At 58.6% G+C, this 227,416-nt stretch carries 212 protein-coding genes and 8 pseudogenes (2 of these 220 only partly in view); 108 read left to right on the top strand and 112 right to left on the bottom strand.

The genetic code is table 11. The features are described from left to right. The 6 genes and pseudogenes from ACA048_RS11405 to ACA048_RS11430 all read left to right on the top strand — a co-directional run. Positions 1-117 carry the final stretch of a Tc toxin subunit A-related protein gene (locus ACA048_RS11405; RefSeq protein WP_497629192.1) on the top strand. It extends 3,651 nt beyond the left edge of the window, so the window shows 117 of its 3,768 coding nt (coding positions 3,652-3,768); its start codon lies beyond the left edge, outside the window; the stop codon is at positions 115-117. Between the two features lie 72 nt (positions 118-189). After that, on the top strand, positions 190-4,767 hold the full coding sequence (locus tag ACA048_RS11410; protein ID WP_497629193.1) for a SpvB/TcaC N-terminal domain-containing protein: 4,578 nt from the start codon (positions 190-192) through the stop codon (positions 4,765-4,767). Then, positions 4,764-7,514 carry an RHS repeat-associated core domain-containing protein gene (locus tag ACA048_RS11415; RefSeq protein WP_497629194.1) on the top strand — a complete coding sequence of 917 codons (2,751 nt, stop codon included), beginning with the start codon at positions 4,764-4,766 and terminating at the stop codon, positions 7,512-7,514. Before ACA048_RS11410 ends, ACA048_RS11415 begins: the two co-directional genes overlap by 4 nt. A gap of 198 nt (positions 7,515-7,712) precedes the next feature. Beyond that, a complete protein-coding gene (locus ACA048_RS11420; protein WP_497629195.1) occupies positions 7,713-10,598 on the top strand; it encodes an RHS repeat-associated core domain-containing protein in 2,886 nt (961 codons plus the stop codon). A gap of 236 nt (positions 10,599-10,834) precedes the next feature. Next, positions 10,835-10,988 (top strand): annotated as a pseudogene (locus ACA048_RS11425) (transposase); the annotation flags it as partial. Positions 10,989-11,033: 45 nt separating this feature from the next. Beyond that, positions 11,034-11,153, top strand: a pseudogene (locus ACA048_RS11430) (IS5/IS1182 family transposase); the annotation flags it as partial. Positions 11,154-11,282: 129 nt separating this feature from the next. Here the strand turns inward: ACA048_RS11430 and ACA048_RS11435 are convergent. From ACA048_RS11435 to ACA048_RS11525, 19 genes are all read right to left on the bottom strand, one after another. After that, on the bottom strand, positions 11,283-11,933 hold the full coding sequence (locus ACA048_RS11435; RefSeq protein ID WP_497629196.1) for a helix-turn-helix domain-containing protein: 651 nt from the start codon (positions 11,931-11,933) through the stop codon (positions 11,283-11,285). Between the two features lie 864 nt (positions 11,934-12,797). Beyond that, positions 12,798-14,207: a bifunctional NUDIX hydrolase/phosphatase PAP2 family protein gene (locus ACA048_RS11440; protein ID WP_497629198.1), complete on the bottom strand. Its 1,410-nt coding sequence runs from the start codon at positions 14,205-14,207 to the stop codon at positions 12,798-12,800. A gap of 66 nt (positions 14,208-14,273) precedes the next feature. Beyond that, positions 14,274-14,738, bottom strand: coding sequence for a type II secretion system protein M (locus ACA048_RS11445; RefSeq protein WP_497629199.1), 465 nt, complete (start codon positions 14,736-14,738; stop codon positions 14,274-14,276). After that, positions 14,738-15,835 carry a type II secretion system protein GspL gene (gspL, locus tag ACA048_RS11450; protein ID WP_497629200.1) on the bottom strand — a complete coding sequence of 366 codons (1,098 nt, stop codon included), beginning with the start codon at positions 15,833-15,835 and terminating at the stop codon, positions 14,738-14,740. Before gspL ends, ACA048_RS11445 begins: the two co-directional genes overlap by 1 nt. Next, positions 15,832-16,701 (bottom strand): general secretion pathway protein GspK, encoded by an 870-nt coding sequence (locus tag ACA048_RS11455; RefSeq protein ID WP_497629201.1) that lies wholly within the window; start codon positions 16,699-16,701, stop codon positions 15,832-15,834. Before ACA048_RS11455 ends, gspL begins: the two co-directional genes overlap by 4 nt. Then, entirely contained in the window at positions 16,698-17,258 is a 561-nt protein-coding gene (gspJ, locus tag ACA048_RS11460) for a type II secretion system minor pseudopilin GspJ (RefSeq protein WP_497629202.1), read from the bottom strand. The genes ACA048_RS11455 and gspJ overlap by 4 nt, the downstream gene beginning before the upstream one ends. Next, the gene (gene gspI / locus ACA048_RS11465; protein ID WP_497629203.1) at positions 17,251-17,616 is read right to left on the bottom strand and encodes a type II secretion system minor pseudopilin GspI; all 366 of its coding nucleotides are present in this window, start codon (positions 17,614-17,616) and stop codon (positions 17,251-17,253) included. The genes gspJ and gspI overlap by 8 nt, the downstream gene beginning before the upstream one ends. Next, complete coding sequence (gene gspH, locus ACA048_RS11470; RefSeq protein WP_497629846.1) at positions 17,606-18,076, bottom strand: type II secretion system minor pseudopilin GspH; 471 nt, start codon at positions 18,074-18,076, stop codon at positions 17,606-17,608. Before gspH ends, gspI begins: the two co-directional genes overlap by 11 nt. Positions 18,077-18,078: 2 nt before the next feature. After that, positions 18,079-18,528 carry a type II secretion system major pseudopilin GspG gene (gspG, locus tag ACA048_RS11475; protein ID WP_497629204.1) on the bottom strand — a complete coding sequence of 150 codons (450 nt, stop codon included), beginning with the start codon at positions 18,526-18,528 and terminating at the stop codon, positions 18,079-18,081. 2 nt (positions 18,529-18,530) lie between these two features. After that, positions 18,531-19,742: a type II secretion system inner membrane protein GspF gene (gspF, locus tag ACA048_RS11480; RefSeq protein ID WP_497629205.1), complete on the bottom strand. Its 1,212-nt coding sequence runs from the start codon at positions 19,740-19,742 to the stop codon at positions 18,531-18,533. Positions 19,743-19,744: 2 nt separating this feature from the next. Further along, positions 19,745-21,226, bottom strand: a complete 1,482-nt coding sequence (gene gspE, locus ACA048_RS11485; protein WP_497629206.1) for a type II secretion system ATPase GspE — start codon at positions 21,224-21,226, stop codon at positions 19,745-19,747. Continuing rightward, positions 21,223-23,142 carry a type II secretion system secretin GspD gene (gene gspD, locus ACA048_RS11490; RefSeq protein WP_497629207.1) on the bottom strand — a complete coding sequence of 640 codons (1,920 nt, stop codon included), beginning with the start codon at positions 23,140-23,142 and terminating at the stop codon, positions 21,223-21,225. The genes gspE and gspD overlap by 4 nt, the downstream gene beginning before the upstream one ends. Positions 23,143-23,146: 4 nt before the next feature. Beyond that, positions 23,147-23,623 (bottom strand): type II secretion system protein N, encoded by a 477-nt coding sequence (locus tag ACA048_RS11495; protein WP_497629208.1) that lies wholly within the window; start codon positions 23,621-23,623, stop codon positions 23,147-23,149. A 240-nt stretch (positions 23,624-23,863) separates the two neighbouring features. After that, on the bottom strand, positions 23,864-25,351 hold the full coding sequence (gbpA, locus tag ACA048_RS11500) for an N-acetylglucosamine-binding protein GbpA (protein WP_497629209.1): 1,488 nt from the start codon (positions 25,349-25,351) through the stop codon (positions 23,864-23,866). A 235-nt stretch (positions 25,352-25,586) separates the two neighbouring features. Continuing rightward, positions 25,587-26,015, bottom strand: a complete 429-nt coding sequence (locus tag ACA048_RS11505; protein WP_497629210.1) for a hypothetical protein — start codon at positions 26,013-26,015, stop codon at positions 25,587-25,589. A gap of 26 nt (positions 26,016-26,041) precedes the next feature. Continuing rightward, complete coding sequence (locus tag ACA048_RS11510; protein WP_497629211.1) at positions 26,042-26,938, bottom strand: winged helix-turn-helix domain-containing protein; 897 nt, start codon at positions 26,936-26,938, stop codon at positions 26,042-26,044. A 359-nt stretch (positions 26,939-27,297) separates the two neighbouring features. Next, the gene (locus ACA048_RS11515; RefSeq protein WP_497629212.1) at positions 27,298-27,777 is read right to left on the bottom strand and encodes a hypothetical protein; all 480 of its coding nucleotides are present in this window, start codon (positions 27,775-27,777) and stop codon (positions 27,298-27,300) included. Next, positions 27,774-28,622, bottom strand: a complete 849-nt coding sequence (locus tag ACA048_RS11520) for a winged helix-turn-helix domain-containing protein (protein ID WP_497629213.1) — start codon at positions 28,620-28,622, stop codon at positions 27,774-27,776. Before ACA048_RS11520 ends, ACA048_RS11515 begins: the two co-directional genes overlap by 4 nt. 59 nt (positions 28,623-28,681) lie before the next feature. Continuing rightward, positions 28,682-29,152 (bottom strand): hypothetical protein, encoded by a 471-nt coding sequence (locus ACA048_RS11525; RefSeq protein ID WP_497629214.1) that lies wholly within the window; start codon positions 29,150-29,152, stop codon positions 28,682-28,684. A 198-nt stretch (positions 29,153-29,350) separates the two neighbouring features. On the opposite strand from ACA048_RS11525, the gene ACA048_RS11530 reads away from it, so the two are divergent. Both ACA048_RS11530 and ACA048_RS11535 read left to right on the top strand, forming a co-directional pair. Further along, positions 29,351-30,133 carry an ABC transporter permease gene (locus tag ACA048_RS11530; protein WP_497629215.1) on the top strand — a complete coding sequence of 261 codons (783 nt, stop codon included), beginning with the start codon at positions 29,351-29,353 and terminating at the stop codon, positions 30,131-30,133. Between the two features lie 44 nt (positions 30,134-30,177). Continuing rightward, a pseudogene (locus tag ACA048_RS11535) lies at positions 30,178-31,151 on the top strand (AI-2E family transporter); the annotation flags it as partial. Between the two features lie 24 nt (positions 31,152-31,175). Here the strand turns inward: ACA048_RS11535 and ACA048_RS11540 are convergent. Together ACA048_RS11540 and ACA048_RS11545 are read right to left on the bottom strand one after the other, a co-directional pair. Then, entirely contained in the window at positions 31,176-32,480 is a 1,305-nt protein-coding gene (locus ACA048_RS11540; RefSeq protein WP_497629216.1) for an ATP-binding protein, read from the bottom strand. Then, entirely contained in the window at positions 32,477-33,217 is a 741-nt protein-coding gene (locus ACA048_RS11545) for a response regulator (RefSeq protein WP_497629217.1), read from the bottom strand. The genes ACA048_RS11540 and ACA048_RS11545 overlap by 4 nt, the downstream gene beginning before the upstream one ends. Before the next feature lie 304 nt (positions 33,218-33,521). On the opposite strand from ACA048_RS11545, the gene ACA048_RS11550 reads away from it, so the two are divergent. From ACA048_RS11550 to ACA048_RS11560, 3 genes are all read left to right on the top strand, one after another. After that, positions 33,522-33,785 carry a DUF2790 domain-containing protein gene (locus ACA048_RS11550; RefSeq protein WP_477790222.1) on the top strand — a complete coding sequence of 88 codons (264 nt, stop codon included), beginning with the start codon at positions 33,522-33,524 and terminating at the stop codon, positions 33,783-33,785. A 48-nt stretch (positions 33,786-33,833) separates the two neighbouring features. Continuing rightward, positions 33,834-34,088, top strand: coding sequence for a hypothetical protein (locus ACA048_RS11555; RefSeq protein ID WP_497629218.1), 255 nt, complete (start codon positions 33,834-33,836; stop codon positions 34,086-34,088). Between the two features lie 154 nt (positions 34,089-34,242). Beyond that, on the top strand, positions 34,243-35,451 hold the full coding sequence (locus ACA048_RS11560; RefSeq protein WP_497629219.1) for a cytochrome c biogenesis protein DipZ: 1,209 nt from the start codon (positions 34,243-34,245) through the stop codon (positions 35,449-35,451). A 24-nt stretch (positions 35,452-35,475) separates the two neighbouring features. Here the strand turns inward: ACA048_RS11560 and ACA048_RS11565 are convergent, their stop codons facing one another. Further along, entirely contained in the window at positions 35,476-36,453 is a 978-nt protein-coding gene (locus ACA048_RS11565; protein ID WP_497629220.1) for an AraC family transcriptional regulator, read from the bottom strand. 181 nt (positions 36,454-36,634) lie between these two features. Between ACA048_RS11565 and ACA048_RS11570 the strand changes: the two genes are divergently transcribed. Next, positions 36,635-36,904 carry a DUF4242 domain-containing protein gene (locus ACA048_RS11570; protein WP_452625985.1) on the top strand — a complete coding sequence of 90 codons (270 nt, stop codon included), beginning with the start codon at positions 36,635-36,637 and terminating at the stop codon, positions 36,902-36,904. A gap of 37 nt (positions 36,905-36,941) precedes the next feature. Further along, positions 36,942-37,754 carry a class I SAM-dependent methyltransferase gene (locus ACA048_RS11575; RefSeq protein ID WP_497629221.1) on the top strand — a complete coding sequence of 271 codons (813 nt, stop codon included), beginning with the start codon at positions 36,942-36,944 and terminating at the stop codon, positions 37,752-37,754. 147 nt (positions 37,755-37,901) lie between these two features. On the opposite strand, the gene ACA048_RS11580 is transcribed toward ACA048_RS11575, so the two are convergent. Continuing rightward, positions 37,902-38,288, bottom strand: coding sequence for a DUF488 domain-containing protein (locus tag ACA048_RS11580; RefSeq protein ID WP_497629222.1), 387 nt, complete (start codon positions 38,286-38,288; stop codon positions 37,902-37,904). Positions 38,289-38,294: 6 nt separating this feature from the next. Beyond that, positions 38,295-39,017 carry a phosphatidylcholine synthase gene (gene pcsA, locus ACA048_RS11585; protein ID WP_497629223.1) on the bottom strand — a complete coding sequence of 241 codons (723 nt, stop codon included), beginning with the start codon at positions 39,015-39,017 and terminating at the stop codon, positions 38,295-38,297. 227 nt (positions 39,018-39,244) lie between these two features. Between pcsA and ACA048_RS11590 the strand changes: the two genes are divergently transcribed. From ACA048_RS11590 to ligD, 4 genes are all read left to right on the top strand, one after another. Next, a complete protein-coding gene (locus ACA048_RS11590; RefSeq protein WP_497629224.1) occupies positions 39,245-39,970 on the top strand; it encodes a tellurite resistance TerB family protein in 726 nt (241 codons plus the stop codon). 242 nt (positions 39,971-40,212) lie between these two features. Further along, on the top strand, positions 40,213-41,589 hold the full coding sequence (locus ACA048_RS11595) for an iron-containing redox enzyme family protein (RefSeq protein WP_497629225.1): 1,377 nt from the start codon (positions 40,213-40,215) through the stop codon (positions 41,587-41,589). Between the two features lie 10 nt (positions 41,590-41,599). Then, positions 41,600-42,595 (top strand): methyltransferase, encoded by a 996-nt coding sequence (locus ACA048_RS11600; protein ID WP_497629226.1) that lies wholly within the window; start codon positions 41,600-41,602, stop codon positions 42,593-42,595. Then, positions 42,592-45,168 carry a DNA ligase D gene (gene ligD / locus ACA048_RS11605; RefSeq protein WP_497629227.1) on the top strand — a complete coding sequence of 859 codons (2,577 nt, stop codon included), beginning with the start codon at positions 42,592-42,594 and terminating at the stop codon, positions 45,166-45,168. The genes ACA048_RS11600 and ligD overlap by 4 nt, the downstream gene beginning before the upstream one ends. Before the next feature lie 60 nt (positions 45,169-45,228). On the opposite strand, the gene ACA048_RS11610 is transcribed toward ligD, so the two are convergent. From ACA048_RS11610 to ACA048_RS11620, 3 genes and pseudogenes are all read right to left on the bottom strand, one after another. Then, positions 45,229-45,903, bottom strand: a complete 675-nt coding sequence (locus ACA048_RS11610; protein WP_497629228.1) for a DUF3313 domain-containing protein — start codon at positions 45,901-45,903, stop codon at positions 45,229-45,231. A gap of 46 nt (positions 45,904-45,949) precedes the next feature. Beyond that, a pseudogene (locus ACA048_RS11615) lies at positions 45,950-47,217 on the bottom strand (OmpP1/FadL family transporter). Between the two features lie 67 nt (positions 47,218-47,284). After that, positions 47,285-48,898, bottom strand: coding sequence for an arylsulfatase (locus tag ACA048_RS11620; RefSeq protein WP_497629229.1), 1,614 nt, complete (start codon positions 48,896-48,898; stop codon positions 47,285-47,287). 217 nt (positions 48,899-49,115) lie between these two features. On the opposite strand from ACA048_RS11620, the gene ACA048_RS11625 reads away from it, so the two are divergent. After that, positions 49,116-49,928: a transporter gene (locus ACA048_RS11625; RefSeq protein WP_497629230.1), complete on the top strand. Its 813-nt coding sequence runs from the start codon at positions 49,116-49,118 to the stop codon at positions 49,926-49,928. 31 nt (positions 49,929-49,959) lie between these two features. Here the strand turns inward: ACA048_RS11625 and ACA048_RS11630 are convergent, their stop codons facing one another. The 3 genes from ACA048_RS11630 to ACA048_RS11640 form a co-directional block, all read right to left on the bottom strand. Continuing rightward, entirely contained in the window at positions 49,960-50,418 is a 459-nt protein-coding gene (locus ACA048_RS11630) for a glycine zipper 2TM domain-containing protein (RefSeq protein WP_497629231.1), read from the bottom strand. 27 nt (positions 50,419-50,445) lie between these two features. Further along, positions 50,446-50,829, bottom strand: coding sequence for a hypothetical protein (locus ACA048_RS11635; RefSeq protein ID WP_497629232.1), 384 nt, complete (start codon positions 50,827-50,829; stop codon positions 50,446-50,448). 107 nt (positions 50,830-50,936) lie between these two features. Further along, positions 50,937-51,614, bottom strand: a complete 678-nt coding sequence (locus ACA048_RS11640) for a DUF3313 domain-containing protein (RefSeq protein WP_497629233.1) — start codon at positions 51,612-51,614, stop codon at positions 50,937-50,939. A 353-nt stretch (positions 51,615-51,967) separates the two neighbouring features. On the opposite strand from ACA048_RS11640, the gene ACA048_RS11645 reads away from it, so the two are divergent. From ACA048_RS11645 to ACA048_RS11670, 6 genes are all read left to right on the top strand, one after another. Beyond that, a complete protein-coding gene (locus tag ACA048_RS11645) occupies positions 51,968-52,786 on the top strand; it encodes a DUF2092 domain-containing protein (protein ID WP_497629234.1) in 819 nt (272 codons plus the stop codon). A 16-nt stretch (positions 52,787-52,802) separates the two neighbouring features. Beyond that, positions 52,803-53,639 (top strand): hypothetical protein, encoded by an 837-nt coding sequence (locus ACA048_RS11650; RefSeq protein WP_497629235.1) that lies wholly within the window; start codon positions 52,803-52,805, stop codon positions 53,637-53,639. A gap of 451 nt (positions 53,640-54,090) precedes the next feature. Continuing rightward, entirely contained in the window at positions 54,091-54,450 is a 360-nt protein-coding gene (locus tag ACA048_RS11655; RefSeq protein ID WP_497629236.1) for a DUF6124 family protein, read from the top strand. Positions 54,451-54,881: 431 nt separating this feature from the next. Then, positions 54,882-56,237, top strand: a complete 1,356-nt coding sequence (locus tag ACA048_RS11660; RefSeq protein WP_497629237.1) for a hypothetical protein — start codon at positions 54,882-54,884, stop codon at positions 56,235-56,237. Continuing rightward, on the top strand, positions 56,234-56,617 hold the full coding sequence (locus ACA048_RS11665) for a hypothetical protein (RefSeq protein WP_497629238.1): 384 nt from the start codon (positions 56,234-56,236) through the stop codon (positions 56,615-56,617). Before ACA048_RS11660 ends, ACA048_RS11665 begins: the two co-directional genes overlap by 4 nt. Positions 56,618-56,992: 375 nt before the next feature. Next, positions 56,993-57,352 carry a DUF6124 family protein gene (locus tag ACA048_RS11670; RefSeq protein ID WP_497629239.1) on the top strand — a complete coding sequence of 120 codons (360 nt, stop codon included), beginning with the start codon at positions 56,993-56,995 and terminating at the stop codon, positions 57,350-57,352. A 63-nt stretch (positions 57,353-57,415) separates the two neighbouring features. Here the strand turns inward: ACA048_RS11670 and ACA048_RS11675 are convergent, their stop codons facing one another. The 5 genes from ACA048_RS11675 to ACA048_RS11695 form a co-directional block, all read right to left on the bottom strand. Continuing rightward, a complete protein-coding gene (locus ACA048_RS11675; protein ID WP_497629240.1) occupies positions 57,416-59,002 on the bottom strand; it encodes a class I adenylate-forming enzyme family protein in 1,587 nt (528 codons plus the stop codon). 40 nt (positions 59,003-59,042) lie between these two features. Further along, complete coding sequence (locus ACA048_RS11680) at positions 59,043-59,819, bottom strand: SDR family NAD(P)-dependent oxidoreductase (RefSeq protein WP_497629242.1); 777 nt, start codon at positions 59,817-59,819, stop codon at positions 59,043-59,045. Between the two features lie 73 nt (positions 59,820-59,892). Beyond that, entirely contained in the window at positions 59,893-61,050 is a 1,158-nt protein-coding gene (locus ACA048_RS11685; RefSeq protein ID WP_497629244.1) for an acyl-CoA dehydrogenase family protein, read from the bottom strand. Positions 61,051-61,060: 10 nt separating this feature from the next. After that, complete coding sequence (locus ACA048_RS11690; RefSeq protein ID WP_497629245.1) at positions 61,061-62,308, bottom strand: thiolase family protein; 1,248 nt, start codon at positions 62,306-62,308, stop codon at positions 61,061-61,063. A gap of 33 nt (positions 62,309-62,341) precedes the next feature. Further along, positions 62,342-63,127, bottom strand: a complete 786-nt coding sequence (locus ACA048_RS11695) for an enoyl-CoA hydratase/isomerase family protein (RefSeq protein WP_497629246.1) — start codon at positions 63,125-63,127, stop codon at positions 62,342-62,344. Positions 63,128-63,522: 395 nt separating this feature from the next. On the opposite strand from ACA048_RS11695, the gene ACA048_RS11700 reads away from it, so the two are divergent. From ACA048_RS11700 to ACA048_RS11720, 5 genes are all read left to right on the top strand, one after another. Continuing rightward, positions 63,523-65,574 (top strand): alkyl/aryl-sulfatase, encoded by a 2,052-nt coding sequence (locus tag ACA048_RS11700; protein WP_497629247.1) that lies wholly within the window; start codon positions 63,523-63,525, stop codon positions 65,572-65,574. A 10-nt stretch (positions 65,575-65,584) separates the two neighbouring features. Then, entirely contained in the window at positions 65,585-67,039 is a 1,455-nt protein-coding gene (locus ACA048_RS11705; protein WP_497629248.1) for a coniferyl aldehyde dehydrogenase, read from the top strand. 271 nt (positions 67,040-67,310) lie between these two features. Further along, positions 67,311-69,083: an arylsulfatase gene (locus ACA048_RS11710; protein ID WP_497629249.1), complete on the top strand. Its 1,773-nt coding sequence runs from the start codon at positions 67,311-67,313 to the stop codon at positions 69,081-69,083. Between the two features lie 3 nt (positions 69,084-69,086). Further along, complete coding sequence (locus tag ACA048_RS11715) at positions 69,087-69,638, top strand: DUF2889 domain-containing protein (RefSeq protein WP_497629250.1); 552 nt, start codon at positions 69,087-69,089, stop codon at positions 69,636-69,638. Positions 69,639-70,198: 560 nt separating this feature from the next. Then, positions 70,199-70,558: a DUF6124 family protein gene (locus ACA048_RS11720; RefSeq protein ID WP_497629251.1), complete on the top strand. Its 360-nt coding sequence runs from the start codon at positions 70,199-70,201 to the stop codon at positions 70,556-70,558. A 166-nt stretch (positions 70,559-70,724) separates the two neighbouring features. On the opposite strand, the gene ACA048_RS11725 is transcribed toward ACA048_RS11720, so the two are convergent. The 3 genes from ACA048_RS11725 to ACA048_RS11735 are packed head-to-tail and all read right to left on the bottom strand — an operon-like array spanning position 70,725 to position 73,874. Beyond that, positions 70,725-71,846, bottom strand: coding sequence for a CaiB/BaiF CoA transferase family protein (locus tag ACA048_RS11725; RefSeq protein WP_497629252.1), 1,122 nt, complete (start codon positions 71,844-71,846; stop codon positions 70,725-70,727). A gap of 38 nt (positions 71,847-71,884) precedes the next feature. Continuing rightward, a complete protein-coding gene (locus ACA048_RS11730) occupies positions 71,885-72,244 on the bottom strand; it encodes a hypothetical protein (RefSeq protein WP_497629253.1) in 360 nt (119 codons plus the stop codon). After that, positions 72,213-73,874, bottom strand: a complete 1,662-nt coding sequence (locus tag ACA048_RS11735) for a GMC family oxidoreductase (protein WP_497629254.1) — start codon at positions 73,872-73,874, stop codon at positions 72,213-72,215. The genes ACA048_RS11730 and ACA048_RS11735 overlap by 32 nt, the downstream gene beginning before the upstream one ends. A 213-nt stretch (positions 73,875-74,087) precedes the next feature. Between ACA048_RS11735 and ACA048_RS11740 the strand changes: the two genes are divergently transcribed. The 5 genes from ACA048_RS11740 to ACA048_RS11760 all read left to right on the top strand — a co-directional run bounded on the left by ACA048_RS11740 (position 74,088) and on the right by ACA048_RS11760 (position 82,384). Further along, entirely contained in the window at positions 74,088-75,137 is a 1,050-nt protein-coding gene (locus tag ACA048_RS11740; protein WP_497629255.1) for an AraC family transcriptional regulator, read from the top strand. Between the two features lie 339 nt (positions 75,138-75,476). Continuing rightward, a complete protein-coding gene (locus tag ACA048_RS11745; RefSeq protein ID WP_497629256.1) occupies positions 75,477-77,306 on the top strand; it encodes a DUF1302 domain-containing protein in 1,830 nt (609 codons plus the stop codon). A 32-nt stretch (positions 77,307-77,338) separates the two neighbouring features. Continuing rightward, positions 77,339-78,703: a DUF1329 domain-containing protein gene (locus tag ACA048_RS11750; RefSeq protein ID WP_497629257.1), complete on the top strand. Its 1,365-nt coding sequence runs from the start codon at positions 77,339-77,341 to the stop codon at positions 78,701-78,703. 150 nt (positions 78,704-78,853) lie between these two features. After that, positions 78,854-79,927 (top strand): WD40/YVTN/BNR-like repeat-containing protein, encoded by a 1,074-nt coding sequence (locus ACA048_RS11755; protein WP_497629258.1) that lies wholly within the window; start codon positions 78,854-78,856, stop codon positions 79,925-79,927. Between the two features lie 27 nt (positions 79,928-79,954). Continuing rightward, on the top strand, positions 79,955-82,384 hold the full coding sequence (locus ACA048_RS11760) for an efflux RND transporter permease subunit (RefSeq protein ID WP_497629847.1): 2,430 nt from the start codon (positions 79,955-79,957) through the stop codon (positions 82,382-82,384). 44 nt (positions 82,385-82,428) lie between these two features. Here ACA048_RS11760 and ACA048_RS11765 read toward each other — a convergent pair whose 3' ends face one another. From ACA048_RS11765 to ACA048_RS11775, 3 genes are all read right to left on the bottom strand, one after another. Next, positions 82,429-82,707: a DUF3303 domain-containing protein gene (locus ACA048_RS11765; RefSeq protein ID WP_497629259.1), complete on the bottom strand. Its 279-nt coding sequence runs from the start codon at positions 82,705-82,707 to the stop codon at positions 82,429-82,431. 237 nt (positions 82,708-82,944) lie between these two features. Continuing rightward, positions 82,945-83,346 carry a hypothetical protein gene (locus tag ACA048_RS11770; protein ID WP_497629260.1) on the bottom strand — a complete coding sequence of 134 codons (402 nt, stop codon included), beginning with the start codon at positions 83,344-83,346 and terminating at the stop codon, positions 82,945-82,947. A 49-nt stretch (positions 83,347-83,395) separates the two neighbouring features. Continuing rightward, positions 83,396-83,965, bottom strand: a complete 570-nt coding sequence (locus ACA048_RS11775; protein ID WP_497629261.1) for an RrF2 family transcriptional regulator — start codon at positions 83,963-83,965, stop codon at positions 83,396-83,398. A 246-nt stretch (positions 83,966-84,211) separates the two neighbouring features. Here ACA048_RS11775 and ACA048_RS11780 point away from each other — a divergent pair, with 246 nt between their 5' ends. The 3 genes from ACA048_RS11780 (at position 84,212) to ACA048_RS11790 (ending at position 87,637) form a co-directional block, all read left to right on the top strand. Continuing rightward, positions 84,212-85,414: an NAD(P)/FAD-dependent oxidoreductase gene (locus ACA048_RS11780; protein ID WP_497629262.1), complete on the top strand. Its 1,203-nt coding sequence runs from the start codon at positions 84,212-84,214 to the stop codon at positions 85,412-85,414. A gap of 336 nt (positions 85,415-85,750) precedes the next feature. Then, the gene (locus ACA048_RS11785) at positions 85,751-86,962 is read left to right on the top strand and encodes a helix-turn-helix domain-containing protein (RefSeq protein ID WP_497629263.1); all 1,212 of its coding nucleotides are present in this window, start codon (positions 85,751-85,753) and stop codon (positions 86,960-86,962) included. A 36-nt stretch (positions 86,963-86,998) separates the two neighbouring features. Beyond that, entirely contained in the window at positions 86,999-87,637 is a 639-nt protein-coding gene (locus ACA048_RS11790; RefSeq protein WP_497629264.1) for a Vgb family protein, read from the top strand. Here ACA048_RS11790 and ACA048_RS11795 read toward each other — a convergent pair. Beyond that, positions 87,634-87,903 (bottom strand): hypothetical protein, encoded by a 270-nt coding sequence (locus ACA048_RS11795; RefSeq protein ID WP_497629265.1) that lies wholly within the window; start codon positions 87,901-87,903, stop codon positions 87,634-87,636. The two genes, ACA048_RS11790 and ACA048_RS11795, sit on opposite strands and share 4 nt — an antisense overlap. Positions 87,904-88,350: 447 nt before the next feature. On the opposite strand from ACA048_RS11795, the gene ACA048_RS11800 reads away from it, so the two are divergent. Both ACA048_RS11800 and ACA048_RS11805 read left to right on the top strand, forming a co-directional pair. Further along, positions 88,351-89,439, top strand: a complete 1,089-nt coding sequence (locus tag ACA048_RS11800; protein WP_497629266.1) for a hypothetical protein — start codon at positions 88,351-88,353, stop codon at positions 89,437-89,439. Between the two features lie 2 nt (positions 89,440-89,441). After that, positions 89,442-89,795 carry a DUF1428 domain-containing protein gene (locus ACA048_RS11805; protein ID WP_497629267.1) on the top strand — a complete coding sequence of 118 codons (354 nt, stop codon included), beginning with the start codon at positions 89,442-89,444 and terminating at the stop codon, positions 89,793-89,795. A gap of 14 nt (positions 89,796-89,809) precedes the next feature. On the opposite strand, the gene ACA048_RS11810 is transcribed toward ACA048_RS11805, so the two are convergent. Then, entirely contained in the window at positions 89,810-90,004 is a 195-nt protein-coding gene (locus ACA048_RS11810) for a hypothetical protein (protein WP_497629268.1), read from the bottom strand. Positions 90,005-90,065: 61 nt separating this feature from the next. Between ACA048_RS11810 and thpR the strand changes: the two genes are divergently transcribed. Then, complete coding sequence (gene thpR, locus ACA048_RS11815) at positions 90,066-90,605, top strand: RNA 2',3'-cyclic phosphodiesterase (protein ID WP_497629269.1); 540 nt, start codon at positions 90,066-90,068, stop codon at positions 90,603-90,605. 152 nt (positions 90,606-90,757) lie between these two features. Here thpR and ACA048_RS11820 read toward each other — a convergent pair whose 3' ends face one another. From ACA048_RS11820 to ACA048_RS11840, 5 genes are all read right to left on the bottom strand, one after another. Further along, positions 90,758-91,855 (bottom strand): polyamine ABC transporter substrate-binding protein, encoded by a 1,098-nt coding sequence (locus ACA048_RS11820; RefSeq protein WP_497629270.1) that lies wholly within the window; start codon positions 91,853-91,855, stop codon positions 90,758-90,760. A gap of 89 nt (positions 91,856-91,944) precedes the next feature. Next, positions 91,945-92,829 (bottom strand): ABC transporter permease subunit, encoded by an 885-nt coding sequence (locus tag ACA048_RS11825; protein WP_497629271.1) that lies wholly within the window; start codon positions 92,827-92,829, stop codon positions 91,945-91,947. Continuing rightward, positions 92,826-93,707, bottom strand: coding sequence for an ABC transporter permease subunit (locus ACA048_RS11830; protein ID WP_497629848.1), 882 nt, complete (start codon positions 93,705-93,707; stop codon positions 92,826-92,828). Before ACA048_RS11830 ends, ACA048_RS11825 begins: the two co-directional genes overlap by 4 nt. A gap of 29 nt (positions 93,708-93,736) precedes the next feature. Continuing rightward, positions 93,737-94,879, bottom strand: a complete 1,143-nt coding sequence (gene potA / locus ACA048_RS11835) for a polyamine ABC transporter ATP-binding protein (RefSeq protein ID WP_140668971.1) — start codon at positions 94,877-94,879, stop codon at positions 93,737-93,739. Positions 94,880-95,210: 331 nt separating this feature from the next. After that, positions 95,211-95,972 (bottom strand): gamma-glutamyl-gamma-aminobutyrate hydrolase family protein, encoded by a 762-nt coding sequence (locus ACA048_RS11840; protein ID WP_497629272.1) that lies wholly within the window; start codon positions 95,970-95,972, stop codon positions 95,211-95,213. Between the two features lie 284 nt (positions 95,973-96,256). Between ACA048_RS11840 and ACA048_RS11845 the strand changes: the two genes are divergently transcribed. The 4 genes from ACA048_RS11845 (at position 96,257) to ACA048_RS11860 (ending at position 101,644) form a co-directional block, all read left to right on the top strand. Further along, positions 96,257-97,633 carry a glutamine synthetase family protein gene (locus tag ACA048_RS11845; protein WP_123436074.1) on the top strand — a complete coding sequence of 459 codons (1,377 nt, stop codon included), beginning with the start codon at positions 96,257-96,259 and terminating at the stop codon, positions 97,631-97,633. A gap of 196 nt (positions 97,634-97,829) precedes the next feature. Further along, positions 97,830-99,320 carry an aldehyde dehydrogenase gene (locus ACA048_RS11850; RefSeq protein ID WP_497629273.1) on the top strand — a complete coding sequence of 497 codons (1,491 nt, stop codon included), beginning with the start codon at positions 97,830-97,832 and terminating at the stop codon, positions 99,318-99,320. A gap of 71 nt (positions 99,321-99,391) precedes the next feature. Next, positions 99,392-100,675 (top strand): NAD(P)/FAD-dependent oxidoreductase, encoded by a 1,284-nt coding sequence (locus ACA048_RS11855; protein WP_497629849.1) that lies wholly within the window; start codon positions 99,392-99,394, stop codon positions 100,673-100,675. Positions 100,676-101,095: 420 nt separating this feature from the next. Beyond that, on the top strand, positions 101,096-101,644 hold the full coding sequence (locus tag ACA048_RS11860; protein WP_007946335.1) for a cupin domain-containing protein: 549 nt from the start codon (positions 101,096-101,098) through the stop codon (positions 101,642-101,644). A 440-nt stretch (positions 101,645-102,084) separates the two neighbouring features. Here the strand turns inward: ACA048_RS11860 and ACA048_RS11865 are convergent, their stop codons facing one another. From ACA048_RS11865 to ACA048_RS11880, 4 genes are all read right to left on the bottom strand, one after another. Further along, positions 102,085-103,218, bottom strand: coding sequence for an aminotransferase class V-fold PLP-dependent enzyme (locus ACA048_RS11865; RefSeq protein ID WP_497629274.1), 1,134 nt, complete (start codon positions 103,216-103,218; stop codon positions 102,085-102,087). Positions 103,219-103,519: 301 nt separating this feature from the next. Next, positions 103,520-103,813, bottom strand: a complete 294-nt coding sequence (locus tag ACA048_RS11870) for a fructose-bisphosphate aldolase (protein WP_497629275.1) — start codon at positions 103,811-103,813, stop codon at positions 103,520-103,522. A 1,064-nt stretch (positions 103,814-104,877) separates the two neighbouring features. Next, a complete protein-coding gene (locus ACA048_RS11875) occupies positions 104,878-105,351 on the bottom strand; it encodes a copper chaperone PCu(A)C (RefSeq protein WP_497629276.1) in 474 nt (157 codons plus the stop codon). Beyond that, positions 105,351-105,956: an SCO family protein gene (locus tag ACA048_RS11880; RefSeq protein WP_497629277.1), complete on the bottom strand. Its 606-nt coding sequence runs from the start codon at positions 105,954-105,956 to the stop codon at positions 105,351-105,353. The genes ACA048_RS11875 and ACA048_RS11880 overlap by 1 nt, the downstream gene beginning before the upstream one ends. 252 nt (positions 105,957-106,208) lie before the next feature. Here ACA048_RS11880 and ACA048_RS11885 point away from each other — a divergent pair, with 252 nt between their 5' ends. Together ACA048_RS11885 and ACA048_RS11890 are read left to right on the top strand one after the other, a co-directional pair. After that, positions 106,209-106,409 (top strand): YbdD/YjiX family protein, encoded by a 201-nt coding sequence (locus tag ACA048_RS11885; protein ID WP_497629278.1) that lies wholly within the window; start codon positions 106,209-106,211, stop codon positions 106,407-106,409. Positions 106,410-106,599: 190 nt separating this feature from the next. Beyond that, positions 106,600-107,403 (top strand): hypothetical protein, encoded by an 804-nt coding sequence (locus tag ACA048_RS11890; protein WP_497629280.1) that lies wholly within the window; start codon positions 106,600-106,602, stop codon positions 107,401-107,403. Between the two features lie 39 nt (positions 107,404-107,442). Here the strand turns inward: ACA048_RS11890 and ACA048_RS11895 are convergent, their stop codons facing one another. The 4 genes from ACA048_RS11895 to ACA048_RS11910 all read right to left on the bottom strand — a co-directional run bounded on the left by ACA048_RS11895 (position 107,443) and on the right by ACA048_RS11910 (position 110,113). Next, complete coding sequence (locus tag ACA048_RS11895; RefSeq protein WP_497629281.1) at positions 107,443-108,183, bottom strand: hypothetical protein; 741 nt, start codon at positions 108,181-108,183, stop codon at positions 107,443-107,445. Between the two features lie 220 nt (positions 108,184-108,403). Next, on the bottom strand, positions 108,404-108,652 hold the full coding sequence (locus ACA048_RS11900; protein WP_497629282.1) for a hypothetical protein: 249 nt from the start codon (positions 108,650-108,652) through the stop codon (positions 108,404-108,406). A 206-nt stretch (positions 108,653-108,858) separates the two neighbouring features. Next, entirely contained in the window at positions 108,859-109,767 is a 909-nt protein-coding gene (locus tag ACA048_RS11905) for an alpha/beta fold hydrolase (protein WP_497629283.1), read from the bottom strand. 58 nt (positions 109,768-109,825) lie between these two features. After that, the gene (locus ACA048_RS11910) at positions 109,826-110,113 is read right to left on the bottom strand and encodes a hypothetical protein (protein WP_497629284.1); all 288 of its coding nucleotides are present in this window, start codon (positions 110,111-110,113) and stop codon (positions 109,826-109,828) included. 112 nt (positions 110,114-110,225) lie between these two features. Here ACA048_RS11910 and ACA048_RS11915 point away from each other — a divergent pair, with 112 nt between their 5' ends. Beyond that, on the top strand, positions 110,226-110,894 hold the full coding sequence (locus ACA048_RS11915) for an ATPase (protein WP_497629285.1): 669 nt from the start codon (positions 110,226-110,228) through the stop codon (positions 110,892-110,894). A gap of 39 nt (positions 110,895-110,933) precedes the next feature. Here the strand turns inward: ACA048_RS11915 and ACA048_RS11920 are convergent, their stop codons facing one another. Then, the gene (locus ACA048_RS11920; protein ID WP_497629286.1) at positions 110,934-111,815 is read right to left on the bottom strand and encodes a serine hydrolase domain-containing protein; all 882 of its coding nucleotides are present in this window, start codon (positions 111,813-111,815) and stop codon (positions 110,934-110,936) included. 112 nt (positions 111,816-111,927) lie between these two features. Here ACA048_RS11920 and ACA048_RS11925 point away from each other — a divergent pair, with 112 nt between their 5' ends. Continuing rightward, positions 111,928-112,716 (top strand): DeoR/GlpR family DNA-binding transcription regulator, encoded by a 789-nt coding sequence (locus ACA048_RS11925; protein WP_497629287.1) that lies wholly within the window; start codon positions 111,928-111,930, stop codon positions 112,714-112,716. Between the two features lie 198 nt (positions 112,717-112,914). Here ACA048_RS11925 and yghX read toward each other — a convergent pair whose 3' ends face one another. Both yghX and ACA048_RS11935 read right to left on the bottom strand, forming a co-directional pair. Beyond that, complete coding sequence (gene yghX / locus ACA048_RS11930; protein ID WP_497629288.1) at positions 112,915-113,802, bottom strand: YghX family hydrolase; 888 nt, start codon at positions 113,800-113,802, stop codon at positions 112,915-112,917. 102 nt (positions 113,803-113,904) lie between these two features. Next, positions 113,905-115,668, bottom strand: coding sequence for an L-lactate permease (locus ACA048_RS11935; protein ID WP_497629289.1), 1,764 nt, complete (start codon positions 115,666-115,668; stop codon positions 113,905-113,907). 202 nt (positions 115,669-115,870) lie between these two features. Between ACA048_RS11935 and ACA048_RS11940 the strand changes: the two genes are divergently transcribed. Continuing rightward, entirely contained in the window at positions 115,871-116,107 is a 237-nt protein-coding gene (locus tag ACA048_RS11940; RefSeq protein ID WP_477791104.1) for a hypothetical protein, read from the top strand. A gap of 31 nt (positions 116,108-116,138) precedes the next feature. Here the strand turns inward: ACA048_RS11940 and ACA048_RS11945 are convergent, their stop codons facing one another. Beyond that, positions 116,139-116,990 carry a CAP domain-containing protein gene (locus tag ACA048_RS11945; RefSeq protein WP_497629290.1) on the bottom strand — a complete coding sequence of 284 codons (852 nt, stop codon included), beginning with the start codon at positions 116,988-116,990 and terminating at the stop codon, positions 116,139-116,141. A 139-nt stretch (positions 116,991-117,129) separates the two neighbouring features. Between ACA048_RS11945 and ACA048_RS11950 the strand changes: the two genes are divergently transcribed. Continuing rightward, on the top strand, positions 117,130-117,750 hold the full coding sequence (locus ACA048_RS11950) for a cell wall hydrolase (protein WP_497629291.1): 621 nt from the start codon (positions 117,130-117,132) through the stop codon (positions 117,748-117,750). A 27-nt stretch (positions 117,751-117,777) separates the two neighbouring features. Here ACA048_RS11950 and ACA048_RS11955 read toward each other — a convergent pair whose 3' ends face one another. Next, on the bottom strand, positions 117,778-118,272 hold the full coding sequence (locus ACA048_RS11955; RefSeq protein ID WP_497629292.1) for a PaaI family thioesterase: 495 nt from the start codon (positions 118,270-118,272) through the stop codon (positions 117,778-117,780). Positions 118,273-118,475: 203 nt separating this feature from the next. Between ACA048_RS11955 and ACA048_RS11960 the strand changes: the two genes are divergently transcribed. Both ACA048_RS11960 and ACA048_RS11965 read left to right on the top strand, forming a co-directional pair. Then, positions 118,476-119,408, top strand: a complete 933-nt coding sequence (locus ACA048_RS11960; RefSeq protein WP_497629850.1) for a GlxA family transcriptional regulator — start codon at positions 118,476-118,478, stop codon at positions 119,406-119,408. A gap of 104 nt (positions 119,409-119,512) precedes the next feature. Continuing rightward, positions 119,513-120,481, top strand: coding sequence for a nitrilase-related carbon-nitrogen hydrolase (locus ACA048_RS11965; protein WP_497629293.1), 969 nt, complete (start codon positions 119,513-119,515; stop codon positions 120,479-120,481). Between the two features lie 72 nt (positions 120,482-120,553). Here ACA048_RS11965 and ACA048_RS11970 read toward each other — a convergent pair whose 3' ends face one another. The 7 genes and pseudogenes from ACA048_RS11970 to ACA048_RS12000 all read right to left on the bottom strand — a co-directional run bounded on the left by ACA048_RS11970 (position 120,554) and on the right by ACA048_RS12000 (position 127,330). After that, positions 120,554-121,252 (bottom strand): dienelactone hydrolase family protein, encoded by a 699-nt coding sequence (locus tag ACA048_RS11970; RefSeq protein ID WP_497629294.1) that lies wholly within the window; start codon positions 121,250-121,252, stop codon positions 120,554-120,556. Positions 121,253-121,307: 55 nt separating this feature from the next. Then, positions 121,308-121,823 (bottom strand): HvfX family Cu-binding RiPP maturation protein, encoded by a 516-nt coding sequence (locus ACA048_RS11975; RefSeq protein WP_497629295.1) that lies wholly within the window; start codon positions 121,821-121,823, stop codon positions 121,308-121,310. A 58-nt stretch (positions 121,824-121,881) separates the two neighbouring features. Continuing rightward, complete coding sequence (locus ACA048_RS11980; protein ID WP_477791111.1) at positions 121,882-122,085, bottom strand: HvfA family oxazolone/thioamide-modified RiPP metallophore; 204 nt, start codon at positions 122,083-122,085, stop codon at positions 121,882-121,884. Positions 122,086-122,305: 220 nt separating this feature from the next. Next, entirely contained in the window at positions 122,306-123,709 is a 1,404-nt protein-coding gene (locus ACA048_RS11985) for a PI-PLC domain-containing protein (RefSeq protein ID WP_497629296.1), read from the bottom strand. Between the two features lie 394 nt (positions 123,710-124,103). Then, positions 124,104-124,354 (bottom strand): annotated as a pseudogene (locus tag ACA048_RS11990) (transposase); the annotation flags it as partial. A 129-nt stretch (positions 124,355-124,483) separates the two neighbouring features. Beyond that, positions 124,484-126,928, bottom strand: coding sequence for an RHS repeat domain-containing protein (locus ACA048_RS11995; protein WP_497629297.1), 2,445 nt, complete (start codon positions 126,926-126,928; stop codon positions 124,484-124,486). A gap of 42 nt (positions 126,929-126,970) precedes the next feature. Next, positions 126,971-127,330, bottom strand: a complete 360-nt coding sequence (locus tag ACA048_RS12000; RefSeq protein WP_497629298.1) for a hypothetical protein — start codon at positions 127,328-127,330, stop codon at positions 126,971-126,973. Between the two features lie 865 nt (positions 127,331-128,195). On the opposite strand from ACA048_RS12000, the gene ACA048_RS12005 reads away from it, so the two are divergent. Together ACA048_RS12005 and ACA048_RS12010 are read left to right on the top strand one after the other, a co-directional pair. Further along, positions 128,196-128,546: a BON domain-containing protein gene (locus ACA048_RS12005; protein WP_497629299.1), complete on the top strand. Its 351-nt coding sequence runs from the start codon at positions 128,196-128,198 to the stop codon at positions 128,544-128,546. 192 nt (positions 128,547-128,738) lie between these two features. After that, positions 128,739-129,674, top strand: a complete 936-nt coding sequence (locus ACA048_RS12010; protein ID WP_497629300.1) for a Ppx/GppA phosphatase family protein — start codon at positions 128,739-128,741, stop codon at positions 129,672-129,674. Positions 129,675-129,690: 16 nt separating this feature from the next. On the opposite strand, the pseudogene ACA048_RS12015 reads toward ACA048_RS12010, so the two are convergent. Then, positions 129,691-130,820, bottom strand: a pseudogene (locus ACA048_RS12015) (aldehyde dehydrogenase family protein). Further along, the gene (locus ACA048_RS12020; RefSeq protein WP_497629301.1) at positions 130,817-131,452 is read right to left on the bottom strand and encodes a cysteine hydrolase family protein; all 636 of its coding nucleotides are present in this window, start codon (positions 131,450-131,452) and stop codon (positions 130,817-130,819) included. Before ACA048_RS12020 ends, ACA048_RS12015 begins: the two are co-directional and overlap by 4 nt. Positions 131,453-131,552: 100 nt before the next feature. Here ACA048_RS12020 and ACA048_RS12025 point away from each other — a divergent pair, with 100 nt between their 5' ends. After that, positions 131,553-132,083 carry a winged helix-turn-helix transcriptional regulator gene (locus ACA048_RS12025; RefSeq protein ID WP_497629302.1) on the top strand — a complete coding sequence of 177 codons (531 nt, stop codon included), beginning with the start codon at positions 131,553-131,555 and terminating at the stop codon, positions 132,081-132,083. Positions 132,084-132,154: 71 nt separating this feature from the next. On the opposite strand, the gene ACA048_RS12030 is transcribed toward ACA048_RS12025, so the two are convergent. Further along, positions 132,155-132,601: a hypothetical protein gene (locus tag ACA048_RS12030; RefSeq protein WP_497629303.1), complete on the bottom strand. Its 447-nt coding sequence runs from the start codon at positions 132,599-132,601 to the stop codon at positions 132,155-132,157. A gap of 239 nt (positions 132,602-132,840) precedes the next feature. On the opposite strand from ACA048_RS12030, the gene ACA048_RS12035 reads away from it, so the two are divergent. Continuing rightward, complete coding sequence (locus tag ACA048_RS12035) at positions 132,841-133,296, top strand: cupin domain-containing protein (RefSeq protein ID WP_497629304.1); 456 nt, start codon at positions 132,841-132,843, stop codon at positions 133,294-133,296. Positions 133,297-133,350: 54 nt separating this feature from the next. On the opposite strand, the gene ACA048_RS12040 is transcribed toward ACA048_RS12035, so the two are convergent. Beyond that, complete coding sequence (locus ACA048_RS12040; protein ID WP_497629305.1) at positions 133,351-134,292, bottom strand: class I SAM-dependent methyltransferase; 942 nt, start codon at positions 134,290-134,292, stop codon at positions 133,351-133,353. A 166-nt stretch (positions 134,293-134,458) separates the two neighbouring features. Here ACA048_RS12040 and ACA048_RS12045 point away from each other — a divergent pair, with 166 nt between their 5' ends. The 7 genes from ACA048_RS12045 to ACA048_RS12075 all read left to right on the top strand — a co-directional run bounded on the left by ACA048_RS12045 (position 134,459) and on the right by ACA048_RS12075 (position 140,917). Beyond that, complete coding sequence (locus ACA048_RS12045; protein ID WP_497629306.1) at positions 134,459-135,079, top strand: cytochrome b/b6 domain-containing protein; 621 nt, start codon at positions 134,459-134,461, stop codon at positions 135,077-135,079. Next, positions 135,076-135,861, top strand: a complete 786-nt coding sequence (locus tag ACA048_RS12050; RefSeq protein WP_497629307.1) for a molybdopterin-dependent oxidoreductase — start codon at positions 135,076-135,078, stop codon at positions 135,859-135,861. Before ACA048_RS12045 ends, ACA048_RS12050 begins: the two co-directional genes overlap by 4 nt. 65 nt (positions 135,862-135,926) lie before the next feature. Continuing rightward, positions 135,927-136,196, top strand: a complete 270-nt coding sequence (locus tag ACA048_RS12055; protein WP_497629308.1) for a pentapeptide MXKDX repeat protein — start codon at positions 135,927-135,929, stop codon at positions 136,194-136,196. A gap of 297 nt (positions 136,197-136,493) precedes the next feature. After that, positions 136,494-137,006 carry a formaldehyde-activating enzyme gene (gene fae / locus ACA048_RS12060; protein ID WP_008043405.1) on the top strand — a complete coding sequence of 171 codons (513 nt, stop codon included), beginning with the start codon at positions 136,494-136,496 and terminating at the stop codon, positions 137,004-137,006. A 10-nt stretch (positions 137,007-137,016) separates the two neighbouring features. After that, positions 137,017-138,051, top strand: coding sequence for an aldo/keto reductase (locus ACA048_RS12065; protein WP_497629309.1), 1,035 nt, complete (start codon positions 137,017-137,019; stop codon positions 138,049-138,051). Then, positions 138,048-139,481: an NAD-dependent succinate-semialdehyde dehydrogenase gene (locus ACA048_RS12070; RefSeq protein WP_497629310.1), complete on the top strand. Its 1,434-nt coding sequence runs from the start codon at positions 138,048-138,050 to the stop codon at positions 139,479-139,481. The genes ACA048_RS12065 and ACA048_RS12070 overlap by 4 nt, the downstream gene beginning before the upstream one ends. A 71-nt stretch (positions 139,482-139,552) precedes the next feature. Next, a complete protein-coding gene (locus tag ACA048_RS12075) occupies positions 139,553-140,917 on the top strand; it encodes an MFS transporter (RefSeq protein WP_497629311.1) in 1,365 nt (454 codons plus the stop codon). A gap of 123 nt (positions 140,918-141,040) precedes the next feature. On the opposite strand, the gene ACA048_RS12080 is transcribed toward ACA048_RS12075, so the two are convergent. Both ACA048_RS12080 and ACA048_RS12085 read right to left on the bottom strand, forming a co-directional pair. After that, complete coding sequence (locus tag ACA048_RS12080; RefSeq protein WP_497629312.1) at positions 141,041-141,916, bottom strand: LysR substrate-binding domain-containing protein; 876 nt, start codon at positions 141,914-141,916, stop codon at positions 141,041-141,043. Between the two features lie 237 nt (positions 141,917-142,153). Continuing rightward, positions 142,154-143,332, bottom strand: a complete 1,179-nt coding sequence (locus ACA048_RS12085) for a hypothetical protein (protein ID WP_497629313.1) — start codon at positions 143,330-143,332, stop codon at positions 142,154-142,156. A gap of 184 nt (positions 143,333-143,516) precedes the next feature. Here ACA048_RS12085 and ACA048_RS12090 point away from each other — a divergent pair, with 184 nt between their 5' ends. From ACA048_RS12090 to ACA048_RS12120, 7 genes are all read left to right on the top strand, one after another. Beyond that, positions 143,517-144,449 (top strand): LysR substrate-binding domain-containing protein, encoded by a 933-nt coding sequence (locus ACA048_RS12090; RefSeq protein ID WP_497629314.1) that lies wholly within the window; start codon positions 143,517-143,519, stop codon positions 144,447-144,449. A 222-nt stretch (positions 144,450-144,671) separates the two neighbouring features. Continuing rightward, positions 144,672-146,096: an aldehyde dehydrogenase gene (gene aldA / locus ACA048_RS12095; protein ID WP_497629315.1), complete on the top strand. Its 1,425-nt coding sequence runs from the start codon at positions 144,672-144,674 to the stop codon at positions 146,094-146,096. 83 nt (positions 146,097-146,179) lie between these two features. Further along, the gene (locus ACA048_RS12100) at positions 146,180-147,499 is read left to right on the top strand and encodes an MFS transporter (protein ID WP_497629316.1); all 1,320 of its coding nucleotides are present in this window, start codon (positions 146,180-146,182) and stop codon (positions 147,497-147,499) included. A 1-nt stretch (position 147,500) separates the two neighbouring features. Further along, on the top strand, positions 147,501-148,718 hold the full coding sequence (locus tag ACA048_RS12105) for a mandelate racemase/muconate lactonizing enzyme family protein (RefSeq protein WP_497629317.1): 1,218 nt from the start codon (positions 147,501-147,503) through the stop codon (positions 148,716-148,718). Positions 148,719-148,876: 158 nt separating this feature from the next. Continuing rightward, complete coding sequence (locus ACA048_RS12110) at positions 148,877-150,484, top strand: GMC family oxidoreductase (protein WP_497629318.1); 1,608 nt, start codon at positions 148,877-148,879, stop codon at positions 150,482-150,484. Positions 150,485-150,596: 112 nt separating this feature from the next. Further along, positions 150,597-151,004: a response regulator gene (locus ACA048_RS12115; RefSeq protein WP_497629319.1), complete on the top strand. Its 408-nt coding sequence runs from the start codon at positions 150,597-150,599 to the stop codon at positions 151,002-151,004. 88 nt (positions 151,005-151,092) lie between these two features. Continuing rightward, positions 151,093-151,761 (top strand): HAD-IA family hydrolase, encoded by a 669-nt coding sequence (locus ACA048_RS12120; protein WP_497629320.1) that lies wholly within the window; start codon positions 151,093-151,095, stop codon positions 151,759-151,761. Positions 151,762-151,869: 108 nt separating this feature from the next. On the opposite strand, the gene ACA048_RS12125 is transcribed toward ACA048_RS12120, so the two are convergent. Together ACA048_RS12125 and ACA048_RS12130 are read right to left on the bottom strand one after the other, a co-directional pair. Then, positions 151,870-152,529, bottom strand: coding sequence for a methyltransferase family protein (locus ACA048_RS12125; protein ID WP_497629321.1), 660 nt, complete (start codon positions 152,527-152,529; stop codon positions 151,870-151,872). A gap of 52 nt (positions 152,530-152,581) precedes the next feature. Beyond that, positions 152,582-153,529, bottom strand: a complete 948-nt coding sequence (locus tag ACA048_RS12130) for a GlxA family transcriptional regulator (protein ID WP_497629322.1) — start codon at positions 153,527-153,529, stop codon at positions 152,582-152,584. A gap of 124 nt (positions 153,530-153,653) precedes the next feature. On the opposite strand from ACA048_RS12130, the gene ACA048_RS12135 reads away from it, so the two are divergent. Continuing rightward, on the top strand, positions 153,654-154,445 hold the full coding sequence (locus ACA048_RS12135; protein WP_497629323.1) for an SDR family NAD(P)-dependent oxidoreductase: 792 nt from the start codon (positions 153,654-153,656) through the stop codon (positions 154,443-154,445). A 69-nt stretch (positions 154,446-154,514) separates the two neighbouring features. Then, a complete protein-coding gene (locus ACA048_RS12140; protein WP_497629324.1) occupies positions 154,515-155,444 on the top strand; it encodes a pyridoxal-phosphate dependent enzyme in 930 nt (309 codons plus the stop codon). Between the two features lie 51 nt (positions 155,445-155,495). Here ACA048_RS12140 and ACA048_RS12145 read toward each other — a convergent pair whose 3' ends face one another. Further along, positions 155,496-155,813, bottom strand: a complete 318-nt coding sequence (locus ACA048_RS12145) for a DUF2388 domain-containing protein (protein WP_497629325.1) — start codon at positions 155,811-155,813, stop codon at positions 155,496-155,498. A 238-nt stretch (positions 155,814-156,051) separates the two neighbouring features. Between ACA048_RS12145 and ACA048_RS12150 the strand changes: the two genes are divergently transcribed. Together ACA048_RS12150 and ACA048_RS12155 are read left to right on the top strand one after the other, a co-directional pair. After that, the gene (locus tag ACA048_RS12150) at positions 156,052-157,167 is read left to right on the top strand and encodes an NAD(P)/FAD-dependent oxidoreductase (protein ID WP_497629851.1); all 1,116 of its coding nucleotides are present in this window, start codon (positions 156,052-156,054) and stop codon (positions 157,165-157,167) included. A 93-nt stretch (positions 157,168-157,260) separates the two neighbouring features. After that, entirely contained in the window at positions 157,261-157,857 is a 597-nt protein-coding gene (locus ACA048_RS12155; RefSeq protein ID WP_497629326.1) for a DinB family protein, read from the top strand. Here ACA048_RS12155 and ACA048_RS12160 read toward each other — a convergent pair. Then, a pseudogene (locus ACA048_RS12160) lies at positions 157,769-158,698 on the bottom strand (LysR substrate-binding domain-containing protein). The gene ACA048_RS12155 and the pseudogene ACA048_RS12160 overlap by 89 nt on opposite strands. A 346-nt stretch (positions 158,699-159,044) precedes the next feature. Between ACA048_RS12160 and ACA048_RS12165 the strand changes: the two are divergent. Then, positions 159,045-159,368: a hypothetical protein gene (locus ACA048_RS12165; RefSeq protein WP_497629327.1), complete on the top strand. Its 324-nt coding sequence runs from the start codon at positions 159,045-159,047 to the stop codon at positions 159,366-159,368. A gap of 376 nt (positions 159,369-159,744) precedes the next feature. Here ACA048_RS12165 and ACA048_RS12170 read toward each other — a convergent pair whose 3' ends face one another. Continuing rightward, positions 159,745-159,972 carry a hypothetical protein gene (locus tag ACA048_RS12170; protein WP_497629328.1) on the bottom strand — a complete coding sequence of 76 codons (228 nt, stop codon included), beginning with the start codon at positions 159,970-159,972 and terminating at the stop codon, positions 159,745-159,747. 678 nt (positions 159,973-160,650) lie between these two features. On the opposite strand from ACA048_RS12170, the pseudogene ACA048_RS12175 reads away from it, so the two are divergent. After that, a pseudogene (locus ACA048_RS12175) lies at positions 160,651-161,012 on the top strand (DUF6124 family protein). 11 nt (positions 161,013-161,023) lie between these two features. Here the strand turns inward: ACA048_RS12175 and ACA048_RS12180 are convergent. Next, positions 161,024-161,911, bottom strand: a complete 888-nt coding sequence (locus ACA048_RS12180) for a LysR substrate-binding domain-containing protein (RefSeq protein WP_497629329.1) — start codon at positions 161,909-161,911, stop codon at positions 161,024-161,026. A gap of 117 nt (positions 161,912-162,028) precedes the next feature. On the opposite strand from ACA048_RS12180, the gene ACA048_RS12185 reads away from it, so the two are divergent. Genes ACA048_RS12185 through ACA048_RS12195 form a run of 3 tightly spaced genes read left to right on the top strand, consistent with a single transcriptional unit; the run spans position 162,029 to position 164,282 of the window. Next, positions 162,029-163,045: an aldo/keto reductase gene (locus tag ACA048_RS12185; RefSeq protein ID WP_497629330.1), complete on the top strand. Its 1,017-nt coding sequence runs from the start codon at positions 162,029-162,031 to the stop codon at positions 163,043-163,045. Between the two features lie 2 nt (positions 163,046-163,047). Then, positions 163,048-163,845 carry an SDR family NAD(P)-dependent oxidoreductase gene (locus ACA048_RS12190; protein WP_497629331.1) on the top strand — a complete coding sequence of 266 codons (798 nt, stop codon included), beginning with the start codon at positions 163,048-163,050 and terminating at the stop codon, positions 163,843-163,845. A gap of 26 nt (positions 163,846-163,871) precedes the next feature. Beyond that, the gene (locus ACA048_RS12195; RefSeq protein ID WP_497629332.1) at positions 163,872-164,282 is read left to right on the top strand and encodes an SRPBCC family protein; all 411 of its coding nucleotides are present in this window, start codon (positions 163,872-163,874) and stop codon (positions 164,280-164,282) included. A 131-nt stretch (positions 164,283-164,413) separates the two neighbouring features. Here ACA048_RS12195 and ACA048_RS12200 read toward each other — a convergent pair whose 3' ends face one another. Next, a complete protein-coding gene (locus tag ACA048_RS12200; RefSeq protein ID WP_497629333.1) occupies positions 164,414-165,808 on the bottom strand; it encodes a sensor histidine kinase in 1,395 nt (464 codons plus the stop codon). Next, positions 165,786-166,469, bottom strand: coding sequence for a response regulator transcription factor (locus ACA048_RS12205; RefSeq protein ID WP_497629334.1), 684 nt, complete (start codon positions 166,467-166,469; stop codon positions 165,786-165,788). Before ACA048_RS12205 ends, ACA048_RS12200 begins: the two co-directional genes overlap by 23 nt. 277 nt (positions 166,470-166,746) lie before the next feature. On the opposite strand from ACA048_RS12205, the gene ACA048_RS12210 reads away from it, so the two are divergent. Beyond that, entirely contained in the window at positions 166,747-167,685 is a 939-nt protein-coding gene (locus ACA048_RS12210) for a hypothetical protein (protein WP_497629335.1), read from the top strand. Positions 167,686-167,709: 24 nt separating this feature from the next. Here ACA048_RS12210 and ACA048_RS12215 read toward each other — a convergent pair whose 3' ends face one another. After that, entirely contained in the window at positions 167,710-167,892 is a 183-nt protein-coding gene (locus ACA048_RS12215; protein WP_497629336.1) for a hypothetical protein, read from the bottom strand. A gap of 174 nt (positions 167,893-168,066) precedes the next feature. Between ACA048_RS12215 and hcnA the strand changes: the two genes are divergently transcribed. Genes hcnA through hcnC form a run of 3 tightly spaced genes read left to right on the top strand, consistent with a single transcriptional unit; the run spans position 168,067 to position 171,024 of the window. Further along, a complete protein-coding gene (hcnA, locus tag ACA048_RS12220; RefSeq protein WP_497629337.1) occupies positions 168,067-168,381 on the top strand; it encodes a cyanide-forming glycine dehydrogenase subunit HcnA in 315 nt (104 codons plus the stop codon). Then, on the top strand, positions 168,378-169,787 hold the full coding sequence (gene hcnB / locus ACA048_RS12225) for a cyanide-forming glycine dehydrogenase subunit HcnB (RefSeq protein ID WP_497629338.1): 1,410 nt from the start codon (positions 168,378-168,380) through the stop codon (positions 169,785-169,787). Before hcnA ends, hcnB begins: the two co-directional genes overlap by 4 nt. After that, complete coding sequence (gene hcnC, locus ACA048_RS12230; protein WP_497629339.1) at positions 169,780-171,024, top strand: cyanide-forming glycine dehydrogenase subunit HcnC; 1,245 nt, start codon at positions 169,780-169,782, stop codon at positions 171,022-171,024. The genes hcnB and hcnC overlap by 8 nt, the downstream gene beginning before the upstream one ends. Before the next feature lie 122 nt (positions 171,025-171,146). On the opposite strand, the gene ACA048_RS12235 is transcribed toward hcnC, so the two are convergent. The 3 genes from ACA048_RS12235 to ACA048_RS12245 all read right to left on the bottom strand — a co-directional run bounded on the left by ACA048_RS12235 (position 171,147) and on the right by ACA048_RS12245 (position 175,610). Further along, a complete protein-coding gene (locus ACA048_RS12235) occupies positions 171,147-172,958 on the bottom strand; it encodes a monovalent cation:proton antiporter-2 (CPA2) family protein (protein WP_497629340.1) in 1,812 nt (603 codons plus the stop codon). Between the two features lie 836 nt (positions 172,959-173,794). Continuing rightward, positions 173,795-174,400 (bottom strand): DJ-1/PfpI family protein, encoded by a 606-nt coding sequence (locus ACA048_RS12240; protein WP_497629341.1) that lies wholly within the window; start codon positions 174,398-174,400, stop codon positions 173,795-173,797. A 136-nt stretch (positions 174,401-174,536) separates the two neighbouring features. Continuing rightward, positions 174,537-175,610: a diguanylate cyclase domain-containing protein gene (locus ACA048_RS12245; protein ID WP_497629342.1), complete on the bottom strand. Its 1,074-nt coding sequence runs from the start codon at positions 175,608-175,610 to the stop codon at positions 174,537-174,539. A 157-nt stretch (positions 175,611-175,767) separates the two neighbouring features. On the opposite strand from ACA048_RS12245, the gene ACA048_RS12250 reads away from it, so the two are divergent. From ACA048_RS12250 to ACA048_RS12260, 3 genes are all read left to right on the top strand, one after another. After that, the gene (locus tag ACA048_RS12250; RefSeq protein WP_497629343.1) at positions 175,768-176,502 is read left to right on the top strand and encodes a hypothetical protein; all 735 of its coding nucleotides are present in this window, start codon (positions 175,768-175,770) and stop codon (positions 176,500-176,502) included. Positions 176,503-176,538: 36 nt separating this feature from the next. Continuing rightward, positions 176,539-177,057 (top strand): hypothetical protein, encoded by a 519-nt coding sequence (locus tag ACA048_RS12255; RefSeq protein ID WP_497629344.1) that lies wholly within the window; start codon positions 176,539-176,541, stop codon positions 177,055-177,057. Between the two features lie 70 nt (positions 177,058-177,127). Further along, a complete protein-coding gene (locus ACA048_RS12260) occupies positions 177,128-177,466 on the top strand; it encodes an FKBP-type peptidyl-prolyl cis-trans isomerase (protein WP_497629345.1) in 339 nt (112 codons plus the stop codon). A 77-nt stretch (positions 177,467-177,543) separates the two neighbouring features. On the opposite strand, the gene ACA048_RS12265 is transcribed toward ACA048_RS12260, so the two are convergent. Genes ACA048_RS12265 through ACA048_RS12275 form a run of 3 tightly spaced genes read right to left on the bottom strand, consistent with a single transcriptional unit; the run spans position 177,544 to position 179,049 of the window. Continuing rightward, the gene (locus ACA048_RS12265) at positions 177,544-177,879 is read right to left on the bottom strand and encodes a hypothetical protein (protein ID WP_497629346.1); all 336 of its coding nucleotides are present in this window, start codon (positions 177,877-177,879) and stop codon (positions 177,544-177,546) included. A gap of 2 nt (positions 177,880-177,881) precedes the next feature. Further along, a complete protein-coding gene (locus ACA048_RS12270) occupies positions 177,882-178,046 on the bottom strand; it encodes a pyocin S6 family toxin immunity protein (RefSeq protein ID WP_497629347.1) in 165 nt (54 codons plus the stop codon). After that, positions 178,018-179,049 carry a D-cysteine desulfhydrase family protein gene (locus ACA048_RS12275; protein WP_497629348.1) on the bottom strand — a complete coding sequence of 344 codons (1,032 nt, stop codon included), beginning with the start codon at positions 179,047-179,049 and terminating at the stop codon, positions 178,018-178,020. The genes ACA048_RS12270 and ACA048_RS12275 overlap by 29 nt, the downstream gene beginning before the upstream one ends. Positions 179,050-179,298: 249 nt before the next feature. Here ACA048_RS12275 and ACA048_RS12280 point away from each other — a divergent pair, with 249 nt between their 5' ends. Then, positions 179,299-179,787: an MEKHLA domain-containing protein gene (locus ACA048_RS12280; protein ID WP_497629349.1), complete on the top strand. Its 489-nt coding sequence runs from the start codon at positions 179,299-179,301 to the stop codon at positions 179,785-179,787. A 44-nt stretch (positions 179,788-179,831) separates the two neighbouring features. On the opposite strand, the gene ACA048_RS12285 is transcribed toward ACA048_RS12280, so the two are convergent. After that, positions 179,832-180,938 (bottom strand): cytochrome P450, encoded by a 1,107-nt coding sequence (locus ACA048_RS12285; protein ID WP_497629350.1) that lies wholly within the window; start codon positions 180,936-180,938, stop codon positions 179,832-179,834. An 82-nt stretch (positions 180,939-181,020) separates the two neighbouring features. On the opposite strand from ACA048_RS12285, the gene ACA048_RS12290 reads away from it, so the two are divergent. Continuing rightward, positions 181,021-181,776, top strand: a complete 756-nt coding sequence (locus ACA048_RS12290; protein ID WP_497629351.1) for an ArsR/SmtB family transcription factor — start codon at positions 181,021-181,023, stop codon at positions 181,774-181,776. Positions 181,777-181,871: 95 nt separating this feature from the next. Here ACA048_RS12290 and ACA048_RS12295 read toward each other — a convergent pair whose 3' ends face one another. The 5 genes from ACA048_RS12295 to ACA048_RS12315 form a co-directional block, all read right to left on the bottom strand. Then, a complete protein-coding gene (locus ACA048_RS12295) occupies positions 181,872-182,891 on the bottom strand; it encodes a branched-chain amino acid aminotransferase (RefSeq protein WP_223516966.1) in 1,020 nt (339 codons plus the stop codon). 211 nt (positions 182,892-183,102) lie between these two features. Continuing rightward, positions 183,103-184,485 carry a dihydrolipoyl dehydrogenase gene (gene lpdA / locus ACA048_RS12300; RefSeq protein WP_497629352.1) on the bottom strand — a complete coding sequence of 461 codons (1,383 nt, stop codon included), beginning with the start codon at positions 184,483-184,485 and terminating at the stop codon, positions 183,103-183,105. A gap of 18 nt (positions 184,486-184,503) precedes the next feature. Next, positions 184,504-185,775, bottom strand: a complete 1,272-nt coding sequence (locus tag ACA048_RS12305; RefSeq protein WP_497629353.1) for a dihydrolipoamide acetyltransferase family protein — start codon at positions 185,773-185,775, stop codon at positions 184,504-184,506. Beyond that, a complete protein-coding gene (locus ACA048_RS12310; protein ID WP_140679207.1) occupies positions 185,776-186,834 on the bottom strand; it encodes an alpha-ketoacid dehydrogenase subunit beta in 1,059 nt (352 codons plus the stop codon). A 1-nt stretch (position 186,835) separates the two neighbouring features. Beyond that, positions 186,836-188,071: a 3-methyl-2-oxobutanoate dehydrogenase (2-methylpropanoyl-transferring) subunit alpha gene (locus tag ACA048_RS12315; protein ID WP_497629354.1), complete on the bottom strand. Its 1,236-nt coding sequence runs from the start codon at positions 188,069-188,071 to the stop codon at positions 186,836-186,838. Positions 188,072-188,256: 185 nt separating this feature from the next. Here ACA048_RS12315 and bkdR point away from each other — a divergent pair, with 185 nt between their 5' ends. After that, the gene (bkdR, locus tag ACA048_RS12320; RefSeq protein WP_497629355.1) at positions 188,257-188,745 is read left to right on the top strand and encodes a Bkd operon transcriptional regulator BkdR; all 489 of its coding nucleotides are present in this window, start codon (positions 188,257-188,259) and stop codon (positions 188,743-188,745) included. 24 nt (positions 188,746-188,769) lie between these two features. On the opposite strand, the gene ACA048_RS12325 is transcribed toward bkdR, so the two are convergent. Both ACA048_RS12325 and ACA048_RS12330 read right to left on the bottom strand, forming a co-directional pair. Beyond that, complete coding sequence (locus ACA048_RS12325) at positions 188,770-189,630, bottom strand: tyrosinase family protein (protein ID WP_497629356.1); 861 nt, start codon at positions 189,628-189,630, stop codon at positions 188,770-188,772. A 118-nt stretch (positions 189,631-189,748) separates the two neighbouring features. Then, entirely contained in the window at positions 189,749-190,612 is an 864-nt protein-coding gene (locus tag ACA048_RS12330) for an MBL fold metallo-hydrolase (protein WP_497629357.1), read from the bottom strand. Positions 190,613-190,774: 162 nt separating this feature from the next. On the opposite strand from ACA048_RS12330, the gene ACA048_RS12335 reads away from it, so the two are divergent. The 3 genes from ACA048_RS12335 (at position 190,775) to nahK (ending at position 195,512) form a co-directional block, all read left to right on the top strand. Next, positions 190,775-191,581, top strand: a complete 807-nt coding sequence (locus tag ACA048_RS12335) for a sulfite exporter TauE/SafE family protein (RefSeq protein ID WP_497629358.1) — start codon at positions 190,775-190,777, stop codon at positions 191,579-191,581. Between the two features lie 204 nt (positions 191,582-191,785). Further along, complete coding sequence (nosP, locus tag ACA048_RS12340) at positions 191,786-192,949, top strand: nitric oxide-sensing protein NosP (protein WP_497629359.1); 1,164 nt, start codon at positions 191,786-191,788, stop codon at positions 192,947-192,949. Continuing rightward, a complete protein-coding gene (nahK, locus tag ACA048_RS12345; RefSeq protein ID WP_497629360.1) occupies positions 192,879-195,512 on the top strand; it encodes a hybrid sensor histidine kinase/response regulator NahK/ErcS' in 2,634 nt (877 codons plus the stop codon). Before nosP ends, nahK begins: the two co-directional genes overlap by 71 nt. A 131-nt stretch (positions 195,513-195,643) precedes the next feature. On the opposite strand, the gene ACA048_RS12350 is transcribed toward nahK, so the two are convergent. The 6 genes from ACA048_RS12350 to ACA048_RS12375 form a co-directional block, all read right to left on the bottom strand. Continuing rightward, positions 195,644-196,309: a response regulator gene (locus ACA048_RS12350; RefSeq protein WP_223516949.1), complete on the bottom strand. Its 666-nt coding sequence runs from the start codon at positions 196,307-196,309 to the stop codon at positions 195,644-195,646. 56 nt (positions 196,310-196,365) lie between these two features. Beyond that, positions 196,366-196,923 (bottom strand): PQQ-dependent catabolism-associated CXXCW motif protein, encoded by a 558-nt coding sequence (locus ACA048_RS12355; protein WP_497629361.1) that lies wholly within the window; start codon positions 196,921-196,923, stop codon positions 196,366-196,368. 105 nt (positions 196,924-197,028) lie between these two features. Continuing rightward, entirely contained in the window at positions 197,029-197,820 is a 792-nt protein-coding gene (locus tag ACA048_RS12360) for an ABC transporter permease (RefSeq protein WP_497629362.1), read from the bottom strand. After that, positions 197,817-198,557: an ABC transporter ATP-binding protein gene (locus tag ACA048_RS12365; RefSeq protein WP_497629363.1), complete on the bottom strand. Its 741-nt coding sequence runs from the start codon at positions 198,555-198,557 to the stop codon at positions 197,817-197,819. Before ACA048_RS12365 ends, ACA048_RS12360 begins: the two co-directional genes overlap by 4 nt. Continuing rightward, a complete protein-coding gene (locus ACA048_RS12370; RefSeq protein ID WP_497629364.1) occupies positions 198,554-199,528 on the bottom strand; it encodes a YVTN family beta-propeller repeat protein in 975 nt (324 codons plus the stop codon). Before ACA048_RS12370 ends, ACA048_RS12365 begins: the two co-directional genes overlap by 4 nt. Positions 199,529-199,568: 40 nt before the next feature. Then, positions 199,569-200,753: an ABC transporter substrate-binding protein gene (locus ACA048_RS12375; RefSeq protein ID WP_497629365.1), complete on the bottom strand. Its 1,185-nt coding sequence runs from the start codon at positions 200,751-200,753 to the stop codon at positions 199,569-199,571. A 157-nt stretch (positions 200,754-200,910) separates the two neighbouring features. Here ACA048_RS12375 and ACA048_RS12380 point away from each other — a divergent pair, with 157 nt between their 5' ends. The 14 genes from ACA048_RS12380 (at position 200,911) to ACA048_RS12445 (ending at position 214,631) form a co-directional block, all read left to right on the top strand. Next, positions 200,911-201,033, top strand: coding sequence for a hypothetical protein (locus tag ACA048_RS12380; protein ID WP_497629366.1), 123 nt, complete (start codon positions 200,911-200,913; stop codon positions 201,031-201,033). Between the two features lie 159 nt (positions 201,034-201,192). Then, the gene (gene pedF, locus ACA048_RS12385) at positions 201,193-201,654 is read left to right on the top strand and encodes a cytochrome c-550 PedF (protein WP_497629367.1); all 462 of its coding nucleotides are present in this window, start codon (positions 201,193-201,195) and stop codon (positions 201,652-201,654) included. Between the two features lie 4 nt (positions 201,655-201,658). Then, the gene (locus ACA048_RS12390; RefSeq protein ID WP_497629368.1) at positions 201,659-202,534 is read left to right on the top strand and encodes a substrate-binding periplasmic protein; all 876 of its coding nucleotides are present in this window, start codon (positions 201,659-201,661) and stop codon (positions 202,532-202,534) included. Between the two features lie 9 nt (positions 202,535-202,543). Continuing rightward, entirely contained in the window at positions 202,544-203,305 is a 762-nt protein-coding gene (locus ACA048_RS12395; RefSeq protein ID WP_497629369.1) for a quinoprotein dehydrogenase-associated SoxYZ-like carrier, read from the top strand. Between the two features lie 16 nt (positions 203,306-203,321). Next, the gene (locus ACA048_RS12400; RefSeq protein ID WP_497629370.1) at positions 203,322-204,260 is read left to right on the top strand and encodes a quinoprotein relay system zinc metallohydrolase 1; all 939 of its coding nucleotides are present in this window, start codon (positions 203,322-203,324) and stop codon (positions 204,258-204,260) included. A 143-nt stretch (positions 204,261-204,403) separates the two neighbouring features. Further along, positions 204,404-206,179, top strand: coding sequence for a PQQ-dependent methanol/ethanol family dehydrogenase (locus ACA048_RS12405; protein ID WP_497629371.1), 1,776 nt, complete (start codon positions 204,404-204,406; stop codon positions 206,177-206,179). 258 nt (positions 206,180-206,437) lie between these two features. Then, the gene (exaC, locus tag ACA048_RS12410; RefSeq protein WP_497629372.1) at positions 206,438-207,958 is read left to right on the top strand and encodes an acetaldehyde dehydrogenase ExaC; all 1,521 of its coding nucleotides are present in this window, start codon (positions 206,438-206,440) and stop codon (positions 207,956-207,958) included. A 257-nt stretch (positions 207,959-208,215) separates the two neighbouring features. Beyond that, entirely contained in the window at positions 208,216-208,287 is a 72-nt protein-coding gene (pqqA, locus tag ACA048_RS12415) for a pyrroloquinoline quinone precursor peptide PqqA (RefSeq protein WP_003253598.1), read from the top strand. Positions 208,288-208,341: 54 nt separating this feature from the next. Continuing rightward, positions 208,342-209,256 carry a pyrroloquinoline quinone biosynthesis protein PqqB gene (gene pqqB / locus ACA048_RS12420; RefSeq protein ID WP_497629373.1) on the top strand — a complete coding sequence of 305 codons (915 nt, stop codon included), beginning with the start codon at positions 208,342-208,344 and terminating at the stop codon, positions 209,254-209,256. Positions 209,257-209,379: 123 nt separating this feature from the next. Further along, positions 209,380-210,132, top strand: coding sequence for a pyrroloquinoline-quinone synthase PqqC (gene pqqC / locus ACA048_RS12425; RefSeq protein ID WP_497629374.1), 753 nt, complete (start codon positions 209,380-209,382; stop codon positions 210,130-210,132). After that, positions 210,129-210,401: a pyrroloquinoline quinone biosynthesis peptide chaperone PqqD gene (gene pqqD / locus ACA048_RS12430; RefSeq protein ID WP_497629375.1), complete on the top strand. Its 273-nt coding sequence runs from the start codon at positions 210,129-210,131 to the stop codon at positions 210,399-210,401. The genes pqqC and pqqD overlap by 4 nt, the downstream gene beginning before the upstream one ends. Then, complete coding sequence (pqqE, locus tag ACA048_RS12435; RefSeq protein ID WP_497629376.1) at positions 210,379-211,521, top strand: pyrroloquinoline quinone biosynthesis protein PqqE; 1,143 nt, start codon at positions 210,379-210,381, stop codon at positions 211,519-211,521. The genes pqqD and pqqE overlap by 23 nt, the downstream gene beginning before the upstream one ends. A gap of 235 nt (positions 211,522-211,756) precedes the next feature. After that, positions 211,757-212,920, top strand: a complete 1,164-nt coding sequence (gene ercA, locus ACA048_RS12440; protein WP_007949305.1) for an alcohol dehydrogenase-like regulatory protein ErcA — start codon at positions 211,757-211,759, stop codon at positions 212,918-212,920. Continuing rightward, complete coding sequence (locus ACA048_RS12445) at positions 212,904-214,631, top strand: PAS domain-containing hybrid sensor histidine kinase/response regulator (RefSeq protein ID WP_497629377.1); 1,728 nt, start codon at positions 212,904-212,906, stop codon at positions 214,629-214,631. The genes ercA and ACA048_RS12445 overlap by 17 nt, the downstream gene beginning before the upstream one ends. Before the next feature lie 8 nt (positions 214,632-214,639). Here ACA048_RS12445 and ACA048_RS12450 read toward each other — a convergent pair whose 3' ends face one another. The 6 genes from ACA048_RS12450 to copC form a co-directional block, all read right to left on the bottom strand. Then, the gene (locus tag ACA048_RS12450; protein ID WP_497629378.1) at positions 214,640-215,509 is read right to left on the bottom strand and encodes an aldose 1-epimerase; all 870 of its coding nucleotides are present in this window, start codon (positions 215,507-215,509) and stop codon (positions 214,640-214,642) included. A gap of 39 nt (positions 215,510-215,548) precedes the next feature. Then, a complete protein-coding gene (locus ACA048_RS12455) occupies positions 215,549-216,457 on the bottom strand; it encodes an SMP-30/gluconolactonase/LRE family protein (protein WP_497629379.1) in 909 nt (302 codons plus the stop codon). A gap of 53 nt (positions 216,458-216,510) precedes the next feature. After that, positions 216,511-217,332, bottom strand: coding sequence for an NAD-dependent epimerase/dehydratase family protein (locus ACA048_RS12460; RefSeq protein ID WP_497629380.1), 822 nt, complete (start codon positions 217,330-217,332; stop codon positions 216,511-216,513). A 276-nt stretch (positions 217,333-217,608) separates the two neighbouring features. Further along, positions 217,609-218,907 (bottom strand): OprD family porin, encoded by a 1,299-nt coding sequence (locus tag ACA048_RS12465; RefSeq protein WP_497629381.1) that lies wholly within the window; start codon positions 218,905-218,907, stop codon positions 217,609-217,611. Positions 218,908-219,168: 261 nt separating this feature from the next. Then, complete coding sequence (gene copD / locus ACA048_RS12470) at positions 219,169-220,029, bottom strand: copper homeostasis membrane protein CopD (protein ID WP_497629382.1); 861 nt, start codon at positions 220,027-220,029, stop codon at positions 219,169-219,171. Between the two features lie 3 nt (positions 220,030-220,032). Next, positions 220,033-220,395, bottom strand: a complete 363-nt coding sequence (copC, locus tag ACA048_RS12475; RefSeq protein WP_497629383.1) for a copper homeostasis periplasmic binding protein CopC — start codon at positions 220,393-220,395, stop codon at positions 220,033-220,035. Between the two features lie 138 nt (positions 220,396-220,533). On the opposite strand from copC, the gene ACA048_RS12480 reads away from it, so the two are divergent. Next, positions 220,534-221,154 carry a TetR/AcrR family transcriptional regulator gene (locus ACA048_RS12480; RefSeq protein WP_497629384.1) on the top strand — a complete coding sequence of 207 codons (621 nt, stop codon included), beginning with the start codon at positions 220,534-220,536 and terminating at the stop codon, positions 221,152-221,154. A gap of 133 nt (positions 221,155-221,287) precedes the next feature. Here ACA048_RS12480 and preA read toward each other — a convergent pair whose 3' ends face one another. The 3 genes from preA to hydA all read right to left on the bottom strand — a co-directional run bounded on the left by preA (position 221,288) and on the right by hydA (position 225,456). Further along, positions 221,288-222,562: an NAD-dependent dihydropyrimidine dehydrogenase subunit PreA gene (preA, locus tag ACA048_RS12485; RefSeq protein WP_497629385.1), complete on the bottom strand. Its 1,275-nt coding sequence runs from the start codon at positions 222,560-222,562 to the stop codon at positions 221,288-221,290. Then, positions 222,563-223,930: an NAD(P)-dependent oxidoreductase gene (locus ACA048_RS12490; protein WP_497629386.1), complete on the bottom strand. Its 1,368-nt coding sequence runs from the start codon at positions 223,928-223,930 to the stop codon at positions 222,563-222,565. Positions 223,931-224,016: 86 nt separating this feature from the next. Beyond that, the gene (hydA, locus tag ACA048_RS12495; protein ID WP_497629387.1) at positions 224,017-225,456 is read right to left on the bottom strand and encodes a dihydropyrimidinase; all 1,440 of its coding nucleotides are present in this window, start codon (positions 225,454-225,456) and stop codon (positions 224,017-224,019) included. A 550-nt stretch (positions 225,457-226,006) separates the two neighbouring features. On the opposite strand from hydA, the gene ACA048_RS12500 reads away from it, so the two are divergent. Next, positions 226,007-227,416, top strand: the 5' portion of a protein-coding gene (locus ACA048_RS12500; RefSeq protein WP_497629388.1) for an NCS1 family nucleobase:cation symporter-1. The gene runs 75 nt beyond the window's last position; only the first 1,410 of its 1,485 coding nucleotides appear in the window; it begins with the start codon at positions 226,007-226,009; its stop codon lies beyond the right edge, outside the window.

The raw sequence follows: 227,416 nt of genomic DNA on the forward strand, positions 1-227,416 counted from the left end.
ACCGGGACGCTCGTTCTGACGTTCTTCAATGCCGGCACAGGTCAGCAGCAGCGTGAGCTGGTGGAAAGCCTGGTCGATGTCATTTTCCATCTCCGCTACACCCTCAAAGGGTACTGACAGTGGCCGCGTGCCAGGGGCTCAGCCCTTGGCCGCGTTGGAGAACACCCGCGCAACTTTTGAGGATGAATTATGAATACCAGTCAGAACACTCCCGTTGAAGTGAATCAACCCTCGCTGCCCAAAGGTGGTGGTGCAATCCAGGGCATGGGGGAAGCCTTGGGCAGCGTCGGTTTGACGGGGATGTCCAGCCGAACGCTGGCATTGCCTGTGTCCGCCGGACGAGGTCATGCCCCTGCATTGTCATTGAATTACAGCAGCGGTGCCGGTAATGGCGCTTTCGCCATGGGGTGGGGCCTTTCTGAAATGACCATCCGCCGACGTACCAGTCGGGGCGCGCCCTTGTATCAGGAAGACGATACGTATTTGGCGCCGGATGGCGAGGTTTTGGTTCCAGAAACGGGCTCCGACCACAACGTGATCACCACCCAGCGCGACAGCTATGGTGGGCTGGACCTCGGCCAGACCTATACGGTCACGCGTTACTTTCCGTGTATCGAAGGTTCATTCAGCAGGATCGAACGCTGGAGCCCAGCAACTATCGAGGGTGATTTCTGGTTGTTGCACACAGCAGATGGTCAACTGCATTGTCTTGGCAAGTCCGCCGAGGCACGGATTACCGATCCTGCACAACCGGGCCACATCGGTGTCTGGCTGCTTGAAGAGTCAGTGACATTGACCGGCGAACACATTCGATATCGCTACAAGCAGGAAGACACTGCTAATTGCATCCTGAGTGGACAGGAAGCTTCTCGGTCGCACGCCGCCAATTGCTATTTGCAATACGTCGAATACGGTAACGTCACTGAATATCAGCCGCTCTATGCCTGGCGTAAATTCACGGCGACAGAGGCTCCGGCATGGCTGTTTACGTTGGTGTTTGACTATGGCGAGCGAACACTGGACCCGCTGGTGGCGCCGCCGTTGTTGCCCTCTGGCAGTTGGCCGTGCCGCGCAGATTCATTCTCCGACTACTCGTTCGGTTTTGAAGTGCGCACACACCGGTTGTGTCAGCAAGTGTTGATGTTTCACCATTTTTCCCAGGAGCTCGGACAGTCGGACAAACTGGTCTCGCGTCTGCTGCTGGAGTACCAACAGTCGCCGCAACTGTCTCAACTGATCGGCGCACAAGTGTTGGCCTATGAGAGTGACGGAACTGTTCAATCCCGACCGCCAGTGGATTGGTCTTACAGCTCATTTACACCGGACTTTAACTCGTCTGGCTATTCGGCATTGCCATCGTTCCCAAGCCTCAATGATGGGCAGCACTATCAATTAGTTGACTTGCTGGGCGAAGGCCTCTCCGGGGTTCTCTATCAGGAGGGCAACGACTGGCGCTACCGGGCGCCGATTCGCGGTACGCAAGGCCCCGATGCGGTCAGCTACGCACCTTGGCAATCATTGCCGCAACTGCCTTCTCTACTGCCTGAGGGGAATGAGCGAAAGGCACTTGTCGACCTCATGGGCACAGGTCGACTCAACTGGCTGATTGCACAACCAGGGTTGGCGGGTTATTTCACGTTGAACCACGATCAGCGTTGGAGCCATTTCGTACCCTATCCGGCATTCCCCATAGAGTTCCTGCATCCATCAGCGCAGATGGCCGATTTGATGGGTACTGGCCTGCCCGATCTGGCCTTGATTGGCCCCAAAAGTGTTCGGCTGTACGCCAACCACCGAGAGAAGGGCTACGGCGCAGGGCGAGATGTTGCGCATGACGGCGATGATCGTTTGCCAATTCAGTCGGGTGATCAAGCATCGATTGTTGCGTTCAGTGATGTGCTGGGTTCAGGTCAGCAGCATCTGGTCCAGATCCGCTATAACCAGCTCACCTGCTGGCCAAATCTGGGAAGAGGGACCTTCGGCGAACCGTTGGTACTGGCCCAGCTTCCATTCGACGAGCGTACGTTCAATCCTTCCAGGGTTTTTCTGGCTGATCTGGATGGTTCCGGGGCGGCTGATCTGATCTATGCCGAGTCCGAGCGGTTTCTGATCTTCCTGAATCAGTCCGGCAACGGTTTCAGCAGTGTGCCACTGATCTTGCCGATGCCCGTGGGTGTGCGGTTTGACCAACTGGACCAGATCAGCTTTGCCGATCTCAGTGGTACCGGAACGACCTCGCTGGTACTGACCGTCTCCCATATCAAACCCCAGCACTGGCACTACACTTTTGCAGCGTCCAAGCCGTACTTGCTGGTGTCGTCCAACAACAATCTGGGCACCCATACGAGCTATACCTATCGAAGTTCTGCACAGGAATGGCTCGACGAAAAGCAGGCATCGCCCGAGAGTGTCTGTGAGCTGCCATTCGCTGTACCCGTGGTGTCGACACAAAGCACGCTAGATGAGATCAGCGGCAATCGCCTCACCCAGCAGTACCTCTATCGACACGGAGTCTATGATGGTGTTGATCGGGAATTTCGTGGCTTTGGATTCGTCCAGCATCTGGACACCGAGCAGCGTGCCCAGGCGACCGCGAGTGATCTACCGACCGCTGCGCCGACGCTGACCAAGGTCTGGTACAACACCGGGCGGGAAGGTGATGAGCTGTCCGGTGCACTTCCTTATGAAGACTCTTTGGTATTTGGTCTGGGGGCGCCGCGCTTAACCCGGTTAAATCCCGCGACCGGCAATGATGATCTGCTGCCATCGATTGACAGTTCTACTCGCTACCAGCTGTACCGTGCCTTGAAAGGCAGCATGCAACGGACAGAGATTTACGGTGAGGACGCCAGTCTCCAGCAGGGCGTTCCGTACAGTGTCCAGACAACTCGGATGCAGGTTCGCTTGCTTCAGGATGCCGTTTCTCCAGAGGCATACAGTGTCGTCCTGCCGATGGCTCTGGAGCAGCTAAGCGTCGGTTACGAGCGCATTGCCGGTGACCCTGTCGTTCAGCAGCAAGTGACTTTGCGGACCGATGAGTTTGGTGCTCCGCTCTGGACCGTCGGTGTCAACTACCCTCGTCAGCCCAAACCGGCCACAAGTCCTTATCCGGCTGCTGTACCGGATGCCGTGTGGGCGAGCACTTACGACGAAAGCCAGACACCGCTGCGCCTGACCGAGAGTCGCAGCAGTGTCTACAACCTGACACACTCGGATGAATGGCGGCTGGGGCTGCCTTATCAGCAACGGCAAAATGTGTTGATACACACGACAGAGTACAGTGGCTACCCCTTGACCCGCACCGGTTTAAGTTACGAAGCGCTGATAGCATCGAATAGCCTGATCGGCTCGACACAACCGCGCACCTTTGCGGGACAGACAGTCACTTATTATTTCAATGCTTCAGGTACAGATGTTGTCCTCGCGGGAACACCACCTCCTGCGCTGGCATTGGTCCATCATCAGGAAACGGCCGAACTCGATGACGAGTCGCTCAAGGCGTATGACGGCGTTTCGGCCCTTGATCTTGAGGTTGCCTTACCCACCGCGGGCTATTTGAAGCGCAGCAAGGTGTTTAGTGAACCGACTGACGTAAACCCGGACATTTGGGTGATTCCCGGCGGTTACAGCACCTATGTCGAAAATGGCAGCCGGTTGCCGTTCTACCGGCCAAGCGCCACGCAAAGTACGCTCATCGTGGCGCCTCATACATTTACCTACGATGCGCACAGTTGCGTTGTCACGTCGGTCACTGACGGTGCAGGCAATCGGGTCCAGGCGTTTTACGATTACCGTTTTCTCAGCCCGAATTGCATCATCGATGCAAACGAAAACACCCAGGAAGTGCTGCTCGATGCCTTGGGTCAGGTGGTTGCAAGCTCCGGTTACGGTACTGAGCTGGATGAGGCGAATAATACAGTGGCCATCGGATTTTCTCCGTTGGTTGAATTTGATTCCAGCCACTCTGCCTTGGCCAGTATCGATGCCGCGCTGGCAACGCCCTCTGCGGCTGTTCAGCACGCGGCGCAAGTCTATCTGTATGACTTTTACAGTTGGATGGGGCACCTTTCCAACGACGAGTTGACCGCGCTTTCATCGCCCGATCTGGGGTCCGAACTCCAACGTGTGCTGCAGCACAATTACCTTCTGACGTTTAACGGTCGGCTGCGTTCACGCGCTTATGCATGGGCCCAGTCAGACCTGCCGATCAAGGGTGTCAACGAGTCGGTGCGTGGCGCGATTGCCCGTGTCGAGCGTCACCCGGTGCAAGCCGCGACGCTCCTGGCAGATCAATATCCAGGCGCGACTCCTGCTGCGCAGATCAGGATCTCACTGTCACTTTTTGACGGATTTGGTCGCACCCTGCAGGCCAAACAAAAATGTCCGCCCGGGCTTGCGTATGTCGTCAGCGCTGACGGAACACTGGAGATCGAGGCTGGAAAACCTGTTGAGCGTGATACGGGATCGGCGCCGCGCTGGGCCGTATCCGGGCGTACCGAGTACGACAATAAAGGCCAGGCGATTCGAAAGTATCAGCCTTATTTCATTGACGTGCCGATCTATGTCAATGATGCCAGTGCCCGAGAGTGGGGGTATGCCGATACCCATTATTTCGACCCCGTTGGTCGTGAGTACTTGGTCGTCACCGCGCTGGGCTACTTGCGACGTACAAGCATTTATCCGTGGTTCACCATTGCCGAAGATGAAAACGACACACTGCAAGAGGTCATGGATAACGCCCCTTCCTTGGTGAGGACGTTGTCATGAGTACTACGTCCAACCTAACCACTGCGCAACGGTGCAGTGGTACTCCTACGGTGTCGGTCAGCGATAACCGTGGTTTGTCAGTCCGTACGCTGCAGTACAACCGCAACGCTGTCGGCGAGGCGGCTAATGAGTTGATTGCCCAACAACGCTACAGCGTCAACGGGCAGCTATTGAGCAGTATTGATCCCCGGTTGTTTGCTGCGCAGCAGGCCGATCCAGCGGTGTTGCCGAACTTTCGTTACCACCACTCGCTGTCCGGCCAAGTGCTGCTGGCTCGGAGCCAGGATGCCGGTCAGCAGATCACGCTGCATGACATCGAAGCCGGACCGGTTTGGCAGGGCAACAGCCGTGGGCACCTCATGCGATTTGCCTATGACGGGCTGCACCGCTTGAGTAGCGTTCATGAAAAAGATGGTGCCCAGCCCAGCGAACGGGTCAGCGAGCGCTACCTCTACGGCGAGGATCAGGCCAATGCCATCAACGCCAACAGTCGCGGGCAACTGGTTCGGCACTACGACACGGCGGGGCTCAACGAAGTGGGCGGTTACACGGTCAATGGCCAGCCCTTGCGGATGGTTCGCCAACTGTTGCGGGATGACTCGGCGCACAGCGATTGGCAGGGCGCTGAAAACCAGTGGCCTGTGGTGCTGGAGTCCGAACGACATCAAAGTCGCATCGGCTACAACGCACTGGGTGAGGTGCTGAACAGTGTCGATGCCAAAGGCAATCAGCAACGTCAGCAGCTTGATATTGCCGGGCAGCTGGCAAGCAGTGGCCTGACCCTCGTGGGGCAGGCCGTGGAGCGTCCGATCCTGACATCAATCTCCTACAGCGCCGGCGGTCAGGTGTTGCGTGAAGCGGCGAGCAACGGGGTGGTCACTGACTACCGCTACGAGCCGCAAACCCTGCGTCTGAGCCGGTTGATCAGCACGCGCCCGTCGCCGGCCGGGCGCAATTCGCTGTTGCTGGACCTGAGCTACGTCTACGATCCGGTGGGCAACATCCTGTCGATCAGCGATGCGGCGATTGACAGCCGTTACCACAACAACCAGCAGATCGAGCCGGCCAACGACTATCAGTACGATGCGTTGTATCAACTGCTCACGGCCAGCGGCCGAGAGAATGTCGGGGCAAGCCGGCAAGGCCCGGGCTTGCCGACAGCGAGCAGCTCCGATCCAAATCAGTACAGCAATTACACCCGGCAATACCGCTATGACCACGGCGGTAACCTGACCCAGGTGCGGCATGTCGGCAACCGCAATTACACCCTGGACATGCTGGTTTCCAAAACGTCCAATCGTGCGGCGCAGCAGACGGAGTTCCTGACGCAGGATGATGTCGAGGAGCAGTTCGATGCGGCTGGTAACCTCAAACAGCTGGTGGTTGGCCAACCGATGACGTGGGATGGGCGCAATCAACTGCAATCGGTTACCCAGGTGCTGCGTAGCGATAGCGATGACGACGAAGAACACTACCAATATGACGGCGCCGGCACCCGGGTACGCAAAACCACGGTGAGTCATACCAGCAGTACGACCCGCCGTGCGCAGGTGATCTATTTGCCCGGTTTGGAGTTACGCCGGACCGAGAGCACGCTAGGCAATACCACCCGTCTCGAGGAAGCGTTGCAGGTCATCAGCGTTGGCAGCGCCGGTCGCCAGCAAGTACGGGTGCTGCACTGGGAGGAAGGCAAACCGGACGACATTGCCAATGATCAGTTGCGCGCCAGTCTGGATAATCAGATCGGTTCGAGCTTGCTCGAACTGGACCAGAACGCGGACATACTGACCCAGGAAGAGTACTACCCGTTTGGCGGCACGGCGGTGTGGTCGGGGAAAAACGCCAGTGAGACGAAGTACAAGTTTGTGCGCTATTCGGGCAAGGAGCGTGATGCCACTGGGTTGTACTACTACGGTTTCCGTTACTACGCGCCGTGGTTGGGGCGCTGGCTGAATCCGGATCCGGCGGGTACGGTGGATGGGCTGAATCTGTATCGGATGGTCAGGAATAACCCAGTAAATTTGAAGGACGAAAATGGGCTCGCACCGGGGGATCAGGCCTCCTCGGTTGAAAATGGTTCGATGACCCCTAACCTGGCAACACCACTGGGTGAACATTTTTATCTGTTTCAAAGTAACCCAGGTACGCCGGGGAGTAAGCTGTTCATTACTGCTCATGGGGAGCAGGCGTTGTTGATGCACTTCAATGTGCCGGAAGCAACAAAATTGGTGTATTACGGTCCGCATGGTAAATCCCTGATTAATGCGGATTTGGGTGATGCTATTAAAGGAGTCATAGCTACCTACAAAGTGAAAGAGCCAGCTAGTAGGGTGCATGATTATATGATTTCAAAGTTTAGCAGTGATGATTATGAGTCTATTGCTGGGCACCTGGAAGATGGAGTAGATGTGTTGAGTGTTCGCAGTCGCAGAACTCCAGGTTTGATTTTTAAAAACGTATTTATGCGGTTGAGTAACGTTTTTGATGAGTTGGCGAAAAATAACATACGGTACGATGAAGTTCATTGTCTTATGTGTCGTGAGACATCGCTCAATCCGTTTTCTGGTGAATATCAACCACCGCCGTCGACATCTGAACCTACAGTCAGTACTCGATCATTAAGCGCTACTCCCGGTCAGCGGGTAGATTTTGACTTTGATGTGGATATTTTTGATCGATTGGATCAAGTGAGTAACATGTTTCAGACCGTGCGTCGACGGAGTACAGAGGAAATGGCCGAATCATAAGGTTTGCTGAGACATTAGTACCTAAATATCGATCACTGTTGCGGTGTGAAATTATTATTCGCTTATATCATCTGGATTAGCAGTAATTAGTTGTTTTTGTGGAATGAGTATTTGTCCGTTATTTATCAGTATACAGAATCAAAACAGCATATTTAGGGCAGGCGTGAGCAATAATCACTCTAACATGAGGGCTTTGTCATGAGTACCATTTCCAACCTAACCACTGCGCAACTGTGCAGTGGCACTCCCACAGTGTCGATTGTCGATAACCGTGGCTTGTCAGTCCGTACGCTGCAGTACAACCGCAACGCTGTCGGCGAGGCGGCTAATGAGTTGATTGCCCAACAACGCTACAGCGTCAGCGGGCAGCTATTGAGCAGTATTGATCCCCGGTTGTTTGCTGCGCAGCAGGCCGATCCAGCGGTGCTGCCGAACTTTCGCTACCACAACTCGCTGTCCGGCCAGGTGCTGCGGAGTCAGAGCCAGGATGCCGGTCAGCAAGTCACGCTGTATGACATTGAAACCGGGCCGGTTTGGCAGAACAACAGTCGCGGACACCTCAGGCGTTTTGCCTATGACGGGCTGCACCGTTTGAGTACCGTTCATGAAAAAGACGGTGCCCAAATCAGCGAACGGGTCAGCGAGCGCTACCTCTACGGCGAGGACCAGGCCCATGCCACCAACGCCAACTGTCGCGGGCAACTGGTTCGGCACTACGACACGGCGGGGCTCAACGAAGTCGCCCGCTACTCCATCAGTGGCCAGTCTCTGCAGAGGGTCCGCCAACTGTTGCGGGATGACTCGGCGCACAGCGATTGGCAGGGCGCCGAAAACCAGTGGCCTGTGGTGCTGGAGCCCGAGCGACATCAAAGTCGCATCGGCTACAACGCACTGGGCGAAGTGCTGAACAGTGTCGATGCCAAGGGCAATCAGCAACGTCAGCAGCTTGATGTTGCCGGGCAGCTGGCAAGCAGTGGCCTGACCCTGGTGGGGCAGGCCGTGGAGCGTCCGATCCTGACATCAATCTCCTACAGCGCCGGCGGTCAGGTGTTGCGTGAAGCGGCGAGCAACGGGGTGGTCACTGACTACCGCTACGAGCCGCAAACCCAGCGCTTGAGCCGGTTGATCTGCACACGCCCACCGCAGGTCGGGCGCAATTCGCTGTTGCAGGACCTGAGCTACGTCTACGATCCGGTCGGCAACATCCTGTCGATAAGCGATGCGGCGATTGAAAGCCGTTACCACAACAACCAGCAGATCGAGCCGGCCAACGACTATCAGTACGATGCGTTGTATCAGCTGCTCACGGCCAGCGGCCGGGAGAATGTCGGGGCAAGCCGACAAGGCCCCGGGTTGCCGGAACCGAGCAGTGCCGACTCCAACCAGTACAGCAATTACACCCGGCAATACCGCTATGACCACGGCGGTAACCTGACCCGGGTGCGGCATGTCGGCAACCGCAATTACACCCTGGACATGCTGGTTTCCAGCACGTCCAATCGTGCGGCGCAGCAGACGGAGTTCCTGACGCAGGATGATGTCGAGGGGCAGTTCGATGCTGCCGGCAACCTCAAGCAGCTGGTGGTTGGCCAACCGATGACGTGGGATGGGCGCAATCAACTGCAATCGGTTACCCAGGTGCTGCGTAGCGATAGCGATGACGACGAAGAACACTACCAATATGACGGCGGCGGCACCCGGGTACGCAAAACCACGGTGAGTCATACCAGTGGTACGACCCGTCGTGCGCAGGTGATCTATTTGCCCGGTTTGGAGTTACGCCGGACCGAGAGCACGCAAGGCGTTAGCACCCGTCTCGAGGAAGGGTTGCAGGTCATCAGCGTTGGCAGCGCCGGTCGCCAGCAGGTGCGGGTGTTGCACTGGGAGGAAGGCAAACCCGACGACATTGCCAATGATCAGTTGCGCGCGAGTCTGGATAACCAAATCGGTTCGAGCTTGCTCGAGCTGGACCAGAACGCTGACATATTGACCCAGGAAGAGTACTACCCGTTTGGCGGCACGGCGGTGTGGTCGGGGAAAAACGCCAGTGAGACGAAGTACAAGTTTGTGCGCTATTCGGGCAAGGAACGCGATGTGTCGGGGCTGTACTACTATGGTTTCCGTTACTACGCGCCCTGGCTGGGGCGTTGGTTGAACCCGGATCCGGCGGGTACGGTGGATGGGCTGAACCTGTATCGGATGGTCAGGAATAACCCGATTACATTTATGGATGTGGACGGGTTGGCGCCCGGTGATGCGTCGATAGGCCGTAATAGATTTGACCGAAAAGATATGGAGGGCTTTGCATCTGTAACCCGAGCGATGCATCGCAGCTTGGAGTCCGCTGGCGTTGATAAGGATAAAACCCTTTATATTATTCTTGGTAGAAGCCCGCAAACATTGGGGGCATACTTAGAGCAGACAGGTTACAAGACTGCACTATTACAGGTTTCAGGGCTGACACGCGGAGGTCAGGTAGCTGGTCGTGAAAACCTTTCGGATGAGAGGAATGTAAACCGGGATAAGTACTTTGAATCTGCTATTGGCGACGCGTCGCAGGGTATGCAAGCAGCAGTGGTGATTGACTATGCGGTTTCCGGTGAAAGCATTCTAAAAGCCCGAGCTATGGTGTCTAGCCATTATGCCCAGAAAGGGGCGGAAATTCCCGTGAAGATGGCGGTTATCACACAGTATAAAGATAAAGACAATAAAGCTTATGCGGATTCGGATAACCTATTAAGGGATGGCGGGCCAGGTGAACTTGACTTGCATAGTCGGGGGGTGTGGAGGTACTTGAAATTGTCATACAATGAAGTTGATAAGCCTCTCGCCTATAGTGGAAAAATTACTATAAACGAGATCGATAGTGCTGCGAAAAACGTAGAGATTGACGAGGGTAAAAAAAATCACCTTGACCAAATGATGGCGCAAGGTATTGCGACCTATGGGCATCCTGAGTCCGGCAGTCGTAAAGGTACCGGAACTCATATAATGTCTATGGGAACACCACGTAAACCGATTACTGTTGAAGGGTATATAAAGAAATATAACAAGGGCGAAGGGTCGTGGTGCAGCATACTTTAATCTTGGGCTGCCTTAAGCTAATGCTTTGGGCTTTTTGAGTTGGGAAGTTGGTGGCGCATTTAATGACTTGGTTTGCGGACAATGCTGCAGTACTAGTTTCTGTACGTAAACCTTGAAACGCCGAAATGGGTAAAATCGCCGCCATCAAAGGCAGGAGTCCTTGATGGCCAAGCGATACGAACATCAATGATGTATCCAGGGAAATGATTGAAGATATCCTCACCCAGGATGAGAACGCGGGACGCCCAGGAAGCGACGCCTGCTTGATGCTCAACGGCATTTTGTGGGCGCTGTGCGGCGAATAAACCTGAGCGTTTCGGTCCTTGGTCTGCGGTTTATCAGTGCTTTCGTGACTGGCGCAATCGAGGAACTGTTAACCAGATGCTCAAATGCTTGCATGTCAAGCCCCAAGCAGTCGAGGGTACGGCCCGGCAAGCACGTCGCTGGTTATTGGCAGACAAGGGCTTCGATGCCGAATACCTTCGGTGCTATTGCTACCACTACCGGATGCAGTCTGTGATTCCTTTGCGCAGCATAAATCGTAAGCCTAAGCCAGTTCGTACACTGCCTAGTCTCTGTTTATGCCGGTGGTGGCTCAACGCATGCTGCTAGTTTGGAATTGGTTACTGTCTGTGTGCCGCAAGACTGAATAAGTGGGGCGGCACATCAGTTTATAGGAAAGGGTTAATACCCATCGGGGAGTGTTTTCATGATTTTTATAAGATGCCCGCCTTCCATTTCAATATAACCGCCTTGTTTCAATGCTTTCATGATTGACAGAGCGTGTGATCTGGAGACCCCGGTCGTATCGGTGACAAATGATATGGCTGTGAATTTTTCCCTAATGGAATTTGGTAGCTCATTCATCCACTCCAATGCTGATTTTACTTCCGCGTAGCTGTCCCCCAAGCACTGATTTAGCCATTTGCTTGAAAGGTTGCTGGTATTCCATGTCATAAAATCAAAAATCCCTTTTAGCAGATTTCTATCGGCGGCAGCCAAATGAATGTTCTCCATGGGGAGTTCGTAATAAGTAGAACGGGATAATACTTCGTAGCGGCCTGATGGTCCGGTGTAACTAGGCGGTTGATGGTCGAGCACAACGATTCCGCCAGGTCCGATAATGTTGATGACTTTATGGCCGCCGATCAATAATCGCCATGCGCCGCTTTCAATTGTGAATATTGAATGCTCGGTGATTTCTGATAGTTTCTCTCCGGCGTCAATCGTTTTTCGGAAGCCGTTTTTTTTTATCCATGTGTACAGGTAATGAATACTGGCGCCAACAAGTTTGTTGTTGCCACAATTGAATCCGGACAGATGAATTTTGTTCATTTTAGGCCCTGTTATTTTTGGGGGGGATGAATTTCATTAATGATCTGAGATTAGTTTCCTTTGTGTTTCAGTATTTCACGGAGTGAATGACAGCTATTTATTATTGAGTGCGCGTTTTGCGTAAGCGTTGTACTAAATTATGGTCTTGGTGTAAGTAATTTCAATTGAGAGTCTGATTGCGGACCGGTTTTTTTGTCTGAGCGATTAGTTAGTTTGTCGTAATTTTTTGTTACTTTTTATTGCGAAAGATAGTTCTCGCGAAGTGGCGGAGAGAGGCTGTCTAAGACGGGGGGAGGGGCGGTCGAGGTGGGTGCGGAATTTGGTTCTGGTTATGAAACGTAGACGCATTGATAGTATGTGGTAGGTAATGTTTTGATGTTTTCATTGCGATATGTGAGTAGATATTTCGTTAGGCGTGATTCACGTCGCGCCAGTCCATTGCTTCAACCCACCTTGTCTTTCTAAGCCACAATCCAGCGAGTTAACTGCACAACTGAATATTGAAGGTATTCACACGCTGGTTGGATCGGAGTAATGGCTGCCAAACCACATTGCAGCGGATCGCGGAATTTCTGAGCTTGATAGACGTGCGCAGCAAGAAGGGCTTGCGGGCGGGGCGGGAGCGAGCGGATCGGTGGAATTATGGAGAACGGCGAGGCGTTGTTGCGGCAGATGCATGGTGAATTTTTTTTGGGGGCATGATCGTTCCCGACACCCTGCAGCGTCACTGATGCTCAGTAAAGTTTTTTCAAGGCTGAAGGCTGTTTAGGGCAGTCTTCAGCTCACTTCGCTTTCACCCTCGGAATTCAGGGTATTCGATGCTCAATGGACATGCGAAAAGCTGTGGTTTGGCCAAATCGACTCTTACTCTTGGGGTTTGGGGCGATCTGGCAATGGTGAACTAAACAGTCCTTGAAAGGTTCGATAAGCTCCGGCCCGCAGCCAGTACCCCAACACGATGTAAATGAGGGCATCCTTCACCGCTATCTGCCAGTAGACAGTTAACTGATTGGTCAGATAACCCTTAATCAAGACTAGCCCTGCCATACCCATTAACATCCAAAGGGAAGTTATTGCAGTAGCCTTTCCTGTGGTCGAGTGACGACCCGCCACTCCATAGCCGATAGCAACAGCGAAAGGGAGCAAAAGGCTATCCTGCTTGCATATAACGCCCAATACCAGGCTTAGGGTGCCAAGGCCAAACCATGTGTAAGGTTGAGTGGCTATTTGAACCCCGGTCGAACTTTCATGTTTATTCTGCAGTCGTTCAATATACAAAAGCGCAACGCCGAGACTAAGCCCCACCAACACATCTGAAGCAAAATGGACCCCCAGCCAGATTCTTGCCATGGCCGTCCATAACGCCAACATCAATGCGATAGACGCTCCATATCTCAACGGAATTCGTGATCGCGACCATAAGGCTAGTGCGCCGAAAAAAAACATCGCACTGAATGCATGTCCGCTGGGCATCCCAAATCCGGAAGCGCCGTCCAGGCTGAGTCGTGGTAAATAGTTGAAGGGTCTTGGCATCGCCGCCATTGATTTGAGAACTTGCGCTATAAGTGTCACCAGCATTAGACCTAACAGCATCCGGTGCAGGTAGCGCCATCCCAGCAAGCAGGCGATGAGCGGTAGACACAAAACGTAGAACCATGTTTCGCCCAGAAAGTTTCCGGCTCGAAAAAATACCCCCCACTCGGACGTGGCATTCGCCAGTTTATTCATCCAGACAAGCTCAAGGTCCTGGATATAGGGCAATCGATTAGAAAAGTAGGCGACTTCCTCCGTCGCGCTGTCCTGCCAGACCTCTCTGAATTCAAATAGTCTGTGAACCTGATCAGGAAATCTCAGTTTTAGTGCTGCAATTTCCATCGCGTCGAAAAAACCAGCCTGGATTGTTTCTCGCCCGAGGTGAGGGGCATTGAGTAGGTTGACTCTATTTGAAGAAATTTGGAGTACATGTTCAGACTCGCATATAAAAAGCCGGACCTGCTGCTCTCCTGTATCAATCGATTTAATAATGCTGACCGTCAATCCCGTTTCTTCGAATGTTTCTCGTTGTGCCGTTTGCTCTGGTGTTTCGCGTGCTTCTGCATAGCCGCCGGGTAGAGACCATTTATTGCCTGGGCCGCCTTGTACCAACAAAATTCGGTCTTTTGAACTGATTACGCAGCCTGCGGCTTTGCTTGATAACTCGTTCGCTTGAACTACATTGTGGAAATGCAAGATGGATAATATGACGAACATCAAAGTTGCCGGGATTTTTCTCATTGTGTGTTCCTGAACCGATTAGTGTGACTGTTGTACATTGCGATCGACCTGTTGGGACCCCGGCCGCTAAACCCCGTTCAGTACCAGCCGGGCTTCCAGCAACTCATTATTCTTTTCAAGACTTAGCGACTGAAACAGAGCGCCTTCTCGTTCAGTGTTCTCCAACCAAAGCAACAACCTCGGCGCTTCGCCTCGCAGGGTGATACGCAAGATTTTTTCGTCGACCTCCAGTTGCTGCAAGTCCAGACCGGCTGCCATTGCGCTATCGTTCAGTCGCGTAGAAAGCGGAGTGAGTGTTAATTCGCGCGAGCTTCCCGGCAATGCGCGTTGCATCTCCCTCGCCAGCTCCAGGCGCTGCTGATAGAGACGCTCAGCCACGGCCAATCGCTGTTGCGCTGGCTGCCAAAGACCGTTGAACAGCAACACGCCGAGCAAAAATACGGCCAACACCGACAGCATCCGACGGTCACGCTCGGGCAACTGCTGCCATTTTTCCCGAAGGATTGGGGGGATTTTCAGGACGCTGATCATCAGGTGCCTTCCTCGAGGGTCAATACAGCGCGCACGCGGTTCTGGTCTTTGCTGGTATTGCCGAGCTTGATAGGCAGCTGGCTCTGGTTGCTGCGCACACGCAGCTGTTCAAGCTCGGCGAAAGTGTTCGCGGTCAGCTGGATTTTCCAGCCTTCGCCCATCCGATACTCGATGCGTTGCACCTCAACGCTGCTACCTCCGATGACTTGCTCTGCAAGTCCGCGCAGACGGGCAAGCTGGGTGGTCCGGCTCACGCCATCTTTGGCCAGTTGTGCTTTGAGTTGGGCTGCGAGGTCGACGATGCGAGTCTGCTCGGGATACATCGACTTGAAACGCTGAACGCTGTGGGCATAGAGCCTTGCACTCTCTTGCTCAAGAAAATGACTGCGGGTCAGGGTAAATGCCCACGCTATAAGAACGGTTGCAATCAGCGCGGCGAGCACGGAACGCACCGGCCAACGACGCTGTGCCAGACTGAACGGACCCTGACGCAGATTGATCGCCCGCGCAGCATTGGCACTCAATACACGGGGCAGGTGTGACGGCTCATCCAGCCAATTTATCTGCGCTGGTAATGTCCCATTCAGTGTTTGCCTTGCTTCATCATCGAGTGCCAGACGTGCCTCCAGTGTGCCCCCCACTATCCAGCGTCCGAACCACCACGCACCACATGCCTGATCACCGGGAAGCAGGTCGGCATCGACATAAATGTTCGAGGGCTCAATCCCCGCGCCTGTCAACAGTGCCACTATCGATTCAAGCCGTTGCCGGTCGATCGCCAGCATCGGATAGCGTTGTTGCCCATCCGCGGTTCCCGCCGCGATATGTAAGGTGTCCAGCTCTTGGGCCAAGTGGTCCTCGATGGTATAGGCCAACGCCTGGGCAGAGGGACGCCTGCGCGAGGGCCATTTTTCGCTTAGCCACCAACTGCACGATTCCATTGGCAGAATCAACTCGACATGGGTCCCCCTTAATGCGGGGACCGCTTGCGCCAGCGACAGGGTCTGAGGCTCCTGGCTGTCCTGCCACAAGCAACAAGTCCAGTCGTGTGAGGGCTGATTCAGGCCTTCGGCGGTGAGGTAGAGCCAGGTTTTCATGGGCTGATTTCCTTCTCGTACGCAGGAACGAAACGCCGTTGCAGCAGTTGAAGCCGGCCATTGTGCCGATTCCGTTCGAAGTCGCTGATCAGCCGCAGGCGGCGCTGCCCAATCTCAATCTGCACTGTGACGCGAAACCAGCGACTGGTCAGCCCTAGCCCATGGCTGGCTACGCCAAAACCCTCAATGACCGGGGCCTGAGTAAACGCCTGGACGCTGGGAAATCCCGCAAGTGGACGCTGTGCTACCAGTGCCCGGGCGACGGCGGGTGTCATGCCTTCAAGGGTGGAAAGCAGTGTTGTGGACGCGGTATTGACGTTCAACGTGGCGTCTGCGGGGAGTAGGGCGATCCAGGGTCGGATGCGCGACAGCCATTGGGCATCAATGCCGGGAACCATGCGCAGCTCGGAGATATCGGACAATAACCCGGCGTTGTAGGGTGGTCGCAGCAGGGTCAGGTCCGGCGCGTTCAGGTTCAACACCTGAAGGAGCTGCGCCCAACGACCGAGGGTGATCTGGTCAACCTGTCCGGGTTTAAGCAATTGATTGAAGTTGAACCGACCGGCCAGATCTTCGATGTTGATGCGCGCGGTGGCACCGTCGAGTTCGAAGGTGGTCCCCGGCCGGGCCCATTCCTGTCCCAGGTTCACGCTTTTTGAATCGCGCCACTGAGCATTCTGTAAAAACTGAAGCGCCAATGTCTCTGCGCTCAACCCTGACTGCTGCAGCTGCAATCGATGAAGTAGCTGGGCGCTGCTTTGTACCGCAAGACGATGACTGCGCAACAGACTGCTCACCAGCAACAACGCCAGACTCATCACCAGTAAAACGGTAATGAGTGCTACCCCTTCCTGACGGCCCTTCATCGCACCACCTGAGGCAATGCGAAGACCCGTCGAATCTCGCCGAATCGAGGATGGGCAAACACCAGTTCCAACGCTATCGGAGCGACCGGAGATTGGTTTGCATCGCGCGGCCAGTCGAGGCGCCAGCCTGCTTTTTCATCGAGCAAACGCCATCGCACATCGCTTACCCCTTCAAGCAACTTCTGACGCTGTAAAACCGTATGTTCCGCAGAACGACTATGACGCCAGAGCACGCCGTGCTCGACGATGTAGCTGACTTCCTGCAATTCACTGCGTAACTGATCAAGCGGGTTTCGCCAGTTCCCTCGTTGAAAATTCAATAATCCCTGATCCAGCAGGAAGGTCCGGCCCGGTCGGCGTTCCACGACGTGAAGAGCATCGCGCTCAATCACCGCAACGGCGCGCATCAGACTGCGCAAGGCCTGTTGATGAGCAACGCTGCTACGTTCGGTGCTCGCTACGCTATCGAACAGGCGCCAGCACGCCAGCCCCAGCAAGACAAAAACGGCCATGGCGATCATCAGCTCCAGCAGGGTGAAGCCGGCCTGTTTATTCATGGCGGGCCTGCAACCAGCGCTGGCTCCGGTTCACGATGTCATCGCTTTCGGCGCGGCGTACATTGACTTCAACCTCAAGCAGGCGTGGGTCGTGCGCAGGACGAGTGAATTGTTGGATGACCCAGTCTTGTTGTGCAAACTCGACAACGAACTGCTGTCGCCCCAGCGTCGGGTGACGTTGCAGGCTAGCTTCATTCAACTGGTTATCTGCCAACCACGCCGCAAACAGACGCTCTTCCAACCCTCTGTTTTGCTTCAAGGCGTACTGGCTGGCTGACAAGGCCGCCGCTGCCAGGGTAGCGAAGATGGCGAGCGCGATCATCACCTCCAACAAAGTGAAACCCCGTTCAGTTTTCATTAATGAGCGGCTCGCCAAGACCATCACCGGAAATACTCAACCATGGTTGGGTTAGGGTTGATAAGCGCAGGGTAAACGGGCTGAACTCGTCGCTGCTGAGCAAGAGGATCTGCGGGTGACCTGGATGTTCACTCAGAACAAGAGGCTGACCCTCTTGTTCAAGTGACATGGACAGTCCTGCAGGGAGCTGGTGGATTGGCCCGAGCAGGCGCCAGACTGACTGCTCTAAACGCATTAATTGGTAGTTTTCGCGTTCCAGGCGCAGTCCGTACTCTCGTCCTTCGAGTACAGCGCTTTCGCGTGTTGTTTGCAGTAACTGGAGGAAATGATGCGCCTGCTGTAGTGCCTCTCGACCCGGGTTCTTACTGGCCACCACGTGAACCATGCCAGCCACTACGCTGATGACCACGATGACCGTCAGCATTTCAATCAAGGTGAACCCCTGGCATTCCCGTTTCACCTTCAGTTCTCCCAATTGCCGATTTCCGCAGCATGGCCCTCACCACCGTCAACGCCGTCGGAACCGAAGGAGTAAAGATCGTAGCCGCCCGCTTTGACGCCGGGATTGAGGTATTGATAAGGCGTGCCCCAAGGGTCAACGGGCAGTTTTTTCAGGTAGCCTTGTGGGCTCCAGTTTTTTGCTGCCGGCATACCCACGGGGCGTTTGGCCAACGCCTCAAGCCCCTGCTGTGTCGAGGGGTAGTTGTTGTTGTCGAGGCGGTACATTTCGAGGGCCGTTGCGATAGCCTGGATGTCAGTGCTGGCCGCCGTTACCTTGGCCTGGTCGGGGCGACTCATGAATTGGGGCACAACGATGGCCCCCAGGATGCCAATAATCACGACGACCACCATGATTTCGATCAGCGTAAAACCGCGCTGTGCGCGGGGTGTTTTGTGCAGGGCAGGTGTCATGATCAGTTCACCAGTTGATTAAGGCTAAGAATTGGCATCAGGATGGCGAGGACAATGAGCAGCACGACGCCGCCCATGACCACCAGCATGAAGGGTTCGAACAGGCTTACGGCCAGCGCTATTCGCGCCGCCAGGTTTTTTTCTTGTTGCTCGGCGGCACGGGCCAGCATGCTGTCCAGCTCTCCGGCCCGTTCGCCGCTGGCAATCATGTGGAGCATCAGCGGTGGGATATCCCCACCGCGTTCCAGGCCCCTGGTCAGGGTGCCGCCCTCTCGAACTGAACGGGCGACATCGCTCATGCGGGCTCGGATGATCTGGTTCGAAATGACTGCCGCGGCGATTTCCAGTGCATCCACCAGCGGCACGGCGCTCTTGCCGAGAATCGCCAGGGTGCTGGCAAACCGCGCTGTTTCAGTGGCCCGCAATACCCCGCCCAACAACGGGATCTTGAGCAAGAGGTCATGCCAGCGCAGCCGCACGGAGGGCTGTCGCAGAGCCGCACGGGCGGCGGCCAACAACGCAAACATCAACAACAGCAGCCACACACCATAAATGCGCAATCCATCACTCAGGGCGATCAGTCCTTGGGTCAGCAAAGGTAAAGGCTGACCGCTGTCGACAAAAACCTTCACGACATCCGGCACCACAAAAGCCAGCAGGAAACCGACGATGATCAGCGAGGCGAACATCAGAATCAGCGGATAGACCAGCGCCAGCTGAATGCGCTGACGCGATAGCTGGGTCGCCTCGGTATAGTCGGCCAGTTGCTCCAGTACCTGATCCAGATGTCCGGAGCGTTCGCCGGCCGCGACCGTGGCGCGGTACAGATCAGGGAATGCCCGTGGAAAGCCTGCCAGGGCCGACGCCAGTGCATACCCTTCCAGAACGCGGCTACGCACCGACAACAACAGGCTGTTGATTCGACGTTGTTCATTCTGGGAGGCCACTGCTTGCAAGGCTTCTTCCAGTGGTAGCGATGCTTGAATCAGCGTTGACAACTGTCGCGTCACCAGTGCCAGTTCGCTGGCACTCAAACGAGTATTACGGGTGAATCGACCGCCAGCCCCCGCTGTGCGTTTGGCAGCCTGAACGCGTGTCGGCAACAAGCCCTGCTCGCGCAGTAATTGCCTGGCATGTCGTAGGCTGTCGGCCTCCTGGCTGCCTCGGATCGTGCGGCCGTTATTGTTTTTTGCCTGATATTCGAATGCCGGCATGGTCAGTCCTCCTGAGTTACCCGCAGCAATTCATCGAGGCTGGTGGTGCCATCGAGCACCCGCCGCTGGCCATCCTGAAACAGACTGAGGGAGGTGTTCCGCGCTTCTTGTACAAGCTCTGATTCACTGGCTCCACGATGGATCAAAGACGCGAACACCGGGTTCGCAGTGATCAATTCATAGATTCCAATACGCCCGCGATACCCCTGTTGGCACTGGCTGCATCCCCGAGCCCGAAACAATTGAGGTGCGCAGTCGGCTGTCAGCCCAAGACGCAAGCTCTGGGCCGAATCGGCCACATACGGTGTTTTGCATTCACTGCACAGGCTGCGCAGCAAGCGCTGAGCCAGCACTCCCACCAGAGAGGAAGCCAGCAGGTAGGCGTCGATCCCCATGTCCAATAGACGGGTCACTGCACCAACAGCGCTGTTGGTGTGCAACGTCGACAGCACCAGGTGCCCGGTCAGGGATGCTTGCACTGCGATCTCGGCGGTCTCCGTGTCGCGGATTTCGCCCACCATCACCACGTCCGGATCCTGACGTAACATCGCCCGCAAACTACGCGCAAAGGTCATATCCACCTTTGTGTTGACCGGTGTCTGCCCAATGCCTGGCAGGTGATATTCAATGGGATCTTCAACGGTGAGGATGTTGCGCGTTTGATCATTCAGATGGGTCAGCGCTGCATACAGGCTGGTGGTCTTGCCGGAACCGGTAGGGCCGGTGACCAGGAAAATTCCATGGGGTTTGCCGAGCATTTGTTGCAAGCGTGTCAGTGTTTCCGCACGCATCCCCAATCGTGCCAAATCCAGGTGCCCGGCCTGCTTGTCCAACAGCCTCAATACCACACGTTCGCCATGCGCCGATGGCAGCGTCGAGACCCGGACATCCACTTCGTGTCCCGCCAGGCGCAAGGCAATGCGGCCATCCTGCGGGATACGCTTTTCGGCGATGTCCAGGCGGGCCATGACCTTGATCCGCGACACCAGCAGATTCGCCAGTTCGCGCTTGGGCCGCAACACTTCGCGCAGCTGACCATCGATCCGCATTCGCACGGACAGATACTGCTCAAAGGTCTCCAGGTGTACATCCGAAGCCTTCTCACGCACCGCCTCACTCAGCAGCGCGTTGATCAGACGGATAATCGGTGCATCCCCTTCCTGCTCCAACAAGTCTGCCGCCTGGGGCACTTGATCGGCCAAGCTGACCAGATCCAGTTCATCGTGCAGGCCTTGGGCAACCTCTTCGGCTGCACTGTGTCCCTCTCGATAACAAGCGGCCAGGCGCACTGCGAACGTCTGAGCGTCGATGCGTTGCAACGGCAGGTCCCGATCACTCAGGCGCCTGACTTCAGCCAGTGCGGTTAGCGGAGTGTCATCGCGAAACAGTACGCGCGCCTCTACGGACTTCCCTTCGATCAGCACACCGAATCGACGGGCAAATCCAAAGGGAAGTTGCAGATCCGGCACTGTCTCTTGGCTCATTGGGAGCGCACCTTGTCTTTGCGCAGATCAATCAATTGATTGTCATCTGCTCCCTGAAACAACTGGTGGGGGTCCTTGGGCAGCAATAGGGAGTTGCTCTGCCGCACCCCCGGCTTGCTGAGATCACGCAAGTCGTTGTAACGGTCTTTGGTGATTTCGGCCAGATTCTCCCGGCTACGCACGATGGTTGGCCGCAGGAACACCATCAGATTTGTCTTTTCGTGGGTGTCTTTAGTTGAGCGGAACAGCCCGCCGATCAGCGGAATGCGCCCCAGGTAAGGGACACTGCTTTCCACCGTCCTCACGCTGTCCCTGATCAGCCCGCCGATCACGATGATCTCGCCATCGTCAGCCAGAATGGTGCTTTTCAATGCCCGCTTATTGGTGATCAGATCGCCGTCAGTCAAGCCGCTGGAGGAGGGGGCTATTTCAGAGTTTTCCTGCTCGACTTCCAGCCTCAGGGTCGAGCCTTCGTTGATGTGTGGCTTGATCTTCAGGCTGATGCCGACATCCTTGCGCTCCACTGTCGTGAAGGGATTGTCCGAACCGCTGCCTGACGTCGTGTAGGAGCCCGTCTTGAAAGGGACGTTCTGCCCGACCAGGATTTCTGCTTGCTGATTGTCCAGCGTCAACAGACTGGGCGTCGACAGCAGGTTGTTGCGCGCATTGCTGGCCAGCGCCGTGACCAGCACACTGAAGCTGTCGCTGCCGATTTTCAAGGCGGCACCGTCCGGCAATCTCACCCCCCCATCAGACATGAGTAACCCGCCAAGGGTGCTGCCCGCCGCCGGGAAGGTAATGCCACCTTTTACATCGCCGCCATCCACGCGCCATTGCACGCCGAGGGCTTCATTGATGTCGCCGGATACCTCGACGATCGCCGCGTGGATCAACACCTGGGCGCGAGGTTGGTCGAGTTGGCGCACGATATTCTCAATCGTCCGGACCTGAGTCGGCTCGGCAATCACCACCAAGGCATTCTGACTCTCCGCGGCTTTGACCACGACGGGCATGGAGGAAGTCAGCTCTTTGTTGCTACCGGATCCCATGGGGGGCTTCATGCCTTGGCCCATGGAGTCGAGCATTTCTGCCAGTTGCTTGGCGTCACTGAAGCGAAGACGGATCACCTTGGCATTATCGGCCTGGGCATTGGCCGGTGTATCTAGCGAACGTGCCATATCAATCAGGCGTTGACGTGCGACCTGAGTCCCCAGGATTAGCAGGCGATTGCTGCGTGAATCGGCAATCACCTGGCTACCCGACTCCAGGTTTTGCTTGCCGAGGGATTGCTCCATCACCTTGGCGATTTCGGCGGCCAGACCGTGACGCAGTTCGACCACTGCGTGGGCATTCTTGGCGCCCGAGTCCAGTTGTCGCACGATCTGTGCGATGCGCCGAACGTTCTCCGCGCTGTCGGTGACGATCAGCGCATTGGCCGATGCGGAAGGGCCGATGTAGCCATGGGCCGTAACCAAAGGTCGAATCAACCCGGCCAGATCCGCGGCAACACTTGAGTTCAGCGTCATGACCTCGGTCACGAACTCGGCCGAGCCGGCGGCTTGCCCGGTGCCGGCCCGGGCCTTGGCTTCTGCTGCCGGAATAATCAGCAAACGATCGCCCTGATCGACAGTGGCAAAGCCGTTGGCTTCGAGCACTGAGTAAAACAGGCGACGAACGCCTTCACGGTCCAGCGGTTGGCGGGAAAGCACGGTAATACGTCCCTGGACACGGGGGTCGAGAATCACCGTGGCACCGAGAATCGAGGACATTTCCTGGACGACGTCGCGCAGTTCCGCATCCTTCATGGACAACTGCCATTGAGGGACTTGGGCCAGAACAACGCCTTGAAACATCAAGGGCGCCAGAATCAGGGATTGTAGCCAGCGTCGCGGTGAAAACCGCCAGCCTGTATTCATGCAGTCAGTCACTTTGGCCTCGGTGTGTGGTCGGTTGAAGATGGTGGGAAGAAGGCTCGACAACTGCGTTGTGTACGTCACGTTCAAGCAATCGCAACGTCGGCTTGCCTGTTGTTTCCAGGGGCAACACCTCTTCACGACCGTCCCGCCACAGAACCGCCTGCGCCACTTCGACGCGGCGCAATACGCTGCCGCCCGGCAAGGTGTCTCCCACCTGGTAGGTACGCTGACCTTCGGCACCCGCGAGCAACGCGCGCGAGTCTCCGGCACTTGAGACAAAGCTGGCCCTCAGCACCAATGCTTCGGTACTGCGGGCCGGGGTGTCCTGTCCCGCCAGGCCAAGCACGGCCGCAATTGCACGGGGATTGAACGCCTGACGCTCATCGCGTGCCGGGGCAGGGGGGGGAGGCAGGTTTTCCACCTTGGGCAAGGTGTTGCGCCAGGCCCGCTCTTGCCAAAGCAATACGCTTGCATAGCTCAACGGCAGAACCAGCAATGCCGTTCTGAAAAGTCTTGGGAGCAAACCCGGGATTGCCGTAAATGAAAAGCTCAAGCGCCATTCAACTCAGAAAAAATGCGATGGAATATCCGGGCGCGGTTGATGACCGCTGCAGGAGCGTCGGCTCAAACCGACACCCGATTGACGCGGCATGCCGGTTTTTCAAAAGCCGTTGTGAAGCCGACAGCCCGCAAAGGCTGTGCGGCCTCACTTTGGATGGAGTTACCGGGCGATCCAGGCATCCGTCCAGTTGGAGCCTATCCCCGGCTCAAACTGGTTGGCATTCGGGTTATAGAGCTTGCACCAGCCCTCATAAGGGAACGGTTTGCACTCATAGACTTTGCCGTCTTTTGGCTGCAGCACCCTGGTGCCTGCTTTGTAGCTGGCGAGTTCGTTCGGGAACTCGAAATCATAATCGCCACTACCCGCTTCGCCGGTCATTTCAATGCGTTTGACGTCCTGAAGATTGACCCGGCCATCGTCGCTGCGGCCCACCAGCAATACCTGATGTGTTCCTGGCGAGCTGGTTACCGGAACACTGAACGATGCTGTCGTAGCGTTGACCCGTTGGTTCGCTTTACCCACTTGCTTGTTATTGGCATCCAATACAGTGGCTTCAACGTTGAGTTCGCGGTTGGTCATCGCGGTGAAGTCGACATTGGCCTTGCCTTTGTCTAGTTCGTACTCAGTCGCGATGTTATGAAAGTGCAGATAGGCGTCCGGGTCGCCCACCAGAACCGTTTGCATCTGGTAGCTGGTGACACCACTTTCGGCTTTGGCGTACAAGGTGTTGGTGCCTTTGACAGGCGCGATATTGCCTTCACTATCACGCACGCCGGCACGGATCAGTGTCTGGGTCGCATTGACCTTTTCAGCCAGTTTGAATGACCAGTTCTGTGCAACGCCTTCTTCAGCTGTTTCGATACCGATGCCCACGCTGTATTCAGGGCTTTCGGTACCGCCGATGAAGGCTCGAGCCTTGACTTGATCGCCGACTTGCAGGGGTTGGTTGGGCGTGATGTTGCCCACACTGTTCCAGCCATCGGCAGGTCCACCTGGGCCGCCATCCGCGATGATGTTTACATCCACTGCCTTGTGGAAGGCCATGGCCGTGTCTTCAACTGTCCATAGACCCAAAATGACATGGTGTCCGCTTCGGTCGGCAGGAACCACGCAGGTATGTTTTTCCCTGCCTGGGCCTGAGCCGCCTACCGCACCGTCAATCGGCGGGAGGCCATTGCCTTGCACGGTGCAAAACGGAGTGGCATCAAAAGCCGAACGCTTGAGTGGTTCGTTTGGATTCCAGCCGGTTCGGGTGATGAAGTATTCCCAGCGGGTCGTTCTGTGGGCGGCTGTGTAATACCAGGAAAACTGGATGGTACGATCGTCGATTTCGTTCAAATGCCAGCGACTGGCTGTTTGAATGTCCATTTCAGAGAATGCCGGGTTACCGGCGCTGGGGATCTTTCCATCGACAGGGCCCGAGCCTGGAAAACCTTTGGGGCCTTCACCGACACTGTGAGGCTCGTATTGTGCTGCCCCGCAATTGGTATTCAAGCTGAGTGACGGAATGCAGGAATAGGCGCGTTCTGGAGGGTCGGTGATGTAACCGTGAGCGGCCGCTTGTTGAGACGTCAGTAAGGTGCTCAGCAGCGTTACTGAAAATGCACACCGTAAAAGTATTCCGTTCGGTAACAATTTGTCTTTCATTAGAAGCTCCTGCTTGGTGCAATTTATTAGGCTCTTGAGTGCACTGGACTACGTTTCAGAAAGCGAGTCCCATCCTTTTGTTACCACTGAACGGCTCACATCACGGCATCAATAGTTGTGAAAAATGCTCTGTGCGCCGGGTTGTTAATCGAAGAGGCGTGACAGCTGGTATGCCCAGGTCGCCGCCTTGTATCAGTCCGGAGTCAAGTTGCTGGAGAGTCAGGGGGTGAGGGTTCTAGTGTGCCAATCCAAAACAACGCAGTTTTTGAAGTTCGACTATATAGGCGCAGAAATTGTCGGCTCGGGTGGGTAGCCTATACATCGTGAGCGGCATGTTTTCCTTCGCGTAATAAGCTTGGTTATAGGCCAACTGACTGTTGGCATATTTTTTAGATGCCCTGTTCAGGCTCTGGTTTTCAGATCGGGTGGTTAAAAAGAAGCTACCCTGAAATGTGCTTTTGATCCCAAGCGGCGTAATGTGGGATGTGCTGTCGATTTGTTGAAAATCGTAAACAGTATTTTTCTGAAATTGTAAACGCGCGTTTTGGGGTATCGATTCCCCGTTTTCGAACAAGACGATGCCTTGGGAGAAATAAGGTCCGTAGAGGTGATGACGCTCAAGGATGAAATACATAAGGTGAGCGAGCATCAGCAGCAGTGCCACTATGAAGAGCGATAAATCTGAGCGGATCATTTTACACAGGCCAATAGTTGATGGTCATTGATTGTTGTTATTTGGGATTGGTGCATAAGGATGGTAGAAACACTGCCGTCTTGATTAATGCAAATGACATCAAAATAATTGTACATGCGGTTAAATAATAATGTGACGGGCGCGCCGGAAATTGCCAGTAACCTATCCCGCAAGGGGCTGATTTCAGTGTGTAGAGTTGTAAGTTTTTCTTTGTCGGGAGCCGTATACAGAAGGCTTTGATTGCCTATGTGTTCAGTGCTAACGGCCAGTCCAGTCTGCACAAGCAGAGTAGGATTGAAACGCCAAATGAGGGTCGCGAACAAGAATGCAATAAGTAATAAAAGAAATATACGACGACTCTTGACAATACATTGTATGAGGGCGGGACGCTCGCCTGAGGGGGAGGCAGCAATAGTCGGTGCCAGATTTATGTCGTGCTGGAATGCAGGCCACTCTTCGGGAGAAATCAGAAAGCGAGAGTTGAGTTGATACCCACGACGAGGCATGGTTTGTATGATTTCTTTGGCCACTTCATCACTCAGATGCTCTCTTATGCTGGAAATGGCTTGATTCAGGCTGCTTTGAGTAACAACGCGCCCAGGCCAGGCATAGGCCAGAATATCTTCTCGGGCGACAATAGTATTGGCCCTTGTAATTAACAATTCCAGCAAACGGGAAGCGGAATAACTAAGCTCCACTTTGGAAGTCAGCTGTTCTCCAAAGAAAAACGTTAGTAACTGACAGGTAGGTTCGAAGTGAACATAATGTTCTGGTTTTGCGCAGCGAATGACATGGCAGTCAGGAGGGTGTGGAATCGTGCGTGTATTTGCAGTATCAACGCTCTGAGGCGATTTTTTAGAAAGGCGGGGTTCTTGTATGTCTGTGGAAGTCATGTTTTTGCCTTAAAGATACGCAAGGTAAAAATAGCATCCAATAAATGATGCAGTCGCTAATATCTGAAGGAGGTAAGGGTGGAGGGCATCCTCTCTTCAAGGCCGAACACGCGCACTCAACACCTGCTTGAGCATCTGCTTGATAGGTCCGGTAGGAACTATCAAGCAGGTGCCTCCAAACGCGAAGTCAATAGATGTCAATTCACGTCAATTCACGAATTTTTCCTAAAAAAAGCTCGCATCTTCGGCTCTTCACTCTCTGAACTACAGCAGGCTCTAGATTTTTATCTGCGGGAGTAACCCATTCTTCACGAGATCCATTCGCAGAGGTTGTAGAAGCCTGGCTGGAAGTCATCGCTTCACGGGTGAAGCTCGCGGGGACGATTCTGGCCGAAACATCTAACTTTATTTAGCTCCTTAATGTAAAAACATAATGTGTCTTTTTCATGAGGGAGCGTATAGAGCGTCAGGAGGGTTCCGGGCTTACTGCTGTAGGCATTATTAAATACAATGTCTTCGTCGCTGTAGCTTGGGGGTGCTGTTACTTTTGAAGAGTTTGAAGAGATGTTTGTCAGCTTGAAATTTCCCGCTATATGAGCGTCTACGTCCCTGAAAAAATCCTGATACCAGGCACCTACCTGGATGTACTCATAAAGGCTATTGCTTTTTAGTTGCATTCGAATGCTGACAGGGGTGCTGCTGCCATCACTCATCAGAAACAGTCCGGTAGAAAAATAGGCGCCACTGGTTGGGTGTGCCCGTCCTAGAAATGAATACCCTGCATGGGCAACTCCGAAGGTGACTATCAAGCCACACAGCACGCTGTTAAGTCTTATCATTGCAGGCACTCCCGCAATTGTTGATCGTTTACGGTCGCCAGTTGGGTGCGGTGAACGGTTATGAATTTTGTTACACCTTGATGGATGCAGGTGATGTCATAGTAGTCTTGTGTGCGGTTGAATACGAAAGTTCCAGGGCGACTTGAAAAAATTACAAGACGCTCGCGTACTTTTGATAGGTCATTCTGGAGTGATTCTAAAGAGGCAAGGTCGGGAGCCGTATAAACCAGTTGTTGATTGTTTTCTTGTTGCGTGTCGATGACGAGATTAGGTTGTAGCAGCAGATCCCAATCAACACGCCAAAGCAGGGTGCTTAGCATCAATGCAGTAGTTGCCACTAAAAACAACCTGACAGGCCTCTGCCAGTGTTCAGGCAAGCCATCCCATTTGGAATGCAGGTGGGTGTTATTTTCAATAACAGTCGGTGTGTCGCCACAGTCGTCGCCTGTCTCTGGAAGCTCTACTGCAGCAGTAAGAAAGCTTGAGCTGAAGACATAACCGCGGCGAGGAATGGTCTGGATGATCTCTTTGTTTTGTTCATCCCCGAGTAGCTCTCGTAATCGTGAAATTGCTTGATTAAGGCTACTTTGTGTGACGACACGCTCTGGCCATGCGTACTCAAGTATTTCGTTGCGAGTGACAACAACATCAGCGTTTTTTACCATCAGCTCCAGCAATCGACTGGGGGAAAACCCTAATTCAACCTGATATTTTGAGGTTCCTTCGATCAAGGAAATCTGCTGGCGTTGAGGAAAAAAAATTGCTGATCGTCCTCGTTGTGAGCATCTGATGGTGTAGCTAAAGAATGGACCACTTTGCGTGGTAGTACTCGTCAGGGTATCCATGATGCATCCGTGATTTCTTGCAGTTGAAGGTGTTTGGCTGTGATGTGTATATAGTTGATTTATTTGAAAAAATTGGCAGGTCGTGAACGACGCTTCCTATCAGTATGATTGCACGTCAGGATCCAGTCCGTCACGCGAGCGGAGTCGAGTCCGTGAAAGGACGCATGACCCTGGCACTCATCGTAGTCATCACTATCAGGTGGGCTGAAAATCACAATTATTGAGAAATTTTGACTTTGTAAATTCAGGTTGGCAGGCAAGATGCTGCGCTTCGAGTTGCCTTGGGCGAGTCTGTGTCTGCCTATACTCTCTGGATTATTTGTGAGCAATGCGATGGCGTATGCAAGCCGGCGCCGCTGGCCAGGAATCATGTCGCACGGTGTGTTCGTTGTGCGGCGGTACTGGATCGAGGCAGTCGGCTCAGTCTGCAACAACATTTGGCGCGGACGATCGGCGCCGATCTGCTTTTTGTGTTGGCTAACGCCTTCCTCGTCATCGTCATCGCCATCAGGCTGCAAGGCCTGACCCATCAGGCGACGTTATGGGACTCCGTACAGGCCTTGGCACAGGGGCATAAGTATCATCGTCATGCGGCAGGGTGTGTCGAGTAATCCAGGCTTGAAGATGATTTCGGACTATGAATCATCGTGAATTAACAGTTACAGATTGTTCGTTTCGCAGCGTACTGCTTGATAGTCGGTCTACGCCTCGTGGGAGTAAAGACACCCTTGAAACATCGATCACTCCTAAAAAATAAAAAAACAGTGATTGCGGCGCTCGTGTTGCATGAAGTGCGTGCGCGCGTCAATGAGCGAGGTATGAGAGGTATCTGGATTCTGCTTGAACCGGTTTGTCATTTATTGTTGTTCACTTATTTATTTGCACAGAGCGGTGGACAAACAGTTGTAGACATCGATTTTTCCATCTTTGTATTGGCAGGGTTGGTGCCGTTCTTGCTCTTTCGAAATATCGTCCTGCGTGTGATGGGAAGCACCTGCGCCAATCGGGCATCGTTTGCCAATAGGCAGATCAATCCGCTGAATATCCTGATAGCTCGAACGCTAGTCGAAACGTTTTTCGCCATCGTCGTGTACATCATTCTGGTGCTGGTTTTTGCTGGATATGGTTTTGACGTGTCCATCAAGGCGCCTGTCGAATGGCTATTGATTATCATTCTTGGGTTGTTGTTTTCCTTCGGGTTGGGTGTAGTGCTGGCGTCGCTTACCCATGCGAGCCCCGGAATCAACGTGTGTGTCCGAACGATGTTCTTTCCGCTGTATTTCATTTCAGGTGTGCTGGTTCCCGCGGTTTATCTTCCGCACGCCTTGTTGCCGATATTGCTACTGAATCCGTTTTTACACTTGGAGGAGTTGATTCGTTCGCAGGTGTTTTCTGATTACGAACCTGTAGAAGGAGTTTCGGTTGAATACGTCATGGTGATGGCTTTCGTCCTGCTGTTTGTTTCAATCAGCGTTTACCGGCGTCGTCGGCAAAGCCATATCAAACTCTAATTTCATAGTTTTTGATTTCCATCATTGTCCGTACCAAAGCATAAATATTCGCCAGCATCCTGGCGATCACGCTTTATCCACTGCAACGCAGGCTTCAACACAAGCTGGGTCGAAGCAATGGTTTCACAGCGGCTCTAATCGTAGTTATTGCCCTAGGCGTCCTGATAGCGACTGTCTCTCTGCTGGGACAGTCGCTTGTTGATTCGGTTGAGGGGGCCATGACGCTGGTCAAAACAGGTAGCTTCCAGATTCCTTTACCGCCCGAAATGATTGCCCACTGGCCATTGGTGGGCAAACTGCTGCATAACGTATGGATGGAGGCTGTCACGGACTTGCCTGACTTGATCCAAAAATACTTGCCCGAGATCAAGAACTTCGTCCTTTCCCTTTTAAGCCAGTTGGCAGGCGCCGGGATGGGGTTTCTCATGTTCATCGTCGCCTTGATGATCGCCGGCATCTTTATGGCCTTCGGTCAAAGCGGTGACCGCAGTGCGGTGCAAATTGTGTCGCGTATCTGTGGTTCCGTAAAAGGGCCAAAAATCACCTCGCTGTGCACCACCACCATTCGCGCAGTTGCAGTGGGTGTGATCGGTATAGCCTTCATTCAGATGCTGCGGGTGGGTGCCGGTTTCGTGGTGATGGGGTCCCCGGCGCCGGCTTGTTACCCCTTGTGCTGTTGCTGCTGGGTATCATGCAGTTACCCGCCACCTTGGTGACCGTTCCCGTGATCATCTACGTTTTTGCGAGTGAGGGTGCGAGTACGGTGTCCGTCGTATTTGCCATCTATGTGTTTATCGCGGGTTTGGTCGACAACGTGCTAGAGCCGATGTTGCTGGGGCGTGGCGTCGATGTACCGATGCCTGTGGTGCTGGTCGGCGCTTTGGGCGGCATGATCAGCGGCGGCATTATTGGGTTGTTTATCGGTCCTGTTCTTCTTGCCGTCAGCTATCAGTTGTTCTTTCAATGGGTGAAAGACCAGGCACCAGATATCGCGCAAGACGACCACGGACAGGCTTGATGTCTTTTAAGCGTAACGATGAGATCAGCTCGGTTGAGTCGGTAATCCAAGCTCTGCACATAAACCACCACCCTCACGATTACTTAACGTCAACGACCCGCCGATGGCCTGCGCCAGTTGCTGGGCAATTGCCAGGCCCAGGCCGGTCCCGCCGGTGCTACGGTTACGCGAATTCTCCACCCGGTAAAACGGTTCCATCACGTGGGCCAGTTCTTCCTCGGCAATGCCCGGCCCGCGGTCCATGACTTTCACCGATAGGCGGCCGTTTCTGGTTTCTACCTTCAGTTCGGCCGCACCCGCGAACTTCAACGCATTGTCCGTAAGGTTCACCAATACCCGCCGCAACGCATGCGGCCGGGTGTCGATCACCGCGCCACTTTTGCCACTCAGTTGCACGTCTTTGCCCATGTCCTGATAGTCGAACACCAGGCTGTCGAGGAATGAGTCCAGGTCGGTTCGGCGACTTTCTTCGGTGGAACCGTGAATGCTGCGCGCGTACGCCACACCTTCGCGCACCAGATGCTCCATCTCGCCGAGGTCGTTCCACAGTTTGTCTTTCTCGGTGGAGTCGTCCATGAATTCGGCGCGCAGTTTCATGCGGGTGATCGGGGTTTGCAGGTCGTGGGAGATCGCCGCCAGCAGTTGCATGCGCTCCTTGAGGTAGGCGGCGATGCGCGCCTGCATTGAATTGAACGCCTTGGCGGCGTGGGCAACTTCGGTCGGACCTTTTTCGTCCAGGTGCACGGCGTGGGCATTGGGGTCGAGCGTTTCCACGGCCTGGGAGAGCCGCGTCAGCGGGCGGATGGCGATTCGCACGGCGAGCCAGGTGCAGGCGATCATCAACGCCAATTGGCCGAGCAGGACGAAGGGCAGCCACGGCGACAACGGCACCATCGACGGACGTACGTCGATGGTGACCGGGCTGCCATCGGTCAGTTTCAGATGGACCTGGAAGTGTTTGCTCGGGCCGGGAATGTCGGTCACGGTCATCGGGTAATCCTTGCCGATGGCGTCCTTGATCGAGGTCACTGCAATCGGCGTGTCGCGCATGGCCTCGCCCGGCGAGCCTTCATCCAGCAGATAGCGGTAATTGCGCCGATCCAGTTGTTGCAACCAGCTCGCTCGTTCCGTGGCCGGCAAGCGGTCGAGGATGGCGATGGAGGTCGAGACGTCGGTCTCCAGGTTGCCAAGCATGGTGGTTTTAGCGGTCTCGTAACGCTCGTAATACTGCGCGCCGAAGGACAGCGCCTGCGCCAGAATCAAGCCGATCAGAAAGATCAGCGACAGCCGCGAGGCGAGGGTGCGGGGCCAGCGAAGGTTGAGGTTCATGAAGGCGCCCCGAGTACTTCCACCGGCAGTGAAAACACATAGCCCTCACTGCGCACGGTTTTGATGTAAGCCGGTTCGCGGGCGTCGTCGAGCAGACGCTGGCGCAAGCGGCTGACCAACAAGTCGATGGAGCGGTCGAAGAGGTCGGCGTCGCGGCCCTGCGTCAGGTTCAGCAGTTGATCGCGATTGAGCACCCGCTGCGGATGATCGAGAAAGACCCGCAGCAGCCGGTATTCGGCGCCGCTCAGCGCGACCATGGTGCCGTCGTCGTCCAGCAGGTGCCGGGCCGAGGTGTCGAGGCGCCAGCGACCGAACTCCAACAGGCGACCGCTCTCGGTCACCACCAGGTTGGGCGGCAACATCCGCGTGCGGCGCAATACGGCGTTGATTCGGGCGAGCAGTTCGCGGGCGGCGAACGGTTTGACCAGGTAATCGTCGGCGCCCATTTCCAGGCCGATGATGCGGTCGGTTTCATCGTTGCGCGCGGTGAGCATGAGCACCGGGGTGGCCTTGTGTTTGCCGGCGCGCAGTTCACGGCAGAGCATCAGGCCGTCGTCGCCGGGCATCATGATGTCTAGCACGATCAGGTCCACCGGCGTGGTTTCAAGGAAGGCGCGCATCTGCCGGCCGTCGGCGACGACCGTGGTGCGCAGGCCGTTCTTCTTGAGGTAGTTGCCTACCAGTTCCCGGATCTCGCGGTCATCGTCCACGATGAGAATGTGATCGACATGTTCCATGGGACTGGCCTCTATCAATGGGGGGTATCGCGCAGTCTATAGAGCCAGGGTCCGCTCGACCGCCACCCTTTGTATTGCAGTGTATCTGGCTTGGCGGCGGATACACGCAGACGCAAAAACAGGGTTTTTCAGGGGTTTTGTATCGCTGTGTATCGGGGCCCGGCTTTGATACGTACCGATTTATACGCGTCTGTTTTCGACACAGACCAGATACCTCGCTGGCTTCTAATAGGTTCCATCGAGGCCAACCAGACCGCCTCGGCTCAATCGACCACTGACCCATTGAAGCCTTGAGGAACCCGCCATGAACACTAAAGCCATCTACGCCGCTTGCCTGTTTGCCGCACTGAACATCTGCACCTTGTCGGCCCGTGCCGAAGCAGACGTTACACCGAAAACCTACACCTACGGCACTCATTTGGACATCAAGAAAGTCGTGTCGCTGAAACAGGACGCGACGCCGATCTGCGGGGTGGTGGATGCGCAACTGACCTACCTGGATTCGCAGAACAAAACCCAGGTCGTGGACTACCGCAAAGTGGCTGATGGCTGCAACTCGGACAACTGAGTACCTCGATCGCCCATTGCTCACCCCCTTTGAAACAGGAAGCACATCATGAACAACGTAAGCCGCTATTTGACCGCCATTGCCTTCACCATCGCCGGCTCCGCCGCCCATGCCAATGCTGCTGTTGAACAGAGTAGTTGTGGCAGCAACACTTGCTTCCAGCTGACGCCGGTGGCGCACAAGGACGCGAATGCGTTTCTGGCACAGGATGGTTATAGCCGTACGCCGCAGGGGCGGATGGTTGCAGAGAATGGCGGTAGCCGGACTCCACAGGGGCAGCAACTGGATAACCAGACGGCCTGAAAAACACCACCGCCCACCTGTGGGAGCGAGCCTGCTCGCGATGACGGCAGCACATTCAACATCTATGTAGCTGCCAGATCGCCATCGCGAGCAGGCTCGCTCCTACAAGGGGTTTGTGTGGCGTGTCGCCCTCCATCATTTCAAAGGTGATCCCATGTTCCTCATCGCTTTCCTGGGCGGCATATTGACCGTCCTCAGCCCTTGCATCCTGCCGGTCGTACCGTTCCTGTTCGCCGGGGTCAAACGTACCCGTTCCTCCATCCTGCTCACCCTCGGTGGCATGGTCCTGACCTTTGCCCTGATCTCCAGCCTGGCCGTGGTCAGCAGTGAGTGGGTGGTGCAAGCCAACAACACCGGCCGCCAGGTCGCCCTGATCGTGATGGGGCTGTTTGCCGTGTCGCTGATCTCTGCCCGGGTCGGTGACTTGATGGCCCGTCCGTTCGTGGCGCTTGGCAATCGCCTTGACCCCGACAACCGCAACCTGTCCGGTCCGTTGAGTTCGGTGATGATCGGTGTTGCCACCGGCCTGCTGTGGGCACCCTGCGCCGGGCCGATCCTTGGTGTGATCCTGACGGGGGCCATGCTGCAAGGCGCCAATGCGCAAACCAGCCTGTTGCTGCTGGCGTACGGCCTGGGCAGCGCGTTGTCGCTGGGCACCTTGATTTTCGCCGGGCGCGGTCTGGTCAACCGTTTGAAAGCGTCGATCCCGGTCACCGGGTGGCTGCGTCGAGGTACCGGTGTTGCGGTGCTGGCTGCGGCGGCGGTGATTTCCACCGGAGCCGACAAAGCCCTGCTGGCCGGCACTTCCTCCGAAGGCGTCAGCAGCCTCGAGAAAGGGGTGCTGGAAACCGTGCCGAAAGTAGTCGATTACTTCGTCAGCAAAGTGAAGGCCGATACGATGGACAACGCCCAAGGCGCCATGCCGTCACTGAACGGCGCCGTCGAATGGCTCAACTCGCCAGCCCTGACCAACGAATCGCTGAAAGGCAAAGTGGTGCTGGTGGATTTCTGGACCTTCGACTGCATCAACTGCCAGCACACGCTGCCCTATGTGAAGGACTGGGCGAAGAAATACGAAAAGGACGGCCTGGTGGTGATCGGCGTGCACACCCCTGAGTACGGTTTTGAGCGCATCATCGACAACGTCAAGGATCAGGTGAAAAAGCTCGGCATCACCTACCCGGTGGCCATCGACAACAACTACGCGATCTGGCGCAACTTCGACAATCAGTACTGGCCCGCGCATTACCTGATCGACGCCAAGGGGCAGGTGCGTTACACCCACTTTGGTGAAGGCAGCTACGACACTCAGGAGAAGGTGATCCAGCAACTGTTGGAAGAGGCGAAAGCCCCGGCTGCATAACCGATCAGATCAATGGCCCACAGGCTACGCGCCTTGGGTCATTGGTTTGTTCGCCTGACTGCGCCGCCACGCGGCCGGGGGCGCACCGAACTCGCGACGAAAGGCCCGGCTGAACGCTGTATCGGTCTGGTAACCCACTTCTTCGGCAATGCGCATCAATGAACTGTTACTGCTGCGTAACAGGTTGGCCGCCAGCAACATCCGCCATTGCGTCAGATACTGCATCGGCGAACTCCCGACCAATTGCTGAAAGCGTTCCGCCAACACCGATCTTGAGGTGCCGGCTGTGCGCGCCAGCTCATCCAGCGTCCAGGCGTGACAGGGCTTTTTGTGCAGGGCGTTCAACGCGCCGCCGACAATCCGGTCACCGACACCGGCCAGCCACCCGGTACGCCCTTCGCCCTGTTCGTTCATGTACAGGCGCAGCACTTCGATGAACAACACTTCGGCCAGTTTAGCCAGCACACCTTCACCACCGGGCCTTGGCGATCGGGCTTCGGCCAGGGCATAACGCACCGAAGATTCGAGCCACATGCCGGCATTCGAACCGCGCACGTTGACCCGGACCACCGCCGGCAGCCCTGTCAACAACATGCCGGCCAACCGCGTATCGCACGCCAGATAACCGCACACCAACCGCGTGACCGCGCCGCCACCGCCATAACTCAACTGCCGTGGCCGCCGCGCCAGCACCACGTCCAGCCGTGCACCGGTGGCGGGCGGCAGGCCCGGTTTAGAACACATGCGATGGGCGTGGCCTTGCGGGAAAACCACCACATCGCCGGCCGTCAACAACAAGGGAGGGTCATCACCGAGTTCGACGTAACACTCACCCTCGGTGATCAAGTGAAAGATCACCACACGTTCGGCCCCAGGTTCCAGAAACGGTGCCGCCGTGTCGGCGCTGGGCGACTGGTAGCACCAGGGCGCGGTGAACCGGGCATTGATGAAAATCGCGCCGACCAGGCGCACGACACGCAAGGTTTGTGACAGGGCGTCCATGGCGGTTTCCCGATGTGCGGATGATGTTGATTGTGAGCCTGTCGCGGCCCCGCGCCCAACCTCCGGACGATCGGACAGAGTTGGCCGACGATCGGGCAGGACGCTGGCCTGCGCTGGGGCGATAGTTGGCCAACGGGGCCGATTCCGACCCCGTCATCAATAACAAAAATGAGAGGTTGCCATGCCAAAGTTCGTCATAGAACGAGAGATCCCTGGCGCTGGAACACTGTCAGAGCGCGATTTGAAAGCCGCCTCGCTAAAGTCCTGCAATGTGTTGCGCGAGCTGCCAGAAGTGCAGTGGCTTCAGAGTTACGTCACCGGTGACAAACTCTACTGCGTGTACATCGCACCCAACGAAGCGCTCATCAAAGAACACGCCACCCGCAGTGGTTTCCCGGCCAACCGTATTTCCCAAGTGGCGAGTATTATCGATCCCACCACGGCGGAATAGGCCGCGATCGCGTTGCAATCCTTACGGAGCAGACTTCATGAGTACACTGATTGATCTCACTGCCCTGAAAAACCGCCAGATGGCCTCTTGGGCCAGCGGCGACTACGCCGTTATCGGCACCACGTTGCAGATTGTCGGCGAGCAGCTTGCAGAAGCCTGCGACCTGCTCTGTGACGAGCGGGTGCTGGACGTCGCCGCTGGCAACGGCAATGCGACACTCGCCGCCGCACGCCGAGGCTGCAAGGTCACCTCGACCGACTACGTCGCCGCGCTGCTGGAGCGTGGCGAAGACCGGGCCAGGGCAGAGCACCTGGAGGTGACCTTCCAGGTGGCCGATGCCGAAGCCCTGCCGTTTGAGGATGCGAGCTTCGATGCCGTGCTGTCGACTTTCGGCGTGATGTTTACGCCCGACCAGCCCAAAGCCGCCGCAGAACTGGCGCGAGTCTGCCGCCCCGGTGGGCGGATCGGCCTGGCCAACTGGACGCCGGAAGGCTATGTCGGGCAGATGTTCAAGACCCTGGGCCGCCACATGCCGCCCCCGGCGGGGGCACAACCGCCCTCCAATTGGGGCACCGAAGCCTGGCTGCATACATACTTCGATGAACGCGACTTTCTGGTCCAGGTGACGCGCCGTACCTTCAACTTTCGCTATCGCTCGGCGGCGCACTTCATTGACGTTTTCCGCAAGTGGTACGGGCCGCTCCATAAAGCCTTCGCGGTGTTGCCTCCTGAGGGCGCCCAAGCGTTTGAACAGGACCTGACCGAGCTGCTGAACCGGGCGAACCGGGCGGGGGAGAAGTCACTGGTGGTGCCGAGCGAATACCTCGAAGTCGTCATCACAAGGCGCTGAGCTGGCATAGATCTAACTGTAGGAGCTGAGCTTGCTCGCGATGGCGTACGTTCAGTCAGCATCAATGTTGAATGATCGACCGCCATCGTCGGAACGCCGCCCGGAGCAAGCTCAGCTCCTACAAGGGATTTATGGTGTTTTTGAGGTTTACACGATGCTGGCGCCCCGGGCCTTCAATAGCTCGCGCAATACCGAGCGGTGGCAACGCGTTTCGTCCTCGCAATAACAACCGATGGCCAGCGAGGTTTGATGGGAGAGGGCCGCCAGCAGGTCCAGTAGCTGACTCGGCGCGGGATGGTTCATTTCAGCCTTGAATTTGCGCCGGAAGGCTTCCCAGGCTTTCTCATCAGTGGCCGCTTTGGCCTCGGCGAGCAACTCCGCGCTGGGTGACAGTAACGGCTGCCACACGTCATAAAAATCCCGACGGGCAAACTCGGTCTTCAGTACGCCACGGGGTGGGCGGCGTACGGTGCCTAAACGCAAACCCTCATCGGGTGTACGCGGTGAACCGAGTCGAACGATATAAATGGCCATTTCGCATTATGGCTGATGCGAGCCGTCCAACCACTCCAATGCCGTGCGCCAGATGCAGACCCCAAGAAAGTATGCCGACATCAGCAACCAGAGCCCCATTACCATAGGGTTGATCACCGGATGGTTAAGCACCAGCGACAAACTGCACAGCAACCAGATGGCCGTCACAGCGATATTGATCGGCATGAAACGGCGCACGCGAAACGGGTGCAGGAACTTCATCCGCGTCACGGTCAACAAGGACAGGCCGATGACCGTAAACAAAGTCACCCACGGTGTCGGCGCGATGATGTACAGGCATAGCGCAACCACGTTCCACGCGGCCGGAAAACCCTGGAAGTAGTTGTCTTTGCTTTTCATGTTGACGTTGCAGAAGCACAACAGCGACGACACCAGAATCAGCGACACCGTCAGCAGAAGCGTGTAATCCGGCAGCGGCACGTAGCGATAAATAAACAGCGCCGGGATGAACACATAGGTCAGGTAGTCGATCACCAGGTCCAGGATCGAGCCATCGAAACCGGGCAACACCGACTGCACATTGACCTTGCGCGCGAGTGCGCCGTCCAGTCCGTCGACGATCAGCGCGACCCCCAGCCACAGCAGGCAGTGGGTCGGCTGGTTTTCCAGCAGCGCCAGGGTGGCAAGGAAGGCGGTCACTACGCCGGTCGCGGTGAAACCATGGGCTCCCCATGCTTTGAGCCTGGCAATGTGTACGGTCGAAATCACGGGGGCGTTCTCCAGAAAGTGAAGCAAGCCAGTTATCACCCTTCAAGTGGGGTGTCGGCAAACCGGATCGGGTTGCAGGTATCGACCGGGAATCCGGGGATAAGGTTCACCGTCGGTAAATCCTGGTGGCATATCAGGCTTTCACGCCAGCCCAACGGTGGTGGCGCATTTGCCGTCGAGGTCTATCGTTGCCTGACTGATTCACTTCCCTTGAGGAGGACATTGTCATGAACACCAGCGATTTACTCGAACAATTACTGCGGGCCGGCAAAGGCTCGATGTCGCAACAGAGCGGCGCAAGCGCATCGTCTCAAGATCCGCTAGGCGGACTGGGCGGGTTACTGGGCAGCCTGATAGGCGGTGGGGGCGGCCGAAGCAGTGCCGGTGGTGGATTGGATGACTTGCTCGGCGGATTGCTGGGTGGCGGCGCACCGACGGGCGGTGTGACTCAAAATCGCTCCGGTGGCGGCACAAGTTATGCCGCCCTGGCATCGCTGGGAATGATGGCCTTTCAGGCGTATCAGGCTTGGCAGCGCAGTCAGCCCTCGGCGCCACAACAGCCGCCGCGCACCGTCGATTTATTGTCTGGCCCGGACGTCGAAGACCATAGCCACGCGGTGCTGCGCGCGTTGATTGCGGCGGCGAAGGCCGATGGCCGCATTGATGATGCAGAGAAGCAGATGATCAGCGCTGAAATCGGTAAACACACCGATGACCCGGACCTTCAGCAATGGCTGGATGAAGAGGTGGCCCGGCCGCTGGATGCCACCGATGTGTCGCTGTCGGCAACCGATCCGGCGATCGCGGCGGAAATGTATCTGGCCAGCGTGATGCTGGTGAACGATCAGGGGGAGGCCGAGCGTACCTGGCTGGACGAACTGTCGGCGGCGCTGAACATCGATCCCCAATTGCAGGTGCATCTGGAGCTGCAGGCCAAGGGTGGCGCTGCCTGAGGGGCAGCCACAACAACCATGCTGACTATCAGATTGCTTTCGCGAGCCGGCTCCGGGCGGCGTTCCGACGAAGAACGATAACGCGGTCACCAGTCTTGTTCGAGAGATCTGCCCCGCCACAAGCCCGTCTGTCCGGGCAATTTGAACGCCGATTGAATTTTTCTCCGGGCCTGTCGCTCTGCTGATGTAGAGACGTGTTGCTTGAACGTCCTGCCACTGGCCATAGACCGAGAGATGCGCCCATGACTGCCCTGACACACCTCCAATCCCGGCCTGCCCACGAGCAGGCGATTTCTGCCACCGGTAGCCTGAAGCAGACCTACGAGCAGTTGCTGTTGAGCGACGATGCCCAGCCTCTCGCCCGGACGTTTCTGCACGCTCAACTGCAGCAAGCAGCGAACCTGCCGCAGGACATGCCGCAAGACCTGTCGGCCCTGCAAGGCTTTGTCGAGCAGCACTCTACCGAGGTGGCTCGCCAGTACGCCGACTACCTCAAAGCCCGCAAAGCGGGGGGCGGACGGCAGTTTTTCAGCAACAAGGCCCATGCCCTGTTTTTCCTGCAAGCCGTTGCCCCGACCAAACGGGTGGACGGCGCCTGGTTGTCGGGGTTGCTGGCGCAGTGGCGTGACCCGCGTTTCGACGGGCTGATGTGCACCTACCTGGAAGAGTTGGGCGACGGCAACCCGGCGCAAAATCATGTGGTGATCTACCGCAAATTGCTGGCGGAACTGGGCTTGCAGGACACCGGCGTCATCGCCGACGAGCATTACCTGCAAGGCGCAATACAGCTGGCGCTGGGCAAATGCGCCGACAGGTTTTTACCTGAGGTGATCGGCTATAACCTGGGCTATGAACAACTGCCGCTGCACCTGTTGATCAGCGCCTATGAACTCGGCGAATTGGGCATCGATCCGTATTACTTCACGCTGCACGTGACCATCGACAATGCCAGCACCGGCCACGCGCACAAAGCCGTGCAGGCGGTGTTGCAACTGATGCCGCTGGAAGGTGATCGCGAAGACTTTCTGCGTCGGGTCGCGCTGGGCTATCGGCTTAATGATCTGGGGCCGGGCAGTCGGGCGATCATCGAATCGTTCGACCTCTTCGGCGAAGTGCTGAACATGCTGGAACGCAAACGTCCGTTCGGCCAGCACATGCATTCCGATTACTGCCGCTTTGAAGGCAAGACCGTCAACCAGTGGCTGTCGGCGCCAGAGCAGTTGCCCGGCTTTCTCGCCGCCCTGGAAAACAAGGGCTGGATCAAGCGTCACCAGGACCCGCAAGCCAGCCGTTTCTGGCAGTTGATCGAGGGCGACGGCGCTGCCATGTTCGGGGTGTTCAGCCCTTATGAAAAACAACTGCTGCATGACTGGATCGCCGGCGACTGGACACCCGAGTGCCCGCCACCGGCGTATCGCCGTAGTCACAGTGACGCCGTCGAACCCGCCTTGCCGGCCAGCGATCCGGATGTCCAGAGCCTGCAAGCCGCGCTGGAGGGGCGGACCGCTGCCGAGCAGATGCAGGTGTTGATTCCGTGGCTGTCGGCGCACCGGCATTCCCATCCAGCCGGCCTGTTGGCCACGCGTCGATTCATCGAGCTCAAATCCAGCCTTCGCTAAGGAGCCTTTCATGAATCAGGAAGAACACATGGGCACTGCCGATCTGGCGTTGCTGCAACTGGGACGCCGATTGCAGGCTGACGGCTATCGATTCATCACACCCACGCCGCTGACGCATCAGCGAGTGCTTGATCGCGCGGCCTGGCGACAGACCCAGACCCTGCGTGATGTGTTCGGTTGGTCGCGGCCGTTCGAGCCGGGCCTGTTGTCGGCGGATGAGCAGCGGCAGTTACAACAGGCTGGTGTGCTGGAGGAAAGCAACGGCCACCTGAAAAGCCGGGTGCGCTGGTCGAGTCTGGATGACCTGCTGTTTGTGCATTCCGCCTTTCCCACCGACGCGGCGGACGCGGTGTTCTTCGGCCCGGACACGTATCGGTTTGCGCAATTGATCCATGCCCATCTGCAACACAACTTCGCCCCAATCAGGCGTGCCGTGGACATCGGCTGTGGGGCCGGTGTCGGAGCAATTGTGATTGCCCGTGCATGCCGAGAAGCCCAAGTGCTGGCCGTGGACATCAACCCGGCGGCGCTGCGCCTGACGGCAATCAATGCCGCGCTCGCCGAAGTGGCCAATGTCAGCGTCGAGGCCAGTGATGTGCTGCAGGACGTCGACGGCCAGTTCGACCTGATCGTCGCCAACCCACCCTACATGGCCGACCCGGCAGAGCGGGCGTACCGCCATGGTGGTGGGGCGTTCGGTGCGCAACTGTCTCTGCGCATTGTCGAGCAAGCGTTGTATCGACTTGCGCCCGGCGGTTCGCTGGTGCTGTACACCGGGGTGGCGATGATCGATGGCCATGATCCTTTCCTGCAAGCGCTGACCCCGCGTCTTGAATCGCCGATGTTTGGCTGGACTTACCGTGAACTCGATCCCGACGTGTTCGGCGAGGAATTGCTGACCCCGGGCTATCAACGGGTGGAACGGATTGCAGTGGTGGCGCTGATCGTCACGCGGGTCGGCCCAGGTATCGGGGGGATCGTTGAATTGACGCCAGGTGCGCCATGAACAAGAACCTCGACGACTACAACCGCATGCGCGACTTTTCGGCGACCTCTGAACCCGCCGCGACCAAACGCCTGAGCAAAAAAAATGCAAAAGACCATGCGTTGCAGTTTTGCATTCAGAAGCACGACGCCTCTCGCCTGCACTACGATTTTCGCCTGGAGCTCGATGGCGCACTGAAAAGCTGGGCGGTACCCAAAGGTCCTTCGCTCGACCCCAAGGTCAAGCGCCTGGCGGTCCACGTCGAAGATCATCCGCTGGACTACGCGACGTTCGAGGGCAGCATTCCCGAAGGGCATTACGGCGCAGGAGACGTGATCGTCTGGGACCGTGGCGTGTGGATTCCGCAGGAGGATCCGGCCAAGGCTTACGCCAAGGGCAAACTCAAGTTCGAACTGCAAGGCGAGAAGCTCGGCGGACTGTGGAACCTGGTGCGCACGCACATGCCGGGCAAGCAGGAACAATGGTTTTTGATCAAGCATCAGGACAGCGCGGCCAAACCGGAAAGCGACTACGACGTGATCGCTGCCGAGCCCGATAGCGTGCTGAGTGACCGAACCCTCATCGCCAAACCGTCAAAAACAGCGGGTAAACCCAAACCCATCAAAAAGCCTGCCAAACCTGCTGCTAAAGCGGCATCCGCGCCACTCACCGGCGCTCACAAAGCCAAACTGCCCGACCAGCTCAAACCCGAACTGGCCACGCTGGTGGAAAAGGCCCCGGAGGGCCAGTGGAGCTACGAGATCAAGTTCGATGGCTACCGGATCATGGCCCGCATCGATCACGGTGACGTCAAACTCTTCACTCGTAACGGTCACGACTGGACCCACAAGCTCCCCAGACAAGCTGCAGCTTTAGCGGCACTGAGCCTCGAATCGGCCTGGCTCGACGGTGAAATGGTGGTGGCCGACGAGCAGGGTGTACCGGACTTTCAGGCGCTGCAAAATGCCTTCGACGCCGGTGCCAGCGCCAACATCCTGTATTACCTGTTCGACCTGCCTTACCTCAATGGCGTGGACCTGCGCGAGGTACCGGTCGAAGAGCGCAGGGTGGCGCTGTCCACCGTGCTCAAACTCAATCAGGACCCGTTGCTGCGCTTCTCGGACTCGTTCGACGAAGCGCCGGAAGCCTTGCTCAATAGCGCCTGCCAAATGCAGATGGAAGGGCTGATCGGCAAGCGTTTGGGCTCGCCTTACGTGTCCCGGCGCAGCAGCGACTGGATCAAGCTCAAGTGCAAACACCGGCAGGAATTTGTGGTGGTCGGCTACACCGATCCGAAAGGTTCGCGCAACGCCTTCGGTGCGTTGCTTCTCGGCTTGCATGACCGTGACAGCGGCCAGTTGCGTTACGCCGGCAAGGTCGGCACCGGGTTCAACGAGACCACGCTTAAGCGCATCTACGAACAGCTGAAACCGTTGCAGGCGAAGAAGCCATCGGTGGTCAATCCACCGACCGGTTTCGAGGCCAAGGGCGTGCACTGGCTCAAACCCAAACTGCTGGCGGAAGTGGCATTCGCTGAGATGACCAAGGACGGCTCGGTTCGCCATGCGGTATTCCATGGCCTGCGCGATGACAAACCCGCCGAAGGCATTACAGAGGAGCAGCCGAAAGTGCTGAAGACTCCAGTTAAAAAAACGTCCGCTGCGGCGAAAAAAAAAGCGGACCCGCCCGCTCCGTCGCAGATTGGCCTGGGTGAAGGCAAGGTGCGCATCACCCACCCCGACCGGGTCATCGACGCCTCCAGTGGCACCACCAAAGTGCAACTGGCCGAGTATTACGCCAGCGTTGCCCAATGGATTTTGCCCGAGCTCAAGGACCGCCCCGTTGCCTTGGTGCGCGCGCCGGACGGCATTGCCGGTGAGCTGTTTTTCCAGAAAAACGCCGAGCGCCTGGCCATCCCCGGCATCACCACGCTGGACAAGGAACTGACCGGCCAACCGGTGATGATCATCAACAACGCCGAAGCCTTGATTGGCGCCGTGCAGATGAGCACCGTGGAACTGCACACCTGGAACGCCACCGCAGATAACCTCGACCGGCCCGACCGCTTTGTGCTCGACCTCGATCCGGACCCGGCGTTGCCGTGGAAAAGCATGGTCGAAGCGACGCACCTGACGCTGTCGGTACTGGATGAGCTTGGCCTCAAGGCGTTTCTCAAAACCAGCGGCGGCAAAGGCATTCACCTGGTGGTGCCGCTGATCCGCAAGCTCGGCTGGGACGAAGTAAAAGACTTCAGCCATGCGATTGTCAGCCACATGGCCAAGCTGTTGCCGGAACGGTTTTCCGCGGTGTCGGGACCAAAAAACAGGGTAGGGCGGATCTTCATCGATTACCTGCGCAACGGACTGGGCGCGACCACCATTTGCGCCTACGCCGCACGCACCCGTGAAGGGCTGCCGGTGTCGGTGCCGGTCTTTCGCGAAGAGGTTGCGGAGCTCAGGGGTGGCAATCAATGGAACGTGCACACGGTGCATGAACGCCTGGCGGAGGTGGGCGATGCGCCTTGGGCGGACCTGAAGAAAACCCGGCAGACGATTACGGCCGAGATGCGACGACGGGTCGGGATGAAAAAGTGATGGTCGCAGATGATGCCTGCACCCCGTTCACGGGGCGCAGGTCTGAGCGCTTTGTGGCTGTTACTTGATGAACGTCAGGAGGTCTGAGTTCAGTTTGTCGATGGCGGTTTTGAAATCCTTCGCAGTGACATTCTGGCTTTGGTTTTCCAGGGTCGTGCCAAACACCTTGCGCACGACTCGGCCCACGGTCTGGTTGTTTTGAGCGTCAATGAATTCCGCTTCGATATACAGCTCGGTGTTCTGGTCGCGGTGGCCGGTGGCTGCCTGTGTCGCGCCGACGACGGCTGCAATCGGCACCACTTCATACCACTTCATCCCTTCGTTCGAGGCGCTGACCCCCGTGATTGCGGCGCGCAGGATCAAGGTCTTGGAACCGGCCGGAACGGAGGCCGGATTGCTGACAACCTGATACTTCGTGCCCAGTGTGGCCTTGGCCTTGCTGGACATGTAGTTCTGAATATCGGTCAGCGTCTGCTGGTTGACCCGCTCATTGGGTTTTGGCGCTGGATAGAACTCCAGCTTGTTGAACACCACGGTGTTATACGCATTCGGGTTCCACGATGGGCTCACCCAACGCATCGCGGTACCACCGCTAGGTGTCTCGACCTCCTTCAGGTTGTTGTAGCTCGACAGGAAACCGGAGTATTGCGTCGTCTCCGTGACTTTCGAGGTGCAGCCGCCCAACAGGACGCCGGCCAATGCAGCACCGATGAACACGTTTCGGGACAGAATCATAGTGGTGTTTACTCCATGGTTTAAGTCGTATTTTTTTTGCCAGGCATCAAAAACGCCAGGTCATGTTCCCGGTCAGCGCTTGAATCCAGGCACTGTCGAATTGACCGGAAATCTGATTCCCGGAAACGTTCTTGGTCTGCTGGTCGGGCATGTCACCGAGCCAGATCAGGGCCCAACTGACGTTAACGTCGGTGTCCTTGTCTACAGCATAAGTGGCTCCCGTCCCAAGGCGCCAGGATTCGTTGATAGGCAAGATCACGCTGCGGTTACTGTCCGACACGGCGCTGCTGTCGTACGCCACCCCGACGTTCCACAGCCATTGCTTGGTGGCCTGGTATTGCGCACCCAGTGAGAGGTGCCAGGTGTCCTTGAAATGCGCGTCGATCGTTGTCGATTGCGCACCAAACGCCGTGGTGTCGACCTGTACGCCAATGTCGCCGAACTTCGACCATTCCTGCCAGTTGACCGAAGCCAGCAACGCCAGTTTCGGGTCCATTTGCTGAAACAGGCTGAGGGTGACGGTTTGCGGCACCTTAACGTCGAGATCGGTTTGAGTGTTGTTGATGCGCTCCAGCAGCCGGCCGTCGCCTTTCACATCCAGACGGTCTTCGAAGTCCAGATCGACCTGGCTGGTGTAGGTCAGACCAATGCGCGTGGCGGCTGAGGGGAGAAGATCACCCCGACGTTGGCGCCATAGCCCCAGGTTCCATCACGGTACTTGAACTGGCCGTCCGTGCGATCGGTAAAACCGAAGGGGCTGCGGTCAATGGCGGTTTGCGCCTTCAACTCGCTGTACATGGCTTTGATGCCCACGCCTACCGACCATTGCTCGTTGAAACGGTAAGAGACACTGGGCACCATCGACAAACCGACGATGCTGGCATTTTGCGCAAAATAGCGCCCTGACCATTCGTTGTCGTAATTGATGGCAAGCCCGAAGTCGCCGTAGGTGCCGAAACCGACGCTCCACTGATCGTCCAGTTCATGGGTGACGAAGAAGCTGCCGCCGGGAATCGGATCAAGGGCGTTGCCGCTGCCGCTACCCGGGGTGTTGGTGCCGGAATCGCGATCGAAGGACAGGTCACCGTAGATCACTTGCAAACCGCCGGTGATTTGCGTGCCCGGCAAGTAACTCATGCCCGCCGGGTTATAGGCGATGGTCGAGGGGCCTTGAGCGCGGGCGGCGGCGCCGGCGTTGGCCAGACCGACGTTATCCGTGCCGATTTCGTAAAGCATGATGCCGCCCGCCCAGGCTTGCTGGCAGCACAGGGCGAGTAGTGTGAAAGTGGGTAGGGCAACTGTTCTTGTTAGCATGGATTGACCTCACCAAATGTCTGTTCTAAAACGGATGGCCCCCCGGGCCACCCGTGGACTTGCTAGCCTACTTGGCCATCGCCGCGCGGGCTGCCTCGATTTTGGCCTTGACCGAATCGAGGTTGAAGCTCGCGCCTTTTTGCATCGGCGGGAATTCAATCGCGGTTTCAGCCAGTTTGCCCACTTGCTGCTGAACGAACACGAAGCGCCAGAACTGGAACTTGAACCAGTCGAAGTACTGTTGCGAGCCCTGTGCTGACTGGTTCTCCGGCCAACCCATGCGTTCAAACGGGTCAAGACGAAGGTTGGTCAGAATCGGAACATCCATAGGTACCTTCGCCCCCATCCATCCGCCAGGCTGGTCAATGAAGCGATACTTGTAGTCATCAATGCGCACCGCACCCAGTACACTCTCTCCAAAGTAGAAAATTTCATGCCGGTTCGACGGACCTTTACCGGTAATCATCGGGGTCTGGTCGTAGCCGTCCAGGTGCACCTTGTAGGTGGTATCACCCAGTTGTTTGCCCTTGAGCAGTTCCGTGGTGATGTTCGGGTTACCCGCCGCAGCGACCAGCGTCGGGAACCAGTCCATGCCCGACATGATGCCGTTGCCAATGGTGTTAGCCGGCACTTTACCCGGCCAGCGAACGATCGCCGGCACCCGGAAGCCGCCTTCCATGACCGTACCTTTACCCATGGCAAACGGGGTAGTACCACCGTCCGGCCAGGTAAAGTTTTCCGCACCGTTATCGGTGGTGAAAACTACGATGGTGTTGTCATCCAGCCCGTCTTTTTTCAGCTTGGCCATCACCTCGCCGACGATATCGTCGAGCTGCGCCATGCCCGCTTCCTGTTCCGACCAGCCGTTTTCCGAATTGCGCATGGCTTCGTACTTGTCGGACAGGTGAGTGACGATGTGCATGCGGGTCGGGTTCAACCAGACGAAAAACGGTTTGTTGTCCTGTTTGGCCTTGTCGATGAAGGAGAAGGTCTTGTCGCGAATCTCGTCGTCGACAGTTTTCATCCGCTCTGGATACAGCGTGCCGGCGTCTTCGATTTTCTGTTTGCCGACCTTGCCCCAGCGCGGCATGACAGTGGTGTCATCGGTGGTGGTGGCCCAACTGTGGACCATGTTGCGCGGCCCGACCTTGTCCAGCAGGTCCTTCGGATAATTGGGGTGTGCCGGGTCTTCCATGGCGTCGAGGTGATAGAGGTAACCGAAGAACTCGTCAAAGCCGTGGACGGTGGGCAGGAATTCGTTCAAGTCGCCCAGGTGGTTCTTGCCGAACTGGCCGGTGGCATAACCCATGGATTTCAGGGTTGTGGCGATGGTCACGGCTTCGGCGGGAATACCGATGGGCGAGCCTGCCTGGCCGACGGTCGTCATACCCGTACGGATCGGCAGTTCACCGGTGATGAAGTTGGCGCGTCCGGCGGTGCAACTGGCCTCGGCGTAATAATCGGTAAAGCGCATGCCCTCATTGGCAAGCTGATCGAGATTCGGTGTGCGACCGGCCATCATGCCCTGGTTGTAGACACCAATGTTGGACCAGCCGATATCGTCGCCCATGATCACCAGGATATTCGGCTGCTTATCGGCGGCATGCGTCATACCGGGGATAAACATTGCCGACATCAGCAAAGGCGTTGCGAGCGCGGAGAGTATTTTTTTTCGATTCATAGTTGAGACCCTGTGTACGGCTGTGGGTACGCTTAAAGAAAGCCCTCAGGTCACTCCTGAAATACGGCATCCCCCGCGATCAGATTAGGTAGGTATTGTGAAATTTCCAGAAGCGGCCCTGTTAAAAGAGGCGAAACTTAATTTTGTTCAGCGATTGAATGGCGAGAGCCAAGAAATTGCGCTTTGCTGATGTTCAAACCACAGAAGGTGTTTAAACATGCCGAGCCTGCGACCTGGGCAGTACCTGTTGCCTTGCGCCCTATTCTTCGGGGCGTTGAGTGCTCACGCTGATGATTCCGCCGAACTGGCCAAAAAATCCCTGAATCCGATCGCAAACTTGTACAGCCTGCCGATCCAGTACAACTGGAATCAGAAGATGGGGCCCACGGGGGAGGGCATGCAAAGCGTGACCAACGTCCAGCCGGTGCTGCCCTTTGAGTTGAATGACCACTGGAACCTGATTTCCCGCACGATCCTGCCGATTATTGACCAGCATGGCCTGGCTCCGGGCGGGGTGGCGGACAAGTCCGGTGTGGGTGATGTGACCCAAAGCTTTTTCTTCTCGCCCAAGGATCCGACGGAAAGCGGCTGGATTCTGGGTGGCGGGCCTGTCTTGCTGATTCCCACGGGAAGTGACCGGTTGCTGAGCAGTCGGCAGTGGGGAGCCGGGCCGACCATCGTGGCGCTGAAACAATCGAACGGATGGACGCGAGGTATTCTGGCCAATCAGATCTGGAGCCTGAGCGGCGAGCAGCCGAATGCGGAAAAGGTCAATCAGACGTTCCTGCAGCCGTTTTGGTCATACACCACTCACACCTACACGACGTTTGGCATAAACACCGAGTCGACCTACAACTGGCAATCCAGGGAGTGGTCGGTCCCCATCAATGCCACGGTGACTCAGCTGCTCAAGCTGGGAGGCCAGCCGCTGACAATTCAGGTCGGGCCACGGTATTGGGCCGACAGTCCCGAGGACGGGGCGCAGGGCTGGGGATTTCGCGCGGCGATTACGTTTCTGTTTCCCCGATGAGCCCCAGCCCGCTCCCGTTGATCTCGTCCCCTTAGCCGCCTTGCGGTACCACGCGGGCATCATTGCCTGAGCCTTCGATGTACACGGTCATGCCTTTACTCAAGTTCGGATTGATCGGCTGGGTCACCTGTACCAGTACGCCACTGGTGACTCGCACGATGATCTGTTGCGCTTCTATCGGTTGGTCATATTTTTTCTTCTCGACATAGTTACCACCGGCAGCACCACCGAGCGCACCGGCAACCATGGCGACATCGCGCCCGGTGCCATGACCGATCAGGCTGCCGAGAGCCAGGCCGCCAATACCGCCCAGTACGGCACCGACGCCACTGTCGTGATTGGTCTGCATCTGTGTCAGCGATATCTGCTCGATCTTCCCGGATCGAACCTGAATCTCACCGGCACCGCCATCGGTTGATCCGACGGCAGAGCAGGCACTGATTAACACAGCTGTCAACGTGAGGGTCATCCAGGACAGTATTGTTTTCATGCGGTGTACCTCTTTTTCAGGAATCGATTATTTGTATTTGATGGCAATGGCTTTGAGTTTGCGCCCCTGGATCGTACTGACGTCACGGCTCCATACCGGGCCGGACACGTAAGCCCCAACGGTCGCAATCTGGTCGTACACAATGACGACTGCATCTGCGCCAAGCTTGGCGCCTTCGTCTTGCAGTTTCAGTTCGATCTCGGCCATAGGGGGCGCCGGTTCGATACTGGCATCAACCAAAATCTCACCCAGCCGGATGAAGGGGCGTGTCGGATCTGTGCGTAAAACCTGGACTTCCTGCGGCAGGGTCGGCGGATACTGCGGGACCCCGACGTACGCGGTGGTCTGCGCTTCCACCGTTGCGCAGCCGTTTAACGCCAGTACACAGCCGATGAGGGCAGCGAAGAACATCGTTCTGTGCACAGTGGATAAGGGACGCGATAAATAGGGATGCATGTCAAATGTCCTCTGCTTGGGTTAATTCAACCGCCAACCTTTTCTGGCGGTTGAAACAGGATTCAACTGCGGATGAACGCCCAGATATCGGCGTTCAATTTGTCGATAGCGGCCTTGAAGTCCTGGGCGGTGATGGCCTGCTTGTCGTTCTCCAGCGGGGTGCCGAATATTTTGCGCACCACTTTGACGACGGTTTGATTGGTCCTGGCGTCGATGAGTTCGGCTTCGATGAACAGGTTAGTGTCCTGATCCCGGTGACCGGTGGCGGCCTGTGTCGCTCCGACAACGGCTGCAACCGGCACCACTTCATACCACTTCATGCCTTCGTTCGAAGCGCTGACCCCGGTGATTGCCGCACGCAGGATCAGTGTGTTTGCGCCGGCCGGTGCTGCGGCCGCGCTAGGCACTATCCGGTATTTTTGGCCCAGCACGCTTTTGGCTGTGGTGGTCATGTAGTTCTGCAATTCGAGCAACGTCTGCTGATTGACCCGCTCGTTAGGCTTTGGCGCGGGATAGAACTCCAGCGTATTGAACGCCACGGTGGTATACGCATTCCGGTCAAACGAGGGGCTCACCCAACGCATCGCCGTACCACCGCTGGGCGTTTGGACTTCCTTGAGGTCGCTGTAGCTCGACAGGAAACCGGAGTACTGCGTCGTCTCGGTGACTTTCGAGGTGCAACCGCCGAGCAGGAGTCCAGCCAATGCGGTGCCGATCAGCAGGTTTCGGTACATGTTCATGGTGGTGTGTGCTCCCGGGATAAGTCGATTGTTTCTGTGTTAATGCAGTCGGCCATCGCCCACCTGCGTCGAATTGCGAACACTTCCTGAAGAGAGCGTAGGTAGCAATGCTGAAATATCCAGCCAATGCGTTGCACGCTGACTTTTTTGCGCGGATTTGACGGGTTATTTTTTTCGATTGAATGGCGAACGACAGCAAATTGAGCTTTGCTGAGGTTTCCGGATGGTCGAAGACTGCAAACCGATCCAGGGCATGAATCATCAAATCGTCTTCATCGGAATACGAGTCCGTTACGACGTCATTTTCATCGCCAGTCGTTTAACGCCTGACCTCTCTCTGCGGAGAACAAAAGATGCCTACTCTCCAGCGGTATATCCGCTTGTTCACGGTCAGCATGGTGATGGCTGTCGTTGTCGCCCCGTTGCATGCCGCCCAGACCCCAGCAGTCGATGCGCCAGCGGCGCAATTGGAGCCCAAGGCGCTGGATATTCTGAAGGCCATGAGCGCTCGCTTGACCGGTACCCAGGGCCTGAGTTTCAAAGCCGTTACCACCTACGAAAAGCCCAGTCGGCTGGGGCCGCCCCTGGCCTATACTTCGGTGGCGCTGGTGACTGAACAGCGCCCGAACCAGCTGCGTGTCATGACCTCTGGCGATGGTCCGGCCACCGAGTTTTATTACGACGGCAAGCAAGCCTATGCCTATGAGCGCAAAGACAACCTGCTCGCCCAAGTCGATGCGCCCCCCACCATCGATGCGACGCTGGAGGCCGCTTACCTGCGTGCGGCCATCTATTTTCCGTTTACCGACGTAATCGTTGCTGATCCGTATAAAGACTTGTCCACGGATATGCGTGTGGCGTTCTACATCGGCCAGTCCACGGTGGTCGGCGATACCACCACTGATGTGATCGCTTATGCGAGCGACGGCGTGTTCGTCCAGGCCTGGATCGGTACTGAGGACAAGCTCCCGCGCAGGTTGCGCGCAGTGTTTCTCGATGACCCGACCCGGTCCCGGCATCAGATCGATTTCAGTGACTGGAAGCTCAGTTCAGCGATGCCCGCAGCGTTCTTCAAACCCGACAATATCGAGTCGGCGCACCGGATCAAGTTTGCCCCGCCCCCGGCCCTTCGCGCCCCGCAAGCCGTAAAAGAACCGGTCACAAAACCCTGAACGAGGAGGTTGAATCATGAACAGATCTACCTTGAAGTTCGCTGGCCTGTTAATCGCCGCGCTGATGTGTAACGAGGCGGCCGCCTGGTCGCGTGCTTCGGCCTGGGGGCATTCATATGGCGGTGGTGGCTCATGGAGTCATTCCGGCGAATTCGGCTCGGCTTCCGGCGGCGATGGCAGCTGGAGTGGCTCAACCAATCGCGGCGGCTCGGCCTCGGGCGGTGATGGCAGTTGGAGCGGTTCAGGCTATCGCGGTGGCTCGGCGTCCGGTGGCGAAGGCAGTTGGAGCGGCAGAAGTGAGGCCGGCGGTACCGCCTCCGGTGGTGAAGGGTCCTGGAGCGGCACTGGTGCAGCAGGCGGAACAGCTTCCGGCGGGGAGGGTGCCTGGCATGCACAAGGTGAGGATGGCGCCACAGCTTCTGGCTACCACGCGGACGGTTATGGCACGACGGCTTATCAGGGACCCGCTTATGGCGGGGTCGCTTACCATTCAGTGCCCTACGGGACCGCCTACTACCATCCACCCACCGCTGTGGTTGCCACCAGCGGTTGTTATTACTGCGGGGGTGTCAATCCGGTAGCCGCCGCTGCGACGGGCCTGGCGGTGGGTGAGGCTGCAGGAGCAGTGGCCACCGAGAATGCCGACGACAACGCGTTCGGCGCTGGCTATAACACCGGGATGATTGCATCGGGACCGTCGACGATGCCCTTGGGTCAGACTTATGCGAGCCTGCCTGCGGGATGTAATTTGGTGACTATTACCCAGAACACGTACTACGCGTGCGGCAATTCCTGGTTGCGGCCTGCCTATGGCGCCAATGGGGTTTATTACACCGTGGTGACGGCGCCGTAACAGGGGGTCTCGGTCATTTGATTGGCATGGACGATGTAGCATTGTGGTGAGGGGGCTTGCCCCCTCACCACACCAGCTTGCCTGGTCGGTTAAACGCGTTTTGAAGGTGCTTGTTTAAACGCTCTCCAGGTTACGTCCTGAAAGCTACAAGACCTTGCGCCGTTGCCTACCGTTACGCCAGAATCCGCCGGCTTGTGCGCCCTGGGCCTGGCCTCTATCGTTTCCCTGCCACTGCCCATCAGTGGTCGGGTTTAGTCGCCCGGGGTTATAAGCAAGCTGCACAAGCGCTTGTCAGCCAGGCATTCCCATGCCTGCACTTGATGGCGGTTGTGCGCAGGGCGCCTTAGGGCGCGCCGGCTTTGCTAGCTTCCCCGGTCGACTAACCTGCGTACAGCTGCCTCCCTCTCGTTTAGTCGCAGGAGGGTTGTCGCTCTATCAAGGAAGCAAGCACATGTTCAAAGTAACGCCCAACCCACCGGACACCGATCCGGTCTCCCCGTACGAACCCGATTCAAACAAACTCAACGAGGCCGCCGAGCGTGCCCTCGATTTCCACTTCCCGTCGAATGCCGACATCAAAGCCACTGCGCGTACACCCAGCAAACTGTTTTCCGTGGACCAAGCGGCGAGTAACGAAACCCTGGTGGTTTTTTTGGTCGAGACGCTGGCCTCGGTCGATGTGATGGCCCATCAGTTGGTGGATCATTTGGAGGGGGAGGCGCGTTACGCGTTGCTGGGGATTTCAAACAGCATCATGGTGGCGGAGATCACCGCGAACCGGGTGCTGGATCAAATTGATATGCCTACTTAGCGTGAGTGACTAACGCAGGGTTGCGCAGCGGTGCCTTTTTTGGGGCGGCTGTGCAGCCCAGCGGGCGCAAGCCCCTCGTTACAGTGGTATTCCTGAAAAAGTCAGGCTTCGCCAGCGACTGTCAGGCATCCCGCAACTGGTCATTGGCGTTAAAGATGTCGTCGGCGCCAAGCGTCAGGGAATAAAACGGGCGCAAGTCACGCGCTCGTAAACCGGTACTGTTGGGGCCAGTAGTCTGACAGGCCCTTGCTTGCGTTTTACACGCCGAGAGTTGCGACAGACTTTTTTCGCTCTTTTCATCACCACGCGATTCATTGGCGATATGCCATCATTTTACCTCTGACTGACGCCAGTTACTCTTCGGCCACCATCAATGGAATGACCAGAGCAGTCCGCTGCCTGATCAGATCTCGTATTAAGGAAAATATGGTATGCGTCTTATTCATCGGCATGATCGTGAGCGTCAAGGAATCAGCTTTAGCAAAATAGAATCCCCATTTTTTGTAAAAGCGAAGGTTCAGGAAGATTTCTATGGGCGGTCATTTTCCCGGATCGAGGGGCTTGACGTTCGTTCGTTTGGCCGGGCGTGGACTCAAACAGAAATTCTCGAAGCGGTTGAAAGTGGTGAGCTGTTGTTAGTAACGAGCGAACCATTCAGTCCATTAAGCAGCGATACGTTCGGCAAGTATTCACACATCACTGGCAAGGGCTGGACAGCTGGTGGGTTTCATAGGCCCGTTGTGCAGGAAAAGCCGCCGCTGCCCGACGCCGAGCCAGTAGTGAAGCCACACCCCCAAGAGCCTGGTTTTTATGTCGTGCCCAAAAGCATGACAGCTGATCAATTGAAAGCCTCGCTTTTCACCTCGCAGAACCCTGCGGTGATGAGCAAGTTTCACTCGTTGAACCCCAATCTTAGCGATGTTAAAGCTGGCTCGATGATCGTGCTCAGTGATCCCAATAATGAGCAATGCACCCACGAAGAAGCGCTACTGATGGAAGCCGCTAACAAGACGAATGTTGCCCTCAACCCCCTGACCCCCGAAGAAGCCGACTTCATGGTTCGCCACCGTGATGAAATCGAATCCTTCATGTCTGCGGGTTCGACCGGTATCGGCATTGGTGAAGCGATGTTTTCAAAGAACCTGGATAACGTGAAAGTCGTCTTGAACGAAATCGAGGCCCTCCACAAACGCACCTTTCAAACTGATGGCCATCTACGCTCACCCGAGTTCTTTGCTGAGCGTAAGCGTCTGCTCAGTCAGCTCGATACGAACCTCACCGCGATGACCCGTAAAGGCATTGGCTTCCCTGATCATCCGAACCTGAAAAGCGCTCTGAGTATCTCCAGTCGCAGTTTGGTACATCGCTGGACGAAGGCTGGTGCTGCCGATCAAATACCCGGATATGCCACACACATTGAAGGTGTGTCCAAGACTGCAAAGGCAGTCAAATACGGTGGTTGGGTAGGTACAGCCATAGGCGGTGGAAGCTCGTATTTAAAGGTTCAGGACGTGTGCTCAGCGGGTGAAACTGAGGCTTGTAAAAAAATACGATTCACCGAGACAGGCAGTTTTGCAGGTGGAGTGGCGGGTGGCGCAATAGCTGGTTCAATATTTACTGCGCCCGTTGTCGGTGCTCTGTGCATAGGGCTGGGTGTACCGACTGGCGGGATGGCTACCCTGGCCTGCGGGATTGTGGTGGTCGGAGCTGCATCTTTTGCAGGGGGCGCCCTCATTGGTGCTGGTGGTGAAATGGCAGGCGAAATTGTTTACGAGATTACGAAATGAATACCGCCGAGTTCGTTGTCGGTTGTTTGTGCGGCGTGGTGATTCTCTGCATGTTCATTTGGATTGGGGTCGCGCTGCGCCTTGGCTACACCAAAATGGATCTGATGCTTGAGCACCTCAAGAACAGCTCTTCTATTCAGTCGCTGGCTTCGCTCAAGCATGGCGGGCCGTGGGGCAAGTTGCTGGTGGTCGGCGGGATCTCTGGACTCGTGACCTTCTCTGGCTTTTATCTCAGGAGAGGCAGTGTCAACGCTGCGGACGTAATCAATTTCCCCGCCCCACTGAGGCGCAAACTGGCAATTTTGCAGTGGAGTGCGATAGGGCTGTTTGGAGCCATGGCCATTCTGGTGACTGTTGGGAAGTCAGGCATACTCAAATAATGAACATGCCTGGCGCATTAAACGCGTTTTGAAGATGTTTGTTTAAGAACTCTCAAGGTTACGTCCTGAAAGCTACAAGACCTTGCGCCGTTGCCTACCGTTACGCCAGAATCCGCCGGCTTGTGCGCCCTGGGCCTGTCCTCTATCGTTTCCCGGCCACTGCCCATCAGTAGTCGGGTTTAGTCGCCCGTGTTAACTCAGTTGTGCGCGCATATGTCATGCAGGTCTTTCAATTCCTGTACTTGATGGTGGTTGTGCGCAGGGCGCTCTCGGGCGCGCCGGATTGCTGAGTTTGCCGGTCGACTAACCTGCGTACAGCTGCCTCCCTCTCGTTTAGTCGCAAGAGGGGTGGCACACAATTAGGTAACTCAGCATATGTTCAAAGTAACGCCCAACCCACCGGACACCGATCCGGTATCCCCATACGAACCCGATTCAAACAAACTCAACGAGGCCGCCGAGCGTGCCCTCGATTTCCACTTCCCGTCGAATGCCGACATCAAAGCCACTGCGCGTACACCCAGCAAACTGTTTTCCGTGGACCAAGCGGCGAGTAACGAAACCCTGGTGGTTTTTTTGGTCGAGACGCTGGCCTCGGTCGATGTGATGGTCCATCAGTTGGTGGATCATATGGAGGGGGAGGCGCGTTACGCGTTGCTGGGGATTTCAAACAGCATCATGGTGGCGGAGATCACCGCGAACCGGGTGCAGGATAAAATTGATATGCCCGCTTAGAGCGTGACTGCAGCAGCGCCTGCTCCGAGCCTGCGTGACCCGGAACAGACGCTGGCTGAGTTTTCAGCTGATGTTGCGCAATGATCCCTTCCAGTACTTTTCCCGCACTTGTCGGCGTAGCACCTTGCCGACCACCGAAAGAGGCAGCTCATCCACGAACACCAGCGATTTCGGCGCCTTGTAGCCGCCCAGTCGCGTTCGGGTTTGTGCAATCAGTTCCTCTGTCGTGACGGTTTCACCCTGACGCAGGATGACTTCGGCATGCACGGCCTCACCCCATTCGGCATGCGGAATGCCGACCACGGCCGCCATCAGTACCGACGGGTGCGCTGCCAGTGCGGCTTCGACTTCCACCGCGTAGACGTTGAAACCGCCGCTGATGATCATGTCCTTGAGACGGTCAACGATGTACAGGAAACCGTTGTGGTCGATGTAACCCAGGTCACCGGATTTCCACGCACCGTCTTCGAACTCGGCGACTGTCGCTTCCGGGTTTTCGTAATAGCCTTTGATCACCGCTTTGCAGCGAATGCGGATCTCGCCGGTTTCGCCTATCGGCAGCGGTGTGCCGTCCGTATCGGCGATGAACACTTCGACACCCGGGGTCGGGCGGCCGGCTGACGACAGGCGTTGCAACGCGGCAGCATTGCCGGGCTGGTGCGAGGCCTTGTCGAGCGCGGCGATGATCATCGGGGCTTCGGTGGCGGCGTAGCCCTGGACAAAAATCTGCCCGAAGCATTCCACCAGTTCGCCCAGCTTGTCCGGGCTCATCGGCGCGGCGCCGTAGATCAAGGTGTTCAGCGATGAAAAATCCTTGGGGGCCGCGCGTTGCATTTCCAGCAAGCGATACAACACGGTAGGCACCAGGAACGAGTGGGTCACACGCTCCTGCTCGACCTGCTGGCGCCAGGCTTCCATGTCCAACTGGTTCATGGTCAGGTTGGTGCCACCGCCATAGAACGTCGGGAAAAACAGCATGATCGTGCCGTGTGACAGTGGCGAAACATGCAACAACCGCGTTGCACTGGACATACCCAGATCGGTATTGATGAACGCCGCGTCGCGACACGCCATCCAGTTGTCGATGGAATACATCGCACACTTGCCCTTGCCGGTGGTGCCACCGGTGAAGCGCAACATGCAGATGTGCTGATCGGTATCGAGGCTCACATCGTTGTCGAGGTCGGACGCTGCGTCCACCAACGACCAGAAACTGTGAACGCCGGGGAGGCTGGCCTGCTCGGCTGTGGGCGGGTCCATCACCACGATCTCGCAGCCACGTTCGCGCAACATGCTGTAGTAGCTGTCCAGCAAGCGTGTTTCGAGAAACACTACGCGAGGATTGACCAGATCGATCTGTCGCGAATGCTCTTCGAGCGGGTCGCGCAGGTTGGTCATGACCACTGTGCCTTCCTGCTTGAAGGTGCTGGGAAACATCATCAGGCTGAGGTTGTCGTTTTCCAGGATCAACATGAAGCGCTCGCCCGCGCGCACGTGCAGCATCGAGCGCAGGACATCGGCGATACGATTAGTCAGCAGGTGATACTGCTCGTAGGTGTAGCGCCGGTTACGCTCGATGTTGACGATGGCTTCCTGGTCACGATGACGCAACGCGAGCAAACGCATGACCCGGCTAAAATTCATTTTCATGGTGGACCGCTCCAATAGCTCAAGAAGACCGTAGGGCGAGTTATCGGGCACGCATACGCGATGCGGCATCCAGGCGGATGGTCTCGCCGTTGACGTAGGCGTTTTCGATCAGAAAGGCGCAGCAATGAGCGAACTCACGCATGTCACCCAAACGCTTTGGAGACTCCATCTGCTCTTTCAGCGAGTTGAGAATCTTCTCGTCGAGACCGGCGACCATGGTGGTCAGGAACAGGCCTGGAGCGATGGCATTGACGCGCACGCCAATCTCGCCCAGTTCGCGAGCTGCGGGCATGTTCATGCCGATCACGCCAGCCTTGGTGGCCGCGTAGGCGCACTGGCCGACCTGGCCTTCATAGGCAGCACCCGACGACACGTTGATCACTACGCCGCGCTCTTCGCCGGCTTCGGCTTCGTTCTTGGCCATGTGCTCGGCGCACTTGGACATGACGTTGAATACGCCATTGAGGTTGATAGCGGTCGCCTGGGCGAAACGCGCCAGCGGTGCAGCCTTGCCTTCACGGCCCAACACTTTGAAACCGGTCGGTACGGCAGCGCCGTTGATGCACACATGGATGGCGCCGAATTTAGCGACCACTGCGTCGACTGCGTTTTGCACCGAGGCTTCGTCACTGACGTCGGTTTGCACGAACATTGCGCGATCAGCACCAATGGCTGCCACGGCGTGTTCGCCGGCTTCGATGTTCAGGTCGAAAATCGCCACGCGAGCGCCTTTTTCGCCTGCCATGTAATGCGCAGTGGCCAGGCCCAGGCCCGATGCACCGCCGGTGATTACGATAACTTTGTCTTGAATACGCATGGAAAGTGTCCTTGTTCGCTGCCCGGCCCAAAGGGGCCGGGTTGTTATTGTTAGGGATGGAACGGGCGGTTGATCAGAACGCGTTGACCCCGGTCAGGGCGCGGCCAATGATCAGTTGCTGGATTTGCGTGGTGCCTTCCGGAATCGGCACGATGATGGCTTCGCGGGCCAGTTTCTCGACCAGGAAGTCGGTGGTCACACCGGCGCCGCCGTGGATCTGCACGGCTTGACGGGCGATGGTCACCGCGGCTTCGCAAGCGAAGTACTTGGCCATGGCGGCTTCCATTTCTGCCGGGATGCCGGCACCGATCATCTCGGCGGCGCGGTAGGTCAGCAGGCGGGCGGCGTCAACATTGGTGGCCATTTCCGCGAGCATGGCGCTGATCAACTGGTGACCAGCGATCACTTTGCCGTGCTGCTTGCGCTCTTTGGCGTAACGCACGGCTTCTTCCAGTGCGCGGCGGCCGATGCCCAGGCCTTGAGCCGCCACGAACACCCGGGAACGCTCGAAGAACGACAGGGTGTTTTTCAGTGCCTGGCCTTCGCCGCCGATGATGTTGCTGGCCGGAACGCGCACGTCGTTGAGGAAGATCTGCGCGGTGGACTGGCTGTTCCAGGCCATCTTGTGGATGTTCTGCACTTCATACGGGTGTTCTTTACGGTCCAGCAGGAAGTGGGTTAGGCCTTTGCGCGGGTCTTCGCCGGTGCGGCACGTGCAGATCAGGAAGTCGGAGTACGAGCCGTTGCTGATCCAGGTTTTCTCGCCGGTGATGATGTAGTCGTCACCGTCGCGACGGGCGCGGGTCTTGATTTCCAGCACGTTGGAACCGACGTCTGGCTCCGAGATACCCACGCTGACAAACGAGTCGCCGCTGATCAGGCCTGGCAGGTAACGTTCGCGCAGGTGATCCGGGGCCAGTTTTTCCAGCATTTGTGCGCCGAAGGAGTTGATGACCACTGGTGTCGACAGGTCCACCGAGCAGGCGGCGACTTCTTCGAACAACATGGTCATGGTTGGCCAGTCCAGGCCCAGGCCGCCATTGGCTTCGCTGACGGCGCCGCTGACCATGCCGAACTCGGAGAGCTGGCGCATAATTTCGGCCATTTTCTCTTTAGGCACGAACTTGTCACGGTATTCCTTGTTGAACACCGGGTCGATCTTGTCGGCCAGGAAACGACGGAAACTCTCGACGGCTTCGAGTTGTTCCGGGGTGCGCATGACGTGTCCCATGGGGTGCTCCTTAAATATTTTTGTTGGCAAGAATGTTGACGGCGACCACGGCTTCTTCGATGCCGAACAGGCCACCACCGTTTTCCTGAATGGCAATGCGCGCACCTTCGACCTGGCGCTTGCCGGCCTCACCGCGCAGCTGCGTGACCAGCTCATGGATTTGCCCAAGGCCAGTGGCGCCAATCGGGTGGCCCTTGGATTCCAGACCACCGGACGGGTTGATCGGCATGCGACCGCCGACGGTGAAATCACCGCGCTCGGCAGCCGGGCCACCTTCGCCGAAGGGCACCAGCATCAGCGATTCAGCGTTGAGGATTTCGCCGATGGCCGAGGCGTCGTGGACTTCCGCGACGTCGACGTCGGACGGGTTCACACCGGCCAGGGCGTAGGCTTTTTTCGCCGCGAGGTGAGCGACGATTTTTTCCGGCTCATCCAGACCACGGTTGCTGCCGGTTTGCACCACGCTGGCGAGTACGCGCACGGCGCGATCGCCATCGTTTTTCAAGCGCTTGAGGCCTTCGGCGTTGCACAGCAGAACAGCGGCGGCACCGTCGCTGATCGGCGAACACATCAGCGTGGTCAGCGGGTAGCAGATCGCGGGCGAACCCAGCACTTCGTCGATGCTGAAGGCCTGCTGGAATTGCGAGAGCGGGTTGTGCACCGAGTGCTGGTGGTTCTTCGCGGCCACTGCGGCGATCTGCCGTTGTGTGGTGCCGTAACGCAGCATGTGATTGCGGGCAATGGAGGCATACACGTCCATGAACACGCTGTAAGGACGCTCGGAAACGGTGCCCGGCGGTGGCACGATGCCTTCGCCCATGGCCAGCAAGGTCTGCTTGTTCTGCTCGACCGTGGACACGTCCCAGCCGCCATCGAACACGGCGAACATCTTGGATTTGTCCGGGACATTCATCTTCTCGGCGCCAACGGCGAGGGCGATATCGCACTGGCCGGCACGCAAGGCCAGGGTGGCGAGGTTGAAGGCCGACGAACCCGATGCGCAGGCGTTCTCGACGGAGAACACTGGCACACCTTCAATGCCGATGCGGCGCATGGCGATCGGACCGGGAATACCGGTCTGGCCTTGCAGCATGCCATTGGTCATGGTGCTGTAATACACCGAACCGACGTCAGCGGTGGTGGCGCCGGCGTCTTTCAAAGCCAGGCCCACAGCTTCGTCAACCATGTCGTAGACGCTGCGGTCAAGCAATCGGCCGAACGGCGTCATGCCAACGCCCACTACATAAATATCGTTCATTGTCTGTTCCTGCTGGTTCGGGGACGTGGCGGCCTAGCGGCCCTTGAAGTTCGGTGCGCGTTTTTCGCCGAAGGCTTGCAGGCCTTCCTGGAAATCGGCGGTGCGCAGGTGCTGGCGCAGCATCACTTGCTCGTGCTGCAAGGCGTCGTCGCGCGACTTGTCGGCCGAGGCGCGAGCCACTTCTTTCATGCGGCGCAGGGCAATCGGGCTCTTCTTGGCGATTTGTTTGGCCAGAGCCACGGCGGCGTCGGCGAGTTCGTCGTCGGCGTGAACTTCGCACACCAGGCCATAGCCTTTCATTTCGCTGGCCGACAGGGACTTGCCGGTCATCAGCAAGTACATCGCCATGTTCAACGGGATCAGTCGCGGCAGCACCGCAGCGCCACCGGCACCGGGAAAGACACCGAAATTGGCATGGGCGTCGGCCAGGGTCGCGCTTTGAGCGGCGACCACGATGTCAGCGCACATTGCCAATTCCAGGCCGCCGGCCATGGTCACGCCATTGAGCGCCGCAATCACCGGTTTGGGGAAATTGCGCAATTGGCCGAAGACCTGATTGGCGCGGTCGAGGAAGTCGGCTTCGCCAGCGGGCAGGCTGCTGCCGGCCAGCACTTCTTTCAGATCGGCGCCGGCGCAGAAGGCCGGACCGGTGCCCGTGAGGATCACCGCCCGCAGCTCATCGTTGAGCGCGATATCGTTGAGGCAGCGTTCAAGCTCGGCGAGTGTCGCCAGGTTCAACGCGTTCATGGCCCGTGGCCGATTGAGCGTCAAGCGCGCCACCGGACCGACGATTTCATACAGCAGCACATCATCACTCATGACAACTCCTCTTATTGTTAGCGCGCTATTGGCGTTGTTGATGGGCCGATAGTAGGAACGCAAGAGGGGCTGTCGCAGGTCATTGCAACGAAAGCGGTTGTCCGCAGGGGGAGAGGGAGGCAGCAGAAACTCAGGACGCCCCGATCCAATGTAGGAGTGAGCTTGCTCCGGGCGGCGTTCCGACGGTAGCGGTCTGACATTCAACATTGATGTTGGCTGACAGGCCGCCATCTCGAGCAGGCTCACTCCGACAGATTTGTCCTCATGACTCAGTGACATTGGGTGATATCCGGTCTGTGAAGACAGACGAATTGATCGAGAAGACCAGCAGCCCAGACGCACTTGCTTGCACCATCGAAACGGTATTCGAACAACAATTAGAGAGAGACCGTGCGATGAAGAAAATCCGTGTAGTGCTGACGGTGTCAGTGTTGGCCGCCAGCATTGTCGGTGGGCTGCAATGGTCGCGAGGTCAAAGCGGCATTCATCAGCAAGCGCTCGACAATAGCGCAGGGCAGGGCGGCCAGAAAGCCGCGACCGAGGCGACCATCGCCGCCAACGCGAACACGGCACACAGCATGCCGGCCGTTGATCCGCTGGCCGAAGCCGATATCCAGCGCGGCTTTATCGCCAGCCTGCCCGATGCCGAAACCATCGCCGCCGACGGTCACGTGGTGTTCAGCCTCAAGGGCTACGAATTCCTCGGTAAAGCCGACGCGCCAGCCACGGTCAACCCGAGCCTGTGGCAGCAGGCGCGCAAAAGCATGGCCAACGGGCTGTTCAAGGTCACGGACGGTTTTTATCAGGTGCGCGGTCTGGACCTGACCAACATGACGATCATCGAAGGCAAGACCGGCCTGATCATCATCGACTGCAACCTGGCCACCGAAGTGGCACACGCCTCGCTGGAATTGTATTACCAGCACCGGCCGCGCAAACCGGTGGTGGCGGTGATCTACAACCACAGCCATGTCGATCACTACGCGGGCATTCGCGGCATCGTCGATGAAGCGGACGTGAAGTCGGGCAAGGTGCAGATCATTGCCCCGGCAGGCTTCATGGAACACGCGGTCGCCGAGAACGTGATGGCCGGCAACGCCATGAGCCGTCGCGCCGAATATCAGTTCGGTACGACCTTGCCACGCAGCGCCCAGGGCCAGATTGACCTCGGCGGCGCCAAGGCCTTGTCCAACGGCACGATCACCATGATCCCGCCGACCCTCGAACTCGACCAGCCGGTGCAAACCCTGACCATCGATGGCGTGGAAATCGTCAACATGCTCGCACCCGGCACCGAAGCGCCCGCCGAGTTCATCCACTACTTCCCGCAATTCAAAGTGCTGGATACCGGTGAACTGGCGCTGCCGACCCAGCATCAACTGCTGACGTTGCGCGGGGCGAGCATTCGCGACGGTCTCGCCTGGTCCAAATACCTCAATCAAGCCCTGCATCAGTTCGGGCCCGGTACCGACATTCTGGTGGGGCAGCACGGCTGGCCGGTGTTTGGTCATGAGCGCGTGGTCAACTATTTGTCCAAGCAACGGGACATGTACAAGTGGTTGCACGACCAGTCGTTGCGCCTGATCAACAAAGGCTACAAACCGGTAGAGATTGCCGAATACATGCGCAGTCACGTTCCGGCGAGCCTGGCGAGTGAAACCTTCACCCACGGTTTTTATGGTTCGGTACAGCGCAACTCCAAGGCGGTGTATCAGCAGTACATGGGCTGGTATGACGCCAACCCGGCCAATATGGACGCGTTGTCCGACGGTGATTACGGCAAGAAGTTTGTCGAGTATGGCGGCGGTGCCGACACCGTGCTGGCCCACGCTCGCACCGATTTTGCCAACGGTCAGTACCGCTGGGTGGCGCAAGCCATGAGCCATTTGATCTTCGCCGAACCGGACAACAAGGCCGCTCGAGAGTTGTCCGCCGATGCCTTGGAACAGTTGGGTTATCAGGCCGAATCAGCGGTCGAGCGCAACAGCTACCTGGCCGCCGCCATGGAACAACGCAGCGGCGGCAAGAAACTCGCCTCGCCCTTGCGCACCGCCAGCCCCGACATGCTGCGCGCGCTCACCATCGACAATATTTTCGATTACCTGGGGGTGCGTCTGAAGGCGGCGGATGTCGAGGGCAAACACGTTGTCCTCAACTGGAACTTCACCGATGTCGGTCCTGACGGCAAACGTTACATGCTCAATCTGGAGAACTCGGCGTTGACCTATGTCCCTGATTACAACGCCGACAAGGCCGACGCCACGCTGACCCTGACCCGCGAAACGCTGAACGCCATTCTCGCGGAAAAGCTGTCGCCGATTGAGGCGGTTGTCAAAGGCGATCTGAAGATCGATGGCAGCAAGATGGCGGTCTATGACGTACTGGGATCGCTGGACAAATTCTCTCCGGACTTTGAGCTGATCGGCCCCAATGCGCCTGCACGATAGGATCACGACCATGAACTTACCCCTCAATGGTGAGCCGCAAGCGCTTTTCACTCCGGTCTCCGCGCGGGTCGCAGCGGTGCTCGCGCGCCAGCAGGCAGCCTCTTTGTCCGAAGGGCCGCCGTCCGCCGAATTGCGTATTGAGCGGATCAACCGGGTCATCAACCTGTTGCTGAACAACCAGCAGGCGCTTTGCGAAGCCTTGGCCAAGGACTTTACCTGGCGCAGTCATGATCAGTCGCTGCTGGCGGATGTGCTGTTGCCGATACAAGGCCTGAAATATGCGCGTGATCATGTGCGTCAATGGATGCGTCCGCAGCGCCGCAAAGCTGAACTGGGCAGCGGCTGGCTGGGCGCCAGGGCTGAAATCCGTTTTCAGCCGTTGGGGACAATCGGCATCATCTCGCCGTGGAATTTCCCGATTGCCATCGCACTGGGGCCGCTGGCTGAAGCGCTGGCGGCGGGTAACCGCGCCATTCTGCTGTTTTCCGATCAGTCGCCGGCCACGGCCAGCCTGCTGATCGAGTTGCTGGCCCAACAGTTCGACGACACCGAAGTGGCAGGCTTTATCGGTGGCGCCGAACTGGGCGCGGCGTTTTCTGCCATGCCGCTCGATCACCTGGTGTTCACCGGCAGCCCACGGGTCGGGCGGCTGGTGATGCGGGCCGCCGCGGAACATCTGACGCCGTTGACCCTGGAACTGGGCGGCAAGTCGCCGACCATCATCGGTCGCGGTGCCGACCTGCAAAACGCCGCCAAACGCATCTGGGGCGGAAAGGGCGTCAGCGCAGGGCAGGCCTGTATCGCCCCGGATTATGTGTTTGTGCACGAGGATGACCTCGAACACTTGTTGAGCTTCATGCAGGTCGAAATGCAGCGCATGTTCCCGACGCTGCTGAACAATTCGGACTACACGGCCATGGCGACGCCCGGGCAATACCTGCGGATGCAAGCTTGTCTGCAAGACGCCCGTGACCACTGCGTCAGGGTGATCGAGGTCAATCCGGGTAACGAAGACTTGAGCGCTTCACGCAAGATCGCACCGACCCTGCTGGTTGATCCGCCGGACTCGGCACTGGCGATGCAAGAGGAAGTTTTCGGCCCGCTGCTGCCGATTCGCGGCTATCGCGACATCAACGAAGTACTCGATTACATCAACGCCCGCCCCCGGCCCCTGGCGCTGTACTACTTCGGTGATGACCGCGCCGAGGCCCGGCATGTGCTGGAACGCACCCATTCGGGGGGCGCCTGCATCAACGAAGTGATGCAGCACCTGTTCCAGACCGACTTGCCCTTTGGTGGCTGTGGTCACTCGGGGTTTGGTCGCTACCGGGGCGGATACGGGTTCAAGGCATTCAGCCTGGAACGCTCGGTGTTCACACCGCCGCGATGGGACGTGATGGGTCTATTGCGCCCGCCCTACGGCCAGCTGTTTCGCCGGGTCGTCGGGGCCCTATTGAAACCCTGACCTGAGCCAAACACCGATCAACTGTAGGAGCGAGCCTGCTCGCGATAGGGCCAGCACATTCAACATTGATGTTGACTGACACGCCGCCATCGCGAGCAGGCTCACTCCCACAATTGATCGCCATGGAACACAGATTTTGTGACAGACGATTTCCCCCTGTAGGCGCAGGCTTGCTCGCGAAGAGGCCATCACATTCAGCATTGATGTTGGCTGACATATCGCCTTCGCGATCAGGCTCGCTCCCACAATTATAAGAATAAGGAAACCCTGGATGATCCCGTTGAAGCCGCTCGCCCTGGCCCTGTGTTGTCTAGCGTTCACCAGCCAAAGTTTCGCAGCCCCCAAACACCCAAACATCGTGGTACTGGTCGCCGACGACTGGGGCTACAGCGACGTCGGTTCTTTCGGCAGCGAAATCGCCACGCCGAACATCGACACCCTGGCCCGTGAAGGCGTGCGCTTTTCAGACTTCCATGTCACGGCCTCCTGCTCACCGACGCGCTCGATGCTGCTGACCGGCGTCGACAACCACCGCAACGGCGTCGGTAACATGCCGGAAACCATGCCTGAGGAACACCTGGGCAAACCCGGTTACAGCGGCGTGCTCAACGACAATGCAATCACCGTCGCCAGCCTGCTCAAGGAGGGCGGTTATCGCACCTATATCACCGGCAAATGGCACTTGGGTAAAACCCCGGACACCTTGCCGGACAAGCGTGGCTTCGACCGCTCGTTCATCCAGGCCGACAGCGGCTCGGACAACTGGGAAGAGCGGCCCTACGCACCGCTGTACGACAAGGCCGCCTGGTTCGAAAACGGCCAACCGGCGCATCTGCCCAAGGACTATTACTCCTCGACCTTCATCGTCGACAAGGCGTTGCAGTACATCGAGCAAGACCGGCAGAACGGCAAGCCGTTTTTTGCCTACCTGGGTTTTCAGGCCAATCACGTTCCGGTCCAGGCGCCCAAAGCGATCATCGACAAGTACCAGGGGCGCTATGACGCAGGCTGGACCGCGTTACGTAATGAGCGACGCGACCGGGCGGTGGAGTTGGGGCTGATTCCGGCCGGTGTCGGCATGCAAACCATGGCCAGCACCGCCGACTGGAACGCGCTGGATGAACATGAAAAACGCTACGAAGCACGGCGCATGGAAGTCTATGCCGGCATGGCGGAAACCATGGACCAGGAGATCGGCCGCTTCATCCAGCATTTGAAAGATACCGGCGAATACGACAACACCGTGTTCGTGTTTCTGTCCGATAACGGCAGCGAACCCACCGACCCTTACGCCATCCCCGCCCTACGGCTGTGGCTGGAAATGAACTACACCCGCCAGCTTGATCGCCTGGGCAGCAAGGGCGCCTTCAGCAGCATCGGCCCGAGTTGGGCCAGTGCCGCCGCGTCGCCGTTGAGCGGCTACAAGTTTTTTGCCGGCGAGGGTGGGTTGCGTGCGCCGTTGATCGTTTCAGGCGTGCCTGGCATGCAGGCCAATCACATCGCCAAAGCCTTCACTCACGTCACCGACATTGTCCCGACCTTGCTGGAGGTGGCCGGGGTACCGGCGCATAACGGTGAGTTTCAGGGGCGTGCCGTGGAACCGATGATCGGCGCCAGCCTGGTCCCCGTGCTGCAAGGCCATGCCAAACGTGTGCACCCCGAGGATCAAGCCATCGGCTATGAACTGTCGGGCAGCGCCGCGCTGTTCAAGGGCGATTACAAATTGGTGAAAAGCCTCAAACCCGTGGGCAACGAACAATGGCACCTCTACAACATCGTCACCGACCCCGGCGAGGTCCACGACCTGCAACAGCAGATGCCCGAGCGCTTTGCGGCCATGCAAGCCGACTACGCCGAGTACGTCCGCGTCAATGGCGTGCTGCCCATGCCGGTCGGATATGACTACATGCACCAAGGGCAGATGTATGCCTTGAAACACGTGGTGATTCCCAAACTCAAGGCTGCTGCGCCGCCGGTGGTCGCGGTGCTGCTGGTGTTGGTGGGCGTACTGATGTGGCGTCGTCGCCGCAAGCAACGGGGTTGAAAAATGACTGACGAACTTGATGAAGCGGGCCGCCGGTTGATTCACCGGCGCACGGTAGAATGCCAGGGCTTTTTGCGCGCTGATGGCTTGTGGGATATCGAAGGGCGGCTGAACGACCGCAAGACCCATCCGGTGACGCTTGCTGAAGGCCGCATCGTCGAGACGGGCCAGACGTACCACGGAATGTGGATACGCCTGACCCTGGACGATGGCTTCATCGTGCGTGACGTGCAGATGTCCATGCCGGACGTGCCCACCAGCCAGTGTCGCGGGGCAATGCCGGCCTATCAGAAGTTGCTTGGCGAACGGATCGGCCCGGGGTTTTCGCGGCGAATCAAGGAACTGTTCGGCGGGATTGGTGGTTGCGTGCATCTGACTGAATTGTTGCTGCCGATCGCGACGACGGCGTTCCAGACCATCCCCATGGCCCGCTCCCTGGTCGCACCGCGCACGCCAGCCGATGCCGAGGCTTACCGCAATGCCAGGGGGGCTTTGCTCAACACCTGTCATGCGTTGCGCGAGGACAGTCCTATTGCAGTGCTCCTGAAAAGCTGAGGTGGCCCACGCCCAGCGGCCATGCTAAACGGCATGCTCAAAGCACCAGATGTCTGCCAGTAAAAACGCGGAACGTGTGGGAGTGAGCCTGCTCGCGATAGCGGTCTTGCATTCGGCAGGTGTGTTGCCTGCCAGTCCGCTATCGCGAGCAGGCTCGCTCCCACAGGGTTTACTTGTCACCGCAGTATGCCGGGCTCATTAAACGCGTTTTGAAGGTGCGTGTTTAAGTGCCATCAAGGTTACGTCCTGAAAGCTACAAGCCCTTGCGCCGTTGCCTACCGTTACGCCAGAATCCGCCGGCTTGTGCGTCTTGGGCCTGGCCTCTATCGTTTCCCTGCCACTGCCCATCAGTGGTCGGGTTTAGCAGCCCGGGGTTATAAGTAAGCTGCACAAGCTGTTGTCAGTCAGGCATTCCCATGCCTGCACTTGATGGTAGTTGTGCGCAGGGCGCCTTCGGGCGCGCCGGCTTTGCTAGCTTCCCCGGTCTGCTAACCTGCGTACAGCTGCCTCCCTCTCGTTTAGCAGCAGGAGGGTTGGCGCCCAATCAGAGAAGCAAGCAAATGTTCAAAGTAACGCCGAACCCACCAGACACCGATCCGGTTTCCCCGTACGAACCCGATTCAAACAAACTCAACGAGGCCGCCGAACGCGCCCTCGACTACCACTTCCCGTCGAATGCCGACATCAAAGCCACCGCGCGTACGCCCAGCAAATTGTTTTCCGTGGACCAGGAGGCGACCAACGAAACCCTCGTGGTTTTTCTGGTCGAGACGCTGGCCTCGGTCGATGTGATGGTCCATCAGTTGGTGGACCACCTGGAAGGTGAAGCGCGCTACGCGTTGCTGGGCATTTCAAACAGCATCATGGTGGCCGAGATCACCGCGAACCGGGTGCTGGATCAGATTGATGTGCCTGCTTAGCCAGATAACTGTCAGTTAAAGCGCAGAACCTGTGGGAGCGAGCCTGCTCGCGATGGCGTCGGGTCAGGAACATCTTTGCCGACTGACACTCCGTCATCGCGAGCAGGCTCCCACAGGGGATTGTGGAATTTCGGGACTTGTCTGATTGACATCTGGCCCCGATTTTTCAGATCAGTCGCTGGATTTGCTCTTCACTCAAACCTGCTTTGCGCAGAATGCTTGTGTTGTGTTCCCCTCGGATCGGCACCTTGCCCACAGCCGAAGGCGTCGCGGAAAACCGTGGCGCCGGTGCGGCTTGCAGCACGCCGTTCTGGCGTGAGTACACGCCACGTTCGGCCATGTGCGGATGGTTCAGGGCTTCGGCCGGTGTCAGTACCGGGGCGAAGCAGGCGTCGCTGCCTTCCAGCAGGTCGATCCAGTGCTGGCGCGGCTGGCTGGCAAATACGGCTTCCAGGCGCTTGCGCAGCGGCCCCCACAAACGTGGGTCGTACGGGCTCTTGAAGTCCGGGTCGTCACCCAGCCCCAGCTTGCTGAACAGCAGGGCGTTGAACTGCGGTTCGAGGGCTTGCACGCTGACGAACAAGCCGTCGGCGCAGGCATACGTTCGGGCCCAATGGGCGCCATCGAGAAGGCCACAACCGCGTTCCAGTGGCTGCTGGCCAGCGGAATGCGCGGACAGCAACAGGTTCATCAGGTTGGCGCTGCCATCGACAATCGCCGCATCCACCACCTGACCGACGCCGTTGGTGCTGGCGTTGATGATCCCGGCCAGAATGCCCATCGCCAGGTAGAGCGCGCCGCCACCCAGATCACCCACCAGCGTCGGTGGTGCCATCGGCGCCTGGCCGGCTTCGCCGCTGAACCACAAGGCGCCGGACAGGGCGATGTAGTTGAGGTCATGGCCAGCGGCCTGGGCCAATGGACCTTGCTGGCCCCAACCGGTCATGCGCCCGTAGACCAGTCGCGGATTGCGCGCCAGGCACACGTCGGGACCCAGGCCCAGACGTTCCATGACGCCGGGGCGCATGCCTTCGATCAGCGCGTCGGCGCCTTCGATCAGGCGTAACACCGCTTCGATGGCTTCAGGGTCTTTGAGGTCCAGGGCAATCGATTGTTTGCCGCGATTGACGATGGCGTGCTTGCCCAGGTCGAGCATGTCACCGGCCTTGGTGCCGGCGCGTTCCACCAGAATCACCTCGGCACCCATGTCCGCCAGCAACATGCCGCAAAACGGCCCCGGTCCGATACCGGCAATTTCGACGATACGAACGCCGTCCAATACGCCCATGTGCGTACTCCTTTGAATGAATGTCTATGTGGGGGAGGTTAACGACGTAGAAACAGCGCGGTCATCACGGCATGCAACACCACCGCTGGCCACAGCAGTAACCCGCCGCCGACAGACACGCCGATGTAAACCAGATACAAGGCAATCGCGCCGTTGTAGAACAGCATCGAACGCAGCGCGGCAGGGGTGGCTGGTCGGGGCCAACACGCGATCCCGAGGGCAATCAGCGCGATGCCAAAACACCGGGCCACGAGATTGGTCGCGTCCGTCGTGGTCATTCCCAGCAACAGGTTGCAAACAAGGCCCGGCGTGAGCAGCAGCGCCACGCCGGTCGTCAGTTCGATAACTGCTGAAACCACGAGCAGCTTATGCGGGGTAAGGGCGCGTACTGGATTCATGATCGTCCTTCGAGCAAAGAGAGGCGCTGGTTGCGCGGTCCTGACGAATAAACTCGGCGGCTTTTTCGCCGATCATCACCGTTGCGGCGGTGGTGCTACAACCAATGATAGTCGGCATGATCGAGGCGTCGGCCACGCGCAAACCTTCCAGGCCATGGACCCTCAATCGGGCATCCACCACTGCCATCGCATCGTCGCCCATTTTGCAGGTGCCGACCGGGTGATAGAGGGTGTCGGAACGGTTGCGCAGCACCTGCTCGACCTCGGCGTCGCTGCTCATCGGATCGTCAATCACATCCCGTGGGCAAAACGCCTTGAACGCCGGGGTCGCCATGACTTTCTGGATGATCCGATAGCCTGCGATCAGCGTTTTGATGTCATCGGGATGGGTCAGGAACGCGGGGTCGATCAGCGGCGCGACCATCGGGTCGGCGCTCGCCAGGGTCAGTTGGCCGACGCTTTTCGGATGCAGCAGACAGGCGTGCACGCTCAGACCATGGCCGCGATACAGCGTACGTCCATGGTCGGCGAACATGGCGATGGTCAGCGCCAGTTCAATGTCGGCCTGAGCCAGCTCCGGCGAGGTTTTGACGAAGGCACAGGCCTCGGCGAAGTTGGTGGTCAGTGGGCCGTTGCGGCGGCGCCAGTAGCGGAACGCCGCTTTGGCAATGTCCCACGCTCCGGCCAGTGACAGGCCGATCAAGTTGCGCGACTTGACGCGATAGGAGTGCACGTAGTCGATGTGGTCCACCAGGTTCTGGCCGACCCCTGGCAGTTCGTGAACCACCGGAATGTCGAATTTCAGCAATTGACTCGTTGGCCCGACGCCGGACAGCAGCAACAGCTGAGGGGAGTTGAACGCGCCGGAACTCAGGATCAGTTCATGCCGTGCGCGCAGGGTTCGTTTTACGCCCTTCTGCATAAACTCGATGCCCACCGCGCGCTTGCCATCGAACAGGATTCGTGTGGCGTGGGCGTGGGTTTCGATGTGCAGGTTCTGCCGGTGGCGGTTAGGGGTGAGGTAGGCCTTGGCCGCGCTGCAGCGCTGACCGTCCTTTTGCATCACCTGAACGCGACCGAAACCTTCCATGATCGCGCCATTCTGATCGGGGCAGGGCGGATAGCCCGCCTGTACGCCGGCCTCGACAAAGGTTTCGCCGAACGGATTGGGCGATGAGTGGAAGCGCACATTCAGCGGGCCGTTTTGCCCGTGCAGTTCGTCTTTGAAGTGTTCGTTGTGCTCGGCGCGCTTGAAGAACGGCAGCACCTCCTGATAGCTCCAGCCGGGGTTGCCCAATGCGGCCCAGCGGTCGAAATCGTGCGGGTGTCCCCGGTGATAGGCCATGGCGTTAATCGAAGAACTGCCGCCCAGGGTCTTGCCCCGAGGCTGATAGCCGATGCGGCCGTTCAAGCCTGGCTGCGGGACGGTCTGGTACTGCCAGTTATTGATCGAGGTCGGTACCATCGCCGCAACGCCCGCCGGCATGTGCACCAGCGGATGACTGTCGGGGCCGCCGGCTTCCAGCAGGCAGACGGAAATCGTCGGATCTTCCGACAGGCGACTGGCAACCACACAACCGGCAGCGCCCGCGCCCACTACGATGTAATCGAACTCTGCGTTCTGGCTCATGCTGTTCTTCTCTTTTTATTGGATGCACCACATGAACCTATTGTGGGTACAAGGCCGGTTCGGCACTGGTCAATAGAATGAATTCGCTGGTCAGTGAAGCAGGTGACTATCGCGCCAAGCATCGGAACATCGTGAAAATGCCCGCGACGGGTGATTGACCGATGGACGGTTGGGGGGCGAGTATCGACTTTCGCATCCCCAACAGGCAGGCCCATGTCAGGTTCGAAAATGGATACGCCCGGTACCGAAACATCGTTGCGTGAAGAAGCGTTGCAACCCACCACCATCAGCAGCTACACCGTGGCCATCGCTAACGCGCTGGACGCCAGTGGGGTCGACAGCAAACGGATCTTTACCGCGATGGGCATCGCGCTGGGCGTCGCTACCGATCCGATGGCCCGCCTGCCGGTCGCAACGATGACGAAGCTGTATCAAGCCTGCGTCGATGTGACCAACAACCCGTATTTCGGGTTGACCGTGGCCAAGCATATTCACCTCACACACCTGCATGCATTGGGCTATTCGCTGGCGGCCAGTGGCACGTTGCTGGATTTCTGCCGGCGACTGGAGCGTTATTTCCGCTTGGTGTCCCAGGTCGCCAAGGCCCACGTCACCCAGGTTGACGAGCAGGTTCTGTTCCGCTTCGATCACGTGCAGGAGCTTTGCGCCGAGACTGAAGATGCATTTTTCGGCTTTCTGATCCGCACCATGCGCCTGCTTTATAAACAAGAGTTCAAGCCTGTGCGGATGGAGTTTTGTCGCCCGATGCCCCACGAAGGTGCGGGCCCTTATGAAGTACTGTTCAGGTCGCCGGTGTTGTTCGGGCAGGCCAGCAGCTTGCTGGTGTTTGACAAGGCGGATCTGGTGCAGCCGCTCAGCGGTTCCTGCCCGGAGTTGGCTCAGGTCAACGACAACATCATCATCAGTTACCTGGCGCGGCTGGACAAAAGTGATGTGATCACCGGCGTGACCCAGAAAATCATCGAGTTCCTCCCGGACGGCGATTGCACCCGCGACAAGGTTGCCAGCGCGCTGCACATGAGCCCGACCAAGCTGCAACTCAAGCTGTCCCAGCGTGGCACGCATTTCCAGCAACTGCTCGATGACACCCGCAAGGAGCTGGCGTACAGCTATCTGAGCCAGGCGGCGCGGCCGGTGACTGAAATCACCTTTCTCCTGGGTTTCAGCGATACCAGCAATTTCACCCGCGCGTTCAAGCGCTGGACCGGGCTGTCGCCCACGGACTTTCGCCAGCAACTCTGAAACATCCTTCCTGCACAAAACCCTCAGGCAAACAACAACCCCTGTAGGCGCCGAGCTTGCTCGCGATGAGGCCCTGTCATTCAAACATCAATGTTGAATGACACACCGCCATCGCGAGCAAGCCCGGCTCCTACAGAGGGTTGCGGCGAACAAGCCTTGGCTGATCGGCAAGTTGCGTTGACCGATGATTTGGCCCAATTGACCGGCGCGCCCCCCACCCCTCGCGATACAACAGTCTCGACCGAACTGGTCAGTGCCCCTTAGAGCAGGGCACCACACCGAAGTCGGCATTTTCTTGAATGACTTTTCGTGAAACCACAGAGAAGGCGAGCACGCTAGATGAATAACAACAATAAGATCTGCCATCCAAATCTGCGGCGCGGGCTGCTGGCTTCGGCGATTCTTGCCGGGCTGGGCATGGCGCCAGCGCAGGCCTTCGAGTTCGATACGGGGAACGAGGACCTGACGGTTCGTTTCGACAACACCTTGAAGTTCAACTACGCCCAGCGTGTCGAGGCGGCGAACAGCAAGCTGGCCAACTCGTGGAACAACAACGACGGTGACCGCAATTTTTCTTCCGGCAGCCCGGTCGCCCAGCGCCTCGACGTCATGTCGGAGCTGGACGTGGTGTACAAAAAACAGATGGGTTTTCGGGTCAGCGCCAACAGCTGGTACGACCATGCTTATGACAACGTCGGCAGCTTCAACCCGTCGACCAACCAGCTGAATGACGGCAAGCCTGATTCGAGGCACCAGAGCGGCTATGCCGACCGTTATTACAACGGCCCGTCCTCCGAGATCCTCGACGCCTTCGTCTTCGGCAGCACCGAAATCGGTGATGAATCGATGCTCAGTGGCAAGGCCGGTAAACACACGGTCTATTGGGGTGAAAGTGTCCTGGCCTTTGCACACGGCAATAACTATGGCCAGTCCGGTCTGGACTTGTCCAAGGCTCTCGCGGTGCCGGGCACTGAAGCCAAAGAGCTGTTCATCCCGCGCAATCAGCTGTCCACCAGCTTCACCGTCAATCCGGAACTGACCCTCGCGGCGCAGTACTTCCTCGATTGGAACGCCGCACGCTTGCCGGAATCCGGCACGTATCTGGGTTTCAACGACGGTATCCAGAGCGGCGGCCACAACTTGTCCTTGGTTGCCGCAAGGAATCCGTTCTTCGGCCTTCAGGGCCCGTTGGGCGCCAATGAGTTTCTGCGCCTGCAAAACGGCCATACCTTCACGCCAAGCAACAGTGGTGACTTCGGCCTGATGGCCAAGTGGAGCCCGGCGTGGCTGGACGGCACGATGGGTATCTACTACCGCAAAACCTCGGACATCCTGCCCAATCTGGCGCTGCAGCCGAGTGCTGTAACGCCGGCGGCGATTGCTTCGGGCATTGCCGGCAGCTACAACCAGTTCTACGTGGATGACATTGATATCTACGGCTTCAGCCTGGCCAAAAACATTGCAGGCGTGAGTGTCGGTTTCGACCTCAACTATCGCCACAACATGGCGCTGTCCAGCGTTCCCGGCACCGTCAACCCGACCTTGGGCGCGGCCAAGGCCCCGGGCTTCATCAGCAGCTTCGATGGCGAAAACGGTGTAGCACGCGGCAACACCGTGCACGCGGTGCTGAACGGCCTGACCACCTTCGGCGAAACGCCGATCTGGGACTCCTCTTCGTTGCTGGTTGAACTGGCCTACAGCCGCTGGCTGGACGTGACCGAGAACAAGCAACTGTTCAAGGGCGAGGACTGGTACAACGGCGTCGACAAGGTCTCCAAGGACAACTACATCGTCGGTATGAACTTCAACCCGACCTGGTACCAGGTATTCCCCGGCATCGATATGTTCATGCCGGTCAGCTACAACGTTGGCCTCGCGGGCCAGTCGTCCGTGCAACTGGGCGGCAACAAAGGCACCGGCAGCTACTCGGTCGGCGTCGGCATGGACGTGCACAGCCAATACCGCTTCGACCTCAAATACGTCGACAACTTTGGCGACTTCGACACCTGCGGTTCTGCCGGCAACGCTTCCGCCCATGGCGATGGCGCTGCGCCCGGTGCCAACGGTCAATACAACTGCGTGCCCGGCCAGCCCACTGCGTTTGCCGGTACCGTGGCCCAGCTCAAGGATCGCGGCATGGTCACTTTCACTTTCAAAACCACCCTCTGATCCGAGTGCTGTGTGTTAACAGGAGACACCCCATGAATTTTACTCAATCAATATTGGCCAGCGCCCTGGCGCTGGCTGTAGTCGGCTCCGCCCAGGCGGCAGTCACTGCCGATCAAGCGGCCAAGCTCGGCACCAGCCTGACGGCGATCGGTGCTGACAAAGCGGCCAACGCCGACGGCAGCATTCCGGCATACACCGGTGGTCTGACCACGATTCCGGCCGAGTTCAAAACGGGCGACTCGTTCCGCCCGGACCCGTTCGGCGCCGAAAAACCGCGCCTGGTCATCACTGGCAAAGAGCTTGCGGAACAGAAAGACAAACTCACCGCGACTACCCAGGCGTTGCTGACGCGCTATCCAACCTATCGCCTGGATGTCTACCCGACTCACCGTAGCGTCGCCATGCCTCAGGCCGTCTTGGACAACACCGCGAAAAACGCCGTGACGGCCAAGACCATCGACGGCGGGCTGGGTCTGGAAAACTCCCTGCCGGGCGTACCGTTCCCGATCCCCGCTGACGGCTACGAAGCCATGTGGAACCACTTGCAGCGCTATCAAGGCGTGGCAATGACCAACAAGTACGACTCGTGGAACGTCGACTCGTCCGGCACCGCGTCGTTGAGTTCCACCGGCGTGTTCAACATCGAATACCCGCTCTTTTCCCCATCGCGCCCAGCGGGTCCGGTGACATCCGATGAAACGTACTACAAGATCAAGCTGGCCTACACCGGCCCTGCGCGTCGTGCTGGTGAAGCGCTGCTGCTGATGGACTCGGTCAACCCGTTGCAACAACCGCGTCGCGCCTGGCAGTACCTGCCAGGGCAACGCCGCGTGAAACTGGCACCGGACCTGGCTTATGACACGCCAAACCCTGGTACTGTCGGCGCCGCGACTTATGACGATGCTTTCGTGTTCAACGGTGCGATGGACCGTTACGACTTCAAGCTGGTCGGCAAGAAAGAAATGTATGTGCCGTACAACACCTACAAGCTGAGCTACCACAAAGACGCGGCCGACGTGATGAAGGCCAACCACGTCAATCCGGATTTGATGCGCTGGGAGCTGCACCGGGTGTGGGTGGTGGAAGCCACGCTCAAACCGGGCAAACGCCACATCTACAGCAAGCGCACGTTCTACCTCGACGAGGACAGCTGGATCGCTTTGGCCTCCGACGAGTATGACGCCCGTGGCCAGCTCTACCGCGGCGGTTTCGCGCACATGACCTACAGCTACGACGTGAAGGCGCCGGATACGATCAACCACATGATCTACGACCTGATTTCCGGTGCCTACAACGTGAACGGTTTCTACGGTCCTTATGGTGGCTTGAAGTACATCGATCCACTGTCCAAGGCTCAGTGGTCCGCCGAGTCGCTGGCTGGCGCCGGCATCCGCTAAACCCACAACCCCTTTAGGAGCGGGCTTGCCCGCGAAGGCGGTGTATCAGTCGACATTAATGTTGAATGACAAACCGCATTCGCGGGCAAGCCACGCTCCCACAGTGGATGGGTGATGTTCAGTCTGTACGTTGCACCCGAGATAACAATAATGACAATGATCAAATGGTTTTTGCTGGCCGCGTTATCGGCTGCCATGGCCGTGCCGTTCACCCGTCCGGTGTTCGCCGGCGAGTATGCCGATGTGCTTGACACCCAGGCGTTGCCAAGCGCCCTGGCTTCACGGTCGACACTGACCGGGCTGACTCACGCGGGTGAACGTCTGGTTGCCGTGGGCCAGCGCGGGCACATTCTGTATTCCGACGACGCCGGGCAGCACTGGCAGCAGGCGCAAGTGCCTGTCAGCTCTGACCTGGTCGCCGTACATTTTCCAACGCCACAACAAGGCTGGGCGGTCGGGCACGACGGCGTGGTCTTGCACAGTAGCGATGCGGGCCAGACCTGGGCCCGGCAATTGGACGGGCGTCAGGTCGGCCCGATCCTGCTCGATTACTATCAGCTTCAACTCGCCAGCCAACCGGATGACGCTGATCTGCAAGCCCGGGTCAGCGATGCCCAACGCATGGTCGAGGAGGGCGCCGATAAACCCTTCCTCGATGTCTGGTTCGAAAGCGATCAGGTCGGCTACATCATCGGCGCCTTCAACCTGATTTTGCGCACCGACGACGGCGGTCGCCGCTGGACGCCGTTGCTGGATCGCACCGACAATCCGAGCGCCCTGAACCTCTACGCACTGCGCCCGGTGGGCGACGATTTGTTCATCGTCGGCGAGCAAGGTCTGGTGCTGAAGCTGGACCGTGCGAGCGGCCGGTTCAATGCGACACCGACGCCGTATAACGGCAGCTTTTTCGGCATCACCGGTAAGCCGGGTGCCACGCTGGTGTTCGGTCTGCGCGGCAACGTGTTCCGCAGCACTGACAGTGGCGCGAGCTGGAACAAAATCGATCTCGGCTTGCCCCTGAGCATCACCGCCAGCTCCATCACGGCCGATGGCCGGATTGTGCTGGTCAGTCAGGCCGGTCATGTGCTGGTCAGCGCTGACGACGGCTTGAGTTTTCATCTTCAGCCGAACACCACACCGGCCCCCGTGGCTGCCGCGCAGGTTTCCGGCGGCTCGCTGGTGCTTGCGGGCACCCGTGGCCTGCGCCAGTTGCCCCTCGAATAAGCCCGGCATCACAAAGAGAACACAATGATGGGTCATCACGAACTCGAAACAATGCCGGTCATTCGCGAGCTCAAGGGCTTCGACGCGCGCTCCGGTAACGCCTTGGAACGGCTGATTTTTAACAACCGCTTGTGGGTGGTAGTGGCCTGCTTGCTGGTGACGATTGCACTGAGCTTCTTCGCCACGACTCGGCTGACGCTCAATGCCAGCTTCGAAAAAATGATCCCGCAGAGCCAGCCTTTCATCAAAAACTACCTGGAAAACCGTCAGGCCCTGCGCGGCCTGGGCAACGCGGTACGGGTCGTGGTGGAGAGCAGCAACGGCGACATCTTCGATCCGCACTACCTCGACGCCTTAAAAGAGATCAACGACGAACTGTTCGTCACGCCGGGCGTCGACCGGGCCTGGATGAAGTCACTGTGGACCCCGGCCGTGCGCTGGACCGAAGTTACCGAGCAAGGCTTCCAGGGTGGCCCGGTGATGCCCGATTCCTATGACGGCTCGGCGCCAAGCGTGCAGCAACTGCGGCAGAACATCGCCCGCTCGGGCATTGTCGGCAGCCTGATCGGCAACAACTTCAAGTCGAGCATGATCTTCGTGCCGTTGCTGGAGAAAGACCCGGTGACGGGGCAGGCCATCGACTACCACCAGTTCTCGAAAACCCTCGAAGAGAAACTGCGCGACAAGTACGAATTCGAAGGCGGCGTCCGCGTGACGGGCGAAGAGGGCAAAGGCCCGATCAAGATCCGGGTGATCGGCTTTGCCAAACTGGTCGGCGACCTGATCGACGGCCTGATGCAGGTGATGCTGTATTTCGGTGTCGCCGCGGTGATTGCCACGGCCATCATCTTCTACTTCACACGTTGCGTGCGCAGTACGGCACTGGTGATTCTCTGTTCGGTGATCGCGGTCGTCTGGCAGTTGGGTCTGGTCGCGTTGTTCGGTTTTGCGCTGGACCCGTTTTCGATTCTGGTGCCGTTCCTGGTGTTCGCCATCGGCGTGTCCCACGGCGCGCAGAAGATGAACGGGATCATGCAGGACGTCGGGCGTGGCACTCATCAATTGGTCGCCGCGCGCTACACCTTCCGTCGTCTGTTCCTCGCTGGTCTGACTGCGTTGCTCGCGGATGCCGTGGGGTTTGCGGTGTTGATGCTGATCGACATTCCGGTGATTCAGGACCTGGCGATCACCGCCAGCATCGGCGTCGCGGTGCTGATCTTCACCAACCTGGTGCTGCTGCCGGTGTTGCTGTCGTACTGGGGCGTGAGCCGCAAGGCGGCCGAGCGCAGTTTGCGCGCCGAGAACAAGGAACTGCGCGGCAAAGGCATCGGTGCGCTGTGGAGTTTTCTTGATAAATTCACCGAGCGCCGCTGGGCCACCATCGCGGTGAGCGTGGCAGGTGTGTTGGCGGTGGGCGGGATTGTCGTCAGCCATCATCTGAAGATCGGCGATCTAGACCCCGGTGCACCGGAGTTGCGTTCAGACTCGCGTTACAACCGCGATAACGCCTACATCACCGCCAACTATTCGCTGTCCAGCGACCAGTTCGCAATCATGCTCAAGACCCCGAGCGAAGGCTGCCTGAAGTACGAATCACTGGTAGAAGCCGATCGCCTGGGCTGGCTGTTGCAGCAAGTACCGGGCGTGCAAACCACGGTGTCGCTGACCAACGCGGTGCGGCAAATCACGGCGGGTTCCTATGAAGGCAACCCGAAGATGCTGACCATCGCGCGCAATCAGGACGTGCTCAACTACGGCGCCCAGCAGGCCTCGGTCAGCAGCCCGGACCTGTTCAACAACGATTGCTCGATGATGCCCATCGTGGCGTACCTGTCGGACCACAAGGCCGAAACCCTCGACCGTGTGGTGCAAGTGGCCGAAACCTTCGCCCGCGAGCACAGCAACGGCGAACGCCAGTTCATGCTCGCCGCCGGCAGCGCCGGGATTGAAGCGGCGACCAACATCGTCGTGCGTGACGCCAACCGCACCATGCTGCTGTACGTGTATGGCGCGGTGATTGTGTTGTGCTTCATCACCTTCCGCAGCTGGCGTGCGGTGGTGGTGGCGGTGGTGCCGTTGATGCTGACCTCGATCCTCTGCGAAGCCTTGATGGTCTGGCTCGGCATGGGCGTCAAAGTCGCCACGCTGCCGGTGATCGCGCTAGGTGTGGGGATCGGCGTGGATTACGCGTTGTACCTGCTGAGCGTGCAACTGGCGCAGCAACGTGCCGGGTTGTCGTTGACTGAGGCGTATCGCAATGCCGTGGCCTTCACCGGGAAAGTGGTGGCGTTGGTCGGGATTACCCTGGCCGCGGGTGTGATCACCTGGGCCTGGTCGCCGATCAAGTTTCAGGCGGACATGGGCATTCTGCTGACGTTCATGTTCATCTGGAACATGGTCGGGGCGTTGGTGCTGATCCCGGCGCTGTCGCACTTTCTGTTGCGCAAAGTGAAATAGGCCAACACCAGGAACGGGGCGGTGAATCACCGCCCCGATGCCTGTTACTGACCGGTAGTGGCTGCCAACAGCGGCGCCATCTGCTCATCGGTCAATGCCGCATGGACGTCCATCTTCATGATGTCGTTCCACTCCAGCACCCATTGCTGGATGGGCACCAGATCACTCGCCTCTACAACCCCCATACCGCTCGAACCGCCTACGGCATGCCAGCGTCCGAGCATCTTGACGCCTGTGGGTGGAACAGCCCCGGACTTGAGAAAACGCTCGATCGCCTTGTTACGGTTTTCCGGGTTAATGGACCAACTGACGATGAATAACATCGGCCACCTCCTGATACGGATCGGCACCTGTTTGTCTTCGCGCACCTGGCTGGCGCCGGGACCTCGGTTACGCTGAATCCCCTTTGTCCCCAGTGAAGGCATAGCAGCGACCGGCCGTGCGTGTACGACCGCTGATCCTCTTTAATGGTCTTTTCAAGGATTGAGCTACGTCGCGCCCGGTGCCTGTTTCACCCGCGAAACATGGGCGGCGGCTTGTGGTTTTCATCGGTACTGACCTTACGCATCCCGCAACAGGTCATTGGCGTTAAGGATGTCGTAGGCGATTTCCGGGCGATTTTCCAGGCTGCGGCGAATGGCGGCCGGGATCGACTGGCGGGTTTTGCGGCACAGTCCGGGTTGCTCGCCGAGGGTGATGCCGATGCCGCGCATGGTTCGCACTTCGTTGAGGCTGGGGACGATTTCGACGCGGATGCCCAATTGCTCATACATCCGGTGTTGCAAGCGTTCGAGGTCGGCCAGGCTCTGGAGGTTTTCCAGACGGTCGAGCAGGCGTTTTTCTTCCTGACGGGTCAGAAACAGAATGCGCACATCCGCCCCCGGTGTTTCCAGCAGCGGGTCACGCCCGCAGGTGCAGGCGCCGGGCGGGCAGGGTGAGCGGATCGGAGCGGAAGTGGTCATGGGGTTCAATCATAGAGCGCTCTAATCCGGTTTGCCCATAGTTGAATCGTCAGTCGCTGATATGGGTCGTCGGGATGAGTTGCTCGTCCTCGATCGGCGCACTGCTGGCGGTTTTCTTTTCCCGTCGATCATTCATCCAGCTGTTCAACCGGTCACCGAATTCGGCAGGGGCTTTGCGTCCGACTCGTCTGGCCAAATCGAGAATGGTCTGCTGGGCGAGCGCGTCTTCCATGCGTTTTTGCGCCGTCACCATGACAGCGTGTACCGCACAAGGACCATCGAGGGCCCACGGCGGCGGGGCGCCGTCGAACAATGCGCAACGCCCGCGAATCTCGCGGCAATCGAAGATCAACTTCTGGCCATCAATGGCTTTGACGATATCCAGCACGCTGATTTCGTCCGCCGGCCGCGCCAGTTTGAACCCGCCGCGCACGCCTTCGGTGGCGATCACCAGTTTGGCCTTGGCCAGCCGGGTGAAGATCTTGGCCAGGTAGTCCAGCGGCACGCCTTGCAGCTCGGCGAGGTCGCGCACGCTTGCCTCACGACTATCGCCGTAATCGCCCACTAAAAAAATCAGGCAGTGAATGCCGTATTCAACGCCCGCACTGTAAAGAGACATCGGGATCTCCGACTGAATGAGTCGCCAATGTTATCAGTCGATGGTTAGAGGGGCAACAATCCATGTCTAACGCTATCTGCCCTGTGTTGTTATAGATAAAAGCTTTTTGCGCGTCTGTCGAGGTATTGGCTTTGGCGATAGCAACCCTTGTAAAAACGATATTGCACATCACAACTAGGATCACTATAGTCGCCGTTGTCCGCTCGGCAACGAGTTCAGCTTTTGGTCTTCCTCGGAGTTAAAACCATGAAACAGCACATTCTGGTCATCGGCGCAGGTTTCGGCGGCATGTGGACGGCGTTGAGCGCTACGCGCCTGTTCGACCTGCATGATCACAACGGCGTAGAGGTCACGGTACTGGCGCCTCAGGCCGAGCTGCGTGTGCGTCCGCGCTTCTACGAGCCGAACGCTCATCAACTGGCTGCGCCGATCGGTGAACTGTTCGATGCGGTGTGTGTGAAGTTCATCAAGGGCGCCGCAGAGACCATCGACGTGCAGCAAAAACGTGTCGGCTACACCGATGCTTCGGGCACCCGACAGACATGCAGCTACGACAAACTCGTTCTGGCGACCGGCAGCCGCCTGGCCCTGCCGAACACCCCGGGTGTGTCCGAACATGCCTTTGATGTCGACCAGATCGAACAAGCCGTGCGTCTGGAAAACCACCTCAAATCCCTGGCCAACCGGCCAGACAGCAAAGCCCGCAACACCGTCGTGGTGGCGGGCGGCGGTTTCACCGGGATTGAAACGGCGACCGAAATGCCGGCACGTCTGCGGGCAATCTTCGGCGAGGGTGCCGACATTGAAGTGATCATCGTTGACCGTGGCGAGAAGGTCGGGGCTTCGATGGGGGCCGAAATCAGCCAGTCGATTGCCGAAGCGAGCACGGAGCTGGGCGTGAAATGGCGCCTGAAGTCTTCGGTTGTTGCCGTCGACGAGAACGGTGTGACCTTGGCCGATGGCCAACGCATCGATGCCAAAACCGTGGTCTGGACCACCGGTGTGCGCGCCAGTTCGCTGACTGAGCAGATCCCCGCTGAGCGTGATAGCCAGGGCCGTCTGCACGTGGACAGTCATCTGAAAGTCATTGGCCAGGACGACATCTATGCCACGGGCGATGTGGCTTACGCGGCCTGCGATGACATCGGCAACTACGCAATGATGACCTGCCAGCATGCCATCTCGCTGGGGCGTCACGCCGGTAACAACGTCGCGGCGCAGATTCTGGGCGTGGAGCCGACGCCTTACAGTCAACCCAAGTACGTGACATGCCTGGATCTGGGTGCTTGGGGCGCGGTGTACACCGAGGGGTGGGATCGTCAGGTCAAACTGGTCAAGCAGGAAGGCAAAGAGCTGAAGACGCAGATCAATACCGTTTGGATCTACCCGCCGGCAGCCGACCGTGTCAGTGCGTTGGCAGCCGCGGATCCAATGATTCCTGTGGCTTAACAACGCTGTCTCAATGCCGCTGCACGCATAGAAAAATCCCATTCAAGTGGCTTTGAGCGGGATTTTTTTTAGATGCGGAAGGCTTGTGAGATCAACCCTACACGTTGTGGCGAGGGGCTTGGCCCCCGTTGGAGCGCGCAGCGGTCCTGAAGCGGCTTTCGCTGTCATTCAGTGAGAACACAGGTACAGTTTTTGCGGTCGCTGCGCAACCGAACGGGGGCAGCACTGCACGATGACCATGCATTTCAGGCTCGTTCGCCGGGTTGTTTGACTGGCGTGAGATAGACTAAGCAGCGGACATCAACCGATGGGAGTGACCACTGTGGCGCGATTCAATTGGACTCGCTGATCACTGCTGCCGCCCGTGCGCTGGCTGCGGGTGACCCGCTTGGGGCGTTGAGCCGGGTTGCGTTGCGCGACGATGCGCCGGCGCTGGCACTGCGCGGTATCGCCATGGCCCAGCTCGGCGATCTGGAGCGCGCAAAGGCGCTGGTCAAACGGGCGGCGCGGGCATTTGGTCCAAAAGAGTCCATGGCTCGGGCGCGCTGTATGGTGGCCGAGGCGGAAATTGCCCTGGCTGCTCGCGATTTGAGCTGGCCGGAAAAAGCCCTCGACACGGCGCGGGCAACGCTCGAAGCCCATGGGGATTGGGTGAATGCGGCGCACGCGCGGTATCTGCAGATCCGACGGTTGTTGCTGATCGGCCATCTCGATCAGGTCGAGGAACGGCTCGCTCGGCTGGACCCGGCGCCCTTGCCGCCGGCCCTGCGCGCCGCGCATGAACTGGTGGTGGCCGGCATTGCGATGCGCCGACTGGAAATCAAAAAGGCGCGGTCCGCGCTGGAAAGGGCCCAACGCTTTGCCGCCGAGGCCGGGATCCCGGCACTGAGCGCCGAAGTCGACACTGTGGTTCGCGTCATGGACACCCCCGCAGCCCGCTTGATCAGCCGGGGCAAGGCGCGGCCGCTGATGCTGGATGAGGTTGAAACGCTGCTCGTCTCACAGTCGTTGGTGGTCGATGCGTGTCGTTACGTGGTGCGCGGCGCTGGCATGTCGGTGTCCCTGGCCAGGCGCCCGGTGTTGTTCACCCTCGCGCGGGCATTGGCCGAAGCCTGGCCGGCCGATGTCCCCCGGGAAACACTCATCGCCTATGCTTTTCGTTTGAAACTCAGTGATGAATCCCATCGTGCGCGGTTACGCGTCGAAGTCGGACGGCTGCGAGCGGCGCTTCGACCGTTGGCCGGGGTCACCGCGACGAAGCGCGGCTTTGCCTTGGTGTCGCCGGACGTTGTGGTGCTGGCGCGCCCGGTCGAGGAGCAGCACGCCGCGCTGCTGGCGTTTCTGGCAGACGGTGAGTCGTGGTCGAGTTCGGCCCTGGCGATGGCGCTGGGCACCGGTCAGCGCAGCGTGCAACGGGCGCTTGATGCGCTGGCGGTCGCCGGTAAAGTGCAGGCCTTTGGCCGTGGCCGGTCCCGGCGCTGGATGACGCCACCGCTGCCGGGATTCGCGACGACTTTGTTACTCACGGCTTTGTTGCCGGGTGATTAGGATCCACTCCACACACCCAGTGAAGAGGATGCAACCATGAAACGCTCAACTGCTGAAATCATCCGTGAATACGGCCCGTTTCCTGGTGTCGACAGTGTGCATGGCGTCTCGTTTGACGGCCGGCGCGTCTGGTTTGCTTCCGGAGAAAAGCTCAACGCCCTCGATCCGGAAAGTGGAAACTCAACGGGTTCAATCAACGTTGCCGCAGACGCGGGAACAGCCTTCGATGGCCAGCACTTGTTCCAGATTGCCGGCGAACACATCCACAAGATCGATCCGCAAAGCGGCCGTGTGCTCGCCACGATCCCGGCACCCGGCGGTGGCGCTGATTCGGGCCTGACGTGGGCGGAAGGCACCCTGTGGGTCGGTCAGTACCGCGCGCGCAAAATCCATCAGATCAACTCCGATACCGGGGCCATTCTGCGCACCATCGAGTCCAACCGTTTTGTCACCGGGGTGACGTGGGTGGACGGCGATCTGTGGCATGGCACGTGGGAGGAAGATGAAAGTGAGTTGCGGCGAATTGACCCGATCACCGGTAAAGTCCTGGAAACTATCGACATGCCGCCGGGAGTGGGGGTGTCAGGTCTTGAGTCGGACGGCGCCGAGCGGTTTTTCTGCGGCGGTGGCAACAGCGGAAAAGTCAGGGCCGTTCGTCGGCCCGTGTCTTCCTAGAACGTAAACTGACGCGACGAGCGGGGTGCACTTTGGGCCAGCTCGATCTCTAGCAGGTGTTCAACCAGCACGTCATTGAGAAAGCGGAACTGATCATTGAGCCCGACCACTTCGTTACTGAAGTGGTTGGCCGCTGCTGGCATCAGCAATGCCTCGAAGTTCGGGTCGAACACCAGTGACAATTCTTTGCGCGACACGAATTCCTGTGCGTAGTAGTTGGTGCCAAACACCGGAAAACTCACGGCCAGACTGACGGAGTGGATCATGATGGGTGCTCCTCGGTCTGGCCGATGTCCAGGATGAAACGAGAAAAAAGGGTCAACGTCACGGCCGTCAGGGCCAGGCAGGTCAGGAGATGGATCAACATGATGTGGCCCTCCGAGGCGGGGTTTGGGTTGGGTTGGGTTGAGATGGGGGGATCGTGCGCCTGACGGTTTTATTGCGGAAGGCATTCGTTGCGATGGTGAATATCGATGGTAGTGATGGTGTGCTTTAGGGCCCCATCGCCAGCAAGCTCTGCTCCTACAGGGTTCAGTGCTGGAACACAGGTTTGTGGACGACGCTGATCCCTGTGGGAGCCGGGCTTGCCCGCGATGAAGCCCTCAAAACTGGTAACCAACCCACGCCGAACAAACATCGCTACCTATACTCCAAACAATAGGCCTTTGAGTTCTGGGCATTCTGCCCAAGGGCGACTGTAGGAAACCGCGATCTTGAACCTGCGTTCGCTGATCGTCGCCGTGTTGATGGTAGTGGCGGGATGCGCCACGCCTGAGCGTGCCCCGGTGGTGGCGCCGGTTGTGGTGATCGTGTCCGAAAGCACGTGGCGGCAGGTGGACCGCGAAATCGTCGCGGCGTCGCAATCGGCCACCGAGCAGACCAGAATCTATTCGCGCGGGGCCATGGATTACTGGCGCACACGGGTCTACCAATTGACCGAAGAGAATTTCATCCCTTGGTTTAGCAGTTACTGGACCCAGGAATGGCTATCGATGAAGGTCAGCTGGTACACGCTAAACGCCAAGGGCGAGCAGGATGCCTCGGCCAAGCGCCTGGCGGAGTATTTGCTCGAGCAATATCAGCAACGGGTGCTGGCGCCGGTCGCGGTCGAGATTGATCCCGACGCGATTCTCGGCCAGTCCATGGCGTTCTATGTGGACATTCTTCAGGAAGAGCTGCAGAAAATTTCCAAGCGTCACGGCATCCCGATGGCGCAACTCAATAGCCGCATTCAAAAAATCCCCGCCATCGCCCTCGGCCCGCCGCCCGCGCGCAATGCCTCGCTTTATCAGGTCGTCCGTACGCAACCGCTGAATTCACTGCCGGCTTACGCAGCGCTGATCGACAAGATCCACAAGGCCGGCGGTGACAAAGGCGTCGGCTCGACCGACACCGCCATGGCGCCTGTGGCCAAGCGCGCCAGTCAGCGCATGGAGGCGGAAATGGCCCCGCGCGGGGCCGCCAGCGCCGTGGCCGCAGCGGCCGGCAAACTGGCCGGGGGCTTGATCACCGTGGGTGTGGCCGGGATTCGCGCGCTCATTCAGGCCGCCGACCGGCCCGACAGCGAAGCGCTGATTCGCAGCAGCCTGGGCAATACGTTCGACAAGGCCTGGATGAAGCTGGTGCAAAATCCGACGACCGGCGTGATGGCAGGGACGCTATACATGGCGGGGCAGATCGAGGGCAACCTGGCGGTAAGTGCCGAACCACCGTCGGTCGATTCGGCCAGCGGGTCTGTCGATTGGAGCCCGACGGAATCGACTAACCAGCAAATCGACCCTCAACCCCCCGCAGGAGAATGACCATGTCTTATGTCGATGGCTGCGTGATTGCCGTACCGACCGCCAACCGCGAACAATTCAAGAAGCACGCCGTAATCGCCGGCAAGATTTTCAAGGAGAACGGCGCCCTGAGCATTGTTGAATGCTGGGGCGAAGACGTGCCGGACGGCAAAGTGACCTCGTTTCCGATGGCGGTGAAACTCAAGGATGACGAAACTGTGGTGTTTTCCTGGATCGTCTGGCCAGACAAGCCTACCCGCGATGCCGGCATGCAGAAAATGATGGCCGACCCGCGCATGCAACCGGACGTCAATCCAATGCCGTTTGATGGTCAGCGGATGATCTACGGCGGATTCAACATCATCACTCAGGCCTGAAACAAACCCTGGGATCACTCCGCTGTCGGGGTGGTCCTGCAACTCTTGCGATTACGGATCTCACTGTCCGTCGGCCGCTCCCTGACGAACTCGAAACGTGGCTCACCTTCGCTATAGTGAACCAGCCAGCCCCATTCCAGCTCGGACTCATCCTGCCCCGGTTGCGGTGGCATCGCCCACCATGGCTCTTTGCTGATGATCTCCCGCATGGCCCCCTCCCGTTGTTTTCGGTTGGTTCAACTATAACGTGCATCACAGGAGGTGCCAGGCGTGAGCGACGAATCCCATGAACCGCTTAAACGACTGTTTTTTGCCCTGAACTGCCCGCCTGAGCAACGCAAGGCGATCGCGCAATGGCGCAGCGCGCTTGAACTGCGCAGCGGGCGCCCGGTGTCGGCGGAAAACTTTCACCTGACCTTGAAGTTTTTGGGCGCGGTGGGCGTGGCGCAGATCGCCGATATTTGCTCCGCTGCCGCGAAGGTTCGCGTGCCGGGTGTGCCGCTGAAGTTGGCGCTTGATCGGCTGGATGTCTGGCGCAGGGCAGGCGTGCTGGTGCTCGCGCCCGAGCAGGCGCCGCCGGCGTTGTTGCGTCTGGTCTATGCGCTGGAACAGGCGATGTTGCCGTTTGGGTTTGAGGATGCGCCGAAGGAATTTCGGCCGCATTTGACCTTGATGCGTGACTACCGGCTGCCGGTGCCTGAGTCCGTGACGCCGCCCGAGTTTTTCCTGCGGGCTGATCACTTTGTGTTGTTTGAATCGCATAAGGGACGTTATCGGGCATTGGCCGAATGGACGCTCGTTCCCGCATAAAAAAAGCGCCCGAGGAGGGCGCCCAAATTCACCTTAACCGAGGAAGCCAGGTGAGGCCGTTCTGCTGCAGGGAGCGTGCAGCGGTGGTAAGGCGCTGCGGGAACGGAAAACTTTGACACTGATCGTTCCCACGCTCTGCGTGGGAACGATCTTTACTTCCCGAGCTTGACCCGCGTCCAGCCCCGGGTCATCACCCGCTGAATCCCGATCGGCATATCCGGAATCGCATACAACGTCGCCATCACGTCCTGCGGCGGATACGAGCCCGGATCATCCCGAATCGCTTCATCCACCAACGGCGTCGCCGCCGCGTTGGCGTTGCTGTAGCCGATGTTGTTGGTGATCTCGGCGATGATGTCCGGGCGCATCAGGAAGTTCATGAACAGGTAGGCGTTCTCGACGTTCGCCGCGTCTCGAGGGATGGCGACCATGTCGTAGAAACTGCCAGCGCCTTCTTTCGGGATGCTGTAGTCGATCTGCACCGCGTTACCCGATTCCTGGGCGCGGGCCTTGGCTTGCAAGACGTCGCCGGAATAGCCGACCGCCACGCAGATGTTGCCGTTGGCCAGGTCGGAGATGTACTTCGACGAATGGAAGTAAGCCACGGAAGGGCGAATCTTCATGAACAACGCTTCAGCTTCGGCTATCTGACCTTTGTCCTGCGAATTCACCGGGTAGCCTAGGTAGTGCAGGGCGGCCGGGAGCATTTCGGTTGGCGAGTCGAGGAAACTGATGCCGCAGGCTTTGAGTTTTTCGGCGTTTTCCGGTTTGAACAGCAAGTCCCAGGAGTTGGTCGGTGCGTTGGCACCGAGCACTTCCTTGACCTTGGCCGGGTTGAAACCGATGCCGATCGAGCCCCACATGTACGGGAAGGCATGAGCGTTATCCGGGTCGCTGGCAGAAGCGTTTTTCAGCAGGACCGGATTGAGGTTTTTCCAGTTCGGCAGCTTCGATTTGTCCAGTGTCTGATAGACGCCAGCCTTGATCTGCTTGGCCAGAAAACTGTTGGAGGGCACGACAATGTCGTAGCCGGATTTGCCCGCGAGCAGGCGTGCCTCAAGGGTTTCATTGCTGTCAAACACATCGTAGGTCACGCGAATGCCGGTCTCGTCTTCGAACTTCTTGACGGTGTCCGGTGCGATGTAATCCGACCAGTTGTAGACGCGCAGTACCTTGTCATTGGCCTGGGCGCCGGTAGCCATAGCGCCCAATAAGGACAGTGTCAGCAGAGTCCTGCCAAACATTTTCATCGGTACAACTCCATTCTTTTTATTTAGAACACAAAACCTGTGGCGAGGGAGCTTGCTCCCTCGCCACAGTTAACTCGACAGCTGTGGAACTACGCCGTCGCTCCAGCCATTTGCTTTTCAGGTTGCTGCCACGATTCGCTGGCTGTCTGATCCATTGCTTCCTGGATCGCACGCTTGCGGGTGGCTTCGGCGCGGCGGCTGAAGTACCAGACCATGAAGGTCACAATCGATACCGCCAACAAGATCAGACTGGCCACGGCATTGATTTCGGGCTTAACCCCCAGACGCACCGCCGAGAACACCTCCATCGGCAAGGTCGTCGAGCCCGGCCCCGACACGAAGCTCGCCAACACCAGGTCATCCAGCGACAGGGCAAACGACATCATGCCGCCGGCCGCCAACGATGGCGCGATCATCGGAATGGTGATCAGGAAAAACACTTTGAATGGCTTGGCCCCGAGGTCCATGGCTGCTTCTTCGATGGACAGGTCCAGCTCACGCAAGCGGGCGGAAACGACCACCGCCACGTAAGCCGCACAGAACGTCGTGTGGGCGATCCAGATGGTGATGATGCCGCGTTCCTGTGGCCAGCCGATCAACTGCGCCATCGCCACGAACAGCAGCAACAGCGACAGACCGGTGATCACTTCCGGCATCACCAACGGCGCAGTCACCAGGCCGCCGAACAGCGTGCGACCCTTGAAGCGCGTGACGCGCGTCAGCACAAACGCCGCCAACGTCCCCAGTGCAACCGCTGCCACCGCCGTGTAGCAGGCGATTTCCAGCGAGCGCACCACCGAGCCCATCAGTTGCGTGTTGTCGAGCAGGCCGGCGTACCACTTGAATGACCAGCCACCCCACACCGTTACCAGTTTCGAGGCGTTGAACGAGTAGATCACCAGAATCAGCATCGGCAAGTAGATAAACGACAAGCCGAACACCAACATCATTTTTGAAAAACCGAAACGTTTCATCCCCGTGCCTCCATCTCTTTGGCCTGGCTGCGGTTGAACAGCAGAATCGGCACAATCAGGATCAACAGCATCACCACCGCCAGGGCGGACGCCACCGGCCAGTCGCGGTTGTTGAAGAACTCTTGCCACAGCACACGACCGATCATCAGGGTCTCCGGGCCGCCCAGCAGTTCCGGAATCACGAACTCACCGACCACCGGAATGAACACCAGCATGCAACCGGCGATGATGCCGTTCTTGGCCAGCGGCACGGTGATTTTCCAGAAGTTGTTGAAGTTGCTCGACCCCAGGTCCGAACCCGCTTCCAGCAGGCTCTGGTCGTGCTTGACCAGGTTGGCGTACAGCGGCAACACCATGAACGGCAGGTACGCATACACCACACCGATATAGACGGCGGTGTTGGTGTTGAGGATCTCGATCGGGTGATCGGTCAGCCCGGTCCACATCAAAAACGCATTGAGCAGGCCGTTGTTGCTGAGGATGCCCATCCACGCGTAAACGCGGATCAGGATCGCGGTCCAGGTCGGCATCATGATCAACAGCATCAGGACGTTTTGCGTTTCCTTGTTGGCCTTGGTAATGGCGTAGGCCATCGGGAAGCCGATCACCAGGCACATCAGCGTGCTGAACAACGCGACCTTCAACGAGCCGAGGTAGGCCGAGAGGTACAGCTCATCGTCGGTCAGCAACAGGTAGTTGCCGACGTTCAAAAACAGCTGAAACTTCTGTTCGGCGTAGGTGTAAATCTCCGAGTAAGGAGGAATGGCCAGCGCCGCTTCCGAGAAGCTGATCTTCATCACCAGGAAGAACGGCAACAGGAAAAACAGGCACAGCCACAGGAAGGGAACCCCGATGACGAGCTTTCGACCACTCGGCATCAGCCGCATGAACTGCTGATTGAGTGTTTTCATGAGCGCAGTACCACGCCGCTGTCGTCTTCCCACCACACGTAGACGGTGTCGTCCCAGGTCGGACGCGCGCCACGGCGTTCGGCGTTGGCCATGAACGACTGCACGACTTTTCCGCTTGGCAATTCGACGTAGAACACCGAGTGACCGCCGAGGTAGGCGATGTCATGCACTTTGCCTTTGGACCAGTTGTAGCGGTTCTCGGGCTTGACCGTGCTGACCAGCATTTTTTCCGGGCGGATCGCGTAGGTGATCGACTTGTCCTGCACCGAGGTGCTGACGCCGTGACCGACGTAAATCTTCTGCTCAAGGTCCGGGCTGTGGATGATCGCGTGACCTTCCAGGTCTTCCACTACCGTGCCGTCGAAGGCGTTCACATTGCCGATGAACTCGCAGACCATGCGGCTGACCGGAGCTTCATAGATGTCGACCGGGCTGCCGATTTGCGCGATCCAGCCCAGGTGCATGATCGCGATGCGCTGGGCCATGGTCATGGCCTCTTCCTGGTCGTGGGTCACCATCACGCACGTCACGCCGACGCGCTCGATGATTTCCACCAGCTCCAGTTGCATCTGCGAACGCAGCTTTTTATCCAGCGCGCCCATCGGTTCGTCGAGCAGCAACAGCTTCGGACGCTTGGCCAGGGAGCGAGCCAATGCCACACGCTGACGCTGACCGCCGGACAATTGATGCGGCTTGCGCTTGGCGTATTGGGTCATGTGTACCAGGCGCAGCATCTCTTCAACGCGGGCGTCGATTTCGCTGGCGGGCAAGCGGTCCTGCTTGAGGCCGAAAGCAATGTTCTGCGCCACCGTCATGTGCGGGAACAGGGCATAGGACTGGAACATCATGTTGATCGGCCGCTCGTACGGCGGCATGTCGGTGATGTCCACGCCGTCGAGGAAAATTCGGCCATCGGTCGGGCGCTCGAAGCCTGCGAGCATGCGCAGCAGGGTCGATTTGCCAGAGCCGGAACCGCCGAGCAGGGCGAAGATTTCGCCTTGATGAATCTCGAGCGAGACATCGTCTACTGCACAGGTTTCGTCGAATTTCTTGGTGACGCGGTCGACCTTCAACAACACCTTTTTCGATGTCTGGTGACCTTCAAGAGCCTTCCTGTAAGTGCTGGAGGCGTTTGCCATTTGAAACTCCCAACAGGTTTCAGTCGTCGGGCCAACGCGGCCTGACTTAATAGTTGATTGCAAGCCCGAGCCGGGTACGGTCCCTGTAGGAGCCGAGCTTGCTCGCGATGAGGCCCTGACAGCCGACATCAATGTTGGATGTTCGGCTGCCATCGCGAGCAAGCTCGGCTCCTACGGGTTGCCCATTCCGGTTTGGCTTATTCGGCGCCGCCGTCCTGGCTGCCTGGTGGTGCTTGTTGTTATCGCAGTGTGTTGCTGTCGCGAGGGGCGGGCGCGCAAAGGCGCGCCCGCCTGACTCGCGGGGGCAGTAATCGGTTGTTTGTGTATTAAGTCAGCGGCTTTTACGCAGCGCGGCCCGTCGCCGGCACGCATCGCCGAACGCCTGGAAAATACTCAAATAAGGAGGATTCGAAAGCACCTGCCACTCCGGGTGCCATTGCACGCCGACGGCAAACGTTGGGCTGTGGTCGACGGAAATCGCCTCGATCAAACCGTCCGGCGCAATCGCTTCGGCACGCAGGCCGGGCGCCAATCGGTCGATACCCTGACTGTGAATCGAATTGACCATGAACTCTGCCGGCAACTCCAGCGCTTCAAACACGCCGCCCGGTTGCACAGCCACCGCATGGGCCGGTGCGTATTGCACCGCCAGCTCAGGGCTGTCCGCTTCACGGTGATCGAGCATGCCCGGCAGTTCGTGGACCCTTTGGTGCAGGCTGCCACCAAACGCCACGTTCATTTCCTGAAAGCCTCGGCAGATGCCGAGCACCGGCACGCCGGCCGCAATGGCTGCGCGTAATAAAGGAAGGGTCGTGGCGTCCCGCGCCGGATCGTGATCCGTGCCGGGAGCGCTGGCCGGGCCTTGATAGTGGAAAGGTTCCACATTCGAGGGGGAGCCGGTCAGCAGCAGACCGTCGAGATGCGCGAGCACATCCTCGATTTCAGTCAAGTCGCCCAGGGAAGGTATGACCACAGGCAACCCCAAAGCCGCGACGCTGACGGCACGCAAGTACTTGTCGCCGCTGACGTGGTAGGGGTGCAGGCCAATCTGTTTGACGCATGCAGTAACGCCGATCAATGGCTTGAATGCCATTTTTATCACCTCGAAGTTTCACACTTGAACGAGCTTTTCCGGAGCTTAGCCTTGTTGATTTTAATTAACAACTCTCATGTAAAAAATTCTAAACGCCGCACGTCCGATCTCCAGCAATTACACGGTGCGCAAGATCAATCTGGCACTCTCGTCCCCTAAAAAGGCCATTAAATAAAGGATGCAGGGCCAAGTGTTCGCTATTGACTTCACTTTGCCGTTCGGGTTGACTGGGCTCGTGAAAGGGTAGTGAACATAATAATTAACAGCTAAAAAATAGGTGCATCATGTCGGTCCCTCTGCGTGCCGTTCAACTCAACGAAGCAAACGCATTCCTTAAGAAATATCCTGAGGTTTTGTACGTCGACCTTCTGATTGCGGATATGAACGGCGTGGTGCGCGGCAAGCGCATCGAGCGCACCAGTCTTCATAAGGTCTACGAAAAAGGCATCAACCTGCCGGCGTCTCTGTTTGCTCTGGACATCAACGGGTCTACGGTGGAAAGCACCGGCCTGGGTCTGGACATCGGCGACTCTGACCGAATCTGCTTCCCCATCCCCGGCACCCTGAGCATTGAGCCGTGGCAGAAGCGCCCGACCGCGCAACTGTTAATGACCATGCACGAACTCGAAGGCCAGCCGTTCTTTGCCGACCCGCGAGAAGTGTTGGCCAATATCGTGCGCAAGTTCGATGACCTGGGCCTGACCATCTGCGCAGCCTTCGAACTCGAGTTTTATCTGATCGACCAGGACAACGTGAACGGTCGTCCGCAGTCGCCGCGTTCGCCGGTATCGGGCAAGCGTCCGGTGTCGACCCAGGTGTACCTGATCGACGACCTCGACGAATACGTCGATTGCCTGCAAGACATCCTCGAAGGCGCGAAAGAGCAGGGCATTCCTGCCGACGCCATCGTCAAGGAAAGCGCCCCGGCGCAGTTCGAAGTGAACCTGCACCACGTCAATGACCCGATCAAGGCCTGCGACTACGCGGTGTTGCTCAAACGTCTGGTGAAGAACATCGCCTACGACCACGAGATGGACACCACGTTTATGGCCAAGCCGTATCCGGGTCAGGCGGGCAACGGTTTGCATGTGCACATTTCGATTCTCGACAAAGAAGGCAACAACATCTTTGCCAGCGAGGATCCCGAGCAGAACGCCGCGCTGCGACACGCGATCGGCGGTGTGCTCGAGACCCTGCCGGCGCAGATGGCTTTCCTCTGCCCGAACGTCAACTCCTACCGTCGTTTCGGCGCACAGTTCTACGTGCCGAACTCGCCGAGCTGGGGCATCGACAACCGTACCGTGGCGGTGCGTGTGCCGACCGGTTCGCCGGACTCGGTGCGCATCGAGCATCGCGTAGCGGGTGCAGATGCCAACCCGTACCTGTTGATGGCGTCAGTCCTGGCCGGTATTCACCACGGCCTGACCAACCAGATCGAACCGGGCGCCCCGGTTGAAGGCAACAGCTACGAGCAAAACGAGCAGAGCCTGCCGAACAACCTGCGCGACGCACTGCGCGAGCTGGATGACAGCGAAGTCATGGCCCGTTACATCGACCCGCTGTACATCGACGTGTTCGTCGCGTGCAAGGAAAGCGAGCTGGCCGAGTTCGAGAATTCCATCTCCGACCTTGAGTACAACTGGTACCTGCACACCGTCTGATGGACCTGGGCGGTGGGTCAATCACCTTCGATTTTAATGGTGATTCCCGCCGCACCCTCCCTGTAGGAGCCGAGCTTGCTCGCGATAGCGGCGGCACATTCAACATCAATGTCGCCTGATACACCGCTATCGCGAGCAAGCTCGGCTCCTACAGGTAGTCCAACGATCAATTACTCCTCTGCGTCGAGTCACAACCATGACAAACACTCGCAGCGACTGGGAGCAACGCTTCCAGTCCCTAACCATCGAAGCCCGTGCATTCATCGACGGTCAATACTGCCCGGCACTCAGCGGCGACACCTTTGAGTGCATGAGCCCGGTCGACGGTCGTTTCCTGGCCAACGTCGCCAGCACCGACGAAGCCGACGCCAATGCGGCCGTCGCCGTCGCGCGCCGCACGTTTGAATCCGGCATCTGGGCCAACCTGGCCCCGGCCGAGCGCAAGCGCATCCTGATTCGTTTCGCCGACCTGATCCTGGCCAACCAGGAAGAACTGGCCCTGCTCGAAACCCTCGACATGGGCAAGCCGATCAACGACTCGATGAACATCGACATCCCGGCGACCGCCAACGCGATCCGCTGGAGCGCCGAAGCCATCGACAAGATCTACGACGAAGTCGCCGCCACCCCGCACGACCAACTCGGCCTCATCACCCGCGAACCTGCTGGTGTGGTCGCCGCCATCGTGCCGTGGAACTTCCCGTTGATCATGGCCAGCTGGAAGTTCGCCCCGGCACTGGCTGCTGGCAACTCGTTCATTCTCAAGCCTTCGGAAAAGTCGCCGCTCACGGCCATTCGCATCGCGCAGTTGGCACTGGACGCCGGCATCCCGAAAGGCGTGTTCAACGTCCTGCCAGGCTTCGGTCACACCGTCGGCAAGGCGCTGGCGTTGCACATGGACGTCGACGTGCTGGCGTTCACAGGCTCGACTGCGATTGCCAAGCAACTGATGATCTATGCCGGGCAAAGCAACATGAAACGCGTCTGGCTCGAAGCCGGGGGCAAGAGCCCGAACGTGGTGTTCGCCGATGCGCCGGATTTGCGCGCGGCAGCACAAGCGGCGGCCGGTGCGATTGCCTTCAACCAGGGCGAAGTCTGCACCGCCGGTTCGCGCTTGCTGGTGGAGCGCTCAATTCGTGAGCAGTTCATTCCGATGCTGGTGGAAGCGCTGCAAGCCTGGAAACCGGGGCACGCACTGGACCCGGAAACCACCGTCGGCGCGGTCGTCGATCAGCGTCAACTGGACAACGTGTTGCGTTACATCCAGGTCGGTAAAGACCAGGGCGCGCAACTGATCGCCGGCGGCAGCCGCACCCTCGAAAGCACCGGTGGCCTGTACGTGGAGCCGGCGATTTTCGACGGCGTGACCAACGCCATGACCATCGCCCGTGAAGAAATCTTCGGCCCGGTGCTGTCGCTGATCACCTTCGACACCGCTGAAGAAGCCCTGGCCATCGCCAACGACAGCATCTTCGGCCTGGCCGCCGGCGTCTGGACCAGCAACCTGAGCAAGGCCCACACCTTCGCTCGCGGCTTGCGTGCCGGCAGCGTCTGGGTCAACCAGTACGACGGTGGCGACATGACCGCGCCGTTCGGCGGGTACAAGCAGTCGGGTAACGGTCGGGACAAATCGCTGCACGCGTTCGACAAATATACCGAGCTCAAAGCGACCTGGATCAAGCTCTAATACCTATAAAAAAGCGACGGTCGCCGGCACGCTGCCGGTGGCCATCGGAGAAAGCTATGAAACAAGATTCTGTGAAACAAACCCACGTAAACAGCTACTACGCCGCCACCCGTAACTTCACCGGCGACTTCCCGGTGCTCGAACAAGCTGTGGACTGCGACGTCTGCATCATCGGCGCCGGCTACACCGGTTTGTCCTCGGCCCTGTTCCTCGCGGAAGCGGGCTACAGTGTGACCGTCCTCGAAGCCGCCAAAGTCGGTTTCGGCGCCAGCGGTCGCAACGGCGGCCAACTGGTCAACTCCTACAGCCGCGACGTCGATGTCATCGAAGAACGCTACGGCGACAAAACCGCTGAAGTCCTCGGCAGCATGATCTTCGAAGGCGCCGACATCATTCGTCAGCGCATACAGCACTACGACATCCAGTGCGACTACAAGCCCGGCGGCATTTTTGCGGCGCTGAACAAGAAGCAGCTCAAAGGCCTGGCTGAGCAGAAAAGCAGCTGGGAGCGCTACGGCAACAAAAACTTGAAGATGCTCGACGCGGCGGACATCAAACGCGAAGTCGGTTGCGACAACTACGTCGGCGGCCTGCTCGACATGCAGGGCGGCCACATCCATCCGCTGAACCTGGCCCTCGGCGAAGCCTCGGCCATCATCGGCCTGGGCGGCAAAATCTACGAACAATCGGCGGCGGTGGAAATCACCTACGGCGAACCGATCACCGTGCGCACCGCCAAAGGCCTGGTCCGCGCCAAATACCTGCTGATCGCCGGTAACGCTTACCTGCCGCAAGACCTCGACAACCGCGTCACGCGCAAAAGCATGCCGTGCGGTTCGCAAATCGTCGTCACCGAACCGTTGTCCGAAAAGGTTGCGCGCAGCCTGATCAAAAACAACTACTGCGTTGAAGACTGCAACTACTTGCTGGATTACTACCGCCTCACCGCCGACAACCGCCTGCTGTACGGCGGCGGCGTGGTCTACGGCGCGCGCGAACCGGACGACATCGAACAACTGATCAAGCCGAAAATCCTCAAGACCTTCCCGCAACTCAACGACGTGAAGATCGACTACCGCTGGACCGGCAACTTCCTGCTGACCATGTCCCGCATGCCGCAATTCGGCCGCATCGAGAAAAACGCCTATTACATGCAAGGCTACAGCGGCCACGGCGTGACCTGCTCGCACCTGGCCGGCAAACTCATCTCGGAAATGATCCGCGGCGACGCTGAACGCTTCGACGCGTTCGCCTCGCTCCCGCACATGCCCATGATCGGCGGCCGTACCTTCCAGGCCCCGCTCACCGCCATGGGCGCCGCGTACTACGCGCTGCGGGATCGGTTCGGGATCTAACTCACACCACCAATCAACTGTAGGAGCCGGGCTTGCCCGCGATGAGGCCATATCATTCGACATTGATGTTGCCTGACACACCGCCATCGCGAGCAAGCTCGGCTCCTACAGGGATCATCGGTGCACACAATTCCTACTAACACCCCAAATCAAATGTGGGAGCGGGCTTGCTCGCGAAGAGGCCATAACAGCCACCATCAATCCCACCTGACACCCCCAAAACTCACACAGCAGAACAGGCCGACATGAGCACCCTCAGCTTTTTCACTAACCAGTTATCGAACCTGCTGAGCAACACCCCCAAACGTGATTTAATACCCGCCTTTCAAATTTCCGGGACAGGGAAGCGGTACTCTCGCGGCCAAAAGTCGCCCGCCATCCACCCCCATAACCCTTAAGTATTTCTCGCATAAGGCTGTCATGGACACGGGCTCACGACTCAAATTAGTACGCGAAAGCTACAAACTGTCCCAGCGCGAGCTGGCCCGGCGTAGCGGCGTCACCAATGCCACCATCTCCCTGATCGAACAAAATCGCGTCAGTCCCTCCGTCAGCTCCCTGAAAAAACTGCTCGAAGGCATTCCCATGTCTTTGGCGGACTTCTTCACCTTTGATCAGCCACCGCGTGAGCATCAATACGTGTTCCGCGCTAATGAACAGCCGGATCTCGGCCGTCATGGGTTGCGGTTGTTGCTGATTGGCGCTTCGGTGCCGAGTCGGCAGATGCGTTTGTTGCGTGAGCAATACGCGCCTGGGGCGAGTTCGGGGGAGGAGCCGATTGTGCATTCGGAAGGGGAGGAGTGTGGGCTTGTGACTCGTGGCACGGTTGAGTTGACTGTTGATGGGCAGATCAGCGTGCTCAACGCGGGCGACGGCTACTACTTCCCGACAACCCTGCCGCACAAGTTTCGCAATATTGGCCAGGATGAAGCAGAAATCATCAGCGCCAACACCCCTGCAAACTTCTAACCCAAAAACGGACGCCAACCAGTACTAGCTGCCGAGGGCTGCGTCTGTGGCCAACACCAATGCCCAGTGGAAACAGCGGAACAGGGTTTTTCATAGTAAATGGACTTCACTTTTTAAGCTGCACCACGTGTCCTGCCCTCGAGCGGCTGCCAAGTGTCGATTTCTGCCTGTTCCCATCGTCAGCTTTGGGTCGATCCAAGTCATACAGCCGCCAAACATCCGCCCCGTGAAAGGCTTCGTTGGAAACCTTTTCTTATAGCGCTGTAGGGCGCACGTGTCAGTGAGACGCGTGCACGGGCTTTCTCTTCTGGTTCCAACATGACGTCCGGGCGACCAGCGTCATATTCGTCGAAGATCAGCGCCATGGGCCGGCAGTGCCCAGGGCAGGATGCCTCCCTGGAATTCACAAGTTCGGTATGTGCTGCGGGCAAGATGAGGGCTTAGTTAACCATCACCTCGTCCAATGCCTGCTCGAGGGTGCTGACCGTGCGCTCGATATTGTGCAGCTTTTCGAGTCCGAACAGACCGATGCGGAAGGTCTGGAAGTCGGCCGGCTCGTCGCATTGCAACGGCACTCCGGCGGCGATCTGTAGGCCGTGGTTGGCAAATTTCTTGCCGCTCTTGATGTCGGCATCATCGGTGTAGCTCACCACTACGCCAGGGGCCTGAAAGCCGGCTGCGGCCACGCTTTTGATGCCTTTGCCGGTCAACATTGCGCGCACCCGATCGCCCAGAGCCTGTTGTTCGCCGCGGACCTTGTCGAAACCGTAGGCTTGCGTCTCTTTCATCACTTCGTTAAACCGCGCGAGGGAATCGCTGGGCATGGTCGCATGGTAGGCATGTCCGCCCTGTTCGTAGGCCTGCATGATCTGAAGCCACTTTTTCAGGTCGCAGGCGAAGCTGCTGCTATGCGTCTGCTCGATGCGCTCGAGGGCCAAAGAACTGAGCATCACCAGGGCGCAGCAAGGGGAGGCGCTCCAGCCTTTCTGCGGTGCGCTGATCAGCAGGTCGACTGCGCATTTCTGCATATCAACCCAAAGCGTGCCTGAGGCGATGCAGTCCAGCACGAACAGGCCACCCACCGCATGCACGGCGTCGCCGACGGCCCGCAGGTAGTCGTCGGGCAGGATAATCCCTGATGAGGTTTCAACGTGGGGGGCGAAGACAATCTGAGGCTTCTGCGCCTGAATGGCTGCCAGCACTTCGTCCAGAGGGGGTGGGGCGTAGGCAGCCTGGCGACCAGTGTCGACCGGTCTGGCTTTCAGCACCGTAGTGGCCGCCGGGATGTTGCCCATCTCAAGGATCTGGCTCCAGCGATAACTGAACCAGCCGTTGCGTATCACCAGACATTGCTGGTCGGTGGCAAACTGTCGCGCCACCGCTTCCATGCCGAATGTGCCGCTGCCCGGGACCACCGCAACAGCCTGGGCGTTGTAGACCTGTTTCAGGGTCCTGGAAATGTTCTTCATCACGCCTTGAAATGACTGCGACATGTGGTTGAGCGAGCGGTCGGTGTAGACCACTGAGTACTCAACCAGCCCCTCGGGATCGATACTGGGATATAGCTTTGACATGGGTGACTCCTTTGGCAGAGATCTCAGTGATATCGACCCTGCCCTAAGCCTTGGCAAATGACAAGATTACTCGGGATTGAATTGCGACTTCTGTCGAGCGGCTGGCATCATCAGGTCGATTACTGGACGTAGCAATGCTCGCAGGTGGCTGCTGAGTTGTGGGAGGGTGGGCCTTAGACCAAAAAGGTGACAGACCAAAAAGGTGACAGATCTATTTAAACAAATAGATCTGTCACCTTTTTAATTTTATTTAAACGGAAAAACCCGCAGTTACGCGGGTTTTTTTACGACTTAAATTTGGTCACTGACTCTTTGGCGCATCAAACCCACGCTGCTCAATCACCCGAAACACATCGTTCACATCCTGGATCAGGATTCGGGCGATGTTGGTGACGGTGTTAATGTCGTTTTCCGCGTAGTCGGGGAGGCTGGTGCAGGCCATAAGGTTAAGGTATTTGAGGACGGCGCTGAGGCGTTCGCTGAGGCAGTTGTGGAGTTCGCGGAGTGGGGCGTCGCTGTCGATGAGCAGGACGGGGTAGTCCGTGGCGAGTTGGGACATGGGGGTGAAGCGGCGGGGCGGGTTTTGGGTTGTCATGGTGTAAATCCTCACAAAAAGAAGAATTGCCACCTTTCTGCTGCGAAACAAATGGGTGGCAGTTGTGCGTGGGTTCGCAGACCGGAGGATTTACACCAAGACCCGGCAGACCCGAAGGTCTCCCACGCACAACCGCCATGAAACATTATGCAGCCGGAGCCGGCTGCATCATGCCTGACGGTACTTTGGTGTCAATCTTCAGGGCTGCGAAACCCTATCGCTCACTGCGGTCAGCGACGGGTCGAATATAGGCGTCGATTTTGGTGGCTGCAAACGGGGTTGTAGGACGGAAAAACGGGGTTTGTGGCTCTTGGTAGAGACTGCGCTTGGCTGATCAGCAGTCGTGAAATCAGAGGTTGTTTAGTTTCAGCTGGACCTTGCGTGCCGGAATTGCGGCTGCTGCGCAGCCGGACGCTGGCTTCGCCAGCTGCTACAGGATGTGGGCACGTTTAAAAATACGGCAGGGTTTGGGGCGGCTTCGCCGCCCAGCGGGAGCAAGCTCCCTCGCCAAAGGGGGTGGTTTCCTACACGATTTTCGGAAGGGAAGATCCAAATCTGCCGGCTTCCAATAGCCCTGGGCGGAGCGGGATGGCCAGAAACGACAAAGTCCCGAATCATCAGGGCTTTGTGCTTCAAATGGCGCAGTCCAAAAATCTTTACCGCACACACGCCCATATCATTGTCCGGCCTGCGGCGAATGCGGATGTGTTCGGTGTGTTTCGGTCCAGCCAATGCCCATGCCATGACCCCAATCAGTGGAACAAACACGATCACCACGATCCACTGTGAGACGTGAGCGGGGTGGGGTGCTCGCGATTCAGAGTTGGCAGTTCAATTGATGTTGACGGTCAGGGCCTCTTCGCGATCAGGCTCGCACAGGGGGATTGGGTTGCAAAGGTATAAACCGAAACCGGAGACATCCTTTACAGGTGCGGCACGCCGAGTTTGCTCAGGTGTTCACTCATGGCCACATCAGCCTGACCGGCAGAGCGTTTAGACCCGCCAGGGCGGCGGGTCTGGCGGGATGTTACGACGGCGTTCGAACCGCGACGAAACCCAACGCCTTAATGCATCTTGCTGTGATCCATCATGCCAAGTGCCCGAGCCTCGGCCTGTACTTCGATAATTTCCTGTTCACCCTTGGCGTTTTTCACGGTCAGGGTCAGCGGGACTTTATCGCCTTCCTTAACCTGAGCCGTCAGGTCAATCAGCATCACGTGGTAGCCATGGGGATCGAAGTTCACAGGCTTGCCTGCCGGCAGCGCGACGGACTCGACCATTCCCATTTTCATCACATCGTCTTTCATGCTCATTTGGTGCATCTGTACCGTTTTAGCCACCGGGGACTGAACGCTCAGCAGGGTGCTGTCGCTGTCGGCTTGCAGGGTCATGAAGGCGCCGGTGGACGGTTGGTCGGCAACGGTCGCGCGGACCCAGGCGTCGTGGACTTCGGTTTGCGCCGAGGCCTGGAAGGCCAGGCCAATCAGCGACAGGCCCAGGGCCAATTGTTTGATGCGTTGGAAGGATGTTGCAGTCATTAGCAGACCTCCATGACGGTGAGCAGGTCTTCTGCGCACTCTTGGGCGGTAAGGGACGCGGACAGTCCCAGGCGCAAAGTGCCCCGGGAGTCGAAGACGTAACTGGTCGCGGTGTGGGAGAGGGTGTAGCTGTCACCGTTCGGGACTTTTTCGAAGAACACGCCGAATTCCTTAGCGGTGGCGGCGGTTTCTTCGAGCGTGCCGTGCAGCGCCTCGAACGTCGGGTCGAAGGATTTGACGTATTTGTCGAGCATCTGCGGCGTGTCGCGTTCCGGGTCCAGGGTGATGAAGATCACTTGCAGCTTTTCCCCGTCGCGGCCCATCAGTTTTTTCGCTTGGGCGGCACGTGCCAATGTGGTCGGGCATACGGCCGGGCATTGGGTGAAGCCGAAGAAAACCATCGGCATCATCCCGCGATAGCTGGTCAGCATCCGGGTTTCGCCATCGGCATCTTTAAGCTTGAAGGTACGGCCCATGATCTTGTCACTGAGGTCCTTGCCGTGTTTGAACGACAGTTTGCTGCTGTCATCGCAGCCGGCCAGCAGGCCGAGGCTCAACAGGCTCATGCCGCGCAGGACAGTGCGACGGGTATACAACGTACTCATGGAGGGGAAATCCTGTGTAGCGACGTGAAATCTGTGGCGGCTGATGAATCAAACGAAAAAAGCGCGTGGATATTAACAAACTGTGGCCCTGCGTCATTCATTGTGAGACGAGGGGCAGTTTCGGTACAGGGGCAGGCAGGGCACAAAAAATACGGATCAGAAGAGAAGGGAAGTCCAATCGCGCGCGGACACATTGCAGATACATGAGTGCGGTCTCATGGGGCTGTCCAACACCACAATGAGAGCATTGCCATGTACCGCAAATTGCAGCAAGCCGCCCGATTCCTCAGTCAGTGCGCGCGTTTGATGGTTGGCGTCCCCGACTACGACAACTACGTCGCGCAAATGGCGCTCAAACACCCGGACCAGCCGGTCTTGAGCTACTCGATGTTTATTCGTGAGCGTCAGGAGGCCCGCTACGGCGGCAAGCAATGCACGACGCGTTGCTGCTGAACGCGTCTGTGAACGCCGCGATCAGCACAATGTCCTCGCTATCGCCTTTCGACTGCTAAGCTTCGACGTTGCAGCGTCCGAGCCTTCCCGGGCGTGGGCGTTGCACAGGGTCAAGGAGTACGACTTCAGTATCAATTCCACTTCAAAAGAGGTGGCGAGCGATTGTCGGTATCCTGCACGGAGGCAGGCAATGGTGATCAAGCACGTAAGCAATTCGAGTGCCGAAGGTGTCCCCGAGCCACTTGATCGTGAAGAAATGGAGCGGGTGCTGGCGCAGCTGTTGTCCAGCCCGGTGTTTGCCAAGTCCCGGCGGATGGGCGATCTGCTGCGCTATCTGCTCGAGCATGACCTTCAATCTCCGAGCATTGCGCTCACCGAGCACGCTATCGGCCTGGCGGTGTTTCACCGTGATCCCGCGATTTACTGCACCGGCGACGATCCGGTGGTGCGCGTGCAGGTGGGGCGGCTGCGACGCAAACTCGCGACCCATTACACCACCACCGGTCAGCAAGACCCGGTACGCCTGAGCATTCCGGCCGGGTGCTATCGGCTTGCTTATCAACGACTCCGGCCCAAAGTGATCGCGACGCGCCATCCGGTGTTGCAGATTCAGCCGTTTACCTGCATCACCCGCGACGGCGATGACTTTGCCCGGGGCTTGTGTGAAGAGCTGAGCTGCCGGCTGTTCGAGTCGTTCGAGCAGACGCAAAGCCATGGCAACCACGTGTTGATGAAGGTGCCGCGCAATAGCGTAAAAGCCTCGGACCTTGTGCGGGTCGGGCGCGGCAATTATTCACTGGAGGGTAGCGTACGGGTTGAATCGACCCGGGTCCGGGCCTCGGTGCGCCTGATTGATGTCGCTCAGGGGCGGATTCGCTGGTCAGAACAGTTTGATCGCAATCGACCTTACGGCATCGCCACTCAGGAAGATCTGGCGGAGTCCATCTGCCAGTCCCTGACCGGGTATTTCGCCCGGGGCGGCGGTGGCGCTTGAGTAGACGGGGCAACCGCAAGGTTGCCCCGGATGCAGGTTTTACACGACGGTCCAGCTGCCTCCGGAGTAGAGGCGGGTGGCATTGTTGTCGAAAGTCAGGTCGATTTCGACGGATTGAGAGCGCGAGGTGCTGAACATGGTGCTGGTCTGCACGTTCTGTTCGAACCACACCAATAGGGTTTCGATCGGGGTCAGCGCCGTGGAGCCGAGGACCACTGGATTGGAGGCAACGTAGATCGGGGTGCTGACCTGCTTGCCATCGATGCCGGTGGACAATTGGCTGACGCCAGGGTGGATATTGCCGTAATTGTTGATCAGGGTGATCGCCGTGTCAGGGCCGCCGCTCGTCGCCGGACCCATCAACCCCGAATTGTCGAGCACCGACTGTTGACCCAGACCAATTGTGACTATGTTGGTCGAGACTTCCACTTGCACGTTGGCCTGGAACGAGTTGGAACCGAATAGCTGATACTGCGGGGTCCAGCTGAAGGTGTTGTTGCTCAGGTATTGAACATAGGACTGCCAGACCACGTTGAAGGCTTCGTTACCGACCTTCTTGGCGAAACACAACTTGTAGCCTGATTGCTTAAGCGTGGTCAGGTCGCCGGCGGCGATCTGGATTTTGACCGACTTTTGAGTAGCCGCCAGAGTCGACGTCAGGACCTTGCTGTAGTCAGTGCTTTTCAAGGCCGTTGGAGCGGCCAGCAGCGATTTGACGGCGGCCTGCACGTTGTCATGAAGTTTTTGTTGATGCTCACTTACTGCAATGGATTTGCTCATGGTTTCCCTATTCCTTGGTGTGGTGTGTCGGGCAGTCAATGGCCCTTTGAGCTCATTGACGGCTTCACTGTAGGCGGGCGGTGCAGGGCGGCGAAGTGTCTTGGCGTTACAGTCAGAGGCTCATCAACACGGTTCCAGCCGGGCAGGTAACAGCGTGTGTAACGGCGGAGTATCAAGCGATGGGGCAGCGGGGCGGCCCTTCGACCGCCCCGCCGTGGCCTCAGTGCGCCGGCGCACTCACTGTTGCGTCAGCAAAGGTGAAGTTCCAGCTGGTGCGTTTACCCTTGGCAACCTCGATCAGCTTGTTCTCGAACACCGTGTGATTGACCAGGCCGCTGTAGGTCATTTTTCGGCTGGCATTGGTTCCGGTCACTTCACCCGGTTTACCGCCGGACTCGACCATGGCCTTTTTCAGATCGGCTTCCGACGGGACGCTGCTCTGGTTCTTCTCAACAATGACGAAACTCATGGTGTCACCTCTTCCGTGATGGGGGGATCGGCGGGCAGCCGGGCCGAAAGTCCGAGACTGCACACCGAAGGCACTACTCTATTGGCCGGCCAGGCCCCGCAGAAGTGACAACACGGTCGGTAAGGTAACAGCGGGGATACCGCCGGAATCAGCCACGTAACAGCGGCGTATCAACCGACGTTGGCGCGCATTCCCCAGCACTCGCGTCACTGCGCAATGAAATCGCGAATCGCCTGAATGGTCGGCGTCGGCGCTTCCTCCATCAGCCAGTGACCGGCACCTGGGATCACCACTTCGGTGACGTTGTCCGCCGCGTTGCGCATCACGATCGCTTCATTGGCCCCAAAGGATTTTTCACCGCCGATAGCCAGTACTGGCATCGTCAGTCGCGTCTTCATCGAGGCCTCGTTGTCCACGGCGTCCTGACGAATGCTGCGGAACTGGGCGAAGGCCGCGTGCATCACACCGGGGCGGGCATAGAGCTTGGCGTAATGCTGACGGGTAGCTTCATCGACTTTGCTGCGGTCACCGGCGAACTCGTTCCAGAACCGGTCCAGGTAGATGCGTTCACGGCCCGCCACCAGGCGCTCGGCGTCCGGCCCGCCAAAGTCGAAGTGCCAAAGCATCGGTGAGCGGACGATATCGTTCCAGGGCGGGATGCCGGGCACCGGCGCGTCCATCACCACCAGGCGATCCGTCAGCTGCGGATAACGCGAGGCGTAAGCGAAGGCGACCATGGTGCCGATGTCATGGCCGATGACCACCGAATGTTCGATCCCCAATGCGGCCAACACGCCACGGATGTCACCCGCCTGGGTCTTCTTGTCGTAGCCGCTCTCCGGGATCGACGACAGCCCAAGGCCGCGCAAGTCCGGCACCACTACGGTGTGGTCCTTGGCCAGATCAGCCGCCAGTGGCGCCCACATGTCGCCGGTATCGCCGAAACCATGCAACATCACCACGGCAGGCCCCTTGCCGCCAACGCGCACATGGATTTTGACGCCCTCGACTGTGATGTCTTGAGTATGAAAAGCGGCGGGGAACGGCGTGACCCCGGCCTGTGCCGGGAGACTGAGTGCTAGCAGTAATGAAGCGGTCAGCAGGGTGCGCAGCATGGCGGTCTCTCCCAAGGTACGCGTGGGAAGTGGCGTACCTGAAGCAGCGTAGACCGCTTTACGGCACGCGTTTTTCCATGGTCGCCTTCAGCGCCTCCGTCACCAGCGCCACCACAATCGGCTCCGACGTTGAGCGCATCTCACCCCCGACGGTGGCTTGCTGGGCATTTACTTTTTCCACGTATTGCGAGGCGGGCCCATCAGCGACGAGCGATGCCAGTTCTTCTTCGGAGAATGACTTCTCATAGGCCCGCGCCAGGTTCTCGTCCCATTCCGGTTGGTAACAGGTGGGCTCCACGGGCGACAGGGAAAAAGGGGCGTCCGAACAGCGTAGACCCAGGCTCATCGCGCAACCATTGGTTTAATCAATAATGACCATCAAGGAATGCAAGTTCTGTTTTTTCGCCATGGGAGGAGGATAGCCAAATACCGAATTCGCCTTTGAAGGAACCTGTGCGATGAGAATGTCTACCTTGCTGGCTTTTGTCGCCGTTTTCACCGGCAGCGTCGCCGCCACCGTGCCGGCTTACGCGGCTGATCCGTCTTGTCACCTCCTGCCGATTGCCGACAGCGGAATCCGCCTGCAGCATGCCCAATCGGTGGGCGTGCTCTACAGCGAAAATACCCTCAACACCCTCCAATACCTTGAGCAGTACCATGCGGTTGCGGTGAACGGCGCGAAGAATCCTCAGTTGGATTCGCGAATCAGCAACGCGTTCGTCAACAGCTCCGATCCGAAGCTTGCGATCAACTGGCTCAAGGGCTCTCTGCAAAAAGAGTTTGGCTCGGTGACCGTCTACGACAGCCTCGACGCGCTGGTGCAAGCCCATCCCGATGTGGTGGTGATGCTGGACACCTACAGCCGTCTGGTGTCCAAGCGCAATAATCAGGTCGAAGCGCGTTTCATGGCCAAGTTCTACGATGCAAACCTGCAGTACATTGGCCAGGCCGAAGGCTCACGCGCACAGCAAATGCCTTCGGTCTGGGTGCATGGCAAAGCGGCGCCGGAGATTGCTGCGCAAATCGACCAGCAAACCGAGTTGCAAGTGAGCGCGCTGAAAAAATTTGATGCTTCGCTGAAGGCGTTGGTGACCTCGGGCAACGTGGCGCAGGTGGCGAGTAACTGACGTCGGCGGTCGGCGTGCGAAATCAAAGATAACGGGGGGTTATTGAATGGCCGCGTTCATCAAGCGCTTCACGGCCTCTGCCTCGATCCCCCCTTCAGCACCACTTTCAGCAAACACCGCGCACGTCGCGACGTTATCGCCTGTCGTGCAGCGATAGACGGCGATCACGCTGCCCGGTCCGCCGCCGGTGTGTCCACTCAAAACCAGTCCACCCTCGACCGTGCCTTGCATCAGGCCCAGCGCGTAACCCGGCGCAACCCACGGACGCCCGGTGATCGGCCCGCCAAGCGAACGAACCGTTTGCATCTCCCGCAGTAACGACGGCGGCAGGGTCTGGCCGGCCAGTAGACGATCCAGACACAGCGCGGCTTCATCCAGCGGGCCAACCAGCAGGCCGTGATAAACCCAACCCGGGTCGTACGCTTGCGCGGCGCCCATGGTCACGCCCTCCAGATCGGCTCGCGTCGTGGCCAGGCGTACACGTGACAAACCGAGGGGTGAAAAAACCAGTCGGGTCAGCGCCTCTTCCAGCGCAAGACCGGTCAGGCGCTCGATGAACCTGGCCACATATAGGTAACCCACGTTCGAATACCGCCAGCCGTCGCCGGGTGCGTAGCGTAATCGGGTCGCCTCCAGGCGTCGCAACATGTCATCGGCGGGCCACGGCGTTTCGTTGCGCGCCACGGCGGTGTGGTACTGCGCCAACTCCCCATAATCCGCCAACCCGGCTTCATGCCGCAGCACTTGGCGCAGGGTGAACGGTCCTTCCGGCAGCGTATCGTCCAGATCGACCAGGCCATCACGCACCAGCGACAGGGCGGCGGCGCAGAGCACGGTCTTGGTAAAACTCCACCAGGGAACCGTCACATCAGGTTGTGCAGGCGTGAGCGGTGAACCGTTTGAGACAAGGGCGAAAAGCATGGGTGATGGCTGCTCTGGACGAAGGTGCCGTGGAAGTGTGCCAGAAACGCCCAATTGTGTTTTATCGGCGGTTTGGCTAATCTCGCACAAACCCGCATTATCAGGCATAAACATGCACGATCAGCACGCCACAGCCGAGCTACCTTCGGTGCGCCGGCAAAAAATCCTCCTGCTCCTTGAGCGCGACGGCAAGGTCATGGCCTCCGAGCTGAGTCAGCATTTCGCCGTTTCCGAAGACACCATTCGCCGCGACCTGTCCGAACTCGCGACCGCAGGGTTGGTGCAACGGGTGCATGGCGGCGCGTTGCCGCGACCTAAAGACACGGGCAAGGATTTCTTCACCCGGGTCGGTGAAACCGATGAGGTAAAAACGCTGTTGGCCCAACTTGCCGCGCGCCGGGTGCAGGATGGCCAGATTGTGATGTTCGACTCAGGCAGCACAACGCTGCAGATCGCGCGGTCACTGCCCTCGGACATTGCCATCACGGCCATTACCGCGTCGCCAATGATCGCTATCGCCTTGGCCGAGTACACAGGCATCAAAGTGATCCTGGCCGGTGGGCAACTCAATCGTGCGACGATGTCGGCCAGCGGGCATGAAACCCTTCGCCTGATCGAGGGCATCAAGGCTGATCTGCTGTTCATCGGCATCTGCGCGATTCACCCGGAAGTCGGCATCAGCTCACTGCATTTCGATGAGGTGCCGGTGAAGCAGGCGATGATCGACAACGCGTCGCACGTAGTGGCCGTGACCACGGCGGACAAACTGGGCGCGGTGGAGCCGTTCGTTGTCGCACCGTGCAATCGCATCCACACGCTGATCACCGAGCAACAGGTGGCGTCGGGCAACGTTGAGGATTATCAGCGGTTGGGTATTGAGGTGGTTCAGGTAGACGCCTGAACTCAACCATGCCCCAGCGCAATCGCAAACGACACGACGATGAAGCAGGCAAAGGCAAAATTCAGGTTCATGAAGGTGTCTCCGACGTATTCGAGAAGTCGCCATCTTGAATACGCCGGAGGAAAATAAAAAATTCGGCTTCGTGATGTGAATGATCGACGGAATTGATACCTGCTGCCTGCGCTTACAGCGCGCCCCCTAAACCAGATACTTGCGGAACCACGCGATCGTGCGGTCCCACGCCAGTTTGGCGGCAGCTTCATCGTAGCGAGGCGTCGAGTCGTTATGAAAACCATGGTTGGTGCCCGGATAAATATAGGCCTCATAGGTTTTGCCGGCGGCTTTCAACGCTGATTCGTACGCTGGCCATCCATCATTGATGCCCTTGTCCAGCTCGCCGTAATGCAGCAGCAAGGGCGCCTGGATCCTGGCCACATCTTCAGCTTTTGGCTGGCGTCCATAAAAAGGCACGGCCGCCGCCAGTTCCGGATACGCCACGGCCGCCGCGTTGGAGACCCCCCCGCCGTAGCAGAAGCCGGTGATGCCGATTTTTCCTGTGGTCGCGTCATTTTTAGATAGCCATTCGATGGCAGCGAAAAAATCATTCATGAGCTTTTCGGGATCGACCTTCGCCTGTAGCTCGCGGCCCTTGTCATCGTTGCCGGGATAGCCACCGACCGAGCTCAGACCGTCAGGGGCGAGGGCGATGAACCCGGCTTTGGCGACGCGTCGGGCGACGTCTTCGATGTAAGGATTAAGCCCGCGGTTTTCATGCACCACCACCACCGCCGGCACTTTGCCGGTGGCTTTGGCCGGGCGCACCAGATAGCCGCGCACATTGCCGTGGCCCTTGGGTGAGGGGTAGGTGATGTACTCGGCGATGATGTCCGGGTCAGTAAATTCGACTTGCTCGGCGAGCGCATAGTTGGGGCTCAGGGACGTGAGCAGGGCGCTGGCGGTCAAACCGCCCAGGGCGAACAACGCTGCGCGATCGAGAAACTCTCGCCGGTTGATCTTGCCATGGACGTAGTAATCGTAGAGTTCGAGCAGTTCGGGGGCGAAATCTTTGGCGGTGAGACGTTCCATCGGGGCGCTTCCCGTTTGTTCAAGACTTAATCCAGTAAAGCAGCGTTTGGCACACAACCCGGACAATTCGTCCGGGTTGTGGCAAGCAGTGGGACGTGCGGACTAATGCCCACCCACCACCATGTGACTGAACGGCGCCACATACGCCTGCAACGTCACCAACCCACCGACCAGAATCGCCAGCACAATCGAGTGGAAGAATACATACCGCAAAATTTCCCCTTCATGCCCGTACCAGCGTGTCGCCGTGGACGCCACCACAATCGACTGCGCGTCGACCATTTTGCCCATGACCCCGCCAGAACTGTTCGCCGCCGCCATCAGCACCGGGCTGATCCCCAGTTGTTCGGCGGTCACCCGTTGCAAGCCGCCGAACAGCACGTTGGAGGCCGTGTCGGAGCCGGTCAAGGCCACGCCGAGCCAGCCGAGGAGAGTGCCGAACATGGGATAGAAAATACCGGTCGCGGCGAAGGCCAGGCCCATGGTGGCGTCCAGTCCTGAGTAGCGCGTGAGGTAACCCAAGGCCAGCATCGCGACAATAGTGATCAGCGAGTAGCGCACCACCCACAGCGTTCGCAGGTATTGGTGTACCAGTTGCGGAATCGAGTAGCCCATCAGCAGCCCGCCGAGGATGGCTGACAGCAAGATGCCGCTGCCGGTGGCGGTGAACCAGGTGAATTTGTAGATCGCGTCCTCGGTTTTAGGCGCAGGTACCACTGGCGGTACTTTTTCAATCTGCTGGTGCAGGGTGGTAAAGGTCACGATCGGGGCGAAGATCGGGTTTGCTTCGCGCATCGGTTTGCCTTGCGGGTCGAGTTTGGCCGAGCTGGTTGCCGGATCGATCGCCGGGCGGGTATCGAACATGTTTTTGAAGCTCTGTGTGCCCCTGGCGAAAACGAAGACCGTGAGGATGATCCACGGCATCCAGGCGCGCATGACCGCCGGTTTGGCTTCATTGGAAAAGGTCGCGCTGGCCGCGGTTGTGTGCTGATGCTCCTCGTCGATTTTCGAGGTGTCGACGCGCCCGGTCAAGGCGGCGGAGGTGTGCACCGTAGCGGGTTTCCAGACCCTGAGGAAACCCGTCAGGCAGGCCATGGAAATCAGTGCGGCGATCACGTCCACGAGCATCGGGCCGTGGTAGTTGGACACCAGGAATTGCGGTACCGCGAAGCTGACCCCGGCCACGAGGATCGCCGGCCAGATTTCCAGCATTTTGCGCCAGCCGGCGAAGGCCCAGATCAACCAGAACGGCACGAGTACCGAGAAGAAGGGCAGCTGGCGACCAACCATCATCGACAGCTCCATTTCATCCAGCCCGGTCACTTTGGCCAGGGTAATGATCGGTGTGCCCAGCGCGCCGAACGCAACAGGCGCGGTATTGGCGATCAAGGCCAGGCCGGAGGCGGCCAGAGGCGAAAAGCCGAGCCCGATCAGGATCGCACCGGTCACCGCCACCGGCGTGCCGAAGCCGGCCGCGCCTTCAAAAAACGCACCGAAGCAGAAGGCGATCAGCAGCAATTGCAGGCGTCGGTCGTCGGTGATGCGCGCCAGGGAATCCTGTAACACTTTGAACGAGCCGTTCTCGGTAGTCAGTCGGTGCAGGAAGATGATGTTGAGTACGATCCAGCCAATCGGCAGCAAGCCGTTGGCAGCGCCGAATAACGCCGCCGAGCCGGCCATGTTCGCCGGCATGCCGAAAGCAAGGATCGCGATCAGCAAGGCAGACGCCAGTGCGAGCAACGCCGCAATGTGCGCCTTGATGTGGAAAAACGCCAGGGAGGCCAGCATCACCACCACCGGCACGGCGGCCATGAGGGTTGAAATGACCGGATTACCGAAGGGATCGTAGACTTGCTGCCAAACCATGTTCCACCTCTGCTTTTTATTGTCGGTAGTGCAGGCCCCGGGCGGGGTTGGTGGAAAGGAGTATAGGTGGCATTACGCCGCTGACTCGGGGAGGTTCGTCACCGTTGAAAGGTGCCGTGTCGGGCAATGATCCCGGGCGAACTTCTACTACGCTCAGAAAGGATGACTGACCCGATCCATTCACCACGAGAGGGAGACAGCGATGACTGAACGCCATGAGGAACACAAGGAGACGCTTTCCAACGGATGCTCGATCAAGGTCACAGCCGAAATACTGAAAGACGGCTCCTTGAAAATGCTGATCGGTGTGTACCGGCCGGACGGCTCTGTGATTGAAGAGGACCACCATCCGTCCCCGCACCTGCTGGACATGGAGGCGGCGATGGACTGGGCCATCGAAAAAGCCAAAACCGTCGGCAACAGTCAGCAAACGTTGTAAGAGCGGCGCATCACCGCTCTGACCATCACGCCTATTGCGTACCGAACATGGCCGTCCAGTAGATCCCCGCATCGCTCTTCGGATCCACCGCGTAAGCTGCGCCGAGCTCATGGAACTGTGGATTCATCAGGTTGGCGCAATGACCGGGGCTGGCCAGCCAGCCGTCAACCACCTTGCGCACGGTGTCTTGCCCGGCGGCAATGTTCTCGCCGATCTGCTGAAAGTTGTAACCCGCCAGTTCCGCGCGGTCACCCGGCGTGCGACCGTCGCGGTCCTTGTGATCAAAGAAGTTGCCGTTGGCCATGGCCCTGGAGTGGGTTTCGGCGGCCGACGCCAATAGGGTGTTCCAGGCCAACGGTGTGGTCGCGGCAAATGCTTGGCCGCCGCACTGGCGGGGTTGGGTGCGTGCGGCGTTGAGCTCGACCAACAGCTTCTGGCCTTCGGCGGCGGCATCGCCCTGGCGCGCGGGCAACAGGGGACGGGCGAGCACAATACGCCAATCGCTGCCTTGGCGGCTGACACCGATGTCGATGAATTTAGGGTCCAGCACGACCTGGCAGAAGCTTTCCTGCACCGCCATCATCGCCGCTTGCGCATCACGCGGGCCGGTCAGGGTAATCGCTTGCACATTGAACATCGGATACGACGCACGCACCATGGCCTGCTGCAAGTCGACCGGTCCGCTGGCTGGCAATACCAGACGCGGATCGCTGTTCAGCGGTGGCAACTCCGGCGAGACCTGACCGGCGCAACGCTGCGCCAGGCTGCGAAAGGCGTTGATCGAGTCGGTCAGCTGCGTTTCTTCGGACGCCATGGCCGTAGTGGCAAGCACCAGACCCAGCGACAACCCTGCTAAGCGCATAGCGGATGATAAGACGTGCATGAAAACCCCCTTGGACGGACTGCGCCCATGATGCGCGAACTCCCCCCGTATAAGGCAATGGCTTTTTGCAGTTTGTGATTCAGTAGCTGACATGATTTGGCTACTACACTAAGCCGATGCCTCCCAGAGTGTTTGCGCCATGTCAGTTAAATGGATCGCCGCGGCTCTCGCCGTTTCACTGCTCGCCGGTCAGGCCATTGCGGACGATCAACAACAAAAAAAGGACGTGGCGGAAGACAAGGCACAGGTGCTTGAACAGAAGGCAGCCGAGAAGGGCAGCAACGTCTCGGTGCCCAAGTCCCAGGCCATCACCCCGTCCGAAGTCCAGGCTGTCGACCCGGCCGGCAAGTCCCCGCTGGACGATGCGATCACCTGCATGGCCCGCTCCATTTACTGGGAAGCCAAAGGCAAGGACGTGGCGGATATGGAAGCGGTGGCCAACGTGGTGATGAACCGTCTCGGCCACGAAGGTTTTCCCGATACCGTGTGCGGGGTGGTCAAGCAAGGCTCCGAAACCAAAAGCTGCCAGTTTTCCTGGTGGTGCGACGGGCGCGCGGACACGGTCCAGGAAGAAACCCAATATGCGCTGGCCAAGGAAATCGCGCGCAAGGCGCTGAACAAGCAGCTGCCGGATCGCACTGGCGGTGCGATGTACTTCCATGACAAGACGGTGAAGCCGGTCTGGGCCAAGAAGTACATCAAAACGGCGAGTATCGGCTTGTTTGTGTTCTACAAGCCGCACGATGGGTCGGCGAAGTAGGCCGCCCAACCCGCAGTTGTAAAACCCTTACACTTCACGACCATGCGCAGCAGCGGCCAGTTGCCCGGTATCGACCCGAACAAACACTGAGTCTCCCACTGCCGTGAGCGCGCCGTCGGCGTACACCTCGCAGATGACCCGGCTCTTGCGCCCGACATCGCCCTCGACCTTGGCGCGCAAGGTCAGCGCAACGCCCATCGGCGTCGGTTTGATGAACTTGATGCCCAGGTTGCCGGTGACGCAGTCGATGCGCGGCAGTGATCCCGGCTCGCGGTTTTCTGCCCGGTAGTGGTAAGCCATGGCGGTCCAGTTCGAGTGGCAATCCACCAACATCGCAATCAAGCCGCCGTACACCAGATCCGGCCAGCCGCAGTATTTGGCGTCGGGCAGATGCTCGGCCACGACGTGGATGCCATCGGCATGCCAGTGGCTTTTGACGTGTAGCCCGTGAGGGTTGCGGCTGCCGCAGCCGTAACACACGCCCTCCGGGGCGGCGCTGTCCTGCATGGGTATATCGAGCATGGTGATCCCTTGTTGTGCTTTGAAGTCCGCTGAGATTAAAACGCCGGAACCAGGGGAAGTCCATTAGTCCATCCGGGTGCCTTTTTTCATTACCGGTGAACGACCGCAGCACGCGTGATTTTTTGCCCGGTGCAGTTCACGACAGAGTAGAGTCCTGCTCAAATGGCTTGAAACTTGTCATGCCACGTTTACGGACAACTGCCGTGCTCAACATCGGACTCATCGTTTACCCCGGCTTCCAGGTTCTCGGCCTCGCCATGTGCGCTACCTTCGAGTTGGCCAACAACAGCGCCGACGAGCCGGTGTACAGCCTTTCGCTGCTGTCCGAGCAGGGCGGCATGGTGCAGACCTCCGCCGGTTTTGGTGTGGAAACTCGTGCATTCGCTCAGCGCGCGTTCGATACGCTGCTGGTGATGGGCGACAATCTGGTCCGGCCAACGTCGCCGGGCATGGTTGCGTTTTTGCGCCGTGCCAGCGCGTCCACCCGGCGTTTGGGTTCGATCTGTACCGGGGCGATGGCACTGGCCGAAGCGGGTTTGCTGGATGGTCGACGGGCGACCACTCACTGGTGTCATGCGCCAGCCTTGCAGCGAGCGTATCCAAAGGTGCTGGTCGAAGAGGACCGCATCTTCATCAACGACGGCAATATCTGGACCGCCGCTGGCATGAGCGCGTGTGTCGACCTGGCCCTGGCGCTGGTGGAAAAGGACCTCGGTGCCGACGTGGCGCGCACGGTGGCCCGGCAACTGGTGGTGTATCACCGCCGCGCGGGTGGCCAATCGCAGTTTTCGGTGATGCTGGAACTCGAGCCGAAGACTGACCGTATCCAGGCGGCGTTGACCTATGCCAAGCAACACCTGAAATCCTCGTTGTCGGTGGAAGAGTTGGCCAGCGCGGTCAATCTGAGTCCCCGGCAATTCAGTCGGGTGTTCCACGCCGAAACCGGTCAATCGCCGGCCAAAGCCATCGAAAACCTGCGCGTGGAAGCCGCACGGCTGATGATGGAAACCGGTCGACATGCTATCGATGTGGTGGCGACCGAAACCGGTTTTGGCGACCGGGAGCGCATGCGCCGTGCCTTTATCCGTGCGTTCGGGCAACCGCCGCAGGTGATTCAGCGCGCTAATCGCGCTTAATGTCCGGCATGTCCTGAAAGGTGGTGTATTCGGCATTTAAGACAAAATATGATTGTCGTAATCTTGATTTCGTTGAAGCCCAATCCCTCAGTGAGATCACCGCCATGCCCATCGTCAAAGCCGCTGCCGTCCAAATCGCACCCGTGCTCTACAGCCGTGAAGGCACGGTAGAAAAGGTCGTCAACAAGATTCGCGAACTCGGCGAGAAGGGCGTGCAGTTTGCCGTTTTCCCGGAAACCATCGTGCCGTACTACCCGTATTTTTCCTTTGTGCAGTCGCCTTTCAAAATGGGGTCCGAGCACTACAAGTTGCTGGATCAGGCCGTGGTGGTGCCTTCGGCGACTACCGATGAAATCGGCAAAGCCGCCAAGGAAGCCAACATGGTGGTGTCTATCGGCGTCAACGAGCGCGATGGCAGCACCCTGTACAACACGCAGCTGTTGTTTGATGCGGACGGCACGCTGATTCAAGCGCGTCGCAAGATTTCACCGACCTATCACGAACGCATGATTTGGGGCATGGGCGATGGCTCCGGCCTGCGCGCCACCGACAGCGCGGTAGGGCGCATTGGTCAACTGGCTTGCTGGGAACATTACAACCCGCTGGCCCGGTATGCCTTGATCGAAGACGGCGAACAGATTCACGCCTCGATGTACCCCGGTTCGTTCGCTGGTGAGCTGTTCACTCGGCAGATGGAAGTCAGCATCCGCATGCATGCCCTGGAATCTGCGTGCTTCGTGGTCAACTCGACCGCCTGGTTGTACCCGGAACAGCAAGCGCAAATCATGGCCGACACCGGTTGTGAGATCGGTCCGATCTCCGGCGGTTGCTACACCGCGATCATCGACCCGCAAGGTGAAGTCGTCGGCGCGCTGACCGAAGGCGAAGGCGAGGTGATTGCTGACATCGACCTGTTCCAGATCGAGATCCGTAAACGTCAAATGGACGGCCGTGGCCATTACAGCCGTCCGGAGATTCTGAGTTTGAACATCGACCGCACGCCCCATCGCCATGTTCATGAGCGCAATGTTCAGCCGACGTTGGCCGTCGCTGCTCAGGCGGAAGAACTGTGATCAGGTAAAACGCGCCCAACAAAAAGGCCCCTTCATCAACCGATGAAGGGGCCTTTTCCATGAAGGGCGGTTTTACAGTTCCTGACCCAAAAAGATCAACGTATTGCCATGCGCCTCAGCCGCTGCGCGCTGGTTGTAGCTGTCGCGGTGCGAGCAGTTGAAGCCATGTTCGGCTTCTGGGTACACGACAATTTCCACATTGTCGTTAGTGTCGAAGCGTTCGGCGATTTTCTCCACGGCTTCCAGCGAAATGTGGCTGTCCTGCTCACCGAAGTGCATCAACAGCGGCACCTGGATGTCATCGGCGCGGTCGAGGTGATTCTGGATGCCGCCGCCGTAGTAGGCGACCGCCACATCCACCAGCCCGTTGGTGGCGGTGAGGTACGACAGCAGGCCGCCAAAGCAGTAACCGATGGAAGCGATGCCGCCATCCAGCCCCGGCTGGGCATCGAGGGTGTCGATGGCCAGTTTGATGTCGGCCTGCGCCTTGGTGATGTCGGTGGCGTTCATCAACTCGACGGCGCGTTTCCAGCCGGCTTCGTCGTAGGTCAGTTCGATGCGGTGGCCGCTGCGCCAGAACAGGTCTGGCACGATCACCAGATACCCATCAGCGGCGTATTGCTCGGCGACCGAGCGGATGTGCTCGTTGACTCCGAAGATCTCCTGGATCAAGACGATCCCCGGGCCTCGTTGGGTATGCGGAATGGCCAGGTAAGCGCCGAATGTACCTTCGTCGCCGTCGATCTCGATCCATTGGGTGGTCACGCTCATGGTGGCTCCTGTCTACGCAAGTGAGGTGAAGAGTGAAGCTTGCCACGGTAGCATCTCAACGATTGTGACGGCGCCAGAAAAATCGCGCCAGCAGCCTATCGAGACTCAACTTGCCGGCACCCGAGAGCAACAACGGCAGCAGGGCGGCGAGGTAGATCAGTGGCAGTTTGAAGTTGCCGTGACCCTTGTTACTGATGGCGTAACCTTGGGCAAGCTCACTTAATGTAGACCAATCGGCCGGCCAGTGAACGGCGGCGGTGGCGACAACTGTGACCACGATCAGAATGATCGCCGAGACTCGCGTGCCAAGACCTACCAGGATCGCGAGCGCACAAATCAGCTCGGCCCACATCGACAGTTCCCAGTTCAGCGTCGCCGGTACGTGGTCGAACGGAAACGGGAAGCGGTCCTGGATGTCGGCAAACCAGTTGTCGCCGTTCCATTTTTCCAGGCCCGACTCAAAAAATTCCCAGGCGATGAACAACCGCAAGGTCAGGGGCGCGAGCCAGCTACCGGCACGGTCGAGGTTCAGGTGCAGGCCTTTGACGGCCGATGAGATTGAAGTGTTCATGAGCTGGATCTCCATCAGGTCAGGAGTGCGGGACATCGTGTGCCCCGCGCACGGGGGGTTACTCGCTGGCGCCGCACTTGCCTTCGCCACATTTGCCTTCGGCGGGTTTTTCCGCCGTGTCGGCCTGGACCTGGCTGTAGCCGTGGGCCAGTTGTTTCATGCTGAACGCTTCGGATTCGGAGGCCGAAGCGACGTTCGACAGGGCCAGGCCACCGGCGATGAGCAGGCCGAGGGTCAGGGAGGACGTTGAGAGTTTGAACATGGTGATACTCCGTGCATTGAGTGAGTTGAACGCTTTGATCGGCTTGGCCAATCGACAGGTGTAGTTCATCAAGCAGGTGTATCTGCGATGTGTCGTTGCGGGCGGGTTTTATGGGCAGGGTGTGTCAGGGGTGGGTCTGTACACACAGTGATACAACCCCTGTGTGAGCGAGCTTGTTCGCTCACACAGGGGTTAAGGGGTGGATTGAATTGGGGTTGGATCAGCGGTTATTGGGTGACTGTACGTCGCTAAGAATATCCCACTTGCTACCCTCATCAGTTTGCACAGAAACAAAAACAATGACGTCATCGCGCGCCATGGAAATAGACTTCAAGTCGGGAGAGATACAGTCATCCAGCGTCAATTCCCATCCCAATGTTGAATTGGATGAAACAACGACTATCTGGCCCTCGATGATTGTCGAGTCGGGTGGCGGCAAGGCGACAACCGGAGTCCAACAGGTGTCATCGATTTCATGACTGATATGAGTTTGAGCAGAGATATTCAAACGACCATTATTAGAGGTATACAACTCCAAACCTGGATTTCTGAACTGATTCGCATGGATGCAATTATCAACAAACCGGTGGCGTAGTGACCAGTCCGTATTAACGATGTAGTACTTTTGGATGGGGCTGTTTGCATCGCTAGACGAAAACCAACTCATCACATCACCCGACATGTCGTCAGGCACATGAAAAGGCAAGACATATTTGGCGGCTTGAATGGATCGCAACTCGTTCGCCGGTTTGGTCTCCGCACCTACTTTGTCTACGAAGGCTTTTAGCTCACCGCTCGAAGGGGTGTTATATCCAATCCATCGCTGATTGACCCCGTTCCAGAATAGCGCGTCCCGAGGCCAGGCGTTATAAGCAATGACAACGTTTTTTCTCAGCTGCCAAAGTTGACCAACAATCAGGTTGTTATAAGCCGGACTGATTATTTTATCTCCGAACCATGCTTTCAAAACGCGGGCCAGTTCGTGATGCGCTGCGTCAGTAAAGTTTTTAAATTGGTGAAAATCTAAAATGACGATCTCTTTATCTGCGGCCGAGTAAAGATTTATTGCCGCAGGGATAATATCACCCACGATGGTGCGACCGCTGTTCCCTCCATGGAAAATCTGGAAAGTCCGCGGATCTGAATAACCATAGCCAGAATAAAATTGGACCCGTAAATCCAGTGCCCTGATGCCACACTGAAGCTGAACGTGTGGAGAGACATCCTGGCAGGTTTCCCAATTGCTTTGGTGCTGCGCCTGTTTGTCGTAGCCAGAATTATGGGTTCCCGGAAGAATGGTGTCTTGAATCTTGCTGTTCCTTACCGTTTGATAGTATCCCATCCAGCTACTTCGATACGCATTGTTGAACGGCCTGCATACACCACCGTCCCAACTTCCTCCAGGACACCATCCTGCCTTGCTTTCGATGAATGTGCTGGCATCAGCAGGCCCAGTATCACCAGGTAGAATATCAGCCAGGGTTGGGAACTCTTGATTTAATTCATCGCTTGAGTACACATTTTCAAGAACAGGAAAGACATAGGGGATTATTGATCCATCGTCATTCAAGTCTTTTGGATGTACGTCAAGTTTTTGAGCCAGTAATTCTTTTTTATTCTTCATGTCACGTCTCCATGGGTGGGCTTGTCTTTGGCGTAGATCAAAATTAATAGAGGGGGTTGAAATAACTTCAATCAAAGGCGTGTTAGTTGTAACGGGTCGTTGTTAAAACCGAAAGCAGAAGTATGAAATTAGACTGCCTATAACAGGCTCTGTAAAAAGGAGTTGCCAGCGTGGTCCGGTTGATGACGCTGCCTGTATTTTCCGATACATTTTCTGGCCGCCCCTGCATGGTGAAATCGCTTCATGTCTCTTGCGCTCGAACGTCTAGGGAAGCTCCGATCAATTTGCTGCAACCCCGCGGCAAGTTGAAAAAGATCGTGGCGTTCGGCGCCATATTCTCGCGAAACTTCCCGTGTGCACCGCCTTGTCGGTCTTGTCAGCCCATTTCTCCGTGTTACATGCCTAACTCGCCCATACCTATCAGCTGTTTTCAGTCATTCCCAGGTTTGATAGAGCGAACAGCGTGGTCAGCTGAGCGGTGTTCTTCATCAGTCCGCGGAAACGTACTTTCACATAACCAAACTGACGCTTGATCATCCGAAATGGATGTTCAACCGTGGCCCGCGTCCGGGCTTTGAGGTACTCGATTTTGCGCTTGGCCTTATAAAGCACACTGCGCTTACTCAGCCTGGAGTAGGTGCAGCGTTCAAAAATCGGTGGATACTTCAGACTTTCCATAGGTGTTTTTAGCTGGGCGACGATCTCAGGGGAGAAGTCTTTTTTTTGGCAACGACATAACTTGCCTGCGAAGTATGAAGTTGCCAGGCGGATTAGTTAGTCATCAAGATCTGGATTGAGTATGCTTGTGAGCAACTCGTTATCGAGCACTCCTCGCCCTCCTGCTTTTTGAAACTCGAACTCTCCATTAGGCATGATTTTAATGCTGGAAGAACCTATTAATATTGTTGAGGTTCCCTCGACTTTAATTAAGTCGACTAGTGGCTGGTTGCCGGCTTCGTCATTTTGGGTCAACGATATCTCGATTCCGATGTCGCTTTGAGAGCTTAATCCCCCAATCCACATTATTTTGCTGCCCGGGTTCAGTGTTTTTTTGATGGTTGATATTTGCTTGAAGGCATTCTTTTCTGAAAGTCCGCTAGCTAGATAGCTTCCTTTTAGATGCATCAGTGAGCGATTTCTGTAAATCTCTCCATCCCAATTTGATAGTGTTGCCAGCGCTGAGCAATCTCCCAAGCCTCTGGTTGATAAAATTGTGCTGTTGTCCATCGCGGTCACTGCTTCACCCATTTCTACAGCGCGTTCTTTTAAGTGTTTTGTTGTGCTGCTTCTCTCCGTCTTTTTGGGTGAGCTTGCTTCGGTGATGGGGTGAGGAGGCCCGCTTTTCAAAGTTTCAGGAGATGAGATTTTTTGAGAAGAAAGTTTACTACTTAAGTATGAGATTGTGCTGCCTGCACCTTGGAGTTGATTTGTCGATGCGTCGCTTTTCCCTGAGTAAAGCGTCTTGAAGGCGTCATCTGTTTGAAGGCTTTTATCTCTTTTGTAGGTGCCATTGCTAATGTTCCTAAAGAATCCTTGCAACGTGCGAGCCGCTTGATCTTCTGTCAAAAGGCCAGCGATGTCTGTATTCCTGACTGGATTATTGTTCACCATCCTGAACAAATTCAACCCATCCACCGTGGCCGCCGGGTCCGGATTCAACCAACGTCCCAACCAAGCCGCGTAATAACGGAAACCGTAGTAATACAACCCCGTCGCATCACGCTCCTTGCCTGAATAGCGCGCAAACTTGTAGTGCGTTTCACTGGCATTTTTACCCGACCACACCGCCGTGCCACCGTAGGGGTAATACTCTTCCAGCGTCAGGATGTCGGCCTGCTGATCCAGTTCCAGCAGACTCGAACCCAGCTGGTTGTCCAGGCTGCCTCGCAGTTGGTTATTCGGGATGTCAGCCGGCTGGCCCGTTTCCCAGTGCAGCACCCGCACCTGCTGACGGCCGGCCCCACCGACCTTGATCACGTGCAACTCCTCCTCGGTGTGGGGGCTGCTGCCTTGCAGGCGCTGGGTCCGGCGCAGTTCCAGCCCCGGCAAATAGCGCACCTGGGCACGGCGCAGCAGCGGGTCGGTATGGGTGTCAGTGGTTTTACTCACGCGGGTGCCGTCGCCGTCGTATTGGTAGTACTCGGCATCGTCATCACTGACGGGTCGCACCACCTGGGAAACCCGCTGCAATTGATTGCGTCCGTCCCAGTTCATCGGTTGCCCGGGCGCCAGCGCCTTCAAATTGCCGCCGGCGTCGAAATACCCTTCGACCTGTGCCGGCAGCAGCTGCCCTGTCTGGCGCAGCGCACGATTGGAGCTAGGCGAGACCAGCATCTCCAAGGTGTAATGCTGGCGACCCTGATGTTGCATTTGCGTCAGGTTGCCGCCCTCGTCATAGCGGTACAGCCGCGTATATTGGCTGAACTGATTCGGATCCGTCGCAATTGGCACCACAGGGGTCGGCAGACCCGGCCCCTGTTGGCCGGCGTTGGCATTCTCCCGGCCCGTGGCACGCAACAGCTGATACTGGGCGTCGTAACTGTAGGTGTTCACCGGCTCGATGCGCTGGTTGTTGTGATAGCGGGTTTCGATCGCCTCGTCACGGATCGACAGGATGTTGCCCACCGGGTCATAGCGATAATTGAGGTCCTGCAGAAGCGCCTTGCGCCCGCTCTTCGCTGGACGTGTCGTCTGCAGCCGGCTCAGGCGTCGGGTTTGCGGCTCGTAGGTGTACTCTGTGAGCACACCGTTGAACGCCCGCTCCTGCAACACCTGGCCGGCGGCGCTGTAGCTGATCGCGGCCAGAATCGGACGCTCCGCATTGTCATCGGTCAAGCGCAAGGCACTGCTGGCCAACTGTCCCGCCACATCGAGGGTCTGGCGTTGTTGATTGCCGCGGGCATCGACACTGCGCAGCACCGCACCCTGAGCGTTGTAGCTCAGGTGACTGACATAGCGCTCGGCCTCCAGCAACGCCTGCCACTGGGCTTGCTCTCCTTGCCAGTCACTCTGCGTTAGCGGGTCCAGTAAAAACTGGCGCACGCTGTGCAGCGCTTGCCCGCTCAGGGTATAGCGGGGCGCTTCAATGAGCCCAGCGGTGTCATAACGCCGGACTCGCTGCCCCCGGCAGTTACTCGCGGCGGCCACTGCCAGTGCCTCGCCATAGACATGCCGCTCACTGATCCGCTCCGGCCCCGCTACCGTGTCGCGCTCATGCATCGTGGTCAGGCGGTGCAGCGCGTCATAGTCGAAGCGCGTGGTCTAACCCCGGCTGCCTTGCTGCCAGAACGGGCCGGCGGCGATGTCCAACAGCGTCACCAGATTGCCCGCATCCTGGCTCTGGCTCCGCAGCACTTGGCCGGACAACGAGCAGTGATAACGGAAGTTGGGCACCGCGTCCGGATTGCCTGCCTGCGCTGCAAACAACCGTGCATCGACGCGACTCAACGGCTGTCCGGTGTCGGTGTAGCTTTGCCGGGCAATCAGCGTACGAACCGCTTCACCGGCGAGGTTGCGATTGAACTCCAGCGTGCGCACGGACAATCCACGGTTGTCCATGATCTTCACCATGGGGGTGCTGTGGCAGAGCTCGGCGGTGGCCTGGTTGGAAACAGTACTCATGGTTAAATCCTCAGGTGGGAGTGGTCATGCACCATGACCTCTTTAAGCGTGGCGTTTTCATCTTCCGCAACTCAAGCAAGGCAATCCGATCACAACATCTATTCACCCGGCATGTATCATCTGAGGAATGACTTGCACGTAAAACCAAGCAGACCTGTGCCTCCTGGGCGCAATCAATTTTGTTGTGTTCAATGACTATGCAATTACAAGCTGATGGAAGTTTTTAATCTGCGTCAGCAAGCAAATTAAACTTAGATAAATTTTTCGAGTCACCCTTTTGCTCCTTAGACACTTTATCTCTAAAACTTTACAATCAACAGTCTGATTTAGTAGTCGATAATGACTACCTCCGCAAGCCCAGCTTTCTCGCCTCACCGACGCAGATACAACTAACAGCTACGCGCCAGACGTCGGAGTTTTTCCGCAGCAGACAGATTTATCATTCATCAATCTTTATTGCTTTCGACACTAGCGTTCTATATGACGTAAAGAAGGCCTGAAGTAGCCACCGATTTTTTGATACTCCAATCAATGGGTGTTCAAAAAATCGGTGACCTGCCATAAGCCAGTCTTAGGGAAGCTCCGATCAACTTGCTGCAACCGCGCGGCAAGTTGAAAAAGATCGTGGCGATCGGCGCTATATTCTCGCGAAACGCCCCGTTCGCGGCGAAATTGCTTACGTTTTGCCGGCGTATTCGACGTCGGAAAAGGTCATCTGGCTCATGAAGGGCTCGGGTCAGGTGGTGAGGCTGTATTTCTGCACATCTGAGGACTTTTTCGGTGCTTCCCTAGGCATCCCGACCGCAGGCGAGGGGCGCACTATAATTAAGGTGTTTGCTCCTTCGTTCTGAAAGAGGGATACACCATGAAACTTCGTTCCTTCGAGCAGTATTCTCATCAATTGGAAGCGGTCGCTCACGATACATGGCTGACGACCCGAGTGAAGTCGGCCCTGGCCATGGCCGAGCCCACCCTTGCCATGCACATTCACGTCAAGACCCATGCCGGCACGGTAGCGTTGAGTGGCCGGGTCAACACCCATCGGCAATGTGAGCAGGTTGTTGCAGTGACCCGTTCAGTTCAGGGCGTTGTCGACGTCGATGCCAGGGAATTGCTGACTCACGTGTTCATGCCAGGCAGTTATCCCGAACCACCCAACGCCGAAGAAAGCGCCGAACATCGGCCTCAATCGTCAACCAAACCGGACGACAAATGACCCGGGCACCTCTGTAAGCAGCGCTTTCGTGAACCGGGAGCGCTGCGCAGGTTCGTTGCTGTCCTCCAGTGTGTAGAAAAAGGGCGGTGTCATCTTGGTGTCACCTAACCCATGGCAGGATCCTCGCAAACCGTCTTGAACGCTTCGCGGAACTCCCTCCGCGGGCCGATGAAATTGCCAGGAATCCCCGCTATGAAAGGAGGCTCCTCCCTGTTTGCAGCCATTGATCTGGGCTCCAATGCGTTTCGCATGATGATTGGCCAGTCGGTCAAGCGGAACCAGAAATGGATGATCCACGAGGTGAAAACCCTGCGTGAACCTGTCCGTTTGTCGGAAGGTTTTCAGGGTGGCGCACTGGACGAAATGGCGCTGGATCGTGGATGGCAGGCGCTTTCGCGATTTGGTAAAAAATTACGCGGCTTTGAAGCCGGCCGGGTGCGGGCGGTGGCGACCAGTGCTGTGCGCGAGGCCGACAATGCGCAGCTGTTCCTGGCCAGCGCCGAGCGCCACCTCGGGTTTCGGATTGACGTCATTTCCGGGCACGAAGAGGCGCAACTGGTGTACGCCGGTGTTACCCATTCGATCCCCAGTCCTCAGAGCATGCGACTGGTCGTGGACATCGGTGGCGGGTCCACCGAGTTGATTCTGGGGCAGGGCGCTCAACCGCTGTCGACCGAAAGCATTGCCATTGGCAGCGGTACTTTTGGCGCGCGGTACTTTTCCGGTGGCTGCATCACCGCCCCGGCGTTGCTGGAGGCGGAGCGTGTGGCCACGCTGCAATTTGAAACGGTGGCGCGGCGTTACCGGGCATTGGGTTGGCATCAGGCCATCGGTTCTTCGGGGACGGCACGGATGCTCGCCAAGGTGCTCAAGGCCAACGGGATGAACGACGACGGCGAAAGCGGTATCACCTACAGCGGTCTGCTGCGCCTGTCGTTGCGATTGCTGGAAGTGGGGCATGTCAAACAGCTCAAACTGGCCGGTCTGCAAAACCATCGCTTGAGCACCTTGCCGGGTGGGCTGGTGGTGATGCTGGCGGCGTTCAAGGTCTTCGGGATCTTGCAGATGACGCCTTCGGAGGCGGGTTTGAGGTTCGGGGTCCTGCATGGCTTGATGTCCAGGCATTGAATCCCGCCCCCCTTTTCTAAACACCGTCAATGAGGCGAGGCAACTCCAGCGGGTTTGCGTCTTGCAGCACGTCAGGCAGCAACGCTTGCGGAAAACCCTGGTAAGCCACCGGGCGCAAGAAACGTTCGATCGAGGTCATGCCGACCGACGTGAAGCGGCTGTCCGACGTGGCCGGAAACGGCCCGCCGTGAACGGTGGCAAAGGTCACTTCCTGCGGATGCGCGAAGGCGTTGATGACAATGCGCCCGGTGCGTCGTTCCAGCACGGGTAACAAGCGCCGTGCCAAGGGAAAATCATCGTCCTCAAGGTGCATGGCCGCCGCCAGTTGGCTACGCAGCGAGCGTGCAACGGCGAGCATTTCAGCCTCATCCTTGACCTTCACCAGCAGCGCTGACGGGCCGAATACCTCTTCGGCCAGTAGTGTTTCGGTCAGGAACTGCGCGCCGTCGACTTCCAGCAACGCGGATACACCCTCCAGCACTGCACTGGCCGCCGAGCCCTCGGCAATGCGCCGTGCCCCCGTGTTCTCCATCAAGTCGAGACCGTTCACATACGACGTGTGAATGCCCGGCGTCAGCATCGGCCGCGCTAAGGCTTCGTTGAAGCGTTTGACCATCGCGGCGCGCATCGCCTCAAAACCGGGCCCTTCAATGGCGATCAGCAGCGCGGGTTTGAGGCAGGCTTGCCCGACGTTGACCAGCATGCGCTCGATAAAGCCGTCACCGATCTGCGCGCCTTTCGCCGCCTGTGCATGGGGCAAGATGAACGTGGGGTTGACGCTGGTCATTTCGGTGAACACGGGGATTGGCTCGGGGCGCAGTTGCGCACGGCGAAACAGCGCCATACCGCCATACCGCCACGTTCCGAACCGGTGAACGTCAGCGGCTCTGGCCGCCAGCGCCTGGCGGACTTCATCCAGATTGTCGGCATTACTGTCGAGGAACGCTGCGCGCCGGGCGAGCGAGGTATGGCTGTAAACATCGAACGCTTCATCGGTGAGGGTTGCGGCCCGGTCGACGTCGGCCACGCCACCCAGGGCGAAGTCCGGTTCGATCAATTGGTTGGTGGCAGGGTTGAGCGCCTTCATCGTCCCTTCAATTCCGGGGACATCGCGGCGCCGATCATGAGTTTGCCTGTCAATGTCATGGGCGCTCACCTCGGGTCAAGGTGGCGATGAGTTCTGGCGTGGTCACGATCGCGTGGGCGAACGTCGGGCCGTTCAGTTCATGCGCCGCGTGCATCATTTCTGGCTTGAAGGCGGCCGTTGCGTCGCGCACCAGTGTCACGTGATAGCCCAGTTCCACCGCGTATCGGGCGGTGGCCTCGATGCAGGTATTGGCCAGCAGGCCAACGATGATCACGTGGGTGATGCCTTTCTGCTTGAGACGAAAATCAAGGTCAGTGTTGGCAAAACCGCTCGATCCCCAATGTTCCTGAACGACGATATCGCCGTCCTTTGGCGCGAAATCCGGGTGCCAGTCGCCGCCCCATTCCCCTCGAGCAAAGTGATGCATGTGCATGACCTTGCATTGGGTGGGGCTTGGGTGATCCCAGTTCTCATAGTCGCCTTGTTCCCAGCGGCGGTGCGGTACGATGACCACCGGAATGTCGAGGGCGCGAACGGTGCGGTCGAGTGCGCGCAAGTTGTCGAGCAGGCCGACTTGCGCGGCGATTGGTTCGATAAGCGGATAGATTTTTCCGCCTTCGGAAAGGAAATCGTTGTAAGGATCGACCAACAGATAAGCGGTTCTGCCAAGGGGATAGAGCGCTTCTGACATGGCTGTGTTCTCCAGGAATGTTGAGTGACCGATGCCCTGGGCTTGCCGGTGCATCATGTTGATATGATAATCATAGTAAATGTAGATGAGGCAAGACCGCATGTCGGTAAATACACCTGTTCCCGAAACCCTGTGCCCGATTTCACGGGCTGAGGCCGTCGTCGGTGACCGCTGGACGGTTCTGGTATTGCGCGAGTTGTTCATGGGCAGCCATCGGTTCGACGAGATCCAGGCGCAGACCGCCGGGACCCCGCAAATGATCGCCACCCGCCTCAAGCGTCTGGAGGCTGACGGGTTGGTCGTCCGCCGCCCTTACAGCGAGCGGCCGAAGCGCTACGAGTACCACCTCACGCCCAAAGGCGATGCTTTCTATTCCGTGGTGCTGGCGTTGCGCGCCTGGGGGGAAACCTGGTGCAAGTCAGAGGAGGAGGGGTTGGCGGTCGTTTACACCCACACCACCTGTCGCCAGCCCGCCGGGCTGGGGCCGTTGTGCGCGCATTGTGGCGAACCGCTGCATCGCGGGGAGCTGATCAGCACGCCCAGCGAAGCCTATGCTGCGGAACGAAAAGCACGGCGTGACGCCTTCAAGGGTGGTCGCGGGGCGGACCCGGTTATGGCTCAGGACCAGTGACAGCACACGTGGCAAATGCTGAAAAAAACGTTCCCGCACAACAGGCGGGAACGCAGGGAAGTCCAACGGCTTCAGCCTAGATTGCCGCAGAAAATGTTTTGATTACCATCGGCCGGGTTTTCACGCACCACCAAGGCATAACCGCCGGCTCGAAGTGTCTCGACAGACACCGGCGCACTTTTCCAGAAGTACTGCATCGATGTCGATGAATAGAACCGCGCATTCGGTCCGTCGTTCATGTCATAGGCCGGTTTCGAACCTAAATTGGCGCAGCTTCCGGGATAGATGTAAGCCGACAAACGACCGGGCGATGCGCTGCCCATGGTTTCACCGCTGACGGCAAACCAGAACTCGGTCGTATTGCCTTTGGGCATCATGATGGGCAGGGCGATACTCCCGGCATTGACGGGCGTAGCGTGCAGGGGAACGTTGGTGATCTGACTGTCAGGCACCGTCGAACACCCGCAGAGCCACCCGACCGCCACCACCACCGACGCCAGCGAAGATACGATTTTCATCGTGAAACTCCCGCTTGTAAGGACGCATTGAAGTGATCCCCACTCAATTTTAGCTGTCCGGTGACAGCGGACATTTCTTCGGATAGTCGGTCCTCTCCGGCGGGTGCTTGTATCGCAACGTATCTGCGGTGCCGACAGCCAACTGCGCATACAAAACCATGGCTTGGGCGACACAAGCGAGATACACCGCACCCTTCAAATGGGCTCACCGCATTGGCGGCAATCATTGGAGAATTGCGATGTCCCGTATCACTTCCCGTCACACCGCTGGCCGGCTCGGCATCGCCCTTGCCGCTGTAACACTGGCTACCTTTGCGGGCTTTACGCAGGCTGGCGAGACAGGTTCCGAGACGCAGCCTGGCAAAAACTGGCAGTCAGGCATTCATCGTACAGACTTGGTGCGCCAGGATCTGGACGTCGCTGAGCGTGAGGTCATCCAGGTTCGTGTTGATTTCGACGCGGGCGTGGTCTCGCCCAAACATTCGCATCCAGGGGTGGAAGTCGCCTACGTCATCGACGGGACGTTTGAGTATCAGCTGGAAGGCCGCCCACCGGTCACGCTCAAGGCTGGCGATTCGCTGTATATCCCTGCGGGGACGGCGCATCTGGCGAAGAACGTCGGTGGCGGCAAGGCGTCAGAGCTGGCGACGTACATTGTGAAGAAAGGCACGCCGCTGCTGGTGTTGGAGGAGTAATCAGTGTGGGAGCGAGCCGCCCGGAGCCGGCTCGCTCCCACAGGTAAAGCGGACTCAATCCCCCAGCTTGAACACCAACGCCTTCAACCCGCATTCAACCTCCGCATCCGGAAACTCCGGCGGATTCTCCAGCCGCTGTTCAAAGTGCAGGCTCGGCGCTTCACGCATGACACCCTCGATGAGGAAGTCAGACCCGAACGCCGGGTCGTTCATACACGCCAGCACCGTACCTTCAGGGCTGAGCAGTTCCGGCAACCGGCGTAACACGCGCTGGTAGTCCTTGGTCAGCAAAAAACTGCCTTTCTGAAAGGACGGCGGATCGATGATCACCAAGTCATAAGGCCCCTTGCCGATCACCTTGCCCCAGGACTTGAACAAGTCATGGCCGAGAAAACTGACCTGGCTCACATCGTGCCCGTTGAGTCGGTGATTGTCGCGCCCACGGCTCAGGGCCGGGCTGGACATGTCCAGATTGACCACGTGCTCGGCGCCACCCTCTATGGCGGCGACTGAGAAGCCGCAGGTGTAGGCAAACAGGTTCAACACGCGCTTGCCCTGGGCATTGGCCCGCACCCAGTCGCGGCCGTAACGCATGTCGAGAAACAGGCCGGTATTCTGTTTGCGGCCCAGGTCCACGCGGTAACGCAAGCCGCCCTCGGTGATGGTCATTTCATCGATCACCTCGCCCAGCAACCATTCGGTGGTGCTTTGCAGCAAGTATCGATGTTGCAGCAACAACGTATGCGCCCCGGATTGTGTCCACTCGGCTGACTGCGTGATTTGCATCAACATTCGTTTCAGCTCGTCCAGTTGCGACGCTTCCGGCTCTTTGAACAGCGCGACCAGCACCACGCCCTGTAGCCAGTCGACGGTCAACTGCTCCAGCCCCGGCCAGCAGCGGCCACGGCCGTGAAACAGCCGGCGGGTTTCTGCGGGGGCCGCTGCCAGGGCCGTCAGCAGGTGGGCGTGGAGGGTGGAAAGCACGTCTGAGTTCATCGGGCAGGGTCGGCAATTTGAGGGGGCGGCATTTTAACCACAATTGCAGAGCAAGGCGTGTTGCAACGCGTCGGGAGTTATCACGTTTAATTTAACGTTACGTGAGGATTTGGCGATCTATCGGCTCCCATACTCGGCTCCAACGATCAACTGCAGGGAGCCGGACATGTCGCAGCTATCTGCTTCACCCACTGTCAATAGCCATCCTCGCTGGTTGCGGCTGACCCATTGGCTGAACGCCCTGGCCGTGCTGGTCATGGTCACCAGCGGTTGGCGTATCTATAACGCCTCGCCGATTTATGACTTCAGCTTTCCCAAATCGATCACGCTGGGCGGCTGGCTCGGCGGTGCACTGCAATGGCACTTCGCGGCGATGTGGTTTCTGGCCATCAATGGCCTGATTTATCTCGCTATCAACCTGTTCAGCGGTCGTCTGAAACGCCGTTTTCTACCCGTCTCGCCCAAAGGTGTCCTGCATGACCTGTGGGCCGCATTGAGAGGGCGGTTGAGCCATGCCGACCTGAGTCATTACAACCAGGTGCAACGGGTGGCCTACCTGTTCGTGATGGTCGACATCACGCTGTTGGTGGTCTCCGGGCTGGTGCTTTGGAAGTCCGTCCAGTTCCCGCTGTTGCGTGAAATGCTGGCGGGCTACGAAGGCGCGCGACGGGTGCATTTCTTCGCAATGTCGCTGTTGGTTGCTTTCGTTGCGGTGCATCTGGTGATGGTCGCACTGGTTCCAAAAACGTTGTGGGCGATGATCGTCGGTCGCAAGGAGCGGGTATGAAAAAGCGCATCGAAAGTTCCGGGCTGGACGAGTCATCGATCCTGACAGACGCCCGAAAAATACTCGCCCCGCAGATCACCGACCGCTCGCGCCGTGCGTTCCTGCGGCACGGCCTGACCCTCGGCGGGGTGGCGATGTTGTCCGGCTGCAACCTGACCGACAACGAAAGCGTCGACACCGCGCTGTCCTCCATGTCCCGCGTCAACGATTGGGTGCAAGGCTGGTTGTTCAATCCCAACGCCATGGCGCCGACCTACCCGGAATCCATGATCACACGGCCGTTTCCCTTCAATGCCTTCTACGGCATTGACGAAGCACCGACGGTGGAGGAGGAGAGCTACCGGTTGGAAGTAACCGGCATGGTCGCGGACAAACACAGTTGGCGGCTCGAAGAACTGCGCGCCATGGCGCAGACCGAACAGATTACCCGGCATATATGCGTCGAAGGCTGGAGCGCCATCGGACGTTGGGGAGGCGTGCGGTTCCGCGACTTCCTGAAGCGCGTCGGCGCAGACACCGATGCCAGGTACGTCGGTTTCAAATGTGCAGACGATTACTACACCAGCATCGACATGGCCACCGCGCTGCATGCGCAAACCTTGCTGACGCTGACCTATGACGGCGCGGTGCTGCCTCGCCAGTACGGCTTCCCCATGAAGCTGCGCATGCCCACCAAGCTGGGCTACAAAAACCCCAAACACATTCAGGCAATTTTCGTCAGCAATACCTACAGCGGTGGCTACTGGGAAGACCAGGGTTACAACTGGTTCGGTGGCAGCTGACAGACACATTCATCACGCAGCCCACGCCGCGTTCATTCGCAACCTGTTCTTCGAGGAGTTTGATCATGAAAAAGTTAGCCACCGCCGTACTGTCCATGTGCATCGCACTGGGTGCTGCCAGTGTTTTTGCTGCCGATACCACGAGCAGCGACAGCATGAGCAAGGACTCGATGTCCAAGGATGCCATGTCCAAAGACACCATGAAAAAAGACGCAACGATGAAAAAGGATTCCATGGCCAAGGACACGATGAAGAAAGACAGCATGTCCAAAGATGCAATGTCCAAGGACAGCATGAGCAAAGACGCCATGAAAAAAGACGCCATGTCGCAGTAGTCCAATCCTTCCCGATCCCTGTGGGGAGCACAATCGCTCCCACAGGTTTTACAGGGTATGACTTGAACTCATGCCCTCATGACTTTTAATGGTTACAGCCCCGCCAACCCCCAGTGTTAAAAAATCGCAAACCAGCTCATCAACAACAAAAAAGAGCGTTTGCAACCATGACTCATCATCACTGCCGCGTCTTCGCCAGCGACCTGCTGCGCTCTTCGAACCCCGACATTTGCCACGCCAGGCCCGCTGCCTGCGTGCACTTCTGATCAACCCAAACTCCCTGAAGAGTAACGACTCATGAAAGAACTCGACCTGTACATCGGTGAAGGTTTCGAAGGCCCGGGCGTGAACGCCGCGCACATCAATATTCTGATTGGCCCGCGCAACGGCCCGGCCGGCCAGGCGTTTGCCAACAGCCTGGCATCGCCAAGCCAGGGTCACTGCCCGTTCATGGTGATCGCCCAGCCAAACATTCCGGTCAAGCCGATGACCCTTTACGTCAACAAAGCGGCGATCAGCAGCGACCTGCACGGCAACGCCACCTGGGGCGCGTCCCAGGCCGGTATCGCCAAGGCCGTGCTTGAAGCGCTGCTGGATGGCACCTTGCCGCCGGAAGCCGAAGACGAATGGGCCATCGTCACCGCCAACTGGGTCAACCCGGCTTGCGATGACCTCGATGCGGTCTACCTGAACAACTACAACGCCTGCCGCACAGCGATTCGTGCCGCGCTGACCGGCAAGCCGGAAACCGCGCAACTGGCGGATGTGGTCAATCACATCAGCAACCCTTTCTACACGCCAAAAGCCTGAGGTCCGCGCCATGCAATACATTCGTTTGGGCAACTCCGGACTGCAAGTATCCCGCCTGTGCCTGGGCACCATGAACATGGGCACCCCGGACTGGAAACCGTGGATCTTCGATGAGAAGAAAAGCGAGCCAATCGTCGCGCACGCCCTGGACAACGGCGTCAACTTCATCGACCTGGCGGACTTTTACTCCGCCGGTGTCGGCGAAGAAGTGGTGGGGCGCATCGTCAAGCGCCTGGCCCGTCGCGAGGACCTGGTCATCACCACCAAAGTCGGTTATGGCACCCGCAACGGGATCAACGCCAGCGGCCATTCGCGCAAGCACATCATGGACAGCATCGACGCCTCGCTGAAGCGCCTGAACATGGATTACGTCGATGTGTTCATGCTGCATTACTTCGATGTGAATACGCCGGTCGAAGAAACCATGAGCGCGATGAACGACATCGTGCGCTCCGGCAAAGCGCGCTACATCGGCGTCTCGACCATGCTCACCGGGCAATTGGCGAAGATTCTCATGGCCTGCGAGCGCAACGGTTGGGTCAAGCCGATCAACATGCAGCTGCAATTGAACTGCGCCTACCGCGAAGAAGAGCGCGAGATGATCCCGTTCTGCCGCGACCAAGGCCTGGGAATCTCGGTGTTCAGCCCGCTGGCCCGCGGTTTGTTGACCGGCGATGTGCAGTCGACCCGCAACCAGACCGATTTCTTTACTCAGCAGATGTACAGCGACGAAGCCTCGTTCGAAATCGCTCATTCGGTGCAACGCGTGGCCCGCGCCCGTGGTGTTTCGAATGCGCAAATCGCCCAGGCGTGGGTGGCCAACCATCCGGGTGTGGATTGCATGCTGGTGGGCGCAGACACCACCGAGCAGTTCGACAGTGCGCTGGCCGCACTCGATACCAGGCTCGATGCTGAAGAACTGCACGAACTGGAACGCAATTACACCCCGTGCGACGTGATCAACGATTACACCGCCGGCAAACGTATCTTGCGTTCGGCCCGTCCGGGTCTGGAACGTTTCACCCTGACTGAGGCTGTGGCATGAGCGCGCTGATCCGCACGGGCAATTTTATCGACGGCCAATGGTCGTCCGGTGGCCCAACTTACCCGGTGCTCAACCCGGCCAGCGGCGAGTTGATCATCGAAGTACAGAAGGCTGGCGCCGAAGAAACCAATCTCGCCATTGAAGCGGCCAATCGCGCGTTACCGGCGTGGCGCAAGCTCACTGCCAAGGAGCGCAGCCAGAAGCTCAAGCGCTGGAGTGAGCTGATGCTGAGCAACCAGAAGGACTTGGCGACCTTGCTCAGTCGCGAACAAGGCAAGCCGTTGGCCGAAGCCATGGGCGAAGTGGTCTACGCCGCGAGTTTTCTTGAGTGGTTTGCCGAAGAAGCCAAGCGTGCTTATGGCGATGTGATTCCGAGCCACAAGGCTGATGCGCGGATCATCGTGGTCAAGGAAGCCATCGGAGTGGTCGCAGCGATCACTCCGTGGAACTTCCCGCTGGCCATGGTCACGCGCAAGGTCGGTCCGGCATTGGCCGCCGGTTGCACGATGATTCTCAAGCCTTCGGAAGAGACGCCGCTGTCGGCATTCGCCCTGGCGGTGCTGGCAGAGCAGGCCGGTATTCCGGCGGGGGTGTTCAACATTGTGTCTGGCGATGCGGTGGCCATCGGTGGGGCGCTGCAAGCGTCGAGCATCGTGCGCAAGCTGTCGTTCACCGGCTCCACCCGCACCGGCAAATTGCTGATGCGCCAGGCGGCGGAAACCCTGAAAAAGGTCTCGCTTGAACTGGGCGGCAACGCGCCGTTCATTGTCTTCGACGACGCTGATCTGGACGCTGCGGTCAAAGGCGCGATGGCCTCGAAGTTCCGCAACACCGGGCAGACCTGCGTCTGTGTTAACCGCTTCTTCATTCAGGACGGCGTCTACGAAGCCTTCACCGGCAAACTCGCGCAAGCCGTGGCGGCGATGCGCGTGGGCAGTGCGCTGGATGGTGAAACCGAGCAAGGTCCGCTGATCAATGCTGCGGCGCTGGCCAAGGTCGAACTGCACGTTGGCGATGCGTTGGAGAAGGGCGCCAAGCTGATGTGTGGCGGCCGTCGTCATGCGCTCGGCGGCACGTTTTACGAGCCGACCATCCTCGCCGAAGCCAGCAGCGAAATGCTCATCGCGCAGGAAGAAACCTTCGGTCCGGTGGCAGCCTGCTTCCGTTTCAAGGACGAAGCCGAAGTGCTGCAAAAGGCCAACGACACGCCGTTTGGTTTGTCGGCTTACTTCTACAGCCGCGACATCGGCCGCGTATGGCGCATGGCCGAAGGCCTGGAAGCGGGCATGGTCGGCATCAACGAAGGGATCATTTCCACGGAAGTGGCACCGTTCGGCGGCATCAAGGAATCGGGCCTCGGTCGCGAGGGTTCGAAGTACGGTCTGGATGACTACCTGGAAATCAAATACCTGTTGATGGGCGGTCTCTAACCCCTCCACAACCCCCTACAGAACAGCGAACGGTTTCATTTCTCCGTCAATAACAACAATTGGAGATTTACATGTCCGTACAACCGGTAAAAATCGACGACCTGCCCATCGGGCGCTTTCACCTGAAAATCGCCGGCCTGACCTTCGGCGCGCATTTCACCGACGGCTACATCCTCGGCCTGATCGGTATTGCGTTCACCCTGCTGAGCCCGCAGATGCACCTGGATGCGTTCTGGCAAGGATTGATTGGGGCATCGGCGCTGATCGGGCTGTTCCTCGGCAGCCTGTTTTTCGGCTGGATCTCCGACAAGGTCGGCCGACAGAAAATCTTCCTGGTCAGCTTCGTGCTGATCACCATCGCCTCGGTGATGCAGTTCTATGCCGAAACCGCCATGGGCCTGTTTCTGTGCCGGGTGTTGATCGGCATCGGGCTGGGCGGTGATTTCAGCGTGGGTCACGCGATGCTGGCCGAGTTCGCGCCGAAGAAACATCGTGGCGTGCTGCTCGGTTCGTTCAGCGTGATCTGGACGTTCGGCTATGTTGCCGCGACGTTTGTCGGCACCGCCATGCTCAGCCTGGGTGATGACGCCTGGCGCTGGATGCTGGCGTCTTCGGCGATCCCGGCAGCGTTGATTCTGATTGCGCGAATCGGTACGCCGGAGTCGCCGCGCTGGCTGGTGAACCAGGGCCGAATTGCCGAAGCACGAGCGATCGTCAAAAAGCACCTGGGCGCCAACGTTGAACTCGACGAAACCCAATCCACCGAAACCCGTTCCGGCTACGCGGTGCTGTTCAGCCGCGAATACCGCAAGCGCACCGCGTTCAACTGCCTGTTCTTCGTTTGCATCGTCATGCCGTACTTCGCCATCTACACCTTCCTGCCGTCGATTCTGCAGAAGATGGGCCTGGCGGAGGGCTTCGGCACTGAGCTGATGTTGAACATGCTACTGATCCTCGGTGCGTTGATCGGGATCTGGTGCACGATCAAATTCTCGCGCCGCGGGTTCTTGATCAACTCCTTCATCATCCTGGCGGTCGCGTTGTTCATGTTGGCGGTGTTGCCCAGCAGTGCAGCGTTCTTGATGGTGTTGGTGTTCGGGCTGTTCACCCTGGTGTTGTCGGCGGTGAGTAACCTGGTGGGCGTATTCCCGGCCGAGAGCTTCCCGACTGAAGTACGGGCCAGCGGGATTGGCCTGGCCACGGCCGTGAGTCGGTTGGGTTCGGCGATCAGCACGTTCCTGTTGCCGGTGAGTGTGGCGGGGATTGGCTTGAGCCCGACCATGGGGATTCTGGCGGCGATTTTGGCACTGGGGGCGTTGTTGTCCTGGGCCTGGGCGCCGGAAACCAAATCGCTGACATTGAGCCAGGCGTGCAAGGCGCAGAGCCCGGTGGAAGGCGGAGCGCCGGCGGCGGTTAAAGTGCCGGCCCCGATCTAACAAACTGTCAAGGTTCCACTGTAGGAGCGGGCTTGCCCGCGAAGGCGGCTTAACATTCAGCAACTATGTGACTGACACACCGCCTTCGCGAGCAAGCTCGCTCCTACAGTGGTATCGGGTGTGTCAGGGATTGCTGACCAACCCCAACCAATCCGTAAACAACCGCACCTTCGACAACCCTTGTTTGTCGTTCGCCACATCCAGCCAATACCCATACGGCCCGATCACTTCCACCGGGGTAATCGGCAGCAGGCTGCCATTGGCCAACTCTTTCTCGATCATCTGCCGATCAATCACGGCCAGCCCACCCCCTGCCAGCGCGGTGTGAATCACCTGATCCAGCGTGCTGAATTCCAGTCCTTGCCCTGCATCGACATCGTCCCGTCCCATGGCTGCCAGCCAGTTTTCCCAGACCTTCAAGCGTTTGCCATCGTGCAGGATGTGCAGCAACGGAAAGCGCCGCAGATCTGGTGGCTGACCGTCGCTGAACAACTCCGGACTGGCCACGGCGATGTGCCGCTCCATCACCAGCAATTGACTGCTGCAGTGGCTGGCGGCTTCGAGGCCGAAGCGGATGTGGCAGTCGATCTCGGCGAGGCTGTCGTGGCCGGCCTGGTTGGTCACACTCAGGCTGATGTCGGGGTAGCGCTGACAGAACACGCGCAAATGCGCCGATAACCAGCGTGTCGCCCAGGTCGGCGGCGCGAGGACTCTCAGGCGCTGGCGCAGGTTGGGCACGCGCACGGCTTGCAGGGCACGTTCAATATGGTCAAAGGCTTGCGCCAGGTGCGGGGAGAGGGCGATGCCGGATTCGGTCAGCGACAAGCCTTGGGGCGTGCGCACGAACAGCGCGACGCCAAGGTAGTCTTCCAGTTGCTTGATCTGGCGACTGACCGCCCCTTGAGTGACGTTCAGGCCCAGCGCCGCCTGGCTGAAACTGCGATGGCGCGCGACCTCTTCGAAGACGCGCAGCATATTGAGCGAGGGCAGTTGACGCATGGAAGGAGGGCTCCGTACCGGCCTCCGGTGATGCGTCGGGCCGGGTTATTGTTTTAGTAGCGGTATCGGTGCTGCCTATCTGACTATTAGCAATGGGCGGATGCAAGTGTTGTTTGGGTTGACGCCATCGCGAGCAGGCTCGCTCCCACAGTAGACCGAGTCACTCATGGGAACGCGGTCCATTGTGGGAGTGAGCCTGCTCGCGATGGCTGTCAGCAGGACGCTAAAAATGCCGGATCAGAAGTAATACCCGATGTTCATATACACCTGATTCTCCCACTGATCACTCCCGCCAGCCCCCAGACTCTGGGTATAGCTGCTACCCCCGATGTACGGATCGTTCTTGCCAAACAACCACTCCGTGGCGACCCACAATTTGCTCACTGAAAACGAGCTGCCCACGATCATCCGTTCAGAGGTCTTGAACCCGCTTTCGGATTTGTCGAAGGCGCTGTAGTTGGCGTACACCTTGACCCCGCTGACCTGATCGAACAGGTATTTGCCGGCCACGTCGTAACTGAGATCTGCCACGTACAGGTTGCCGCGACTGGCGACGTTGTACGTGCCGTCATAACCGCCGAAGGTAACCAGTTCATCGGTGCCAGGGTTGCGCGGTGACATCTGTTGCCGTGCCGCTTGCAACTGCACGCCCCACGGGCCGTTTTGGCCCTTGTAGTGAATGGCCATGGCATTGCGCCGACCGTTGTCATCGGTGTCCTGGTTTTGAAGGGATGAAGTCAGGCCGGAGAGGCCGATTTCGGATTTCCACGGTCCCAGATCCAGTGCTTTGGCCACCCGTAGAACGACGGTGTTGCGTTCCTGGTTGTTGCTGCCGTCGGTGACGTAACTGTCGGCGTCAGACACAACGCTGGAGTAGGTAACCCCATTGCTGGTGCCTTTGCCTTGCCATGCCGGGCGCAGGTAGTAGCCGGTCTGGATGTTCCAGTCGCCGAATTGTTGGATGTACTTGGCGCCGACCTGTTGAACATCTTCCAGGCCGATGACGTTACCCAGGGTTTCGTAGAAGGTGCTGCCGAAGTAGGGCTGCAAACCGAACGACACGGTGTTCAGGCCCACTTGCACTTGCTGGTCGGGGTTGAATTTGTAGCCGGCCCACGCGAACTTGGCGAATTGGATATCGCCGTAGTTCTTGGTGTACTGGTAGGGATAGGAGCGGCCGTAAAAACGATACTCGGCCTGACCGATCCAGGTGTCGGAATTGTACTTGGCGCTGAGGAACATCGTATCCAGCCCGAACTTCTGGATGTCCCGATCCGGGTCGTAGTCCCAGCGTGCGCGAACCGCGCCGCCAAGATCGAGGTTGTCGGTCACTTGTACGGCCATGGCAGGGGCCGCAAAGGTGCAGAACAGAGCGATGTACAACGGACTGTGGCGCAGGGAGGCAGGGAAGGGCATGGGGCCGCTCTCGGTTATTTTTATAAGAGATGCCGGCAGTTTTGCGATCAGCGGTGTGTTGAACAAACGATTAAAAATCCGCAGGAACCTTCCTCAGATGCACGTTACTGAAAAAATCCTGTAGGACAATGTTCGACAGCCGTGGGATGCTTGGCCGATCAGCTAACGTTCGCGAGTGTTTTCCATGAAACGCAAAATGCCCGGTCTTAATGCCCTCAAGGCGTTTGAAGTGGCCGGTAGCACTGGTAGTTTTACCCGCGCCGCCGAGTTGTTGAACGTGACCCAGAGCGCAGTCAGTCGCCAAGTGCGTCAGCTGGAAGAACAGCTCGGCGAAAGCCTGCTGGAGCGCCGTCACCATCACCTCGAATTGACCGGCGCCGGGAAAGTGTTGCTGCGGGCGCTGCATCAATCCTTCGACAAGATCGAGCTGACGGTGCGCAGCATCCAGCAGAAAACCCATTCCAATCGCCTGCACATCAACGCGCCGCCGACCTTTACCAATCGCTGGCTGATGCCGCGTCTGGGGCGCTTGCGGGAAAAGCACCCTGAGCTGGAGCTGAGCATCACCACGCGCTTGCAGGACAGTCTGGCGGAAAGCAGCACGCTGGATTGCGCGATCCGTTTCGGCGATGGTGAATGGGATGGCCTGAACAGTTCGATGCTGATCCAGGAACGGCACGTCGCGGTATGCGCGCCGACCTTATACGCGCGGGAATGGAGCGGACAGGGCATTGACCTCAATCGCCTGACGTTGCTGCATGTGCTGGCCCGTGAAGACCAGCGCTACCTGACCTGGAAACATTGGCTGGATGCCGCACGCATCACCGGGGTCGACACCCAGGGCGGGTATGAGTTCGACCTGTTGGACCTGGCGATTCGTGCAGCCATCGACGGCCTGGGCATTACCATCGCTGACTGGCACATGGTCGCCCCGGAATTGGCCAGCGGGCAGTTGACCCAAGTGCTCAACGTGCACGTGGATGGCCACCAGTCCTACTGGCTGGTGACCCGGCCGGAGCAGACCCTGATGCCGCAATTGCAAGTGTTCAGTCAGTGGTTGCAGGAAGAAATCTGGTTGGCACAACGACAGTTGGAGCCCTCAACCGCAGCCCTCTGACCACCCCCAACTCATGTAGGAGCCGAGCTTGCTCGCGATGGCGGGGTGTCATTCAACACAGGTGCTGGCAGGTCCAACGCCATCGCGAGCAAGCTCGGCTCCTACAGGGTATGGAGTAACCTGCATTTTTCGAATGTTTGCCCGCTCAATAAATCGTTTGTTCAACTCGCTCAGGATGTCAAGACTGGTCGAACTGGATAAAAACAACGATGGGCGATACACATGCGACTCGAGCGAAATTTTGTTAACGGCCAATTCATCGAACCTGCCAGCGACGCGCTGATCGCAGTCTATAACCCGGCGACCGAAGCACTGGTCGGCCACGTCTCGGCCGCCTCCGCCGCTGAAGCGGTCAACGCGGTTGAAGTGGCTGGCGCCGCGCAAAAGGTCTGGGGCAAACTCACCAGCATCGAGCGCGCCGAACACCTGCGTTCCTTCGCCGATGCTCTGGACGCTTGCGCTGAAAACATCGGCGCCGCCCTGGCCGCCGAATCTGGCAAAAGCGTTGCCGATGCCAGCAACGAAGCCCGCTACGCCGCGCAGATCACCCGTTATCACGCCGAGTGGGCACGCCGCATTGAAGGCGAGATCATTCCCAGCGACACCCCGAACGAAAACCTGTTTCTGCACCGAGAAGCGATTGGTGTAGTCGCGTGCCTGATTCCGTTCAACTACCCGGTCTATACGCTGCTGCGCAAAATCGCCCCGGCGTTGATTGCCGGCAACACCGTGGTGGTGCGCCCGAGCAACAATACGCCGACCTCGGCGTTTGAAATTGCCAAGGCCGTGGCGCAATCTGGTTTGCCTGCCGGTGTGGTGAACATCCTGACCATGGACCACGCCACCGCTGCTGCCGTTTGCACGCACAAGGCGGTCGGCCTGATCACCCTGACCGGCAGCGTCAACGCAGGGCGCATCGTGCTCGATTACTGCAAGGCCAACATCGCCAAGCCGTCGCTGGAGCTGGGCGGTAAAACCCCGGCGATCATTGAAGCCGATGCCGACCTTGAAGCCGCCGCGACTGCCATCGTTGCCTCGAAGACCACCCACTGCGGTCAGTTGTGCACGGCGGTGGAGCGGGTCTACGTGCAGGAAAGCGTCTACGAGCAATTCCTCGCGCTGCTGAAATCGAAAATCAGCGCCGTGAAGTTCGGCGACCGCGCCACCGACGCCAGCCTGATGGGGCCGTTGGTCAACGCCAGTTCGCAGCAGAACATTCACGCCATGGTCGAGCGTGCCATCGCCGACGGTGCTGTACTGGAAACGGGTGGTTTTATCCCGCAAGGCAACGGTCATTTCTATCCGCCGACCCTGCTCAGCGGCTGCCGCCAGGACATGGAAATCATCCAGGAAGAGATCTTCGGCCCGGTGTTGCCGGTGCTCAAGTACCGCGACATCGACGAAGCCCTGGCGATGGCCAACGACCATCAGTTCGGCCTGTCCTCGGTGCTTTATACCGAGAACTACCGCACCACGATGAAAGTCGCCAACGCCATTGAAGCCGGCGAGCTGTACGTCAATCGCACCCCGGCCGACCCGTATCAAGGCTTCCACGCCGGCTGGAAACGTTCGGGCCTGGGCGGGGATGACGGCAAGCACGGCATGCTCGAATTCACCCAGACCCGGCTTGTGGTCATGAAGTACTGATCCACCAGGCACACGCCTCATGCAGCACCATAAAAACAATTAACAGGGCTGCCCGGACCACCGGGCAGCCAGAGGTCACCTAGATGTCCAAGCAAGCATCCACTGCTGCCGCTGTTCAGGGTTCGAACGCGGGTACAAAAAGCCACAGTGACAAGGGAAGTCGCTATTTCCAATTGATGCTATTGGTAGTGGCCGCCGGTGCGATCTACCCGATCCTGTACCTGCGTCAGGTCTACCAGACCACCATGCTCGAAGTGTTCCAGATCAGCCACAGCGAGCTGGGTTATCTGTACTCCATGCTCGGTACGATTTTCCTCCTCAGCTACTTGCCCAGCGGCTGGCTGGCGGACCGCATCGCCCCACGGTTTTTGATTTTCTTCTCGCTGGTCGCCACCGGTGCCTTGGGCCTGTGGTACTCCACGGCGCCGTCGATGACCGGTTTGATGATCATCTTCGGTTGCTGGGGTTTGACCACCGGCCTGACGTTCTGGGCTTCGGTGCTCAAGCGCGTAAAAATGATTGCGCATCACACTGAACAGGGGCGGTTCTTCGGCATCCTCGATGGCGGTCGCGGCCTGGTCGAAGCGTTGCTGGCAACTGTCGCACTGGCGCTGTTTGCCTTCGCCACCGAAACTCGCGGCGAGTCGGCGGCAGAGGGCTTCAAACACGTGGTCTACCTCTATGCCTTCACCTGCATCGCCATCGGTTGCGTGCTGGTGTTGATCAAAGACCCCAAGTCGATGGACAACACCGCGCCGGTGGAGAAGGGCAAGTACAACCTGCTCAGCGACCTGGCCACCTTGGTGAAAATTCCTGAGTTGTGGCTGGTGACGGCGATTGTGTTTTGCGGTTACCACATCTTCTGGGCCACCTACAGCTTCTCCGATTACCTGCAAGGCGGCGGCATGACCGCGGTCATGGCGGGCACCATCACCACCCTCAAACTGTGGATGCGCCCGATTGGCGGGATCGGCGGGGGCTGGCTGGGTGACAAGTTCTCCAACATTTCGGTGCTGATCGTGGCGCTGTTCTGCGCGACATTGGCGATGGTCGGGCTGGTCGTGTTCCCGGCGCTCAACAGCATGGGCCTGCTGATCGGAACGGTGATTTTCATCGGGCTGATGACCTACGCCATTCGCGGTCTGTACTGGGCGATCCTCGACACCTGCAACATTCCGCTGCGCATCACTGGCCTGGCCATCGGCATTGTCTCGGTGGTCGGTTACCTGCCGGACGCGTTCATTCCATTGATCAACGGCTACCTCACCGAGCATTACCCGGGTGCCTTTGGTTACAAGCTGTATTTCAGCTACATCGCATTCGTCGGCCTGCTCGGGACCTTCGCGGCCCTGACCTTGCGCGCTCGTATCAATCGTAAATCTTTGAAGCAGACAGGTGCCTGAGATGAAAATCGTCGCCCTTGAAACCCATATCGTCGCCGTCCCGCCACCACACATCGGCGGCATGTACTGGTTGTTCGTCAAGATCAAAACCGATTGCGGCATTGAAGGCGTGGGCGAAATCTACGCCGCGACCTTCGGCCCCAAAGCCATGCTGCCGATCATTGAAGACGTGTTCGAACGCTACCTGTTGAATCAGGATCCGCACCATATCGAACGCTTCTTCCGCCAGGCCTATTCGAGCGGTTTCACCCAGCGTCCAGACCTGACCATGATGGGCGTGGTTAGCGGCCTGGAAATGGCCTGCTGGGACATCATCGGCAAAGCGGCGAACAAGCCGGTCTATGAGTTGCTGGGCGGCAAGGTCCACGAACGCCTGCGTTCCTACACCTACCTCTATCCGGTTAACAGCAAGGGCGAGTACGACTACGACGACCCGGACCTGGCCGCCGAGTGCGCCATCGAGAACATGAACAAAGGCTTCACCGCCGTGAAGTTCGACCCGGCCGGGCCGTACACCGCGTATTCCGGGCACCAGATTTCCCTGGAAGTGCTGGAACGCTGCGAAACCTTCTGCCGCAAGATCCGCGAAGCGGTGGGCGACAAGTGCGACCTGCTGTTCGGCACCCACGGGCAAATGGTCCCGTCCTCGGCGATTCGCCTGGCCAAGCGCCTGGAGAAGTACGACCCGTTGTGGTTTGAAGAACCGGTGCCGCCGGGGCAGGAAGATGCCATGGCGCAGGTCGCGGCCAAGACCTCGATTCCGATTGCCACGGGCGAGCGACTGACCACCAAATATGAATTTTTCAAGCTGCTGCAGGCCGGTGGCGCCTCGATTTTGCAGATGAATGTCGCCCGCTGCGGTGGTCTGCTGGAAGCGAAAAAGATCGCCAGTATGGCCGAAGCCTATTACGCGCAGATCGCCCCGCACCTCTACAACGGGCCGATTGGCGCGGCCGCGAGTTTCCAGTTGGCGACCTGCACGCCGAACTTCCTGATCCAGGAAAGCATCATGACCTGGGGCGGGTTCCATTCCGAAGTCCTGACCAAGCCGCTGCAATGGGAGGACGGCTACATCATCCCGTCCACCGAGCCGGGCCTGGGTGTGGAGTTGAACATGGACGTGGTGCGCAAGCATTCGCCATACACCGGCGAGCGCCTGCACCTGCAAATGGCGCCGACCCCGGCGGACGTCAAAGACACATCGCCAGCCAGAGGCTGACGGGGATAGGGCGCAATCGCCCTGTAGGAGCAAAGCTTGCTCGCGATGGCGGCGTGTCATACATCACAGATGTTGGCTGGTACGGCGCTATCGTGAGCAAGCTTTGCTCCTACAGGGGACGTGGTTTTTTTGTACAACGACTTACGCGGTAACCCTGCATGACATACGACTACATCATCGCTGGCGCTGGCGCCGCAGGCTGCATTCTTGCCAACCGGCTCTCGGCCAGCGGCAAACATTCGGTGTTGCTGCTGGAGGCGGGCGGCAAAGACAGTTCCCTGTGGTTCAAGATCCCGGTCGGCTTCGCCAAAATGTATTACAACCCGACCTTCAACTGGATGTATTACAGCCAGCCGCAAAAGCAGCTGAGCAACCGCGAAATCTACGCACCACGCGGCAAAGTGCAGGGCGGTTCGGGCTCGATCAACGCGATGATCTACGTCCGCGGCCAAGCCCACGACTTTGACGATTGGGCGGCCAACGGCAACGAAGGCTGGGGCTTCAAGGACGTCCTGCCGTATTTCCGCAAGCTGGAAAACCATCCGCTGGGCGACAGCGAATACCACGGCGGCAGCGGCCCGATCAGCATCACGCCGATGAAGGGCCAGACCCATCCGATCTGCGATGTGTTCCTCAAGGGCTGCGACGAACTCGGCTATCCGCACAGTGACGATTTCAACGGGCCAAAATTCGAAGGCTCGGGCATTTACGACGTCAACACCAAAAATGGCCAGCGTTGCTCCAGCAGCTTTGCGCATTTGCACCCGGCGCTGACTCGGCCGAACCTGACCGTAGAGCATTACGCCCTGGTGGATCGCGTGTTGTTCGATAACGACCGCGCAACCGGGATTTCCATCACCCAGCACGGCGTGGTGCGAACCTTCACTGCCAACAAGGAAGTCATCCTTTGTGCCGGTGCCGTGGACACGCCGAAGATCCTGCAACTGTCCGGTGTCGCGGATCAGGCACTGCTGGCCAAACACAAGATCCCGATGGTCAAGCATTTGCCGGCGGTGGGGCAAAACCTGCAGGATCACCTGTGCGCCAGCTATTACTACAAGGCCAATATCCCGACGCTCAACGATGAACTGAGTTCGTTGTTCGGTCAGTTCAAACTCGGTCTGAAATACCTGTTCACCCGCAAGGGCGCGCTGGCGATGAGCGTCAATCAGGCCGGCGGATTCTTCCGTGGCGACGACCAGCAAGCCAACCCGAACCTGCAGTTGTACTTCAACCCGCTGTCGTACCAGATCCCGAAAAACAACAAGGCGAGCCTCAAGCCGGAGCCGTACTCAGGCTTCCTGTTGTGCTTCAACCCGTGCCGGCCCACCAGTCGCGGGCACATCGAGATCGCTTCGAAAAACCCACGGGACGCAGCAAAGATCGACCCGAACTACCTGAGCACGCAGAAAGACATCGACGAGGTCATCCAGGGCAGCCGCTTGATGCGCAAAATCATGCAGGCACCGGCGCTCAAGGGCATCACCGTTGAAGAGGTGTTGCCGGGGCCAGTCGTCGAAACCGACGAACAGATGCTGCAGTATTTCCGTGAAAACAGCGGTTCGATTTACCACCTGTGCGGTTCCTGCGCCATGGGGGCGGACGAGCAGAAATCCGTGGTCGACAAGCGTTTGAAAGTCCATGGACTGGAGGGATTACGCATCGTCGATGCATCGATTTTTCCGAACGTGACGTCCGGTAATACCCACGCTGCGGTGTTGATGGTGGCAGAGAAGGGTGCCGATCTGATTTTGCAGGACGCCTGATTTCGTCGCCTCTATGTATCAAAATGAATTTCCGCCAAGACTGCTGCTCATACTTGATAGACAGCGGATTTAGCGCGCGAAAATCATGGTGTATTCAGGGCGAGGCAAAATCATGGGGCCAGTATCGACGGTGGGCACGAACGTTTCTGGCGGGTTGATTCTTGTGGTCGAAGACGACCCGTTGATCCTGGAATTTCTCTGCGAAATCCTCCAGGAAGAAGGGTTCGTGGTTCAGCCACAGACCAGCGCGGATGCTGCTTCAGCGTACCTGGAGCAGCATTCTGGCAACGTCCGCCTGTTGCTCACCGACATCACTATGCCCGGCAAGCTCAATGGCGCTGACCTCGCCAATCAGTTTGGCGACCGCTGGCCAGACAAGCCGATCATGATCATGTCCGGCTTCGAAACACCACAAAGCTCCGGTGTCAGGCATTCAGTCTCGTTCATCAAAAAGCCCTGGGCGCTCGGTCAACTGCTGGACTGTGTCGAAGGCGCCTTGAAGTCCAAACCTGTCAGCTGAAGCGCTATTGCGCCTCCTGAGCCCGTCTCGCAAGTAAATGCTACATTGCTGGCTTACCTGCCTGGCCCTTGCGAAAGGAAGCTGATCCTTGTCTGCTCATCCATCCGTTTTCAACACTCCTTACCGCGCCTTCCTGTTCGATATGGACGGCACTGTCCTCAACTCCATCGCCGCCGCCGAGCGAATCTGGACGATCTGGGCCTTGCGCCACGGGGTGGATGTCGCGTCCTTCCTGCCGACCATTCATGGCGTGCGCGCCATTGATACGGTCAATCGCCAGGGGTTGCCGGGGGTTGATGCCGAAGCTGAAGCGGCGTGGATTACCCAGGCGGAAATCGAGGATGTGGAAGGGGTTGTCGAGGTTCGTGGTGCGGCGGCTTTCCTTAAGTCCTTGCCGGCCGGTCAATGGGCAATCGTGACCTCCGCACCCAAGGCACTGGCCTTGCGCCGGATGGCGGCGGCGGGGATTCCCGAACCTGATGTCATGGTCACGGCCGAAGATGTCAGCGCCGGTAAACCGGATCCTGCAGGGTATCGGCTGGCGGCGAAACGGTTGGATGTTGAGGTGACGGAGTGTTTGATTTTCGAAGATGCCGCGGTGGGGATTCTGGCGGCTGAGGCGGCGGGGGCGGATCTGGTGATCATCACCGAGACGCATGAGCATCCGATTCAAACTCCGCATGCGACGTTGGCCGGCTATCAATCAGTGACCATCTCCGTGGATCCCGACCACCATCTGCGCCTTAAGCAAATCTAATGCAGGAGCGAGCTTGCTCGCGAAAGCGGTGGATAAGCCAATATTAATGTCGACTGACACGACGCCTTCGCGAGCAAGCTCGGCTCCTACAGTAGATTTGTGGCGTGGCTAATAAATTCCGGGAATCAGCCGCCAGGTGTTGGCGCAATACGCTTCATATTCACCACCAAACTGCGCCCTCAACAACGCTTCTTCAGCGTGAATCCGCGCAATCAACGGCATCACTGTCAACGCCACCAGCAGCAGCCCGACACCCGAACGAAACGCCAGCGCCCAGCCCACGGCAATCACCAACATTCCCAGGTAGCTGGGGTTGCGCAGACGTCGATAAATCCCGTCAGTCACCAGCCTGTGCCCCGGCTGAATCGCCACCAATCCGCTGAACCGCTTGCCCAGCACAAACACAGGCCATAATCGAAGCGCGCCGCCGCCGATGAATAGCAACGCGCCGATCCAGCGCAGGCCTTCGCCGCCGAAGGTCCAGAAATCGATCCGGTCGGTATAGGCGGGCAAGAACCCACTGAGTAATCCAATCACCCCGAACGCTGGAAGCACCCAGCGATTGGCCCGGTCCTCACGTTCGCCGGAACTCAGATTGACCTCGCTGAACAGCGAAGCCCCGGTCATTACCAGGGTCGCCAAGGCAACCACCACCAACGACGCATGCGCAAAATACGCCGCAAACCCGCCCATCCCCCACACCGCAAGACCAAGGTAGGCGAGGGTGCCGACGATGGCGAAAAACGCCAGTTTGGGTGAAATTTTCATGATCACCTCGTGAGGTGCAATGGCCCTTTTCAGTTTAGATGCCCGGTGTTGCTCACGCGTTCAACTCGGACCTGGCATTGCGCCGAATCACCTGCGGCGGTTGGCCGAACACCCGGAGGAAGGCTTCGCGCATGCGGCGCCGGTCAGTGAAGCCGGCCTCGGAGGCGATCTGATGGAGGCTCAAACGTCCGCGTTCGAGCATCTGCCGTGCCGCCTCCAGGCGCAAGTTTTCGATGGCCTTGGCCGGCGTCTGCCCGGTCTCGGCGCGAAAGCTGCGGCTGAATTGCCGAGGGCTCAGGCGCGCCACGTCTGCAAGTTGCTCCACCGACAGGGGCGAGGCCAGGTGTTCCCGGGCATAGCCGAGAACGGTCTGAATGCGGTCGGATTTTGGCGCCAGCTCCAGCAACGCCGAATGCTGGGACTGGCCGCCCGCACGACGCTGATACATCACCAGTTTCTGCGCCACGGAACGCGCCAGTTCGGCGCCGTGATCCTTCTCGACCATGGCCAGCGCCAAGTCGATACCGGCGGTCATGCCGGCCGAGGTCCAGATCGAGCCGTCGACCACGTAGATGCGGTCTTCTTCCACTTTTATCAATGGGAAGCGCGCTTGCAGCTCCCGGGCATAGGCCCAATGCGTGGTGGCCCGCCGTCCATCAAGCAGACCGGCCTGGGCCAGTACAAATGCCCCCGAACAAATCGACGCCATCCGCCGTGTGGTATTCACGCGGCGGCGCAGGTATTTCAGTACGCCTTCGGGCGCCTGTTCGATGATGGCATCGCCGCCGACCACGATGACGGTATCGAACACCCGTTCATCGAACGCCTGGGTCCCGACACTCAAACCACCGGAGGCGCGCAGCGTGCTGCCGTCTTGTGAGATCACACTGACGTGATACAGCGTTTCACCGGCGCTGAAGTTGGCGTACTCGAACACCGACATGGCGGCCAGTGCCATGGACTGGAAACCCTCGAACACCACAAATGCCACGGCAGTCATCGCTAGACCCTCAAAAGGATATGTCCTGAAAACGTACTTTAAACGTCATATGAGACAAGTGTAAGAGGCTTTATAACGGTTCACACCCGGCGAACTGTTCGCCTCACTGTGAAGGAAACTCAACATGGCACTCTCATCCAAAGGCACTGCACTGATCACTGGCGCTTCTTCGGGCATCGGCGCGGTGTATGCCGACCGTCTCGCCCGGCAGGGTTACGACCTGATTCTGGTCGCCCGCAGCCAGGCCAAACTGAACGCGCTGGCCAACCACCTGAGTAACGAAACCGGGCGCGCGGTGGAAGTGGTCGCCGCCGATTTGAAAGTCAAAACCGATGTGCTGCGGGTCGAGGAAATTCTGCGTAACGACGCCAGCATCACCTTGCTGGTCAACAACGCCGGTGTGGGCGCTGTCATGCCGCTGCTGGGCAGCCCGGTCGATGAGATGGAAGACATGATCACCCTCAACGTCACCGCGCTGATGCGTCTGGCGTATGCGGTGGTGCCAGGCTTTGTCGCGCGTGGCACGGGCACCGTGATCAACATCTCGTCGATCGTTGCCGTCGCACCGGAAGTCCTCAACGGCGTGTACGGTGGGACCAAGGCTTTTGTGCTGGGCCTGAGCCAGTCGATGCACCGCGAACTGGCGGATAAAGGCATTCGTGTCCAAGCGGTACTGCCCGGTGCGACGGCGACCGATTTCTGGAGTGAGGCCGGCAATCCGGTGGAAAACCTGCCGCAAGAGATCGTGATGTCGGCGCAAGACATGGTCGACGCCGCGCTGGCGGGCTTGGCGAGGGGCGAAGTGGTGACCATTCCGAGCCTGCACGACGGCGAACAGTGGGACCGTTACGAAGCCCGGCGTCAGACCCTTTGCGGGTTGTTCGGCAACTCCAGCGCCGCACCGCGCTATCGCTGAAACGGGGGCCGAGGGCAGGGTGAATGAACTAAGCTTGGATAAGAGCCGTTCACCTTTTGGACACTCGCGATGCTGCACATCAAAACGCCGTTGATCCTGCACGTGGGGCTGTCGACGCCGACCCGACGGATCTGGCTCAAGATGGAAAACCTGCAACCCAGTGGTTCGTTCAAGCTGCGTGGCATGGGGCTTTTGTGCAGTCAGGCCAAGGCGCAGGGTAAGCGCCGAGTTGTTTGCCCTTCGGGCGGTAATGCCGGTTTTGCCACCGCAATTGCCGCCGCCCGCCTGGGGCTGAGCGCCTGCATTGTGGTGCCGCACACTACGCCTGAGACGACCCGCGCCAGGATCAGAAAAGCCGGTGCCGAGGTGATTGTTCACGGCAAGGTCTGGGACGAAGCCAATCAACGCGCAAGAGAGCTCTCGCAGGACGCGGACACCGAATACGTGCCGGCCTTCGATCACCCGGTGTTGTGGGAAGGGCACAGCACGCTGGTGGATGAAGTCCTGGAAGTGTGCCCTCAAGTGGATGTGATGGTGACGTCGGTAGGGGGCGGCGGATTGCTCGCGGGAATCCTCACGGGGTTGATTCGCCATGGCCGCACAGACTGCCGGGTCATCGCCTGCGAAACCGAGGGCGCCGCGTCTTTTGCGGCCGCCGTGGAAGCAGGGCATCCCGTCAGGTTGCCACGCATCGACACCGTGGCGACCTCACTGGGCGCGGCGCAAGTCGCGGCCTGGCCAGTGCAGCACATCCAGCAATTTGCCTACCAGTGCGTGGTGCTCAGTGATGAAGATGCAATCATGGGCGTGGTTCGTTTCGCCAGTGACATGCGCCAGTTGGTGGAACCGGCGTGCGGGGTTTCATTGGCGGTAGCGTACCTGGACCATCGCGCCATCGCCGATGCGCACGACGTGGTCATCGTGGTCTGCGGCGGGGTGAGTGTCAGTGCGCAATCAGTAGCCGGGTGGGCACGCCTATCCGGTAGGCGAGCGAAGTAGGGCTGGAAACGCTATTGATGTGTCAAAAGACCTACCGCTGTTTTTCGGCCTTCACTGACCTGCTGCATTGCCTTCCTGCACCAGGATGGCCTGGGCCAGGTCTTCGTCGCTGGCGTTGAGGCCAGGATTGTCCTGACGAATTTTCTTCAACACCGACTCAAGATAAACCCCGCGAATTGCCCCGCCACTGGCAACGAAGCTCGAGGCGTCATCCTGAGCGGGAATCAGCAGCTTCTTATCTTTGAACGTCGAGTACAGCGAGGCTGAGACCCCGGCTGAAGTGGCAACATCTCCCGCATCCACAGCGGCCATAGCCGAACCGAAGGGCAAACACAGCATCAGGGAGGAAATGATAATCAGACGGCGCATGACGATGTCCTCTGAAAGCGTGAAGCAATTAGTAAGTACCTCTTAGTTTAGGATGCATGGCGATCGCCAGGAGTTCCTTAACCGCGCGATATCGTTCAAAACCGAGGCGTTCTGCGTTCGGCCCTGTAGCAGCGGTTGAGCAATGCGAGGCTGAGTCGAATGGCGGCACTGACCAGGAAGTTTTGATCGACCGTATGATTAATGGCTGTGAGGACTGATTCAAATGAGCGCAGGACAATTGACCGTCGATACCGAAAGCGTCGTGGTCGGCGCGGGTGTGATCGGGTTGGCGGTTGCCAGGGCATTGGCCCGCAGCGGTCGGGAGGTGATCTTGATTGAAGCGGGCGAGAGCATTGGCGTGGGCATTAGTTCGCGCAATTCGGAGGTGATCCACGCCGGTATTTACTACCCCACTGGCAGCCTCAAGGCGCAGTTGTGCGTTGAAGGCAAGCAGCGGTTGTATGCCTTCTGCGATGAGCGCGGGGTTGATTATCAGCGCGTGGGCAAGCTGATCGTGGCCACCGATGATAATCAACGTGCGGACTTGCAGGCGCTGTTGGAGCAGGGCCAGCGTAATGGCGTCGAGGATTTGCAATGGCTGGACGCGGCGCAGGCCCGAGTGCTTGAACCGGCACTTTCTTGCGTCGCTGCGCTCTGGTCGCCTTCTACGGGGATTGTCGATTCCCACGCGTTGATGCTCGCACTTCAGGCGGATGGGGAGGCCAGCGGGATGTCGATCGCCTTTCACACACCGCTGGAATCCGTTCGTTGTACTGCGCAAGGTTTCGATCTGGTCATCGGCGGCACCGATCCCATGAGTTTGAGCTGCCGCGAGTTGATCAATTGCGCCGGATTGTCCGCGCCTGAGGTGGCGAGCCGGATTGAAGGCTTGCCGTCGCAGCACGTTCCAACGGCCCGGCTATGTAAAGGCAGCTATTTCAGCTTCAGCGGCCAGGCGCCGTTCCGGCATCTGGTATATCCGGCGCCGGAAAGTGCCGGGCTGGGTGTGCACATGACCCTCGACTTTGGCGGTCAAGTGCGCTTCGGGCCGGACGTCGAATGGGTCGACCATATCGACTACCGCGTCGACCCGCGTCGGGCCGAGGGTTTTTACGAGGCCATTCGACGTTACTGGCCCGGTCTGCCCGATAACAGCCTGCAACCCGCCTACAGTGGCATCCGCCCGAAAATAAACGGCCCGACTGAACCGGCTGCCGACTTCACTATCAGCGGCCCGGGCGAGCATGGCGTGCCGGGGCTGGTGAACCTGTTCGGCATTGAATCACCGGGTCTGACCAGTTGCCTGGCGCTGGCCGATCGGGTGGTAGAGCGCCTTACACCGCATTCCTTTTAGCCGCTGGCGAAGGTGCCGGTTATCAGCCTTTGCGATGCCGCCCGCCGAGCGGGCTATGCTTTGCAGTGCGCCCATCACCATGGGAGATCTCTCATGATCAACGTACGCACTGCCCGCATGCTTGCCGAATACAAGAACTGGGCCGACCAGCGCCTCTTTGACAGCCTGGCCGCATTGCCAGCGGGGGAGGTCAGTAAAGAACGCGTTTCGGTGTTCAAAAACATGATCGGCACCCTGAACCACATCTACGTGGTGGACTGCATCTGGCAAGCACACCTCGAAGGCCGAGGGCACGGCTTCAAAACCTCCCATGATCTGTTGCATGCCGACCTTGCCGAACTGCGCATGGCGCAACGGGAGATCGATCACTGGTACTGCGACTGGAGCGAACGGCAAACCGAGGCGTCGCTGGATAAACCCGTCGAGTTCACGTTTGTCTCAGGCGAAAGCGGCACCATGAGCGCTGGCGCGATGCTGTTGCACGTGGTCAACCACGCCAGCTATCACCGTGGCTGGGTGATCCAGATGTACTTCGAAATCCCGGCCATGCCGCCGGTCACGGATTTGCCGGTGTACCTGCGCGAAACCCAACCGACAGCGTTCACGTCGCCACGTGCCCCGGCAGTGGAACCGCCATGTGCTGTGCAATTTTCGAACGCAACCAGCGTTCTGCCGGATCGTTATCGTTGACGCCGTTCCAGACCATGGACAGCTCGGACAGCACAATGTCAAACGGCGGGTCGTCGGCACGCAACTGGCTGCTACCTTCGATCAACGCACACGCGGCGAAATCCGGCACCGTTGCCAGCATGTCGGTGCCAGCCAGCAACGCGCGCAGCCCCGCGAACTGTGGCACCGCCAATACCACACGCCGTGAACGCCCGATACGCGCCAGATCGTTGTCGATGGCCCCGGTCAAGTCTCCGGAAAACGACACCAGCGCATGGGGGCGTTCGCAGAATTCATCCAGCGTCAGGGGGCCGGGGCGGTCATCGCCGCGCAGGATTTTCACGCTTAAATCGCGGAGTTTTTTGCGCTTGGCGTTGGCCGGCAGCTCCGTGGTGTAGCTGATGCCGACAGAAATCTCGCCGCTGGCGAGCATCGACGACATCAGCAGAAAGTTCACCCGCCGCACCACCACCACAACGTTCTGCGCCTCTTCGCGAATCTGCTTGAGCAGCGGTGGAAACAAGCCGAACTCGGCGTCGTCGGACAGGCCGATGCGAAACACATCACGGCTGGTGGCCGGGTCGAAATCCTTGGCCCGGCTGACCGCACCGGAAATGGTGTCCATCGCTGGTTGCAACTCCTTGAGAATCACCAGCGCACGCGGGGTTGGCTCCAGTGTCCGGCCGTTGCGCACCAGCAACGGGTCGTCGAACAGGTCACGCAACTTCGCCAGCGAGGCACTGACGGCGGGCTGGCCGAGGAACAGCTACTCCCCGGCGCGAGTGAGGTTTTTCTCGAACATCAGGGTTTCGAAAATCACCAACAGGTTCATGTCCACGCGGCGCAGGTCGTTGCGGTTCATGTTGGAGGCTCGCAGGATTTTGAGGGTCTGTTCAGTAAAGCATCAAACCTGAATGGGTCATTAAACGGCATTGTTTAACACACATCTCCAGATACTCTCCGGGGCTACACATCCTTGCGCCGTTGCGTTTCAGCGAGGAACGAATCCCTCAGAATCTGTCCCCTTAGTTTGAAAAGCTGTTTCCAGTATTTCTTCTTTAAAGTTATATCTGGTATCGCAAAGGCGTATTAAAAACTGTCATTTATTACAGGTGTATCAAAGAAAGATGTAGCTCTATTCTCTGTTGCGTGAAAGCCAACTGGTTTTCAGCGACTATCAATGCCATTCAGATTGGACGGAGTTTCTTATGTACCCTAAAAACCCAGCGCTGCAAAAAACAGTTAATGAAAATCTGAGAAAATATCCGTTAGATAAACCCATTTTGTTCAAAAACCTTAACCTGGAAGAAACGGCGGCGATTTTCCTTGGTCTCGATGAAGCCACTAGCGAATTGAAGTTCCGGGGCCCCGACTCTGTTGAACGCCGCATTCACACCAGCGAAATACACTCCACTGATGTAGGTCGTTCAGCCGACACCGCTTGGCTTCATGCTCAGCCTCGCTTTGATAGGGGTGAAGATGTTCGCCAGTACAAAGAGGATGGCTATTTCGTCGACATTTCTCCGCGCTGAAGGGCGCCTCTGATCAACTGCAACTCTGACGAAGGAATCGTCTGCACCATAAAAAGAAAAGGTGACAGATCTATCTGGTCAATAGGACTGACACCTTTTTGCTTTTAAACGGCGTTGTTTAACACACATCCCCAGACACTCCCTGAGGCTACACAACCTTGCGTCATTGCCTACGACTGCGCCAGAACCCACCCGAAACCGACGACGTTTCCCCGTACGAATCCACCGATTCAAAAAAGCTCAACACCGCCGCCGACCGCGCCCTCGACTACTAGAAAAGGTGACAGATCTATTTAACAAATAGTTTTTTTTCTGTTAGTAAGGATGATTTGATTCAAGGCTGGTTTTCAATGTTTGCTTTTTTAAGTTTAGAGAGTCAATAATAAATGCTGTAGAGTATTTCGCCTTTTGGACCCATGGTGCCAGAGTAAGTTATTGTTTGTCCCTTTGTATAAGTTTTTCCTGTTCGATTTCCTGAAAAGCTTATGGCTTTTCCACCGTCATCAGGGATGATCGTAATGGAGTAAATCGTGGTATCGATATGAGGGTTTGGAGTCGGATTGAACTCAGAGAAAGACTCAACTGTTCCTGTAAAGTTTGGCATGGTATTGCCTCAATGATTGAGAGTTAATTTAGGAGCTGGTTCCCGATGGATCAGCATGAGGCTAAATCACGAGCCGTGATGATAACTTTAGTGTGTTTAGACTCAGTGTTTAACTGTAATAAGTGACAGTTTTTATGGTGTTTTGTAATATCTGAGATGGCCAAATGAAAGTCTGTGGCTTCATGATGCTAGGAATTTAAATAAAGTTAATTTGGGTTGTACGCAGCAGGCTGGGGGATGGCCGGTTGTTCTGGTTTTACCTCGCGGTGATCAGTGCGATCGGGAAAAAGGGACGTATTTATCCCTCCTGTTTCCGTTCCATGGCCTGAGTGAGCATTAAACGGCGATGTTTAAAATACATCTCAAGACACTCTGCGAGGCTACACAACCTTGCGCCGTTGCCTACGACTGCGCCAGAATCCGCCGGCTTGTGCGCCTTGGTCCGGGACTTTATCGTTTGCGGGTCGCTGACAAATCAGCGATCGGATTTGACCGTCCGACTCAATCAAGGCGTACCAGTGCCAAAGAAAGGTTTCCGACTTTTTGCGGCGGCTGTGCGCGGGACACCTCCGGGTGTGCCGGATTCCTTGATTTCCGGTCGGTCAACCCGCGTACAGCTGCCACCTTGATTCGTTTGACCGCGGACGGTGGTGGCTCCATTAATCAAGGAGTTTCACTGTGTTCAAGATCACACCCAACCCACCCGAAACCGACGACGTTTCCCCGTACGAATCCGCCGATTCCAAAAAACTCAACACCGCCGCCACCGCGCCCTCGACTACTACCTCAAACCGGTCATCCCCAAAGACACGCCGCGCAAACCCAGCACGATCTACTTCGTCGGCCCCGACACCGATAACGAAACCCTGTTGGTCAACGCCTGTGAGACGTTGGCTTCAGCGAGTGTGATGTTGAGTGATTTCGCGGGGCAACTGAACGGTCCGCAGCGCCACACCCTGCTCGGCATTCAGCATTCGGTGATGTTGGGTGAACTGGCGGTGAACCGCATGCTGGACAACTTCGATCCGCAGAACGCTTAACGCATCTCGGCTTAGGCGGCGGGCGGCTCAGTCAGTACCTTGCGGAACGTCTCCACCAACGGCCGCAAATTGATCCGGTGCCACGCCGCCCACAGAGGTCTGGTGAAGGCAATCCACGGCACTTCCCGCACCACGACACCCGGTGGTGCATTGCGGCTCAAGCCTTTCTGAATCATCGCGATGCCCAGTCCCGAGGCCACCAGGGCCATGGCAGTGAAGGGGCCGGTGGCTTCCATGCGGATGTCCGGGGTGAAGCCGGCGCGGATGCAGGCGCTGATAAAGTCTTGGCGACTGGTGTGGTGTTGCACGCCGATCCACTCTTGGTCGGCGAGGTCGGCCGGGGTCAATGTGGTCTGGTTGGCCAATGGATGTTCCTCAGGCAATGCCAGCAACATCGGGTCGTCCAGCACTTGAAAACCCAGCAGGTCCGGATCATTTTTGGCCGGTGGTTCGCTGACCAATGCGATGTCGAGGCTGCGCTGGCGCAGGCCTTCAAGCTGTTCAGTGGAGCGCAGGTTGTACAACGCAACGTGCACGTTCGGCCGCTCGACCCGCAACACGCGCAAGGCGTTCGGCAGCACGCCGGCATGCATGGCATTTTCGATGTAACCGATGCACAAGCCGCCTTCCTCGCCACGTCCCAAACGCTTGCCCAGGGATTCAAGGCGATTGGCGTGGGTCAGCAGGGCGCGGGTTTCGGCGAGAAAGGTCTGGCCGTCGCGGGTCAGGCGAATGCGTTGCTGGCTGCGTTCGAACAGGACCAGCCCCAGCCGTTCTTCAAGCTGGGCGATCTGCCGGCTCAGCGGCGATTGGGAAATGTGCAAGCGTTCGGCGGCGCGACCGACGTGTTCTTCTTCGGCGACGGCGACGAAGTAGCGCAATTGGCGGATGTCGATCATGTCAGACCTCTGGGGACTCAAGTGCTGCACATTATGTCTTGGACGGTCCGAACGTCGCAATCTAGGATCTGCTCAACGGTTGGGCAACTGGCCACTGAAACTGACGAGGATTGAATCATGAGCTTGAAAGACAAACTGCCCGGCGCGCTGGGTTTCGGCACCGCACCGTTGGGCAACATGTTCCGCGCCATTCCTGAAGACGAGGCGCTCGCCACCGTGCACGCCGCTTGGGATGCCGGCGTGCGGTACTTCGACACCGCGCCGTTTTACGGTTCGGGCCTGTCGGAAATCCGCTTGGGCGCCGCGCTGTCCCGATACAACCGCGACGACTATGTGCTGAGCAGCAAAGTCGGCCGGGTCATTCTGGATGAAGTCGAAGACACCGCGGCCCGAGACCTGGGCGAGAAAAGCGGGGTGTTCGAACACGGGCTCCCGAACAAGATCGTCAACGACTACAGCGCTGACGCCACCCTGCGCTCCATCGAGGACAGCCTCAAGCGTCTGCAAACCGACCGTCTGGACATCGTTTGGGTGCACGACATTGCTCAGGATTTCTACGGTGATCAGTGGTTGGAATACTTCAACCAGGCCCGCACCGGCGCGTTCAAAGTGCTGACCCGTTTGCGCGAAGAAGGCGTGATCAAGGGCTGGGGCCTGGGCGTGAACAAGGTCGAGCCGTGCGAACTGACCCTTGATCTGACCGAAGCGCAGCCGGACGGTTTTCTGCTGGCGGGTCGCTACACTCTTCTCGACCACGATCGTGCCTTGCAGCGTCTGATGGATGCAGCCTTGGCGCAGAACGTCGAGATCGTGGTCGGTGGTCCTTACAGCTCGGGCATTCTGGCCGGCGGCGCGCACTTCGAATACCAGAAGGCCAGCCCGGCGATTATCAACAAAGTGGAACACATCAAACGCATCGCCGCCGCTCACGGGGTTGACATCAAAGCGGCAGCATTGCAGTTCTCGTTGGCTAACCCGGCGGTGGCGGCAGTGATTCCAGGGGCCAGCCGTCCAGAGCGAATTGCTGAAGACGTTGCCGCGCTGTCGGCGGTGATTCCCACAGCTTTCTGGCAGGCACTGCGCGACGCGAAACTGGTTTCTGAGCGCGCGCCATTGCCGATCACAGGAGTTTGAGCATGAAGATTGATCTGAGTGGAAAACTCGCCATTGTCAGCGGCAGCACCGCCGGCATTGGCTTGGGCATCAGCAAGGCGTTGGCGGAATCCGGCGCCACGGTGGTGGTGATCGGCCGCGAGACGGCCAAGGTCGAGCAGGCACTGGCGAGCATTCGTCAAAGCGTGCCGAGTGCGCAGTTGCGCGGCCTGACCGCCGACCTGGGTACTGCCGAAGGCGCCGAAGTGCTGTTCGCAGCCGAACCGCGTGCGGACATTCTGGTGAACAACCTCGGGATCTTTAACGAGGTGGATTTCTTCGACACACCGGACAGCGAGTGGACGCGGTTTTATGAGGTCAATGTGATCTCCGGCGTGCGCCTGTCACGGCATTACGCACCGGACATGGTCAAGCAGGGTTGGGGGAGGGTGATCTTCGTGTCCTCGGAATCCGGCATCTCGATCCCGGCCGACATGCTCAACTATGGCGTGACCAAAAGCGCCAACCTGGCGGTGTCCCATGGCCTGGCCAAACGGCTGGCGGGCACCGGCGTGACGGTCAATGCGATCCTGCCCGGCCCGACGTTGACCGATGGTCTGGAGCAGATGCTCAAGGATGCCACCGCCGCATCCGGTCGCAGCGTTCGCGAAGAAGCCGATGCGTTTGTGCTGAAAGCGCGGCCGACGTCGATCATCCAGCGTGTGGCGAATGTCGAAGAAGTCGCGAATCTGGTGGCTTACATCGCTTCGCCGCTGTCCTCGGCCACGACCGGCGCGGCATTACGGGTCGACGGCGGTGTTGTCGACAGCATGGCGATCTGAATTTTTTGATTAAGAGAGAGCATTACATGGCAACAGCATCAGCGTTTATCGATATCCCGGCTTCGGCCGATGACGTGTGGCATTTGATCGGCGGCTTCAACTCGCTGCCGGACTGGCTGCCGTTTATTCCGAAAAGCGAACTGAGCGAAGGCGGGCGGGTGCGCAGCCTGCAAACAGCGGACGGCGCGGTGATCGTTGAGCGCCTTGAAGTGTTTGATAACGCCGGGAAGACGTACAGCTATTCGATTGAGCAGGCGCCGTTTCCGGCCACCGCGTATTTGGCGACGATCCGCGTTGAAGCGCAGGGGCAGGGAGTTCGGGTGACATGGTCGGGGCGGTTTGAGCCTGTGGGTGTGAGTGAGGAAGAAGTGGTGGCTTTGTTTACCGGGATTTATCAGGGCGGGCTTGAAGCATTGCGGGCCAATTACCCAGCCTGACAACATAACCCCTGTAGGAGCCGGGCTTGCCCGCGAAGGCGGTGTGTCAGTCAACGATGATGTCGACTGACACGGCCTCTTCGCGGGCAAGCCCGCTCCTACAGGGGTTATGTATTGTCAGGAAGATTGGGTCAGGTCTGCGGAATCAGGCTCTGCCGGCAATCAAGCACCAACCGCGCGCCACCGAGTTCGCTGCTGCCCACCTCCAGCGCAAACCCATGCAGGGCGGCAATCGCTGCAACAATCGACAATCCCAAACCAAACCCGCTTTTCTGATGACCTCCTTCAGCACGATAGAAGCGCTGAAACACCGCCTCGCGCTCGGCCTCTGGAATGCCCGGGCCGGAGTCGAGCACTTCGATCCGCGTAAACCCGCCCTCTTTGACCCCGCGCAAAATCACCTCGCCCCCCGGCGGTGTGAATTTGATCGAATTGCTCAGCAGATTCGCCACGGCTTCGAACAACAGCGCTCGGTCCCCGTTAAGGGCTGGCAACGATGCCGGCAATTGCAGTTTGAAAACCAGTTCGCCTTCTTCCGCCAGCGGCAGGTAAAAGTCGTGCAGCTCTTGCAGCAACGGCACCGGGTCCAGTTGCACAAAACCTGACCGGCGCTGGCGATCTTCCAACTCGGAAATCCGCAGCAACCCGCGAAAGCGCGCCATCAGGGTGTCCGCTTCACCGAGCACGGAATCCAGTTGTACGGCCAGCGTCGAGCCGTCTTCAGCCTGCTGCTGAATCCGGTACAGCTGCGCCCGCAAGCGTGTCAGCGGGGTGCGCAGGTCGTGGGCGATGTTGTCGCAGACACCCTTGACCTCGTGCATCAACCGCTCGATGCGTTCCAGCATGGCGTTGACGATGGCGGCGAGCATGTCCAGTTCATCGCGGCGATTGGACAAGGGCAGGCGTCGGGTCAAATCACCGGCGACGATGGCTTCGGCGCTGGCCTGGATCGCGCGGATACGTCGCAGGGGGCGGCGGCGCAACAAGTGCCAACCGACAATGCCGGGAATGATCGTCAGCGTCACGCCCCAGAGCAACGCATGAAGGATGATCCGGGTAACGGCGAACAACGAACCGTTGTCGCGCACCAGCACCAGCCAGCGACCGTCCCTGGTCTGGGTCGCGACCGCGTCGCAGCTGTCGGCGGGCAGGGTCGGGTCGTCGGAGTCGGCGCAGTCGCTGAGCATATGGATCTTGCCGTCCAGCGGCAGGCCTTCGGGCATTTGGCGAAGTGCACCGCTGAGGTAGCGGTGCTGAGCATCGAAAAGGCCATAGGCATCGATGCCACGAATGTCGAAGGTCATGCTGACGGCGAGGGCGTCCGCCAATTGTTCGCCCTGAAAGTGCGAAAACAAATGCTGACGTTGCATCAGCGAATGCTTGGCCAGGTTGTCCAGGTAAGCGGACACCTCGTAGTACATGACGCCCATGAGGATCGCGCTCCAGACCACGAACAGCGAACTGTAGAGCGCCAGCAAGCGGCTGCTGGAGGAACGCCAGCCGTTAGAGGGGTTCGGCAATGACATAACCCGAGCCTCGCACGGTCCGAATCAGTGGGGCCTGGCCTTGTGGGTCAATCTTCTTGCGCAAACGGCCGATGTGCACGTCGATCAGGTTGGTGCCGGGGTCGAAGTGGTAGCCCCAGACTTCCTCGAAAATCATCATGCGCGACAGAATCTGCCCGGTGTTGCGCATCAGGAATTCGAGCAGTTTGTACTCGGTCGGCAGCAGCGTCAGCAGCAGGCCGGCGCGGCTGGCTTCGTGGCTGATCAGGTTGAGTTCCAGGTCCGCCACTCGCAGTGTGGTGGCCTGGGCGGTGACGGTGTTCTGGCGGCGCAGCAGCACTTCAACGCGGGCGGCCATTTCATCGGTGGCGAACGGCTTGGTCAGGTAATCGTCACCGCCCGCGCGCAAGCCCCGCACCCGCTCATCGACGTCGGAGAGGGCACTGATCATCAGGATCGGCGTGGCCACGCCCATGGTCCGCAGCGTGGTGACAATCGCCAGGCCATCGAGCTCCGGCAACATGCGGTCGAGGGTGATCAGGTCGTAGTCGCCACTGACCGCACGCTCAAGACCTTCACGTCCATTGTCGACCCAATCGACATCGAGGCCGTGGCTGCTCAATTCGGCGACGATTTCCCGGGCGGTCACGGCGTCGTCTTCGATGGTCAAGATGCGGGTCATAGGACTGGCCTGATTAGCGGTTCTCAATGATGTGCAGCATTTTGCCAAGAAATGGTTGAAGGCTTTCTAAATAAAACTTCATGCACTGACTATTTCAATCAATGCAGAAAACCCGTCGTGTTGACGTGTTCCTTGCAAATTGCATGAGAAATAGAAGTTCAATCTTTATATGTTTTTGATAAATAAGGATTTATTTGATTGTGAGGTCTGGCACGGTGACTGCAATGGACCATTTGAGAGTTGTAACACCATCCTTCCTGCCTGGAGCGATACAACAATGAATAGATCTTCTGATGGTTTCTATCCCGTCGCAGAAGAAACAAGCACGCTCTCGGGTGTGTCCTGGGGGGCGATCTTCGCCGGGGCCGCTGCGGCGGCGGCGTTGTCGCTGATCCTGGTGCTGCTCGGGTTCGGCCTGGGTTTTTCGGCGGTCTCGCCGTGGGCCAATGAAGGCGTGAGCGCCAAGGGGCTGGGCATCTCAACCATCGTGTGGCTGGCGGTGACGCAAATCGTGGCTTCCGGGCTCGGCGGTTACATTGCCGGCCGCTTGCGGGTCAAGTGGGCCAACATGCACGGGGATGAAGTGTATTTCCGTGATACCGCCCATGGCTTCCTCGCCTGGTGCGTGGCGACATTGGTGACCGCGACCCTGGTGGTCGGCTCGGTCAGCAGCATCGTCAGCGGTGGTGTGCAGGCCGGGGCAAGTGTCGTCGGTGGGGCGGCCAATGCGGCCACTCAAGCCGCAGGCACTGCTGCCGGTAAAACCGACAGTGACCAATACGGTTATTTCGTCGACAGCCTCTTGCGTAGCGATCGTCCGGCAGACGTCAGCGATGACGCCGCGCGTGGCACGGTGACCCGTATCTTCGCTCGCAGCCTTGGCAATGGCCAACTGGCTGCCGAAGACCGGACCTACCTTGCGCAAATGGTTGCCCAACGCACCAACCTGAGCCAGGCAGACGCCGAACGTCGTGTCGATGAAGTCTACGCCCGCACTCAAAAAGCTATTGCTGACGCCAAACTGGCGGCCCAGCAAGCCGCTGACACCGCCGCCAAAGTCGCTGCCTGGACGTCACTGTGGATGTTCATTGCACTGCTGATCGGTGCGTTTTTCGCCAGCCTCGCCGCCACCTATGGCGGTCGTCGTCGGGACGCCGTGGTGTATGTGGAAACCGACGCCTATGTCACCACTGCTTCGCTTCCACCTGTTCGCTAACCCAGGAGAGTCATCATGCGCTCATTACTGTTGTTCTTTCTCGGCGTGCCGATCCCGATCATTATCCTGATCGCCCTGTTCATGCATTGATCCGCTGAGGCTCATGCCTTCTGCCGCTTCCGCCTCTGGTGGAAGCGGCGTTTTGCTGTGTGGCTGCCTATAAAGCGGGCTTGGACCTGATTTTCCTTCGGCAATATTCTTTGACATAAAAGATCCAATCCCATTCTGCAGCTTCTAATACAGTGCGTTCATGCCCACGGGTTTCGCTGTCGAAGTACCGGATCAGGTCTGTTGTTTTTTTTCGTCGCAGTCGGTCTGAAAGGTGTCATGCGGCATGGAACGGTAGGGCCTTACTTGAATTCATCATGGATGAACATCGCAATGCAACCCTTGGAAAGAACCTTCGATATCCAGCCGTTGATGCACGCGGACATGACGGTGCACATCAACGGCCAACCGGTCAACGCCGCCCTTGGCGAAACCGTCCTCTCGGTCATTCAATCCCTGGGTCTGCGCCAGGTGGCCCGTAACGATCACAACCAAGTCAGCGGCGCTTATTGCGGCATGGGCGTGTGCCAATGCTGCCTGGTGAAAATCAATGGCCGGCACAAGCGCCGCGCCTGTCAAACCGTGGTGCGTGAGGGGATGACGGTCGAAACCCTGGTCAACCGTATCGCCGGGCAGGGGGTGTTATGAGTCTGCACCCGGTGATCGTCGGCGGTGGGCCGGCGGGCATGGCAGCGGCCATTGAACTGGCCCGGCACGGTGAGCGTTGCACGCTGCTTGAAGAATCGTCGCGACTCGGCGGGGTGGTGTATCGCGGGCCGCTGCGCGATGGCGTGCAGCTGGATTATCTGGGGGCGCGTTACTCGCAAGCGCTGAAAACATTGCACGGCGAACTCCAGGACCAGGCGGCGCTGATCGACGTTCACCTGAATCACCGCGTTATCGGTGCTGAGGGGACTCGCGCGCTGGTCGTGATGGACGCCGATGAGCGTTTGCAGGAAGTCGAGTACTCGCAACTGCTACTGGCAGCCGGTTGCCATGAGCGCAGCGTGCCGTTTCCCGGCTGGACCTTGCCCGGCGTGATGTTGCTGGGTGGTTTACAACTGCAAATCAAAAGCGGGGTGGTCAAGCCGCAGGGGCCTGTGGTGATCGCGGGGACCGGGCCTTTGTTGCCACTGGTGGCCTGTCAGCTGCAGGCGTGCGGCGTAGCCGTCGCCGGCGTGTATGAAGCGTGCGCGTTCGGCAAGATTGCTCGGCAAAGCTTGGCGCTGCTGAATAAACCGCAGCTGTTCCTCGATGGTTTGAGCATGCTCGCGCTTCTCAAATTGCACGGCATCCCGATGCATTACGGCTGGGGCGTGGTGGCGGCGCAGGGTGAGGGCGATTTGAGTTCGGTGACCGTGGCGCCGTATTCCAGCACGTGGGTGCCAGACCTTAGCCGCGCGCAACTGATCCCCGCGCAAACCCTGGCGGTCGGTTACGGTTTTATTGCGCGCACTCAACTCAGTCAGCATATGGGCTTGAACCACGACTTCAGCGAAGACGGATACCTGCGGGCCAGCGCGAATATCTGGCAGCAAAGCAGCGAGCCGCGCGTGCATCTGGCTGGTGACATGGCTGGAATTCGTGGCGGCGAAGCGGCAATGCTGGCCGGGAAAATCGCGGCGTTGTCGATTCTGTTGCAACGCAATGTGCTGGACACGGAAGTGGCGTTGCTCCGGCGCGACCGCTATCTGGCGAAACTTAAAGCCATCGTGCGCTTTCGAGCCGCGGTCGACCGTTACACCGAGCGCGGTGCGGGGCAGACCGCACTGCCGGCGGCCGATACGGTGATTTGCCGCTGCGAACATGCGACCCGGGCCGACATCGACCTCGCGCTGGAGCAGGGTGTTCAGGACCTCGCCAGCCTGAAAATGCGCACCCGCGTGAGCATGGGTGATTGTCAGGGGCGGATGTGTGTCGGCTATTGCACCGACCGCTTGCGCGAAGCCACCGAGCGCCAGGATGTAGGTTGGTTGCGTCCGCGTTTTCCGATTGATCCGATTCCCTTTTCAGCGTTCCACTCCGTCGGCACGGGGGCCACACACCATGAGTAAGTTCTATGACGTGGTCATCGCTGGCGGCGGTGTGATCGGGGCATCCTGCGCCTACCAATTGTCCAAGCGCAAAAACCTCAGTATTGCGCTGATCGACAGCAAGCGACCGGGTAATGCAACCCGCGCATCGGCGGGCGGCTTGTGGGCCATCGGCGAGTCGGTGGGGTTGGGCTGTGGGGTGATTTTCTTCCGCATGATGTCGGCCAACCGTAAGCGTGAATCCCAAGGCTCGGCAGTGGCGGTAGATGCGAGCACGCCGCACATCCTGCCTCAGTCGTTTTTCGATTTCGCCTTACAGTCCAACGCTCTGTATCCGGCATTGCACCAGGAGTTGAAAGACCATCACGGAATGGATTTCAAGTTCGAGAAGACCGGTTTGAAATTCGTGATCTATGACGATGAAGATCGCCTCTACGCCGAGCACATTGTCGCCTGCATCCCGCATTTGGCGGATCAGGTGCGCTGGCTGGATCAGGCCGCCTTGCGCAAGGCCGAGCCGAGCGTCAGCCGCGAGGCGAAGGGCGCACTGGAGTTTCTTTGCGATCATCAGGTCAGCCCGTTTCGCCTGGCCGATGCCTACACCGAAGGCGCGCGACAGAATGGTGTGGACCTGTATTTCAACACCAACGTCACCGGAGTGTTGCATCACGGTTCACGGGTCAGTGGTGTTCAGACTGCCGAAGCCGGGGAGTTTCATTGCAACACGCTGATTAATGCAGCTGGGGCCTGGGCGGCGGATTTGAGTGAACAGGCCACCGGGATCCGCATTCCGGTAAACCCGGTCAAGGGTCAAATCCTGCTGACTGAACGCCTGCCGAAAATTCTACAGGGGTGTCTGACCACCAGCGATTGTTACCTGGCACAAAAGGACAACGGCGAGATCTTGATAGGTAGCACCACGGAGGATAAAGGGTTCGACGTGACGACGACGTATCCGGAAATAGCCGGGTTGGTGCAGGGGGCGGTGCGTTGTATTCCGGAGTTGGCCGACGTTAACCTCAAACGCACGTGGGCAGGGTTGCGCCCGGGGTCGCCGGATGAATTGCCGATTCTTGGGCCGATGCACGGGGTGCAGGGGTATCTGAATGCGTGCGGGCATTTCCGTACGGGGATTCTGACGTCGGCGATTACCGGGGTGTTGCTGGATAAACTGGTGAATGGAGAAGTGTTGCCGCTGGACATCACGCCGTTTTTGGCGGATCGATTTTTGGGTGTTGAGGTGAAGCAACAGGCCTGACGTTAGAACGCGTTATCGTTCATCGCGGGCAAGCCGCGCTCCCACAGGATTTTGTGAACGGCACAAATACAGTGTAGGAGCGTGGCTTGCCCGCGATGGCGTCAGCACGGTCACCACAGGACTTAAACCTTACTCGCCTCCTGCTCCTCCAACTGATCCGACTCAAACAATTTAGCCAGTTCCGCCCGCGCTTCCTGCGCCGTCTGCAACACCTTCGCCGCGTCGTCATACACCGCGTGCTGCGCCTCCAGCACCTGTTCATCGTGATGCTTGAAACGCTTGATCCGCGCATCCGCCTGGGCTTGGGTCAGCCCCAGGCCAACCAGCGTGCGCCGGCTCATTTCCAGGCTCGAGTAATAGGTTTCACGAATCGCTTCGGCCCCCAGGTCCACCAAGCGATGCACATGCTGGCGGTTACGCGCCCGGGCAATGATTTTGATGTGCGGGTACAACCGGTGCACCACCTCGGCAGTCTTGATGTTGGTGTCCGGATCATCGGTGGCGATGATGAAATATTCCGCCTGTTCGACCTTGGCTGCGCTGAGGATCTCCGGGCGCATCGGGTTGCCATAAAACACCGGCACGCCGCCGAAACTGCGGGACAGTTCGATGGTTTCCACCGACGTGTCGAGCGCCACGAACTTGATGTTCTGCGCCCGCAAAATCCGCGCGACGATCTGACCCATCCGGCCCATGCCGGCAATGACTACGCGCGGCGCATCGGTGTCGATGTCGCGGAATTTCTCCGGGACCACCACTGGCTGCACCTTGGGTGAATACAATCGGGCGCACACCAGCAACAACAGCGGTGTCACTGCCATCGACAGGGTGATCGTCAGCACCAGCAAGTCGTACAGGTGCGGCTCGAACAGGCCTTGATCGCGGCCGATCTTGAACACTACGAACGCGAATTCACCACCAGCCGCCAACACGATGCCCAGACGCAGCGCATTGACTTTGCCCAGGCCACCGGCCAATCGGCCGACCACAAACAGCAGCGGCAATTTGATTGCGATCAGCAGCAGGGTCAGCCCCAGTACCGCGAGCGGAGTGCTGAGTAGCAGGCTGAGGTTGGCGCCCATGCCGACGCTGATGAAGAACAGCCCCAGCAGCAGGCCTTTGAACGGCTCGATCTGCGCTTCCAGTTCATGCCGGTATTCAGAGTCCGCCAGCAGCAGCCCGGCGAGAAACGCGCCGAGCGCCATGGACACGCCGACCAGGTCCATCAGCCACGCCGTGCCGATCACTACCAGCAACGCCGTGGCGGTGGACACCTCGGGCAAGTTGGTTTTAGCAACGATGCGAAATACCGGGCGCAACAGATAGCGTCCACCGATGACCACCACCGCAATGCTGCCCAATACCCGCAAACCGTGATTCAGATCTTCAGCGGCGGTGGAGGTGTGATCGCCGCCGGCCAGCAGGGGGACCATGGCAATCAGCGGGATGGCGGCGATGTCCTGAAACAGCAAGATTGCAAACGCCAATCGACCGTGGGGGCTGGTCAGTTCCTTGCGCTCGGCCAGGCTTTGCAAGCCAAACGCAGTGGACGACAGGGCAAGGCCAAGACCGAGCACGATGGCGCTGTTCAGCGATTGGCCGAAGACGAACAGTGCCAGCACACCGATCACTGAACCGGTCAGCAACACCTGCGCCAGGCCCACGCCGAACACCGATTTGCGCATTACCCACAAGCGTCGCGGCGACAGTTCCAGGCCGATGACGAACAACAGCAACACCACGCCGAGTTCAGAGATGTGGCTGACACTTTGCGGATTGCCGATCAACCCCAGCACGGACGGCCCAATGAGGACGCCGGCAAACAGATAACCCAGCACGGCTCCCAATTGCAGGCGCTTGGCCAAGGGCACGGTGAGCACCGCCGCAAACAGAAACACGACAGCAGCTTGCAACAGGTTCCCTTCATGGGGCATGGCAGACTCCAGAACTCGATACGGCGGAGCGCCAAGGATAGAGGCTTCGGCGAGACGCGTCAGCCTTTGCTGGCCTACAGACGGCTATCGCTGGCAAGCCAGCTCCCACAGGGGAACGCGCTCACCTGTAGGAGCTGGCTTGCCAGCGAAGACGCCCGAACAGACAACCGAGCAATCAGAGAAACGCCTCGATATGTGCCATCCCCCAAACCACGAATAACGCTATCGCGAGCAGGCTCGCTCCCACAGGGGAATGCGGTCACCTGTAGGCGCTGGCTTGCCAGCGAAGACGCCCGAACAGACAACCGAGCAATCAGAGAAACGCCTCGATATGTGCCATCCCCCAAACCACGAATAACGCTATCGCGAGCAGGCTCGCTCCCACAGGGGAACGCGGTCACCTGTAGGAGCTGGCTTGCCAGCGAAGACGCCCGAACAGACAACCGAGCAATCAGAGAAACGCCTCGATATGTGCCATCCCCCAAACCACGAATAACGCTATCGCGAGCAGGGGAATGCGGTCACCTGTAGGAGCTGGCTTGCCAGCGAAGACGCCCGAACAGACAACCGAGCAATCAGATAAATGCCCCGAGATGGCCATCCCCCGAACCACGAATACCGCTATCGCGAGCAGGCTCGCTCCCACAGGGGAACGCGGTCACCTGTAGGCGCTGGCTTGCCCGCGAAGACGCCCGAACAGACAACCGAGCAATCAGATAAATGCCCCGAGATGGGCCATCCCCCGAACCCCGAATACCCCAGGCTCCCACAGGGGAATGCGGTCACCTGTAGGAGCTGGCTTGCCAGCGAAGACGCCCAAGCAGACAACCGAGCAATCAGATAAACGCCTCGATATGCGCCATCCCCCGAGCCACATACTCATCCTTCTCACCCACCGGCGCGAAGTTGTGCAACACCTCCCGAGCCGCTTCAGTGCCTTTCAGCCGTGCCAGAAACCACACCGCCAAATACTGCGCCGACAAACAACCACCCGCCGTCGCGACATTCCCATTGGCATAAAACGCCTGATTGACGACATTTACACCAGCCGCCTGCACCCACGGCTTGCTGATGGCATCGGTGCAAGCCGGGGCGTCGCCGAGCAAGCCGAGCTTTGCCAGTAAAAAGGTGCCAGAACATTGCGCAGCCAGTAACTGACGGCCTGGATCGAAACGCAGTTGATCCATGATCGCCGGATTCTCAGCTACTTCACGAGTCTTGCGTCCGCTCCCAACCAGCACAGCATCCGCTTGGCAAGCCTCGGCCAGATCAATCTGCGCATCGATGGTCAAACCATTCATGGACGTGACACGCGGCGTCGGCGAAGCGATGCTCACGCGCCAGTCCTTGTCCCCCAGCAGCGACACCCGGCTGAGCATGCCGTAAGCGATCAGGGAATCCAGTTCGTTGAAGCCGTCGAAGGTCAGAATGGCAATGTGCATGGCGGTTAGTCCTGAGTGTGTTCACGCAGCCTACGCCGAGCCGAGGCGCAATCCCCGGTACAGTCTGGTGCAGAATCATCGCAACAGTAAGGAATGATTCTTCGCAAGCACAGTACCCTGGTGGAGCGTTTAGGCCTTATGGGTTGGAAGCTCGCACAGGGCTCTCGATGCCCAACCGATACTGATTATTCCCACTGCGCTTGGCCTCATACATCGCCAGGTCCGCAATATGAATCAGCCGGTCCATGCTCGGCGCGTGGTCCGGGTACACCGCGACCCCGAGGCTGGTACCGATGTGGCGCTGGTCGTTGCCGATGATGATCGGTGGTGACAGTTCGACGAAGATTTTCTGGCAGATGGTGCGCGCTTCATCCTGCAGGCAGATGTCCTGAGGCAATCCTTGGAGAATGACCACAAATTCGTCGCCACCGATTCGGGCAACGGTGTCGGTTGAGCGCAAAATTTTCTTCAACCGCGTGGCGGTTGCGATCAGGACGCGGTCGCCGGCCGCATGGCCGTAGTGATCGTTGATGGCCTTAAAGCCGTTGAGGTCGACAAATACCAACGCAACTCGGGTGGCGCCGATTCGCGCTTGTTCCAGGGCTTCGGACAAACGTTCTTCCAGCACCAGTCGATTGGGCAGCCCGGTCAGTGGGTCGTAATGAGCCAGGTGTTGCAGGTAACTGGCGGAGGCTTTTTCCTCTGTGATGTCGCGTACTACGCCCATCATCTTGATGGTGGCGTCGTGGTCGTTCTTGACCACGTTGCCCGTTTCTCGCAACCAATGGATGCTACTGTCGGGCCAGACGACGCGGTATTCCTCGTCATGGTTTTCCCCGGTCTCAAGGCAACGCAATTCCCCGGTGCGCACGCTGGCGCGGTCCTCCGGGTGTACGCAGGAGCAAAACAGGGCGTAGGAGGGGGTTACTTCGCCGATCTTGAAGCCGAACATGCCGTAGATCGCATCCGACCAGTAGAGCTTGTCGGTGTCGACGTCCCAATCCCAGGTGCCGATGCGGGCGAAGTATTGGCTGCGTTTGAAGCGCTCAAAATCGCCATCCTGACGCACGGACGGTCCCTCGGACAGGCTGGCAATCAGCGCACGACACTCGCCCAATTGTTTTTTCAGCGAGCGCTCTCGATAGATCATCGCGATGAGCAGGGCAAGCAGGACTGAGCCGATGGCTGCGCTGCTCCAGACCACATTCATTCAGGGAGAGTCATTGGGTATTAAACCGAGGGAAACGTTGGTGCTTATGTTAGTTCACCGGACCGATTGGTTGCAGTCGCTTTCTATCTAGCGAGCGCTAGACTTTCTATGCACGCCATCAGCTTCGTGATCGTCCGTCTGGCAGGAGATCCTCAGCATGTCTCAGGTAAACGCGTCTGGCCCGACGCCCCCACCGCCTGCGCCGGAGAGTTCACAGTTGTCGGCGCACTTTGGTGGACCGACGTTGCTGTTTGCGGCTTACCTGTTTTTCTATTCCTGGCTGCATTTGTTTTATTACTTCAAGACGTTCGGCATACCGCTGGTTTCGCTGGATATCTCGCTGTATTTCTATCTTGCGTTCGCCTGGACGGTGGCGAAACAGTTCGGCGGCTGGATCCTGATCGTTCTGGGTGGCGGAGCCATCGGTTATGTCGCGCTTAACGGCGCCTGGTCTTCGGACCACAAGTTGTTTCCCTACTTCCTGCACAAGGCCTTGTTCGCGATTTTTTTGGTCTTGGGCCTGTGGGGCACGTCGGTGCTGGCCGAGCATTTCGGAACGCTGCAGGCCCAGGAAGTACGCGACGGTGGTGTATTGCATCCGATTCGCCTGCACTTCGACGAAAAACAGGTCAAAAACTTTCCGCCTGAACTGATGATGGCGACGGCCAGCAAGGATGGCGGGATAAAAGAAGCGGTGCTGCTGATTGAAACAGGCGAGACGTACTACGTGCTGGTTCAAAAGGTGTTGATGAAAACCGATAAGCAGCCGCAACGTTATGATTCATTCGGCACGGTGTATCAGGTGCCGAAAAAGCAGGTGACCTACGTTGAAATAGATGTGCCCAACATTCCGCGAAGTACCAGGACGTTGTCTTTTGACGAGTTCCTGTAAGTCACCACGCGGGGCTGGACCAATGGCAGGTGCGCTATGACCAGACTGACAATGGCCCTGACGCTTACTCTGTTCGTGAGTGCGGCGAAGGGCGAACAGATATTGATGATGCCCACTGGCGAACAGTACCTGGGCAACGAAACCGTGGACCATTCGGGGATTTTTGTTGATTGCGAAAAACGCCCCCATAGTTCGGCTGACGGTAAGATCCAGCCAACAAGCCAACGGTGTACCAACAATGTCATCGTTGTTATGGCGCCATCGTTGATTACTCGCTCACCGCTGGAGGTGGTCAGCGTCGACCCGACCACCAAAAAAATTGAAGTCATGGAGGGGAATACGGTCCAGACCCTCGACTTGAAACAATTCCCGGATCTGCATTGGTTTGATTTCACCAAAGGAGATCAGATCGGCATCGTGACCGACCAGAAAAGCAGCGTGGGCAAATGGATCCTTCCGGAAGCGATATTCGGCAAGGACTTCGCGGTCGATGCGAAGCAGAAGGAAGACAAAAAAGTCGTGGAAATGTTGTCCCACCCCGATAAGGGCACCTGAAGTGTTGCAAGCAGGATGATTTTCTGGGAAAACCACGTCCCTCGAATACCGCAAACAGACCAACATCGTCATGAATGAAGAACTGCAAATCATCGACCTCCAGCCAGGCGACGGCAAAGCCGCCGTCAAAGGCGCGCTGATCACCACCCAATACCGTGGCTGGCTGGAAGACGGCACTGAATTCGACTCGTCCTATAGCCGTGGCAAACCTTTCCAGTGCGTGATTGGCACTGGACGGGTTATCAAGGGTTGGGATCAGGGGATTTTGGGGATGCAGGTCGGTGGCAAGCGCAAGCTGCTGGTGCCGGCATATTTAGCCTATGGCGAACGGACGATGGGCAAAATCACGCCGAATTCGAACCTGATTTTCGAAATTGAATTGCTGGAAGTGCTGACTCGGGATGATTGACTGAGGCCTGGCCGGAGTCCGTGGCGAGAGGGCAAGCCCCTTCACCATAACGGCTTTGCCTTCGATCTCTCGGCGGGTCAGGTGAATAGGTCAATGTCGTCAAGTGCGTCCTCAACAACGCCTGCCAATGAAGGGAATTTGTGCTTCAACTGTTCGAGGGCTGGCAGCACCGTTTCTCTATCAATTTCGCAATGACGGCGAGCAATGTGGCCAAGAGCGGTAACAGCGGATACTGCAACCGATTCAGTCTCACTGGCGAGGTACTTAAGGCAAGTGTTCTGAGACCGGATTCTGTTTTTTTCGTTCAGACCGATGGAAACCAATGCTGCAATAACCTTTACGTCCACGTCGCTGGCAAGAAGTCTCGTCGCTTCATCGTGGTTTGTTGATGGGTCTTGATAGTAAAGCCCCACTCTTACTCCCGTACCCCGATGAAAAGATCCAATTCCGTAGGTAAGGCCTGATCGAGCTCCGTAGCGATTTGCTGGATTTGTTCGCGGGTTAATAACCATTCCCCGTCCGCGCTTTCAGTTACAAAACATGACTGACCCTCAGCCCTGAAACGCCTCCCGATACGCATACAACCCCGGTGTGCCGCCTGTCATCACAAACAGCACATTGTCACCGGACCGGAAGCGTCCTTGCGTGAGATCGGCCAGCAACCCGGCGAACGCTTTACCGGAATATACCGGGTCGATCAACAGCCCTTCAGCGCGAGCCATCAAACGCACTGCGTCCAGCATGGCTGGCGTCGGCAGACCGTATCCGTCGCCCAACTGGCTGCCGTCGATGACAATCTCCGAAGCCTGAACAATGGCGCTGCTGCCCAGTAAAGACAGTGCATCTTGGGTCAGTTGCAGGGTTCGGGCCGCCGAGGTATCCCTGTCTGATAAAACCGAATACGACTTCACCAGAGAAGTATCTCGATCCAGCAACTGAAACCCGGCCGCGAGCCCGGCGTGGGTGCCGGCGCTGCCGTTGGGTACCACGATCTGCTTGAAGGTGAGGCCGAGTTCGGTTTCCTGTTGCGCAATCTCCGCCGCACAGCGTGCATAGCCAAGAGCGCCCAGCGGTGTCGAGCCGCCCGTAGGAATCACCAGTACCTTGTGCCCGGAAGCCCGAAGGTATTCGGCGCGTTTCTCGGCTTCGGCGAGTGAGTCGCTGCCTCGGGCAAGCACGCAGAGGGTGGCACCGAACAACTGGTCGAGCAGGACGTTGCCGTTTAGTTCGTAGTCCACTTCCGTTTTCGGGACTGATCGGGTGAGGATCAGTTCGCAGGCGATGCCGAGGCGGGCACACACTGCAGCGGTCAGCCGCGCATGGTTGGATTGAAGGCCGCCGATGGTGACGACCGTGTCGACCCCGGCCGCCAGTGCCGCCCCGAGATGAAATTCGAGTTTGCGCAGTTTGTTGCCGCCACCGCCAATCAACATGTGATCATCGCGCTTGAGGAACAGGCCGATGCCTTGCGCTTTCAAACCCAACTGCTGCTCAAGGCGTTCAGCGCGCAGGATGGGCGTCGGGACTTGCACAAGGTCGGCCCGGGCAAAAGAACTCAATGACTTGTCCAGAAGGGTTTGCATCAATGCTGCCTCGATGTTCAGTGTTATTACCGTGACTCTAGGGAGAAAGCTCCGGCGGATAAACACATCGCCGGTTACAACTCTTTTAACCTGATGTATTTAATGCGGGCATGATCATGGCCAAACTCAGGCCATTGGAAGTCTTCGTCGCGGTGGTCGAGGCGGGGGAGCTTCACCGACGCGCCCAATGGCTAGAAAGCAAAGGATTTTTAGATAGGCTCTGGCGCGTCGTACCACCAACGCCATGTTATGGGAGGGCGCGTGTCGCCAATCAACGAATATGCAGCTGTTCAACTGCTGGACGAGGCTTTTCGGCACTGGACCGGCCAGGGTCTGCCGGCCCCTGAATCACTGACCGGAACGGAACGCTTGCACTGGTTGCACGAGCACGCGCCTTACAGCCTGTTAGCCCATGGCACTGAAGACGATCCTCGTTTCTTCTATGCCAATGAACAGACGCTGACCTGTTTCAAATACGATCACTCGCAGTTCCTTGGTATGCCGTCACGGTTCAGCGCTTCACCGTTGGACCGAGCCATGCGCCAGACACTGCTGGAACAGGTCACGGTCAACGGAATTGCTCATGGATATAGCGGCTGGCGGGTGGACAGGGACGGCAAAGCCTTCATGATTTACGAAGGCAAAGTCTGGACCCTGATCGATCAGCACGGCGAACATCAGGGGCAGGCAGCATTGTTCTGGCCTGATGAAGAGCGTGTTGGATGGGTAATTGATTGACAGGTCTTGAATGATGCGTCGATTGTCATGGCGCCTTCGCGGTCTCACGGCACATCACGAAACACCGGAATCCGCCCATTCAACGAAGGCCGGTACTTCCAGGCCAATCGCTCCAGCACACGCTGGTGCGCCAGAATCTCCCTCAACGTCGCACTGGCAATCCCAAACGCCAATACTTGCCCCGGACACTGATGCCGCCCCGCGCCAAAGGTGAAACTTCGGCGCTGCGGCCGATCCAGACGAAAGACGTCGGGGCTGTCATTCAGATGCGGATCGCGATTGGCCGACGCCAACAGCACTAGAATCACATCGCCCGCATGCAGGCGCACGCCCTCGATTTCACAGGGCGCGGAGACAAACCGGCGAGTGTTCTGCACCGACGGGTCAAAATGCTGGGTTTCAGCAATCAAATCATCTACGCAGGCCCGCTGAAGCGATGGATGTCGAATCACTGCCAACAGCGCATTGCCGATCAGGCCCGCAGTGGCTTCAAAGGTTTGGGAAAACAAGCCAATCAGATTGGCGATCAGCGTTTCGTGGTCGCCGGCGAAGCGATCGCGAATCCCGGTGAGCAGTGTGCTGTTGTTGTTCGGGTCATCAAGCAATTCAACGAAGTAGCCCCGTAAATGTTCAGCGGCAGCCTGTGCCGTGTCGAGTCGCGCCTGATCGCTGAGCGGCGACAGGCATGCCGTGAAAGCCGCTGTCAGCTCGCTGATCGTCCGACCCTGAGCCGGCGTGAACCCAAGCAACGCCGCCACCACGCACACCGGCCCGCGAAACATGGCGTTGTACAACCCGTCGGCGTCCGGTGTGATCAATCGCGCCGCCACCAGCGCATTGACTTCATTCACATCAATCAACCGCAGCCCCGGCTCAATCGCCGACCTCGGGCAGCGCTGCCGTTGGCCTTCATTCATCCGCATCAACTGCCCAAACACCTTGCCCGCCATACCACCGGCAATCGCCTTCGGCACCTGTTCGGCGAGCGGGCGGAAATGGCAATCAGGATGGGCCAGCACGGCGGCGACCGCTCGGGCGCTACTGGCCACCCACACGTTCAGTGGTTCGTGAAATGCCAGTCCACCTTGAGCGCGCAATTGCGCGTAGTAGGGATAAGGATCGGCATGAGTCGCAGCGATGATCGGGTCCATGGGTCGCAGCCTTGTTCGGGGTGGGGAAAGTGTTGCTACTATCTTCAGTCCGAAAGGCCCTTGATTCGTCCGGGAGCGAAATATGAACGCAGAACAACACGACATCGGCGTCTCTCAGGTAGCGGCGGCTATCGCAGAGCCGGCCCGGACGAAAATCCTCTGCTCACTGATGGACGGCCACGCGCGCACCAGCACCGAGTTGGCGGCGATTGCCGAAGTCAGCGCCTCCACCGCCAGCGCGCACCTGGCCAAGCTCAAGGAACTGGCACTGGTGCGGTTGCACGTACAGGGTCGCCATCGCTATTACAGCCTGGTGGACAAACGCGTGGCCCAGGCATTGGAAGCGCTGATGGTGATCGGCCAGAACACCGCGCCGACGTTCAACTCGCGCACGCCGGATCGCCTGCAATTCGCTCGCACCTGCTACGACCACATGGCCGGCACGCTGGCGGTGTTGCTGCATGACCGGATGCTGGAGAAAGGCTGGTTGCTGGAAAACGATGAGCAGGCTTATCGGCTGAGTGACAGCGGCGAGGCGCTGTTTGAAGGATTGGGCATTGAGGTCAAGGATCTGAGCACGCTGCGCCGCCGTTTCGCCTGTCCGTGCCTGGACTGGAGCATGCGTCGGCCGCATCTGGGTGGCTCGTTGGGGGCGGCGTTGCTGCAATCCGCGATTAAACGTAAGTGGGTGACGCAGGACCTGGACAGCCGGGCGTTGACGTTGACGGCGATGGGGCGCAAGGCGCTTGGCGCGCAGTTTGGCCTGGTAATGCCGTCTTCAATAGGGTCATCAATGCCTATTGATAATCAACATCAAAATAATTCCGTTACCCATTGAATCATAATAATAATTCTGACAAATCGAAGGCAAAAAAAGCCCGGCTATCCAATAGATAACCGGGCTTTTTTGCTCAAGCGAACAGCCGCGTCAGATCAAACCTTGACGATCCAGCCCGCTGGCGCTTCGATGTCGCCGGTCTGTACACCGGTCAGCTCTTTATAGAGCTTCTGGGTGACCGGGCCGACTTCGGTTTCGCTGTGAAACACGTGCAGGTGGTCGTTGTAGCTGATGCCGCCGATCGGGGTGATCACGGCCGCGGTACCGCAAGCGCCGGCTTCCTTGAAGTCCGAGAGCTTGTCGATGAACACGTCACCTTCAATCACTTCCATGCCCAGACGCGATTTGGCCAGTTCGATCAGCGACAGGCGGGTGATGCCTGGCAGGACCGACGGCGAGTTCGGGGTGACAAACTTGTTGTCGTGGGTGATCCCGAAGAAGTTGGCAGAACCGACTTCTTCGATCTTGGTGTGGGTCATCGGGTCCAGGTAGATGCAGTCAGCGTAGTGCGCTTTCTTGGCCTGGGAACCTGGCATCAGGCTGGCGGCGTAGTTGCCACCGACCTTGGCCGCGCCGGTGCCTTGTGGGGCGGCACGGTCGAAGCTGGAGATCAGGAAGTTGTGCGGGGTCAGGCCGCCCTTGAAGTAGGCGCCGACCGGAATGGCGAAGATCGAGAAGATGAACTCGGGGGCGGTACGCACGCCGATGTTGTCACCCACGCCGATCACGAACGGACGCAGATACAGCGCGCCGCCGGTGCCGTAAGGCGGGATGAAACGCTCGTTGGCGCGGACCACTGCTTTGCAGGCTTCGATGAACTGCTCGGTTTCGACGAACGGCATCAGCAGCCGTGCACAGCTGCGCTGCATGCGCAGGGCGTTCTGGTCCGGGCGGAACAGGTTGATCGAACCGTCCTTGCAACGATAGGCCTTCATGCCTTCGAAGCATTGCTGGCCATAGTGAAGGGCCGTGGAGCCTTCGCTGATGTGCAGCACGTTGTCTTCGGTCAGGGTGCCTTTGTCCCACTCGCCATTGCGCCAGTACGACAAGAAACGCTTGTCTGTCTTGATGTAGTCAAAACCCAGCTTGTCCCAATTGATGCTTTCGTTACCCATGACACCCTCTATCACTGAACAACCGCCGAAACGGTTCAAGGCTTCTGACGTTTTTTGGATGGGGACAACAATACTTCATTCTTGGGCTAAATCGCAGCCCGGAATGCGTTCCTTTGTAGGAGCAAGGCTTGCCCGCGATGAACGTTAACTCGGTGAATCAGACATAGGGCGGCGTCTTCATCGCGAGCAAGCTCGGCTCCTACAGGTTTGGTTACAGATGCAGGGCATGCCCCAACGCACGCAACGCCGCTTCCTGCACAGCCTCGCCCAGCGTCGGATGCGCATGAATGGTGCCGCCGATGTCTTCCAGCCGCGCGCCCATTTCCAGGCTTTGGGCGAAGGCCGTGGACAGTTCGGAAACCCCCACACCCACCGCTTGCCAGCCGACAATCACATGATTGTCCCGACGAGCGACCACCCGCACAAAGCCGCTTTTTGATTCCAGCGTCATCGCCCGGCCATTGGCCGCGAACGGGAAGCTGGAGACGATGCAGTCCAGACCGGCGGTCTTGGCCTCATCCGGGGTCTTGCCGACCACCACCAGTTCCGGGTCGGTAAAGCACACGGCCGCGATGGCGGTGGGGTTGAACTCGCGGGTTTTACCGCTGATCAGCTCGGCCACCATCTCGCCCTGAGCCATGGCCCGGTGCGCAAGCATCGGTTCGCCGCTCAGGTCGCCGATGGCGTATACGTTGCGCATGCTGGTCTGGCAGCGGGGGTCGATCTTGATCGCCGAGCCGTTCATGTCCAGGTTCAGCGCTTCGAGGTTCCAGCCTTGGGTGTTGGGTTTGCGACCGACGGCCACCAATACCTGATCGGTTTCCAGATTCAGGGTGGCGCCATCCGGACCCAGTACGTGCAGTGAATTACTAGCTGAATCAAAGCCTTGAACGCTGTGCTTCAAGTAAAGCTTCACGCCGAGCTTTTTCAGCTCGTCGTGTACTGGCTGAGTCAATTCGGCGTCGTAGGCAGGCAGGATGCGCTCCTGTGCCTCGACCACGCTGACGTCGGACCCGAGTTTGCGGTAGGCAATCCCCAGCTCCAGACCGATATAGCCGCCACCGACCACGGTCAGTCGCTTCGGCACGGACGTCGGCGCCAGGGCTTCGGTGGAGGAGATGATCGGGCCGCCAATCGGCAGCATCGGCAGGTTCACGCTTTTCGACCCGGTGGCCAGCACCAGGTGCTCGCACTGAATACGCGTGTCGCCGACGTCGACGGTTTTGCCGTCGACGACCTTGGCCCAGCCTTGAATCACCTGGACTTTGTTCTTTTTCAGCAGTGCCGCGACGCCAGTGGTCAGGCGATCGACGATGCCGTCCTTCCACTCGACGCTCTTGCTGATGTCGAGGGTCGGCGCCGAAACGCTGATGCCCAAGGCCGAATGCTGGCTGTGGTGTTGCGTCTGGTGCAACTGCTCAGCCACGTGAATCAACGCTTTGGACGGGATGCAGCCGATGTTCAGGCAGGTACCGCCCAGCGATTCGCCTTCCACCAGAATGGTTGCAATACCCAGTTGACCGGCACGAATCGCCGTCACATAACCGCCAGGGCCGCCGCCGATGATCAGCAGCGTGGTGTTCAAAGTTTGCATTGTGCTCTCCAACAAAAATCAGTCCACAAACAAGGTGGCGGGTTGTTCGAGCAGGCCACGGACGGCCTGGATGAATTGCGCCGCGTCCATGCCGTCGACCACGCGGTGATCGAAGGAGCTGGAGAGGTTCATCATCTTGCGAATCACGATCTGGCCTTTGACCACCATCGGGCGTTCGACGATTTTGTTCACGCCGACAATCGCCACTTCCGGCAGGTTCAGCACCGGCGTGCTGACGATGCCGCCCAAGGCACCGAGGCTGGTCAGGGTGATGCTTGAGCCGGACAGTTCATCGCGGCTGGCCTTGCCATTGCGTGCGGCGGTGGCCAAACGGGAGATTTCGGCAGCGTTGTCCCACAGGCTGCGGGCTTCGGCATGACGGACGACCGGCACCATCAAACCGATGTCGGCCTGGGTGGCGATGCCCACATGCACCGCGCCGAGGCGGGTGATGACCTGGGCTTCGTCGTCGTAACGGGCGTTGATCTGCGGGAAGTCGCGCAGGGCGACGACCAGGGCGCGGACCAGGAACGGCAGCAAGGTCAGCTTGCCACGGGTTGCGCCGTGTTTTTCGTTCAAGTGCGCGCGCAGTTCTTCGACGGCGGTGACGTCGATTTCTTCGACGTAGCTGAAGTGGGCGGCACGCTGGGTGGCGTCCTGCATGCGCTGGGCAATTTTGCGGCGCATGCCGATGACCGGGATTTGTTCTTCGTCGTTACGCTGGGCGTAAGCGGAGGATACGGTCGATGCATTCGACTGACCTTGCGCCAGATAGGCGTCGAGGTCTTCGTGTAACACGCGGCCTGCAGGACCGCTGCCACGTACCAGACGCAATTGAATGCCGAGGTCCAGCGCGTGTTTGCGCACGGCCGGGGAGGCCAGCGGGCGTTCGTCGGCCTCGCGGGCCACCATCGGGCCTTGGCAGACTGCCACTCGTGGGGCTGCGGCAGCGACCGGTTTGCTTTCGACAACCGCTGCAACTTTAGGCGCTGCAACCGGTGCTTCTTTAACTGGAGCAGGCTGCGCCGACTCTTTAAGGTTGCCCGCGCCTTCCACTTCAATGCTGATCAGGATGCTGCCAACCGCCATGACTTCGCCGGGCACACCGCCCAGCGCGATCACCTTGCCATGGACCGGTGAAGGGATGTCGACCATCGCCTTGTCGGTCATCACATCGGCCAGTACCTGATCCTCGACGACCATATCGCCGACCTTGACGTGCCATACCGACAATTCAACTTCTGCAATGCCTTCACCAATGTCCGGCATTTTAATAACGTGCGTGCCCATTCAGACCTCCATAACCCGATGCAAAGCCGCGCCCACACGGGACGGACCAGGGAAATACGCCCACTCTTGCGCGTGCGGGTAAGGGGTATCCCAACCGGTGACGCGTTCGATAGGCGCTTCCAGGTAGTGGAAGCAGTGCTCTTGCACCAAGGCGACCAGTTCGGCGCCGAAGCCGCAGGTACGGGTCGCTTCGTGAACGATCACGCAACGGCCGGTTTTCTTCACCGACTTGACGATGGTCTCCAGGTCCAGCGGCCACAGGCTGCGCAGGTCGATGACTTCAGCGTCGATGCCGGTTTCTTCAGCAGCGACTTGCGATACGTAAACGGTGGTGCCGTAAGTCAGGATGGTCACGTCCTTGCCCGGACGGGCAATGGCGGCGACGTCCAGCGGCACGGTGTAGTAACCGTCCGGCACTTGCGCGGCCGGGTGTTTCGACCACGGGGTTACCGGGCGGTCGTGGTGGCCGTCGAACGGGCCGTTGTACAGGCGTTTTGGCTCAAGGAAGATTACCGGGTCATCGTTTTCGATGGAGGCAATCAGCAAGCCTTTGGCGTCGTAAGGGTTGGACGGCATGACCGTGCGCAGACCGCAGACCTGGGTGAACATCGCCTCGATGCTCTGGCTGTGGGTCTGGCCGCCGTAGATGCCGCCGCCGCAAGGCATGCGCAGGGTCATCGGGGCGGTGAACTCGCCGGCCGAGCGATAACGCAGGCGAGCGGCTTCGGAAATGATCTGGTCCGACGCCGGGTACACGTAGTCGGCGAACTGGATCTCGGCCACCGGGCGCAGACCGTAAGCACCCATACCCACGGCGACACCGACGATGCCGCTTTCGGAGATTGGCGCGTCGAACACGCGGGAGGTGCCGTACTTGGTCTGCAGGCCTTCGGTGCAACGGAACACGCCGCCGAAGTAGCCAACGTCCTGGCCGAAGACTACGACGTTGTCGTCACGCTCAAGCATCACATCCATGGCCGAGCGCAGGGCCTGGATCATGGTCATGGTGGTCGTAGTCATGGCGGTTTCCAGCTCAATTTTGTTGTTGTGGTCGTTCATGTCAGATCCCCAACTCTTGACGCTGGCGCTTCAAGTGCTCCGGCATCTCTTTGTAGACGTCTTCGAACATGGTCGCGGCGCTTGGAATCTGGCCACCGGCGAGGGTGCCGTACTGTTCGGCTTCTTTCTGTGCGGCGATGACTTCGGCTTCCAGCTCGGCGCTGACGGCGGTGTGTTCCTCTTCGGACCAGTGACCGATCTTGATCAGGTGCTGCTTGAGGCGCGCAATCGGGTCGCCCAACGGGAAGTAGCTCCAGTCGTCGGCAGGACGGTACTTGGACGGATCATCGGAGGTGGAGTGTGGGCCGGCGCGGTAGGTGACCCACTCGATCATGGTCGGACCGAGGTTGCGGCGTGCACGTTCGGCGGCCCAGGCAGAGGCGGCGTAGACCGCGACGAAATCGTTGCCATCAACCCGCAGGGAGGCAATGCCGCAGCCGACGCCACGACCGGCAAACGTGGTGGCTTCACCGCCGGCAATCGCCTGGAAGGTGGAGATTGCCCACTGGTTGTTGACCACGTTGAGGATCACCGGCGCACGGTACACGTGAGCGAAGGTGAGGGCGGTGTGGAAGTCGGATTCGGCGGTGGCGCCGTCGCCGATCCAGGCCGAGGCGATTTTGGTGTCGCCCTTGATCGCCGAGGCCATGCCCCAGCCCACACCCTGTACGAACTGGGTGGCGAGGTTGCCGGAAATGGTGAAGAAACCAAAGTCTTTGACCGAATACATGATCGGCAGCTGACGGCCCTTGAGCGGATCGCGCTCGTTGGACAACAGTTGGCAGATCAGGTCCACCAGCGGCACGTTTCGCGCCATCAGAATGCTTTGCTGGCGGTACGTCGGGAAGCACATGTCATCGACGTTCAGTGCCAGGGCCTGGCCACTGCCGATGGCTTCTTCGCCGAGGCTCTGCATGTAGAACGACATTTTTTTCTGACGCTGGGCGACCACCATGCGGTTGTCGTAGATCCGCGTCTTGAGCATGGCGCGCATGCCTTTACGCAGGATCTCGACCGGTACGCCTTCAGCCCACGGACCCAGGGCATTGCCCTGGTCGTCGAGCACGCGAATCAGGCCTTTGGCCAGGTCGGCGGTGTCGGCGGGTTCAACGTCGATGGAAGGTTTGCGCACCGTGCCGGCGTCGGTCAGACGCAGGTAGGAGAAGTCGGTTTTGCAGCCAGGACGGCCCGAAGGTTCGGGAACGTGCAGGTGCAGCGGTTCGTACGCTTGGTTCATGGCTTCTACGCTCGATCTTGTGAATTTCTTGTAGTGAGCTGACTGTCATTCCTCTGTGGAAGAAATCTTGTCCTACAACAATCATAGGCCCGGCGAAGAAGAATATTTATCTCTGTTTCGTTGCACTGGAGATCATTTGAGGATAAAAAATCTTAATAAACATAAAAAACAGGTGGTTTTGTCTCATGCGCAAACTGGACCGTACCGATATCGGCATTTTGAACAGCCTTCAAGAGAATGCGCGCATCACCAACGCCGACCTCGCACGCTCGGTCAATCTGTCGCCGACACCGTGCTTCAACCGGGTCAAGGCGATGGAAGAATTGGGCCTGATTCGCGAGCAAGTGACGTTGCTGGATGCGGACCTGTTGGGGCTGCACGTGAATGTGTTCATTCACGTCAGTCTGGAGAAACAGGTGGAAGAGGCGTTGCAGCATTTCGAGGAAGCGATCTCGGATCGCCCGGAAGTGATGGAGTGCTATTTGATGGCCGGCGACCCGGACTATTTGATTCGGGTATTGGTGCCGACCATTCAGTCGCTGGAGCGCTTCTTGATGGATTTCCTCACCAAAGTCCCCGGCGTGGCGAACATTCGTTCGAGCTTTGCGCTCAAGCAGGTCCGCTATAAAACCGCGCTGCCGTTGCCGGCAGGCGGCTTGATGTTAAACAAGTGAACGGTTATTTCGGCTCTGCTACGGTCAGGCGTAAATGTAGCCGAGCGCTAGAGTGTCGATCGTCTGACTTACTGTGAAGGATCTGGGCCACGGTGCCGGTGTGCCGGATGCCTGAAATACTAACGTGGAGCCCAGGTCATGGCCCGGCGCGCCGCTGAGAGGCAGGTACGGCGCCTGATCAGGATGCTGTCGTTTCCAGCGTTCCCAAAGAAGATCGAGATAGCAATGGTGCAGGAAGAATACGGGGTCGTTGGGGGAAGCCGGGTCCATCATGTTGCCGCCAATCAAGGTATGTACCCTGTTGTGCAGGAAATTTTCACTGTAGCTCTCCCAGGATTCTTCCCCGGACCAGTAGGGTACTTTCTCCAGTGCGGTGCTGACATCTGTGGCCGTCGGCATCGGTGAATCGGCAAATTCGCGGCGCAGCCCTCCATCGCCCTGGTCGTCACCCCAAACCTTCACTTCATACATCCCTCGAGAATAGGCAAATGGGCCGGTAAGGACGTGGTTGTTGCTCCAAGGATCGCCATTTTCTCCAAGAAACGCCGGAGTGAAAGGCGTGCTATCGACCTCTGGTCCGGCGACGTTCCAGTCCCAGTAGGGAATTGTGATGTCCCAATTGCCGGAGGAGGTTTGCAGCGCGATTTCAAACTCGCGCAGGAAAATACGATGCCACGGATAAAACAGCGGGGAGCGGTGCGGTGGCGGTACGAGTGCATTGGAGCCACCCATAGCATTCTTGTGGATCTGGGCAAAGTCGTCGTATCGGTTTTGCTGGCCCGGTCGCAATAGGCTGGGCGTATCGTTCTTGAGGGTGAAAATGGCCTGAATGAAGTCCTGTTTCTGCTGTGCAGTCATGTCGCGGTGATTACGTCGAATGTCCATTGATGATGAAAACTCCATGTATTGGGGAAGTCATCATTTATAAGGCGGTTCTATTGAGAATTCATTCAGGCTTTTCAGTAGTCAGTGTAAGAAAACTCACTTGTTTGATAGTGCGGATTTAGAGTTTGTTGATCGGGATTTTCAGGTAGATCACGCCATTGTCCTCGGCCGGCGGTAAATTCCCCGCCCGTACATTCACCTGAATCGCCGGCAGCAACAACGTCGGCATGCCCAACCCTGCATCGCGCTGGGTGCGCATGGCGACAAACGCCGCTTCATCAATACCGTCATGCACGTGAATGTTGCTTTTGCGCTGTTCGCCGACGGTGGTCATGCACTGGGACTCGCGGCTTTCGGGCGGGTAATCGTGGCAGATGTACAGACTGACGCTGGCCGGGAAGGCCAGCAATTTGCGAATCGAGGCGTACAGCTGATTGGCGTTGCCACCGGGGAAGTCGCAACGCGCGGTGCCGACGTCCGGCAGGAACAACGTGTCGCCGACCAAAATCACGTTGCCGTCGATCAGGTAGGCCATGTCCGCCGGAGTGTGGCCGGGCACGTGCAGGGCGGTAGCCTTGAGATTACCAATCATGAACGACTCGTCCGGCGCGAACAGATGATCGAACTGCGAACCATCGATGCGAAATTCCGGCTCAAGGTTGAACAGGCTTTTGAATACGCCTTGAACCTTGCTGATCGACTCACCAATCGCTATTTTGCCGCCCAACTCGCGGCGCAGATAAGGCGCGGCAGACAGGTGATCGGCATGGGCGTGGGTTTCCAGCAACCATTGCACCTGCAACTGACGAGCCCGCACGAAAGCGATGATTTTGTCGGCCTGAACAGTGCATGTCCTGCCGGCTGCCGGATCGTAGTCGAGCACCGGATCGACGATGGCGCATTGGCCGCCATCGGCTTCGTAGATCACGTAACTGTAGGTCGACGAGGCGGGGTCGAGGAAAGCTTCAATCAAGGCAGGCATGGTGAACAATTCTATGTGAACAAGCACCGAGGGTAGATTCATTTTCCCCGCATTGACCAGCCCCGAATCAATTCAATTGATGAAAAAATCTGCGCGGGCTCTATCCTGTCAGTCATCGATACCGGGCGTTCCCGGCCTTTTTCCGCAGATCATGAGTGGTTTATGTTGCTGGCAAGTTTTTTTGGGATGGTCATGGGCCTGGTCCTCGGGTTGACCGGGGCCGGCGGTGGCATTCTTGCGGTGCCCGCTCTGGTGCTCGGGTTGGGTTTGACCATGACCCAAGCGGCGCCCGTCGCTTTGTTTGCGGTGGGCAGCGCGGCGGCGGTCGGGGCGATTGACGGGTTGAGGCATGGTCTGGTGCGGTACCGCGCGGCGCTGCTGATCGCGCTGCTCGGCGCGGTGTTTTCCCCGGTCGGCATCTACTTCGCCCATCAGTTACCGGAAAAAATCCTGATGATTCTGTTCAGCCTGCTGATGGTCATGGTCGCCGGGCGGATGTTGCGCCGTGAGCGTCAGGAAGCGGGGCCGAGCGATCACGGTCACGCCAATTGGGGGCAGAAAAACTGCATGCTCGATCAGCAGACCGGGCGTTTCTCCTGGACCGCCAAATGCACGGCGACCTTGGCTTCGCTCGGCGCGGTGACGGGCGTGGTGTCCGGGCTGCTTGGCGTGGGCGGCGGATTTCTGATCGTCCCGGCGTTCAAGCAACTGACCGACGTGCAGATGCGCGGGATCGTCGCTACGTCCTTGATGGTGATCAGCCTGATTTCCGCCATCGGCGTGATTGGCGCGTTTCAGGCCGGCGTGCGCATCGATAGCCTCGGCGCCAGCTTCATCGTCGCCAGCATCGTCGGCATGATCATTGGCCGCAAGTTGTGCGCGAAGGCGCCGGCGCGGGCGTTGCAAGTCGGCTTTGCCAGCGTCTGCATTGTGATTGCCGCTTATATGCTGTTCAGGGCAGGCGTCTAAAACAACACCCTGCTTGTGGTCCCCGGTCGGGTCCACAGGCCTACTCCTTACGTTCCGGGCCTCGCCACGCTGTGCGCATCACAGCGATGGTCACCACCGCTCTCATCCCATCGAAGCGTCTGACTGCTACCCAAGTAGCATTCGTTGCGCTGCGCGGGTTTCGTAAACTCCTTGCTCAACCATACGCACCTGCGGGAGGCGACGATGCAGCAGGTCCAGGGTGAAGGTGTCGTCAGCGCAATGTCCCAGGCCACCGATGCCCGGCAAGTGGCGCAGGAACTGGCGCGTCAATTGTTGCACCCGCATCTGGGCTTCGTGCTGTTTTTCTGTTCCGCCGAGTATGACTTGCAGGCGCTGGGTGAGGCCTTGAAACACAGTTTCGGGGGTATTCGTCTGGTGGGTTGCACCAGTGCCGGGGAAATCACCCCGTTGGGCTATGGACGCAACTGCGTGACGGCGGTGGGGTTCGATCACCGGCACTTTTCCATTGCGCTCGAATTGATCGACGAGATGGAACACTTCAGCCTGATCGATGCGCAGCAGATGGTCGAGCGCCTGGTCAGCGGCTGTCGCAGTAACACCCTGGCACCGATCAAGGGCAACAGTTTTGCCCTGACCCTGCTCGATGGTTTGTCCAGCCGTGAAGAAATGGTCCTCGCAGCCTTGAGTGCCGCATTGGGCGACATTCCCCATTTCGGCGGCTCGGCCGGTGACGACAACTACCTGACCCATACCCATGTGTACTTCGATGGCGCATTTCACAGCGGCGCGGCGGTGGTCGTGCTGGTCAATACCTGGCTGGATTTCGAAGTGTTCACCACCCACCACATTTTGCCCAGAGCCGAAAAACTGGTGGTCACCGGGGCCGACAGCGCCTCGCGCCGTGTCTATGAACTCAACGCGGAACCCGCCGCCGCGGAATACGCCCGGCATATCGGCGTGCCAGTGAGTGAACTGGATCACCGAATCTTCGCCGCGCACCCGTTGGCCGTGAGGATCAACGAGCAGTATTACGTGCGCGCGATTCAGCAGGTGCATGCGGACTTGAGCCTGAGTTTTTACTGCGCCGTGGAGAATGGCATCGTGCTCACCGCCATGACCCCAGGCCCCATGTTGCCGAACCTGAAAAGCTTGTTCGAGGGGTTGGAGGAACGCTTGGGTGACCTATTGTTGACCATCGGTTGTGACTGTTTTCTCAGGCGTCTGGAACTGGAAGACGACGGCCGTCTCGACGATATCGGGACGTTTTTGCGCGAGCAGCGGGTGATGGGTTTCAACACCTACGGAGAACAGTTCAATGGCATGCACATCAACCAGACCTTCACCGGCGTTGCCATTGCCCGCGGCCGTGCCCCAGGACATCGCTGAGCTGCAGGCCGAACTGGTCAGCCTGCGCCTCGACAACCATAAACTGCAGCGCATCAACGCTGCGCTGATCGAGCGTATCGAGTCCGGCATCACCCGGGGCAATGACCCGTACGCGGCGTTTCAGCATTCGGTGGTGTTGGCCGAGCAGGTCCGCGAGCGCACCGACGCCTTGAACCAGGCCATGGCCGAACTCAAGGCCGGCAACCATTTGCTCAGCGAGGCACGCCTGCGTGCCGAAACGGCGCATCGACATCTTATCGATGCCATCGAGAGCATTTCCGATGCCTTTGTCTTGTTCGATGCCGAGCAGCGAATCGTCTTGTTCAACAGTCGCTTCAAGGCGTTCTGGCGCAATAGCCGGGTGCGGATCAATGCGGGCATGCGCCTGACCGAGGTCAAGCGCCTGATGATGAGCAATGGGCTCTTCACCGAAGAACCCCGCGGGCATGCCGACGAGAGTCTGCTGTACCGCTTGCAGAACGGACGTTGGTTGCAAGTCAGCGAGCGGCCGACTCAGGAAGGCGGACGGGTCATCCTGTTCACTGACATTACTGACGTCAAACTCAGTGAAGCCATACGCCGCGAACAGGCCGTGGCGCAGAAGTCGCATCTGTTGCAGCGGGCGGTCGATAACCTGTCCCAGGGCGTGGCGATGGTCAACGCCGAGGGCATTCTGGAATTGTGGAACCGGCGATTCCTCGAATTGAGCGGGCTGGCGCCGGTCGCTGCCCATCGACCGTTTGCTGAAGTGATCGCCGACACCGAGTTGAATTTGCTGACCCCGGCCAGTCGTGATGGCAATGGCAGGCCGGTACAGGAATGCGAACAACGCCTCTATGACGGCCGGGTCCTGGAAATCCGCACGCACCCGTTGCCGACTGGCGGTTTCGTCAACACCTTTACCGACATCACCGAGCGTTACCAGCACGCCGAGACGCTGAGTGAAAGCGAGCGCTGGATTCGCCTGATCACCGACCACGTACCGGCGCTGATCGCCTACCTCAATGCCGATCTGGTGTACGAGTTCACCAACAAGGTCTACGAAGAGTGGTATTGCTGGCCCCGAGGCGTGATGCTCGGCCAAAGTCTGCGGCAAGTGCACAGCGAACAGCATTACCAGCGCCTGGAGTCTTACGTGGCAAGGGCCCTGGCCGGCGAGAGCGTCACGTTCGAGTTCGCCGAAACCAACGTCAATAATCAGGAGCGCTACATGCTGCGCTCCTACGTGCCTAATCGGCTGTCCACGGGCGAGGTGGTGGGGATTTTCGTGTTGATCCGCGACATCACCGAACGCCGTCGCACCGCCGAGGCGCTGCATCAGGCGTATCAAAATCTTGAGTTGCGGGTGCGCGAACGCACGGCGGAGCTGACCACCCTCAATGGCCAGTTGTTGCGTGAAATCGAAGAGCGTCGCCAGGTGGAATCCCGTTTGCGCGAGGCCAAGCTCGAAGCCGAGCAAGCCAACTTGTCCAAGACCAAGTTTCTGGCGGCCGTCAGCCACGACTTGCTGCAACCGCTCAACGCCGCACGCTTGTTTACCAGTGCGTTGCTGGAGCGACGCGAACCGATCTCCAACGAGATTCTGGTGCGCAATGTCAGTAACTCCCTGGAAGATGTGGAGAACCTGCTGGGCACTCTGGTGGACATTTCCAAACTCGATGCCGGAGTCATCAAAGCCGATATTGCGCCGTTCGCGCTCAGCGAATTGCTGGAAAACCTTGCGGCTGAATACACCGAAGTGGCGCGTAGTGAGGGCCTTGAACTGCATTTCATTGCCTGTTCGGCTCTGGTGCGTAGCGACATCCAATTACTGGCGCGCATCCTGCGCAACCTGCTGAGCAATGCGATTCGCTACACCTACAGCGGCCGCGTTGTACTCGGGTGCAGACGCATTCATCAGCGGTTGTTGATCCAGGTGTGGGACACCGGCATGGGCATCGCCGAAAACCGCCTGGAAGAGATTTTTCAGGAGTTCAAACGCGGTGACGTTCAGCGTCCGGATCAAGATCGCGGCTTGGGGCTAGGGCTGGCCATTGTCGAGAAAATTGCCGGCATCCTCGGGCATCGCATTCATGTGCGCTCGTGGCCGGGCAAGGGCTCGATGTTCTCGGTCGAAGTACCGTTGAGCGCAACCGCACCGAAGCCGCTGCCGACGTTGCAGATGAGTGAGCCGATGCTTGAGCGCCTGCGCGGGGCACGGGTGTGGGTGCTGGACAACGACGCGACCATTTGCGCCGGCATGCGCACCTTGCTCGAAGGGTGGGGCTGTCGGGTGGTAACGGCGCTGTCGGAAGAGGACCTGGCGCGACAAGTGGACAACTACCACGCCGAGGCGGACCTGTTGATCGCTGATTACCATCTGGACAACGATCAGAACGGCGTCGACGCCGTGGCCCGGATCAATGCGCGTCGTGCGTCACCCATCCCGGCCATGATGATCACCGCCAACTACAGCAATGAACTCAAACAGCAGATCCGCGAGCTGGGCCACACCCTGATGCACAAACCGGTGCGGCCGATGAAACTCAAGACGGCGATGAGTCATTTGCTCGGCAGGCCTTGAGCGTAGTAGTGCTTTTGAGGGCCCCTTCGCTGGCAAGTCGAATCGTCGCACCGCAGCTCCTACAGGATTGAGGTGATTCTGTAGGAGCTGGCTTGCCAGCGAAGGGGGCGACCCGGTCTGTCGGGTAAACCTCAACGCCGCAAGTAAGACCCGAAATCAATATCCCCGGCACTCAAGATTGCCTGCACCCGGTTGTGCACGTTGAGTTTGCGCAGGATTGCCGAGACGTGGGCCTTGACGGTGGTTTCGGCAATTTCCAGTGTGTAGGCGATCTGTTTGTTCGATTCGCCTTTGGTCATGCGTTCAAGCACCTGCAATTGCTTGCGGGTCAGGGCCTGGAGCAATTCGGGGGGGAAGCTCGGGGTGTCGTTCATCCGGCGGGGGGTGTTGGTTCGGGTGGCGCGGATGATGTCCGGGGGCAAGTACACGTTGCCGTTGAGAATTTGCTGGATGGCCTCGGTCATTTGGGTGCGCGGTGAGGACTTGGTGATGAAACCCACTGCACCGTAGGTAATGGCTTGCAGGACGATTTGTTTGTCCTGCTCGGCAGAGACAATCACCACCGGAATGGTCGGGGCCTCGTTACGCAGATTGATCAGGCCGTTGAGCCCGTGCATGCCGGGCATGTTCAGGTCGAGCAGGATCAGGTCCAGGTCGTCGTGTTCCTGGGTGAGTGCCAGGGCACTGTCGAGGTCGGCGGTTTCCATGACTTCGCTACCGGGAAAACCATCGCTGATGACGTTATGAATGGCTTCGCGAAACAGCGGGTGATCGTCGGCAATCAGAATTTTGTACACGGCCTTTCACCTCATTATTTTGTTTAGGGTGTGGCAACAACACGCCAGCGTAAAGATCAGGGGAAAGGTTCTGGCCGGGCGGGCGTCACGGGCAGGTTGGCCGCTTGCCAGGCGTCGAGTCCATCGCGGTACCAATACAACGTCTTATAGCCCATGGCGGCCGCCCGTTTGACCGCGTTCCAGCTCAACCAGCAGTCGGCGCGACAATAGAAGACCAGCGGTCGTGCCGGATCCCCTGCGGTCAATGCCTTGAGGTTACGCGCAAAGTAACCCATCCAGTCGGGCGTCAGGTCGCCGTCGCCGGTATTGGCCAGCCAGTGGCTGCCGGGCAGGTTTTCATGGGGCTGGTCGTCGATGAATTGCCCTTGCAGCCATTGGCGGCGGTAGACGTCGATCAGTACCGGTGTCGGGGTTTGACTGAGCAGGGTTTGCAGGGCACCGGTGTCAATAATGGTCGCGCCTTGCAGGCTGTCCGGCGTCGGGCTGCGGTACAGGCCGATGCGATAGCCGTCTGCGGAAAACAGCGGTGATTCGGCGTGCGCGCTACCCAGCAACAGGCTCAGCGACAGCGCAGCGAGAGTAGGGCGCAACAGACAACGTCGGGCACGCGTCATGGGTTCGATCCTTATAGTTATGGACCTATTACATGCCAGGCGGGGAGCTTTGGGAATGCGACGATAGACAGGTAAACCAGTACTAAAGTAGTAATTTCCCCATTGTTAGTTGGATTTGCGCAGCGCTGCGTGCTGTGGGTTGAAGGTGAGCACGGCGAGTAGCGCGAATACGATCGTCAGCCCCACACATACGGCCAGCGCAAGCGGATTGAAGCGTTCATAGAGGGCAAACCGCACCAGCTCCACCGCATGGGTGAACGGGTTCACCGCGCACAACCAGTACAGCCACTCACTCGCTTCACGCATCTTCCACAACGGATACAGCGCCGAGGACAGGAAAAACAGCGGAAAGATCACGAAATTCATGACCCCGGCAAAGTTCTCCAGCTGACGTATGGCGTTGGACAGCAAGAGGCCCAAGGCACTGAGCATCAACGCCACCACCAGTAACGCCGGCAAGGCAATCAGTAACCCCATGGCCGGCGGTTGCACGCCATAGATCCAGGCGATCGCCAGAAAGGCATACACCTGCAACAGGGAAATCAGCGACGTGGCCAGCAACTTGCTGCATAGCAGGAAGGTCCGGGGCAGGGGGCTGGTCAGCAGCACGCGCATGCTGCCCATTTCGCGGTCGTAAACCATCGACAGCGAACCTTGCATGCCGTTGAACAGCAGGATCATGCAGGCAAGGCCGGGAATGATGTAGACCTCGTACGGAATATATGTGTCGTAGGGTTCGATAATCGCGATCCCCAAGGCCGCCCGGAAACCGGCCGCGAAGACCAGCAGCCATAACAGCGGCCGCACCAGGGCACTGAGAAACCGCGTGCGCTGCAGCACAAAACGCAGCCATTCGCGCAGCACGATACCGCTGAAACATTGCCAGTAAGCATTCATCGCATCGCTCCTGAAATTGCCGAAGTGGTCAGGCGAGTGAAGGCTGAACCGAGGTCGCCGCCATGTTCCAGGCTCAGCGCATCGGCCTGTCCGCTGGCCACCAGCCGGCCTTGATGGAGGATCAGCAAGTCATCACTGGCCTGCACTTCGTCCAGTAAATGCGTGGTCCAAAGCACGCTGATGGCATGTTCGCGACACAGGTTGCGTATGTGCTGATTGAGCGCCACGCGACTGGCCGGATCGAGTCCGGCACTGGCTTCGTCAAGGAGCAACAGGCGCGGCTCATGCAGCAGGGCTCGGGCGATTTCCACCCGGCGACGATGGCCGCCATTGAGTTCGCGCACTCGTTCGCTTCGGCGTTCGCTCAGGGCTTGACGGGTCAGCTCAGCTTCAACCCGGATTCCGGTCTGGCGCCGGGACAGACCATGCAACGCCGCGTGATACCGCAGGTTCTGCTCGACGCTGAGGTCCAGGTCCAGGGTGCTTTGCTGGAACACCACGCCCAGCTGCTTGAGCGTCGGGCGTGGGGCATCGCGTAATGAATAGCCGCCGACCCGGATGTCTCCGTGCTGCACGTCATAGAGCCGGGTCAGCAGGGCGATCAGGGTCGATTTGCCGGCGCCATTGGGCCCCAGCAATGCGGCGAAACGTCCCGCAGCCAGATTGAAATTCACGTGGCGCAATGCTTCCCGAGCACCGTAGGCAAAACTCAGGTCGCTGACTTCCAGGACGTTCATGGCGTCACCACCACGCCCCAAGGGTAGCGTCCGACTTTCACCGATTTGCTTACCTTGAGGCTGTCGACATCAATCACCGACACATCACCGCTGACGCCGTTGGTGGCGAGCAGTTGCTTTTGATCCGGTGTGAACGCCAACTGCCAGACACGCCGCCCGACCAGCAGATAGTCGAGAATCTCGAACGTCTTGGCATCGATCACCGCCACATGATTGGCCGGGCCCAGCGCGACGAAAGCGTACTTGCCGTCGGCGCTGAGCTTGATGCCCACGGGCTGCACCTTGTCCGGGTGCACGCCTTTGATCTGGAAGTTCAGGGTCTTGAGGATCTTGCGGCTGGCGACGTCGAGAATCGTCACGGTGCCGCCGATTTCCGCCGACGCCCAGAGCTGCGAACCGTCCTGATCGAATTCGACAAAGCGCGGTCGCTGATCCACCAGCGTGCTGTCGGCCAGGGTCTGGGTGCTGGTGTCGATCCAGTGCAGCATGTTGGTGGTTTCGCTGGTGTTCACCGCCCACTTGCCGTCGGGGCTGACGGCCATGCCTTCGGGTTCGACGCCGACGTTAATCTGGCTGAGCACTTTAGAGGTTTCGGTGTCGATCACCGTGACCAGCGCATCGTCTTCGTTGGAGACGTACAACCAGCGGTTATTGGGGTGCAGGGCGAATTGTTCGGGGTCTTTGCCCGAGGGCAGCTCCTTGATGATCTTGCGCGTGGCCACGTCCATCACCTGGACCCGGTCCGAATCGCTGGCGCAGATGTACAGCAGCTTGTTGTCATGGGACAGCAACAGGCCGCGTGGGCGCTGGCCGACAGGCAGGGTGTCGGTGACTTGCAGGGTCTGCATGTCGATCAGGCTCAGGCTGTTGTCCTTTTCGTTGGAGACCCACGCGGTGCTGGCCGCGGCATGCCCGGCGGCGAGCAGCAGGGCCCAAGAAAGCAGGGAGCGGCAGAGCAGGGTGCGGCGCATGGCAGATTCCTTTTTGTTGTAGTTCTTGTGGAAAGTTGGATCAGGGAAAGCGGCAGCTGACCTCGGGTTTGTCGTAACCCAGGCTGTCCATTTCGTTGAAGGGATGCAGAAAGCCGTCCTGCGGCGAGGTGCTGACCAGTGCGCGGGGTTGGACGATGGGAATGGGTTGGCGCAACTGGCCGTTCCATGGGCGATAACTGAGCTTGCGCCCCTTGAAACCGTCCAGCGGCAGTTGATCACTGATTTCCAGCTGACGGATCGCCATCGTCTCGGTCTGGCGCAGTTTGCTCACGGCGCTGGCGATGCTGCGTACGGCCATCCAGGCGGCGAAGTCGCGGTCGTTCATCCAGCGGCCGGTCAGGGCTTCAAAACGCTTTTGCAACTGTGCGGCGCCGTAGGTTTCCACGGTTTTGTGCCAACCCACCGCGGTCAGCCCTTGCGTGCCGGCAACGGGGCGCGGGTACCAGGTCTGGTAGGGCACGTATTCACCGAAGTCGCCGCGTTCATCGGCCACCAGCACCACGTCATATTCGGCGGTCTGGGTGAACAGCGGCATGTCCGCCTGGGCACTGCGACGTTGATCGTTATCAAAACTCCAGGCTTTCTCCGCCACCAGTTGCAGCCCGAAGCGCTTTGCCGCGCGGCGCAGGGCGGCGGCGTAGGCTTGATCGTCTGCGGTCGGGCCGACGATCAGCAGCGCGCGTTGCCATCTACGTACCACCAGAAATTGCGCCAGTGCATCGGCGAGCATCGCCCGACTCGGCAGGCTGTGCAGCACGTTTGGCAGGCAGTCGGTAGTGCGCAAACTGTCGTCGGGGCTGCCGGCGTTGAATATCAGGCTGTCGGGCAGGGCGGCGCTGAGTTGGCGCAAGCTGTCGGCCGGTGCGTTCACCACAAACAGACGCAGCCCCTGTGCGTGTTGGGCTTTGGCCGCGTCGAGCAAGGCTTTGGGGCTGTCGACGCTGGCGCTGTCCAGGGTGTAACTGTGGTTGAGAAAGCGTCCGGTGCTGTTGCTGTCGGTGATCGCCAGTTCGGCGCCACGCAGCCCGGCATCGGTCGGTTCGGGAATGACATTCGACAGTATCGGTCCCGGATCGGGGCGATAGCCCAGGTAGCCGATTCGCACCTCTAGCGGCGCCTCTGCAGCCTGGCTTTGGGTGGCCAGGCCGGCGGCGCAGGCAATCGCCAGCAGGTACAGCAAAGCGTAAGGGGCTAGCAGGCGCATAGGACGCTCCATTACAGGTAGCGCCAGCATAGGAAGCCTGTGGAGCAGAAGAAATATGCAGAAAGTACCGGTGAGCCAGTACCAAGGTAGTAACCCGGGCCCGGCGGCGCGGTTTTAGCATGGGTTTCAATGGCTATCGCCCTGGAGGAGAACGTCCATGCGAATTATCAAAGCGCTGCTCCTGCCGATTTTGCTGATTCTGACCCTGATCGGAGTCGACCGGCTCCACGGTCCGCACCCTTTGCCATTGCACATCCTGCCCGTCAGACCGGGACACTAGGCCTGTTGGCGATATACGTGAGGTGTGCATCCATCGCCTTACTACCAAGGGACTAGAAGGCGACCACCAAAGCAGCATGGGGTGATTGCGATGCCGTTTCTAAGATGGGTGCCATAGCCTCTGCCAAGAGGTTTTGCGTGCAATCCTGAGGGCATAACAATGACAACAATACGCAACGCTTTGCTCATGACCGGGCTGCTGGCCGGCTTTATCAGTGCAGGTTCCGTGTGGGCTCACGGCAACGTGGTGCCTCAAGCTGTGGAAACCAATGGCCTGACCCCGATCAAGGACGCCGGTGTTCCGGTCGACGCTGATGGCTGGGCGGCGGCCAACCCCTATCGCACCTCCCCGGAGCGCGATAAGGCTCTGGAAATCGGGTCGTCGGCCTACAACCAGAACTGTGCGGCCTGTCATGGCCTGGAAGCCAAGTCCGGTGGGATCGCACCCGACCTGCGCATGCTCGATGTCGGTGAGACAGGAGACGAGTGGTTCGTCGAGCGCGTGCGTCATGGCGCGGTGCGTGACGGGCGGGTCTACATGCCAAAAATGGCCGACTACCTGAGCCAGGAAGCGTTATGGGCGGTGCGCACTTACCTGGACAGCGTTCACGTCGAGGAGTGATTTCATGCGTCTGCTCGCGGTGTTGATCAGTGCTGTGTGGCTGTGCTGCCAGACGGTGCAGGCGCAGGTTCGCAACTATGACGAAATGATCGCCGCCGGGGAGCTGAAAGTGGCGGTGTACAAGGACTTCGCCCCCTACAGTTTTGAACAGGCCGGCCAGCCCCGAGGCGTGGATGTCGAGCTTGCCGAGGCCTTGGCCAAGGCTCTCGGTGTACGCCTGACGCTGATCTGGGCGCCCGCCGGGGAAAAACTCGATGACGATCTGCGCGATTACATATGGCGCGCCAGTGCGTTGCACAACCAGCAACTGGCCGACCTGATGATGCGTGTGCCCTATGACCGTGACTACGCCCAGAAGCGCAACGCATTCGGCGAAATGGAAAACGGTCATGTGGTGATGTTCGGCCCCTACCAGACCGAGCAATGGCAGGTGGCATTCGATCAACGCCGACTGGACAAGGTCGGCAGCGTGGCCGTGTTCGAGCATCACCCGATTGGCGTCGAGGTCGACAGCGTACCGTCGTTCTACCTGACCTCGGTGTTCAACGGCATGCTCGCCGGCAAGACCCACCACTATCCGGGCGTGCCCCAGGCATTTGCCGCGATGAAGGCCGGTGAGGTCGACGCGGTCATGGCAATGCGTGGGGAGATCGACTGGCAGGTGCATGAGGCGCACGACCCGCAAGTGGCACTGGCGCAAAACGCCTATCCGAACATGGGCAAGCAGCTTTGGGAGATCGGCATGGCCGTGCACGAAAGCAATCGGCAATTGGCCTATGCCGTGGAAGAGGCACTGGAAGGCCTGATCCGCGAGGGTTCGGTGAAGACGATCTACAGCCATTACGGCCTGCGGTATGACGTGCCGGAGATGTATCAATAGGAGCGGGTGATGAGCTGGCGAATGACGTGTCTGTTAGCCTGTTGGTTACCCTTGGCCGTGCATGCTGCGGACATCGATCCGGGTAAAGACCCGGTGCCATCGGTGATGTGGGCGTTCTATCACAAGCAAATGCTCGGTGACGCACCCTTTGTCTTCGATGATCGGGTCAAGCTGCTGGCGCCACCGTTTGCCGAAGATGCCCGGCAGGTACCATTGGAAATCGATGCGCGGGCGTTCAAGGGCGAGGTGGTGAAAATCCTCGCCTGGGCCGAGCTCAACCCGTTGCCCAGGATCGTCGACTTCCAGCCGCTGGACCGCGTATTGCCGTGGCTGTCGATTCGCATCCGTATCGAACAGGCCACACCCTTGCGCGCGGCGGTCTTGACCCGCGACGGGGTGTGGCATGTCGGTTCGACCTTGATTGATGCCGCAGGTGGCGGCTGCACCGCACCGAGCGTCGTGCGTACGCAGCCAGGCTGGGAGGAGCACATCGGCGAAGTATTGGGCGGTCGCTATCCTCGCAGTGAGTTCAGCAGATTGCGCGTGCAGGTGGCGCACCCGATGGACAACGGCATGGTCAGTGGCATCCCGGAGTTCTTCATCAACCATGCGCAGCTGAGGGATCTGAACGATCAGCTGCTGGCGCGGCTGGAGTTGTTTCCCGCCGTCAGCGAAAACCCCAACCTGGCCTTCGACATTGAAGGGGCAGGGCAGACGCGTCTGTTCATTCGGGACAACAGCGGCAATGAATTTGATGCGTCAATCCCCTGACCCAAAGGAGCGTGTCATGCGCTGGATACTGCTGATTATGTTGAGCGTCAGCCTGCCGGCCATGGCCGACCTTGAGTATTCACTCAAGCCCCGGCAGATCGCCCAAGACACCTGGCTGCTGGAAGGCAGCACGGATAATTTCGCCAAGGCCAACGGCGGCAATATCGTCAACACCGCGTTCCTCGTCACCGAGCGCGGCGTGGTGGTCATCGACACCGGGCCGTCGAAGCGTTACGGCGAGGCCATGCGCAAGACGATTGCCGCGATCACGGATAAACCGGTGGTTCAGGTGTTCCTGACGCACCATCACCCGGATCATGTGCTGGGCAATCAGGCGTTTGCTGACGTGCCCATCGGTGCCCTGGCGGGGACGACTGAGCTGTTGCATCAACAAGGTGATGCGATGGCCGAGAATATGTATCGAATGGTGGGTGACTGGATGCGTGGCACCGAAGTGGTGTTGCCCAATCAGGTCGTGACACCAGGCGTACTCAGTTTTGGGAATCACGATTTACGCTTGCTGGGCCTGGGTGGGCATACGGGAGCGGATCTGGCTATTCTCGACCAGCAAACCGGCGTGCTGTTTGCCGGGGATCTGGTGTTTTATCAACGGGCCCTGACCACTCCGAACAGTCCCGGACTGGCGGTGTGGCTGGCGGACATCGCCACCCTGCAGGGCTTGCCCTGGACGCTGATCGTGCCTGGCCATGGCCCCGTGGCCAGCGACCCACAACCCTTCGAACAAATGCGCGATTACCTGACCTGGCTCGACCAGCTGCTGCAAGAGGGCGCGGCCAGCGGCAGCGACATGGCCGAGATGATCCGCAGTCCCATCCCCGAACACTTTGCCGGGATCAATCTGAGCCGTTATGAATTGATCCGCAGCGTCAGTCATTTGTACCCGCGCTACGAGCGTGGGCAGATGACCCGGGTGGATTCCGGCGCAGCCAAGTAACGCTTGAACTCATTCGACCCGCTACTAAGGGATTAGGAATCTCCATATTGCGGGTAATTGTTGTCGGGGCGGCGGCGCCCAAGAATCGGCACTACACCGGGAAACTCTCCCGCGAATAACAAAAAACCGCAGAGGTAGCCGTCATGACTCAACCCGCACGTCGCCAGCCCTTCGTCTTGAGCCTGTTGCTCAGTGCCATGCTGTTGTCCGGCCAGGCAATGGCCGCCGTCTCCGACCAGGACATTCTCCAGGACCCGAAAAACCCGGAGCAAATCGTCACCAACGGCCTCGGCGTCCAGGGGCAGCGCTACAGCCCGCTGGATATTCTCAACGTCGACAACGTGAAGGAGTTGCGGCCAGCCTGGGCATTCTCTTTCGGCGGCGAAAAACAGCGTGGCCAGCAAGCACAGCCGATGGTCAAGGACGGCGTGATGTACATGACCGGTTCCTACTCACGGGTGTTCGCGGTGGATGCGCGCACCGGCAAGAAACTCTGGCAATACGATGCGCGCCTGCCGGATGACATCCGTCCGTGCTGCGACGTGATCAACCGTGGCGTGGCGCTGTATGGCGACCTGGTGATCTTTGGCACCCTCGACGCCAAGCTGGTAGCCCTGAACAAAGACACCGGCAAAGTGGTGTGGAGCAAGCAGGTGGCCGACCACAAGGAAGGCTATTCCATCAGCGCCGCGCCATTGGTGATCAACGGCAAACTGATTACCGGCGTGGCCGGTGGCGAGTTCGGTGTGGTGGGCAAGATCTCGGCGTACGACCCGAAAAATGGCGAGCTGTTGTGGGTCCGCCCGACGGTCGAAGGCCACATGGGCTACGTCTACAAGGACGGTAAAGCCATCGAGAACGGCATCTCCGGTGGTGAAGCAGGCAAGACCTGGCCGGGTGATCTGTGGAAGACCGGCGGTGCTGCGCCCTGGCTCGGCGGTTACTACGACCCGGAAACCAATCTGCTGCTGTTCGGTACAGGCAACCCGGCGCCGTGGAACTCGCATTTGCGACCTGGCGATAACCTCTACTCGTCGTCGCGTCTGGCGCTCAACCCGGACGACGGCACCATCAAATGGCACTTCCAGAGCACGCCCCACGACGGTTGGGACTATGACGGCGTCAACGAGTTGGTCTCGTTCAACTACACCGAGGACGGCAAGGAAATCAAAGCGGCGGCGACGGCGGACCGCAACGGTTTCTTCTACGTGCTGGACCGTACCAACGGCAAGTTCATCCGTGGTTTCCCGTTCGTGGACAAGATCACCTGGGCCACCGGCCTGGATAAAGACGGCCGGCCGATCTACAACGAAGCCAGCCGCCCCGGCGCCCCGGGCGCTGACCCCAAGGGCAGTTCGGTATTCGTAGCGCCTGCATTCCTGGGCGCGAAAAACTGGATGCCGATGGCCTACAACCGCGACACCGGGCTGTTTTACGTGCCGTCCAACGAGTGGGGCATGGACATCTGGAACGAAGGCATCGCCTACAAAAAAGGCGCGGCATTCCTCGGCGCCGGTTTCACCATCAAACCGTTGAATGAAGACTACATCGGCGTGTTGCGCGCCATTGACCCGAAAACCGGCAAGGAAGTCTGGCGCCACAAGAACTACGCGCCGCTGTGGGGCGGGGTGCTGACCACCAAGGGCAATCTGGTGTTCACCGGCACGCCGGAAGGCTTCCTCCAGGCTTTCAATGCCAAGACCGGCGAGAAAGTCTGGGAATTCCAGACCGGTTCCGGCGTACTCGGCTCCCCCGTGACCTGGGAAATGGACGGCGAACAATACGTGTCCGTCCTCTCCGGCTGGGGCGGCGCCGTACCGTTGTGGGGCGGGGAAGTGGCCAAGCGGATCAAGGACTTCAACCAGGGCGGCATGCTCTGGACCTTCAAGCTGCCTAAAGACCTGGTGGCCAAGCACTGATCGAAACACCCCCGCACCATGATCGTTCCCACGCTCCGCGTGGGAACGCAGCCAGGGACGCTCTGCGTCCCAAGGGCCGAACGCGGAGCGTCCGTTGAGGCATTCCCACGGAGCGTGGGAACGATCGACTTGCGCAAATCTACGACCAAATAACGAGAGCCCTCCTGCCATCGGCGCATTCGTCTGGCACGCGGGGCTCTCTAGTATCGATTCATCGCTTGTCGGCACGACAGGCATCGACCCAGACAGAGGCCAACCATGATCTACGCACAACCCGGAACCCCAGGCGCCGTTGTTTCCTTCAAGCCGCGCTATGGCAACTTCATCGGCGGCGCGTTTGTCGCGCCGGTCAATGGCGAATACTTCACCAACACCTCGCCGGTTACCGGTGAAGTGATTGCCGAATTTCCACGCTCCAGCGCTGCCGACATCGAAAAGGCCCTCGACGCGGCACACGCCACTGCGGATGCCTGGGGCAAGACCTCGGCCCAGGACCGCTCGCTGGTGCTGCTGAAAATCGCCGATCGCATCGAGCAAAACCTGGAAATCCTCGCCGTCACCGAAACCTGGGACAACGGCAAGGCCGTACGCGAAACCCTGAACGCCGACGTGCCGTTGGCCGCCGACCATTTCCGTTACTTCGCCGGTTGCATTCGCGCCCAGGAAGGCGGCGCTGCCGAGATCAACGAGTTGACCACCGCCTATCACTTTCACGAGCCTCTGGGCGTGGTCGGGCAAATCATTCCGTGGAATTTCCCGCTGCTGATGGCAGCCTGGAAACTCGCCCCGGCCCTGGCCGCCGGCAACTGCATCGTGCTCAAACCTGCCGAGCAGACACCGCTGTCGATCATGGTGTTCGCCGAGCTGATCGCCGATCTACTGCCAGCGGGCGTGTTGAACATCGTTCAAGGCTTCGGTCGTGAAGCCGGCGAAGCGCTGGCCACCAGCAAGCGAATCGCCAAGATCGCCTTCACCGGCTCAACCCCGGTGGGCGCGCACATCATGCATTGCGCCGCCGAGAACATCATTCCAAGCACGGTCGAACTGGGCGGAAAGTCGCCGAATATCTTCTTCGAAGACATCATGAACGCCGAGCCTCAGTTCATCGAGAAAGCCGCCGAAGGCCTGGTGCTCGCATTCTTCAATCAGGGCGAAGTGTGCACCTGCCCATCGCGGGCGCTGGTGCAAGAGTCGATCTACGAGCCGTTCATGGCCGAGGTAATGAAAAAGATCGTCAAGATCAAACGCGGCAACCCGCTGGACACCGAAACCATGGTCGGCGCCCAGGCGTCCGAGCAACAGTACGACAAGATCCTCTCGTACCTGAAAATTGCTCAGGAGGAGGGGGCTGAACTCCTCACCGGTGGCGCCGCCGAGCGTCTTGAAGGTGACTTGTCCAGCGGCTATTACATCCAGCCGACGCTGCTCAAGGGCCATAACAAGATGCGCGTGTTCCAGGAAGAAATCTTCGGCCCGGTGGTGGGTGTCACCACCTTCAAGGACGAAGCCGAAGCGCTGGCGATTGCCAACGACAGCGAGTTCGGCCTCGGTGCGGGCCTCTGGACCCGCGACATCAACCGCGCCTACCGCATGGGCCGGGCGATCAAGGCCGGGCGCGTCTGGACCAACTGCTACCACCTGTATCCGGCGCACGCTGCGTTCGGTGGCTACAAGAAGTCCGGCGTCGGTCGAGAGAACCACAAGATGATGCTCGATCACTACCAGCAAACCAAGAACCTGCTGGTCAGCTACGACATCAATCCGCTGGGGTTCTTCTGATTTCTTCAGAACACTGAAAAACCTGTGGGAGCGAGCCTGCTCGCGATAGCGGCCTAGCAGTCAACAGTGATGTTGAATGTGATACCGTCATCGCGAGCAGGCTCGCTCCTACATTGGTTTTGTGTGGTTCCAAGATATGTGAAACACCCCCTACCAACGCACCCCGCCATCTCCTTCGAAAGTAGCATTCGGGCGTTCGACGCCCCGTGCATTAATGGCTTTACCGGAATCGCCCGGCACAAGAAGAGGATTGACCCATGTGGACTAAACCCGCGTTTACCGATCTGCGCATTGGCTTCGAAGTGACGATGTATTTCGCCAACCGTTGATTGCTCACCCGGCCAGCTGTTGTGTTGGCCGGGCCTGCCTTTGGAGCCTCATCCATGCACATCCGCGTTCTCGGCTCCGCCGCTGGTGGTGGTTTCCCGCAGTGGAATTGCAACTGCTACCAGTGCGCCGGGATGCGCAATGCCAGCCTGCGGGCGCAACCGCGCACGCAGTCCTCGATTGCCCTGAGCGACAATGGTGTGGATTGGGTACTGTGCAATGCATCACCGGACATTCGTGCTCAACTCGCGAGTTTTCCACTGTTGCAACCGGCTCGTCGGTTGCGTGACAGCGCCATCGCTGGCGTCGTGCTGCTCGACAGCCAGATCGATCACTGCACCGGGCTGCTGAGCCTGCGCGAAGGCTGTCCGCACGCGGTCTGGTGCACCGAACGGGTTCATCAGGACCTGAGCAGCGGCTTCCCGTTGTTCAACATGCTGCGCCACTGGAACGGCGGGTTGCAGTGGCAACCGATCGGTCTGGATCGCCAGCCGTTCAGCATTCCTGCCTGCCAGCACTTGCGATGGCGAGCAATTCCCTTAGTGAGCAACGCACCGCCGTACTCACCCAATCGCGGCAATCCGCAACCGGGCGACACCATTGGCTTGTTCATTGAAGACCGGCGCAGCGGCGCATCACTGTTTTACGCGCCGGGCCTGGGCCAAGTCGATGACGAAGTGCTGGGCTGGATGCAGCGTGCCGATTGCCTGCTGCTGGACGGCACCTTGTGGCGTGACGACGAAATGCGCGTCTGCGAAGTCGGCCAGAGCCTGGGCAGCGAAATGGGGCACCTGTCGCAAAGCGGCCCCGGCGGCATGCTTGAGGTGCTGGAAGGCTTTACCCGCCAGCGCAAGGTGCTGATCCACATCAACAACACCAACCCGATCCTCGACGAAGACTCGGCCGAGCGTGCCTTGCTGGTGCGGCGCGGGATCGAAGTGGCGTTTGACGGCATGAGTATTGAGCTGTAGCGGATGGCCTCATCGCGAGCAAGCTCGGCTCCTACAGGGCAGAGGCACGACACAAAACTGTAGGAGCCGAGCTTGCTCGCGATGAGGCCTGACCAGACACCGCAGATTCCCCGGAGAACCGCAATGACTGACAGCCCCATGACCCCCACCGAATTCGAAGCCGCCCTGCGCGCCAAAGGCGCCTACTACCACATCCATCACCCCTTCCACCAAGCCATGTATGCCGGCCTCGCGAGCCGTGAGCAGATTCAGGGCTGGGTCGCCAATCGCTTCTATTACCAAGTGAACATTCCGCTCAAGGATGCCGCCATTCTCGCCAACTGCCCGGACCGCGACGTGCGCCGTGAGTGGCTGCAAAGGATTCTCGACCACGATGGCGTGCCCGGCAGTGAAGGCGGCATCGAAGCCTGGCTGCGTCTGGGCGAAGCGGTGGGGCTGGATCGCGAGCAGATTCTGTCCCAGGAGTTGGTGTTGCCCGGCGTGCGGTTCGCCGTGGATGCCTACGTCAATTTCGCCCGTCGCGCCTGCTGGCAGGAAGCGGCGAGCAGTTCGCTGACCGAGCTGTTCGCCCCCCAGATCCACCAGTCCCGACTCGACGCCTGGCCTACCCATTACCCGTGGATTGACGTGGCCGGCTACGACTATTTCCGCAACCGTTTGAGTCAGGCCCGGCGAGACGTGGAGCACGGCTTGCGCATCACGTTGGCGCACTACGTCACGCTTCAGGCGCAGCAACGCATGCTGGACATCCTGCAATTCAAACTCGACGTGCTGTGGAGCATGCTTGACGCCATGAGCATGGCCTACGAGCTGGAGCGCCCGCCGTATCACACCGTCACCACCGCCAAAGTCTGGCACCGGGGGATTGCCCTGTGAGCCTGATCAATCGCGAGCTATTACCGTCGTTGCGCCAGGGCTTTCGTTTGCAATGGGAGCCCCGCCAGGACTGTCACGTCCTGCTGTACCCCGAAGGCATGATCAAACTCAACGGCAGTGCCGGGCAGATTCTCGGTCTGGTGAATGGTCAGCGCAGCGTCGCGGCGATCATTGAGCAACTGGCCGCGAATTTTCCCGGCGTACCGGGGATCGACGAGGATGCGCTGGCATTTCTGGAGGTGGCCCATGCTCAATTCTGGATTGAATGATGCGCCTGTAGGTCCACCGTTGTGGCTGCTGGCGGAGCTGACCTACCGGTGCCCGCTGCAATGCCCGTATTGCTCCAACCCGCTGGATTTTGCCCGGCACGGCGAGGAACTGAGCACTGAAGAGTGGATTCGGGTGTTTCGCGAGGCCCGTGAGATGGGCGCAGCACAGTTGGGTTTTTCCGGCGGCGAGCCGCTGGTGCGACAGGACCTGGCCGAACTGATCAAGGCCGCGCGCGACATGGGTTACTACACCAACCTGATCTCTTCGGGCATTGGCCTGACGGAACAGAAAGTCCGCGACTTCAAGGTGGCCGGGCTGGACCATATCCAGATCAGCTTTCAAGCCGCCGACGAAGCGGTCAACAACATGCTCGCCGGCTCCCGCAAGGCCTTTGCCCAGAAGCTGGCCATGGCCCGAGCGGTGAAAGCCCAGGGTTACCCCATGGTGCTGAACTTCGTGACCCATCGGCACAATATCGACCAGATCGCGCAGATCATCGACTTGTGCCTGGAACTGGAAGCGGATTTTGTCGAATTGGCCACGTGTCAATTCTACGGCTGGGCCGAACTCAATCGCGTCGACCTGCTGCCGACTCGCGAGCAATTGCAGCGGGCCGAGCGCATCACCAACCAATATCGCCAGCGGCTTGAGGCTCAGGGCCATCCATGCAAGCTGATCTTTGTCACCCCGGACTACTACGAAGAACGCCCTAAAACCTGCATGAACGGCTGGGCCAATCTGTTTCTCGACATCACCCCGGACGGCACCGCGTTGCCTTGCCACAGCGCCCGACAGTTGCCGGTGCAGTTTCCCAACGTGCGCGAGCACAGTGTCGAGCACATCTGGACGGACTCGTTTGGCTTCAACCGTTTTCGCGGTAATGACTGGATGAAGGAGCCGTGCCGCTCATGCGATGAAAAGCACAAGGATCTGGGCGGATGCCGCTGCCAGGCGTTCATGCTCACTGGCGATGCCGCCAATGCCGACCCGGTGTGCAGCAAGTCACCGCATCACGGTGTGATCCTCAAGGCCCGCGAAGAAGCCGAGGCGCCGGGGCAGGGCATGGAACACCTGACGTTGCGCAACGAGAAAGCGTCGCGGCTGATCTACCGCGGATAGTCGCCATACGCCGATCCCCTGTAGGAGCGAGCCTGCTCGCGATAGCGGTTCAACATTCAGCATCTATGTTGACTGACACTCCGTCATCGCGAGCAGGCTCGCTCCCACAGTAGGTCGGCGGTGAATACACAATCCGGGTACAACACAGGCGCAGTGTTCTTTGGTCTGATTGCATTCACGGTTGGATGGTTTAGTGTGGCTTCTACCTTCCAAAACAACAAAAACAGGCTTTCCAATGAGCCAGAGTCTCAGCCAGCTGCGTAAATTCGTGTCGCCTGAAATCATCTTCGGTGCCGGCTGTCGGCACAACGTCGGCAATTACGCCAAGACCTTCGGCGCCCGCAAAGTCCTGGTGGTCAGTGACCCCGGGGTGATTGCTGCCGGTTGGGTCGCCGATGTCGAGGCCAGCCTGCAAGCCTTGGGTATCGACTACTTCCTGTACAGCGATGTCTCGCCTAACCCACGGGTCGAAGAAGTCATGCTCGGCGCCGAGTTGTACCGGGAAAACCATTGCGATGTGATCGTCGCCGTCGGCGGTGGCAGCCCGATGGATTGCGGCAAAGGCATCGGCATTGTCGTTGCTCACGGACGCAGCATTCTCGAATTCGAAGGCGTGGACACCATCCGCGTGCCCAGCCCGCCATTGATCCTGATTCCGACCACCGCCGGCACCTCGGCCGATGTTTCGCAGTTCGTGATCATTTCCAACCAGCAAGAACGTATGAAGTTCTCCATCGTCAGCAAAGCGGTGGTGCCGGATGTGTCGTTGATCGACCCGGAAACGACCCTGAGCATGGACCCGTTCCTGTCGGCCTGTACCGGCATCGACGCGTTGGTGCATGCCATCGAGGCTTTCGTCTCCACGGGCCACGGGCCACTGACCGATCCCCATGCATTGGAAGCGATGCGGTTGATCAATGGCAACCTGGTGCAAATGATCGCCAACCCGACGGACATCGCCCTGCGCGAGAAGATCATGCTCGGCAGCATGCAGGCCGGTCTCGCCTTCTCCAACGCGATCCTCGGCGCGGTGCACGCCATGTCCCACAGTCTGGGCGGGTTTCTCGATCTGCCGCATGGCTTATGCAACGCGGTGCTGGTGGAACACGTGGTGGCGTTCAATTACAGCTCGGCACCGGATCGCTTCAAAGTGATCGCCGAGACCTTCGGCATCGATTGCCGTGGCCTGAACCACCGGCAGATTTGCGGGCGGCTGGTCGAGCATTTGATCGCCCTCAAACACGCCATCGGCTTCCATGAGACCCTCGGTTTGCATGGGGTCAGTACGGCGGACATTCCGTTCCTGTCGCAACACGCCATGCACGACCCGTGCATCCTGACCAATCCGCGCGAATCCAGTCAGCGTGATGTCGAGGTCGTCTATGGCGAAGCCCTCTGACGATCAGCAACGGGCACTGGCGGGACTCCTGGGATTAGGCAGCCATTCGGCGCGCAAGAGTCATTACCCGGAACTGGCCGCGCGGCTCGACGAACTGGAAGCCGAGCGCAATCGCTACAAGTGGCTGTTTGAAAACGCGGTCCAGGGGATTTTCCAGGCCAGCCTGCAAGAAGGCATGCGCGCCGCCAACCCGGCGTTGGCGCACATGCTCGGTTATCAGGACCCGCAGGAGGTGCTGTTTTCGCTGGCTGATCTGGCGAGCAACCTGTTTGTCGGCGGCGCTGCTGAGCTGGAAAACATTGGCGAAATCCTCAAGCATCAACGCAGCCTGCACGGTTATGAAACCCAGTTGCGGCGCAAGGACGGAAGCAGCCTCGATGTGTTGATGAACCTGTTGCTCAAGCCCGATCAGGAAGGCCTGGTGGAGGGGTTTGTCGCTGACATCACCGAACGCAAGCTGGCCCAGCAATGTCTGCAACAACTCAACGATGAGCTGGAGCAGCGCGTCACCGCGCGCACCGATGAATTGCTGGAAGCCAACCGCAACCTGCAACAGCAAATCACCCAGCGTAAGCAGATCGCCGAAGCCTTGCGCGATGCTCGCGACGCCGCCGAGGCCGCCAATCGCAGCAAGGACAAGTACCTCGCCGCCGCCAGTCACGACCTGTTGCAACCACTTAATGCTGCGCGTTTGTTGATCTCGACGTTGCGTGAACGAAAACTGCCTGACGTTGAACAGGTCCTGGTCGAACGCACTCACCAGGCGCTGGAAGGGGCGGAAGATTTGCTCACTGATTTGCTGGATATTTCCCGGCTCGATCAGGCGGCAGTCAAACCCGACGTTGCCCTTTATCGTCTCGACGAATTGCTCGGGCCGCTGGTGTCGGAGTTTCAGTCAGTCGCCGAAGCAGCAGGGTTGAACCTGCGCGTGCATGAGGGCGATTACGCCATCAGCACAGATTTGCGCCTGATGACGCGCATCCTGCGTAACTTCCTCAGTAACGCCTGCCGCTACACGGACGAGGGCAGCATCCTGCTTGCGGCAAGACGGCGCGGCGAGATGCTGCGCCTGGAAGTCTGGGACACCGGGCGCGGAATCGCTGCGGACCGACTGGATTCGATTTTCCTGGAGTTCAACCAACTCGACGTCGGACGTGCCGCCGATCGCAAAGGCGTGGGGCTGGGACTGGCCATCGTTGAGCGCATCGCGAAGATTCTGGGTTATCAGGTTCGGGTTCAATCCTTGCCGGGACGTGGCTCGATGTTCAGCATCGACGTACCGATTTCCCATGAGGTTCCGCTGCCTATCAGTCAGGCCGCGCCTCAGTTGGGCACCGGTAATCCCTTGCCGGGTCGACGTTTGCTGGTGCTGGACAATGAGGTGAGCATTCTCGAGAGCATGAGCGGACTGCTCGAACAGTGGGGGTGCGAGGTGGTCACGGCCACGGATGAATCCTCCGCGCTGGCAGCCTTGCGCGGGCAAGCGCCGGAACTGATTCTGGCGGACTATCACCTCGATCACGGTGTGGTGGGCTGCGATGTGGTCAGGCATTTGCGTGAGCATTTCAGCCAGGTCATCCCGGCGGTGATCATCACGGCGGACCGCACTGATCAGTGTCGACGCTCATTGCAGAGACTCGGCGCACCGCTGCTGAACAAGCCGGTCAAGCCCGGCAAGTTGCGCGCAGTGCTGAGTCAGATGCTCGGGTAGTGGCGTTATCAGAGAGCACGATACTGCAGGCTGAACCCGAGTTCAGCCGACTGGCCTTGCTCCAGCAACCGCAACCCCGGCCGACCAGGCAAGTGATGCGCGTTGACCGGGTGGCTCACCGGTTCGATGCAGAAAAACTCCAGACCGACCGGGCAGTAAAGCAGGTAGTAATCGCTGCCGGTGGCCTGGCATTCCAGCGCATAATCGAGGTCGGGTTGCTGGATCAGGCAATGGCCGTCCCAGTGGCAGAAGCCGTTATCGACCAGAGAAGCGGGTAAGGCGCCCAGCTGACGAAAGTCCCAGTCGGCCGGCAGCTCAATCAGTTTTGTTGGCAATTTCGAGCCATCGCACAGCCAGACTTGCTCTGCCTTGGCCTGTAGCTGCGTGTTCGTGGTGCGCGGAAAATAGGGGTGCAAACCGAGCCCATGCCACGCGGCGCGTTCGGCCAAGTGGGTGACTTGCAGTTCAATGCTCAATTGCCCCTTGTTTAGATGGAAGCGTTGCCGGGCGCGATAAGCGAACGGTGTGGTGCTGTCGAGTTGCAGGACGACTTCGTTGGCTGATTGCGACACCACTTGCCACGGTTGTTGCCAGGCGCTGCCGTGGATGGGCAGCGGATCGGTGAGGCTGTTGGGCGTCAGGGCCAGCCAGCCATCGGGGCAATCGAAGCCACCTTCGGCGATGCGGTTGGACCAGGGGGCCAGGGGATAGCAACCGAGTTTTCCCGGCAGACCGGTGTTCAGTGCATGGGAATCATTGTGGCGTAGCAGCGGTTGACCGGTGCTGAGAACTGACCAGTTGACGATACTGCCGCCGAGCTCGGGGGCGAGGGTGAGGTGGGTCAGTTCGTCTTCGAGTTCGAGAATTTTTGGCGTCATGGACCTTTCTGCATGCTGATGAGCTGTTGTGGCCAGGCCTTATCTGTTTAATTCAGTCAGGGATTTATTGAACAGCGGTTCCGCCAACCCGGTGACCCCGGGATTGAGGGCGAATACGCCGCCGGCCAGGGACTGTTCGTCATGGTCGTCACCGGGGCGGATCGAGGTCACGAACAGCGTGTCCAGTCGACTGCCACCGAAGGCGCACATGGTGGGTTTTTTCACCGGGACGGCGAGGGAGCGATCCAGTCGGCCATCAGGGGTAAAACGGTGAATCAACCCGGCGTCATTACCGCAGATCCAGTAGCAACCATCGGCATCGACAGCTGCTCCGTCGGGGCGACCGGGGAACTGATTCATGTCGACGAACAGCCGCCGATTCGATGGTGTGCCGCTGTCGACGTCGTAGTCAAAGGCCCAAATCTGCTGGACCAATGGATGCGAGTCGGACAGGTACATCGTGCTGCCATCCGGGCTGAAGCCCAGGCCGTTCGGGACGATAAACCCGCCCAGTTGCGCCTCAAGTGGCCCGCGTAGACCTGCGCTGTAACGGTAAAGGGCACCGTCGGCGACGTTGGCGCCCATGTTCAACACCATGCTGCTCGCCCAGAAACGCCCCTGACGGTCACAACGGCCATCGTTCAGGCGCATGTCGGTCCGAGCGTGGTCGACGTGCGCCAGCAAGTGACTGTCGAGGCTGCCGTCGTTGTGCGGGTGCAGATGGAAGAAACCGCTTTCCATCCCGGCCACCCAGCCACCGTCACGGTGGCGGGTGATGCACGCGAGCATTTGCGGCGCTTTCCACGAATGGACATGACCGCTCTCGGCACTCCAGCGTTGCAGGTCCCCCGCAGGAATATCAACCCAGTACAGGGCATTTTCCTCGGGGACCCACACCGGGCATTCACCGACGGCGTTACGGGCATCGACAATCAATTCGGCTTGCATGGCAACTCATTCCCTTGGGTTTTTGTCGTGGGGATCACACGGGAAGCAGGGCTTCAATCGCCGAACGGGCCGGCCGCGCAAAAGGCACCGCCCTGATAGACGCGGGCCGGATCATCGGCGGCCGGCATCGGCTGGGCTTCGACTTTTTCACGGAACACTTCGGAGGTGTCCTGCGGCGCGTATCCCAGGGCGGTGGCGTAACGGTTGTCCCACCAGATGTCTTTGTTATCGGACATGCCATACACCACAGTGTGCCCGACATTCGGGGTGTACAGCGCACGTTCGAGCAGTTGGGTGAGGTCGCCGAAGCTCAACCAGGTGCTCATCATCCGGCGGTTTTGCGGTTCCGGGAACGAGGAGCCGATGCGCACGCTGACGGTTTCGATGCCATAGCGATTGAAGTAGAACGTGGCCATGTCCTCACCGTAGGACTTGGACAAACCGTAATAGCTGTCCGGTTGGTGAGGGGAGTGGGCGTCGATGACTTGGTCTTGCTTGTAGAAACCGATGACGTGGTTGGAGCTGGCGAAGATCACCCGCTTCACACCGTGGCGGCGCGCGGCTTCATAGATGTGGAACACGCCGCAGATGTTGGCGCCGAGAATCTCTTCGAACGAACGCTCTACCGACACACCGCCAAAGTGCAGGATCGCGTCCACGCCTTCGACCAATTGATGCACGGCTTGTTTGTCCGCCAGATCGCATGGCACGACTTCTTCGCGGTCATCGATAGCGGGAGCCATAGTGGCGATGTCCGACAGGCGAATGACATTGGCGTAAGGGCGCAGGCTTTCGCGCAAGACTTTACCCAGGCCACCGGCGGCACCGGTCAGCAGCAGGCGATTGAAAGGGAGGCGGGTGGTTGTAGTAGTCATGGGAATCCTGGACAAACAGTTGTTGTTATAAAATCGTTGTAGGTTGTCGTACGACCTTGTTGGAGTATCGTAAGGCAATCCGGGTCTTGTCAACGCGACATTGGTTGAAATGGACGGAGGGTCATTTCATACCTTGGCAAAGGTAAACCACCTGACTGGAACGCATCTTTGTAGGAGTGAGCCTGCTCGCGATAGCGGTGGATCAGTCAACCAATTGCTGATTGAAAGATAGCAATCGCGATCAGGCTCGCTCCTACAGGGGTGTAACTGTGGGTGTTACAGCAACGAAATCGGGTAGTTGATGAAAATACGGTTTTCATCGAATTCGTTGGTGCTGAAGCTCTTGCGGATGCTCGCGTTGCGCCATTTGACGTTGAGGTTCTTCAATGGACCGCTTTGTATGGTGTAGGCCAGTTCCGATTCGCGGCCCCATTCCGTGCCGTCGGTGATGGTGCCGGTGTGCACATTATCGCCGCTGATGTAGCGGTTCATCATCGTCAGGCCCGGCACGCCGAGGGCGACGAAGTTGTAGTCGTGGCGCACTTGCCAGGATTTTTCCTGGGCGTTGTCGTAGCTGGAGTTGTAGCTGTCGTTGGCCAGGGTGCCGCCGCTGGTGCCGTTGACGCGCATCCATTGATCGTCACCGGTGAGTTTTTGCAGGCCAACGTAGAAGGTGCTGCCGCCGTATTTGGCCGAGAGCATGGCGAACCCGGTTTTGTTGTCGAGGTCGCCGGCCAGGGCGCTGCCGTTTTCTTTGCCGATGAAATAGCCAAGGTTGGCGCCGAGGACCCAGTCGCCAATCGGCTGGCTATGGTTCAGGTTGTAATACTGTTGCTGGTAGAGGTCGCTGAGTTCTGCATACCAGGCACCGACCTGGGTGCGTTTGTCGTTGAACGTGTATTCACCGCCACCGAAGTTGAAACGGTCCGAAGTGAAGGCCGCGGATTTGCCGTTCATGAACATGTCTTCCATGCTCGCATCGTTACGCGGACTGTTCTGGCGGAACTGGCCGCCGTAGATCGTCAGGCCGCTGATCTCGGTGGACGTCAGCTGGCCACCCTGGAAGGTTTGTGGCAGTGAACGGCCATCGTCGGAACGCAGGATGGGCAGTACTGGCATCCACTCGCCGACCTTCACTTCGGTTTTACTCACTTTCATCTTCCCGGCCACCGCCAGACGGCCGAAGCTGTCAGCAGGGCGACCGTCGCTGTCAATCGGCAGCAGCTGGGTGCCGCCCGAGCCTTTACCGCCATCGAGCTTGACCGACAGCAGTCCCAGCATATCCGCGCCGAACCCCACCGGGCCTTGGGTGAAACCGGACTTGGCGTCGAAAATGAAGTTCTGCGTCCACTCTTCAGCCTTACCCTGTGGGTAGGCCGGGTTGACGTAGTTGCGGTTGATATAGGCGTTACGCAGGTTGAGCGTGGCCTTGGCGTCGTCGGTGAAACCTTCGGCATGGCTGGACATCGGCAGGGCAAGGGCCAGGCCGCTGCAACCAATGAGGCTCAGGGTATGACGGCGTTTGAACATTGGACGTGGAGTGTGGGCGGACGAATTGCGGACGAGCTTGCTCACTGTGACGCTCCCTTGCTTCTTTTTGTTTTTATTCGTCATACGTCGTCGTACAACATATGCGGCGATTATTTGCGAGGGTCTGATGGCTTGTCAATCAGAAGTTGTACGATGACCCGCGATGCGAATGATTACAGGGTTGCCCTTTGTGGAAGCGAGCCGGCTCCGGGCGGCGTTCCGACGATAGCGGACTGTCAGTCTGCATCAATGTTGGATGTGAGAGGGTCTTCGCGAGCAGGCTCGCTACCACAGGGGATTGGGTCGTCAGGCCGGAATCATGGGGGGCATAGTGCCCAGCAGGGAAACCGCTGCCACAGCGCCAATCCCCAGCATCCATTCGAGAATCACGCTGGTTTTCAGTGTCTCCAGACGCTGCTCACAGTCGTTTATGCGCAGGCGATTGAACAGCGCCAGGCCCAGCATCGCTGCAATCAGCGCAACCTTGATCAACAGAATCAGCGCGAAACCGCTGAACAATGGCGTCGGCCAAAACACCCCGGTGAGTACCCGAACGTTGATCAGCCCGGTGATCAGCAACCCCGCCACCAAGGCGTAGCCGACACCACTGAAACGCTGCAGTATCGCGTTGATGGGCTGCTCTGCCGACTGGCGCAATATCATTACCAGCAGCAGCAGCCCACCGAGCCAGGCGCCAACGCAGGTCAGGTGCACGACTTGGTTGAGCATCAGCAATTGGCCGCTCCGGCCGTCCAGCATGGCGCCGTGACCGACCGGGGCTAGGGTCACCAGCAACAGGCTGGCGAGGCCGATTCGCAGGGGCGTGTGTGCACGCCACCGGGTCATCAGCAACGCCACCAACAACCCATTGAGCAGCAGGTGCCAGCGCCAGACCTGACCGAAAAACGTATTACTCAGCACCAGGTGCAGCGTCGACGGATTAAATGCCGCCTCCCAGGCCCCAGCCATGCTCGCGGTGATCAGCAGCAACCAGGCAACGCCGCTGAGCAGCGCCACGGATGCCAGCCAGCGGGCTGTCAGTGCCAGCCGGCGATCGAGCTGTGCAGCGCTGCCGTTGAGCAACAAGGGCCTGAACGCCCATGCCCCGAACAGCATCAACACCACGGTGAAATGCACAAAGCGACACAGCACCATTGCGCTCGTCATGAATCACTGGCCAACCTTGAAGCCGTAGGCGCCTTCGCTTTTGTGGGTGTCGACGGACACCGCGTGCCATTCGACTTTATAGGTGCCCGCCGTCAGAGGCTCGGCAGGTGTGACAATCAGGATTTTCTTGTCGCTGCCTTCGGTGGCGAGATTCTTCACTGGCACCGCGGCACCGTCCTTCGTGATCGTGACCTTGGTGAACGTCGCTTCAACGCCTTCGGAAAACACCAGACGCAGTTCCACAGGTGCGCTCACGGTGCTGTCGGCCTCCGGGGTCTGGCTTTTCAGATGGGCGTGGGCCCATACCGACGAAGCTGCAAGCAGCGAGCCGAGGAGTGCGGCGGTGGTCAGGGCTTTCTTGAGCATCGTGAATACCTTTGGGGCAGGTTCGAAGTGGCGCCAGTTTACCCGCCGCAAGCTTAGTGTCGAAGTTTCGTTTTAGCCTGTCGCCGCGACGTAGAGCCGGATGCTAGTCTTGGTCAACGCTGGTGTCAGGGAGCCCTCATGGGCAATCACAAGATCGGGATTCGTCGCAATAACGTCGAGAAAATTCTGCTCGGAGCGGAAAAGGTCTTCGCCGAAAAAGGCTTTGGTGGTAGCGCCATGGCCGACATCGCCGCCGAGGTGCAACTGCCTCGATCCAATCTGCATTACTACTTCAGCACCAAGACCGAACTGTACAGCGCGGTATTGTTCGATCTGCTGGAAGTCTGGAAGCAGGACGCGCTGTGCTTCGAGATGTTCGACGATCCGCGCGTGGTGCTCAGCAGCTACATCCGCGCCAAGATGAACCACTCGCGCAGCCGGCCTTATGGCTCGAAGGTCTGGGCCAACGAAATCATCCATGGCGCACCGACCTTAGGCACGGCGCTGGACGCCAGCCTGTATGACTGGGCCAAGATGAAGGAAGCGAAAATTCGCCAGTGGGTGGACGACAAGCGCATCTTGCCGGTGGAGCCGTCGAGCCTGCTGTACATGATCTGGGCGTCGACCCAGCACTATGCTGACTTTGATCATCAAGTGAACATTCTCAATGATCATCAGCCGCTGTCGGACATGCAGTTCGAGCGGGCGGTGCAGACAGTGACCAGTGTGATTTTGCGGGGGATCGGGCTGGAACCTTGAGGTTTGTAGTGCTGCTGATGGCCTCTTCGCGAGCAAGCCCGCTCCCACATTAAACCGCGTTCCTCCAGATGGAATGCGATCACATGTGGGAGCGGGCTTGCTCGCGAAGGGGCCAGTTCAGTCAATGAAATACTCAGACAGCTACATGGTACGGATTCCTCGGATCATGATTCCAATCCAGAAACGGCTTGCCCGTGTCCATCGGCACCATCTCGATACAGTCCTGCACCGGGCAGGTTATCTGGCACAGATTGCAGCCCACGCACTCATCCTCAATCACTGAATATTGGTGCGTTCCGTCCGCCTGCTTCAGGCTGGCAATCGCCTGGTGCGAGGTATCCTCGCAAGCAATGTGGCAGCGCCCACAACCAATGCACGCCTCCTGATCAATCTTCGCGATCACCTGATAGTTGATGTCGAGGTACTTCCAGTCCGTGGTGTTGCCCACCGCGCGCCCGGAAAACTCGGACACACTGGCGTAACCCTGACTGTCCATCCAGCGTGACAAGCCGTCCTTCATCTCCTCGACGATCCTGAAACCATGCAGCATCGCCGCGGTGCATACCTGCACCGAACCACTGCCCAACGCAATAAACTCCGCCGCGTCGCGCCAGCTGCCAATGCCGCCAATGCCGGAGATCGGCAGGCCTTGGGTCTGTGGGTCACGGGCGATTTCGGCGACCATGTTCAGCGCAATCGGCTTCACCGCCGAACCGCAATAGCCGCCATGGGTGCTTTGGCTGCCCACGGCCGGGTTGGCGACCATGCGCTCCAGGTTGACGCTGGTGATCGAGTTGATTGTGTTGATCAGCGACACCGCATCCGCCCCCCCGCGATGGGCCGCGCGGGCGGCGACGCGGATGTCGGTGATGTTCGGCGTGAGCTTGACGATCACCGGCAGCGAGCAATACGTCTTGCACCAACGGGTGACCTGTTCGACGTACTCCGGCACTTGGCCGACCGCCGCACCCATGCCCCGTTCCGGCATGCCGTGGGGACAGCCGAAATTCAGTTCGATACCGTCGGCGCCGGTGGCTTCCACCAGCGGCAGGATGAACTTCCACGACTCTTCGACGCAGGGCACCATCAGCGACACGATCAGCGCGTGGTCCGGCCAGTCCTTTTTCACCTGGGTGATTTCCCGCAGATTGATCTCCAGCGAGCGGTCGGTGATCAGCTCGATATTGTTGAAACCCACTACCTCACGGTTGGCGCCGAAATGCGCCGAGTAGCGCGACGACACGTTGACCGCCGCCGGGTCTTCACCCAGGGTTTTCCAGACCACGCCGCCCCAGCCAGCCTCGAAGGCGCGGACCACGTTGTAAGCTTTGTCGGTTGGCGGCGCGGAGGCCAGCCAGAACGGATTGGGTGCTTTGATGCCGGCGAAGACAATCGAGAGATCGGCCATTTACGCAGCCTCCACGTTAAGCATCAGTTGAGCGTTGATGGCCTCTGCGGCGCGTTTGCCGTGTTGCACGGCTTGCACGGTGAGGTCCTGATCGAGGCTGGTGCAGTCGCCACCGGCATACACGCCGGGGATGCTGGTGCGCAGTTGTTCGTCGACCTGAATCCGTTCGCCCTGACGCTTTAGTTCACGGGCCAGCGGATCGGCGAGGGCGTTGCCGTCAAAGGCCTGGCCGATGGCTTTGAAGACGGCGTCAGCGGCCAGCTCGAAAGTTTGCCCAGTGGTTTGCAGGCGACCGTCTACCAGATGGGTGCGGGCAAAGCGCATGCCGCGCACCTTGCCTTGGTCATCCAGCAGCACTTCTTCCGGTTGTGCCCACGTCAGCAAACGCACCTGATTGGCCTTGGCGATGTCCTGTTCGTGACCGGTGGCGCCCATGTCTTCAATGCCACGGCGGTACACCAGATTCACATCACGAGCGCCGAGACGGGCCATTTGCACGGCCATGTCGATAGCGGTGTTGCCGGCGCCGAGGACGATGCAATGATCCGCCAGCGGCAGTTGCGTCAGGTCATCGGCCTGGCGCAGTTCGCGAATGTAATCGGTGGCGGCGAGCAGGCCGGGCGCGTCTTCGTGGGCCAGGCCCAGTTGTTTGCTGGCATTCAGGCCGAGGCCGAGAAACACCGCGTCGAATTGCTGATGCAGTTCGCTCAGGGTCAGGTTGTCGCCGAGTTTTTGCCCGTGACGGATTTCAATGCCGCCGATTTGTAGCAGGAACTCCAGTTCCTTTTGCGCGTAATCGTCCACCAGTTTGTACTTGGCGATCCCGTATTCATTGAGGCCACCGGCCTTTTTCCGGGCTTCGAAAATCACCACGTCGTGGCCGTGCATGGCGCTGCGGTGAGCGCAGGACAAACCGGCCGGGCCAGCACCGACCACGGCGATGCGTTTGCCGGTTGATGCAGCACGCGCGAAGGGGTGTTCACTGAAGTGTGCGTTGTCTACGGCGTAACGTTGTAGCAAGCCGATCAGCACGGGGGCGCACTCATGGTCGTTGTTGCGCACGCAGGCTTGCTGGCAGAGGATTTCCGTCGGGCAAACCCTCGCGCAACTGCCGCCAAGGATGTTCGCCGAGAGGATTTTCTGCGCGGCGCCCTGAACGTTGTCCTGATGGATATTGCGGATGAACGACGGAATATCGATCTCGCTGGGGCAGGCATTTACGCAGGGCGCGTCGTAGCAATACAGACAGCGTGAGGCTTCCAGATGGGCCTGACGGTCGCTCAGTGGCGGCGCCAAGTCAGTGAAATGGCCGGCGAGGGCGGCGGCATTCTCGTAAGGATGTGGGAGGTGGTTCAGGGTCTTGATCACGGTAGTGGCCTCACGGTGATGGAGGTGCTGCCTCTGTCGGGCTGATCGTTCCCACGCGGAGCGTGGGAACGATCTTCGGGAGTGCGTCAGCGGTTCACAGATTTTGGCTGGTGCTGTGCAGCCCGCTTGCTCAGCAATTCAAACACCGCCGGATACGCCGGCCGTTCGACATACCGCCCCGCGCCACGCTCGGCCCGCAAGTCGCCATCGGCCCATACCACGCGGCCCTGGCTGACGGTGTGGCTCGGCACACCGCGCACTGTCTTGCCTTCAAAGATATTGAAGTCGACCTGCTGGTGATGGGTCTTGGCTGAAATGGTCCGCGTGCCCTCTGGATCCCACAGCACGAGGTCCGCATCGGCGCCGACACGAATCGCCCCTTTGCGCGGGTAGAGGTTGAAGATCTTCGCGGTGTTGGTGGAGGTCAGCGCCACGAAGTGCTGCATCGACAAACGCCCGGTGTTTACCCCTTCATCCCAGAGCACCGCCATGCGGTCTTCGATACCGGCGGTGCCATTGGGGATTTTGCTGAAGTCGTCGCGGCCAGCGGCTTTTTGCTCGGCGCAGAAGCAGCAGTGATCGGTTGCGGTAGTGTGCAGGTTGCCGGATTGCAGGCCATGCCACAGCGCCTCTTGATGACCTCGAGGACGGAAGGGCGGGCTCATCACGTAACCGGCGGCGGTCTGCCAGTCCGGGTGTTGATAGACGCTGTCGTCCAGCAGCAGATGCCCGGCCAGCACCTCGCCGTAGACTTGCTGGCCTTTGCTGCGGGCGTAGGTGATTTCGTCGAGGGCTTCTTTGGTCGAGACATGGACCAGGTACAGCGGTGTGCCCAACGTCTCGGCAATGCGGATCGCTCGACTGGCCGCTTCGCCTTCAACCTGCGAAGGCCGCGACAGTGGATGCGCTTCCGGGCCGGTGATGCCTTGGGCCATCAATTTGCGTTGCAGGTGATAAACCAACTCGCCATTTTCGGCATGCACGGTCGGCACAGCGCCCAGCTCCAGACAACGCTCGAAACTCGCCACTAGCGTATCGTCGGCCGCCATGATCGCGTTCTTGTAGGCCATGAAGTGCTTGAAGCTGTTGACCCCGTGGTGGCTGACCAACTCAGCCATCTCCTCGCGCACCTGTTCGCTCCACCAAGTGATCGCGACATGGAAGCCGTAATCCGACGCTGACTTCTCAGCCCAGCCCCGCCACTGGTGAAACGCCTCCATCAGCGATTGCTGCGGATTGGGAATCACGAAGTCGATGATCGAGGTGGTGCCACCGGCCAGTCCTGCTGCGGTGCCACTGAAAAAGTCTTCACTGGCCACGGTGCCCATGAAGGGCAGTTGCATGTGCGTGTGCGGATCGATGCCGCCGGGCATCAGGTATTGGCCGCTGCCGTCGAGCACTTCGGCACCTGCCGGAACATCAAGATTATCGCCAATGGCTTTGATCACGCCGTCGGCGCAATAGACGTCGGCGCGATAACTTTCATCATGGGTAATAACGGTGGCGCCACGGATCAACAGAGACATTCCGAGTTCCTCGCAGGCAATGACCGGCTTATGCCGGTTCTAAGTGTTTTATATAAAATCGCCGTCAACAGGTGTATTCCTGCCAACGCTGTCAGGAATTGAAGCTAGTCTGAGTTTATGAAATCAGCAAGAATATTTTTTATAAGCTTATGACTGTTTTAACTAACTGAAAAATAAGTAAATAAAACGTAAATCACCAAAATGGTGAGGCTGCTCACCATTTTGACGCACTTGACAGGTTCCAAATATAGACAAAATTTCCTATGTGAAATCAGCCGCTTGAGGATGGTCTATGGTTGATGCGCAACGCTTGAAAAAAGTGTGATGCACCAGATTGAGTCCTGACGGTTCGGACAACTTGCCTGGCATTCGGCCTGAGTGAACAGACACGTCGCCCATGACTTGCTGTAGATATAAATAAAACTGTTACACATCAGTTGGATGCAACGTTTTTATGGAACTGCCCGATGCGTAATCGGGGTGCCCGGCACGTTTATTGATGCCCCGGCTCCTGATGAGCAAAAATAATTCAAAGAACAGTGGAGCGGCCATGCAACAGATCAGATCGCAAGTGACCGAGCGCGAAGGCTTGTTTGAGCTGGAAGCCGGCAGCGACGTCCTCGACAGTCCCCGTTACAACCACGACATGGCACCAACCAAGTTGCATGAACGAACCTGGAACAAATGGCACATCACCGCGCTGTGGATCGGCATGGCCATCTGTGTGCCGACCTACACACTGGGCGGTGTGCTCACCGCGTACTTCGGGTTGACGGTGGGCGAGGCGCTGTTGGCGATCCTGTTTGCCAACATCATCGTGCTGATCCCCCTGACACTGAACGCGTTCCCCGGCACCAAGTACGGCATTCCGTTTCCGGTGTTACTGCGTTCTAGCTTCGGCGTACTCGGTTCCAACATTCCTTGCCTGATCCGCGCCCTGGTGGCGTGTGGCTGGTTCGGGATTCAGACGATGTTTGGCGGGCTGGCCATTCACCTGTTTCTCGGCTCGGTGTTCGAGGGCTGGAAGTCGTTGGGCGGCACCGGTGAAGTCATCGGTTTCATGGTGTTCTGGGCGTTGAACCTGTGGGTGGTGATTCGCGGCGCCGAGTCGATCAAATGGCTGGAAACCCTGTCCGCGCCGCTGTTGATATTGGTCGGTGTGGGCCGGCTGTTCTGGGCGCTGCCGAATGTGTCGATGACCGAGTTGCTGGCGATCCCGGCCAAACGTCCTGAGGGCGCGAGCATGGCGGGTTACTTCGCCGCTGGCCTGACCGCGATGGTCGGCTTCTGGGCCACCTTGTCGTTGAACATTCCGGACTTCAGCCGCTACGCCAAAAGTCAGAAAGACCAGATCATCGGGCAGATTATCGGCCTGCCGTTGACCATGTTCCTGTTCGCCTCGCTGGGCGTGATCATGACCGCCGCCTCGGTAAAACTGGTGGGTGTGACCGTCTCCGATCCGGTGACGTTGATCGGGCATATCCAGAGCCCGGTCTGGGTCGCGCTGGCCATGGCGCTGATCATCATCGCCACGCTGTCGACCAACACGGCGGCCAATATCGTGTCGCCGACCAACGATTTCCAGAACGTCGCGCCCAAGTTGATCAACCGCACCAAAGCGGTGTTGCTCACCGGGGTGGTGGGGCTGTTGCTGATGGGGCATGAGCTACTGAAAAAGCTTGGGCTGATCGTCTCTGACCTGAGCCTGGAAACGGTCTACTCCAACTGGCTGCTGGGGTACTCCAGCCTGCTCGGGCCGATCGCCGGGATCATGGTGGTGGACTATTTCCTGATCAAGAAACAGCAACTGGATCTGGCCGGGCTCTATCGCGATGACGTTTATCCAGCCTGGAACTGGTTTGGGTTTATCGCCTTCGGTGTGCCAGTGGTGCTGACGCTGCTGTCGCTGGGTAGCGATGCGTTCAGCTGGTTTTACAGCTACGGCTGGTTTACCGGTTCG

The sequence above is a fragment of the Pseudomonas sp. LBUM1659 genome (assembly GCF_059716045.1).

What these genes read in the sequence shown, in the direction of transcription:
- ACA048_RS11520 (WP_497629213.1), bottom strand. Translation starts at nt 28,622, where the DNA reads ATGGATACCCTGACGAGTACTACCACGCAAAGTGGTCCATTCTTTAGC.
- gspG (WP_497629204.1), bottom strand. Translation starts at nt 18,528, where the DNA reads ATGACACCTGCCCTGCACAAAACACCCCGCGCACAGCGCGGTTTTACG.
- ACA048_RS11935 (WP_497629289.1), bottom strand. Translation starts at nt 115,668, where the DNA reads ATGGTTTGGCAGCAAGTCTACGATCCCTTCGGTAATCCGGTCATTTCA.
- ACA048_RS11625 (WP_497629230.1), top strand. Translation starts at nt 49,116, where the DNA reads ATGCCGAGCCTGCGACCTGGGCAGTACCTGTTGCCTTGCGCCCTATTC.
- ACA048_RS12030 (WP_497629303.1), bottom strand. Translation starts at nt 132,601, where the DNA reads ATGAAAATCGTATCTTCGCTGGCGTCGGTGGTGGTGGCGGTCGGGTGG.
- potA (WP_140668971.1), bottom strand. Translation starts at nt 94,879, where the DNA reads ATGGCAAACGCCTCCAGCACTTACAGGAAGGCTCTTGAAGGTCACCAG.
- ACA048_RS12040 (WP_497629305.1), bottom strand. Translation starts at nt 134,292, where the DNA reads ATGAACTCAGACGTGCTTTCCACCCTCCACGCCCACCTGCTGACGGCC.
- ACA048_RS11545 (WP_497629217.1), bottom strand. Translation starts at nt 33,217, where the DNA reads ATGGAACATGTCGATCACATTCTCATCGTGGACGATGACCGCGAGATC.
- ACA048_RS11820 (WP_497629270.1), bottom strand. Translation starts at nt 91,855, where the DNA reads ATGAAAATGTTTGGCAGGACTCTGCTGACACTGTCCTTATTGGGCGCT.
- ACA048_RS12270 (WP_497629347.1), bottom strand. Translation starts at nt 178,046, where the DNA reads ATGCGTATCGGGAGGCGTTTCAGGGCTGAGGGTCAGTCATGTTTTGTA.
- ACA048_RS12330 (WP_497629357.1), bottom strand. Translation starts at nt 190,612, where the DNA reads ATGCCTGCCTTGATTGAAGCTTTCCTCGACCCCGCCTCGTCGACCTAC.
- ACA048_RS11875 (WP_497629276.1), bottom strand. Translation starts at nt 105,351, where the DNA reads ATGACTGCAACATCCTTCCAACGCATCAAACAATTGGCCCTGGGCCTG.
- ACA048_RS12450 (WP_497629378.1), bottom strand. Translation starts at nt 215,509, where the DNA reads ATGACGCCAAAAATTCTCGAACTCGAAGACGAACTGACCCACCTCACC.
- ACA048_RS11515 (WP_497629212.1), bottom strand. Translation starts at nt 27,777, where the DNA reads ATGATAAGACTTAACAGCGTGCTGTGTGGCTTGATAGTCACCTTCGGA.
- hydA (WP_497629387.1), bottom strand. Translation starts at nt 225,456, where the DNA reads ATGTCTCTGTTGATCCGTGGCGCCACCGTTATTACCCATGATGAAAGT.
- hcnB (WP_497629338.1), top strand. Translation starts at nt 168,378, where the DNA reads ATGAGTCTGCACCCGGTGATCGTCGGCGGTGGGCCGGCGGGCATGGCA.
- ACA048_RS11925 (WP_497629287.1), top strand. Translation starts at nt 111,928, where the DNA reads ATGCACGATCAGCACGCCACAGCCGAGCTACCTTCGGTGCGCCGGCAA.
- ACA048_RS11415 (WP_497629194.1), top strand. Translation starts at nt 4,764, where the DNA reads ATGAGTACTACGTCCAACCTAACCACTGCGCAACGGTGCAGTGGTACT.
- ACA048_RS11420 (WP_497629195.1), top strand. Translation starts at nt 7,713, where the DNA reads ATGAGTACCATTTCCAACCTAACCACTGCGCAACTGTGCAGTGGCACT.
- ACA048_RS12055 (WP_497629308.1), top strand. Translation starts at nt 135,927, where the DNA reads ATGAAAAAGTTAGCCACCGCCGTACTGTCCATGTGCATCGCACTGGGT.
- ACA048_RS12105 (WP_497629317.1), top strand. Translation starts at nt 147,501, where the DNA reads ATGAAAATCGTCGCCCTTGAAACCCATATCGTCGCCGTCCCGCCACCA.
- ACA048_RS11700 (WP_497629247.1), top strand. Translation starts at nt 63,523, where the DNA reads ATGAAGAAAATCCGTGTAGTGCTGACGGTGTCAGTGTTGGCCGCCAGC.
- lpdA (WP_497629352.1), bottom strand. Translation starts at nt 184,485, where the DNA reads ATGCAAACTTTGAACACCACGCTGCTGATCATCGGCGGCGGCCCTGGC.
- ACA048_RS11760 (WP_497629847.1), top strand. Translation starts at nt 79,955, where the DNA reads ATGGGTCATCACGAACTCGAAACAATGCCGGTCATTCGCGAGCTCAAG.
- ACA048_RS12235 (WP_497629340.1), bottom strand. Translation starts at nt 172,958, where the DNA reads ATGCCCCATGAAGGGAACCTGTTGCAAGCTGCTGTCGTGTTTCTGTTT.
- ACA048_RS12285 (WP_497629350.1), bottom strand. Translation starts at nt 180,938, where the DNA reads ATGGACCCGATCATCGCTGCGACTCATGCCGATCCTTATCCCTACTAC.
- gspF (WP_497629205.1), bottom strand. Translation starts at nt 19,742, where the DNA reads ATGCCGGCATTCGAATATCAGGCAAAAAACAATAACGGCCGCACGATC.
- pqqE (WP_497629376.1), top strand. Translation starts at nt 210,379, where the DNA reads ATGCTCAATTCTGGATTGAATGATGCGCCTGTAGGTCCACCGTTGTGG.
- ACA048_RS12315 (WP_497629354.1), bottom strand. Translation starts at nt 188,071, where the DNA reads ATGAACCAAGCGTACGAACCGCTGCACCTGCACGTTCCCGAACCTTCG.
- ACA048_RS12050 (WP_497629307.1), top strand. Translation starts at nt 135,076, where the DNA reads ATGAAAAAGCGCATCGAAAGTTCCGGGCTGGACGAGTCATCGATCCTG.
- ACA048_RS11850 (WP_497629273.1), top strand. Translation starts at nt 97,830, where the DNA reads ATGACAAACACTCGCAGCGACTGGGAGCAACGCTTCCAGTCCCTAACC.
- ACA048_RS12335 (WP_497629358.1), top strand. Translation starts at nt 190,775, where the DNA reads ATGTTGCTGGCAAGTTTTTTTGGGATGGTCATGGGCCTGGTCCTCGGG.
- ACA048_RS11640 (WP_497629233.1), bottom strand. Translation starts at nt 51,614, where the DNA reads ATGAACATGTACCGAAACCTGCTGATCGGCACCGCATTGGCTGGACTC.
- ACA048_RS12395 (WP_497629369.1), top strand. Translation starts at nt 202,544, where the DNA reads ATGAGCTGGCGAATGACGTGTCTGTTAGCCTGTTGGTTACCCTTGGCC.
- ligD (WP_497629227.1), top strand. Translation starts at nt 42,592, where the DNA reads ATGAACAAGAACCTCGACGACTACAACCGCATGCGCGACTTTTCGGCG.
- ACA048_RS12025 (WP_497629302.1), top strand. Translation starts at nt 131,553, where the DNA reads ATGTCGGTAAATACACCTGTTCCCGAAACCCTGTGCCCGATTTCACGG.
- ACA048_RS11890 (WP_497629280.1), top strand. Translation starts at nt 106,600, where the DNA reads ATGGTGATCAAGCACGTAAGCAATTCGAGTGCCGAAGGTGTCCCCGAG.
- ACA048_RS11440 (WP_497629198.1), bottom strand. Translation starts at nt 14,207, where the DNA reads ATGAGAAAAATCCCGGCAACTTTGATGTTCGTCATATTATCCATCTTG.
- ACA048_RS11690 (WP_497629245.1), bottom strand. Translation starts at nt 62,308, where the DNA reads ATGAACGATATTTATGTAGTGGGCGTTGGCATGACGCCGTTCGGCCGA.
- ACA048_RS12090 (WP_497629314.1), top strand. Translation starts at nt 143,517, where the DNA reads ATGAAACGCAAAATGCCCGGTCTTAATGCCCTCAAGGCGTTTGAAGTG.
- ACA048_RS11655 (WP_497629236.1), top strand. Translation starts at nt 54,091, where the DNA reads ATGTTCAAAGTAACGCCCAACCCACCGGACACCGATCCGGTCTCCCCG.
- ACA048_RS12165 (WP_497629327.1), top strand. Translation starts at nt 159,045, where the DNA reads ATGTACCCTAAAAACCCAGCGCTGCAAAAAACAGTTAATGAAAATCTG.
- ACA048_RS12080 (WP_497629312.1), bottom strand. Translation starts at nt 141,916, where the DNA reads ATGCGTCAACTGCCCTCGCTCAATATGCTGCGCGTCTTCGAAGAGGTC.
- ACA048_RS11745 (WP_497629256.1), top strand. Translation starts at nt 75,477, where the DNA reads ATGAATAACAACAATAAGATCTGCCATCCAAATCTGCGGCGCGGGCTG.
- fae (WP_008043405.1), top strand. Translation starts at nt 136,494, where the DNA reads ATGAAAGAACTCGACCTGTACATCGGTGAAGGTTTCGAAGGCCCGGGC.
- ACA048_RS11590 (WP_497629224.1), top strand. Translation starts at nt 39,245, where the DNA reads ATGAACACCAGCGATTTACTCGAACAATTACTGCGGGCCGGCAAAGGC.
- ACA048_RS11705 (WP_497629248.1), top strand. Translation starts at nt 65,585, where the DNA reads ATGAACTTACCCCTCAATGGTGAGCCGCAAGCGCTTTTCACTCCGGTC.
- ACA048_RS12290 (WP_497629351.1), top strand. Translation starts at nt 181,021, where the DNA reads ATGAACGCAGAACAACACGACATCGGCGTCTCTCAGGTAGCGGCGGCT.
- ACA048_RS12205 (WP_497629334.1), bottom strand. Translation starts at nt 166,469, where the DNA reads ATGACCCGCATCTTGACCATCGAAGACGACGCCGTGACCGCCCGGGAA.
- ACA048_RS11600 (WP_497629226.1), top strand. Translation starts at nt 41,600, where the DNA reads ATGAATCAGGAAGAACACATGGGCACTGCCGATCTGGCGTTGCTGCAA.
- ACA048_RS12130 (WP_497629322.1), bottom strand. Translation starts at nt 153,529, where the DNA reads ATGACTGCCGTGGCATTTGTGGTGTTCGAGGGTTTCCAGTCCATGGCA.
- ACA048_RS12195 (WP_497629332.1), top strand. Translation starts at nt 163,872, where the DNA reads ATGGCAACAGCATCAGCGTTTATCGATATCCCGGCTTCGGCCGATGAC.
- gspI (WP_497629203.1), bottom strand. Translation starts at nt 17,616, where the DNA reads ATGAAAACTGAACGGGGTTTCACTTTGTTGGAGGTGATGATCGCGCTC.
- ACA048_RS11630 (WP_497629231.1), bottom strand. Translation starts at nt 50,418, where the DNA reads ATGAAAACAATACTGTCCTGGATGACCCTCACGTTGACAGCTGTGTTA.
- ACA048_RS12305 (WP_497629353.1), bottom strand. Translation starts at nt 185,775, where the DNA reads ATGGGCACGCACGTTATTAAAATGCCGGACATTGGTGAAGGCATTGCA.
- ACA048_RS11970 (WP_497629294.1), bottom strand. Translation starts at nt 121,252, where the DNA reads ATGAGCGTGACCACCCAATGGATCGAGATCGACGGCGACGAAGGTACA.
- ACA048_RS11900 (WP_497629282.1), bottom strand. Translation starts at nt 108,652, where the DNA reads ATGAGTTTCGTCATTGTTGAGAAGAACCAGAGCAGCGTCCCGTCGGAA.
- ACA048_RS11750 (WP_497629257.1), top strand. Translation starts at nt 77,339, where the DNA reads ATGAATTTTACTCAATCAATATTGGCCAGCGCCCTGGCGCTGGCTGTA.
- ACA048_RS12455 (WP_497629379.1), bottom strand. Translation starts at nt 216,457, where the DNA reads ATGCAAGCCGAATTGATTGTCGATGCCCGTAACGCCGTCGGTGAATGC.
- ACA048_RS11895 (WP_497629281.1), bottom strand. Translation starts at nt 108,183, where the DNA reads ATGAGCAAATCCATTGCAGTAAGTGAGCATCAACAAAAACTTCATGAC.
- ACA048_RS12310 (WP_140679207.1), bottom strand. Translation starts at nt 186,834, where the DNA reads ATGAACGACCACAACAACAAAATTGAGCTGGAAACCGCCATGACTACG.
- ACA048_RS12155 (WP_497629326.1), top strand. Translation starts at nt 157,261, where the DNA reads ATGATCAACGTACGCACTGCCCGCATGCTTGCCGAATACAAGAACTGG.
- ACA048_RS12280 (WP_497629349.1), top strand. Translation starts at nt 179,299, where the DNA reads ATGGGAGGGCGCGTGTCGCCAATCAACGAATATGCAGCTGTTCAACTG.
- ercA (WP_007949305.1), top strand. Translation starts at nt 211,757, where the DNA reads ATGAGCCAGAGTCTCAGCCAGCTGCGTAAATTCGTGTCGCCTGAAATC.
- pqqC (WP_497629374.1), top strand. Translation starts at nt 209,380, where the DNA reads ATGACTGACAGCCCCATGACCCCCACCGAATTCGAAGCCGCCCTGCGC.
- ACA048_RS12210 (WP_497629335.1), top strand. Translation starts at nt 166,747, where the DNA reads ATGAATAGATCTTCTGATGGTTTCTATCCCGTCGCAGAAGAAACAAGC.
- ACA048_RS12190 (WP_497629331.1), top strand. Translation starts at nt 163,048, where the DNA reads ATGAAGATTGATCTGAGTGGAAAACTCGCCATTGTCAGCGGCAGCACC.
- ACA048_RS11880 (WP_497629277.1), bottom strand. Translation starts at nt 105,956, where the DNA reads ATGAGTACGTTGTATACCCGTCGCACTGTCCTGCGCGGCATGAGCCTG.
- ACA048_RS11575 (WP_497629221.1), top strand. Translation starts at nt 36,942, where the DNA reads ATGAGTACACTGATTGATCTCACTGCCCTGAAAAACCGCCAGATGGCC.
- gspE (WP_497629206.1), bottom strand. Translation starts at nt 21,226, where the DNA reads ATGAGCCAAGAGACAGTGCCGGATCTGCAACTTCCCTTTGGATTTGCC.
- ACA048_RS12115 (WP_497629319.1), top strand. Translation starts at nt 150,597, where the DNA reads ATGGGGCCAGTATCGACGGTGGGCACGAACGTTTCTGGCGGGTTGATT.
- ACA048_RS12110 (WP_497629318.1), top strand. Translation starts at nt 148,877, where the DNA reads ATGACATACGACTACATCATCGCTGGCGCTGGCGCCGCAGGCTGCATT.
- ACA048_RS11620 (WP_497629229.1), bottom strand. Translation starts at nt 48,898, where the DNA reads ATGAATCGAAAAAAAATACTCTCCGCGCTCGCAACGCCTTTGCTGATG.
- ACA048_RS11865 (WP_497629274.1), bottom strand. Translation starts at nt 103,218, where the DNA reads ATGTCAAAGCTATATCCCAGTATCGATCCCGAGGGGCTGGTTGAGTAC.
- ACA048_RS12125 (WP_497629321.1), bottom strand. Translation starts at nt 152,529, where the DNA reads ATGAAAATTTCACCCAAACTGGCGTTTTTCGCCATCGTCGGCACCCTC.
- ACA048_RS11885 (WP_497629278.1), top strand. Translation starts at nt 106,209, where the DNA reads ATGTACCGCAAATTGCAGCAAGCCGCCCGATTCCTCAGTCAGTGCGCG.
- copC (WP_497629383.1), bottom strand. Translation starts at nt 220,395, where the DNA reads ATGCTCAAGAAAGCCCTGACCACCGCCGCACTCCTCGGCTCGCTGCTT.
- ACA048_RS11660 (WP_497629237.1), top strand. Translation starts at nt 54,882, where the DNA reads ATGCGTCTTATTCATCGGCATGATCGTGAGCGTCAAGGAATCAGCTTT.
- ACA048_RS11860 (WP_007946335.1), top strand. Translation starts at nt 101,096, where the DNA reads ATGGACACGGGCTCACGACTCAAATTAGTACGCGAAAGCTACAAACTG.
- ACA048_RS12480 (WP_497629384.1), top strand. Translation starts at nt 220,534, where the DNA reads ATGGGCAATCACAAGATCGGGATTCGTCGCAATAACGTCGAGAAAATT.
- ACA048_RS11680 (WP_497629242.1), bottom strand. Translation starts at nt 59,819, where the DNA reads ATGCGTATTCAAGACAAAGTTATCGTAATCACCGGCGGTGCATCGGGC.
- ACA048_RS11845 (WP_123436074.1), top strand. Translation starts at nt 96,257, where the DNA reads ATGTCGGTCCCTCTGCGTGCCGTTCAACTCAACGAAGCAAACGCATTC.
- ACA048_RS11555 (WP_497629218.1), top strand. Translation starts at nt 33,834, where the DNA reads ATGAACAACGTAAGCCGCTATTTGACCGCCATTGCCTTCACCATCGCC.
- ACA048_RS12140 (WP_497629324.1), top strand. Translation starts at nt 154,515, where the DNA reads ATGCTGCACATCAAAACGCCGTTGATCCTGCACGTGGGGCTGTCGACG.
- ACA048_RS12045 (WP_497629306.1), top strand. Translation starts at nt 134,459, where the DNA reads ATGTCGCAGCTATCTGCTTCACCCACTGTCAATAGCCATCCTCGCTGG.
- ACA048_RS12255 (WP_497629344.1), top strand. Translation starts at nt 176,539, where the DNA reads ATGACCAGACTGACAATGGCCCTGACGCTTACTCTGTTCGTGAGTGCG.
- ACA048_RS11635 (WP_497629232.1), bottom strand. Translation starts at nt 50,829, where the DNA reads ATGTTCTTCGCTGCCCTCATCGGCTGTGTACTGGCGTTAAACGGCTGC.
- ACA048_RS12010 (WP_497629300.1), top strand. Translation starts at nt 128,739, where the DNA reads ATGAAAGGAGGCTCCTCCCTGTTTGCAGCCATTGATCTGGGCTCCAAT.
- ACA048_RS11675 (WP_497629240.1), bottom strand. Translation starts at nt 59,002, where the DNA reads ATGAAAATGAATTTTAGCCGGGTCATGCGTTTGCTCGCGTTGCGTCAT.
- ACA048_RS11950 (WP_497629291.1), top strand. Translation starts at nt 117,130, where the DNA reads ATGTCAGTTAAATGGATCGCCGCGGCTCTCGCCGTTTCACTGCTCGCC.
- pqqB (WP_497629373.1), top strand. Translation starts at nt 208,342, where the DNA reads ATGCACATCCGCGTTCTCGGCTCCGCCGCTGGTGGTGGTTTCCCGCAG.
- ACA048_RS11955 (WP_497629292.1), bottom strand. Translation starts at nt 118,272, where the DNA reads ATGCTCGATATACCCATGCAGGACAGCGCCGCCCCGGAGGGCGTGTGT.
- ACA048_RS11650 (WP_497629235.1), top strand. Translation starts at nt 52,803, where the DNA reads ATGAACAGATCTACCTTGAAGTTCGCTGGCCTGTTAATCGCCGCGCTG.
- ACA048_RS11570 (WP_452625985.1), top strand. Translation starts at nt 36,635, where the DNA reads ATGCCAAAGTTCGTCATAGAACGAGAGATCCCTGGCGCTGGAACACTG.
- ACA048_RS12445 (WP_497629377.1), top strand. Translation starts at nt 212,904, where the DNA reads ATGGCGAAGCCCTCTGACGATCAGCAACGGGCACTGGCGGGACTCCTG.
- ACA048_RS11995 (WP_497629297.1), bottom strand. Translation starts at nt 126,928, where the DNA reads ATGCATGAGCGCGACACGGTAGCGGGGCCGGAGCGGATCAGTGAGCGG.
- ACA048_RS11720 (WP_497629251.1), top strand. Translation starts at nt 70,199, where the DNA reads ATGTTCAAAGTAACGCCGAACCCACCAGACACCGATCCGGTTTCCCCG.
- ACA048_RS12035 (WP_497629304.1), top strand. Translation starts at nt 132,841, where the DNA reads ATGTCCCGTATCACTTCCCGTCACACCGCTGGCCGGCTCGGCATCGCC.
- ACA048_RS11825 (WP_497629271.1), bottom strand. Translation starts at nt 92,829, where the DNA reads ATGAAACGTTTCGGTTTTTCAAAAATGATGTTGGTGTTCGGCTTGTCG.
- ACA048_RS12135 (WP_497629323.1), top strand. Translation starts at nt 153,654, where the DNA reads ATGGCACTCTCATCCAAAGGCACTGCACTGATCACTGGCGCTTCTTCG.
- preA (WP_497629385.1), bottom strand. Translation starts at nt 222,562, where the DNA reads ATGGCCGATCTCTCGATTGTCTTCGCCGGCATCAAAGCACCCAATCCG.
- ACA048_RS11780 (WP_497629262.1), top strand. Translation starts at nt 84,212, where the DNA reads ATGAAACAGCACATTCTGGTCATCGGCGCAGGTTTCGGCGGCATGTGG.
- bkdR (WP_497629355.1), top strand. Translation starts at nt 188,257, where the DNA reads ATGCGCAAACTGGACCGTACCGATATCGGCATTTTGAACAGCCTTCAA.
- exaC (WP_497629372.1), top strand. Translation starts at nt 206,438, where the DNA reads ATGATCTACGCACAACCCGGAACCCCAGGCGCCGTTGTTTCCTTCAAG.
- gspJ (WP_497629202.1), bottom strand. Translation starts at nt 17,258, where the DNA reads ATGAATAAACAGGCCGGCTTCACCCTGCTGGAGCTGATGATCGCCATG.
- ACA048_RS11510 (WP_497629211.1), bottom strand. Translation starts at nt 26,938, where the DNA reads ATGACTTCCACAGACATACAAGAACCCCGCCTTTCTAAAAAATCGCCT.
- gspD (WP_497629207.1), bottom strand. Translation starts at nt 23,142, where the DNA reads ATGAATACAGGCTGGCGGTTTTCACCGCGACGCTGGCTACAATCCCTG.
- ACA048_RS11730 (WP_497629253.1), bottom strand. Translation starts at nt 72,244, where the DNA reads ATGAATCCAGTACGCGCCCTTACCCCGCATAAGCTGCTCGTGGTTTCA.
- ACA048_RS12070 (WP_497629310.1), top strand. Translation starts at nt 138,048, where the DNA reads ATGAGCGCGCTGATCCGCACGGGCAATTTTATCGACGGCCAATGGTCG.
- ACA048_RS12260 (WP_497629345.1), top strand. Translation starts at nt 177,128, where the DNA reads ATGAATGAAGAACTGCAAATCATCGACCTCCAGCCAGGCGACGGCAAA.
- ACA048_RS12460 (WP_497629380.1), bottom strand. Translation starts at nt 217,332, where the DNA reads ATGACTACTACAACCACCCGCCTCCCTTTCAATCGCCTGCTGCTGACC.
- ACA048_RS12375 (WP_497629365.1), bottom strand. Translation starts at nt 200,753, where the DNA reads ATGCGCCTGCTAGCCCCTTACGCTTTGCTGTACCTGCTGGCGATTGCC.
- ACA048_RS11665 (WP_497629238.1), top strand. Translation starts at nt 56,234, where the DNA reads ATGAATACCGCCGAGTTCGTTGTCGGTTGTTTGTGCGGCGTGGTGATT.
- ACA048_RS11940 (WP_477791104.1), top strand. Translation starts at nt 115,871, where the DNA reads ATGACTGAACGCCATGAGGAACACAAGGAGACGCTTTCCAACGGATGC.
- ACA048_RS12145 (WP_497629325.1), bottom strand. Translation starts at nt 155,813, where the DNA reads ATGCGCCGTCTGATTATCATTTCCTCCCTGATGCTGTGTTTGCCCTTC.
- ACA048_RS12405 (WP_497629371.1), top strand. Translation starts at nt 204,404, where the DNA reads ATGACTCAACCCGCACGTCGCCAGCCCTTCGTCTTGAGCCTGTTGCTC.
- ACA048_RS11560 (WP_497629219.1), top strand. Translation starts at nt 34,243, where the DNA reads ATGTTCCTCATCGCTTTCCTGGGCGGCATATTGACCGTCCTCAGCCCT.
- ACA048_RS11595 (WP_497629225.1), top strand. Translation starts at nt 40,213, where the DNA reads ATGACTGCCCTGACACACCTCCAATCCCGGCCTGCCCACGAGCAGGCG.
- ACA048_RS11920 (WP_497629286.1), bottom strand. Translation starts at nt 111,815, where the DNA reads ATGCTTTTCGCCCTTGTCTCAAACGGTTCACCGCTCACGCCTGCACAA.
- ACA048_RS11980 (WP_477791111.1), bottom strand. Translation starts at nt 122,085, where the DNA reads ATGTTCAAACTCTCAACGTCCTCCCTGACCCTCGGCCTGCTCATCGCC.
- ACA048_RS11985 (WP_497629296.1), bottom strand. Translation starts at nt 123,709, where the DNA reads ATGAAGAATAAAAAAGAATTACTGGCTCAAAAACTTGACGTACATCCA.
- ACA048_RS11765 (WP_497629259.1), bottom strand. Translation starts at nt 82,707, where the DNA reads ATGTTATTCATCGTCAGTTGGTCCATTAACCCGGAAAACCGTAACAAG.
- ACA048_RS12170 (WP_497629328.1), bottom strand. Translation starts at nt 159,972, where the DNA reads ATGCCAAACTTTACAGGAACAGTTGAGTCTTTCTCTGAGTTCAATCCG.
- ACA048_RS11840 (WP_497629272.1), bottom strand. Translation starts at nt 95,972, where the DNA reads ATGGCATTCAAGCCATTGATCGGCGTTACTGCATGCGTCAAACAGATT.
- ACA048_RS11965 (WP_497629293.1), top strand. Translation starts at nt 119,513, where the DNA reads ATGCCCATCGTCAAAGCCGCTGCCGTCCAAATCGCACCCGTGCTCTAC.
- ACA048_RS12240 (WP_497629341.1), bottom strand. Translation starts at nt 174,400, where the DNA reads ATGCACATTGCCATTCTGACCTTCGACGGCTTCAACGAACTGGATTCC.
- ACA048_RS12245 (WP_497629342.1), bottom strand. Translation starts at nt 175,610, where the DNA reads ATGAATGTGGTCTGGAGCAGCGCAGCCATCGGCTCAGTCCTGCTTGCC.
- ACA048_RS12200 (WP_497629333.1), bottom strand. Translation starts at nt 165,808, where the DNA reads ATGTCATTGCCGAACCCCTCTAACGGCTGGCGTTCCTCCAGCAGCCGC.
- ACA048_RS11810 (WP_497629268.1), bottom strand. Translation starts at nt 90,004, where the DNA reads ATGCGGGAGATCATCAGCAAAGAGCCATGGTGGGCGATGCCACCGCAA.
- ACA048_RS12400 (WP_497629370.1), top strand. Translation starts at nt 203,322, where the DNA reads ATGCGCTGGATACTGCTGATTATGTTGAGCGTCAGCCTGCCGGCCATG.
- ACA048_RS11565 (WP_497629220.1), bottom strand. Translation starts at nt 36,453, where the DNA reads ATGGACGCCCTGTCACAAACCTTGCGTGTCGTGCGCCTGGTCGGCGCG.
- ACA048_RS12380 (WP_497629366.1), top strand. Translation starts at nt 200,911, where the DNA reads ATGCGAATTATCAAAGCGCTGCTCCTGCCGATTTTGCTGATTCTGACC.
- ACA048_RS12355 (WP_497629361.1), bottom strand. Translation starts at nt 196,923, where the DNA reads ATGACGCGTGCCCGACGTTGTCTGTTGCGCCCTACTCTCGCTGCGCTG.
- ACA048_RS11755 (WP_497629258.1), top strand. Translation starts at nt 78,854, where the DNA reads ATGACAATGATCAAATGGTTTTTGCTGGCCGCGTTATCGGCTGCCATG.
- ACA048_RS12215 (WP_497629336.1), bottom strand. Translation starts at nt 167,892, where the DNA reads ATGTCAAAGAATATTGCCGAAGGAAAATCAGGTCCAAGCCCGCTTTAT.
- ACA048_RS11610 (WP_497629228.1), bottom strand. Translation starts at nt 45,903, where the DNA reads ATGATTCTGTCCCGAAACGTGTTCATCGGTGCTGCATTGGCCGGCGTC.
- ACA048_RS12325 (WP_497629356.1), bottom strand. Translation starts at nt 189,630, where the DNA reads ATGGACATTCGACGTAATCACCGCGACATGACTGCACAGCAGAAACAG.
- ACA048_RS11975 (WP_497629295.1), bottom strand. Translation starts at nt 121,823, where the DNA reads ATGAACACTTCAATCTCATCGGCCGTCAAAGGCCTGCACCTGAACCTC.
- nahK (WP_497629360.1), top strand. Translation starts at nt 192,879, where the DNA reads ATGGCATGCACATCAACCAGACCTTCACCGGCGTTGCCATTGCCCGCG.
- gbpA (WP_497629209.1), bottom strand. Translation starts at nt 25,351, where the DNA reads ATGAAAGACAAATTGTTACCGAACGGAATACTTTTACGGTGTGCATTT.
- ACA048_RS12085 (WP_497629313.1), bottom strand. Translation starts at nt 143,332, where the DNA reads ATGCCCTTCCCTGCCTCCCTGCGCCACAGTCCGTTGTACATCGCTCTG.
- ACA048_RS12075 (WP_497629311.1), top strand. Translation starts at nt 139,553, where the DNA reads ATGTCCGTACAACCGGTAAAAATCGACGACCTGCCCATCGGGCGCTTT.
- ACA048_RS11410 (WP_497629193.1), top strand. Translation starts at nt 190, where the DNA reads ATGAATACCAGTCAGAACACTCCCGTTGAAGTGAATCAACCCTCGCTG.
- ACA048_RS12065 (WP_497629309.1), top strand. Translation starts at nt 137,017, where the DNA reads ATGCAATACATTCGTTTGGGCAACTCCGGACTGCAAGTATCCCGCCTG.
- ACA048_RS12365 (WP_497629363.1), bottom strand. Translation starts at nt 198,557, where the DNA reads ATGAACGTCCTGGAAGTCAGCGACCTGAGTTTTGCCTACGGTGCTCGG.
- ACA048_RS11915 (WP_497629285.1), top strand. Translation starts at nt 110,226, where the DNA reads ATGAGAATGTCTACCTTGCTGGCTTTTGTCGCCGTTTTCACCGGCAGC.
- ACA048_RS11870 (WP_497629275.1), bottom strand. Translation starts at nt 103,813, where the DNA reads ATGACAACCCAAAACCCGCCCCGCCGCTTCACCCCCATGTCCCAACTC.
- ACA048_RS12000 (WP_497629298.1), bottom strand. Translation starts at nt 127,330, where the DNA reads ATGAGTACTGTTTCCAACCAGGCCACCGCCGAGCTCTGCCACAGCACC.
- gspL (WP_497629200.1), bottom strand. Translation starts at nt 15,835, where the DNA reads ATGAAAACCTGGCTCTACCTCACCGCCGAAGGCCTGAATCAGCCCTCA.
- ACA048_RS12295 (WP_223516966.1), bottom strand. Translation starts at nt 182,891, where the DNA reads ATGGGTAACGAAAGCATCAATTGGGACAAGCTGGGTTTTGACTACATC.
- ACA048_RS11830 (WP_497629848.1), bottom strand. Translation starts at nt 93,707, where the DNA reads ATGCCGAGTGGTCGAAAGCTCGTCATCGGGGTTCCCTTCCTGTGGCTG.
- ACA048_RS11710 (WP_497629249.1), top strand. Translation starts at nt 67,311, where the DNA reads ATGATCCCGTTGAAGCCGCTCGCCCTGGCCCTGTGTTGTCTAGCGTTC.
- ACA048_RS11740 (WP_497629255.1), top strand. Translation starts at nt 74,088, where the DNA reads ATGTCAGGTTCGAAAATGGATACGCCCGGTACCGAAACATCGTTGCGT.
- ACA048_RS11725 (WP_497629252.1), bottom strand. Translation starts at nt 71,846, where the DNA reads ATGGGCGTATTGGACGGCGTTCGTATCGTCGAAATTGCCGGTATCGGA.
- ACA048_RS12390 (WP_497629368.1), top strand. Translation starts at nt 201,659, where the DNA reads ATGCGTCTGCTCGCGGTGTTGATCAGTGCTGTGTGGCTGTGCTGCCAG.
- ACA048_RS11790 (WP_497629264.1), top strand. Translation starts at nt 86,999, where the DNA reads ATGAAACGCTCAACTGCTGAAATCATCCGTGAATACGGCCCGTTTCCT.
- ACA048_RS12370 (WP_497629364.1), bottom strand. Translation starts at nt 199,528, where the DNA reads ATGCGCCGCACCCTGCTCTGCCGCTCCCTGCTTTCTTGGGCCCTGCTG.
- ACA048_RS12185 (WP_497629330.1), top strand. Translation starts at nt 162,029, where the DNA reads ATGAGCTTGAAAGACAAACTGCCCGGCGCGCTGGGTTTCGGCACCGCA.
- ACA048_RS11685 (WP_497629244.1), bottom strand. Translation starts at nt 61,050, where the DNA reads ATGGGACACGTCATGCGCACCCCGGAACAACTCGAAGCCGTCGAGAGT.
- nosP (WP_497629359.1), top strand. Translation starts at nt 191,786, where the DNA reads ATGCAGCAGGTCCAGGGTGAAGGTGTCGTCAGCGCAATGTCCCAGGCC.
- copD (WP_497629382.1), bottom strand. Translation starts at nt 220,029, where the DNA reads ATGACGAGCGCAATGGTGCTGTGTCGCTTTGTGCATTTCACCGTGGTG.
- ACA048_RS11805 (WP_497629267.1), top strand. Translation starts at nt 89,442, where the DNA reads ATGTCTTATGTCGATGGCTGCGTGATTGCCGTACCGACCGCCAACCGC.
- ACA048_RS11905 (WP_497629283.1), bottom strand. Translation starts at nt 109,767, where the DNA reads ATGCTGCGCACCCTGCTGACCGCTTCATTACTGCTAGCACTCAGTCTC.
- ACA048_RS11945 (WP_497629290.1), bottom strand. Translation starts at nt 116,990, where the DNA reads ATGCACGTCTTATCATCCGCTATGCGCTTAGCAGGGTTGTCGCTGGGT.
- ACA048_RS11435 (WP_497629196.1), bottom strand. Translation starts at nt 11,933, where the DNA reads ATGAACAAAATTCATCTGTCCGGATTCAATTGTGGCAACAACAAACTT.
- ACA048_RS11670 (WP_497629239.1), top strand. Translation starts at nt 56,993, where the DNA reads ATGTTCAAAGTAACGCCCAACCCACCGGACACCGATCCGGTATCCCCA.
- ACA048_RS12020 (WP_497629301.1), bottom strand. Translation starts at nt 131,452, where the DNA reads ATGTCAGAAGCGCTCTATCCCCTTGGCAGAACCGCTTATCTGTTGGTC.
- yghX (WP_497629288.1), bottom strand. Translation starts at nt 113,802, where the DNA reads ATGGAACGTCTCACCGCCAAAGATTTCGCCCCCGAACTGCTCGAACTC.
- ACA048_RS11715 (WP_497629250.1), top strand. Translation starts at nt 69,087, where the DNA reads ATGACTGACGAACTTGATGAAGCGGGCCGCCGGTTGATTCACCGGCGC.
- ACA048_RS11550 (WP_477790222.1), top strand. Translation starts at nt 33,522, where the DNA reads ATGAACACTAAAGCCATCTACGCCGCTTGCCTGTTTGCCGCACTGAAC.
- ACA048_RS12005 (WP_497629299.1), top strand. Translation starts at nt 128,196, where the DNA reads ATGAAACTTCGTTCCTTCGAGCAGTATTCTCATCAATTGGAAGCGGTC.
- ACA048_RS11455 (WP_497629201.1), bottom strand. Translation starts at nt 16,701, where the DNA reads ATGAAGGGCCGTCAGGAAGGGGTAGCACTCATTACCGTTTTACTGGTG.
- ACA048_RS11770 (WP_497629260.1), bottom strand. Translation starts at nt 83,346, where the DNA reads ATGACCACTTCCGCTCCGATCCGCTCACCCTGCCCGCCCGGCGCCTGC.
- ACA048_RS12275 (WP_497629348.1), bottom strand. Translation starts at nt 179,049, where the DNA reads ATGCAAACCCTTCTGGACAAGTCATTGAGTTCTTTTGCCCGGGCCGAC.
- ACA048_RS11580 (WP_497629222.1), bottom strand. Translation starts at nt 38,288, where the DNA reads ATGGCCATTTATATCGTTCGACTCGGTTCACCGCGTACACCCGATGAG.
- hcnA (WP_497629337.1), top strand. Translation starts at nt 168,067, where the DNA reads ATGCAACCCTTGGAAAGAACCTTCGATATCCAGCCGTTGATGCACGCG.
- ACA048_RS11775 (WP_497629261.1), bottom strand. Translation starts at nt 83,965, where the DNA reads ATGTCTCTTTACAGTGCGGGCGTTGAATACGGCATTCACTGCCTGATT.
- ACA048_RS12180 (WP_497629329.1), bottom strand. Translation starts at nt 161,911, where the DNA reads ATGATCGACATCCGCCAATTGCGCTACTTCGTCGCCGTCGCCGAAGAA.
- ACA048_RS11525 (WP_497629214.1), bottom strand. Translation starts at nt 29,152, where the DNA reads ATGGGTCAGGCCTTGCAGCCTGATGGCGATGACGATGACGAGGAAGGC.
- ACA048_RS12100 (WP_497629316.1), top strand. Translation starts at nt 146,180, where the DNA reads ATGTCCAAGCAAGCATCCACTGCTGCCGCTGTTCAGGGTTCGAACGCG.
- ACA048_RS11695 (WP_497629246.1), bottom strand. Translation starts at nt 63,127, where the DNA reads ATGAGTGATGATGTGCTGCTGTATGAAATCGTCGGTCCGGTGGCGCGC.
- ACA048_RS11445 (WP_497629199.1), bottom strand. Translation starts at nt 14,738, where the DNA reads ATGATCAGCGTCCTGAAAATCCCCCCAATCCTTCGGGAAAAATGGCAG.
- ACA048_RS11645 (WP_497629234.1), top strand. Translation starts at nt 51,968, where the DNA reads ATGCCTACTCTCCAGCGGTATATCCGCTTGTTCACGGTCAGCATGGTG.
- pedF (WP_497629367.1), top strand. Translation starts at nt 201,193, where the DNA reads ATGACAACAATACGCAACGCTTTGCTCATGACCGGGCTGCTGGCCGGC.
- ACA048_RS11795 (WP_497629265.1), bottom strand. Translation starts at nt 87,903, where the DNA reads ATGATCCACTCCGTCAGTCTGGCCGTGAGTTTTCCGGTGTTTGGCACC.
- ACA048_RS12360 (WP_497629362.1), bottom strand. Translation starts at nt 197,820, where the DNA reads ATGAATGCTTACTGGCAATGTTTCAGCGGTATCGTGCTGCGCGAATGG.
- ACA048_RS11910 (WP_497629284.1), bottom strand. Translation starts at nt 110,113, where the DNA reads ATGAGCCTGGGTCTACGCTGTTCGGACGCCCCTTTTTCCCTGTCGCCC.
- aldA (WP_497629315.1), top strand. Translation starts at nt 144,672, where the DNA reads ATGCGACTCGAGCGAAATTTTGTTAACGGCCAATTCATCGAACCTGCC.
- ACA048_RS11735 (WP_497629254.1), bottom strand. Translation starts at nt 73,874, where the DNA reads ATGAGCCAGAACGCAGAGTTCGATTACATCGTAGTGGGCGCGGGCGCT.
- hcnC (WP_497629339.1), top strand. Translation starts at nt 169,780, where the DNA reads ATGAGTAAGTTCTATGACGTGGTCATCGCTGGCGGCGGTGTGATCGGG.
- ACA048_RS12250 (WP_497629343.1), top strand. Translation starts at nt 175,768, where the DNA reads ATGTCTCAGGTAAACGCGTCTGGCCCGACGCCCCCACCGCCTGCGCCG.
- ACA048_RS11540 (WP_497629216.1), bottom strand. Translation starts at nt 32,480, where the DNA reads ATGAACCTCAACCTTCGCTGGCCCCGCACCCTCGCCTCGCGGCTGTCG.